At 60.4% G+C, this 180,778-nt stretch carries 164 protein-coding genes and 1 tRNA gene (1 of these 165 running past the window's edge); 70 read left to right on the plus strand and 95 right to left on the minus strand.

Going from position 1 to position 180,778, the window contains the following annotated elements; genetic code table 11:
- From AA105894_RS01865 to AA105894_RS01880, 4 genes are all read right to left on the minus strand, one after another.
- Positions 1–1,466, minus strand: the start of a protein-coding gene (locus tag AA105894_RS01865) for an efflux RND transporter permease subunit (RefSeq protein WP_267310243.1). It extends 1,633 nt beyond the left edge of the window; only the first 1,466 of its 3,099 coding nucleotides appear in the window; its start codon is at positions 1,464–1,466; its stop codon lies beyond the left edge, outside the window.
- A gap of 7 nt (positions 1,467–1,473) precedes the next feature.
- Positions 1,474–2,646 (minus strand): efflux RND transporter periplasmic adaptor subunit, encoded by a 1,173-nt coding sequence (locus AA105894_RS01870; RefSeq protein WP_267310244.1) that lies wholly within the window; start codon positions 2,644–2,646, stop codon positions 1,474–1,476.
- A 14-nt stretch (positions 2,647–2,660) separates the two neighbouring features.
- Entirely contained in the window at positions 2,661–2,927 is a 267-nt protein-coding gene (locus AA105894_RS01875) for a metal-sensing transcriptional repressor (RefSeq protein WP_267310245.1), read from the minus strand.
- A gap of 62 nt (positions 2,928–2,989) precedes the next feature.
- Positions 2,990–3,691, minus strand: a complete 702-nt coding sequence (locus tag AA105894_RS01880; protein WP_267310246.1) for a pirin family protein — start codon at positions 3,689–3,691, stop codon at positions 2,990–2,992.
- Between the two features lie 66 nt (positions 3,692–3,757).
- On the opposite strand from AA105894_RS01880, the gene AA105894_RS01885 reads away from it, so the two are divergent.
- Both AA105894_RS01885 and AA105894_RS01890 read left to right on the plus strand, forming a co-directional pair.
- A complete protein-coding gene (locus tag AA105894_RS01885) occupies positions 3,758–4,693 on the plus strand; it encodes a LysR family transcriptional regulator (protein ID WP_267310247.1) in 936 nt (311 codons plus the stop codon).
- A gap of 96 nt (positions 4,694–4,789) precedes the next feature.
- Positions 4,790–5,188: a helix-turn-helix domain-containing protein gene (locus AA105894_RS01890; RefSeq protein ID WP_188426779.1), complete on the plus strand. Its 399-nt coding sequence runs from the start codon at positions 4,790–4,792 to the stop codon at positions 5,186–5,188.
- Positions 5,189–5,315: 127 nt separating this feature from the next.
- Here the strand turns inward: AA105894_RS01890 and cobM are convergent, their stop codons facing one another.
- Genes cobM through cbiE form a run of 3 tightly spaced genes read right to left on the minus strand, consistent with a single transcriptional unit; the run spans position 5,316 to position 7,710 of the window.
- A complete protein-coding gene (cobM, locus tag AA105894_RS01895; protein WP_267310248.1) occupies positions 5,316–6,098 on the minus strand; it encodes a precorrin-4 C(11)-methyltransferase in 783 nt (260 codons plus the stop codon).
- Positions 6,095–6,478 (minus strand): cobalamin biosynthesis protein, encoded by a 384-nt coding sequence (locus AA105894_RS01900; RefSeq protein ID WP_188426777.1) that lies wholly within the window; start codon positions 6,476–6,478, stop codon positions 6,095–6,097. Before AA105894_RS01900 ends, cobM begins: the two co-directional genes overlap by 4 nt.
- Positions 6,475–7,710, minus strand: a complete 1,236-nt coding sequence (gene cbiE, locus AA105894_RS01905; protein ID WP_267310249.1) for a precorrin-6y C5,15-methyltransferase (decarboxylating) subunit CbiE — start codon at positions 7,708–7,710, stop codon at positions 6,475–6,477. The genes AA105894_RS01900 and cbiE overlap by 4 nt, the downstream gene beginning before the upstream one ends.
- A gap of 3 nt (positions 7,711–7,713) precedes the next feature.
- On the opposite strand from cbiE, the gene AA105894_RS01910 reads away from it, so the two are divergent.
- The gene (locus AA105894_RS01910) at positions 7,714–8,469 is read left to right on the plus strand and encodes a cobalt-precorrin-6A reductase (RefSeq protein ID WP_267310250.1); all 756 of its coding nucleotides are present in this window, start codon (positions 7,714–7,716) and stop codon (positions 8,467–8,469) included.
- Here the strand turns inward: AA105894_RS01910 and AA105894_RS01915 are convergent.
- The 22 genes from AA105894_RS01915 to AA105894_RS02020 all read right to left on the minus strand — a co-directional run bounded on the left by AA105894_RS01915 (position 8,445) and on the right by AA105894_RS02020 (position 34,403).
- On the minus strand, positions 8,445–9,206 hold the full coding sequence (locus AA105894_RS01915; protein WP_267310251.1) for a precorrin-3B C(17)-methyltransferase: 762 nt from the start codon (positions 9,204–9,206) through the stop codon (positions 8,445–8,447). The genes AA105894_RS01910 and AA105894_RS01915 overlap by 25 nt on opposite strands.
- Positions 9,203–9,925 (minus strand): precorrin-2 C(20)-methyltransferase, encoded by a 723-nt coding sequence (locus tag AA105894_RS01920; RefSeq protein ID WP_267310252.1) that lies wholly within the window; start codon positions 9,923–9,925, stop codon positions 9,203–9,205. Before AA105894_RS01920 ends, AA105894_RS01915 begins: the two co-directional genes overlap by 4 nt.
- Positions 9,922–10,557 (minus strand): precorrin-8X methylmutase, encoded by a 636-nt coding sequence (locus tag AA105894_RS01925; RefSeq protein WP_267310253.1) that lies wholly within the window; start codon positions 10,555–10,557, stop codon positions 9,922–9,924. The genes AA105894_RS01920 and AA105894_RS01925 overlap by 4 nt, the downstream gene beginning before the upstream one ends.
- Positions 10,554–11,696, minus strand: coding sequence for a hypothetical protein (locus AA105894_RS01930; protein ID WP_267310254.1), 1,143 nt, complete (start codon positions 11,694–11,696; stop codon positions 10,554–10,556). The genes AA105894_RS01925 and AA105894_RS01930 overlap by 4 nt, the downstream gene beginning before the upstream one ends.
- Before the next feature lie 98 nt (positions 11,697–11,794).
- Positions 11,795–13,246: an NADH-quinone oxidoreductase subunit N gene (locus AA105894_RS01935; RefSeq protein ID WP_267310255.1), complete on the minus strand. Its 1,452-nt coding sequence runs from the start codon at positions 13,244–13,246 to the stop codon at positions 11,795–11,797.
- Positions 13,246–14,748 (minus strand): complex I subunit 4 family protein, encoded by a 1,503-nt coding sequence (locus AA105894_RS01940; protein ID WP_306414303.1) that lies wholly within the window; start codon positions 14,746–14,748, stop codon positions 13,246–13,248. Before AA105894_RS01940 ends, AA105894_RS01935 begins: the two co-directional genes overlap by 1 nt.
- Complete coding sequence (nuoL, locus tag AA105894_RS01945; protein WP_408868472.1) at positions 14,745–16,619, minus strand: NADH-quinone oxidoreductase subunit L; 1,875 nt, start codon at positions 16,617–16,619, stop codon at positions 14,745–14,747. Before nuoL ends, AA105894_RS01940 begins: the two co-directional genes overlap by 4 nt.
- Positions 16,588–16,899, minus strand: coding sequence for an NADH-quinone oxidoreductase subunit NuoK (gene nuoK / locus AA105894_RS01950; protein ID WP_025840349.1), 312 nt, complete (start codon positions 16,897–16,899; stop codon positions 16,588–16,590). Before nuoK ends, nuoL begins: the two co-directional genes overlap by 32 nt.
- A gap of 1 nt (position 16,900) precedes the next feature.
- Positions 16,901–17,404, minus strand: coding sequence for an NADH-quinone oxidoreductase subunit J (gene nuoJ / locus AA105894_RS01955; protein ID WP_023979430.1), 504 nt, complete (start codon positions 17,402–17,404; stop codon positions 16,901–16,903).
- A gap of 2 nt (positions 17,405–17,406) precedes the next feature.
- Positions 17,407–17,919, minus strand: a complete 513-nt coding sequence (gene nuoI / locus AA105894_RS01960; RefSeq protein WP_025824399.1) for an NADH-quinone oxidoreductase subunit NuoI — start codon at positions 17,917–17,919, stop codon at positions 17,407–17,409.
- A 13-nt stretch (positions 17,920–17,932) separates the two neighbouring features.
- The gene (gene nuoH / locus AA105894_RS01965) at positions 17,933–18,895 is read right to left on the minus strand and encodes an NADH-quinone oxidoreductase subunit NuoH (RefSeq protein WP_188426769.1); all 963 of its coding nucleotides are present in this window, start codon (positions 18,893–18,895) and stop codon (positions 17,933–17,935) included.
- Positions 18,892–21,603 carry an NADH-quinone oxidoreductase subunit NuoG gene (gene nuoG / locus AA105894_RS01970; protein ID WP_267310257.1) on the minus strand — a complete coding sequence of 904 codons (2,712 nt, stop codon included), beginning with the start codon at positions 21,601–21,603 and terminating at the stop codon, positions 18,892–18,894. Before nuoG ends, nuoH begins: the two co-directional genes overlap by 4 nt.
- 13 nt (positions 21,604–21,616) lie before the next feature.
- Complete coding sequence (nuoF, locus tag AA105894_RS01975) at positions 21,617–22,933, minus strand: NADH-quinone oxidoreductase subunit NuoF (protein ID WP_188426767.1); 1,317 nt, start codon at positions 22,931–22,933, stop codon at positions 21,617–21,619.
- Positions 22,933–23,442 (minus strand): NADH-quinone oxidoreductase subunit NuoE, encoded by a 510-nt coding sequence (gene nuoE / locus AA105894_RS01980; RefSeq protein ID WP_127101782.1) that lies wholly within the window; start codon positions 23,440–23,442, stop codon positions 22,933–22,935. The genes nuoF and nuoE overlap by 1 nt, the downstream gene beginning before the upstream one ends.
- Positions 23,429–25,156 (minus strand): NADH-quinone oxidoreductase subunit C/D, encoded by a 1,728-nt coding sequence (nuoC, locus tag AA105894_RS01985; protein ID WP_267310377.1) that lies wholly within the window; start codon positions 25,154–25,156, stop codon positions 23,429–23,431. Before nuoC ends, nuoE begins: the two co-directional genes overlap by 14 nt.
- Positions 25,157–25,205: 49 nt before the next feature.
- Positions 25,206–25,847, minus strand: coding sequence for an NADH-quinone oxidoreductase subunit B (locus AA105894_RS01990; RefSeq protein ID WP_023979422.1), 642 nt, complete (start codon positions 25,845–25,847; stop codon positions 25,206–25,208).
- 2 nt (positions 25,848–25,849) lie between these two features.
- Positions 25,850–26,305 (minus strand): NADH-quinone oxidoreductase subunit A, encoded by a 456-nt coding sequence (locus tag AA105894_RS01995; RefSeq protein ID WP_267310258.1) that lies wholly within the window; start codon positions 26,303–26,305, stop codon positions 25,850–25,852.
- 266 nt (positions 26,306–26,571) lie between these two features.
- Positions 26,572–28,386 (minus strand): glycoside hydrolase family 15 protein, encoded by a 1,815-nt coding sequence (locus tag AA105894_RS02000; RefSeq protein WP_267310259.1) that lies wholly within the window; start codon positions 28,384–28,386, stop codon positions 26,572–26,574.
- Between the two features lie 100 nt (positions 28,387–28,486).
- Positions 28,487–29,989, minus strand: coding sequence for a glucose-6-phosphate dehydrogenase (gene zwf, locus AA105894_RS02005; protein ID WP_267310260.1), 1,503 nt, complete (start codon positions 29,987–29,989; stop codon positions 28,487–28,489).
- 96 nt (positions 29,990–30,085) lie between these two features.
- A complete protein-coding gene (locus AA105894_RS02010; protein WP_267310378.1) occupies positions 30,086–31,639 on the minus strand; it encodes an efflux transporter outer membrane subunit in 1,554 nt (517 codons plus the stop codon).
- Between the two features lie 62 nt (positions 31,640–31,701).
- Positions 31,702–33,285 (minus strand): DHA2 family efflux MFS transporter permease subunit, encoded by a 1,584-nt coding sequence (locus tag AA105894_RS02015; RefSeq protein WP_188426761.1) that lies wholly within the window; start codon positions 33,283–33,285, stop codon positions 31,702–31,704.
- Positions 33,282–34,403: an HlyD family secretion protein gene (locus AA105894_RS02020; protein ID WP_267310261.1), complete on the minus strand. Its 1,122-nt coding sequence runs from the start codon at positions 34,401–34,403 to the stop codon at positions 33,282–33,284. Before AA105894_RS02020 ends, AA105894_RS02015 begins: the two co-directional genes overlap by 4 nt.
- 495 nt (positions 34,404–34,898) lie before the next feature.
- On the opposite strand from AA105894_RS02020, the gene AA105894_RS02025 reads away from it, so the two are divergent.
- The 5 genes from AA105894_RS02025 to AA105894_RS02045 are packed head-to-tail and all read left to right on the plus strand — an operon-like array spanning position 34,899 to position 38,278.
- Positions 34,899–36,098 carry a molybdopterin molybdotransferase MoeA gene (locus AA105894_RS02025; RefSeq protein WP_267310262.1) on the plus strand — a complete coding sequence of 400 codons (1,200 nt, stop codon included), beginning with the start codon at positions 34,899–34,901 and terminating at the stop codon, positions 36,096–36,098.
- A complete protein-coding gene (gene moaA, locus AA105894_RS02030; protein WP_267310263.1) occupies positions 36,088–37,125 on the plus strand; it encodes a GTP 3',8-cyclase MoaA in 1,038 nt (345 codons plus the stop codon). The genes AA105894_RS02025 and moaA overlap by 11 nt, the downstream gene beginning before the upstream one ends.
- A 1-nt stretch (position 37,126) precedes the next feature.
- Positions 37,127–37,603 (plus strand): cyclic pyranopterin monophosphate synthase MoaC, encoded by a 477-nt coding sequence (gene moaC / locus AA105894_RS02035; RefSeq protein ID WP_267310264.1) that lies wholly within the window; start codon positions 37,127–37,129, stop codon positions 37,601–37,603.
- A 1-nt stretch (position 37,604) separates the two neighbouring features.
- Positions 37,605–37,847, plus strand: a complete 243-nt coding sequence (locus AA105894_RS02040) for a MoaD/ThiS family protein (RefSeq protein WP_267310265.1) — start codon at positions 37,605–37,607, stop codon at positions 37,845–37,847.
- Entirely contained in the window at positions 37,844–38,278 is a 435-nt protein-coding gene (locus AA105894_RS02045; protein ID WP_267310266.1) for a molybdenum cofactor biosynthesis protein MoaE, read from the plus strand. Before AA105894_RS02040 ends, AA105894_RS02045 begins: the two co-directional genes overlap by 4 nt.
- Before the next feature lie 96 nt (positions 38,279–38,374).
- Here AA105894_RS02045 and AA105894_RS02050 read toward each other — a convergent pair whose 3' ends face one another.
- Positions 38,375–39,160: a sulfite exporter TauE/SafE family protein gene (locus tag AA105894_RS02050; protein ID WP_267310267.1), complete on the minus strand. Its 786-nt coding sequence runs from the start codon at positions 39,158–39,160 to the stop codon at positions 38,375–38,377.
- A gap of 187 nt (positions 39,161–39,347) precedes the next feature.
- Between AA105894_RS02050 and AA105894_RS02055 the strand changes: the two genes are divergently transcribed.
- The 3 genes from AA105894_RS02055 (at position 39,348) to AA105894_RS02065 (ending at position 42,217) form a co-directional block, all read left to right on the plus strand.
- On the plus strand, positions 39,348–40,844 hold the full coding sequence (locus tag AA105894_RS02055) for a leucyl aminopeptidase (protein ID WP_267310268.1): 1,497 nt from the start codon (positions 39,348–39,350) through the stop codon (positions 40,842–40,844).
- Positions 40,844–41,290, plus strand: a complete 447-nt coding sequence (locus tag AA105894_RS02060) for a DNA polymerase III subunit chi (RefSeq protein ID WP_188426752.1) — start codon at positions 40,844–40,846, stop codon at positions 41,288–41,290. The genes AA105894_RS02055 and AA105894_RS02060 overlap by 1 nt, the downstream gene beginning before the upstream one ends.
- 144 nt (positions 41,291–41,434) lie before the next feature.
- On the plus strand, positions 41,435–42,217 hold the full coding sequence (locus AA105894_RS02065) for an acetoin reductase (protein ID WP_267310379.1): 783 nt from the start codon (positions 41,435–41,437) through the stop codon (positions 42,215–42,217).
- A 42-nt stretch (positions 42,218–42,259) separates the two neighbouring features.
- On the opposite strand, the gene AA105894_RS02070 is transcribed toward AA105894_RS02065, so the two are convergent.
- Positions 42,260–43,630 carry an L-serine ammonia-lyase gene (locus AA105894_RS02070; protein ID WP_267310269.1) on the minus strand — a complete coding sequence of 457 codons (1,371 nt, stop codon included), beginning with the start codon at positions 43,628–43,630 and terminating at the stop codon, positions 42,260–42,262.
- Between the two features lie 428 nt (positions 43,631–44,058).
- Positions 44,059–45,012, minus strand: coding sequence for a cupin domain-containing protein (locus AA105894_RS02075; RefSeq protein WP_267310270.1), 954 nt, complete (start codon positions 45,010–45,012; stop codon positions 44,059–44,061).
- A gap of 174 nt (positions 45,013–45,186) precedes the next feature.
- On the opposite strand from AA105894_RS02075, the gene AA105894_RS02080 reads away from it, so the two are divergent.
- From AA105894_RS02080 to AA105894_RS02110, 7 genes are all read left to right on the plus strand, one after another.
- On the plus strand, positions 45,187–46,032 hold the full coding sequence (locus AA105894_RS02080; protein ID WP_267310271.1) for an aldo/keto reductase: 846 nt from the start codon (positions 45,187–45,189) through the stop codon (positions 46,030–46,032).
- 350 nt (positions 46,033–46,382) lie between these two features.
- Complete coding sequence (locus AA105894_RS02085) at positions 46,383–46,676, plus strand: hypothetical protein (protein ID WP_267310272.1); 294 nt, start codon at positions 46,383–46,385, stop codon at positions 46,674–46,676.
- A 148-nt stretch (positions 46,677–46,824) separates the two neighbouring features.
- Complete coding sequence (locus AA105894_RS02090; protein ID WP_267310273.1) at positions 46,825–48,225, plus strand: hypothetical protein; 1,401 nt, start codon at positions 46,825–46,827, stop codon at positions 48,223–48,225.
- A complete protein-coding gene (locus AA105894_RS02095; RefSeq protein WP_267310274.1) occupies positions 48,222–49,130 on the plus strand; it encodes a hypothetical protein in 909 nt (302 codons plus the stop codon). Before AA105894_RS02090 ends, AA105894_RS02095 begins: the two co-directional genes overlap by 4 nt.
- On the plus strand, positions 49,127–49,681 hold the full coding sequence (locus AA105894_RS02100) for a hypothetical protein (protein ID WP_267310275.1): 555 nt from the start codon (positions 49,127–49,129) through the stop codon (positions 49,679–49,681). Before AA105894_RS02095 ends, AA105894_RS02100 begins: the two co-directional genes overlap by 4 nt.
- The gene (locus AA105894_RS02105; RefSeq protein WP_267310276.1) at positions 49,674–50,795 is read left to right on the plus strand and encodes a hypothetical protein; all 1,122 of its coding nucleotides are present in this window, start codon (positions 49,674–49,676) and stop codon (positions 50,793–50,795) included. Before AA105894_RS02100 ends, AA105894_RS02105 begins: the two co-directional genes overlap by 8 nt.
- The gene (locus tag AA105894_RS02110; RefSeq protein WP_267310277.1) at positions 50,792–52,180 is read left to right on the plus strand and encodes an NADH-quinone oxidoreductase subunit D-related protein; all 1,389 of its coding nucleotides are present in this window, start codon (positions 50,792–50,794) and stop codon (positions 52,178–52,180) included. Before AA105894_RS02105 ends, AA105894_RS02110 begins: the two co-directional genes overlap by 4 nt.
- Positions 52,181–52,190: 10 nt before the next feature.
- Here AA105894_RS02110 and AA105894_RS02115 read toward each other — a convergent pair whose 3' ends face one another.
- Positions 52,191–53,567, minus strand: coding sequence for a lipopolysaccharide biosynthesis protein (locus AA105894_RS02115; protein WP_267310278.1), 1,377 nt, complete (start codon positions 53,565–53,567; stop codon positions 52,191–52,193).
- 165 nt (positions 53,568–53,732) lie between these two features.
- On the opposite strand from AA105894_RS02115, the gene AA105894_RS02120 reads away from it, so the two are divergent.
- The 3 genes from AA105894_RS02120 (at position 53,733) to AA105894_RS02130 (ending at position 57,379) form a co-directional block, all read left to right on the plus strand.
- On the plus strand, positions 53,733–55,163 hold the full coding sequence (locus AA105894_RS02120; RefSeq protein ID WP_267310279.1) for a protein adenylyltransferase SelO: 1,431 nt from the start codon (positions 53,733–53,735) through the stop codon (positions 55,161–55,163).
- Positions 55,164–56,092: 929 nt separating this feature from the next.
- On the plus strand, positions 56,093–56,431 hold the full coding sequence (locus AA105894_RS02125) for a hypothetical protein (RefSeq protein WP_267310280.1): 339 nt from the start codon (positions 56,093–56,095) through the stop codon (positions 56,429–56,431).
- Positions 56,432–56,470: 39 nt separating this feature from the next.
- A complete protein-coding gene (locus AA105894_RS02130; RefSeq protein ID WP_267310281.1) occupies positions 56,471–57,379 on the plus strand; it encodes an alpha/beta fold hydrolase in 909 nt (302 codons plus the stop codon).
- A 16-nt stretch (positions 57,380–57,395) separates the two neighbouring features.
- Here the strand turns inward: AA105894_RS02130 and AA105894_RS02135 are convergent, their stop codons facing one another.
- Both AA105894_RS02135 and AA105894_RS02140 read right to left on the minus strand, forming a co-directional pair.
- Entirely contained in the window at positions 57,396–58,313 is a 918-nt protein-coding gene (locus tag AA105894_RS02135; protein WP_267310282.1) for a glucosamine inositolphosphorylceramide transferase family protein, read from the minus strand.
- 107 nt (positions 58,314–58,420) lie between these two features.
- On the minus strand, positions 58,421–58,906 hold the full coding sequence (locus AA105894_RS02140) for a hypothetical protein (RefSeq protein ID WP_267310283.1): 486 nt from the start codon (positions 58,904–58,906) through the stop codon (positions 58,421–58,423).
- 171 nt (positions 58,907–59,077) lie between these two features.
- Here AA105894_RS02140 and gap point away from each other — a divergent pair, with 171 nt between their 5' ends.
- The 3 genes from gap (at position 59,078) to AA105894_RS02155 (ending at position 61,939) form a co-directional block, all read left to right on the plus strand.
- Positions 59,078–60,097 (plus strand): type I glyceraldehyde-3-phosphate dehydrogenase, encoded by a 1,020-nt coding sequence (gene gap / locus AA105894_RS02145; RefSeq protein WP_267310284.1) that lies wholly within the window; start codon positions 59,078–59,080, stop codon positions 60,095–60,097.
- A 26-nt stretch (positions 60,098–60,123) separates the two neighbouring features.
- A complete protein-coding gene (locus AA105894_RS02150) occupies positions 60,124–61,341 on the plus strand; it encodes a phosphoglycerate kinase (RefSeq protein ID WP_267310285.1) in 1,218 nt (405 codons plus the stop codon).
- Positions 61,342–61,501: 160 nt separating this feature from the next.
- Complete coding sequence (locus AA105894_RS02155; RefSeq protein WP_267310286.1) at positions 61,502–61,939, plus strand: hypothetical protein; 438 nt, start codon at positions 61,502–61,504, stop codon at positions 61,937–61,939.
- A 17-nt stretch (positions 61,940–61,956) separates the two neighbouring features.
- Here the strand turns inward: AA105894_RS02155 and AA105894_RS02160 are convergent, their stop codons facing one another.
- The 6 genes from AA105894_RS02160 to dapF form a co-directional block, all read right to left on the minus strand.
- The gene (locus AA105894_RS02160; protein ID WP_267310287.1) at positions 61,957–63,687 is read right to left on the minus strand and encodes a ShlB/FhaC/HecB family hemolysin secretion/activation protein; all 1,731 of its coding nucleotides are present in this window, start codon (positions 63,685–63,687) and stop codon (positions 61,957–61,959) included.
- Positions 63,684–64,457, minus strand: a complete 774-nt coding sequence (locus AA105894_RS02165; protein ID WP_267310288.1) for a hypothetical protein — start codon at positions 64,455–64,457, stop codon at positions 63,684–63,686. The genes AA105894_RS02160 and AA105894_RS02165 overlap by 4 nt, the downstream gene beginning before the upstream one ends.
- A 320-nt stretch (positions 64,458–64,777) precedes the next feature.
- Positions 64,778–67,525 (minus strand): TonB-dependent receptor domain-containing protein, encoded by a 2,748-nt coding sequence (locus tag AA105894_RS02170; protein ID WP_408860471.1) that lies wholly within the window; start codon positions 67,523–67,525, stop codon positions 64,778–64,780.
- Positions 67,526–67,953: 428 nt separating this feature from the next.
- Positions 67,954–68,901: a signal recognition particle-docking protein FtsY gene (ftsY, locus tag AA105894_RS02175; RefSeq protein WP_267310290.1), complete on the minus strand. Its 948-nt coding sequence runs from the start codon at positions 68,899–68,901 to the stop codon at positions 67,954–67,956.
- Between the two features lies 1 nt (position 68,902).
- On the minus strand, positions 68,903–70,147 hold the full coding sequence (gene mtaB, locus AA105894_RS02180) for a tRNA (N(6)-L-threonylcarbamoyladenosine(37)-C(2))-methylthiotransferase MtaB (protein WP_267310291.1): 1,245 nt from the start codon (positions 70,145–70,147) through the stop codon (positions 68,903–68,905).
- The gene (gene dapF / locus AA105894_RS02185) at positions 70,144–70,929 is read right to left on the minus strand and encodes a diaminopimelate epimerase (protein ID WP_267310380.1); all 786 of its coding nucleotides are present in this window, start codon (positions 70,927–70,929) and stop codon (positions 70,144–70,146) included. Before dapF ends, mtaB begins: the two co-directional genes overlap by 4 nt.
- Before the next feature lie 110 nt (positions 70,930–71,039).
- Here dapF and AA105894_RS02190 point away from each other — a divergent pair, with 110 nt between their 5' ends.
- Both AA105894_RS02190 and AA105894_RS02195 read left to right on the plus strand, forming a co-directional pair.
- A complete protein-coding gene (locus AA105894_RS02190; protein WP_267310292.1) occupies positions 71,040–71,666 on the plus strand; it encodes a hypothetical protein in 627 nt (208 codons plus the stop codon).
- A 78-nt stretch (positions 71,667–71,744) separates the two neighbouring features.
- The gene (locus AA105894_RS02195; RefSeq protein WP_267310293.1) at positions 71,745–72,392 is read left to right on the plus strand and encodes a class I SAM-dependent methyltransferase; all 648 of its coding nucleotides are present in this window, start codon (positions 71,745–71,747) and stop codon (positions 72,390–72,392) included.
- Between the two features lie 99 nt (positions 72,393–72,491).
- On the opposite strand, the gene AA105894_RS02200 is transcribed toward AA105894_RS02195, so the two are convergent.
- Positions 72,492–73,451 carry a sugar phosphate isomerase/epimerase family protein gene (locus tag AA105894_RS02200; protein WP_267310294.1) on the minus strand — a complete coding sequence of 320 codons (960 nt, stop codon included), beginning with the start codon at positions 73,449–73,451 and terminating at the stop codon, positions 72,492–72,494.
- 142 nt (positions 73,452–73,593) lie between these two features.
- A complete protein-coding gene (locus tag AA105894_RS02205; RefSeq protein WP_267310295.1) occupies positions 73,594–75,756 on the minus strand; it encodes an FUSC family protein in 2,163 nt (720 codons plus the stop codon).
- Between the two features lie 255 nt (positions 75,757–76,011).
- Between AA105894_RS02205 and AA105894_RS02210 the strand changes: the two genes are divergently transcribed.
- Together AA105894_RS02210 and bfr are read left to right on the plus strand one after the other, a co-directional pair.
- Positions 76,012–77,835 carry a DEAD/DEAH box helicase gene (locus tag AA105894_RS02210; RefSeq protein WP_267310296.1) on the plus strand — a complete coding sequence of 608 codons (1,824 nt, stop codon included), beginning with the start codon at positions 76,012–76,014 and terminating at the stop codon, positions 77,833–77,835.
- Between the two features lie 327 nt (positions 77,836–78,162).
- Positions 78,163–78,654 (plus strand): bacterioferritin, encoded by a 492-nt coding sequence (gene bfr / locus AA105894_RS02215; protein WP_025885276.1) that lies wholly within the window; start codon positions 78,163–78,165, stop codon positions 78,652–78,654.
- A 119-nt stretch (positions 78,655–78,773) separates the two neighbouring features.
- Here the strand turns inward: bfr and AA105894_RS02220 are convergent, their stop codons facing one another.
- Both AA105894_RS02220 and hrcA read right to left on the minus strand, forming a co-directional pair.
- Entirely contained in the window at positions 78,774–79,004 is a 231-nt protein-coding gene (locus AA105894_RS02220) for a (2Fe-2S)-binding protein (protein ID WP_188426723.1), read from the minus strand.
- Between the two features lie 88 nt (positions 79,005–79,092).
- Positions 79,093–80,139, minus strand: a complete 1,047-nt coding sequence (hrcA, locus tag AA105894_RS02225) for a heat-inducible transcriptional repressor HrcA (protein WP_229719823.1) — start codon at positions 80,137–80,139, stop codon at positions 79,093–79,095.
- 80 nt (positions 80,140–80,219) lie between these two features.
- Between hrcA and AA105894_RS02230 the strand changes: the two genes are divergently transcribed.
- The 4 genes from AA105894_RS02230 (at position 80,220) to AA105894_RS02245 (ending at position 83,192) form a co-directional block, all read left to right on the plus strand.
- Positions 80,220–81,008, plus strand: a complete 789-nt coding sequence (locus AA105894_RS02230; protein ID WP_267310297.1) for an MOSC domain-containing protein — start codon at positions 80,220–80,222, stop codon at positions 81,006–81,008.
- Positions 81,009–81,113: 105 nt separating this feature from the next.
- The gene (gene rph, locus AA105894_RS02235) at positions 81,114–81,845 is read left to right on the plus strand and encodes a ribonuclease PH (RefSeq protein ID WP_188426721.1); all 732 of its coding nucleotides are present in this window, start codon (positions 81,114–81,116) and stop codon (positions 81,843–81,845) included.
- Positions 81,842–82,459 (plus strand): RdgB/HAM1 family non-canonical purine NTP pyrophosphatase, encoded by a 618-nt coding sequence (gene rdgB, locus AA105894_RS02240; RefSeq protein WP_267310298.1) that lies wholly within the window; start codon positions 81,842–81,844, stop codon positions 82,457–82,459. Before rph ends, rdgB begins: the two co-directional genes overlap by 4 nt.
- Before the next feature lie 19 nt (positions 82,460–82,478).
- On the plus strand, positions 82,479–83,192 hold the full coding sequence (locus tag AA105894_RS02245; RefSeq protein ID WP_267310299.1) for a hypothetical protein: 714 nt from the start codon (positions 82,479–82,481) through the stop codon (positions 83,190–83,192).
- Here AA105894_RS02245 and AA105894_RS02250 read toward each other — a convergent pair.
- Positions 83,175–83,804, minus strand: coding sequence for a LysE family translocator (locus AA105894_RS02250; protein WP_267310300.1), 630 nt, complete (start codon positions 83,802–83,804; stop codon positions 83,175–83,177). The two genes, AA105894_RS02245 and AA105894_RS02250, sit on opposite strands and share 18 nt — an antisense overlap.
- A gap of 99 nt (positions 83,805–83,903) precedes the next feature.
- Positions 83,904–85,730, minus strand: coding sequence for an ABC transporter ATP-binding protein (locus AA105894_RS02255; RefSeq protein ID WP_267310301.1), 1,827 nt, complete (start codon positions 85,728–85,730; stop codon positions 83,904–83,906).
- A 116-nt stretch (positions 85,731–85,846) separates the two neighbouring features.
- Here AA105894_RS02255 and nth point away from each other — a divergent pair, with 116 nt between their 5' ends.
- Together nth and AA105894_RS02265 are read left to right on the plus strand one after the other, a co-directional pair.
- Entirely contained in the window at positions 85,847–86,533 is a 687-nt protein-coding gene (gene nth / locus AA105894_RS02260) for an endonuclease III (protein WP_267310302.1), read from the plus strand.
- A complete protein-coding gene (locus AA105894_RS02265; protein WP_188426713.1) occupies positions 86,530–86,817 on the plus strand; it encodes a DUF1330 domain-containing protein in 288 nt (95 codons plus the stop codon). The genes nth and AA105894_RS02265 overlap by 4 nt, the downstream gene beginning before the upstream one ends.
- A gap of 271 nt (positions 86,818–87,088) precedes the next feature.
- Here the strand turns inward: AA105894_RS02265 and AA105894_RS02270 are convergent, their stop codons facing one another.
- From AA105894_RS02270 to AA105894_RS02280, 3 genes are all read right to left on the minus strand, one after another.
- A complete protein-coding gene (locus tag AA105894_RS02270) occupies positions 87,089–91,201 on the minus strand; it encodes a Hint domain-containing protein (protein WP_267310303.1) in 4,113 nt (1,370 codons plus the stop codon).
- 10 nt (positions 91,202–91,211) lie between these two features.
- The gene (locus AA105894_RS02275) at positions 91,212–92,450 is read right to left on the minus strand and encodes an autotransporter strand-loop-strand O-heptosyltransferase (protein ID WP_267310304.1); all 1,239 of its coding nucleotides are present in this window, start codon (positions 92,448–92,450) and stop codon (positions 91,212–91,214) included.
- A 509-nt stretch (positions 92,451–92,959) separates the two neighbouring features.
- Complete coding sequence (locus tag AA105894_RS02280; protein ID WP_267310305.1) at positions 92,960–93,652, minus strand: M23 family metallopeptidase; 693 nt, start codon at positions 93,650–93,652, stop codon at positions 92,960–92,962.
- A gap of 215 nt (positions 93,653–93,867) precedes the next feature.
- Here AA105894_RS02280 and AA105894_RS02285 point away from each other — a divergent pair, with 215 nt between their 5' ends.
- A complete protein-coding gene (locus AA105894_RS02285) occupies positions 93,868–95,118 on the plus strand; it encodes a cation:proton antiporter (protein WP_267310306.1) in 1,251 nt (416 codons plus the stop codon).
- A gap of 3 nt (positions 95,119–95,121) precedes the next feature.
- On the opposite strand, the gene AA105894_RS02290 is transcribed toward AA105894_RS02285, so the two are convergent.
- Together AA105894_RS02290 and AA105894_RS02295 are read right to left on the minus strand one after the other, a co-directional pair.
- A complete protein-coding gene (locus AA105894_RS02290) occupies positions 95,122–97,218 on the minus strand; it encodes a ComEC/Rec2 family competence protein (protein ID WP_267310307.1) in 2,097 nt (698 codons plus the stop codon).
- Positions 97,219–97,281: 63 nt separating this feature from the next.
- On the minus strand, positions 97,282–98,352 hold the full coding sequence (locus AA105894_RS02295; RefSeq protein ID WP_267310308.1) for a purine-nucleoside phosphorylase: 1,071 nt from the start codon (positions 98,350–98,352) through the stop codon (positions 97,282–97,284).
- Positions 98,353–98,622: 270 nt separating this feature from the next.
- Between AA105894_RS02295 and gltX the strand changes: the two genes are divergently transcribed.
- From gltX to AA105894_RS02340, 9 genes are all read left to right on the plus strand, one after another.
- Positions 98,623–100,029, plus strand: coding sequence for a glutamate--tRNA ligase (gene gltX, locus AA105894_RS02300; protein WP_267310309.1), 1,407 nt, complete (start codon positions 98,623–98,625; stop codon positions 100,027–100,029).
- Positions 100,022–100,963: an aspartate carbamoyltransferase catalytic subunit gene (locus AA105894_RS02305; RefSeq protein ID WP_267310310.1), complete on the plus strand. Its 942-nt coding sequence runs from the start codon at positions 100,022–100,024 to the stop codon at positions 100,961–100,963. The genes gltX and AA105894_RS02305 overlap by 8 nt, the downstream gene beginning before the upstream one ends.
- The gene (locus AA105894_RS02310) at positions 100,960–102,252 is read left to right on the plus strand and encodes a dihydroorotase (RefSeq protein WP_267310311.1); all 1,293 of its coding nucleotides are present in this window, start codon (positions 100,960–100,962) and stop codon (positions 102,250–102,252) included. The genes AA105894_RS02305 and AA105894_RS02310 overlap by 4 nt, the downstream gene beginning before the upstream one ends.
- A complete protein-coding gene (gene plsY, locus AA105894_RS02315; RefSeq protein ID WP_267310312.1) occupies positions 102,249–102,899 on the plus strand; it encodes a glycerol-3-phosphate 1-O-acyltransferase PlsY in 651 nt (216 codons plus the stop codon). Before AA105894_RS02310 ends, plsY begins: the two co-directional genes overlap by 4 nt.
- A gap of 6 nt (positions 102,900–102,905) precedes the next feature.
- Positions 102,906–104,033 carry a DNA-processing protein DprA gene (gene dprA, locus AA105894_RS02320; protein ID WP_267310313.1) on the plus strand — a complete coding sequence of 376 codons (1,128 nt, stop codon included), beginning with the start codon at positions 102,906–102,908 and terminating at the stop codon, positions 104,031–104,033.
- Positions 104,034–104,074: 41 nt separating this feature from the next.
- Positions 104,075–106,807: a type I DNA topoisomerase gene (gene topA, locus AA105894_RS02325; RefSeq protein ID WP_267310314.1), complete on the plus strand. Its 2,733-nt coding sequence runs from the start codon at positions 104,075–104,077 to the stop codon at positions 106,805–106,807.
- A 201-nt stretch (positions 106,808–107,008) separates the two neighbouring features.
- Positions 107,009–108,535, plus strand: a complete 1,527-nt coding sequence (locus AA105894_RS02330) for a S41 family peptidase (RefSeq protein ID WP_267310315.1) — start codon at positions 107,009–107,011, stop codon at positions 108,533–108,535.
- Positions 108,532–108,864 carry a DUF1491 family protein gene (locus tag AA105894_RS02335; protein WP_267310316.1) on the plus strand — a complete coding sequence of 111 codons (333 nt, stop codon included), beginning with the start codon at positions 108,532–108,534 and terminating at the stop codon, positions 108,862–108,864. Before AA105894_RS02330 ends, AA105894_RS02335 begins: the two co-directional genes overlap by 4 nt.
- Positions 108,865–109,096: 232 nt before the next feature.
- Positions 109,097–110,308 carry an OmpA family protein gene (locus tag AA105894_RS02340; protein WP_267310317.1) on the plus strand — a complete coding sequence of 404 codons (1,212 nt, stop codon included), beginning with the start codon at positions 109,097–109,099 and terminating at the stop codon, positions 110,306–110,308.
- A 105-nt stretch (positions 110,309–110,413) separates the two neighbouring features.
- On the opposite strand, the gene cysK is transcribed toward AA105894_RS02340, so the two are convergent.
- Positions 110,414–111,415 carry a cysteine synthase A gene (gene cysK, locus AA105894_RS02345; RefSeq protein ID WP_267310318.1) on the minus strand — a complete coding sequence of 334 codons (1,002 nt, stop codon included), beginning with the start codon at positions 111,413–111,415 and terminating at the stop codon, positions 110,414–110,416.
- Between the two features lie 111 nt (positions 111,416–111,526).
- Here cysK and AA105894_RS02350 point away from each other — a divergent pair, with 111 nt between their 5' ends.
- Positions 111,527–111,976, plus strand: coding sequence for an RrF2 family transcriptional regulator (locus AA105894_RS02350; RefSeq protein ID WP_188426701.1), 450 nt, complete (start codon positions 111,527–111,529; stop codon positions 111,974–111,976).
- 58 nt (positions 111,977–112,034) lie between these two features.
- On the opposite strand, the gene AA105894_RS02355 is transcribed toward AA105894_RS02350, so the two are convergent.
- Complete coding sequence (locus AA105894_RS02355; protein ID WP_373316707.1) at positions 112,035–112,568, minus strand: hypothetical protein; 534 nt, start codon at positions 112,566–112,568, stop codon at positions 112,035–112,037.
- 338 nt (positions 112,569–112,906) lie between these two features.
- Between AA105894_RS02355 and AA105894_RS02360 the strand changes: the two genes are divergently transcribed.
- From AA105894_RS02360 to AA105894_RS02375, 4 genes are all read left to right on the plus strand, one after another.
- Positions 112,907–113,464: a hypothetical protein gene (locus AA105894_RS02360; RefSeq protein WP_267310320.1), complete on the plus strand. Its 558-nt coding sequence runs from the start codon at positions 112,907–112,909 to the stop codon at positions 113,462–113,464.
- Positions 113,465–113,528: 64 nt separating this feature from the next.
- Positions 113,529–115,547 carry a DNA topoisomerase IV subunit B gene (gene parE / locus AA105894_RS02365; protein WP_267310321.1) on the plus strand — a complete coding sequence of 673 codons (2,019 nt, stop codon included), beginning with the start codon at positions 113,529–113,531 and terminating at the stop codon, positions 115,545–115,547.
- Positions 115,547–116,452: an EamA family transporter gene (locus AA105894_RS02370; protein ID WP_267310322.1), complete on the plus strand. Its 906-nt coding sequence runs from the start codon at positions 115,547–115,549 to the stop codon at positions 116,450–116,452. The genes parE and AA105894_RS02370 overlap by 1 nt, the downstream gene beginning before the upstream one ends.
- A 108-nt stretch (positions 116,453–116,560) precedes the next feature.
- Positions 116,561–117,238: a YfdX family protein gene (locus AA105894_RS02375; RefSeq protein ID WP_267310323.1), complete on the plus strand. Its 678-nt coding sequence runs from the start codon at positions 116,561–116,563 to the stop codon at positions 117,236–117,238.
- A gap of 118 nt (positions 117,239–117,356) precedes the next feature.
- On the opposite strand, the gene mutL is transcribed toward AA105894_RS02375, so the two are convergent.
- The 4 genes from mutL to ileS are packed head-to-tail and all read right to left on the minus strand — an operon-like array spanning position 117,357 to position 123,257.
- On the minus strand, positions 117,357–119,201 hold the full coding sequence (gene mutL / locus AA105894_RS02380; protein ID WP_267310324.1) for a DNA mismatch repair endonuclease MutL: 1,845 nt from the start codon (positions 119,199–119,201) through the stop codon (positions 117,357–117,359).
- A 9-nt stretch (positions 119,202–119,210) separates the two neighbouring features.
- Complete coding sequence (locus tag AA105894_RS02385) at positions 119,211–119,747, minus strand: DUF3035 domain-containing protein (RefSeq protein WP_267310325.1); 537 nt, start codon at positions 119,745–119,747, stop codon at positions 119,211–119,213.
- Between the two features lie 43 nt (positions 119,748–119,790).
- Positions 119,791–120,393: a signal peptidase II gene (lspA, locus tag AA105894_RS02390; RefSeq protein ID WP_267310326.1), complete on the minus strand. Its 603-nt coding sequence runs from the start codon at positions 120,391–120,393 to the stop codon at positions 119,791–119,793.
- Positions 120,369–123,257: an isoleucine--tRNA ligase gene (gene ileS / locus AA105894_RS02395; protein ID WP_267310327.1), complete on the minus strand. Its 2,889-nt coding sequence runs from the start codon at positions 123,255–123,257 to the stop codon at positions 120,369–120,371. The genes lspA and ileS overlap by 25 nt, the downstream gene beginning before the upstream one ends.
- Before the next feature lie 227 nt (positions 123,258–123,484).
- Between ileS and AA105894_RS02400 the strand changes: the two genes are divergently transcribed.
- The gene (locus tag AA105894_RS02400; protein ID WP_267310328.1) at positions 123,485–123,910 is read left to right on the plus strand and encodes a hypothetical protein; all 426 of its coding nucleotides are present in this window, start codon (positions 123,485–123,487) and stop codon (positions 123,908–123,910) included.
- A 54-nt stretch (positions 123,911–123,964) separates the two neighbouring features.
- On the opposite strand, the gene AA105894_RS02405 is transcribed toward AA105894_RS02400, so the two are convergent.
- The 9 genes from AA105894_RS02405 to AA105894_RS02445 all read right to left on the minus strand — a co-directional run bounded on the left by AA105894_RS02405 (position 123,965) and on the right by AA105894_RS02445 (position 128,954).
- Positions 123,965–124,177 (minus strand): hypothetical protein, encoded by a 213-nt coding sequence (locus AA105894_RS02405; RefSeq protein WP_267310329.1) that lies wholly within the window; start codon positions 124,175–124,177, stop codon positions 123,965–123,967.
- 93 nt (positions 124,178–124,270) lie between these two features.
- A complete protein-coding gene (locus AA105894_RS02410; protein ID WP_267310381.1) occupies positions 124,271–124,696 on the minus strand; it encodes a VOC family protein in 426 nt (141 codons plus the stop codon).
- A gap of 7 nt (positions 124,697–124,703) precedes the next feature.
- Positions 124,704–125,633 carry a bifunctional riboflavin kinase/FAD synthetase gene (locus AA105894_RS02415; protein ID WP_267310330.1) on the minus strand — a complete coding sequence of 310 codons (930 nt, stop codon included), beginning with the start codon at positions 125,631–125,633 and terminating at the stop codon, positions 124,704–124,706.
- Positions 125,630–126,322: an acireductone synthase gene (gene mtnC / locus AA105894_RS02420; RefSeq protein ID WP_267310331.1), complete on the minus strand. Its 693-nt coding sequence runs from the start codon at positions 126,320–126,322 to the stop codon at positions 125,630–125,632. The genes AA105894_RS02415 and mtnC overlap by 4 nt, the downstream gene beginning before the upstream one ends.
- Positions 126,319–126,876, minus strand: a complete 558-nt coding sequence (locus AA105894_RS02425) for a 1,2-dihydroxy-3-keto-5-methylthiopentene dioxygenase (protein ID WP_188426689.1) — start codon at positions 126,874–126,876, stop codon at positions 126,319–126,321. Before AA105894_RS02425 ends, mtnC begins: the two co-directional genes overlap by 4 nt.
- Positions 126,873–127,490, minus strand: coding sequence for a methylthioribulose 1-phosphate dehydratase (locus AA105894_RS02430; RefSeq protein ID WP_267310332.1), 618 nt, complete (start codon positions 127,488–127,490; stop codon positions 126,873–126,875). The genes AA105894_RS02425 and AA105894_RS02430 overlap by 4 nt, the downstream gene beginning before the upstream one ends.
- 7 nt (positions 127,491–127,497) lie before the next feature.
- Positions 127,498–127,764, minus strand: coding sequence for a twin-arginine translocase TatA/TatE family subunit (locus AA105894_RS02435; RefSeq protein WP_188426687.1), 267 nt, complete (start codon positions 127,762–127,764; stop codon positions 127,498–127,500).
- Positions 127,765–127,815: 51 nt separating this feature from the next.
- A complete protein-coding gene (locus AA105894_RS02440; RefSeq protein WP_188426686.1) occupies positions 127,816–128,325 on the minus strand; it encodes a CHAP domain-containing protein in 510 nt (169 codons plus the stop codon).
- A complete protein-coding gene (locus tag AA105894_RS02445) occupies positions 128,322–128,954 on the minus strand; it encodes a regulatory protein RecX (RefSeq protein ID WP_267310333.1) in 633 nt (210 codons plus the stop codon). The genes AA105894_RS02440 and AA105894_RS02445 overlap by 4 nt, the downstream gene beginning before the upstream one ends.
- A gap of 59 nt (positions 128,955–129,013) precedes the next feature.
- Between AA105894_RS02445 and AA105894_RS02450 the strand changes: the two genes are divergently transcribed.
- The 9 genes from AA105894_RS02450 to AA105894_RS02490 all read left to right on the plus strand — a co-directional run bounded on the left by AA105894_RS02450 (position 129,014) and on the right by AA105894_RS02490 (position 139,746).
- A complete protein-coding gene (locus tag AA105894_RS02450; RefSeq protein WP_267310334.1) occupies positions 129,014–130,573 on the plus strand; it encodes a D-aminopeptidase in 1,560 nt (519 codons plus the stop codon).
- Positions 130,574–130,701: 128 nt separating this feature from the next.
- Entirely contained in the window at positions 130,702–131,922 is a 1,221-nt protein-coding gene (locus AA105894_RS02455; protein WP_267310335.1) for an aspartate aminotransferase family protein, read from the plus strand.
- Entirely contained in the window at positions 131,919–132,902 is a 984-nt protein-coding gene (gene argF, locus AA105894_RS02460; protein WP_267310336.1) for an ornithine carbamoyltransferase, read from the plus strand. Before AA105894_RS02455 ends, argF begins: the two co-directional genes overlap by 4 nt.
- Positions 132,903–132,957: 55 nt before the next feature.
- Positions 132,958–133,875: an Hsp33 family molecular chaperone HslO gene (hslO, locus tag AA105894_RS02465; protein WP_267310337.1), complete on the plus strand. Its 918-nt coding sequence runs from the start codon at positions 132,958–132,960 to the stop codon at positions 133,873–133,875.
- Positions 133,872–134,885: a hypothetical protein gene (locus AA105894_RS02470; protein ID WP_267310338.1), complete on the plus strand. Its 1,014-nt coding sequence runs from the start codon at positions 133,872–133,874 to the stop codon at positions 134,883–134,885. The genes hslO and AA105894_RS02470 overlap by 4 nt, the downstream gene beginning before the upstream one ends.
- A gap of 28 nt (positions 134,886–134,913) precedes the next feature.
- Positions 134,914–135,777, plus strand: a complete 864-nt coding sequence (locus tag AA105894_RS02475; protein WP_267310339.1) for a hypothetical protein — start codon at positions 134,914–134,916, stop codon at positions 135,775–135,777.
- A gap of 146 nt (positions 135,778–135,923) precedes the next feature.
- Entirely contained in the window at positions 135,924–136,616 is a 693-nt protein-coding gene (locus tag AA105894_RS02480) for a gluconate 2-dehydrogenase subunit 3 family protein (protein ID WP_267310340.1), read from the plus strand.
- A gap of 26 nt (positions 136,617–136,642) precedes the next feature.
- Positions 136,643–138,421 carry a GMC family oxidoreductase gene (locus AA105894_RS02485; protein ID WP_267310341.1) on the plus strand — a complete coding sequence of 593 codons (1,779 nt, stop codon included), beginning with the start codon at positions 136,643–136,645 and terminating at the stop codon, positions 138,419–138,421.
- Positions 138,421–139,746 carry a c-type cytochrome gene (locus tag AA105894_RS02490; protein WP_267310342.1) on the plus strand — a complete coding sequence of 442 codons (1,326 nt, stop codon included), beginning with the start codon at positions 138,421–138,423 and terminating at the stop codon, positions 139,744–139,746. The genes AA105894_RS02485 and AA105894_RS02490 overlap by 1 nt, the downstream gene beginning before the upstream one ends.
- Positions 139,747–139,766: 20 nt before the next feature.
- Here the strand turns inward: AA105894_RS02490 and AA105894_RS02495 are convergent, their stop codons facing one another.
- The 23 genes from AA105894_RS02495 to AA105894_RS02605 form a co-directional block, all read right to left on the minus strand.
- Entirely contained in the window at positions 139,767–141,044 is a 1,278-nt protein-coding gene (locus tag AA105894_RS02495) for a glycine-rich domain-containing protein (protein ID WP_267310343.1), read from the minus strand.
- Complete coding sequence (locus AA105894_RS02500) at positions 141,023–141,682, minus strand: hypothetical protein (RefSeq protein ID WP_267310344.1); 660 nt, start codon at positions 141,680–141,682, stop codon at positions 141,023–141,025. Before AA105894_RS02500 ends, AA105894_RS02495 begins: the two co-directional genes overlap by 22 nt.
- The gene (locus AA105894_RS02505; RefSeq protein WP_267310345.1) at positions 141,682–142,917 is read right to left on the minus strand and encodes a hypothetical protein; all 1,236 of its coding nucleotides are present in this window, start codon (positions 142,915–142,917) and stop codon (positions 141,682–141,684) included. Before AA105894_RS02505 ends, AA105894_RS02500 begins: the two co-directional genes overlap by 1 nt.
- Positions 142,917–144,059 (minus strand): baseplate J/gp47 family protein, encoded by a 1,143-nt coding sequence (locus AA105894_RS02510; RefSeq protein ID WP_267310346.1) that lies wholly within the window; start codon positions 144,057–144,059, stop codon positions 142,917–142,919. The genes AA105894_RS02505 and AA105894_RS02510 overlap by 1 nt, the downstream gene beginning before the upstream one ends.
- Positions 144,060–144,098: 39 nt before the next feature.
- Positions 144,099–144,473, minus strand: coding sequence for a phage tail protein (locus AA105894_RS02515; protein ID WP_267310347.1), 375 nt, complete (start codon positions 144,471–144,473; stop codon positions 144,099–144,101).
- The gene (locus AA105894_RS02520; RefSeq protein ID WP_267310348.1) at positions 144,470–145,120 is read right to left on the minus strand and encodes a baseplate assembly protein; all 651 of its coding nucleotides are present in this window, start codon (positions 145,118–145,120) and stop codon (positions 144,470–144,472) included. The genes AA105894_RS02515 and AA105894_RS02520 overlap by 4 nt, the downstream gene beginning before the upstream one ends.
- A 12-nt stretch (positions 145,121–145,132) precedes the next feature.
- Positions 145,133–146,197 carry a hypothetical protein gene (locus AA105894_RS02525; protein WP_267310349.1) on the minus strand — a complete coding sequence of 355 codons (1,065 nt, stop codon included), beginning with the start codon at positions 146,195–146,197 and terminating at the stop codon, positions 145,133–145,135.
- Positions 146,194–146,394: a hypothetical protein gene (locus AA105894_RS02530; protein ID WP_188426669.1), complete on the minus strand. Its 201-nt coding sequence runs from the start codon at positions 146,392–146,394 to the stop codon at positions 146,194–146,196. The genes AA105894_RS02525 and AA105894_RS02530 overlap by 4 nt, the downstream gene beginning before the upstream one ends.
- A gap of 71 nt (positions 146,395–146,465) precedes the next feature.
- Complete coding sequence (locus tag AA105894_RS02535; RefSeq protein ID WP_267310350.1) at positions 146,466–147,335, minus strand: hypothetical protein; 870 nt, start codon at positions 147,333–147,335, stop codon at positions 146,466–146,468.
- Positions 147,336–147,346: 11 nt separating this feature from the next.
- A complete protein-coding gene (locus tag AA105894_RS02540) occupies positions 147,347–147,481 on the minus strand; it encodes a hypothetical protein (RefSeq protein ID WP_267310351.1) in 135 nt (44 codons plus the stop codon).
- A gap of 1,091 nt (positions 147,482–148,572) precedes the next feature.
- A complete protein-coding gene (locus AA105894_RS02545) occupies positions 148,573–148,896 on the minus strand; it encodes a hypothetical protein (RefSeq protein ID WP_267310352.1) in 324 nt (107 codons plus the stop codon).
- The gene (locus tag AA105894_RS02550) at positions 148,893–149,318 is read right to left on the minus strand and encodes a hypothetical protein (protein ID WP_025841572.1); all 426 of its coding nucleotides are present in this window, start codon (positions 149,316–149,318) and stop codon (positions 148,893–148,895) included. Before AA105894_RS02550 ends, AA105894_RS02545 begins: the two co-directional genes overlap by 4 nt.
- 3 nt (positions 149,319–149,321) lie before the next feature.
- Positions 149,322–150,812 (minus strand): phage tail sheath protein, encoded by a 1,491-nt coding sequence (locus AA105894_RS02555; protein WP_267310353.1) that lies wholly within the window; start codon positions 150,810–150,812, stop codon positions 149,322–149,324.
- A 36-nt stretch (positions 150,813–150,848) separates the two neighbouring features.
- A complete protein-coding gene (locus AA105894_RS02560; protein ID WP_267310354.1) occupies positions 150,849–151,817 on the minus strand; it encodes a hypothetical protein in 969 nt (322 codons plus the stop codon).
- A 2-nt stretch (positions 151,818–151,819) separates the two neighbouring features.
- Positions 151,820–152,410 carry a hypothetical protein gene (locus tag AA105894_RS02565; protein WP_267310355.1) on the minus strand — a complete coding sequence of 197 codons (591 nt, stop codon included), beginning with the start codon at positions 152,408–152,410 and terminating at the stop codon, positions 151,820–151,822.
- Positions 152,411–152,432: 22 nt separating this feature from the next.
- Entirely contained in the window at positions 152,433–152,816 is a 384-nt protein-coding gene (locus AA105894_RS02570) for a hypothetical protein (protein WP_267310356.1), read from the minus strand.
- A 44-nt stretch (positions 152,817–152,860) separates the two neighbouring features.
- Positions 152,861–154,228: a DUF4043 domain-containing protein gene (locus AA105894_RS02575; protein WP_267310357.1), complete on the minus strand. Its 1,368-nt coding sequence runs from the start codon at positions 154,226–154,228 to the stop codon at positions 152,861–152,863.
- A 24-nt stretch (positions 154,229–154,252) separates the two neighbouring features.
- Positions 154,253–154,684, minus strand: a complete 432-nt coding sequence (locus tag AA105894_RS02580) for a phage scaffolding protein (RefSeq protein WP_267310358.1) — start codon at positions 154,682–154,684, stop codon at positions 154,253–154,255.
- Positions 154,685–154,710: 26 nt separating this feature from the next.
- Positions 154,711–156,120 (minus strand): portal protein, encoded by a 1,410-nt coding sequence (locus tag AA105894_RS02585; protein ID WP_267310359.1) that lies wholly within the window; start codon positions 156,118–156,120, stop codon positions 154,711–154,713.
- A 10-nt stretch (positions 156,121–156,130) separates the two neighbouring features.
- The gene (locus AA105894_RS02590; protein WP_267310360.1) at positions 156,131–157,456 is read right to left on the minus strand and encodes a phage terminase large subunit; all 1,326 of its coding nucleotides are present in this window, start codon (positions 157,454–157,456) and stop codon (positions 156,131–156,133) included.
- A complete protein-coding gene (locus AA105894_RS02595; protein ID WP_267310361.1) occupies positions 157,443–157,793 on the minus strand; it encodes a hypothetical protein in 351 nt (116 codons plus the stop codon). Before AA105894_RS02595 ends, AA105894_RS02590 begins: the two co-directional genes overlap by 14 nt.
- Before the next feature lie 535 nt (positions 157,794–158,328).
- Positions 158,329–158,769, minus strand: coding sequence for a hypothetical protein (locus tag AA105894_RS02600; RefSeq protein WP_267310362.1), 441 nt, complete (start codon positions 158,767–158,769; stop codon positions 158,329–158,331).
- A 160-nt stretch (positions 158,770–158,929) separates the two neighbouring features.
- Entirely contained in the window at positions 158,930–159,169 is a 240-nt protein-coding gene (locus AA105894_RS02605) for a hypothetical protein (protein WP_267310363.1), read from the minus strand.
- Positions 159,170–159,253: 84 nt separating this feature from the next.
- On the opposite strand from AA105894_RS02605, the gene AA105894_RS02610 reads away from it, so the two are divergent.
- A complete protein-coding gene (locus AA105894_RS02610) occupies positions 159,254–159,670 on the plus strand; it encodes a helix-turn-helix domain-containing protein (protein ID WP_229719816.1) in 417 nt (138 codons plus the stop codon).
- A gap of 11 nt (positions 159,671–159,681) precedes the next feature.
- Here AA105894_RS02610 and AA105894_RS02615 read toward each other — a convergent pair whose 3' ends face one another.
- Positions 159,682–159,921 (minus strand): hypothetical protein, encoded by a 240-nt coding sequence (locus AA105894_RS02615; RefSeq protein ID WP_267310364.1) that lies wholly within the window; start codon positions 159,919–159,921, stop codon positions 159,682–159,684.
- 218 nt (positions 159,922–160,139) lie between these two features.
- On the opposite strand from AA105894_RS02615, the gene AA105894_RS02620 reads away from it, so the two are divergent.
- From AA105894_RS02620 to AA105894_RS02630, 3 genes are read left to right on the plus strand one after another with little or no spacing between them, the layout of a single operon-like run.
- Positions 160,140–163,304 carry an efflux RND transporter permease subunit gene (locus AA105894_RS02620; RefSeq protein WP_267310365.1) on the plus strand — a complete coding sequence of 1,055 codons (3,165 nt, stop codon included), beginning with the start codon at positions 160,140–160,142 and terminating at the stop codon, positions 163,302–163,304.
- On the plus strand, positions 163,304–164,485 hold the full coding sequence (locus AA105894_RS02625; protein ID WP_267310366.1) for an efflux RND transporter periplasmic adaptor subunit: 1,182 nt from the start codon (positions 163,304–163,306) through the stop codon (positions 164,483–164,485). The genes AA105894_RS02620 and AA105894_RS02625 overlap by 1 nt, the downstream gene beginning before the upstream one ends.
- Complete coding sequence (locus AA105894_RS02630) at positions 164,482–166,101, plus strand: efflux transporter outer membrane subunit (RefSeq protein WP_267310367.1); 1,620 nt, start codon at positions 164,482–164,484, stop codon at positions 166,099–166,101. Before AA105894_RS02625 ends, AA105894_RS02630 begins: the two co-directional genes overlap by 4 nt.
- 87 nt (positions 166,102–166,188) lie before the next feature.
- Here the strand turns inward: AA105894_RS02630 and AA105894_RS02635 are convergent, their stop codons facing one another.
- The gene (locus tag AA105894_RS02635) at positions 166,189–167,133 is read right to left on the minus strand and encodes a 2-hydroxyacid dehydrogenase (RefSeq protein ID WP_267310368.1); all 945 of its coding nucleotides are present in this window, start codon (positions 167,131–167,133) and stop codon (positions 166,189–166,191) included.
- Positions 167,130–170,063, minus strand: coding sequence for an excinuclease ABC subunit UvrA (gene uvrA, locus AA105894_RS02640; protein ID WP_267310382.1), 2,934 nt, complete (start codon positions 170,061–170,063; stop codon positions 167,130–167,132). Before uvrA ends, AA105894_RS02635 begins: the two co-directional genes overlap by 4 nt.
- Positions 170,064–170,235: 172 nt before the next feature.
- Here uvrA and ssb point away from each other — a divergent pair, with 172 nt between their 5' ends.
- From ssb to AA105894_RS02670, 6 genes are all read left to right on the plus strand, one after another.
- Complete coding sequence (ssb, locus tag AA105894_RS02645) at positions 170,236–170,784, plus strand: single-stranded DNA-binding protein (RefSeq protein ID WP_267310369.1); 549 nt, start codon at positions 170,236–170,238, stop codon at positions 170,782–170,784.
- 118 nt (positions 170,785–170,902) lie between these two features.
- Positions 170,903–173,692: a DNA gyrase subunit A gene (gene gyrA / locus AA105894_RS02650; RefSeq protein WP_373316708.1), complete on the plus strand. Its 2,790-nt coding sequence runs from the start codon at positions 170,903–170,905 to the stop codon at positions 173,690–173,692.
- Complete coding sequence (coaD, locus tag AA105894_RS02655) at positions 173,676–174,203, plus strand: pantetheine-phosphate adenylyltransferase (RefSeq protein WP_267310371.1); 528 nt, start codon at positions 173,676–173,678, stop codon at positions 174,201–174,203. Before gyrA ends, coaD begins: the two co-directional genes overlap by 17 nt.
- A gap of 45 nt (positions 174,204–174,248) precedes the next feature.
- Positions 174,249–174,722 (plus strand): peptidylprolyl isomerase, encoded by a 474-nt coding sequence (locus AA105894_RS02660; protein ID WP_267310372.1) that lies wholly within the window; start codon positions 174,249–174,251, stop codon positions 174,720–174,722.
- A gap of 99 nt (positions 174,723–174,821) precedes the next feature.
- A tRNA-Lys gene (locus AA105894_RS02665) sits at positions 174,822–174,897 on the plus strand.
- A 180-nt stretch (positions 174,898–175,077) separates the two neighbouring features.
- Positions 175,078–175,623: a hypothetical protein gene (locus tag AA105894_RS02670; RefSeq protein WP_267310373.1), complete on the plus strand. Its 546-nt coding sequence runs from the start codon at positions 175,078–175,080 to the stop codon at positions 175,621–175,623.
- Between the two features lie 11 nt (positions 175,624–175,634).
- Here AA105894_RS02670 and AA105894_RS02675 read toward each other — a convergent pair whose 3' ends face one another.
- Complete coding sequence (locus tag AA105894_RS02675; RefSeq protein WP_267310374.1) at positions 175,635–176,093, minus strand: Lrp/AsnC ligand binding domain-containing protein; 459 nt, start codon at positions 176,091–176,093, stop codon at positions 175,635–175,637.
- 134 nt (positions 176,094–176,227) lie between these two features.
- On the opposite strand from AA105894_RS02675, the gene putA reads away from it, so the two are divergent.
- Positions 176,228–179,797: a bifunctional proline dehydrogenase/L-glutamate gamma-semialdehyde dehydrogenase PutA gene (putA, locus tag AA105894_RS02680; protein WP_267310375.1), complete on the plus strand. Its 3,570-nt coding sequence runs from the start codon at positions 176,228–176,230 to the stop codon at positions 179,795–179,797.
- A gap of 42 nt (positions 179,798–179,839) precedes the next feature.
- Here the strand turns inward: putA and AA105894_RS02685 are convergent, their stop codons facing one another.
- The gene (locus tag AA105894_RS02685; RefSeq protein WP_188426587.1) at positions 179,840–180,553 is read right to left on the minus strand and encodes an alpha/beta hydrolase; all 714 of its coding nucleotides are present in this window, start codon (positions 180,551–180,553) and stop codon (positions 179,840–179,842) included.
- Between the last annotated feature and the right edge of the window lie 225 nt (positions 180,554–180,778).

Below are 180,778 nucleotides of genomic sequence, written 5' to 3' on the forward strand. Positions count from 1 at the left end.
GCCAGAGCCGAGAGAACAGGCACGACCACAAAGCAGTACATGAGCGAGGTCAGCAGCCCCATGATAATGGTCTGCGCCATCGGCCGGAACATTCGGCCCTCAACCCCCTGCAGGGTGAGTATGGGCAGATAGACCATGATGATCACGAAAATCGCGAAGCTGACCGGACGCAGCACTGCGCGCAGCGTATGCACGGCAAGGCTTTCCAGCGTCTCGCCTTTCTCATTCCGGCTGCGCTCGACCATCAGATGCTCGACGACAACCAGAGAACCATCGACGATCATGCCGAAATCGATAGCGCCAAGGCTCAGCAGATTGGCCGATATGCCAAACAGGCGCATGCCGACAAAGGCGGCGACGAGCGACACCGGAATAACCGAGATGATCACCAGAGCGGCCTGCCAGTTACCCAGCACGAAAAACAGCGTGATGAAAACCAGCGCCGCACCGAGCAGGAGATTTTCCTTGATCGTATGCACGGTCTCATTCGTCAGGGTCGATCGGCTGTAGAAAGGCTCGAGTGTCACACCCGGCGGCAGGGAGCGGCTTATATCCGGCAAGGCCCGGTTGATGGCAGCGAGCGTTGCATTCGAGCTTGCGCCTTTCTGCATCAGCACCACGCCATTGACGATCTCGCCCTGGCCATCACGCGTCACCGCACCGAGACGCAGTCGGGCGCCCAGGGACACCGCCCCCAGATCGCGCAGCCGAAGCACGACGCCATTGGCGCCCATCGAAACCGGGATGGAGGCGAAATCGGCCAGAGATCCTACCAGCGCCCGCCCAACCACGATCTGCTGCTCGGCCTGCTGCGCAATCCACCCGCCCCCGGAAGAGGCATTATTGCTCTCGATGGCCGCATAGATACGCCCAATGGGAATGTCATGGGCGCGCATACGGGCCGGGTCGAGTGTCAGTGTATAGGTTTCCTCCGCCCCGCCATTGACGTTGACCTCAGCCACGCCTGGCACAAGCCGCAGCTGCGGCGCGACCGACCATGTCATCAGGCGATTCAGCGCCAGAGGGGAATAATGCTTATCCCCCCTGATCTGGATCTGCATGATCTCGCCCATACCCGTGGCGAGCGGCCCCATGGAGAGGCTGACAGGAACGGCAATACTCTCACGCGCCTTCTGCAGCCGCTCATTTACGCGTGTCCGATCCAGATCGAGATCGGAATGCTCATCGAATTGCAGATAGACAACCGAAACGCCCGTGCGCGAGACAGAACGCAGGTCCACGAGATCAGGCAAACCGGTCAGGCTGGCCTCGAGCGGAAAGGTGATCTGCTTTTCGACCTCCTCGGTGGCAAGGCCGGGTGCGGTTACAGAAACCAGAACCTGCTGGGGCGAGATATCGGGCACCGGCTCTACCGGCAGACCGGGCACGACAAGGAGCCCTGCCAGAACCAGCAAGGTGCAAAGCGCCAGAACCGCCAGTTTGTTGGCTTGCAGAAATTGCCACATGGCCAGGTCAGTCATCCGCCATGGAGGAAAGCAGCGCCATGGATTTCAGCGTGAAACTGCCCTCGCCCACGATCTGATCGCCTGCATGGACCGCCCCAGCAATGACGGCGCTTTCCTCATTCTGCTCGATGATCTGCACCTCGACCGGCAGGAAATGCGTTGCGTCACGACGCAGGAAAACCACGTCGTGACCATCGATCTGCTGGAGTGCAGCCCTGGGCACGATAAGCCCCTTGCTGCCCGCGCCGCTCTGAAACAACGCGTCGAGCATCATGCCCGGCCTTATGGAAGCAGGCGGTTTGTCGAGCGTGCAGACCACCCGCACCAGCCCAGTCGACGGGTCGGCAAGACCGGCAATCGTCCCGATCCTGGCAAGGAAAACGGGTGATTTCTCCTGCCCTGCGAGACGAAAAATTGCCTCTGCCCCGGTTGCGAGCTGGGCCGCATCCTCAGGCGAGATATCCGCCACCAGCCACAGGCGTGAAAGATCGACCACGGTCACCAGATTATCGCCTGCAGTGACATCAGCGGCCACAGCCGTGCGCACGGTCTGCACAACGCCATTGACCGGGCTGATCAGGTCTGAAGCCTCATCCTGCACGACCCGCTCCGTGACCGAGGTGAACTCCTCTGTCTGACGATGATCGAGCGTTGCCAGATCGGCCTGACGCGCTGTCACCAGGCCGCGCTGCTGTTGCAGCACCATCCGCCGACGCTCGAGCTCTCCGGTCGAGACGGCACTGCCAGCGAGCGCCAGACCGCGCTTGTAGAGAAGACTGGCTTCGGCCTCACCGGCACGGGCGGAGTCGAGGGCCGCCACGACCTGTTCGCGCTGGAGATGAAGCTCATGCAGGGAATGATCGGTGTAGGAAATCAGCCTCTCACCCAGCGCCACGCGCTGGCCGGGCGTCACATGCACTGCGGTGATCTTGCCACTTCCGGCCGAATGGATATCGATCACCCGGCTGGTATCCGCATCGACACGCGCCATGGCCGCAATCTGATGGAAAAGCGTGCCCTGAACGACAGGCAGAACAACAACATGCTCGTTGCGCTGGGCCTCTGACGACAGCTCGAAAACATGACGCCAGGGCTCATCGGCCCTAGCCTCGGGCACGACAAGGGCGCCAAGCAGAAGCAGGGCGCCCGAGATCAGGACCGGTGAGAGCGAAAGCCGCATCCTGCGCGTTCCTGTCAAAGATATTTCACGAGACGGGCGAATTCCTGCACGGCATCTTCACGGGTGATGCCGCCATCGGCCATAGCCTCAACAATGCAGTGTTCGACATGATCCTGGATCAGGCTGCGCTTGGCATTGCGCAGCGTGTTCTCGACGGCCTGTATCTGCTGCGCGAGATCAGCGCAGCTGCGATCGGCCTCGATCATCTCGAGAATGCTCTCGAGGTGACCACGAGCCTGTTTGAGGCGAAGGGCAATCTGCTTGTGCTTCTGAACGCTCATGCGATCCCCTATACCCTAGGGGGGAGGGTATAGGGAAGCAGCATTTGCGATATCAGCGGTAGTCAGCCCGCTGTTTCGACCACAACGATTTCAGAATCCTCATCAGCGAGAATCGTGAGCGGCCCTTCATCGCGAATGGCTGCGCCATCGCGTGGCTTCAGCGCCAGATCACCGAGCCTGACCGCCCCGGAGGCCAGAACGGCATAACCCGACCATCCCGGCTCGAGCGCCCAGGAAAGCGTCTCGCCACGCCTGATCGTCGCGGCCTTGACGCGCGCCGTGGCATTGATCTTCAGCGCGTCCTCGTCACCTGCCACACCGGAGGCAAGCGTCACCAGACGATTGTCGCGTGCCTCGACCGGGAAAGGCCGGGTGCCCCAGGAGGGCGCGTGACCGCGACGGTCAGGCATGATCCAGATCTGGAACAGCGTTGTGGTTTCGCTCTCCAGATTGGCTTCGCTATGCACGATGCCCGTACCCGCTGACATGACCTGAACCTGCCCCGCCTCGGTGCGCCCCTCATTCCCCAGGGAATCCCGATGCGAGATAGCCCCGCGTCGCACATAGGTTATGATTTCCATGTCGCGATGCGGATGAGAGGGAAAGCCGCTATCGGGAGCGATCTCGTCATCGTTCCAGACCCGCAGCGCCCCCCAGCCCATGCGATCGGGGTCATGATAACTCGCGAACGAGAAATGATGGGCCGCCTTGAGCCAGCCATGATCGGCATGGCCCAGAGAGGCGAAAGGACGATAGTCGATCATGAGAAAATCCTTTTCCTTTGATGCGCTCACCATAGGAAAACCGGACAGAGTCAAGATATAGAAATAATGGAAACAGATCGGTTCCATTTCATGACAACACGCCTGCCGGATTTCGAAGCGCTTGCCATCTTTGCCCGCATTGTTGAGCTGGGGTCGTTCAGCGCTGCGGCCCGCGTTCTGGGCCTCTCGCGCCCGACAGTCTCGAAGGCGATAACCCGCCTCGAACAGGCGACAGGCACGTTCGTCTTCAACCGGACCTCACGCAAGCTCGCCCTGACCGAGACCGGTCATCGCGTTCTGGCTCATGCCACGCGCATTCTGGGAGAGGGCGAGGCCGCCGAAGCCGAATTGCGCCGGGCCGTTCACCACCCACACGGCCTGCTGCGGATCACAGCCCCCATTTCTTTCGGGCTCAGCCATGTTGCGCCGCTCCTGCCGGATTTTCTGGCGCGGTTCCCTGATATTACCCTGTCGATCACTTATACGGATGAACAGCTAGACCTGATTGAAGGCGGGTTCGATATCGCGGTCAGGATTGCGGCTCATGCCCCTTCATCACTGCGTGCGCTTCGCCTTTGCCGCATCCCCCTGCTGCTGGTCGCCTCGCCCGGCTATCTGACCCGGCATGGGCGGCCGTCTCATCCCAGAGATCTCAGGCAGCATGAGGGTTTTCTCTATACGAGCAATCAGGCTGGCAATTTCCTGCGCATGAGCTGCGAGCGCGAAACCCTTCAGGTCGAACCACCCAGAACGCGCTATAGCGCCAATAATGCCGAGGCGTTTCTGCCCGCCCTTCTGGCGGGGCACGGTATGGGCATCTTTCCAGAATTCATGATTGCAGCCCCGCTTGGTGACGGCAGGCTGGAAACCGTGCTGCCTGACTGGCGCTTTCCCGAAACCGAACTCAGCCTGCTGACGCCGCCGGGCCGCTCTCACCCGGCGCGGGTCTCGGTTTTTCTTGACCATATAGGCAATATATTACGAAAAAAACCATGGATTTAATCCAGCCGATTTTACTCAAAGGGGGGCTGATTTCCTTCGACCACAAGTGCTAATATCAACTCTGATTATTTTTGATAGAATAGAGAACAGAAAACCATGTCGACAAACCAGAAGGGAGAAGTTTCACCCAGCTTTGCTCTCACGCGGCGCATCGCAATGCTTCGCAAGAGTCAGGGGCTTAGTCAACAGCAACTTGCCGATGCGCTAGGGGTCTCGCGCTCTGCTGTTGCTTTTTGGGAAACAGGCCGCGTCGGTAGTCTGCGTAAATACATCCCCAAGCTTGCTGTTCTTTTCGATGTATCGACCGAAGCCTTTCTGACAGGCATGGTCGAAGAAGATATCCCGGCTGTTCTCACCCCGGATGAAGACGATCTTCTGCGCCTTTACCGGCAACTCGACCCTGAACTGAAATTGACTGCGCAAAAATGGATGGAGCGTCAGGTCCATAAGCAGGCGACGGCAAAACAGGCAGAGGAAGGCGACAGCGCCATCTGATAGAGCCGGGGTCATGGGCAAGGCGGAGCGCCTCAGTCCGCCAGCCGGGTGACCTTGCCCTCCCGGTGATTAGAGCGGCTTGCCGTTGCCCGGCCCCGATCCATTCACACCGATGAACGAAAATGGATCAGACGACCTCACGCGTGGACGATTCATCGCGCCCGCGAAACCGCCTCTGATAATGCGCGTCATAGAGCGCGCTCTCTCTCGCCATGGATGGATCGAGCGCGCGGCCCACCAGAATGAGGGCCGTGCGTGTCTCGGGTTCGACGGCCATGATCGCAGCAATCTCGCCAAGTGTCGCCTCGACGCAACGCTCATCCGGCCAACTAGCGCGGGCAACAACCGCTACAGGACAGGTCGGGCCATAAAAGGGGAGTAGGCGCGTCACCACCTCATCGAGCCTGTGTATGGCGAGATGGATGGCAAGGGTCGCGCCAGTTGCTGCAAACGCCTCCAGCGTCTCGGCCTCCGGCATCGCTGATGCCCGCCCCGAAATTCGGGTCAGCACCAGACTCTGCACCAATCCAGGCACTGTCAGTTCCCGCCCAAGAAGAGAGGCAGAGGCTGCATAGGCCGGCACACCCGGGGTCAGTGTGTAAGGAATATTGTGCCTGTTCAGGCGCGCCACCTGTTCAGCCACGGCGCTGTAGATCGACAAATCGCCCGAATGCAGACGGGCAACATCCAGACCGTCATGATGGGCCTGAACGAAAATGGCCTCGATCTCGTCCAGACAAAGCGGCGCCGTATCAACCAGTCGGGTTTGGGGTCCACAAAAACCCAGAACATCACGCGGTATGATCGATCCGGCGTAAAGGCAAAGCGGCAGTCGTGCCAGCAGGTCACGCCCGCGCAGGGTCATGAGATCGGCGGCCCCCGGACCGGCGCCGATAAAATGCACGGTCATGCAGCAGACATCTCGGTAGCGATCGCTGCAAAGGCACAGGTCACCCCCTCTCCGGCGATACGCGCCCCCAGAAGCTGCGCATGCGGGCCCAGTGCCGCCAGCGCGCAGCCCTCGGCGATCGAGCCGAACCCCATGGTGATACGCGCCCGTTCGGAATGGGTAAGACAACGCGGCTGGGCCGAAGCCAGCGCCAGAAGATCGACAATGGCAATCGGCAGGTTGAAAAGCTGGGCAACAGCCTGGACCGCAGCGTGATTCTGCCTGAAGGGCGGCACGGCAAAACTCTGGGGCAATCCCCAACGCTCGACAGCCTGCTGTACCACCGCAATCATAGCCTCTGGCGAGGCATCGAGCTTGCAGCCCAATCCCCCGATAATCATGTTTTGACAGCCTGATACTGGGTTACTGTCATAGCGGGCCTGAATCCAAACACATTTCCTATCGGTCCTAGACGCTCTACGCCGATGCGCGATAGCGCACCGCCCCACGCTTGAAAAGCCTGGAAAAGCCTCTGCTCACCCTCGAGCGTTACAGCGTTAGCCACCAGACGACCACCGGGTTTCAAGGCAGACCAACCCGTTTCGAGCACGCCCGGCACACCAACACCCCCACCGACAAACACAGCGTCGGGCGGCGGAAAACCGGGTAGCGCGCAGGGCAGCGCCTGCTGTTCCACGTGAAGCTCCGGCACTCCCAATGTCTCGGCATTACGCTGAATGCGCGCTGCACGCGCCGCATTACGTTCGACGGCAAAGGTACGATTGGCGGGGTGGCGCAGCATCCACTCGATACTGATCGACCCAGACCCAGCCCCCAGATCCCACAAGACCTGCCCCGGATGAGGGGCCAGGGCTGAAAGCGTGACAGCACGGATCTCCTGTTTGGTGATCTGCCCGTCATGCTCGAAAAAATCATCCGGCAGGCCGCTGCTCAAGGGGACAAGCCGCGCCCCGGCTTCGGCCACGATCTCGACCGCCACCATATTGAGACGGGCAACAGGCTCCGGCATTGCCTCGCAGGCGCGCAGAGTGCGCAGGCTTTCGCGGGGGCCATCGAGGGCCTCAAGCAGATGCAGCCTGCTCTGGCCGCATCCACGTTCGGTCAGAAAGGCCGCCACCCGGGCGGGTGTCGTCTCGTCAGCAGAAAGCAGCATCAATCGCGCATTGGGCTGAAGATGCGGCACAAGATGCGAAAGCGGGCGCCCACACAGGGAAACGACACTGATATCCTGCGCCGACCAGCCCAGTCGGGCGCAGGCAGCGGTCAGGCAGGAGCGCCCGGGCAGGACATTCATCGCCTCGCGCCCAAAATGCGTGACAAGCTGTGTTCCCGCCCCGAAAAAGAACGGATCGCCGGAAGCCAGAACAACCACCTTCCTGCCCTCATACCGTTCGAGCATCTGCATGGCCTGCGCATAGGGCGAGGGCCAGCACTGCTGCTCGGCGTGGCTTTTCCCCTCGATCAGGGCAAGATGACGCCGCCCCCCCATGATGAAGCAGGCTTCGGCAATTGCCCGTTGCGCCTGCCGGGAAAGCGCCTCAAACCCGTCTTCACCAAGCCCTATGAGGGTAAGCCAGGGCGTGGCGCCTGAGTGAAAAGCAAGAGAAGGCAAACGATGCAGATCCTGATCCTTGGAGGAACGAGCGAGGCACGCCAGCTTTGCCAGGCGTTGGAGTCTCGGCGCGATCATCATATCATTTTTTCATTGGCGGGGGTCACAAACTCGGCACTTCCCGTCCCTTCTGAAAAGCGGATCGGCGGATTTGGTGGCGTTGACGGGCTCACGACCTATCTCGGCGCCAACCGGATCGATGCGGTCATTGACGCCACCCATCCTTTTGCCGCGCAAATGAGCCGCCATGCTGTCGAAGCCGCAACGCGATGCGCCCTTCCGTTACTGCGTCTGTCCCGACCGGCATGGAAGGCGCCGCCAGGGGCACGCTGGCGGCATGTCGACAGCATCGACGCGGTACCAGCCGTTCTGGGTGAAACGCCTCGCTATGTCTTTCTCACCACGGGGCGCAAGGACCTCGCCCCGTTCATGATGACCCCGCACCGCTATCTCCTGCGCAGCATCGAAACGCCGTCCTTGCCTCTGCCGCCTCGCACAACCCTGATTCTGGCGCGGGGGCCCTTCTCGCTTGATGACGAGATCGCGCTTATGACGCAGCACGGGATCGAGTGTCTCGTGACGAAAAATGCCGGCTCGGATGCCACAGCTGCCAAGCTCGATGCCGCAAGACGGCTCGATCTTGAGGTAATCATGGTCGATCGCCCTGCCTTGCCGCCTGCGCAGGAATGCGAGAGCGTCGAGGAAGCTCTCGACTGGGTTGCGCAGAATGCGCGTCAGGGAACCCGACGCAGCGTATAGAGCCAGGGGATCTGGCCCGGTCGCTCTATCTGCTTCGTATGGGCGCAACCGATCAGCACAAGCGTGCTCATATCGGCGCTTTCCCCTCTCGCCTGAGACAATGTCGTGCTCAGCACATGCTCGGTGGGACGTCCGATCGCACGCGCGAATACAACCGGGATCTCTCCCGGCAGCACGTCGCGCAGCGCTGCCAGGCCTAGATCGAGCTGCCCCGGTCGCGCCAGAGAGCGAGGGTTGTAGAGCGCGATCACAAGCCCCGCCTCTGCGGCAAGGCGCAGACGCCTGACCACGACGTCCCAGGGCTTGAGATTATCGGAAAGAGAGATGACACAGAAATCGCCGCCCAGAGGCGCACCGAGCCGTGCCGCCGTTGCCAGTACCGCGGTCACACCGGGAATGACCCTGATATCGATCGCACGCCAGGCCTCGGGCCCTTCAGCCACGGCCTCGAACACGGCGCTGGCCATGCCGAACACACCGGCATCACCACCAGAGACCACCACCGGCACCCGCCCCTGCATGGCAAGCTCCAGCGCATGGCGAGCGCGGCCCAGTTCCTCGCGATTATCGGTCACATGGGGCACGGCCTGATCTGCTGCGCCAAATACCACAGCCCGCGTGACATAAAGCCCGTAACCGAGCAGATCGGTCGCCTGTGCCAGAGCCTCACGCGCTTCCTGCGTGACCTGGCCTTCTGCGCCCGGCCCAAGCCCCACGATAAAAAGACGAAATGTCATCGGGCGCGTTTGCGGCCGGGCACCAGCACCATCGAGAAATAGGGGGCCTTTTCCGGGGCCTGATCGAGCGGCAGACAGATCTGGCCGCTCTGCGTGCCACGCTCGACATAGACCGCCTTTTCATCCCGGCCGCTTCGATGCAATGCCGCACGCACCTTCGCGAAATTCCGGCCTAGCTTCATGATGACATGCGCGTCGCCCCGACCGAGCCAGTGCGCGAGGCTCTCTTCATCCAGTGTGGCAGGCAGCACGCTCAGCACGTCATCGCCATGTACCATCGGCAGGTGCGCCGCCGACCAGCAACCGCTCATGCCCGAAATTCCCGGTACGATCTCACAGCGATAGGCGGGGCTGAGCCGATCGAACAGATACATCGCCGAACCGTAAAGGAAGGGATCGCCCTCGCATAAAAGAGCGACCTGCCGCCCCTCAGCGAGCTCCTTCGCGAGATCCCGGGCACAGGAATCGTAAAAAGCCCCCATCTCGGCGAGATAGCGCGGGTCTTCAACCGACACGCCGGTGGTGAAGGGGTAGTCGAAGCGCAGCTCATGCGCATTCCGGGGGATATGCCCGTCTGCAATCACACGCGCATGTCCGGGTCGGCCGCAGGCGGCAAACCACGCCACCACATCGGCTTCCGCCAGAAGACGCACTGCCTTGAGAGTCAGTAGTTCAGGATCACCCGGCCCCATGCCGAGGATGCGACAGACACCGCTCATTCTGTCTCGCTTGCGAGTGCGTTGACGCAGGCAGCCGCCATGGCGCTCCCCCCCAGCCTGCCGCGAACGACGACCCAGGGAATTTCGTTGAGCACCGCCAGAGCCTCCTTGGATTCTGCCGCACCGACAAAACCCACCGGCATGCCGATGATCGCCGCCGGGCGTTTGCCGCCACGCTCGATCAGCTCGAGAAGGCGAAAAAGCGCCGTCGGGGCATTGCCGATGGCCACCAGTGCGCCATCGAGATCATCCCCCCAGAGATCGACCGCGGCTGCCGAGCGCGTATTGCCAATGAAAGTAGCCACTTCAGGCGTTCGCTTGTCCCGCAGGGTGCAGATGACCTGATTGGCCGCAGGCAGCCGGGCACGGGTCACACCATGCGCCACCATTTCCGAATCACACAAAACCGGCTTGCCCGCGAGGAGAGCGTTTCGCGCCGCCGGGACAAAATCAGGCGAGAAAGACAGATGACGCGTTACCTCGACCATGCCACAGGCGTGGATTACCCGCACGGCCACACGCGACTGATCCGGCGTGAACCCGGAAAGATCGGCTTCTGCCCGTATCGTCGCAAAGGATCGTGCATAGATTGCCGCCCCGTCGCGGATGTAATCATAGCTCCCCTCGGTCATGGGCGGCTTTCTTCCTTCCTGTCTTTCCCGGCGGGATCGTCCCGATGCAGACGCCTTCGCACGTCCTCGATGCCAAGGCCAGTCTCGACCGGCCGGTCAGCCACTGTGCCATTCCAGATGAGATCATAACCTGTCTCGCGCGCGACGAGGGTCACATTGCTCTGACCGCGCGAGGCACAGCCCTTCGCGCAACCCGATACATGCAGACTGCGCCCCAGAAGAGCCGGGGCAAGAGACAGCGCATCCTTGCGGGTCGGGCTGAGCGCCTGATGACAGCTTCCCTCACCGGGGCAGGCAATCAACGCACGACGCAGATCCTGCGGGTCGCTCATCAGATCGGCGGCTTCAATCCGGCTTTCCAGAATCAGACCACGCCATGGGGTAACCCGCGTCGTGGCGCCTGTCGCTGACAGAAGGGCACAGCTCTGGCTGCTGATTTCGCCAAGAACGGCTTCCACCCCGAAACAACCCGGAAGAAATGCCCCCATGAGCGCAGGTCTCCTGCCGGTGAAAGGCGATGCCTTGTGCAGTGCCCTCCCCTCCATCCGTTGCCTGCAAGACGCTTCGAGACACTCCATCACAAGGGCAACAGCCCCTTGCCTGTCTGTCGCCTGAGATACGGCACCATGATGGAGCACCCATGAGCCGCTTTCATGACGCAGCATCACGTCGGCGCGCATGGCGCCCGACGGCACGAGCCCTCCCCCATCGACAACCACGCCGAATTTCTCAGGGGGATGCCAGTCGAAGCCCGATGCCGTGACGGCCGCCTCGATTTCACGCGCCAGAGCCAGCGTGTCAGGAGCGCAGGCAGGGTCACGCCCCGCCAGAGGAGACATGAAAAGCACGCGACGCCGGGATTCCCGCTGCGGGTCTGCAAGACCCAGTCCTGCCTCGGCCGCCTGCAGCGCAAAACGGCGCGCCGCTTCTTCCTGAAAGCCACGCAATTGCAGATTGCCGCGCAGGGTCAGGGTGATGCGTCCATTCCCCTGTCGCGCTGCCATTTCAGCCAGAAACGACAGCTGCGCCGGGCTCAGCCCCTCAAGATCGGGCGTGACACGCACGAGCCACCCGTCATGGGTCTGCATGGGGGCATGAAGGCTCGGGCACCAGCCTTTTCGCATCGGGTTACGACTCATCCCCGCCTGATAGCGCCCAATGCAGGATCGTGCTCACAAAAAAAGCTGCATGCCTTGCGACATGCAGCTTTCTCTATGCCTGCAGAGGCAGAACTGACTCAGGGAAGCTGGGTCGGCGCTGCAACTGGCAGAGGCGAAGCAACGATCAAGGCCTGGCTGTGCTGCACCAGAGTGCTGGGGCAGATACCCAGTAGAATGGTAGCGCAAGCCAGAACCGTGATCAGCGCGGCATTCACCGGCGTCGGCGACGTTACCTCGGCATGAGACTCGCGACCGGCTGGTGCCGGAGTCAGCATGATCAGGATCAGACGCAGATAGTAGAACAGGCCGATCGTGCTGCTCAGGATAAGCACGAGAAGCAGAAGGGTCTGATGCGCCGATACGCCAGCTGCCACGATATAGAACTTCGCGAAGAAGCCGACTGCGGGCGGAATACCAGCCAGCGAAACCAGCATGACAGACATTGCCAAGGCCGCAGCGGGCTTGCGACGGAACAGACCGTGCCATTCGCGGATATCCGTACCCTGCGGCAGAACACCGTTCATGATGGCGAATACGCCAATGGTCGAGATCGCATAGGCCGCCAGATAGAAAGCAGCCGACGCCACGCCAAACGGAACCGGCGACAGGAAGGCCACCAGCAGATAGCCCACATGCGCGATCGACGACCCTGCCAGCAGACGGCGCAGATCGGTCTGCACCACGGCCATCAGGTTACCACCCAGCATGCTGAGAATGGCCACGATCAGGATTTCGTTGACCTGTGCGCTGGGCACACCGAGATTGACGGACGAGAAATAGCGCAGCATCGCGGCGAAAAGCGCGATCTTCGAGGTAACCGCCACAAGAGCTGCCACCGGCACCGAGGTGCCTTCAAGCACATCGGCCAGCCAGAGATGAAACGGCACAGCGGAAAGCTTGAAGAACATACCTGTCAGAACCAGGATCACGCCCATCGTGCCGATAATCGGCTCGGGAGCATGCGACAGATCCGGAACAGCGAAGCGCAGCGATCCGGTTTCGGCGTAGATGAGTGCGAAGCCGAAGACCATCGTGGCCGATGCCACACCGGAGAGCAGCAGATATTTCATCGCGGCTTCACCGGCATCCAGACGCTTGTTCTGGAAGGCGATCAGACCAAGCAGGGCAAGGCTGAGCGTTTCGAGGCCGAGGAAGAACGAAATGAAATGAACGGCGCCGGTCATGGCAACACCGCCCAGCGTCGCCAGCGTCAGCAGCAGGAAATACTCGCTGTTGACGGTCGGGTCAGCGCTGATCGCGCCATGGCGCGACATCAGAACGATGGCAAGCACCGAGAGAATGATCAGCGCACCGGCAAAGGAGGCCCATGTATCGGGCGCAAAAAGCGGCAGCGCCCCATTCATGAGAAGGGCTGTCGGCATCATGATCGAAGCCAGGGCGGCTACGAGCACGATGACGCACAGAATGGCATCACGGGCGACATGGCGCCGCCAGGAGATGGCGGCCAGCTGGACCAGGCTCCCGAGGCAGAGCACCAGCACAGCGTTGGGAAGGAACGAGAAAGACATTACTGTGCCTGCTCCTGAGCGATGCTCACGACATGGGGGCTGGCAGGGACTGAAAGATTCAGAACCGGCTGCGGATAGACACCAAGCGCAAGGAGAAGAAGGGCTGCCACACCAAGAACGGCGATATGCGGCACGGAGGGCGCACCAAGCGGAGCGAGGCTTTCGGTCTTCTTGGGGCCATAGAACACACGAAGCATCATCGTGAGCGAATAGATCGACGAGAGAACAAGGCCTGCTGCTGCAAAGAACGTCATGACATGGCTGACCTGCCATGTTCCCATCAGCACAAGGAACTCACCAACGAAGTTCCCCAGGCCCGGCAGGCCGAGCGACGCGGCAGCGAAGAACATGGCGAGCGCCGACAATTGCGGCATGGCAGGCCAGAGACCACCCATCTTCGACATGTCACGCGTGCCCAGACGCTCTTCCAACAGACCGGCGATCACGAAAAGCGCGCCAGTGCTCAGACCATGCGCCACCATCTGGGCGATAGCGCCCTCCATACCGATGCGCGTGCCAGAAAACACACCCAGCAGAATGAAGCCGAGATGGCTGATCGACGAATAGGCGATCAGACGCTTGATATCGTCCTGCGCCACAGCAAGCCATGCGCAGTAGAGGATACCGACAACGCCAAGCGTCATGGCAAGCGGTGCGATATGCGCCGATGCCTGCGGGAACAGCATGACCACGAACCGGATCAGACCGTAGCCACCCGTCTTGGCCAGAACACCTGCAAGCAGAATGCTCACCGCGGCCGGAGAGGCCGCATAGGTGTCAGGCAGCCAGGCATGGAAAGGCACCATCGGCAGCTTCACCGCAAAGGCGATGAAGAAACCAAGCATCAGAACCGGTGCGATCGGTGCGATGAGGGCGGTCTGCGACAGGGCAAAGTAATCGAAGGTGATCACGCCCGTGCGCTGCTGGTTGACGATGACCAGGCCAAGGATGGCCAGAAGCATCAGCAGACCGCTGCCCTGCGTGAACAGGAAGAACTTCAGCACGGCGCGCTGACGACCGGCATCGCCCCAGATCAGGATGAGCCCGAACAGCGGCAGCAGCATCAGTTCCCAGAAGAAGAAGAACAGGAAGAGATCGGTCGCCATGAACACGCCGTTGATCCCGGCCACGGTGGCCAGAAGCAGGCAGTGGAACAGCCCGGCACGATCGGCGACGTTCCGCGCGCTGAGCAGCACGCAAGGCAGTGCGATCACCGCGTTCAGCCAGAGCATGACGAGGCTCAGCCCGTCGAGATCGAACCGTACGTTGATACCGAGCATCGGTACCCAGGCCATGGAGAAATGGGCGAACCATCCTCCCGCCCCGGCACCAGCAGCAAAGCTGCTGATCGTGATCTGGGCGAGGAGCACCACCATGAGAACAAGGGTAATCAGGGAAGATACCCAGGCGGCGCGTGAAGCGCCCCGCAGCCCGACAAGCCAGGCTGCGAGACCCCCGATGAAGGGGATAAGTACGAGAGCGGGAAGTGCAAACATCATCATACCGCCAGACAAAGAGCTGCAACCGTTCCTGCTGCGATCCAGCCGGCATAGCGACGCACCTGGCCGCTCTGCAGCTTCGCAACAGCATGTCCGCTGCCCTGCGTCAGGGCTGCAACCAGATCATAGAAACGATCGATGAAATCACGACGGTTCAGGCGCGCAAGCACCATGAACGGCCGCACGAAGACCCAGTCATACAGCGTGTCGAAACCCCAGTCGGCGCGCAGCGTCGCGATGGCAGGGCTTTCGGCAGCAACCGGTGCTTCGCCCTTGGGGCGCCACAGCGTCCAGGCGATGGTCACACCGGCGATCGGCACGAGCGAGCCAAGAATGAGCAGGCTGGTATTATGCTCTTCAGGCAGTGCGCCCAGAACAGGCGCCAGCAGGTTGGAGAAGATATGCACGTTTGCAATGGCATCCGGCATTTCCATCCAGCCACCGCCGATGGCCAGAACCGACAGGATTGCCATCGGGAGCGCCATCGCCAGACCTGACTTGCCATGAGCATGGGTGCGATGAGCGCCCCAGAACACGATGAACACGCAGCGGAAGATGTAGATGGAGGTCAGGAAGGCGCCAAACAGCGCACCCGCCCAGAAGATCGGGCTCAGATCATAGGCGCTGCCCAGAATGAGCTCCTTGGAGAAATACCCGGCCGTGATGAGCGGCAGACCAGCCAGAGCGGCCGATCCGGCAAGGAACGCAGCAAACACCCAAGGCATGTCCTTGCGCAGACCACCCATCTTGAAGATGTCCTGCTCGTGATGAACACGCAGAATGATCGATCCTGCCGCCATGAAGAGCAGCGCCTTGAAGAAGGCGTGGGTCACGAGATGGAACATGGCTGCATGCCAGGCGCCGCAACCGAGCGCCAGATACATGTAGCCGAGCTGGCTCATGGTGGAATAGGCGAGGATACGCTTGATGTCTGTCTGGACCAGAGCGCTGCCAGCGGCGAGCAGAATGGTCACGAAGCCGACGACTGCGCAGGCCAGCATGGCCAGCGGCGTCATCACGAACAGACCATGCAGTCGGGCCAGAAGATAGACACCTGCCGTGACCATTGTTGCAGCATGGATGAGCGCCGAAACAGGCGTCGGGCCTGCCATGGCGTCAGGCAGCCAGGTCTGGAGCGGCACCTGCGCCGATTTGGCCATGGCGCCACCCAGCAGCAGGAACATGCCCAGCGTCAGGGTGCGCGGAGCGGCATGGGGGCCAACAGCCAGAAGCGTCGGAATGTCCAGAGAGCCGACGGCGGTCGCCATGAGCAGCATGCCCAGCAGGAACAGCGCATCACCGACACGCGTGACCACGAAGGCCTTGCGCGCTGCGATGGCATTGGCCTGTTCGCCATACCAGAAGCCGATGAGGAGATAGGAGCACAGCCCCACGCCTTCCCACCCGATGAAGACGCCCAGCAGATCGGAAGCCAGAACCAGCAGAAGCATGGAGGCCACGAAGAGCGTCATGTAGGTGAAGAAGCGCGCGATATCCTCGTCGTCATACATATAGGCGCAGGCATAGACGAGAATGAGGAAGCCAACGCAGGAGACGACCAGCATCATGACCAGCGAAAGCCGGTCGAGGGTCAGCGCGATCTGGGCGTTGAAGGAGCCGACATTCATCCAGTTCCACAGCACGACGTGCAGCGAACCGAGCGAATTCGGGCCAGAGAGAAAGCTGTAGGCCGACACCACGGCAAACAGGGCGCAAAGCCCCATTCCGGCGCCGACAAGCAGCGTCGTGGCCCGTGCGGGCAGCTTGCCCCCGGTCAGCATCAGGATGATGGAGACCGCAAGGGGGCAGAGAATAACGAGCGGAAGCAGCGAAGCCACGAGACTAACCCCCCAGACGGTTGCCGGTATCGGCATCAAGCGTGGAGCGTCCGGCAGCATGCATGCGCAGGATGATGGCCAGACCGACAGCGGATTCCGCTGCGGCAAAGGCCACGACCATCATGAACATGACCTGGCCATCCGCCATATGCCAGCGATTGCCCGCCGCGATAAACGCGAGGCATGCGGCATTGAGCATGATTTCGGTCGACATCAGCATGAAGAGCAGGTTGCGGCGCACGAGAACGCCCAACGCTCCGAGTGAAAAGAGAATGACAGCGACAATGAGCGCGCCATTGGGATCGGCAGCAGTCATATCAGGATTTCCCTCCGATCCGGCGGCCGATGTGATAGGCGCTTACGAGACCTGCCAGAAGCAGGAACGAGGAAAGCTCGACGGTCAGGATATAGGGGCCATACAGCGTCAGACCGACCGCCTTGGGGCCGATTGGCGCACCCACCGTACCAACGGCCATGGTGTTATGGCTGACGCCATAAACCAGCAGACCCATCAGCAGCAGCGAGATCACGCTTGGGCCGATCCAGGCGCCGCCTGCAAACCAGCCTTTTTCACGAAGCTGATCGGGCTGGCCGAGATTGATCATCATGACCACGAAAACGAACAGGACCATGATCGCGCCGGCATAGACGATGATCTCGAGCATGGCCGCGAAAGGCGCGCCCAGCTCTTCGAACATGCAGGCCAGAGCCAGAAGCGACACGACGAGATAAAGCAGGCCGTGAACGGGGATGGTGCGGGTAATCGCCAACGCAGTCGCGCCGATGGCGATCAACCCATAGAGTTCAAGCATGATATTCATGATCAGGGCATCAGCGCATGAATGTCGACAGGCTTGGCTTCATTTTCGGCTTCACCTTTATTCTTGCCCGGGATCTTAAGCCCCGAAACATTATAGAAGCTGTAATCATGTACCTTGCCGGGTCCGCTGATCAGGAGGTCTTCCTTCTCGTAAACCAGGTTCTGGCGCACATATTCGCTCATCTCGAAATCGGGCGTGAGCTGGATGGCATAGGTCGGGCAGGCTTCCTCACAGAAACCGCAGAAAATGCAGCGTGAGAAATTGATCTGGAAGAATTCTGGATACCAGCGCCCTTCCTTCTCGCCTTTCTGAAGGCTGATGCAATCCACCGGGCAGGCCGCGGCGCAGAGATTGCAGGCCACGCAGCGCTCTTCACCGCTGGGATCGCGGGTGAGAACGATACGGCCGCGATAGCGGGGGGACAGGTAGGGTTTGACGTCCGGATACTGCACCGTTTCATTGCGATGAAACATGTGCAGGAACGTCATCCATATAGTGCGGAGAATACCGAGCATGGCGCGCCCCCTCTCAGACGCCCGCGCGCAGCAGAATGACCGCGCCGGTGACCAGAATGTTAAGAAGAGACAGCGGCAGCAGCACCTTCCAGCCGAAGGACATCAGCTGGTCGTAACGCGGACGGGGGAGTGCTGCACGCAGGAGAATGTAGAAGCAGATCAGCAGGAAGACCTTGATCGCGAACCACAGGAAGGGCGGCAGGAACGGGCCATGCCAGCCACCGAGATAAAGCGTGGTGATCAGCGCCGAGCTGAGCGCAACACCGGCATATTCAGCCAGATAGAACATGCCGAATTTCATGCCCGAATATTCGGTATGAAAACCGGCGCCGATTTCGTTTTCGCCTTCAGGGAAATCGAAAGGCAGACGATGCGTTTCGGCGATACCGGCCAGCAGAAAGATCACGGCACCGAGGCATTGCGGGATGATGAACCAGCAATTGGTCTGCGCTTCAACGATATCACGAATGCTGAACGAACCGGCCGCCATGACCACGCCCATGACCGAAAGACCCATGAACACCTCATAGGAAATCATCTGGGCCGCGGCACGCATGCCACCGAGCAGGGCGTATTTGTTGTTGGACGACCATCCGGCGAGAACCACCGAATAGACGCCAAGACCCAGCATGCCGAAGATGAAGAGCAGGCCGACATTCAGCTCACCCGCCACACCCCAGATGGGGGTGATGGGCACGACACCGAAGCAGAGCAGAACGGCCAGAAAGCCGATGATCGGTGCGACAAGAAAGACCGGCTTGTCCGCAAAAGGCGGAATCCAGTCCTGCTTGAACAGCATTTTCATCGCATCGGCGATGACCTGAAAAAGGCCGAACGGGCCGACGCGGTTGGGGCCGGGGCGATCCTGGAACACGCCGAGCAGGCGACGCTCCAGCATGGTCGAGACCGCTGCGACGCCGAGAACGCCAAAGACGGTCACGACGATCACAAGAATTGGCCACACGATGGGCATCATACCGCGCTCTCCGTTCCAATACGCTCGGCAGGCGCCGTGATTTCAAGAGAAACCCAGCCCGGTGCCGACCAGGAGCGGGACACCATATGCGGCGGGCATGTGGCGACACCTTCGGGCAGAGAAGGATCAAACACGGCATCGACCGTGAAGACCTCGCCATTCAGCGACAGACGTACTTGAGCACCCTTGGCCACGGCCCCACCGATACGCACCACCGCAGGGGCGGCGCGCTCGGCGATCGGCTGGGCCATCATGCTCATTTCATCCGTACCGAATACGCGGGCTTCCGGCAGAAGCATGAACTGACCGGCGCGAGGAGCAAAAGCCGACGGCACGTCCATGGCGTAGGAACCAGCCGCGTTGGCCACCCCTTCCACCAGACGCACGCCGCAATCGCCACCGCGCATCTTGCCACCGATTTCCTGCTGGAAGCGGTTCAGCGACTGCTCGGAGTTCCAGCCAGGCACCTGATAGAACGGCACGAGCGTGCCGGGCATGTCAGTGCTGTAGGAGCCTTCCATGGTGGAATGCAGCGGTGTGTCGGGCGAGCTCGGCGGCGGAATGTCGCGAACACTGATATTGGCACGAATGGCCGTGCGTCCGCTGACGCGATGCGTCTGGCTGCGCAGCGGCGTACCTTCGAGCTCATAGTCCGAACCCGGTGCCGCCTCGGGGATGCGGGCGAAAACCGGCATCGTCGTCGCGATTTCAGCGATCAGATCATCCAGCTTGCCCCAGGGCTTCACGTGGCTGAGGCCAGCGGCCTGCGCCATATCGGCAATCCAGCGCCAGCCTGCCTGAAGCGGCGCATCAGGATAGACAACCTGGAAGAAGCGCTGGGCGCGACCTTCGGCACTGACAAGCGTGCCATCCGTCTCGGAATAGGCTGCCGAGGGGAAGGTAACCTGCGAACGAATGGCCGTTGGCGTAACCGAGTGATCGAGCACCACCAGATTGGCGGCACTTTCAACCAGCGCATCGAACCGCGCGCCATCAAGGCGGCGGCTCAGATCGTTTTCGAGAACGATCAGCGTGGCATCGGCAGAGCGGGCAGCGATCGTGTCGAGCGAGAGCCCGTCCATAAGCGCGAGGCCCATGGAGTTGGCTTCCGGCAGGACGAAGCTGATGAGCGGCGTCTTGCCCTTGGCGGCCAGGGCAGAAGCGATGTTCGCCGTTGCCTGAAGCAGCGCTGCGGAAGCGTATTGCAGGCCCGAGACCAGCAAGGGCTTCTCGGAGGCCAGCAGGGCTTCAGCAATAAGCGAAGCGGAAGCCGCCTCGGCCTCGGTGAGACCGGCCACATCGGGAGCCGACGCGTCGATGCGATGCGCAATGGCAAAGCCGAGACGCGCGGCATCTTCCGGCATGGCACGGATGGCGTCCTGCGCGAAACCGTCCAGATCGGTCACGGTGGGCGATACAACGAAGAGCGGCGAGATCGTGTCCTGACCCAGCGTACGCACCGAAGCGTCCATCCAGTGAGGGACACGGGCCTGATCAGCCGCCTTGTTGAAGGCCGTGCGCTTGATCTGGCGCAGTGCCAAGCTCATGCGTGGTGAGGTTGCCGAAACATCCTCACCCAGGATCAGGGCGCCGTCAGCGGTTTCCATCTCATGCATGGTGGCGATGCGCGCCGGGCCAGCGGCCAGAAGCGACACGGCGAGCTTGACGAGGCTGTGCTGCGGCTCGGCCATGCCGGTCGAGAAGTTCTCGGCACCGACGAGCTTGCGCAGGGCGTAGTTGGATTCCAGCGAGGCGCGCGGCGAGCCGATGCCCACCAGCTTGCCCGAAGCCGCGATCTTGCCGAAATGATCCAGCGCGGCCTGGGCCGGTACCGGTGTCATGTCGCCATTGATCACATAACCAGCCGAACGCAGGCGCGTCGGGGCATTGACCCAGCCATGACCGAAGCGACCGCGATCGCACAGGAAGTAGCGGTTCACCTCATCATTATAGCGGTTGAGCGTACGGCGAACCTTGCCGGCGCGCTCATTGATGATGGTGTTGCAGCCTGTTGCGCAGTTGGAGCAGACGGACGGCGCGCCGCGCATGTCCCATTTGCGGCTGTACATCTTCGAGAACGGCTTGTCGGTGAACACGCCGGTCGGGCAGACCTCGATGAGGTTGCCGGAGAAGGGGCTCTCCAGCGTGCCGCTCTCATGACGTCCGAAATAGACATTGTTATGCGAGGCAAACACGCCCAGATCCTGGCCGCCCGCATAGTCACGATAGAAGCGCACGCAACGATAGCAGGCGATGCAACGGTTCATTTCGTGCTTCACGAAAGGACCGAGTTCCTGATTGTTGTGGGTGCGCTTGTCGAAGCGATAGCGACGCTCGCGATGACCGGTCATGACGGTCATGTCCTGAAGATGGCATTCACCACCTTCTTCACAGACCGGGCAGTCATGCGGGTGGTTCGTCATCAGCCACTCGACCACCTCGCCGCGGAATTCCTTGGCTTCGGGGTCTTCAACCGAGATGATCGCGCCTTCAGTCACCGGCGTCATGCAGGCCATGACGATACGACCGCGTGTGTCGTCCGCATTGGCATATTGCTTGACCGCGCACTGACGGCACGCACCGACAGACCCGAGTTCCGGGTGCCAGCAGAAATAGGGCAGGTCTTCCCCTGCCTCGAGACAGGCCTGCAGAAGGTTCACGTCTGAACGTGCTTCAACCTCGCGGCCGTCGATTACGATTTTTGCCATCGGGCCGTTCCTCCTACGCCGCCTGCCCTGCGGCGCCGCTCTCTGCGGTGCCGGAGGCGGGCTTGCTAACCATTCGCTGGAAATCCTCGGCGAACATCTTCAGACCGCTGGCCAGAGGCGCGATCGCACCCGGTGCATGGGCACAGAAAGTGCGCCCCATCGGGCCGATCAGACGGGCTGCGTCATGGAGGCGATCGATATCCTCCGGCGTGCCGCGCCCTTCCTCAATGGCAATCAGAAGACGCTCGACCCAAGGCAGGCCGTCACGACAGGGCGTGCACCAGCCACAGGATTCCTGCGCAAAGAAATGCTCTAGATTGCGGATCATCCCGATCGGGCTGGTCCGGTCATCGAGCAGGATGGCCAGACCCGTGCCAAGGCGGCTGCCCGCCTTTTCCGGCGTCGGGTAGTCCATGATGATGTCAGCGTGCTCGGCCCCGAGGAATGCGGTCGAGGCACCACCGGGCAGGAAGGCACGCAGCTTGTAGCCGTCCTGCATGCCGCCTGCACACTCATTCAGGATCACGCCGAGCGACGTGCCCAGAGGCAGCTCGAACACACCCGGACGCTTGGCACGACCACTGACACCGTAAAGCTTGGTGCCACCATCGACGCAGGCGCTCAGCCCCAGATACCACTCTGTGCCATTGGCCAGAATATGTGGGATATTGCTGAAGGTCTCGATATTGTTCACGACCGTCGGCGCGCCCCACAGACCACCGATCTGGGGGAAAGGTGGCTTGGCGCGCGGGTTGGCGCGACGGCCTTCCAGCGCCGTGATCAGGGCCGTTTCCTCACCGCAGATATAGCGCCCGGCAGAGGGATGGACATGAAGATCGAAATCGAAGCCCGAGCCGAGAATGTTCTCGCCAAGGAAACCGGCCTCACGCGCCTGGATGACCGCCTGCTGAAGGCGCTCCAGACCCAGATGATATTCACCACGCAGGAAGATGATGCCGTGCCGTGCCTGGATGGCATAGGCCGAGATGATCATGCCTTCGATGAGCTGAAGCGGATTGCCTTCGACAAGGATGCGATCCTTGAAGGTGCCCGGCTCCATCTCGTCACCATTGGCTACGATATATTTGAGGCGGTCCTTCGAGGATTCCTTGGGAACGAAGCTCCATTTCATGCCGGTGCTGAAACCGGCGCCGCCGCGTCCGCGCAGCTTGGAATCCGTCACCTCGGTAATGATCTCGGCGGGGCTCATGCCGAGGGCGCGACGCAGGCCGCGCCAGCCACCCTTTTTGTCATAGCCTGCCGGATCGAGTGGTGTCTCGCGATCGACAAGCGCCAGAAGCGGCTGCTTTTCGGGGTTCAGACCAGTCATCACTTCTTCCTCGCCCGAATGTCGTCAATGATGCCGTCAATGTCTTCCGGGCGGACAGGACCGAACAGATCCTTGCCGACCAGCATGGCCGGGGCGTGGTCGCAGTGACCGAGGCAGACGATGGGCAGAACGGTGAATTCACCATCCGGCGTCGTCTCGCCCATTTTCACGCCCAGCTTCTTGCACAGGCGTTCGCGTGTCTGTTCAGCGCCCATGATGTAGCAGGAGACGGAGTCACAGAGCATGACCACGTTCTTGCCGACCGGCTTGCGGAACAGCAGGTTGAAATAGGTGGCAATCCCGTCGAGATCGGCCTGGGACATGCCCAGGATGCGTGCCGTATGGGCGAGATGCGCATCGTTGATCCAGCCGAAACGCTCCTGCACGAGGCGCAGCGCCTCGATGGCGGCGCCACGAGGGTGATGCTCGTGGGCGGCCATGTCGATGAACGTATCGACGAGGTCCTGAGGGAGTTCGGCGTCCTGCGCCGTAAGTTCAGCGGTCGACATCGGCCATCACAAAATCGATGCTTCCGATAATGGCGATCAGATCGGCAATCATGGTGCCGCGTGACAGCATCGGAAGCTGTTGCAGATGAATGAACGACGGTGTGCGGATACGCGTCCGGTAGGACATCGTGCCGCCATCGCTCACGAGGTAATACTGGTTGAGACCCTTGGTCGCCTCGATGCAGGAGCGCACTTCGCCCTGCGGAATGACCGGCCCCCAACTGACGCCCACGAAGTGATGGATGAGCGTCTCGATGTCATGCATCGTGCGCGGCTTCGGCGGCGGCATGGCCAGCGGATGCTCGGCCTTGTAGGCCCCGCCCGGCATGTTATCGAGGCAGTAGCGGATGATGCGCAGGCTCTGGCGGATCTCTTCGATATGCACCGCAGCGCGATCATAGCAATCGCCGTTGACGGCAGTCGGAATATCGAAGTCGATCTGGTCATAACCAGAATAGGGCGCCTTGCGACGATAATCCCATTCCAGACCCGTGGCACGCAGCCCCGGCCCCGTCACACCCCAATCTACCGCCTCTTCGGTATTGTAGACGCCAACGCCCTTGGTACGGGCCTTGAAGATCGGGTTCTTCATGACGAGTTCGTTGTACTCGTCCAGACGCTTGGGCAGATAATCGAGGAAGGCGCGAACCTCGCCATCCCAGCCCTGCGGCAGATCCATCGCCACGCCGCCGATGCGGAAGAAGGCCGGATGCATGCGGAAGCCGCAGATCTTTTCGATGATCTCGAAAACGCGCTCGCGATCGGTGAAGATGTAGAAGACCGGAGAGAGCTGGCCCAGATCCTGCACCATCGTTCCGTAGAACACGAGATGGCTCGAGATGCGGAAGAACTCGGCCAGCATGATGCGAATGAGCTGAGCGCGCGGCGGCACGGTGATGCCTGCCAGCTTCTCGACACCCATCACATAGGGGAAGTTGTTCATCACCCCGCCGACATAGTCGATACGATCGGTATAGGGGATGTAGCTGTGCCAGGTCTGGCGCTCGGCCATTTTCTCGGCGCCGCGATGGTGGAAGCCGATATCGGGCACCGCATCGACAATGAACTCACCCTCGAGCTGCAGTACGACGCGGAACACGCCATGGACCGAAGGATGGTTCGGGCCGAGATTGAGGAACATGAAGTCGCTGTTGTCGGAATGACGCTTCATACCCCAGGATTCGGGGTCGAATTTCAGCGCTTCCTGCTCGTCGAAAACCTGGTCTTCAGAGAGCGTATAGGGCGGACGCTCGGTCGCACGAGCGTAATGGTCCTTGCGCAGCGGATGCCCGACCCATGTGGGCGGGGTCAGGATGCGCGAGAGATGCGGATGCCCCTCGAACACAACGCCGAACAGATCCCAGGCTTCACGCTCCAGCCAGTTCGCATTCGGCCAGATATCGGAAATGGTGCCGATATTCGGATCATCGACCGAAAGCGGCACCTTGAAGCGCACTTCGTCGATCGGGCCGTTGAAGGACTGGATGTGATAGACAACCGTGAAATCAGAAGCCGGAAGACCATCACGGTGAATGCGCTGACGCTCATCCACGCAGGTGAGGTCGAGCAGCATGCGCAGCGTGCCGCCAGCCTTCACCGCCTGCAGCACGGCGCGGATCTGGCCACGCGAGACCCAGAAGGTCGGCACGCCATCGCGTGTCGACTCTTCCATGATGATCATGTGCGGGGGGAAGGCAGCCACGGCGGCGCCCATGACGCCGGAACGGGTTTTTTCGAAAACTTCGCTCATTGCTGTCCGCTCCTCAGATCGTGTCCGGGGTGCGCAGCTTGGTGACCGCCATGCGTTCTTCACGCTTGAGGTCGCGCATGCTGGCCGGGGTCACCTTGGTCACGCCCTGATCGCCAACCATCCAGCTGAGCGGACGGCGCTGCTTGCCGATGGAGTCCTGAAGCAGCATCAGCCCTTCGAGCAGTGCATCGGGGCGCGGAGGGCAGCCAGGCACATACACATCGACGGGGAGGAAGCTGTCGACGCCTTGAACGACACTGTAGATGTCGTACATGCCGCCCGAATTGGCGCAGGAACCCATGGAAATGACCCAGCGCGGCTCGAGCATCTGGTCGTAGAGATACTTCACGATGGGGGCCATCTTGCGGAACACCGTGCCGGCGATCACGATCAGATCGGCTTCACGCGGCGTCGCACGCAGCACTTCGGAGCCGAAGCGGGCAATATCGTAGCGGCTGGTGAAGGCCGTCGCCATTTCCACGTAACAGCAGGAAAGGCCGAAATTGAACGGCCAGACCGAGTTCTTCTGACCCCAGGAAATGAAATCCTGCAGCTTGCCGACCACAAGATTGCGACGCACGTCCTCATGCGCCAGCAATTCTTCAGGTGACTGCAGACGGGGTTCGCCGACGGCGGAGGTAAGAGTCCAAGTCATCGTTATACGACCTCGCGCTCGGGGATTTTGACAAGTTCGACGGGGGAGTTGGGCGGCACCTTGACCGGCATGCGGCGGTGCTTGGGGCCCCATTCAAGGGCACCACTGCGCCAGAGATAGATCAGAGCGAGCGTTAGAAAGACGACAAAGGTCGTAACCGAGATGAAGGCGGCCCAGCCTGCCTCGACCACCACGGAGGCCCATGAGTAGATGAACACGCTTTCAACGTCGAAAATCACGAAGAACACGGCCAGCAGATAGTACTGAACCGGCAGACGGATACGCGCTGACCCTGTTGAGAGGATACCTGACTCGTAGGGCAGGCTCATCGACCGCCCGCGTGCAGCACCGACGCGGCGAGGCCCAAGAGCAGCAGACAGCGCCACCACGATGCAAAGGAAAATGACCGTAAAGGCCACGTAGATCGCTAAAGCATGATCTGCGAGAAACTGAGACACTGGCGCAACCACCTATTCCCGACGGGACCAATGGCCAAAGTCCACCAGAACGCCGAAACGCCCGAACGGAACTAAAAAGCCAATGGTCGAGAGGTTTTTTCTGCGCCATTGCCTAGCATCACATCAAGTGCCTGCCTATCACCTGACCGAGAACACACGAAGCCGTGATCAATTAGGTATTGGTATGGTCCTCTTTTTGTTGATACTGATTATCAACTTCTGTGCCGATTTTTTGAGAAGCATCGACACTTAGTTGATACTGATTCTCAACTGAAACCTTTATCGCGATATATTACCTGATCCAGATATTGACCGGCCCTGATCAGCGCCAGATGGGTGAAAGCCTGGGGGAAATTGCCCAGATGCTCGCCTGCCGGGCCGATTTCCTCTGAAAACAGGCCGACATGGTTGGCGTAGGACAGCGTCTTGTCGAACAGGAAACGCGCCATCAGCAGGTCGCCCGAGCGGGCCAGGCATTCGATGTACCAGAAGGAGCACATGGTGAACGTGCCCTCACGCCCTTCCAGCCCGTCATCATTATTGCCTTCGGCCACATGGTAACGAAAGACATGGCTGTCATCGAGCAACTGGTCACCTACGGCGCGCAGAGTCGAGGCCCATCGCGGATCGTGATCGCCAATGAAACCCATGAGCGGCATCAGCAGGCATGAGGCGTCAATCGCCGTGCCACCCTTGTACTGGACGAAATATCCCAGTTCCTCGCTCCAGAAATTATTCTGGACATCCATGTAGATGGCATTGCGCTCGCGCACCCAGACGGCAATCCGGGCAGGAAACCCGCGCTCTTCCGACAGACGAATAGCCCGGTCCAGTGCGACCCAGCACATGATGCGGGAAAACAGGAAGTGTTTTTTCCCACCCCTTACTTCCCAGATACTTTCGTCTGGCTGATTCCAGTTGAGGCACAGCCAGTCAATACCTTCAGCAATCGACTCCCATGCTTTCCAGCTCAGCCGTTCACAATGACGATCGGCATGATAAACGGCGTCCATCATCTCACCGATGATATCGAGCTGAAGCTGGTCTTCCGCCCCGTTGCCGATGCGCACGGGGCGCGAGTTACGGAAGCCTCTGAAATGTGTCAGATCCGTCTCGGGCACGAAAGCCTTGCCATCAATGGCATACATGACCTTCAGACGTGCTTCGCCGGGCTGAGCCTCGAGGCGACGCTGGTGCAACCAGCGAATGAAGGCGGTGGCCTCTTCGGTATGGCCCGTTTTCATGAAGGCGTAGACCATGAAAGACGAGTCGCGGACCCAGCAGTAACGGTAATCCCAGTTGCGTATGCCACCGGGGTCTTCCGGCAGGCCGAATGTCGCAGCAGCGACCATCGAGCCATGCTCTGCCGAGGTCAGTAGCTTGAGCGCCAGGGTCGAGCGCGTGATCTGGTCGTGCCAGCGGCCGTGATAGCTCGCACGCGCCACCCAATCGATCCAGTAATTGGCCGTCGCCTTGAACGCAGTGGAAGTCCAGTGGTCTTCGAGGCAGAGATTTTCGTCGGTCGTCAGGCTGTCGAGCATGAACGTCGCTGTCTCGTTCAGCTGCAGCACGAACTCGGCGCAGGCATCGTTATCGACCAGCGTCATGGGAATGGTCGAGCTGATGCGCAGGGTCGGCAGGTCGTCGCGCATCGGCTCGAACAGGATCACGCGGTCATTCAGCACGCGGGCCTTGTGCCCGACGCGGGCATAATCGAAGCGCGGGGCGCAGTGCAGCCGGAATTTCAGCGTGCCACGTATCGCTTTCACCCGCCGGATCACGCGCTGCTCGGGATAATCCGGAGCCAGCGTCATGAAATCGGAGATCTCACTCACACCTTCGGGCGAGAGTACGCGTGTCAGCAGGACATTGGTGTCAGGCACGTAGAACTGGCGGAACCTGCCCCCCTCAAGCACAGGCGCCAGCTCGAAGAACCCTGCACTCGGCTCGAGAAGCGAAGCGAAAACGCTTGGGGAATCAAAACGCGGCCAGCACATGAAATCGATCGAACCGTTGAGCGCGACCAGAGCGGTCGTACGCAGATCGCCGATCACGGCATGATTTTCGATTGCCATACTCATCGTCAGTTCTTTCGACCGAGGCCCTTTTACGGAGACCTTGTTTTGGAAAACAGGCTTATCGACCCGGCATTCTTACCTGCCGGGCAATAAAAGCACAGGATTATTTGACCGGAATCCAGCGTCGTCCGTCACGCTCAAGCAGGGCCATCGCCTCGTCGGGCCCTTCAGAGCCAGCCTTATAGGAATACGGCGCCTCAGGTGTGACGATCGCATCAATCGCCCTCCAGGCCGCCTCGATGGTCTCGGCACTTTGAAAGAGCATCTGATTGCCCGCCATGCAGTCATGCAGCAATGCCTCGTAGCCGACATTGGGAGCCTTCCTGAAGAAGTCGTCATACAGAAACCGACTGCTTACCGGCGCAATCTCTTCTTCCAGACCGGGCCGCTTGGCATCGAAATCGATCGAGACACCCCGCACCGGGTCGAGCAGAAAACGGATGACATTGCCGATACGCGGGTCGTCCATGTTCTGATTGAACAGGGCATAAGGTGGCTTTTTGAAGACAACATTGATTTCGGTGCGTCGGCCTGACATGCGCTTGCCGGTACGCAGATAGAAAGGCACACCGCCCCAGCGCCAGTTGTCGATGAACAGCTTCATGGCAGCAAAAGTCTCGGTCTGGCTGTCAGCTGCGACACCGGGCTCGCTGCGATAGCCGGGCACAGACTTCTCCTCGATCTGCCCCGCAGCATATTGCCCCGGCACATAATCCTCATCTCGTATCGGGCGTATGGCCTGCAGAAGCCGCGTCTTTTCCTGCCTCACAGCATCAGCCGAGAGCGACGACGGTGGCTCCATCGCGATCAGGCTCAGCAGGACAAAAAGATGATTGGGCACCATGTCGCGCAACGCGCCCGTATGTTCGTAAAACGCACCGCGCTGCTCGACGCCGATCGTCTCGGCGGCGGTGATCTGCACGTGATCGATATACTCACGGCGCCAGATTGGCTCGAACAACACATTCGAGAAGCGGGCAATCATGATGCCCTGGTTGGCTTCCTTGCCGAGAAAATGATCGATCCGGTAGATCTGGCTTTCATCGGCCTGGGCGCGCAGCACACCATCCAGTTCACGTGCCGAGGCGAGATCGCGACCGAAGGGCTTCTCGACGATCAGCCGACGGAAGCCACGCCCCTCCTTCAGCAGGCCGCCCTGCCCCAGCCCGGTCGCGATGCGTGCGAAGAAGCGCGACGCAACGGCGAGGTAGAAGATGACATTCCCGGCACCAAGCGTTTCACGCAACGTGGTGTAGATGTCTGCCTGGGTGAAATCGCCCGACAGATACAGCGCGCCGGATGTCACACGGTCCCAGACCGCCCGGTCGAGATGGGGGCATGAAAACTCTGCGGAAGGGTCTTTTGCATCCTGCTCGGCCAGTGAGAACAGTTTTGCGGCCCAGTCCTTCCCGGTCTGCTCGGCACGATCCACGGCGATGATCTGAAAATCGGCGGGCAGTGCGCCAGCCACAGCAAGATCATAGAGAGAGGGAAGAAGCAGACGCCGGGTCAGATCGCCACCGGCGCCGAAGATGACCAGCTTGCAGGGCTGCGGCTCTGACGCATTTCCCAGAGCATTGCCAAGCTGTTCAGTAGTGGTCGACATGACGTTTCTCCCTCTGACTCAATGAGCAGGAGGGAGAAAGCCTATCACGGCAAATAGATCACCGAATTATTTTACATATCTCAAACAATATTGTGATCAGGCGTGGCGGGGACTGTCACCGCCAAGCTGCCGGATTGTTGCATCTTCGGGTTTGTCTTGCGGGAACTGCGTTTCCCAGCCACCACCCAAGGCATTATACAGATGGGCCAGATTGCTCGCGATCGTCGTGGTGCTGTCAGCAAGCTGCAATTGTGCCGAAAGCAGGTCACGCTGCGCCGAGAGCACGTTCAGATAAGTGGTCAGGCCGCTGCGATACTGCTCCTGCGCCAGATGCAGGGCGCGCTGCCCTGCGTCCACGGCACCCTGCAGCCCATCCCGGCGACGCTGCTCGTCACGATAGGCAATCAGCGCATTATCGACATCACGCCACGCACCCAGCACGGTCTGACGATAGGTAATGGCCGCTGCCTTCTGGGCGTAGCGATTGAGCATCAGCTGGCCGCGCAGACGCCCACCCTGAAAGATCGGCAGGGAGATGGACGGGCCGATATTCCACGCGCGTGCATTCCAGAAACCGAGATCGCGGAAAGACAGCGATTGCAGCCCGAAATCGGCATTGAGCGTGATCTTGGGATAGAACTCGGCTTCTGCCTCGGCCACATTGGCCACGGCTGCATGAAGCTGCGCCTCGGCCTGACGGATATCCGGGCGACGCTGCGCCAGTTCCGACGGTACACCGACCGGCACGCGAGGCGGCACAACCGGAATACCGGCCGTCCGTGTCAGCTCGTCATTGAGCGTGCCGGGAGGAGACCCCAACAACAGGCTGATGGCATTGATCTGCTGTTCGATGCGCTGCTCAGTCTGGGCGATCTGCGCCGTGGTCGAGTCTAGCTGCGACTCTGCGCTGGTGACGTCCAGCTCGGTCACGAGACCGGTTTTCTGACGCTCCTTTGCGAGGGAGAGTGTCTGGGCCTGCGTATCCCGATTGGCTTTGGTGATACGCAACTGCTCCTGAAGCCCGCGCAGCGTCAGATAGTCATTGGCCATATCGGCCTGCTGCGCGATCAGAATGCCACGACGCTCTTCGTCGGTTGCCTGCAGATCGGCCTTGGCGGCTTCATACTGACGCGCCACACGCCCCCAGAGATCGACCTCATATTGCGCGTCGATGGAATATTTCCACTGGTTAAGCAGAGGAATCGTGGCGTCACCAACGCTCTGATCGAGCAGGGTCGCGCGCTGCTGACCGAGAGCCGCGCTGTTATCCTTTGCCACCCCGGAGAGAATACGCTGCAGCGACTTGGTGCTGTATTGCGAGCGCGTGTACGAGCCGCTGGCCGAAAGACCCGGAAAACGCTCGGCGCCTGCCATCATAAGCTGGGCGCGGCTCTGTGCGAGCTGCGCTGCCGCACGCTGGATATCAAGGTTCTGGGTTGCCAGACGGGTTTCGAGCGAGGTCAGGGTCGGATCATTGAAGATCTTCCACCAGTTCGGATCGGGCGCATCCGCCGTGGTCTGGCTGCCAGCCTGCCCCGAACGGGCATGCATGTCATACTGGCTGGGCGACCACAGATCGGGCTTCTGATATTTCGGCCCAACACAGCCTGGCAGGGTGAGCGCCATGGCGAGCGAAGCGCCGCTCAGCATCAGCGCGCGCGGGGAACGGCCTGTCTTCAAGGCGTGGCTCCAGAAAAGCATGAGATTAGTCATTAATGGGCACCTCCGGCCGGGCCTTTCTTGGCCACAGGGGAGAGCAGGAAGCAGAACGGCACGACGCAGAACGCCATGATCCCGATCACCATGAAGGTCTGGTTATAGGCCACCATGGAAACCTGCTGCATGAAGCTCTGATAATAGCTGTGTATGGCGAATTGATGCGCCGATGATGAGGTCATGCCCGCATCGGTCGCCACTTTCTGCACCGTATTGAGATAGTCCTGACCATTGGCGTTATAGTCCGACGACCAATGGGCCATCAGGCTCTGCCTGATCTGCTTGGTCTCGGTAATGGCAGCCGTCGCGAGAGAAATGGCAAGCGAGCCGATATAGTTTCGCGACATGCTGAACATGGCCGATGCGTCGGAATTCAGCTCCTTTGGCAGGGTGGAATAGGCAATGGTCGAGATCGGCACGAACAGAAAGGCCAGAGCCGAGGTCTGGAAAATTCGATACTCCACCAGATGGGCATAGCTCGTCGTCGGCACGAGATGGGCCGAGTAGAACATCGCAAGCCCCATCAGGAAGAACCCGAAGGCAATCAGGTTACGTACCTGCACAAAGCCCATCAGCTTGCCGACGATGGGAATGAGACAGATGATCACTGCCCCGCCCGGCGCCAGCACCTCACCTGAGATCGTGGCTGTATAACCAAGAACCTGCTGCGCAAACTGCGGCACGATAATGGCCGAGGCGTAGAGCAGCCCACCGACCATGGCCATCAGGAACGTGCCAACGGCAAAGTTGCGGTCCTTGAAAATGGCAAGGTTCAGGAGCGGGTTCTTGGCCCGGAGCAGCCAGATGACGGCACCGACCACACCCGCCACACCCAGTGCAGCCATGGTGATGATAAAGGGCGAGCCGAACCAGTCGTCATCCTCGCCACGATCGGCCATGATTTCGAGGCAACCCAGACCGAGCGAAATCAGGCAGATGCCGATCACGTCAACCTTCTCGCGCTTCTGCTTTTCCCATGGCGGATCTTCCACCAGGGCGGAAACACCGATCAGCGTCAGGATGCCGAAGGGCACGTTGACGTAGAAGATCCAGCGCCAGGAATAGTTATCGACCAGATAGCCGCCAAGCAGCGGACCGAGAATAGGCGCCACAATGGTCGCGATAGCCGTCAGGCCAAAAGCGGCACCCCGTTTTTCCGGCGGGAAGGTATCGAGAATGATCGATTGCTGGTTCGGCTGCAGACCACCCCCGAAGAAACCCTGCATCAGGCGGAAGATGATCAGCATGGGCAGGCTCGTCGACAATCCGCACAGGAAGGACGAGACCGTGAACATGGCAATACAGATAAGGAAATAGCGTTTGCGCCCCAGTAGCTTGCCGAACCATGCCGAGATGGTCAGCACGATACCATTCGCCACCAGATAGGAAGTAAGCGCCCAGGTGGCATCGTCATAGGAGCTGCCGAGCGCACCCGAGATATGCGGGAGCGCCACGTTGATGATGGTGGTGTCGAGCACCTCCATGAAAGCGCCCAGCGTCACCACCACAGCAATCAGCCAGGGGTTCGCTTTGGGCTTCCAGCTGGAGTGGTCCTTGTTGTCGCTGGACGCATCGCTCATGGAACCGTCACCGTCGGCACGACAGAAACGCCCAGAGGCAGGGGCACATTCGGATCGAGCCCGCTATCGATCAGGATCTTGACCGGCACGCGCTGAACGATCTTCACGAAGTTGCCCGTTGCGTTCTCTGGCGGGAAGGCGCTGAACGCTGCACCGGCACCGAGCTGAATCGAGTCGACATGTCCGTGCAGTGTGAGGTTCGGATAGGCATCGACCTCGATCTCGACCTTCTGGCCGGGACGCATCTTGGTGATCTGCGTTTCCTTGTAGTTCGCCACCACCCAGACTTCAGGCTCGACGACCGAGAAAAGCTTCTGGCCGGTCTGGACGAAATCGCCCTGCTCGACATTACGCTGCGAGATCCAGCCATCATGCGGTGCGCGTACTTCGGTCCAGCCGTAATTCAACTGGGCCTGAACGAGGTCAGCCTCGGCAGCCTTGAGCGCAGCGTTCTGCTGCTTCATGGTCGCTTCCTGATTCTCGATGTTCGGCTGGACGGGGGTTGCCTGCTGCAACTCACCTTCGGCGCGCATCACTTCAGCATGGGCCTGATCGAGCGCGGCCTTCGAATAATCGATATCCTGCTGGGTGGTTGCTGCACGCGAGACGCTGTGCTGACGGCGATAATCCGTCTCGGCCTTGAAAAGCTGGGCCTGGGCCGAAGCCAGCGCACCCTTTGCCGCGATCAGACGACCGGGGAAGTTCTGCTTGGCCACCATGACCATCTGCGTGGCTGCCGCAAAATTGGCCTGAGCCTGAGCAATGCTTGCTTCTGCCTTATGCAGCGAGGCGATGTAGTCGCGATCATCGATCTTGACCAGCAACTGGCCCGCATGAACGAACTGGTTGTCGTTCACCAGAAGCTGCGTGACGTAGCCGTTTACATGCGGTGCAACAGAAATCTTGCGCCCCGCCGTATAGGCATCGTCCGTCTCGATCTGGTTTTTTGTCAGCAGCCAGTATCCCAGCCAGGCAATCGCAATAACGATAACGACCGCAATCAGAATGATACGCTTGAGAGGGCTGCTCTTCTTGCCGCCCTTCTTGCCACCCGCATCGTTCTTCTGCTCGTCATCACCCTGCGATGCGCGATTATCCTGATCGTCGCCCTGCGCCATGTGCATCCTCTCGCCGTTACCCCCTCTTTGCGGGGGCAACTCGGTTTCCGGGTCTCTCGACCCAACGTCTCATCGTCTGATCTGAAAATGACCGTTCGGTTCGGTCATGGACTAGCATAGGTGTTTGGGGGCTTCAATCATCTGTTTCATAGAATGTCTTGCCCTTGTGAGCATGCCCTGGCGCCCTCGACGCTGCCCGGCCTTCAACCTGTGGACGCGCTCACGGTTGCGTGAAATTATGCTCGCAACCAACCCGCCTCGCGCATGTTACGGAAAAGCCACAACCAGGCCGTGCATGCTCCTGTAGGCGTTGCCCGGAACGCGCCTGCTGCCGGGACACCAAGCGGATTTTGTGGCGATTTACCGCCTCATGGACTACCGGCCAGAACCTGTTGGGCAAAGAGCGCATTCTTGCAGGATCAGACCCGGCAAACTTGTCCATCGGGGCACATATTCAGTTGCCTTCCCCCCCTTGCCTCGCCAACAAAGGTCTTCATGAACGACCTTCTGACCATCGACGCTGCCGAGACCCTTATCGGAGAGGCCCTTGCGCCTTTTCCGATCGAGGCCATCCCGCTCGATCAGGCTGCCGGTCGCATCCTGCGACAGAATGTCACCGCAGAGCGCGCCCTGCCGCCCTATGATCGTGTCATTCTCGATGGCATCGCTGTGGCTTGGCGTGACGGCCAGCGTGATTTCCTCCTTGTCGCCACGCAGCCAGCCGGTCGACCGCCGCTCGCCATGCCAGACGGAACCGGTCAGGCAATTGCCGTCATGACCGGGTCAGTGCTGCCTTCAGGGGCCGACACGGTCATTCCACGAGAAGATTTCGACATTCAGGGCGATCTTGTTTCGCTACGCGCTGACGTCACGCCACGCAAAAATCAGCATATCCATCCCAAGGGGGCGGATTGTGCGCAGGGCGCGGCCCTGCTTTCGCCCGGTCTGAGGCTGACGCCGCCCGAGATGGCCATTCTGGCCGCCAACGGCATCTCTCGCCCCGAGGTCTCGGTCATTCCCTCGATCGCCATTATCTCGACTGGCGATGAGCTGGTCGCGCCCGATGCTCCTGTTCAGGACTGGCAGATCCGTCGCTCGAACGAATTTGCCGTTGCCGCCTCGCTCTCACGCAAGGGCTTCACCCGGCAGGCGTTTGCCGTGCTGCCGGACGATCTGGCCCTGACGACCGACCACCTTGCGACGCTTCTGGAACAGCATGACGTGCTGGTTCTGAGCGGCGGTGTATCGATGGGACAGTTCGATTTCGTGCCTCAGGCGCTCACGTCCCTCGGGGTAAGGAAAATCTTTCACAAGATAGCCCAACGCCCCGGCAAACCCTTCTGGTTCGGGCTCTCCGCCAAGGGGCAGCCGGTTTTCGCCTTGCCTGGCAATCCTGTTTCGGCATTGGCCTGTTGCAGCCGTCACGTCGTGCCAGCCCTTTTGCGCGCTCAGGGCCTTGTGCAGGACGCCATTCCGGTGCGTCTTGGGGAGACCCTGTCTCCCCTTCCCTCCATGACCCGTCTTGTGCCGGTGCAGCTTGTGCATGGTGCCGATGGTGTTGCCACGGCCATACCTCATCCCATGCCGACCTCAGGCGATTTCAATCGTCTCGGCATGACACAGGGGCTCGTCACCCTTCCCCCCGGCACTGCCCCCCTGATGCCCGGTGCGAGCGTTCTTTTTCATGAATGGTGAGCGTTCAGCACCCGGACAGCCGAAAGACCTTCTGGCACGGCCGTGGCACGATCTGCGCATTTCGGTCATGGATCGATGCAATTTTCGCTGCCCTTATTGCATGCCGCAATCGGTGTTCCACGACGATTTCGCCTTTCTCGAACCGGCACAGCGTCTCGATTTCGCGACAATAGAGCGTATCGCCCGCGTTTCGGCGCGGCTTGGCGTCAGCAAGCTGCGCCTGACCGGTGGCGAGCCATTGCTGCGCCCCCAGCTCGACACGCTGGTCGCACGGCTCGTCGCCCTGTCTGGTATCGACGATGTAGCCCTGACCACCAATGGCGTTCTGCTCGACCGCCATCTCGACGCGCTTTACCATGCCGGGCTTTCTCGCCTGACTGTCAGTCTCGACAGTCTCGACCCTGGAGTTTTCAGCCGCCTGAGCGGTGGTCGCGACGCGCTCGATACGGTGCTGAGCGCTATCGACAAAGCCGCCTCACGAGGCTTTCCCGGTGGCATCAAGATCAACACTGTCGTGCAGCGCGGCATCAACGAGCAGGATATCCTGCCCCTGGTGAGCCGGTTTCGCCACACGGGCATCACCCTTCGCTTCATTGAATTCATGGATGTCGGCACGCGCAATCACTGGTCCGAAAGCGCTGTTGTGCCCTCTGCGACCCTTCTGGAACGCATCGGGGCTGTCTATCCGCTCGAACCGCTCGAACCGCTCTATCGCGGCGAAGTGGCGCAGCGTTACCGTCTTGCCGACGGCAGCGGCGAGATCGGTTTCATTTCCTCGGTCACGGCGCCGTTCTGCGGCGATTGCTCGCGGGCGCGTCTTTCTTCAGAGGGGCAGATCTATACATGCCTTTTCGCAAAGACCGGGACCGACCTGCGCCCCGCCCTCGCTGACTCCGATGATGCAGCGCTCGAAACGCTGCTCCGCCGCATCTGGCGAGGCCGCGCGGATCGTTATAGTGAGATACGCAATCCAGACCCGCAGCGTGCTTCAGGCGAGCGGATCGAAATGTATTATATCGGAGGCTGAGATGGTGTCGCTGACCCATGTGGATGAAACCGGACAACGCCCCCATATGGTCGAGATCGGCGACAAAAGCGTGACCCGCCGCGAGGCTCATGCCCGCGCGACGCTTCGCTTTCCGCCCGAAGTCGCCCAGTCCCTCGCCGAATCAGGCTATATGACCAGCAAGGGCGCCGTCCTGACCGTGGCGCAGCTCGCGGGTATCATGGGCACCAAGGCGACCGCGCAGCTCATTCCGCTCTGCCACCCCCTCTCCCTCACTGGCTGCAAGGTCGAGATTGCCATCGAAGGATGCGATGCCCTCATCGATTGCCGCGTCAAATGCGAAGGCAAGACCGGCGTTGAAATGGAGGCCCTGACCGGTGCTACCGTGGCCGCGCTCACGCTTTACGACATGTGCAAGGCGCTCAGCCATGACATGGTCATTCAGGACGTGCGCCTGATGGGCAAGACCGGTGGCAAGCGCGATTTCGGCACACCCTGACATGCCGCGCCTGACTCTCGAATATTTCGCCCTCCTGCGCGATGAAGCCGGTTGTCCGCAGGAAGAAATCGACACCAGCGCGACCAGTCTCGCCATACTCTATGACGAACTGACTCAGCGTCATGGCTTTACCCTCCCGGCGAGGCGTCTGCGTGTCGCTGTCAACGCTGCCTTTGCCAGCTGGGATCATTGCCCGGCAGAAGGCGATCATGTCGTTTTCATCCCCCCGGTATCAGGCGGATGAGCGCGTTCCTTCTGACCGACTCCCCGATCGACCCGAACGCCTACGCAACAGCCCTGCGCCGTGACGAAGCCGGGGGCTATTGCAGTTTCGAAGGCTGGGTGCGCAACAACAGCGACGGACAGGCCGTGCTCGGCCTCGATTATCAGGCCTATCTGCCCCTCGCTGAAGCTGAAGCGCTTGCCGTTCTTGCCGAGGCGGAAACGCGCTTCGACATTCTGGCCGCCTCCTGCATTCATCGCATCGGCACCCTTGCCATTGGAGACATGGCCGTCTGGATTGGTGTCTCAGCCCCGCATCGCGATGCGGCGTTTACTGCCTGCCGCTTCGTTATCGACGAGATCAAGCGACGCGTGCCGATCTGGAAACGCGAGCGCTATGCCGATGGGCATTCCGAATGGATTGCCTGCCATGAGGTAGCGGAAATTTCCTGAGAATGGGCTTGGGGCTCTGCCCCATACCTCGCCAAAGGGCTTTCGCCCTTTGGAAACCCTCAATTCGAGGTAAATAGAGAAACGCCCCGCAGCGCCTCAGACCAGACGCCAGCCGACGATAAAGAGCACGGCAGCCAGAACGGTGCGCTGCACGCGTTCATTGACCTGACCAACGCAGAGACTGCCAAGAATGATGCCGGGGATGGAGCCGCAGAGCAGCGAGACCAGCATCGGAATCTTGACGGCACCCAGCCACCAGTGACCCATGCCTGCAATCAGCGTCAGCGGAACAGCATGGGCGATATCAGAACCGACCAGACGCGCCGTGCTGAGCGACGGATAAAGCAGGATCAGCACGGTCATGCCGATCGCCCCTGCCCCTACGGAAGAAAGCGTGACCATCACGCCCAAAACGGCGCCCAGAACAACGGTCAGGATAGCCGCGCTGCGCTGCGACAATTCGCCTGCATGGCGATGAGACCAGGCCTGCAGCTCCTTGCGGAAAAAGACACTGGGCGCGGTAATCAGCAACGCCACGCCAAGTGCAGTCGACACCAGCTTTGTCGTGTCATGCGACGGGCTGCCATACCAGTGCAGAAACAGCAGGGCGATAAGCGTTGCAGGCAGGCTGCCTGCCAGCATGCGCAGCACGACGCGCCATTCGACCGCGCCGCGATGACCATGCACCAGGGTTCCGACCGATTTCGTGATTGCCGCATAAAGCAGATCGGTACCAACGGCGGCCTGGGGATGCACCTTGAACAGCAGGATAAGCAGAGGGGTCATCAGGGAGCCACCGCCGACTCCGGTCATACCGACCAGAAAGCCGACGCCGAGACCGGAGAGAACAAACAGCCAATTCAGATCGGCAAGCAGTGACATGTCGGAGCCTTGATGCGCTTCTTGGGGAACGAGGCGCGACTAGGCCATACTTCCCGGCATTAATCAACGCTCATAGTGGTTTGAATTTAATGAACGATCCACCGTCGTTATTAATCCTCTCCTGCCTTGCCATCTTCCGACGCGATGACGATAGTGGCGCTCCCTCATCGTATTGACCGGAAAGATCATGCTCGACATCCAGATCCAGGCACCGTTTCCCATCCTGCAAGGCAAGGGAGCCCCGGAATCGGAACAGACACTCGTCCTGCTGACCGGGCCGGATTTCGATGTCGCCAACGGCCCGTTTGCCCATCTCGACGCCGCGACGGGCGGGGCGCTGCGTCGCGCCACCGCCATTTCGCGCTTCAAGGGGCAGCGCGACCAGAGCTGCGTGCTGCTGGCCCCCTGTGCTGCCTTTGCACGGATCGTCCTGATCGGCTGCGGTCCGGCTGACGAGCTGGATATTCCGACCATGGAAGCGGCTGGCGGACAGGCGGCAAAGGCCGTGCGCGACACCACCCATGCCGATCTCGCCCTGGCCGGGCGTTGCGCCGACTTCGCCGCTCACGCTGCCTACGGAGCGGCTCTGGGGCGCTACAGCTTCGACCTGTATCATACTGACGAGCCGGAAAACGCACCGCAGCTGCAGCGCCTGCATATCGGGGTCGAAAACCCTGACAGCGTGCGCGCCGAGTGGGAAAGCCTGCGTGCCGTAGCCCAGGGCGTGTTCCGGGCGCGTGATCTGGTCAGCGAGCCGCCCAATGTCCTGACCCCGCCCGAATTTGCCCGACGCATCGAGGGTCTGCGCGATCTGGGCGTTGAGGTCGAGATTCTCGATGCCGCCAAACTGGCGGAGCTGGGCTTTGGTGCACTGCTCGGCGTGGCGCAGGGCAGCGATCAGGAAGCCCGCGTGGCGATCATGCGCTATCGCGGCTCGGAAGAGGCACCGCTTGCCTTTATCGGCAAGGGCGTGACCTTCGATTCCGGCGGTATTTCCATCAAGCCTGCGGCTGGCATGGATGAAATGAAGACCGATATGGGCGGTGCTGCGGCCGTTGTCGGCGCGATGGAAGCCGTGGCCCGTCGCAAGGCAAAGACCCATGTGATCGGCGTGGTGGGGCTCGTCGAGAACATGCTCTCGGGCAATGCCCAGCGCCCTGGCGATGTGGTGCGCAGCTATGCTGGCAAGACCATCGAGGTGCTGAATACGGATGCCGAAGGGCGCCTCGTTCTGGCCGATGTGCTGGCCTATGCCAAGGAGCGCTTCCAGCCCCGCCTGATGGTCGATCTGGCCACGCTGACAGGTGCCATCGTGGTGAGCCTCGGTCATATACGCGCCGGTCTTTTCAGCAATGACGATGCGCTTGCCAACGCCCTTTTCGAGGCAGGCGAGCAGACGGGCGAAGCTGTCTGGCGCATGCCCATGGGCAAGGCCTATGACCGCCAGCTTCGTTCTGATATCGCCGATATGAAGAACATCACGGGCCGCCCTGGCAGTTCGATTACGGCGGCGCAGTTTCTGGCACGCTTCGTGGGCGACACACCGTGGGCGCATCTCGATATCGCTGGCGTTGCCTGGCGCTCAGATGCCGCACCACAATGCCCGAAGGGCGCAACCGGGTTCGGCGTGCGCCTGCTCGACGCGCTGGTGCGCCATCACGAGCCGGAAACCGCAAGCGCCTGATGAGCGAAATCGGCTTCTATCACCTGACCCGCACCACGCTGGAAGACGCCCTGCCCGCGCTCCTGGGTCGTACCCTTGATGCGGGGCAGCGCGCAGTCATTCGCTGTCGCGATGCGGCACAGGTCAAGCAGCTTGATGAGGCGCTCTGGAAGGCCAAAAACCCGCTCTGGCTTCCCCATGGCAGTCAGAGCATGGGGCATGGCCCTCGTCAGCCCATCTGGCTGACGAAGGGCGATGACGTTCCCAATGATGCCCGGTTCCTGTTTCTGCTGGATGGCGGTGTCGAACAGGGGCTGGAGCAGTTCGACCGTATCTTCACCCTGTTCGACGGTAATGATCCGCAGGCCGTCTCACGCGCCCGCACGCTTTGGAAACAGGTGAAACAGGCCGGGCACAGCCTGGCCTATTGGCAGCAGCAGGAACGTGGCTGGCAGAAAGCCGGGTAAACCCGCTCCTCTGACACAGTAAATCGCTTTTATCACAAAACGATTATCGAACGATCCGACTCTATACTGTTCCGTTTACTGATCATGCATCGGGACCGCAGCGCTGCCTGAAGGAAAGGCGCCGGTTCGCTTCAGGAAAGAGCGATCACGTCACTCAGCGGAAAAGTCATCCTTGTTACCGGCGCTGCACAGGGTATCGGTCGCGGCATCGCCCTCCGTCTGGCGAAAGACGGTGCTGATATTGCTCTGGTCGATCTCAAGACGGACAAGCTGCACAGCGTGAAAGGCGAGATCGAGGCGCTGGGCCGCAAGGCCAGCATTTTTGCCGCAGATGTAAGCGATCGTGACGCTGTCTATGCGGCGATCGACCACGCCGAAGCCGAGCTGGGCGGGTTTGATGTCATGATCAACAATGCCGGCATCGCGCAGGTCAATCCGATTGCCGATGTCATGCCAGAAGAGGTCGAGCGTATTCTGCGCATCAACATCCAGGGGGTGCTCTGGGGCATTCAGGCTGCCGCTGCCAAGTTCAAGGCGCGCAATCAGAAGGGCAAGATCATCAACGCCTCCTCGATCGCAGGGCATGACGGGTTTGCGATGCTTGGCGTCTATTCCGCCACGAAATTCGCCGTGCGCGCCCTCACCCAGTCAGCGGCCAGGGAATATGCGAGCGCGGGCATCACCGTAAACGCCTACTGCCCCGGTATTGTAGGCACGGATATGTGGGTCGAGATCGATGAGCGCTTTGCCGAAATGACCGGCTCGAAAAAAGGCGAAACCTACAAGAAATTCGTCGATGGCATTGCGCTCGGTCGTGCCCAGACACCCGATGACGTGGCAGCACTCGTTGCCTTTCTGTCCGGACCGGACTCCGACTACATCACAGGTCAGGCAATCCTGACCGATGGCGGTATCGTCTATCGCTGAGCCTTCACGGAAGGCCTTGAAAGAGGCCTTCCATCGGTTCGATCAGCATTCCGGCAGATTGACGGCAAGACCGCCCAGAGACGTTTCCTTGTAGCGGTGGTTCATGTCGCGTCCCGTCTCAGCCATCGTACGGATGACCTGATCGAGCGAAACCATATGAGCGCCATCGCCATTGAGTGCGAGTGAGGCAGCATTGATCGCCTTTACTGCACCAAAGGCATTGCGTTCGATGCAGGGTATCTGCACAAGCCCCGCCACAGGGTCACAGGTCATACCCAGATGATGCTCCATGCCTATCTCTGCAGCATCCTCGATCTGCTCGGGCGTGCCACCCAGAGCCGCCGCGAGCCCGGCTGCCGCCATGGATGAGGCGACGCCAACCTCGCCTTGGCAACCAACTTCAGCCCCTGAAATCGACGCATTGAGCTTGAAGAGCCCCCCGATGGCGCCAGCGGTCAGCAGGAAATCGCGCATGCGCTGCTGCGCCGTGGCAGGCGGCAGAGGCGGGCAATAATCGCGATAATAGCGCAGAACCGAAGGAATGATTCCGGCAGCACCATTGGTCGGCGCCGTGACCACGCGGCCACCGGCGGCGTTCTCCTCATTCACGGCAATAGCGAAAAGGCTGATCCAGTCCATGATGCCATGGGCCGAGCGCGTATTGGCGCGCTCCCGCTCCCGAAGCTTTTCGTGCAGGGCGCGCGCCCTGCGGCGTACTTTCAGACGCCCCGGCAAAATGCCGCTTTGCTCCATTCCGCGCGCAATACAGGCCATCATGACCGCGATGATCTCGTCAAGATAGGCAATAATCTCGTCTCTGGGGCGCAGGGCGCATTCGTTTTCCATGACGAGGGCCGCAATACTCAGATCATGCAATCTCGCCTGATGCAGCAATTCGGCGCCACTGGTGAACGGGTAAGGCACGCTGGGCTGGGCATAGCCTGCTGTTTCGGTTGCTTTCTCAGGAACGATGAAACCACCGCCGACTGAACAGAAACGCGCCGTCTCAAGCGCTTCCCCTTCAGCGTTCAGCGCCTCGAATTGCAGCGTATTCGGATGAACGGGAGGCACGCTCTGCTTGTCCAGAACCAGATCATGAACCGGGTCGAAAGGCAGCACCCTGCCCTCGAACACGATGTGTCTGTTCGACTCGACCTGCGCCACGATACCGTCTGCTGCATCCGGATCGACCGTCTGCGGCAATTCGCCGCACAGACCGAGAATTACCGCCTTGTCGGTCGCGTGACCCTGGGCCGTCCATGCCAGAGAGCCGTAAAGCGTGACACGCAGACGCATGATGCTGTCGAAATCGGTGAGCGACGCCATAAAACGCTGCGCCGCCCGCATCGGCCCCACCGTATGGGATGATGACGGACCGATACCGATTTTGAAAAGATCGAACAGGCTGATCATGCGCGTCTCGTCGTCACACTCGGGCAGAACCGGAACGGTCGGCCCCTGCCATGGCAGAAAGATGAAAAACAGGTCTCAGAGGTCTGAAACGTTTCCACCTCGAAAGCAACTCTTCCGCCTCATCGCGCCGTGTCGGGACACTGTGAGGCGGCGCTTACCACCCCTCATGCACCGACCCGGCCATGGCGATTGGCTGCACAGCTTCGCACGAACTCTCACAGGCCTGACAGAGTATTTTCCGCTGCACACCGCTGTTGCCCGACCAGGGGCGGCCTACGCCTTCCGATCTGGAACGACCGGATAGGACCGGATCTTGCGACTACTCACATCCAGACCCCGAACCCTGAGAAACTGATCACGCACAAAGGGCACGCGCTCAAACGCCCAGATCGGATATCCAGCTACCAATTACTGGGCACGGCTGATTTTCAGAGCCGGGAAAGGCTCGAGATCGTGGCCACGTCCACACAAAGATGAGCGGCTATCAGTTCCGGAGAGGATGCGGCGAGCCACTGGGAAAGCGAAAGGTCGTGATAGTGATCGGACCTGAATATCTGCAGCACCCTGAGCGGCGCATTGCCGTCATTGCGGATGAAATACCCTTCTGCCTTCGGCACATGGCCAATCGTCCCGGTGCAGACCCGTCTTTCCTGCCGGGCCTGGCCAGCCGGAACACAGGTAACGGCACCTGCCCCTTCAAGGCAGATCTGCCAGACAGATGTGTTGAGGTGCCAGTGCAGATCGGTGCAGCGACCGGGACTGACTTCTACGAGTGCCGCAGAAAGCGCATCGGGGTCAGCAAAGGCATCGGCTTCGAGAACACGTATGCTGCCCCAGTGAGTGGTCTCTGCAGTCTGGTCGAACAAGGTGTGATGGAACGGGCCAGGCGTGGGCCGCTTGTCGGCCCAGCACCAGTCATTAGCTGAGACGTCAGACTCTGTTTCCCTGCCGCCGACAAACACGACGACACTCGCATGCTCATTGTCGCGGCAGTGTAACCACGCTGAAGCGGAAGCTGGCACGCTCCACACGTCACCTTCGTGGAGCATGTCGTGATAAAGCGCCGCCCCAGTCTCGGAGCGCATTTCGAGTCTGGCGCAGCCAGAAACAACCATACCCCAGCCCGTGGCGTCACAGCGCATGACAGCGCCTTCGGCACCCTGACCCAGATCGTGACGCCTGACCTCGACCTCACTGCACTCCCGGACGTTCTTTCGCTTCGGCCATACGCCCTCTGAGTCGGTCTCACCGAACCCTTGGGCAGGCCAGAATCGGGCGGCCAGGCCGGAGGCGCGTTCGCGCCGCTTCGCGAAGGCCGCTGACCCGCCTGTTTTCGTTCCGCCGAAAAGGCGCTGGAAAACGCGATGATCGAAAGACACCATTTTCAGCCTCCTTTTTGAAAGCAGAAGCCGCGCCTCAGGCTCTTGCCACCAGCCTAACGCCGCTCGGCCCTCGGGGGGTTACTTCTCACGTATTCGTGATTGTCGATTGGCTACCATTATCGAACGCCGACCCAGATCTGACGCTTCGGCCTGCAGATTGAAAAGGAAGTTTTCATGAAAACGGTTAGTTTTCGCGATGGCCACACCGTTCCGGCACTCGGCATGGGGAGCTGGAATGTCGGGGACTCGACAGCGACGCGCGCCGAGGAAATCGCCAGTCTTCACGCAGGTCTCGACGCCGGTCTGAGCGTCATCGATACGGCAGAAATGTATGGTAGCGGTCGATCCGAACGCCTCGTCGGTGAGGCGATACGCGGCCGACGCGACGACGTCTTTCTGATCAGCAAGGTGCTGCCGTCGAATGCGAGCTATGAGAAGACCCTTCGCAGTTGCGAGGCCTCTCTCGACAGGCTGGGCACCGATTACCTCGATCTTTATCTACTGCACTGGCGTGGTGGCGTACCGCTGGAGGAAACTGTCGAAGCTCTGACGCATCTGCAAAATCGGGGGATGATCCGACGCTGGGGTGTTTCTAATTTCGACACCGAGGACATGCAGGAGCTGGATGAACTTGGCGCTGACTGCGCTGCAAATCAGATACTCTACAACCTCGAGGCACGCGGCGTGGAATTCGATCTGCTGGCACGCGACGAGGCGGCAGGCATTGTTTCGATTGCCTATTCCCCTCTCGGCCAGGGCGGTACGTTGCTTGACGACCCTGTTCTGATCGATATCGCGAAAAACCATGAAACGACGAAAGGGCCAGCGAGCCCGGCCCAGATCGCCCTGGCCTGGGTGCTTCGCCAGCCCAACCTGCTCGCTATTCCGAAGGCGGGCTCTCGGGTGCATATGCGCGAAAATATCGCAGCGCTTGATCTGGTTCTGAGCGAAGAGGATCAGACGCGCCTCGACGCGCATTTTGCGCCACCACGCAGCAAGACCCCGCTGGAAATGATCTGACAGGGGCCAAACGCCCCCTCCCGTAGCGAGGCTTGATCAGGCCCGGCTCTCGGCCTCTGGTTTACGGTATTTCTTTCCGGCAAACGCGATTACCTCTACGTGCCGTGATTAAGACACACGACAAGATCAGGGCCCGGATGGCAAACAGAGATCTGTTTGCCATCCGGGCCGGGTAAACAGTCTCCTGCTTCATGCCCCGCACGCAGAAGGGCTGCGAAACACAGAAACACACATGAAATAAATATCAATTTTATACGAGATCGCGTTTTATCATTAGAAATAATTATATTTCTTTCGAAATAGATTTAGAAATAACATAAATAATTCCATCATTGAAGAATGGATCGTTCATGACTCGAGCCGAATTCGAGCGCTATCTTGCCGCTCACCCGCATCTGCTGACTCCCTTTGCACAGGAACGCCGGATCTGGGTCTCGCATCTCCCGAGCGTCCAGATCAGAAGCTTCACCGATTATCTCGGCGAGGCCGTTGGGTGCTCTCTGGTGTGTACCCAGATGGAGCCTGAGCTCGAATTCGTCTTTTACGACCCGCAGGCGCCCGGCAACAGCGAAAACGAGCTGATCGAGCTGGCCCATGAGCGCGCCGGAGACCTCGCCCTCCAACGCCTGCCATTGGCGCTTTAAAAATCCTGCATCTATCCCGGCCTGAAAGCAGGGTGAGAGGAATTGGGTCGGGGCTGAAACTGCGGTAAGGAAAACCTGTCCGTTTACGCCAAGTCAGGATACCTCCCTGTTTTCAGCCCTTCCCCTTGCCCTGCTGCTGAGCTGCCTCGTGCTGCGCCTCGCGACATCATGGCGTGGCGGTCCGCTCATACCCCTGCTGCGCGCGACTACATTGGGCATTCAGGGCGCGGTGGGGTGCTGGGGCGCCCTGGGGAGCCATGAGTCCCGGATTGGCCCTTTGGCGCTCGACCCGCTCAGCGCGTGCTGGATCGTACTCTGGACCCTGTCGCTGGTCACACCCCGTCGATATCCGGGCCCGATAGGCGAGGCACTTGGCAGCATCGGCCTGCTCTGCCACGACGCGGCGCTGTCGCTCTTCTGCTTTCTGCCCTGTCTGGCCGAGGCCGCCCATAGGGCCAAGGCAGCACAGGACGGGCAAAGACTGCGCGCCTGGCGGCTGGGCCTGCTGGCCCCTTCAGGATGCGCGCTCGCCATTCTTTCGGGTTTTCCTGCGCTTGCCTGCCTGGCCCCAGCAGCAGGCCTCGCCACCTTGCCTGCCTTTGCAGAAATGCCCCTCCTCTCCTACGTGCTTTTCGTACCACCGCTCCTGCAGACGCATGGCTTTTTCTGGCCGGTCAGTCTGGTGCTGCTGGGGGCGGGTCTCTGTCTTTGCCTGCACACCGACAAGGCCCTGAATTACTGGCCCCTTCTGCTGCTCGGATTGACGCTCTGCGCAAGGGAAGGCGGGCTGGCCGACACGGCTCTGGCCGGCAGTGAGGCGATGATCCTTGCTCTGGCGCTGCAAGGGCTCGGCAACAGGGCTTTCCTGTTCCAGACGCCGCTGCCGCCTCTGGCCGGATTCCTGCCTTTCTGGCTGGGGCTGCATGTGGTCAACGGGCTGAGCGGGCTCTCCCCCGCCTGGACCGCAGGAGCGGTCATGCTGAGCCTTCTGATCGGGGTGCTGGTGGTGCGGGGCTGGCTGTCTTCATGGCGTTCGCTGACCCGGGTTTTCACATTGCATCATGACGGATTGCCGACGGCACTCACCCTTGGCCTATGCCTCTCGATCTGCCCCGGTCTGCTGCTTGGGCTTTTGCATGTTTCCGCGCTCGATCTGGCTGGCGCCGGTCAGGATATCTGGCGTGCCTGGCCCATCTGGTCCGTTGCTGGAGGTGACGGCGCCTTCTGGTATCCGGCGTTCGTTTTCCTGATCCCGGCCCTGATCATTCCTGCCGTCATGACCCATCTGCCGTCAGTGGCGAATGCCCTGCCAGACTGGCCCTCGCCCGAAATCAGGCTACGCCTGCCCTGGGGCGTGCGTCGCGCGCTCGCACTCCTGCGCGCCCGCTGGCAGACGCTGCGCAATGGGTGGCGCCCTGTGACGCAGGGCGTTGCCTTCGACCGGGCGCCCGCGTTTCGCAAAACCGGCTCGGCTCTGGCGCGTCAGACATTGTCGCTCTGGCTGTTTCTGCTTGCCGCCGCCCTGGCCTGGCTTGGATGGTCCGCATGATCGGATTATTCACCCTTGCTCTGGCCACGACACTCGGCCAGATAGCCTGCCTGTCTGTGATTGCCCCGTTTCTGACCGATCTCGAGCACAGCTTGCAGGGCCTCGGTGCCGGGCGCAGCAGCATCGCCCCTGGATGGCGCTGGCGCCAGATACGCCGTGGCTGGGCGCAGCGCCGCGCTGTGCCTGCCCTTTCCTGGCTTGGCCTGTGCGCCGTTTTTCTTGCCATGACGGGCATTCCCTATGCCTCTGCGCGATCGCTGTTCGGCTTTCTCTCGGAACCGCTCGCCTGCGGGGTCCTGCTGATCCTTTCCTGCCTGCCTGCCTGGATGCAGGCACTGCAGAAACCACCGACCCGGCTGATCGCCCTTCGCCTGCGCAGTTCCTTGAGCCAGCTTGGACGTGATCTGCTTTTTCTGGTGCCGCTTCTCGCCCTGACCGGCACACTGATCACCATTGGTCTGCCCGGCGCCGGAACGCTCATCGGTCTGCTGCAGCAGCGGCTTTTGCAACCAGCCCCTACCCTGATCGGCGGGCTGGTGTTTATCGCAGCCGCCCTGCTTCTGGTGCTGAACCGCCGCTTCCTGTCCGATAGCTGGCATGAGGAACTGATCGCATCCGCCGAGGGGCGCCATCGCGCCCTGCTGCGCTACAGCCACGATCTTTCTGCCTGTTGTTGGTATCTGCTGATCGCCGATCTTGTCTGGCCTGATTCGATTGCTGCAGGCACTCGTCCTCTCGGCACACTGGTCGTGCTCTGGTGCGTTGCGGCTCCGACCAAACTCGCCCTGGTGGTTGCCCTGGCCGCAGGCTGGCGCGCCTGTCGGCCACTCCCTGCATCACGCCTCGCTCTCGTTCTGGGCGGCGCCGCGATCCTGCTCGTTCTTGCGGGGAGGCTGGCGGCGTGACGGTTCTTCTTGGCCTTGCCCTGCTGATCGCCCTTGGCGCGATCGGGCGTGACGCGCGCATCCTGCCCTTCCATGGCACATGCGCTGCCGCCTGCGTGTCGGTCATTGGCCATGGCGCACCTGCCATGGCTGCGCTCATTCTGCTGCCCGTGCTCAACGGTGCCGGGTGGATCGTTCTGCGTACCCATATCGCCTGGCGGTCGGGGGATCTGCGCGAGCGACGCGCCACCCAGCAGGCGGCGGGCATTGCCCTGTGCGCCGCCATCGGGCTCGTGCTTCTCACCGCACTGGCCGCCACACCGGGTCTGCCTGTGCTGATCTGCATCGGTATTGTTCTTTCCGGCCTCTGCGCCGCTGCCCTTCCTGTGCCTTTGCTCCAACTGATCGGTTTGCTCTGCGGACTGAATGGGCTGCTGCTGCTCGGCGGCCACACCGAGAGCTGGCCCCTCATTCTCGGCACGGCACTGGTCTGGGTCGGCTTGCTGGCGCTGGGAGGCTGGCTGATGCCAAAACTCGCCTGGCTGCGTCTGGAGGGGCGGCATCATGGCTGAGACCCTGCACCAGATTGCCGGTTTTCTGGTTCCGACATGGCCGCTTCTGGCTGCCTGTCTTCTGGCGCTCATGCCGGAGGCACAAGCCGCCCGTTCGGCACGGCATTTCACTCTTGCCGGGCTTGTGTTGACGGCCCTGCTCGATCCGCTTCTTCCCAGTCAGGATATTCTGGCCCGCTGGGCCTGTCTTCTGGCTGGCTGCGTGCCTTTTCTCTCTTGGCACGTACATGAAAAGCGCCTCGCCCTCTGCCTCAATCTTCTGGCGAGTTCTGCGATCATGCTGGCACTCAGCGTGCATACGCTGCTGCCCGTCACCTGCCTGACTGCCTTCACTGCGCTGATTCTCGCCCTGCGCGAAACCCTGGTCACGACCCGGGCGAGACAGGCCTGGGAGTCGATGCGCCTGCGGCTGGCAGGAGTGGTTCTGGCCCTGCTGGGCACAAGTCTGACGACCCTGACCCCGGACCCGGCCACCCTGCGCCTCGGCGATCTGTTTCTTTCTGTCGGGCTGTGCCTCATGGCCGGTCTCGGCGCACCCATGACGACACAGGCTCATGCCGCCACAGAAGAGCGAGGTACGGCTCTGCTGGATATGCTCCTGTGCCTGAGTGTCGTGGCCTTGATGCTGCGTCTGCCTGAACGTGACATCACCCATATGGTGCTGGTTCTAGCCGGATTGGCCGGGCTCTGGCTGTGCGTCATGACCCGGCAGGACAATGCCCGCCCGATCGTGGCGCTGGCCATTCTTGCCGTCACCCTGCCCCACGGCGTCTTACCCGTCCTGCTGCTTCTGAGCAGCGGGCTGGCTCTGGCCGCCATTCCTGCCCTCGACCGATCAGCGCGTTTCTGGATTCTGGGCAGTCTGCCCCCCTGGCCAGGCTTTACCGCAGGTTTCGGAATTGTGGGCGGCCTGGCGGCAACCGGCATGATCCCGGCCTTGCTGTGCCTTGCGGCTCTCGGCCTGCTGGCGAGCCGGGCGCGTCTGAACGTTATCCTTCCCCCAACGTGGCAGGACAGGATCGTGATCGGCACCCTGCTGGCCCTTGGTCTCGCCTCGCCTTTTCTTCTGACCCTGCCTGACTCCGTCTGGGCCCTGCACTGGAGAGCCCCATGAGCATGGCGCAGCATATCAGGAGAGGCGAGCGTCTGGCGCCTTTCCATTACGCTCTGGACGAGCCGCAGTGGCGCGCCATAATCGACGCCAGACCAGGCTGGTTCATTGCCCATTGGTGTGACGACAGCCGCGCCTATGCGCTGTTTCTCGATCAGGAAACACCGCTCATGGCCAGCACGCCGCTCATAGACGGGCGGTATTTCGCCCTTTCTGCATCGATCCCGGCAGCCTCCTGGCCAGAGCGCATTGCTCAGGATCTCTGGGGCTGTCTGCCCCTGGGAGCTGCCGATACCGAGCCCGCGCTTGACCGTGGCGGCTGGGCGAGCGTCTGGCCGCTCTCGCAGCGCTCCGTTGCGTCAGACCATAGCCCTCCGGACCCTGGTTTCCGGGAGGCCGCACATACCGACATGGCACCTTTCGCATGGGGGAACAGGCAGATCACACCGGGGGCAGCGCATATCGGGCTGATGCAGCAGGTTCAGGGCCGCAAGCCTGAAGAAGCACTGCGTCTGATCGGGCGCAGCGTCTCGGCAGGCTTCGTGGCGGCACCCCTGGCCTATTCCCGCGCCATCGAACAGGCGCTGGGGCTCGTGCCGTCAGACGCCGTGCGCGATGCCCGGACGCTTCTGGCAGAAATCGAGCGTATCACCGTGCATTGTCGCGATATCGCACTGATGGCACGGCTGACAGGGTTTGCGCTGCTCGCCACCCATGCCGCCCTTGCCGAAGATCTCTGCGCCGCGCTTTGTGCCCAGCATGGTGCCTCACGACGCCTGATGGATGCGATCGCACCAGACGGCATCGCTGCCGGGATCGATATCTGCGGGCTTGCCCATGCCGTTCATGACGCATTGATGCCACGCCTGCCGGTCCTTGAGGGGCTACATGACCAGATGGCGGAAATCCTTGAGGGGCTCGGGGTCATTACGGCCTCAACGGCCGAGCGCTTCTGTCTCGGCGGGCTGATCGGTCGTGCCTCGGGACGCTCTTTCGACCTGCGCCAGCTTGAGGACGACATGCGCCATGTGCCCGGACGCGCCGGGTCGCGTCTTGCCGGAGATGGCTGGGCGCGTCAGTGCCTGCGTCTGGATGAGATACGCGATGCCTTGCGCCGCATCGAGCGTATCGCAACGCAATTCGGTGCCCCCCTGCCCATGCCCCCGCCCGTCCCGACAGGCTCTGGCGAGGGCATAGGCGCCGCCGAGGGGCCGCATGGCGATCTGTGGTGCTGGGTGAGGCTGAAAGAGGCGCGTCTCGACGGCATCATGCTGCGCGATCCGGCGCTGGCGACGCTCTCTGTTCTGCCATCTCTCACGCATGATCGCTGGGAGGACAGGCTTGTTCTCGCATCTCTCGGTTTTGATCCCGGCGGGGCAGAGCAATAGCGCCGGAAGATCAGGCCTCGACGGGAATCTTGTCTTCTGCCGCCCCTGGCGCCTGCGCGGCGACGGAGGGACTGGCGGGTTCTTTCGCCGGGCGCAACGAGCAGATGATGGCGCGCCAGAGCCTTGTCACGAACATTGCAAAACTGCTGAAAACCGTCGCGTAGCAGGCGCCCTTGAGCGACCATGTTGCCGTCATACCGTAAAGTATCGGAAAATAGGCAAGGGTAATCCAGGTACGGTTGGCCATCAGGTAACCGATCTGCCCCATCACCGTCAGAAGCGGCTCAAGCGGAACGACGAGCAGGGTCAGCACCGCCGAAACCAGCATGATCGAGATGTAATAGGTCGTGCCATGCAGATGGATATGCAGCATCAGCGCAAATATCCGCCCCCCGAAAAACGCCGAGACGAGCAAAAGCGCAACCGAGACGCCGCAGAGCATGGCAAAGATCTTCCATGTCAGGCGCTTGAGGCCACGCCAGTCCTGACGGTCGCGCATCTTGACCAGTTCGGGATAGAGCACGGGAGACAGCATCTGCGCCGGGGTGACAATGCCATCGGCAATCTGACGGCAGATACGAAATACCGCGGCCTCGGCAGAGCCAAGAAGCGAGCCGACGACCAGCGTGCTGATATGGCCTGAAACCGCGCCGAGTGTCTGGTTGATGCTGGTCGATCGCGTGAAGGCCCACATGCCCGGCACCTGCCACCGCCACTGCGTCAATACATCGCGCCACCGCAGACGCAGACCGATTTTCTGACGCAGGGTGGTGAGGGCAAAGAACAGGAAGAGCCCGTAATCGAGCAACACCGCCCCTGCCCAGATCAGGACAAAGAAACCGAGATGCAGATGCAGGACGAGACCGAGCGCCGTTCCCGCCGTACGGAAAACAGCGGTCACCGTATCGCTGATCGGCACGAGATGAAACCGGTCGGTCAGGCGCAGAACGCCGTTACTCCAGCCAGTATACATGAAAGGGCTGATCAGGGCGTAGCCATAGGCGAGCGATGTGACCCAGGGGGTCCAATGCGCAATATGGCTGTACAGGGTAACGCTGATGACCCCGATCGACACGGCAACAACCGCAGAGAGCAGGTCCAGCCTGATGCAGAAGCCCAGAATCTGGCGCAGCAGATCAAGATCGCGTCTGGCATAGGGATCATTGCCGAAGCGGATGAGCGTCTGCCATGACTGCATGCGCGAAAACGTCGAGGCCATGATACCCAGAGAATGGATCAGGATCAGCAGACCGAACTGCCCCAGCCCCAAAGCCCGGACCGCGAAAGCGATATAGGCAAAACTGCAAAGCGCTGTTGCGATACGCCCCAGTGTCAGGAAGCTGACATTATGAACGATCCGTCTGGCGGCTGAGGGGTGTTTCGGCATGCAGGGGTTTTGGACGCCCCGTTCTGAAATGGGAAGGGCAAAAAAAACCTGACTGCTTTCCCGCCTGCCCGACCTTGCGCCTGCGCAGACGGGCGTTATCTCTGACTCACACGAGGGCATATCCGGTCCTCTGACCGCCCTGTTGGCCTGCACTCCCGAGGTATCATGCATCTCCCTCTCCGCCGCGCGCCTTTTCCGGCCTCCATGGCAGTCGAGGCGGACCCTGCCTCTTTCGCCACACCGCGCCTCGTCGCCCTGAATGAGCTCTTGGCAGAAACACTCGGTTTTTCAGCCGAATGGCTCAAATCCCGCGAAGGCGTCTCGCTGCTGAGCGGTCAGGCGCGCATCGACGGGGTGCCTGCGGTTGCACAGGCTTATGCCGGTCATCAATTCGGCCAGTTCGTGCCGCAGCTCGGTGACGGGCGCGCCCATCTTCTTGGTATTGTAACTGACGATCAGGGCCAGGTTCGCGATATGCAGCTCAAGGGCTCGGGGCCGACCCCCTTTTCCCGTCGGGGGGACGGACTGGCGGCGCTTGGCCCGGTTCTGCGCGAATATCTGGTGAGCGAGGCGATGGCAGCGCTTGGCGTGCCCACCACACGCGCACTTGCAGCCGTTACGACCGGCGAGACGATCTGGCGTGACAAGCCGCAGCCCGGCGCCATTCTGACGCGCATCGCCTCGAGCCATCTGCGCGTTGGCACATTCCAGTATTTCGCCGCGCGCGAGAACCGTGAGGCTCTGGCTTTCCTCTGCGATCTCGCCATAGACCGCCATGACCCAGCAGCCCGTGAAGCCGAAAATCCCGTTCGCGCGCTTTATGAGACGGTCGTCGCCAGACAGGCCCGGCTCGTCGCGGATTGGATGAGCGTCGGATTCGTGCATGGCGTGATGAATACGGACAACATGGCGCTGTCAGGCGAAACCATCGATTATGGCCCCTGCGCCTTTCTCGATGTCTATCGTCATGACAAGGTATTCAGCTCCATCGATCGCAACGGACGCTATGCCTATGGCAATCAGCCGCGTCTGGCCGGGTGGAACCTCGCCCGTCTGGCAGAGACATTGCTGCCATTTTTCGACCCGGATGAAGAACGTGCCCTCGCCTGGGCACAGGACGCACTCGGTCGCTTCCAGAGCCTTTACGAACACGCCTGGCTGGCCCGGATGCGCTCCAAGCTGGGCCTGACCATAGAAGGCATTCAGGATAAGGCGCTGATCGACGCCTTGCTACAGTTGATGGAAAACGAGGCACTGGACTGGACGCTCACCTTCCGTCGTCTCACCAGAAACGAACCTCTGACAGATGGCCCAGCTTCCGAAGCGCTTGAACGCTGGAGAACCGATTGGGAAGCACGACGCGCGTCCGAGCCTGCCTCGAGAAAAGAGCAGGATGCTCAGATGCAGCAGAACAACCCTGCCGTGATCGCCCGTAATCACCGCGTGGCCGAAGCCATCGCAGCAGCCGAAACAGGCGATTTCTCGGTTTTCGAAGCCCTTCTGCAACGTCTGCGCCACCCATTTGAAAGCGACGACGCCTACGAACAACCCCCGTCACCGGAGCAGATCGTCCATGCGACTTTCTGCGGAACGTAAAGTCGGCCCCATTCGAAGATTCCAGCATCAAACCCAGAGCTTTCCTGCCTGCACGATGAGGCGAGATCCGGGCGCTGGAAAGCAGACAGGAGAACTCAGAAAGCTTTGAACCGAGGCTTCTGCCGGGATACAACACTCCTTAGCGGAATAAGAGGATCGCGGTAGATTTTCCCGGGACGGTGAAAGAGGTTCTGGCACTCCAATCAGGATAACGCATCCAGCAAAGAACCCAAGATGTCGGGTCGAAGAGAATTCTGACCTAATCACCTGCAAAGGAAGTCTCATGAACAGCGTGCAGAAAACAGAAAGGGGCATCTCTCTGGCTTTATCTGATGATGAAGCGCTTGTTTTATTCGAATAGCTCTCATGCAACTGGGAGAGAAATCAGTGGGGCGACGATCGACTTTTCGCTGACCAGGCGGAGCGCTCGTTGCTTGTGGATATCGAAAACGGCCTGGCATCAGTGCTCGCCGCGCCCTTTTCTTCGGATTACGAGGTAGCGCTATCAGCAGCCTTTAAATTGATGAATCAATGAGCTGGCGCACCTGTTCTGACGCTTGACGCCCTGTCTTTCGTGACTTGAAGCCGAGACTGTTCTCTGTGGAGTTCGTTGCGAGTTGTGCCTTTCTCAAAAGACACGTCCCTGAAGAATGATGGCATCCTCTGGAAGCCCTGAAGAAAAACATCTCGCTTACAGACAAAATTCACGTTGCTTTGAACGCCCGGGCAGTCGCCAAAATCGCTTCGTTCCGTATGATGCGCCATTGAAATGGAGCGCTCCAACGATACCATCTATTCGTGAGAACTGGTGCTATCTTTACGGATTATCATCCTACTTCTTCCTTTTCCTCTGGTTTTCGCGAATAATTCCAGCATCGCCTCCACAGATGGCATGACCGGGGCTTGTCTGTTTATGGGTTGGCTCGCTCTTGGCCAGTTTCTTCTGGTGCTATCGTCCACGTTCGCTGCGACAGGGGGTGATACGCAGCCTATCGCTGGGAGGCTCGGCGCTATGGCTGGCGCAAGCCACTCTGCCGGATGTGTCATCCGGACTGGCGGGTCGTACAGGCTGGCTGCGTGCGTTAGGTGCCAGCCTCGTTCTTGTCTGCGAAGGCGCCGCACTGATTGCGCTTTTACGTGTGCTCTTCGGTCGCCAATGCGACCCACGCTTTCTTGAAGATCAGGGCGTCCCACCATTTGTCGCACGCCTCATCGTGGCCGAGGCCCGTTTCTGGCGTCGTGTGGTGGAATTCCTGACTGGCCGCTGAGACTATCCGTTCTCGTCACCCTTGCAACAAGCAGTATTCATGAACCCGAGATTTTTCCTTCCGGCCTTGCTGGTAGCTTCCCTCGCTTTTGCGCCCACGCTCTCGCAAGCCGCAGAAGACACGGCAATACAGACGATTGCACAGCCTTTCTCCGTAGTGGTTGAGGGCAATGGGCCGGACGTTATTCTGATACCGGGCCTTGCCTCGCCGCGCTCCGTCTGGAGTGACCTCGCTACCAAGCTCAAGGCGCATTACCGGCTGCATCTGGTGCAGATTGCCGGATTTGCAGGGGAGCCCGTACAGAAAGAGGCTCCAGAGCAGGTCATGCAGCCGGTTGCGACGGCCCTGTCGCGCTATATCGAGACAGCGCATCTGCATAGGCCAACAGTGATAGGACATTCGATCGGCGGCGAACTGGCTCTCATGGTGGCCAGTGAAACGCCCGATGATGTGGGCGCCGTCATCGTCGTCGACGCGCTGCCATTCTATCCACTTGTTTTCAACCCAATGGCGACACGCGAGACGGCATTGCCGCATGCAACAGCACTAAGGCAGGCGCTGTTGCAGGAGACACCCGAAAGCCAGCGCAGAGCGAGTCAGCAACAGACAATCGCCAGCATGGTCAAGACTGCCTCGGCACGTCCGGCTCTGGTGGAGGCCGGGTTGAAATCCGACAGGAAAACGATTGCCAACGCCCTCTATGACGACATGACAACCGACCTGCGACCGGCACTTTCGAAAATCACGGCTCCCGTCACCGTCATCTATGCCTATGACCCTGTTTTCGGTGTTCCTGCCACCGCAATCGATACGGTTTATCGCACGAGCTATACCGGGACAGCTCAGGTGCACTTCACGCGTATCGATGACAGCTATCATTTCATCATGATTGACCAGCCGGAGAAATTCAACCGTGCTGTAGAGGCTGCTCTCAGGCCCAATCGCTGAGAAGCAGCCGGAAGTGTCAGGTGAACCCGAGGCGCCTGCGCGCTTTGCGGATTTCCCTTCCGGCCTCGATCACGAGGCCATGAGGGGACAGAACGGTTTTCTTGATATCGAAGAGAGTGACATCTCCCACCGCCGAAAGCGTATGCATGCCTTCGGTGAAAGGGGCGAAGCGGGGCGCTATTGGCAAGGCCGGACCCGTATGGGTCACGACCCGCTCGGGCGTCAGGACATCGAACCAGAGCGGGCGCACGGCACCGCCATAGGTGTGAGCGCAATCCTGCACTGGCAACATGAGTTTGCCGTCGATCTCGACCGGTGTTCCACCCGCCCGGGCGCTCGAAGGGTCGAGACGGACCGGGTTCTGTCTGTGGCGAGTCCATGGGCCGCTGAGGGTTTCCGCATAGGCCAGATGAAGACGGCTCGGTGCCTTTTTGGCCGCCTCGACCGGGGTGTAGATCAGCCACCACAAATTGTCGCGAAAACAGAGCGTGGCATCGACCGCGATCTCGCCCCCCAGATCGATCTGACAGGCCGGGACCCACTGATCGGGAAAGCGCTCGGCGCGATAGAGGGTCTGCGTGCCCGAACGATGCGCCTCGGGCAGCATCCAGAACGCGCCTTCGGCCTCGATGATTTGCGGGTAGGACAGATGCCAGGGCTCGCGCAATACGATCTCGTTTCTGATCAGGCGCCATGCCCGGTCATAAACGAACAGTTCAATCTCGCCGATACGGTTGCGATAGTCGTAGATCTCGAGAAAAACATGCAACCTGTCCTCGTGCCAGACACCAAACGGGTCGGCACGAAACTGGAAGGCACGCGGCATATCAGGCAGGAAATGGCACGGAATCTGCGACCAGTCCGGCTGCCTCAGCAGGCTGGCCAGAGGCGCCTCGAGAATGCCCGTTCGCCAGATATCCTTGCGCAAGCTCATGATGCCCTCCCCCGTTCAAGACGGCGCAGGGATTACCATCTCCCCGCGCTTTCCAAAACAGGCCACGCGACAGACTTCGCCCGGAATGATCGATGCCGCAGCGCCATTCAGCGCAGATCGATGCGGATTCGCCCTTTTGGAGAGGACGTATCGGTTCTGGCGTCGATCTGCACCTGATTGACCGGCGCGCCGGAAGCCACGATTTGCTCTGCCACAGCCTTGCCGTCCTGTTCGGAAAGTGTTTCCAGCGCCTTGACCTGCGCGGCGGGGCTGCCTGCTTCAGGAGACAGCACAGAGACGACAAACATGATGGTCGGCCTGCGTGAGAGGGCAAGCTTGACGCTGCGATCGACAGCAGGCGCCCATTGCTCCTTTGGCGTTCCCGCGACGATCTGCAGAAAGGGCGCTGGCGGCGGCTTTGAGGGCGGCGCAGGCGGATAATGCGGCTTGGGGGGCTTGCCTGCATCGGGGTTGAACAGGCGCTGGTCAGGCGGCGTACAGGCCGCTAGCACCCCGGAAATCAGGCATAGGCTGATACCGGTCAGAAAGCGAAACTTCAGGAAACCACAATTTGTAGCATTCGTCATCGTCATGACCTTGAGAACTTGCAGGTAGAGCGGACACAAGCAAGAGAGCGGGAACAGAAAGACCAGTTTTCACGAAAATATCGGTAAGTTTTTTGAGCGCCCCCCCTCGTCTCGTCTTCCAAGGGTGCTATGGTTTCACCTCTTATAACGAAACCGCCTACTGGCCGGGAGACTACAATGGCTGTGAAAATCGCAATCAACGGTTTTGGACGTATCGGACGTCTGGTGCTGCGCGGTATCATCGAAAGCGGACGTACGGATGTTGTGCCGGTCGCCATCAACGACCTCGGCTCAGTTGAAGAAAACGCCCATCTGCTGGCTTATGACAGCGTTCATGGCCGTTTCCCGGGCACGGTACGCGTCGATGGCAACAACCTGATCATCGAAGCCAATGGCCGCACCTACGGGCCGATCCGCGTGTCTGCCGAACGTGACCCCACCAAGGTGCCGTTCGAAGGCGTCGATGTCGCCATGGAATGCACGGGTCTGTTCACCAGCAAGGAGAAGGCTTCGGCTCTGATCACCGCTGGCGCCCGCAAGGTTCTGATCTCTGCACCGGGCACCGATGTCGATGCCACCATCGTCTATGGCGTGAACAACGCGATGCTGACGAAGGACATGACGGTCATTTCCAACGCATCCTGCACCACCAACTGTCTGGCGCCTGTCGCCAAGGTGCTTGACGAGGCCTTCGGCATCGATTGCGGCTACATGGTCACGATCCACTCCTATACGGGTGACCAGCGCACGGTCGACACGCATCACCGCGACCCGCGCCGCGCCCGCGCTGCTGCGCTGAACATGATCCCGACCTCGACGGGCGCCGCCAAGGCCATCGGTCTGGTTCTGCCGCACCTCAAGGGCCGTCTGGATGGCACCTCCATCCGCGTGCCGACGCCGAATGTCTCGGTCGTTTCGCTCGACTTCATCCCGGCTCGCGCTCCCGCTTCGGCCCAGGCTGTCAATGACGCCCTGCGCGCTGCTGCTGCAGGCGAACTGAAGGGCGTGCTCGACTACAACGAAGCGCCGCTGGTCAGCACCGATTTCAACCATTCCTATGCGTCGTCCACCTTCGATGCCACCCAGACCGCGGTCATCAATGGCGGCAAGCTGGTGCGCGTCTGCGCCTGGTACGACAATGAATGGGGCTTCTCGAACCGCATGTCCGACACGGCAGCCCTGTTCGGCAGCCTCTAAGAAAACCAAGAACGGGAGAAAAGAGCATGGCCAGCTTCCATACGCTCGACGACCTGTCTCCTGAGGGTAAGCGCGTTCTTCTGCGCGCTGACCTCAATGTGCCGGTTCGTGATGGCGCCATCACGGACACGACGCGTATCGATCGCGTCATTCCCACGATCTGCGAACTCGCCGACAAGGGCGCACGCGTGATCATTCTGAGCCATTTCGACCGCCCCAAGGGTCAGGTCGTGCCCAGCATGTCGCTCGCCCCAGTCGCCGAAATGCTGGAATCGAAAATCCAGCACAAGGTCTATTTCGTCTCCGACTGCGTCGGCCCCAAGGCGGAAGAGGCGGTCGCCAAGCTCAAGGACGGCGAGATCTGCGTCCTTGAAAATACGCGCTTTCACGCTGGTGAAGAGAAGAACGACCCGGCTTTCACCGACATGCTCGCCAAACTTGGCGACGTCTATGTGAATGACGCCTTCTCTGCGGCCCATCGCGCCCATGCCTCGACCGAAGGCCTGGCCCATCATCTGCCTGCCTTTGCCGGCCGTCTGATGGAAGCCGAGCTGAACGCGCTGACAGCAGCTCTCGAACTGCCGGAACGCCCGGTCGGTGCACTGATCGGTGGCGCGAAGATCTCGACCAAGCTCGATCTCATCGGCAACGTGCTGGGCAAGGTTGATGTGCTGTTCATCGGCGGCGCCATGGCCAACACCTTCCTGGCCGCCCAGGGCGTTTCTGTCGGCAAGTCGCTGCAGGAAGCCGACATGCACGAGACAGCACGCAAAATTCTCGCCCAGGCCAATGACGGCAAGTGCGAAATCATCCTGCCGGTCGATGCGGTGATCGCGCGCGAGTTCCGTGAAGGTGCCCCTTCGGAAGTCTGCGACATTCATCAGGTACCTGATGATGCCATGATTCTCGATGCTGGCCCGAAGACGGTCGCCCTGATCGAAGCCAAGCTCGAAGGTCTGAAAACCCTGGTCTGGAACGGCCCGCTGGGCGCCTTCGAGATCAAGCCCTTCGACAAGGCGACGGTTGCCGTTGCCCAGAAGGCCGCAGCCCTCACCAAGGCTGGCAAGCTCAAGACCATTGCTGGCGGTGGTGACACGGTCTCTGCCCTGCGTCACGCCGATGCTGCCGACAAGATGAGCTATGTCTCGACCGCAGGCGGCGCTTTCCTCGAATGGCTCGAAGGCAAGCTTCTGCCCGGCATCGCGGTCCTGACCGACGCCGCGCATAACGCCTTCCCGATCTGAGCCGATCAGACGAGCCGGTTGCATCACGTTTCGTATCTGCGTGATACAATCGGCTCGTCAGGGTTGCATTCCTTTTTCCCGAATGGATACAGTATTCGAAGCCGGCAACAGTTCCGGTTCTTGCTGAAATTCCACTTGAACCGGAAAAAGGAACGCTTCCTTGCGCGCCTGCCTTGTCCTTGCTGTTCTTGCCAGTATTGGTCTGAATACTGCACAGGCTGCTGACAACAGCCCATCAACCCGTAATACAGCTATCCGGCACACCAGCCCGGTCAACTCTGGGCTAAATACAGCCTCTTCCTTTTCCTTGGAGCCGACTACTGCCGAGGAACCCCTTATCCGTCAGGCCTCTCTGACCGTGAAAGCCCCCATTGCTGCAAGCAAGGACGGTTTCAGTCAGGCACCCTTGCCCGATGACGAGCTGGAAGCCCCCTCTTCGCGCAACAGCGATGACGATGCGCGCCTGCGAGCTGATTTCTTCCAGCGCAACCACCATCAGGTTGGCGATGCGCTCGCTGGCGGTGCTGGAGCCAATGACCAGAGGCGTGGCCATGGGTCGATGGCAGCAGGTGTCGCCCTTGCCATCCCGATGAACTGATCCGTCGAAACGCTTTTTCAGAACCCCGCGATCAGATTGAAGTCGCAGAATACCCCGCGGCTCCCACGGCTCGCTGCACGTCTCAGGCGCCAGCCCGCATCGACTGTCACGTTGAGTGCCCTGTTGATCTTGCTGTTCAGATCAGCCCCCACACTTGCCAGCGTCACGACACGCGGGCCAATTCCGGCAGGGTGAACCTGAGAATTATCGCCCCAGTCCCAGAATGCTCCGGCTGTATTGCTGTCCTCTAGGGCACCGAAACCCAGCGTCTTGCCCAGTGAGAAACCCGGCGTCGTGATTTCTTCGCTGAAGGTGAAGGCACGACTCCCGAAGGACGTATTGACGTAATAGCCCCTTACCGTGCCCATGCCGCCAATCATGAGCTGCTCGCTATAGAGCAGGTTATGGGTCGCACCCTGCCACGACAATTTGCTGTTTGCCTTGAACTTGCCGGGCAAGGAAAGCGCACGATTGAGCATCAGGCGGTCATAGACATAGTTCGGCTTGGCGTTGGGAAAGATCGTCTCATACCAGCCGCGTTTGTTATAGGCCGAGATACCCGGAGGGCCGTAGACGATCTGGTTATTGATCTCGGTCTTCCCCCACGGGTCCTGCAGAGACCCGATAAAACCGAGCACAAACTGATTGGTCTCGGCATTGGCCAGAATGAACGGCACCGCGGCGCTGAACTGATCCGAAATGGTCGATTTCCAGTCGAACCCGGCCTGCACGGTACCATCAAGCCCGAATTGCGCGCCCAATGCCCAGTGCGGCAGCATATGTAACCAGCGCAGCGAGGCCTGACCTGACACGCCTTTATTGGTGAGGGGCTGATCGGCAACGGGATAGGAAACCGAATAACTGCCGTAGATCAGCAACGCGTCACGTGATGTCAGGGGTATTTCCCAACTGGCATTATGCCCTGTGAAGCGCCCTGAAACGCTGCGCTGCAACTGATAGGTGAGGATATGCCCCAGATTGAAGCCATTGCCCCATGATACGCCGAGATCCCAGTTGAGACGCCCCAGTGTCGGATCGAGCTGGTTGTTATAGGCGCCATAAACATAGAGAGGCAGGCGATCGGCCACTTTCAGATCGACATCGGTAAGACCGGATGTCTGACCGGGGCGATAGACCATATCAACGGTCCGAAACGGGTTGGTGTTGAGCCAGCTCAGATCGGTTTGCAGCGAGTCGAGCGACAATGTCTGCCCCGGCGCCAGGCCGCTCTGGTTGCGGATGGTGCGCGCCGAAAACCAGCGATTGCCCACGACATGGATCGTCCCCACCCGATATTCCAGCACATCCAGATGCAACACACCCTGGTGCACGCGCTGGGGCGGCACACTGACCGTCACAAAGGCGTGGCCCTTCATGCGGTAATAGCCGACCACCCGATCGACCAGTATCTGCATCTCACCAAAACTCAGGGCATGGCCGATAAACGGCATGATGATCCGGGTAAAAGCGGGGTCGGCAAGCAGAGGAAGTCCTTCTGTGCTCAGCGCGCGTAACTCCGTCTGGCTTGCGATCGTGCCTGCAGGTTGAAACACGACAGCGCGCAGAAGCGGCAGCACCTGCGCTGTCGATTTCAGGGCTTTTGGCGCCAGTCCGGGTGTTTTCACCGCCGGAGCAACCCGATCGGGTAGCGCAGCCATACCGCTGCCAGCGCCGGGTTTGATGAGTGATTGCGCCGTCGCACAAAGAGGCCAGAACGCCAGAGCAAGGCAAAAGAGAAAACGTTTCATTGCGCTTTGCTGCCGCCATCTGAGGCGCCCGAGGTCAGGCTTGGCTCGGCATGGTCGGGCTGTCCGACCGTCAGTTCGATATCCCCATCCTTCAGTGGCGTGACCTGATTGGCTTCTCGCATTCCATCGCGATTGCCTGCCAATGCGAAGGCATTGCCACCGGCAGAAGCCAGTGTCGCAGCCGCGTCATGAATCATGGCACGCTTGTCTGTTCCGCTGACCCGGCAGGGAACAGGCAGCACATAAACGCCTGAAGGCCCGAAAGACGCATTCATCGTGGCCGCAGGGCGCAGGACGGGTGAGGCCCCTGCCCCGGCTGCGCCAGCAGGGCGCTGGTCACTCACACCGATCATGACCGTTTCGCTTTTGGTCGCACCTGTTCCGGCACCGGCACTCCCGCTTAGCGCGGGTTCGGCAGGAGCGCCGCCTGCGACGAACTGCCCTGTCGTCACGGTAGAAGGTGCCGGACACCCGCCTGAAACCGCGCGCCCATCGGGGCCAATCACGACGGCTTGCGGGGTGACACGATAGACGCTGCCACCCAGCCCGAGGGCTTTTTTGACAGGAGACGGGCGGTTGCCCACCACACTATCGAGCGTCGCATTGGCTGAAGCCGACGCACGCGCGCCTGGCGCAAAACCACCCGCAGATTGCGCGCTCTGGGTTTGCTGGGCATGGCACGGCAACGCCGTGAGAAAGGGCAGAGCGCTGACCAGCGGCAGAAAACAGCGGCCAGACGCAGCGAGGCGTGATTGCGAAAGACAGGTCATGATATCCCGAACGGAGAAACGCCGGATCGGCCTATCACTAAAACGTGAACAACACACTTCGTTCCTGCATATCTTCCCTCTTCATTGAGGGAAGATGAGCTCGAATTTCACGCCACTGAAAAAAAGGGCCCCTGCGAGAGGAGCCCTTTCTGATCGCTGACCTGCCCGAGAATGATCAGAGTCTCGATATCTATTGCCCGCCTGACAAAGGCATCAATAAAAAATCGGGCACCGCGTCCGCTTGCGCCTGGCACCAGCAACACCTCAGGCAGGTCGAGGCGCCCAAAACAGAGTGCCTCGCTTTACAGAAATCAGATCGATCAGAAGCTCACACCAGCCTGCACAAAGGCATAGCGGCCGACGATCAGGCTGCCATACTGATAGATGTTGGTGTTCGTCGACGCGTCCATAACGAAAGGAGGCTTTTTGTCGAACAGATTGCTCACGCCTGCTTCAAAGTTCCAGCGGTTTAGGCGATAGCCCAGCGTAATATCATGGGTGAAAATTCCAGGCGTCTTGTACTGGCCAGACGTCTTTGCCGTCAGATCTGTCACGCCATTATTCCACACCATGCCGCCGATATAACGCATCATATAGGTAAAGCTGAAGTCGTCGTGTTGCCAGGTTGCCTGCGCATAATCGCTCACGCGCGGCTGACCGCTGCCACCAGCATAGAACAGACGACCAGTGTAGTTGTACCATTGGCCATTCGGGACGTTCTGCTGCAGATAGCTGACGAGCTGCTGCATGTTGTTGGAAACATTCAGCGAGTCATGTGCCGTCAGACGCATGTGATAGTCGAGGTCGAAATCAATACCGCTCGTACGAATTCCGCCGAGGTTCTGATAAAAAGCATTGACCGAAGTGAGCTGCTGTGACGATGAGCGGGCCGCAATCGCACTGCAATTGCTCGTATCTGCACCAGTATAGCACTGATCAAGAATATACTGTGTGCCCAGTGTGCCAATCGTATTGTTCAGCGAGTAATGCCAATAGGTCACAGAAGCTGAGAGACCCGGCACCCAGCGCGGCGTTACGACTGTGCCGATCGTGTAGGTGCGACCGCTTTCGGGCTGCAATTTGGCATTGCCGCCAGAGATCGTCGGCACCTGTCCGGTGTTCTGGGGCACGAAACTTGCCGTATTGATGCCTTCCCCAGCACAACGTGCCTGCACCGCAGCCGCTTGTGCGCCATAGCTCGAAACCGCGCTGCAAGGATCGTACGCCGACGGGTAGCCAAGGCTCTGACCGCCATAAAGCTCATAGACGTTGGGTTGACGATATGACGTGCCCAACGTGGCGCGGAAGCGGATATCGCGCACCGGAGCCCAGTTGATCGACACTTTCCAGTTCTTGGTGGACCCGAAGGTATTGTAGTCAGACCAGCGGCCCTGACCGTCAATTGTCAGATCCTTTGCCAGGAAGGCGTTCTGAAGCAGCGGAATCTGCCCTTCGGCATAGACTTCATTCACGTTGAAGCCGCCGCCACTATAGCTCGAGGCATTGCCCGTCGAATCACCGCTCACCACGATAGGATCGGGCTTGCTGCTCAGCTGTTCGCTGCGATGCTCCATGCCAAAGGCAATACCGACCTTGCCACCATGCTCGTAGGGCATCTTTACGAGTTCACTGTTATTGATGCGCAGGTTGAAATCGCGCAGCTGATACTCTGCGTGATCGTGCTGCGTAAACTTCCCGTAGGCTGCGGCCTCGGGCGAGAGCGGTGCAAGCGGGTTGGACAACACACAACCGGGCTGGCTGGTGCAGACCGTCGGATCATAAACGATCGCGCTGCCCGGGTTTGTCGGGTCAAGCTGTCGCACACCGGTCATCTGCAACAGATGACGATAATTGCCCATATTCTGCGTGTTGGCAGTCCAGCGGCTCTGACCATAGGTCATGGACGCGTCATATTCCCATCCACGCCAGATCTTGCCCTTGGCGCCGCCAATAACGGTCCAGGTATCAGTCGCATAGTCCATCTTGCGCGGGCCGAGGTCGTTCATACGACGCGACATGACCGCATCCTTGCCCCAGATATTATAGGGGCTACCTGCAGGGATGGTCCATGAAGAGAGCAGGGGCGAAGGCTTGATACCGCCCGATACCGGCGAAGCTGCCATCTGACGTGCCGTGGTCGTATGGCTGTAGCGCACGTTGGCATATGGCTTGAAATGGCTGTCGACGTCGTAATGCGCATCGCCGGACAGTGCCGAGTTCTGATTATAATTCTGCACCATCGTGTCTTTGGCAAAATTATAGCGATCAGCGTTGCTGTAGCGATGAAACGTGCCGTCGCCATTGGAGACGAGGTTTGCGCCCGTTATCGGATTGGTCACACGACCTGCAGGCACAATCGACGAGCCATAAACCGGCGTGCCGCTGACGGGATTGGTCTGCTGCGGATTGGCCGCCCAGGCGCGGTCCTGGCTCATGATGCCACCAGACGTATTGTACTGGCCGAAAAGGGTGACGTTGCCTTTGCCGTGATCGAAATTGAAGCCCTTCATGGCCGAGAGCAGGCCCGTCTTGGCATCGCCATACTGCGAGATACCGCCACGCATGGTGATGGTCGCCTTGGTCACATCATGACGAAGCTTGATATTGATGACGCCGGACACGGCATCAGCACCGTAAAGCTCGGAGCCGCCATCCTTGAGCATTTCGACGCTGGCGATTTCCTCAATGGGGATCGTATTCAGATCGACGCAGGACGTGGCCGCGTTGATCGCCGTGCGCTTGCCGTCAATCAGGATGAGCACGCGCTTGGAGCCGAAATTACGGATATCGGTGCAGCTCACGCCGCCGCCGCCATTGGTCTGCTGGTTTGGCGTGCCCGATGATCCAACGGAAGGCAGGCGCTGCAGGTAATCGCCAAGCGACGTGGCGGAAGTCTGCTGGATCTGTTTTGCCGTGACGATCTGCACAGGATTGGCCGAACTGTTGTTCGAGCTGCGCAGATACGAGCCTGTAACCATGATCGTCTCGGCTTTGGCTGCAGCCGGTTTGGTCTTGACCAGCGTCTTCTTCTTGGTCGCTGTCGCATCAACCGGAACGGTTGCTGCCATAGCGGCGGAAGTCGAAAGCCCGGCTACTGCCGTAAATGTCAAAAGGAAAGATCTGCGCAGGCTCAACGCCATAGGTCACACGCTCCATACGTAACGACAATCAATCGAAACGTAACGCTGACATAACGACGGCGAAGAATGTGCGACGAAATATGTCTGAAATGTATCGAACTTTAAAACTATTTTGAAACAACGTATTTTCGTTAATTTGTCGCCATTGACCTTCTTCCGCGGCGTTTTCTCGTTGCGTAAAAGACACGATTTCTGACTTCTGTAACAAAAAACCATACGCCGTTCATGCGGCTTCCGCCCGCCTCAGAGCTGCAGAACACCCTTCATTTTCCAGAAACTGAAAAGGCGCCAGAAACCGATTCTGACGCCTTTCAAATCCCTGACGTGAGCAGGGCTATCTGCCGGATTCCAGTAAGTCAGTCCGATGAATCCTCGACCAGATGACTGGTCAGATCAGCCCCTGAACCGCCCACCAGCCCGCGCGCATAGTCCTGCGCCGAGAACGGTCGCAGATCCTCAACCTGCTCGCCAACGCCAACCAGATGCACCGGCAGCTTGAAGGCATCAGCCAGGGCCACCACAATGCCACCACGGGCCGAGCCATCGAGCTTTGTCACGATGAGCCCTGTTACATTGACGAGTTCGCGGAAGACACGCACCTGCTCCATGGCGTTCTGCCCTGTGGTGGCATCGAGCACCAGCAGGACCGAATGGGGTGCCGTCTCGTCGAATTTCTTCATCACGCGGATGATCTTGGCGAGCTCTTCCATGAGAGCGCCCTTGTTGTGCAGACGCCCGGCCGTATCGACGAAAAGCAGGTCTGTGCCAGACTCGCGAGCCTGCTTGATGCCTTCATAGGCAAGCCCTGCCGCATCGCCGCCCGGCTTGCCAGCGATAACAGGCGCGCCCGTACGCTCACCCCAGACCTGCAATTGCTCGACAGCAGCAGCACGGAAGGTATCGCCCGCCACCATCATGACCGAACGCCCCTGATCGCGGAACCACTTGGCCATCTTGCCGATTGTCGTGGTCTTGCCCACGCCATTGACGCCCACAACCAGCACGACATGCGGCTTGTGTTCGGTCTTGAGTTCGAAAGGCTGAGCCACGGGCTCGAGCACCCGGGCAATTTCGGTCGCCAGCGCTTCCTGGATTTCCTCGGTCGTGACATTGCGCCCGAAGCGCGAGTTACGAAACTCCTCGATCACGCGCCCTGCCACAGCAGGGCCCAGATCGGCAGCAATCAGCTCGTCTTCGAGTTCCTCCAGCGCCGTCTCGTCGAGATAGCGATGGGTAAGAGCCGCATTGAGCTTCTGCGTCGAACGCGTCAGCCCCTGTTTGAGACGTGAGAAAAATCCAGCCATGTCAGTTGATCTCTGCTACCAGCCCGGCTTCGTCAAGGGTATGAGCCCTCAACGCAAGACGCGTGCCACGTTCGGCCTGCCCTTTGGAGAGGCGCACCGGCACGAAATGGGCCGAGTGCCCACGCTCTGCACCTTCCATCAGAACATCGAGATCACGCCCGACCATGCCCTGCCAGTAAGCAAGGCGATTGGCCTCTCCCGCCTCACGCAGGGCCGCAGCCCGCGCCTGACGCTGCGCGTTTGGAACGCTCGGCATGCGCGCGGCTGGCGTACCAGGGCGTTCACTATAGGGAAAGACATGCAGGTAAGGCAGTTTGTGACGCGTGACGAAATCGAGCGTCTCCTGCGCCTGAGCCTCGGTCTCGGTAGGGAAACCGGCAATCAGGTCGGCTCCGATCGCGATATCGGGGCGCAACACCCGCGCTTTTTCGATCAGAGCGGCCGCATCGCGTACAGAATGCCGCCGCTTCATGCGCTTGAGCACCATGTCACTTGCCGCCTGCAGCGACAGATGCAGATGAGGCAGAAAGCGCGGCTCTTCAGCCAGAAGGAACCACAGGTCACGATCGACGGAAGCCGGATCGAGAGAGGACAGGCGCAGGCGTGGCAGATCGGGCACGGCCTCAAGCACGGCACGACAAAGCGTGCCCAGCGCGGGCGTGCCATCGAGGTCACGTCCCCATGAAGCGATATCCACCCCTGTCAGGACGATCTCATGATGTCCTGCCGCGACCAGCTGGCGCGCACGCGCGATGACATCGGCAACCGGCACCGAGCGCGACGCGCCGCGTCCATAGGGAATGATACAGAAAGTGCAGCGATGATCGCAGCCCTGCTGCACCTGAAGCAGCGCCCGCACATGGCCACCGGCCTCGGCAACGGGCGATGCCGGCGCAGGCGGGGCCGAGAGAATATCGGCAACCCTGCTTTCCTGTTTGAGGGCGTGCTCCGACCAGCTTGCCGCATCGAGCTTTTCGGCATTACCCATCACCTGAGCCACACCCGGCAGGCTGCGCCAGTTCTGCGGTGCAATCTGGGCAGCGCAGCCGGTCACCACGATACGGCGAGAAGGGTCTTCACGATGCGCGCGTCTAATAGCCTGACGCGCCTGGCGCTCTGCACTTGTCGTGACGGCGCAGGTATTGACCACCACCACATCGTCCAGATGCCCGGTCAGGGCCTGCATGCGTTCGCTTTCATGCAGGTTGAGACGACAGCCGAAGGTCAGAAGCTTCGCACCGCTCATACGGAGAACTGACCTTCGAAAACATGGGTGGCGGGGCCGATCATCAGCACATGATCGTCTGACTCCCGCCAATGGATATGCAGGCTGCCGCCATCCATGGTCACCTTGCACTGCCGGTCGAGCAGACCGCGACGCACGCCATTGACGACTGCCGCACAGGCCCCGGACCCGCAGGCGAGGGTCAGCCCGGCCCCACGTTCCCAGACGCGTAGCGTGATGGCGTTTCGCGACAGGATATCGACACAACCGATATTGGCCCGCTCGGGAAAAAGCGGATCACGCTCAAGGGCGGCGCCATCGCGCCCGGCGCGCTCCACGCCGTCGAAGAACGTCGCATGGGGGTTGCCCATGGAGCAGGCCGCCGGGCCGCCGGGCAGCGGCAGCTCGAGTGTTTCCATCTCCCGTGCCAGCGGCACATGCTGCCAGTCGAGCACGGGGCGCCCCATATCCACACCGATCTCGCCCTCTGCCGTCACGAAACTCGGCAGCAGACCGGCACGGGTCTGAAGCACCGGTGCGCCACCGACCAGGGCAGCCACACAGCGTGAGGCATTGCCGCAGGCGCCGGCCTCGGAACCGTCGGGATTGAAAAACCGTACCTTCACATCGGCGCCCTCGAGATCGGGGGGATCGAGCAACACGAGTTGATCGCAGCCTACGCCGAAGCGCCTGTCACAGATCTGCGACATAGTATGTAATGTTGCCTCGAAAGGCCCGTGGCGCCTGTCGATGATGACGAAGTCATTACCGAGGCCCTGCATCTTATGGAACCGGATCATCATGCCCGTTGTTATAGAGGGTCCGCGCCTCTGCGGCACGGGAAACCTCCGGTTTTCTCCCGTAAAATTTCATGCCGATGCGTCTATCGAAAAGACGCAGGAATTCGAGATCCATGTTCATTGCGCCCTATGACACCCCCGCCGCTTCACGCCATCTGCGTCTGATCTGGTCGTGTCTGGGTATGGGTCGAGAGGAGATCGAAGCCTGCCTGTCACAGGTCCCGCCCGGGTCGAACCTGCTCGTCGATCAGGCTGACCTCGACTGGCTGCGCCTTGGTGCCATGCGTCACAACCTTCTGTGCAGGACCAACACCGGAATTGAGCGCCTGCGCCCCGATGGCAGCGTTGCCGAGACCATGGCGCTTTACGAACATTGCCTGCCATCGCAGATCGCCGATCATCCGGCCCGTTCGGTTGTCGCTCTTGATATTGTTCTCAGCGAAAACACGGAAGAAGCCTGGGAAGACGCAGAAACACTGATCGCAGAAGGACTGCCGTCGCAGATCGCCGCCTCAGCCCTGATCGGCACACCGCAGGAAATCGCGCTTCGCCTGAATGATTACCGCAAGCTGGGCCTGAACGACGTCATCCTGACCGCCCCCAGCCACCGGGCGCCTTACCGGAAAGTAAGCGAGATTCTGCTGCCGCTTCTGCGTCAGCAGGCCATTCCGGCGGATACTCATGCCCGCGTTGCCGGCATTTCCAACGGGCCCTTCGAGTGGCACGGGGCTGCGCTCTGATCCTCGCCTGACTTGACGACGAGGCGAGGCAGTTGCATCCCTCCCTCACCCCTCGTTGAGACGGACAGGACACCATCAATGGCTGACACTCCTTCGGGGCTGCATCCTGCGGCCTTTACCCGCGCCAATAGCGACCCCGATCGTCTATTCTACGCTGGCAGAAGCGACTCGAGCCAGATGGATGTCGGTGCCCGCACCGCCGTGACCGCGCTTTACCAGACCACGCTGCCTGCCTCCGGGCTCATTCTTGACCTCATGGCGGGCGCGCTCAGCCATATTCCGCCGGAAGCCAGCCATGAATCCGTGATCGGTCTTGATGTGAACAAGGCCGCTCTCGACAGCAATACGGCTCTGACACAGCGCATCGAACAGGATCTCAACGAAACGCCGCAGATCGACCTTCCCGATGACTCGCTCGATGCCATCTGCCTGTGTGACGGCTTCGCCTATCTCACCGATCCGCTGGCCGTGCTGGAGGAACTCAACCGCCTTCTTCGCCCCGGCGCGCCCGTCATCATCACCTTCTCCGATAATTTCATTCCGCAGAAAGCGGTTGCGCTCTGGCAGGCACTCGATGCCGCTGACCGCACGCGGCTGATCACGCTTCTGCTTGACCGCGCAGGCTTTGGCGATATCGACACCGGTGAGGTCGTACCGCCTGAGGATTTGACGGCATGGAACGACACGGTGCACGCTGTCATTGCCCGCAAGAAGCTGGCCGCCTGACCGCAAAAGGGACCGTTCGCAGCGCCCGACCCGTCTACTCTGCTGTGTCCGGGATCAAACGAGCGGGTGGCATCTTCACCCGCTCGCATCGGAAGCCGGTCAGCACTCAGCCTGATTGAAACCGCCCACAGCGACGGGCAGGACCTCGCGAAGTAAGGCGACAGATTTGCTTAACCCCTCGACCGGGTCGAGAAGCGGATCTTCGTGTTCGATGGAAAGCCATCCATCATAACCGACCATGCGCAGTCGGTAGCAGAATTGCCGCCACCAGAGCGCATCATGGCCATAACCGAGCGTGAGATATGACCAGGCCCGGTCGGCAGGGTGGCCCAGCGGTCCGTTTTCGAGATTTGAAGTTACGCCGCGCCGCGCCTCGTTGAACCCGGCATCCTTCGCATGAACATGAAAGATCCCGTCACCGAGCGCGTCGATTGCAGCGATCGGGTCTGCGCCCATCCAGAACATGTGCGAAGGATCGAGATTGGCGCCGATCATCGGGCCAAGCGCTTCGCGCAGACGCAGAAAATTCGGCACGTTATAGGCCCATTGCCCCCCATGCAGCTCAAGCGCGAACTGCGTCACGCCGCATTGCGGCGCCATGGCGAGCAGCTTCTCCCAATACGGCAGAAGCCTCTCCCTGAACTGCCATTCCTTGGCGATCTGCCCCTCAGGCGGCCAGGAACTGACCACCCAGTTGGGCAGACGATCGCCCTCCTGTCCCTCGGGTAGTCCCGACATGGTGCAGATTCTGCTGATGCCCAGATCGCCAGCCAGTCTGACGGTCTCATGCAGCTCTTCACCCTGTCTGCGATCGACGGGGTGCAGCGGATTACCGTTCACATTGAGTGCAATGACCTCAAGCCCGCGGCTTTCGAAAGCATGAAGGAAATCCCGGCGGGCGGCAGGGCTCTGCCTGAGCCGGGACAGGTCGAGATGGGGCGCCCGTGACCAGCCCCCCGTATTGATTTCAACGCCCTCAACCCCAAGCGCGGCTGCCTGGTCGAGCATCTGGTCAAAAGAGAGAGTCCCGAGACTGTCAGAAACAAATCCGATCTTCATGACGCGGTCACCATTCCTGTGAAATCCGGCTGCCTCACGGGCAGAGCCGGAATTTATATTCTCAGGAAAACGCCGAATCGGAACGTTTATTCGTTATTTTTCTATCATATGGCTGTGATAATTGCGTTACGGCCAGCACATTTCAGCCCTGCTGGAGGCGCGCTTCTTGCAGGGCATGGCGGAAATGTCTGTCATCCAGCCAGGACTGATTGCTTGCCCATTCGTGCTGCACGACCATCAGGCTGCCCAGCGCTTCCGAATAAGCCGGATGTTCTGCAATATCGGCGGCACCAGCCTTGTCGCGAAGGGTCGCAATGGCCGTCTCGAGCCTTGCGGCAAAGGCTGCCTCTTCCATCGTCGGGCTGCGCAGGAGATGCGGCCCAAGCCCCTTGAAGAAGCTGGCCAGTATGGCCGACAAACCGGCGGGCAGGCCCGGACGCAAGGCGAAGCGGCGCAGAAACAGGAGATTGCGCCCCAATGTCATGACCGAAAGCAGGCCGTGGAGATTGAGCTCCATAAACGGTGTCAGACTGGCGCCCGCATAGCGGATAACCCTTTCCATGCCCTGCGTGATCAGGCCGATCCAGCGGTTTTCCGCTGGCATGCGGCGCCCGGGTGCGCAGATTCGCTGCAAGCCATGCAGGGCGCGCCGCCTGAGCAGGATGCAGACCTGATGAATGTTGAAGGGCAGAATACAGCGGAAGACGAGCACCCCTGCTCCGAGCCCGAGAAGCAGGGCAATCGTGGAATTGAACCAGGTGAGTTCATCCATGCGGTTGTGGTTATCGAGGCCGATCAATGCTGGCAGAAATGTATTATAGGCGCCCGCAGCCGTAGCCGTGGCCGGATTGCGTGCGGCAAGCCCCCCGATGAACATCAGCGGCGCTATGGCCACAATCAGCGCCTCGAAGCCAGACCCGGTCGGAATCAGGAAGAATACAGGCAGGATCGACGCCAGAGCGGCCAGACAGGCACCGTAAAAAAAGCGGTTACTGACCAGAACCGTGTTGTCGGTCGTGGCAAAACGCCCGACAACCACCGCGATGAATGAGATGAAGGAGGCCCCCTGCGGCCATGCCGTCACCTCCCAGACCAGGCCCGCCAGACAGATCGCCGTGGCCGAGCGCATCGCATTGTGAAAAGCCGCATGGAGATGCATCACGCGGCGCAGCCTGAAACGCGATGGCGCAATGGCCTCGGCCGGATGGGCCTGAAAATAGATCAGAAGCGTCTCGTATTCTTCCAGAATGAGCCGCAACCCATGCAGGATGATCCGGTCGTCAGGGGCAAAACTGCCGTCCCCTTCAGGACTGGTATCTGCCTGTCGATAGAGAGCATCATAGCGTAGCTGAAGGGCTGCCAGATCCTGCCTGAGAGCGACAACGCTATCCGCATTATCGAGACGCTGTGCAATCTTCTTGATGAACCCTGCCACCTCATGCAGTGCAGAGCGGGCTTTTTCCGAAACGACGAGCGTTGTTGAGAGACGCGCCTGCATGCCCAGACCACGCGAGACGATTTTCGAGAGAATGCCGATCGTGGCATAGGCGCAGGCTATCGCATGGTCGCTTCGCCCCACCTCGACCACCGTGAATTCAAGCTGCTCATTGAGCTTGAGCGTGCGACTGAACACCGCGCGGATGGCTTTTTCAGGCGGCGCGGCACCATCGAGCACGTCGCTGATCACAAGAGAGGCGGCACCAATACCCTCTGTCAGCCAGCCCCGCATGGTGCGACGCGCCTTGACCGCGAGGGATGCGGAGAAGACGAGGCCCGCCACCATCTCGCAGACCACACCCAGAAAGATATAGGTGCCGCGCGCCATGGCGATTTCGAACACATGGTCCGGGGCGCTGAGCGCACCCGTGGCGATGATGGCGCAGGTATAGGCCGCCAGAACGAAGGCATAGGCCCGAAAATTCTGCAAAAGCGTCGCAAGTCCCGTGCAGATACCTGCCCAGAGAGCAAGCGCCGGGATGAACAGCCAGGGCGCCTGCGGAAAGGCCGAAACCAGCACCACGGCGCCGATCATGCCGAGCAGCGTGCCGACCAGACGCCATCTTCCCTTGGAAAGGCTCTCGCCACGCGAGCCTTGTGCCGTGATCCATACTGTCATGGCCGCCCATTGCGGCTCGCCCAGTTCCATCCAGAAGGCGATGCCCAGAGCGACAAGCGAGGCGATCGTGTTGCGCAGGGCAAACTCGAACGCATTCCCGCTGGGGGCGTAAAGCCATTTGAAAGGCCATGAGCGACCCCGCAGGCGCGCAAGCGCGTCGTTCTGACGGGCAAGGAAATCGGCGATCATGCCCGGCGTCTTACCCGAAATTTAGACTTGGCACGAAGGCAGTCGCTTCAAATCGCGCGCGCTTTCCCATATATTGGGTGAGTATCGGGTCACATCTCGAAGAGAAGCGTTTTCAGCCTCGCTGCCGTTTAATCCTAGATTTAAGCCCGCATATTCTCTATTGACCGCCTTCCTTACGCCGCGAGCCACGCTCGGCACAGCGCAGACCTGTAACGGCGTTCTCTCTTCGCAAGATCCTGATCGAGTCCGAACCGCATGCCTTTTCCCGATACCGTCCCGTCTCTCAGTCGCGCTCTGGCGGCACGCGGATATGAAACGCCGACCGCCGTGCAGGAAGCCGTACTGCAGCCGGGCCTTGAAACACGGGATCTGCTCGTTTCCGCCCAGACAGGATCCGGCAAGACAGTTGCTTTCGGCCTCGCCTTTGCCCCTACCCTCATCCCCGAGGGCAGCGAGCGCCTTCCCCCCGCCAACAGCCCGATGGCTCTGGTCGTTGCGCCGACGCGCGAACTGGCCCTGCAGGTGCAGACCGAACTTCAGTGGCTTTATGCCGAGACTGGCGCGCGCATCGTCAGCTGCATTGGCGGCACGGATGCCCGTCGCGAGGCACGCAATCTGTCGAATGGCGCCCATATCGTGGTCGGCACGCCGGGACGCCTGTGCGATCATCTGTCGCGCGGTGCCCTGAACCTGTCCGATCTGCGTGTAGTCGTGCTGGACGAAGCCGACGAAATGCTCGATCTGGGCTTCCGCGATGAGCTGGAGCAGCTTCTCGATGCCGCACCGGTCGAGCGCCGCACGCTGCTCTTCTCGGCGACCATCGCCAAGGAAATCGCCAATCTGGCGCGTCGTTTCCAGAAGAACGCCGAGCGGATCAACACCGTCTCAACCTCCAAGCAGCATGACGACATTACGTATAAATGCGTGCTGACAGCGCCAAATGACATCGGTCGCGGCGTCGTCAACGTTCTGCGTTATTACGAAAGCCCGACGGCCATGCTGTTCTGCAACACCCGCGCCATGGTCGCGCAGGTGCAGGCAGCGCTGGTCGAGCGTGGCTTTGCCTCGGTCGCGATCTCGGGTGAAATGGGCCAGAACGAGCGTTCGCGCGCGATCGAAGCCCTGCGCTCTGGCGTTGCCCGTGTGTGCGTGGCTACCGACGTGGCGGCACGCGGCATCGATATTCCGGCGCTGTCACTCGTCATTCACGCCAATATGCCCAGCGAGGCGGCAACCCTGCTGCACCGTTCGGGCCGCACGGGTCGTGCAGGCCGCAAGGGCACCTGCGTGATCATGGTACCGCTGAGCCAGCGTCGCAAGGCAGAGCGTCTGCTCTCCTTCGCCAAGATCAGCAATGCGGAATGGGAAGGCGTGCCGTCGGCAGACGCGATTCTCGAGCAGGACGCAAAGCGTCTGATGGAAGACCAGACGCTCTTCGCGCCGTCTCAGGCCAATGAAGATGCGCTCGCCTCGCAGCTTGCCGATGCCCATGACTCGCATCAGCTCGCAACCGCTCTGGTACGCCTCTACAAGAGCCGCCTGCCGAGCGTCGAGAATATCCGCCCCGTCAGCGTCGAGGCTCCCGCACGCGGTATGCGTGACGACCGCGCACCGCGTGAATTCACGGGCCGTGTCGACCGCATGGGTGGCGAGTGGTTCAGCCTGGCGATTGGCCGCACCGAGCGCGCCGATCCGAAATGGCTGGTGCCGCTGATCTGCCGTCTTGGCGGTGTGACCAAGAGCGAGATCGGTGCGATCCATATCGATACGGACCATACCCTGTTCGAAATCGCGCCCGACAGCGCCGAGCGTTTCCGCTCCTGCGTTGCCGGCGCCGATGCTGACGAAGCCAAGATCGAGCCGGCTTCGGCTCCGACCGGCCCGTCTGCCCCGCCGCGCGGCCCGCGCCGCCCGCGTGAGGGTGGATTCGCCCCTCGTGGCAAGGGCGGCTTCCGCGGTGGCGATCGTGGCGGCGACAGAGGCGGAGAGCGCGGTGGGGATCGCAGTGGCGATCGTCCGGCCTTCCGCAAGAGCAGCGGTGTCGGCAACGGCAAAGGCTCCTCGCGCAAGCGCTACTGATTGACCCATGCGCCGTCGCCGAGAGGCGATGACGCACCGAAAAATGCCGGTACCGGGGCACCGCCCCCTGAAACGCCCCGCTTTTGCGGGGCGTTTTTCGTTGCGAAAAGATATTCCAGAATATGCTTCGTTGTTGCGACTGAAAATCAACTTCGTTTACTGACTCTGTAGAAATAAAGAGAGTGATTCTCAACTTCGATACTGGAATTATTATCTTCGTTATTTCTGTTGCACTGCATTTTTTTCTATGCTTGAACAGCGTCACACAGCCTGTCACGGGCGGCCTTGCGCCGTCCTGTCGCAACAGGACAGAGAAAGGAGCATCCCATGCTGAAAGACCCGAAAGTCGTCGAGCATCTGAACATTCAGCTGACGAACGAACTGACTGCCATCAACCAGTATTTCCTCCATGCCCGTACCCTGAACCACTGGGGCGTGACCAAGCTGGGCAAGAAGGAATATGACGAGTCCATCGAAGAGATGCGTCATGCCGACTGGCTGATCGAGCGCATCCTGTATCTCGGCGGCCTGCCGAACGTGCAGCGCCTGAACCAGATCCTGATTGGCGAAAGCGTCGAGGAAATTCTGGCCTGCGATCTGAAGCTCGAAGAGAAGGCTCTGGCCGATCTGCGCGAAGGCATCGCCTATTGCGAAAGCGTGCGTGACTATGTGTCGCGTGACCTGCTGATCCGCATCCTCGCCAACGAGGAAGAGCATGAAGACTTCATCGATCGTCAGTTCGATCTGATCAAGCAGGTTGGCATCCAGCGCTACATCACGCTGAACTCCTCGCCTGCTCCCGAGCAGACGGCAGAATAAGACCCTTCTATCGACACCATCCCGGCCCGTGGCTTGGGGGGCGATAAAAGAGTGACGAAAAAACCCGGCAGCCTTGCGGCTCGCCGGGTTTTTTCATGTCTTTTTTCAGAGCGATGCGCTCATGCAAAGGCGGCGGAAGCGCCCCCCTGTTCGACCTGCTGGAACAGATGCGCGTTTTCCTTGCGCTCGCGCATGAGACTGCGCAGCGCACACACCACACCGGGCACGCAATTGCCACACTGGGCCTTGCAGCCCTTGGATGCATAGACCTCGTTTGGCCGTGAGGCGCCCCGACGAACGGCGTCGGCGATATCATGATTGGTCAGGGCGTTACACGAACAGACGATCATCAGCCATTCCACTTCAGAACGGGCCGACCCTAACAGCGTTTGAGAACCAGTCGCAACTGAAAACTGCGAGTAATTCTTAAAAATAATATCAGCTCAGCAAGCGACCGATGACACGCGCCGTGTAATCCACAACCGGCACGATGCGCCCATAATTGAGCCGTGTCGGGCCTATCACCCCGATTGCACCGACAATCCGGTTGTTCTCATTGCGGGCTGGCGCCACCACCATCGAGACACCGGACATGCCGAAAAACCCGCTCTCGGCGCCGATATAGATGCGCACCCCGTCAGAATCCTGCGCCAGTTGCAAAAGCCGCAGCATGGTCTCCTGCGCTTCAAGCCGCTCGAACAGCATCTGGATGGTCGTGAGTTTCTCGATTTCGGTAATGTCTGTCAGGAGATTTCCCTGACCGCGCAGATAGAGCGTACCGTGCTGCTCGTCCCACATGGCCAGACCACTTTCGATCACGCTTGCAGCCAGAGAATCGAGATCGGAGCGATTCTGCTGAAGATTGGCCGCTACACGCTGACGCAACGCAGCCAGCGTCACATCGCCCAGCAGGGAGTTGAGATAATTACCGGCCTCGACCAGTGCCGAGGGCGGCAGACCGGGTGGCGTCTCGATAACACGGTTTTCGACCTGCCCGTCTGCAGCAACGAGAATGACGAGCGCCTTGCCTGGGCCAAGCGCCACGAATTCGATGTGCTTGAGCGCGCCATCGCCTTTCGGCGCCAGAACGAGCCCCGCCGCAGCCGAGAGGCCGGAAAGCATCGATGATGCCTCGGCCAGCGTCTCCTGCATCGAACGCCCCTTCAGCGCGAGTCTGCCGGCAATCTGCGCGCGCTCCGTGTCATCCAGCGCACCGAACTGGAGCAGGCCATCAACAAATAGACGCACACCCTTTTCTGTCGGCAGACGCCCTGCCGACACATGGGGGCTGAACAGGAGACCGGCCTGGGTCAGTTCGGCCATGACATTGCGTATCGTGGCGGAAGAAAGAGAAGGCGTCAGTCTCTGGGCCAGAGTCTTGCTCGCCACCGGGTCACCCGTCTCCATGTAATGCTCGACGATTTCGCGCAGCACCTTGGCCGAACGGGCATCCATACCACCCGGCAGGCTTGAGAGATCGATCATGCCCAGCCCTTTCGCGTGACCTGCCCGGCTGAAAGGGCCATGGTCCTGTTACCGTTCCACCCGGATCTGGAGTCGTATTCGTGACCCGTATTGCCGCCTTATACATCCATCCAGTCAAAAGCCTGCATCGCATCGATGTTGCGGCGCTTAATCTGGAACCATGGGGACCAAGGGGTGACCGACGCTGGCTGGTGGTCTCGCCGGAAGGCAAATTCATGACGCAGCGCCAATATCCCGCGATGGCGCGCATCATCACGGCCCTTGAGGGCGAAAATCTTTATCTGTCAGGCGGTACGGCAACGCCTCTCATGCTCGTGCCACCGGGGCCAGACGCGCCCCTTGCGCTTGTGAGCGTGTGGAAAGACCGTGACATCGAGGCACGTGATGCAGGCGATGCGGCAGCGGAATGGGTCAGCACCTTTCTCGAAACACCCTGTCGCCTCGTCTACATGGCCGCACCAGAGCGGGCGCGACCTGCCGCATTCGGGAGTGTCAGCTTTGCCGACGGCTTTCCGCTACTCGTGACCAATACGGCTTCTCTGACCGATCTCAATGAACGCCTTGACCAGCCCGTACCCATGGAGCGGTTCAGACCCAATATCGTGGTCGAGTCAGAGACGCCCTGGGCCGAAGACACATGGCGTATCCTGAAGATCGGCAGCGTTGAGCTCGAACTGGTCAAGCCCTGCAGTCGCTGCATCGTCACGACCATCGATCAGGAAACGGGCACCATCCCCGTCGCACGTGAGCCGCTCAGGACAATGACCGGGTTCCGTCACCAGCCGGGCGGGGTCATGTTCGGACAGAACGCCATCATCCGGCGGGGCGGCGCCATCAGGCTGGGCGATCAGATCAACTGCCTCGCCTGAGGCCGCAAGGGCATTTTTCGCCTTCAGCGCTTTTGTCAATCGAGGCATGACGCGCTAAGGCTGCTCTCCGATAGCGTCAATACGACCGAAAACAGAGAGAACATCATGTCCAGCACCCGTCCTTCCGGCCGCAAGGCCGACGAAAACCGTGTCGTCTCCATCGAGCCGGGCTTTGCCCGCCATGCCGAAGGTTCGGTGCTGATCCGCGTCGGCGGTACCGAGGTTCTCTGCGCCGCCTCGATCGAAAACCGCGTGCCGCCCTTCCTGCGTGGCCAGGGTCAGGGCTGGATCACCGCTGAATACGGCATGCTGCCCCGCGCCACCCACACGCGCGGCAACCGCGAGGCTGCCAAGGGCAAGCAGTCCGGCCGCACCCAGGAAATCCAGCGTCTGATCGGTCGCGCCCTGCGCGCCTGCGTCGATCTGCGCGCCCTTGGTGAAATGACCATCACGCTCGATTGCGACGTGCTCAATGCCGATGGCGGCACGCGCTGCGCTGCCATTACCGGCGCCTGGGTTGCACTCGCCATCGCGCTCGACAAGCAGATCAAGGCTGGCACGCTCAAGCGCTCGCCGCTGCGCGCGCAGGTCGCTGCCGTTTCCTGCGGCCTAACCGAGGCTGGCCCGGTGCTCGATCTCGATTATGTCGAAGACAGCTCGGCTCAGGCAGACACGAACTTCGTGCTGACCAGCGAAGGCGGCATTGTCGAGATTCAGGGTACGGCTGAAGACGCCCCCTTCAGCGAGGCCGAATTCAACGCTCTCATGGCGCTGGCCAAGACCGGCACGGCACGGCTGTTCGAAATCCAGCGTGCTGCGCTCGAGAGCGTCAAATGAGCAGCGAACGGCGCCTGAGCCGTGGCGAGCGCATCGTGCTCGCCAGCCATAACAAGGGCAAGCTGGTCGAATTTCGTGCGCTTCTGGCCGAGACCGGAATCGAGATTGTCTCGGCGGCCGAACTCGATCTGGCCGAGCCGGAAGAAACAGCAGATAGCTTTGAGGGCAATGCCGCCATCAAGGCTCTGGCAGCAGCCAGAGCCACCGGCCTGCCCGCGCTTTCCGATGATTCCGGCTTTTGTGTCTCGGCGCTGGATGGACGCCCTGGCATCTATTCAGCCCGCTGGGCCGGACCGGGTGGCGATATGATGGTCGCCATGCAGCGTGTGCATGACGAGATGGGCGATTCAGCAGACAAGAAGGCTGCTTTTGTCGCCGTTCTCTGCCTTGCCTGGCCGGATGGCACAACACGCTTCGCCGAAGGGCGCTGCGAAGGAACGATCTGCTGGCCACCGAGAGGCGATCACGGTCATGGCTATGACCCGATGTTCGTGCCCGAAGGCGATTGCCGCAGTTTTGCCGAACTCTCATCCGATGAGAAGAATGCGACCAGTCATCGCGGTCGCGCGTTGACCCGGTTCCTGAAAACCTGCGTCAGCACTGACCCTGTTTGATACGCCTGGAGTTGCCGTCATGAAGACAAGCCCGTTTCTTTTCGCTGCCTGTGCGCTTGCTCCCTTCATGGCGAGCGCTCTCGCTGCACCGCTTTTCGACCCAACCGGTTTCGAACTGCGTGAAACACAGCCTTTCAGCATCTCGGTGCAACCGACCGCCACGCTCGCTTCGGCCCGGAATCCGGCCTATCATCTGGTTCCGGGTGGCATCACGCTCAGCAGCGCGGCCCGCAAGCCGACGGCTTATCACGCCCGTCAGCCGCGAACGGAGCTTTCGGAAAGCCACATCTGGCGTGTGCAGGATACACCGGCCGCCTTCAGCACAGCGCTCCATATCGACCAGTTCCCGAAATCAGGTCAGATCGTTCTGGCCGAACTTGGCCCCGATAATGACAATGCCCCCCTGCTGAGGCTGATGATCGACGGAGATCGCGTGGTACTGCGTGGCATGATCGACAACGCCCCTGCAAATGGTGTGGCAGTCGGCACGATTGACGCCACGCATCAGGCGCATATTGCCCTCCAGACACGTGCTGATGGACAGGTGACGACCCTCGTCAACGGAACGCAGAGCCAGTTGCATCTGACCCGTCAGGCGCTTTCCATCCCTGTCGTGTTCCGCACGGGCGCCCATGTCGTTGAGGATATCGGCACCACGCCGGACACCGTAACCGTTACCCTGACAGGGCTGAGCGCCAGTCATGGCACAGTCGGATCAAGCCTTCGCACGTAAGATCACGACACCGAACGCCACGAACACGATGGCCGTCAGGCGGTTGAAAGCCCGCCTGACCGGACGGCGGCTCAGAAACCGCGAAAGCGAGTGGCCGCCGATACCGTAAACGGACAGCCAGAGCGTGTCCGAAAACAGATAGGTCACAAGCAGGATGCCGAATTGCGGCAGGACCGGCTTGTGATGATCGACGAATTGCGGAAAGAACGCTGCCGCGAACAGCAGCAGTTTTGGATTGCTGATGCCCACCAGAAAGCCGTTGCGATACAGGCTCCAGGCACTTGCCCGGCTCTCGCTGCCACCGCCGCTGGTTGTATCAGTTGCATCGTCGCCTGAACGCCAGGCCTTGATCCCGAGATAGACGAGATAGGCTGCGCCCGCATAACGAATGACATCGAACAGACGCGGCATGGCGGCCAGCACTGCCCCGATACCGACCATCGACAGCACAAGAGCAAGAAACAGCGCCGAGATGCATCCGGCCATGGCAGCCGTGCTGCGTCTGAACCCGACCTGAACGCTGCGACTCAAGGCATGCATCATGTTCGGACCCGGCGTCGCCGAGATGAAGAAAACAGTGACCACGAAAAGCCACCAGGTCTGCATGGTCATGATGAACAATGTTCCCGAGAGTCGTTACCTTATGCAGATCTAATAAGACGCGCTGCGTCTGTCTCCTTTTTTGGCGTCCGACGCCCGATGCATGCCCACTCAGCCTTCGAGGGATTGCAGCTCGAACAGGCGACGATAGATGCCGCCCTCACGCTGCACCAGCTCGCCATGGGCGCCATCTTCCATCAGCTTACCCTTGCTGAAGACCAGAATACGGTCGAGCTCCATGACCGTGGAAAGACGATGCGCCACGACAATCACCGTGCGACCCGCCATGAGGCGATGCATTGCATCCTGGACCAGCACCTCTGATTCGGAATCGAGGCTTGATGTCGCCTCATCGAAAATCAACAGCGGCGCATCTGCAAGGAAGGCGCGCGCAATGGCCACGCGCTGGCGCTCGCCCCCTGAGAGCTTGACCCCGCGTTCACCCACCAGCGTGGCATAGCCTTCAGGCAGGCGCTCGATGAAGGCACTTGCATTGGCAAGCCGTGCCGCCCGTTCGATTTCGGCCTGGGTAGCGCCCGGGCGGGCATAGGCGATATTCTCGGCCAGCGAGCGATGAAACAGCATCGGCTCCTGCGGGACGATGGCAATGCGCGCGCGCAGCGAGTCCTGCGTGACATCGCGCACATTCACATCATCGATGAGCACCCGCCCCTCACTGGTGTCATAAAGCCGCTGGATGAGCTTAGTGAAGGTGGTCTTGCCCGAGCCGCTTGGCCCTACCAGCGCCACGCGCGAGCCGGGCGAAATGGTTACATCGAGATCCTGATAGAGTGGCGTATCCTGACCGGGGTACTGAAACGTCACTTTTTCAAAGCGCACACGCCCCTGGGTGAAAGCCGCCTTCTTCGCGCCCTTGCGATCCTGAACGCCCGGCGCCTCATCAAAAATCGCGACCAGTTCTTCCATCTCGTTGACCGAACGCTGAACCTGGCTCACCTGCTGCCCCAGATCGCGCAGATAACCCTGCACCAGAAACACCATGGTCAGCACATAGGCCACATCGCCCGGGCCGGCCTTGCCCTGCCACCACTGCCAGACGATCAGCGCAACCAGCAGCATACGCATGACCAGCGAGGCAAAGCCCTGAAGATTGGCGCTGTTGGTCCCTCTGATCCAAGTACGCAAGGTGCGGTTGCTCCAGGCGCGCAGTACCCGGCCCAGACGGCGTTCCTCACGATGCTCGGCGCCAAAAGCCTTGACCACGGCATTGCAGGTCACGGCATCGGCAATGGCTGCGCCAACCTTGGTATCCCAGCGATTGGCGGCACGGGCGGACGGCGCGACGTAACGCAGGGTCAGCACGACCGAAAGCCAGGTAAACAGCACGACAGAAAGCGCCAGAACGGCCCCCATGAACGGCGAATGCCAGGCCAGCACCAGCGTGGTGCCGGTCAGGACCAGCACCTCCGGAGCAATCAGGAGAAGCAGCGTATCGTCGAGTGTGTCGATTGCCCACATGCCGCGCGTCAGCTTGCGCACGGTCGAGCCTGCAAAATTATTGGCATGCCAGTCGGTCGAGAAACGCTGCACGCGGGCAAAGCCCTGGGAAAGCGCGCGCTGCATGATGGCCAGACTCAGATGGGTGATGCCCAGATAGGACGAACGACGACCCAGCAGCCCCACAAGACCCAGGGCAATAAGCCCCCCCACCATCAGCAGTGCATCGTTGCGCAGCGCAAGCTGCGACGCATCATGCGGCGCCCCGCCTGTATGGCTGGAAATATCGGTCACCAGACGCCCGGAAAGGACGGGGGTCGCAACATCCGCAATCGTGGCAAGCGCAATACCCATGAGAGTGCGCGTCAGAAAAGCCGGGTGTTCCAGCCAGCGGCGCATGACGAAGCGCACGATCTCCACGAAGGCAATATCGCGCTTTTTCTCGCCCTTTTTCTGGGCGCTCTGGTCGGAATCGGACACGAAAGGAAGCTCCTCCGCCGGATAACGCGACCGGGCGGGCATACTGGAAGTCTTGATCGGGAAGCGCTTATTGTGGGGGCTCAGACGCTCTTATGCAACATGACGAAATGGTTCTGATGTCTCTTCCCTCGGCCAGACGGGCCATGACACGCGCCCAGGCGCGCGATTTCATCACCTCTCTCGCCGAGGCCAATCCCGATGCCGAGAGCGAACTCGATTACAGCGACGCCTTTTCGCTGCTCGTGGCCGTCGTGCTTTCTGCCCAGGCCACGGATAAATCGGTCAACAAGGTGACGGCTGGTCTGTTTGCCGATGCGCCCGATGCGGCTGCGATGGTGGCCCTGGGTGAGGAAGGCATCGCCGCCCATATCCGCACCATCGGACTCTGGCGCGCCAAGGCGAAGAATGTTCTCAAACTCTCCGAGCAGCTTCTGGCCCTGCATGACGGGATCGTTCCCGCCGACAGGGCTGCGCTAGAGGCGCTGGCCGGGGTAGGACGCAAGACAGCCAGCGTGGTGCTGAACGTGATGTTCGGCGAGAGCGCCATGGCGGTCGATACCCATATCTTCCGGCTTGGCAATCGTACCGGACTGGCACCGGGCAAGACCACGAGGGCTGTGGAAGACGGGCTGATCAAGCGCATCCCGCCCGACATGCTGCGACCTTCGCATCACTGGCTCATCCTGCACGGGCGTTATGTCTGCAAGGCACGCAGCCCCGAATGCTGGCGCTGTGTCGCCTTTACGCCTTGTCTTTTCCCGCTCAAGACCCAGATTCTTGAAAGAAAAGGAGAACCTGCATGAGCACGTATATCGTCTTCACCCGTGAAGAGACCCTCGATCAGAAGGAACTCGACACCTATTTCTCTCTGGTCGCCGAGACTTTCGAAGGTCATCCGATCAAGCCGATCGTCGCTTACGGAGCTCAGAAGGCGCTCGAAGGCAATGAGCCCGAGGGCATCGTGATTGTGGAATTCCCCAGCCGTGAAACAGCCCTCGCCTGGTATGACGGTGACGCTTATCGCAAGGTGCGCGAGCATCGCTTTCTTGGCGCCAAATACCGCGCCACCCTCGTCGAAGGCGTCTGAACGCTTTCGGCACGAAGTCTCTCTGATCGGGCATTCTGCCCCGATCAGAGAGATGATAGACGCAAGGCAAGGAGCCAACCCGATTATGCCTACTCCTCCCTAAGAGCGCGCGGCAAGACAGAAACACAAGAATAGCTCAGGGCGACCGACAGCACGCCATCAGAAAACACCCTTTCACCATCAGTCTTCAAATTGCGTTGCACCAGCCTCGCAATATCCGATCACCGTCACCCTGCGCCAAACTGAATTCCGCACTGCGGGATGGAGGCCCTCATGCCACCTCGGGTCCGACGACTAGCCGATAGATCTCCATGGCCGGGTGATCGCTTAGGTCATCCTCAAGCAGATAGGGCCCACAGGCCACAATCTCGATGCTGAGAATTCCGACGCTGTCGGGATCGCGCTTTCCAAGTACGATATGACCGGCGCCTTTGGTCCAGCGCAGAGCTGGATTTTCATCAGGATGCCAACCGTTCAGTGGGCAGGACTGAAGATGAGATAAGACTTCCCGCTGCGTTGCCGCATCATAGAGAGAGATTTCCCCGACCAAGACGCCCAGCATACGTCGATCATCGCAGAACGGCCCAATCGCGTCGCTCGGCCGCGACGACCGTGAGCAAAGGATAAGGTGCTCGACACCGGCCGGCACTCGGAACACGTAACGCGTTCCGACAACCCGCAGCGCTTCAATCTTTTCGCCCTCAACGGTGAGGAGATGAAGTGCCGGATCACTTGTCACAGCATGCGCAAAGGTGGCTTGCCCATCATCCCGACTCAGTATCTGCCTGTAGAGAGGTTCGACAAAAGCCTGGGTCGTATTCAACGGGGCCGCAGCATCATGTGCCCAGTTCTTCGCCCGAAATACATCGCCAACGCGTATGACATTCTCTTCCCGGCGGAAAGACGCCTGGTGAAAACTCGCACGATTGCCGGTGTCCAGATAGCTTTCGGTCATGACCCCGTTGGCAGAGATTACGGCGTGCTCTTCCGTTTCGATATGAAAGTAATCATACTCCTCGATAGAGGTATCGTAGAAGATTGTTCTGCCGTTTACGAGCATCCGCACGGGGACAAAGCAGCCATTGAGAAAAAGACAGTGTTCAGCCGTGATAAGCAGATCCTGGTTCGGAACGTTTTCCGCAATGGCGTTCCTGCAGATGCGGACCGGATATCCCGCCAGGTCAGGCTTGCACCCCTGTCTGACACGATGATGGCGCGATCCGATCCAGCTGAGCGGTGCCACATCCTGAACTCCGTCACGCCAGACATGCACCATGTCGCCAACCATCAGGGCCTCAACCGCAACCGGACCATTCGGAGTGCTGATGAGCGATCCAGCCAAAAAACAGACGAGAAGCAAGTACCCCGACCCACTCGGCTCCTCAATGAATGCCCCTCCCTGCCCGTTATAATCGCTGTTGGCCAATGTGACGGTAGCCACAGCCTTGCCGGCACTCAAGACGGTCAGCGTGTTGCCCACTACTGTTGTCGCGTAGGCATCATTGCCAGCCATAAGCTCGGGGAAATAGAGATAACTGCCCGATTGAAGAGAGGCATTCATGACGCGCGTCAACGACCCGTCAGAGAGCGAGCCATCGACAACCAGCGTTCCACCAGACTGGATCGTTACCCGACTGAGCGTAGTGCCGCTGGCAACTGCGCTGCCGCCAGCTGACACGATGACATCGCCTAGCAGTTTGCCCGCAGAAGAAGCGATCGTCACATTCGTGGCGATCCCGCCGGAGGAAACATAGACATTGCCACCCGACAAGGTCAGATTCGACAGAACGTTTCCCCCGTGTGGGCCAACCATGGCGATCGCACTACCACCCTGAAGAACGGTAACGACGCCTCCCGGATTGGCGAGGCTGTTGATGATGGTTCCGCCCGCGCTCACATTGACGACGCCCCCGCTATTGATGGCCCAATCGACCGCGACACCGCCATTGATATTGGCACTCCCCCCGGCATCCACGAGCGCACCATAGGCCGTACCTCCATTGACATTGAGCTCGCCCCGAGCACCGACATAGCTGCTTGTCGCTGACCCACCCATGACGACCTGAATGCCGTAACGCCCGATCTGTGTCGCGTTAGCCACACCCCCGGCAAGCACATTCTCGACGCCACATGTATTGCTGTCAGAACCAGTCAAGACCGTACCCGACGTGGTCCCTCCTGCTGCCACATTGAGGATCGCGGCTTTGCCCGAAACCGTGGCATTCTGGATGATACTTCCAGCGCTCGTAAAAACGGTCACACTCGTGGTGATGGCGATATTAGATGTGACGTTGCCGGAGCCTCCCAAGCTGGCGCTCGCCCCCTGAAGGAAGGTAACGTTTGCCAGATCGGTCGAATGGGTAGTTGAGAGCGTTGCACCCGCGCTGAAAGTAGCGCTAGCGCCTGGCGCTACGTTGATATCGGTTACCACTCCGCCTTGTGAAACAAAGAGCGCACCGGCGCTCCCTGCAGCGGTGCCGCTAACCGTCACGTTGGATGCAGCCCCCCCTGTGAGAATGACTGCAGAACCCCCATGATCAAGAATAAGATCAGCGGCGAGGCCGCCGTTGCTCACCGTCTCCACACCGCCATTTCGTACGATCGTGCCGATCGACTTGGCGCCATTAAAGAGCACTTCTTTGCCATAGCGGTCGATAATGCTGCCCTTGGCAACACCGCCATCCATGACATTAATCGTTCCGACACCGTCTGGCTGCAGAATCCCCCCACCAGAGCCACTGGCTGTCACACCTGAGAGAACACCCCCCGATACGGCAATGACTGAGGCGCCTAGTCCGGACACAACGCCGCCCGACATGAAGCCATCCTCGCCAACCATCACATTTGCGCCGTTTGTGACTGTGTTGTTGAGCACGGTGCCACCGGCAGAGACGGTCTGTACGCCCCCCGAAGAGACCACCGTATCGAGCGCGACCCCCATGCTTGTTACATCTTCCTTGCCACCAGCAAGAATGGTCGTCGACTGCGTGGTGCCGTTATTGACGATGATCGTGCCACGGCCACTGACGCTGGCATTGGCGCCGTTATCGATGACAGGATTATAGGCAGTGCCCCCATTGACGCCCAACGTTCCACCCGTGAGAACATGGGCCGTATCGAGCGTCCCTCCCGTCTGTGAAATCGTTCCACCCGACTGGATTGTAGCGGATGTCGTGACACCGCCGGAGAGAGCAAACTTGCCTCCGTTACTAATGACAGGTTGGAAAGCAGAGGCGCCTGCCAGCACGATCGCCGACCCGTTGGCAGCCAAGGTCATAGCCGAAGCGACACCACCCGATGATACCATCATCAGGCCGCCATTCTGCACCCTGTCATCTATCGTCACGCCTCCGGCGCGGACATTGATCTGCCCGTAACCATTGACGAAATTGTCTTGAGCCACGGCGCCATTAGACACATTCAACGTGCCAACCCCGACAGGTGTCAGGCCGAAAGCCGAGGCTCCGCTCAGGGTGAGCCCGACAGCGCTCCCACCCGATTGAAGCGTGACCACGGCGTTCATTCCGGATACGAGGCCACCTGAGACCACCCCACTGAGCCCGACCATGACAGTGGCGCTCGAAGTGACCGTGTTCCCAAGCGCAGTACCGCCAGAGATGACCGTCTGGATTCCCCCGGAAGAAATAACCGTGTTGAGCGCAACCGCTGAGTTAGTAATCACAGTTGAGCCCCCGGCCGACAAGGCCAGACCCTGTATCGAGATCCCATCGGCAATGAGCGTTCCGGCGCCGGTGACGACAGCAGTCGCACCAGTCTCGACGATCGGATTATAGCTCGTGCCGCCGGTCACGTTCAGCGCGCCCTGAGCCTTGATCGTAGCGCCACTCACGAGGCCACCCGACTGGTTGAGCGCACCGCCTGCCTCGACAACATCGTCGAGGCTCGTGCCGCCTGCCTGAACGCTCAACGTTCCGGCAATCTGGTTTTCCTGACTCGCACCGCCCGAATTGATTGTGGTGCCAGCCTTGGCCAGTATCTGCGTCTGCGTCAGCGTACCACCCAAGGCGACCACTGCCGTACCGCCCGACGACACGGTGTTACCGGTGGCAATGCCGGCTTTGCCCACATAAAGCGATCCGCCAGAGCCAATGGTGACATTGAGACTCGATCCAGCGGAAGTAATCTCTGTCGATCCAGAAGCGATAGTCGCTATGCCGCCCGGCGCGACCTGTGTGTTGATGGCGGTGCCGCCTGAATAGACGGGGATGACAAGATTGAGACCCCACGCGCCATCGACGGTCAGGGTCCCTGCACTTGCGATCTGGGTGTTCGACACGGCGCCACCCGACACCCGGATGATGTCACCGGCACCGGCGGAGAGATTGCTGGAGTTCTTGCCGAATCCTACGGTTGTACTGGTCATGCCTACCTCTTTATTTTTGTTTTGTATTTTTGTTTTTCAGGTGAAGGGCGGCGTTCAGAACCTTGATCACATGACCGGGCGTGATGAGCCGCGTACACTCGAATTGTCTCTCGGTATTCTTGTGACGAGGGCACCAGAGAAAATCATGGTGGTCGAATTTCTCGGTGGCGTCGTTCCAGCACGAATTGCACGCGTGCCAGTTGATCACCCTGAATTCGGTCTCGAATTCATTGGTTGGGTGCGTAAAACCGGAAATCATGACCACCGGCGTGCCGCTCGCCCAGGCGAGCCAGGAAAGACCGGAAGAGAGCCCCACGAAGGCGCTGGCATGGCGAAGCCACCGCACGCGCTCGCTCAGAGGCCGGTCGCCTGTCTGGTCCTCCGCACCGTGAGGAATGCGGTTCCACATGATTCCGGCGCCGTAGAAGGGCGATTTGTCGATACAGATTACACGATATCCCTGTGCGAGCGCCCAACTGACAAGAGAGAGCCATCCCTCCGGGTTGTTCCAGTATTTGCACTGGGTGCTCGCCTGGGTAGCGATACAGATATATGGCTCGTCTATCGGTGGCGTATCCATCTCGGCAGCAGAAACGACCGGACGAATTTCTTCAGGCGTGACGCCCAGGATATAAGCGGCCGTCTTGTGCAACCCGACTTGACGAAAATCAGTAGGCTGATTCAGGAATTCCGGATCGTCAAAAAAAAGACCAAGAGAATAGCTCGCATACGCGTCATCCATGATGACGCAGTCGCGTGCCTCTTCAAGCGTGAGAAAACGGATCTCGGGGTAATTATCCGCCAGAAGCGCAATAAGCGAGGCGTCCATGATACAGACGACCGTTGCACCATGTATTTCGCCAAAACGTGCAGCGTAGGGAAACCAGGCCAGAGCGTCGCCCAATGTGCTGACAGGCATCTGAATGACAACGATTTTTCCGGCGCAGTCATAGGCGTGGCTGAGCACTTCCGATCTGGCACCCGTCTCATCAACTTCTTCGACAAGGATATGGAAGCGATTGAAATAACGCTTGGTCGAGGTGATGAAGCTGCCGCTCGAGCAATGGCGGAAAATGATATTACCGCTATCGAGGTCGCTCAGCGTCAGGCACCACTCCCCCATACCGCGCGCAGGCAGACTGACACGAGCACCGGCATTAAAGTCGAAACGTATGCCAGAACTGTGGGCAATGGTCGGTACGGTTGAAGGAGGCAGATAACAGCTGTGCGAAGGCGGCTTAGACTCCACCTCCCTATCAATAATCTGTTCATCTGTGCCCATGACTTCTTTCTCATCCGGATGGTGCTTTTATTGGCCATGCCGTGCCCCGCGTTCTTCGCCATGTGAGAATGACCGCGATGACACGCTTCAGATACGAAGGCGCCAGCGAAGGTGGACGCGGCGAAAGCCGGGCGAGAGATCACGGTTGCGTGTGTCAGAAACCTGAGAAAACAAGCGCGCTGTTCAGGGAAGAAAACGCGCGGTCGCAGTCACGGGCCAAGGACCGGAAAGCTGCCAATCATGGGTTATTCGAGCAAAATCGAAACGGCGCGACGCGATCGGGCGATCCGCGGCAAGCAAGCTGATTGTCGTTTTTCGCGCTCGGGCGGAATGCTTGACGCGCGGAGCTGGGCCATTTTGCCGTGGGCGATACTGGAGATATCGTCGCCTGCGACCCAGACAGACTTCGACCGCGTACAGAAGCCCCCACCTGGCTCGGCGCCCCGAGACGTTTCAATAAAGCCCGACTCAAATAATTAATTGGCGCGCAAGGCGTCGACAGCACCCATGGCGGCGAGATCCCACCGGATCTGGAACGGTTCGGTGCCCCTGAAGGCACCGACATGCACATGCGGGTTGCGTGCGACGCCATTATTGCCGTCGACGGCCACCACATCGCCTGCTTTCACGTGGTCACCGGCCTTGACCCGAATATCCTGCACATGGGCGTAGACAACCTCCACCCCATCCTGTCGTCTGAACAGGATCATGCTTGCAGGCGGTTTGCCCATGCTCCCCGGCACATTGACCACCGGATTGACATGGACGTAGACCACAACCGCGTCAAAAGGCGCGTGGACTGACGCCTTCCAGCCATACCAGTCCTCGTTTTTTTCTCCTGAGCCTCTGTAGAGCTGGTTGAACCCTGCGGCATCCGAGGCGCCGCCGACAATCATGCAATCCGTACCGAGCGCATCACCGGCGGTTACAAGCTGGCCCAGTGGGTGCTCCCCGCAGACGAAGGGTTTGTCGAAAAGCGGTGCCAGCGTGACCTGATGAATAACCTTCGATTCAGGCACCATCTCTTCCAGACCGGGCGGCAGGTTCATGGCCTTGAGCTTCTCATGATAGGCGCGCAGCAATGCGGTGCTGGGCGTTGCCGACGCCTGAAAACCGCCCCCCATCAGGGACAGGAGAACAAGAAGCGCCATTTTCCGAGCTGAATTCATGAAGCACACCCTTTTTACAACGACTGCATCGATAGAAGGCACTCGCGCCATGAAGGGGCTTTCCGGCGAGTCCAGCCACCTTCCGGGCCGGTCATCATGCCTGCCAGGATGACATAATGTGAGAGTCTGGACGAACAGGGTGCGTTCACGTTCTCTTGGGGTAAAACGGCATCTCCCCGCTCGGAACGCCCGGCCCCAGACGTATCGAAGGTTTCATGTCCTCACTCAGCCTGTTCGCCATTCTGCTGACGCTTTGCACTATCTGCGGCATTCTCAATTACAAGCTGCTGCGGCTGCCCATGACGATCGGTATCCTGCTGATCGCTCTGGTCGGATCGCTTGTGGTGAAGGGGCTCGACCTCGCCCTGCCAAGCGTCGATCTGCACACCTTGCCGATGAACCTTCTGGCCTCGGCAGACCTGCCCGGCAATCTGCTCGACGGGGCGTTGTCGTTTCTGCTTTTTGCCGGTGCGTTGCAGGTCAATACACGCGAGCTGATGGCGCGAAAATTCTCGGTTCTCTTCCTTGCCATCGTAGGGACCATTCTCGCCGTCTTCCTGCTCGGTGGCGCCATGTACTGGGTGATGGTCGCTGTCGGTCTGCCGATTCCCTTCCTATGGTGCGTCGTGCTGGGCGCCATTCTCGCGCCAACCGATCCGGTCTCGGTGGTGGGCATGCTTCGCCGCCTCGGCCTGCCGGGGCCCATACAGGCCATTTTCGCAGGGGAAAGCCTGTTCAATGACGGTGTCAGCATCGTCATCTTCGGCCTTGCCATGACACTTGTGACCGGGGAAGCCCACCACCTTACGCTGTTCGACGCGCTTGAAGCATTCGGTCTCGAGGCCATCGGCGGCAGCGCCCTGGGTTTTGTGGCCGGCATGATCGGGCTTCTCTGCTTTCGTGCGGCACGGGACAGCCATCTTCAGCTTCTGGTCTCGCTCAGCCTTGCGGCAGGCACGTTCAGCCTGGCCCATGCGCTGGGTATGTCCGGGCCGATCGCTGTCGTGGTGGCGGGACTCTGCCTCGGCAGCGAACGTGCCAAAAGCAGCATGGACGATCATGCCCGCGAGGAACTCAACAGCTTCTGGACGCTGGTCGATGAGGTTCTGAACGCGCTGCTTTTCCTGATGATCGGCTTCGAGGTGCTGGCTACCATTCCGGGAATGCATGCTTTGTGGGCCCTGCTTCTGGGAATTCCGCTCTCGATTGCTGCCCGTGCGCTGAGTGTGTTTCTCGCAATCCTGCCGATCCATCTCTATGGCGAGGATCGAGGCCGTATGCTGGCGGTGCTGACCTGGGGCGGGCTGCGCGGCGGCATTTCGCTTTCGCTCGCCCTGACCCTGCCACCAGGGCCGATGAAGGATATTCTGGCGCCTATCTGCTACGGGATCGTGGTATTCACCATTCTGGTTCAGGGCCTGACCATGGAGCGCGTGGCGCTGCATTTCTACCCCAAGAGCAAATAGCCTTTACTCTGCCTGTGCCATGGGCAGGTTCGGCACACCTCGAAATCCGACGCGCGGCACCCAGAGCCGCGCGCCCCGCCACGAGCGATCGGAGACAATCTTGAGGCGGTTACCCTGCACCCGAAGCAGGACAGCGCCGTCGCGCCAGACCGTGAAACGATCAATGAACCCGCCAGCGCGACAGTCCTCAGGCAGGGGAACAGCGCTGACGATAAAGCCCCTCTGCTGACACGCCGCAGCCCGACTTTCTGACGAGGGCAAGGCAAACCACAGTGAAACAGACAGGGGGAGCGCCAAGGTACAGCCGCTCGCCGTACAGGCAGGGCTTGCGGAAGACATCATGACAGGCAGGGGCCAGGCGCGTTGCCACGCCTCCAGAACGCGGTTTGCGAGCCCGTTATGCGGCCCCGCAACCCAGTGACCGTCTTGCTGGAAGGCGATTACACCCGCATCTGGAGACACCAGTACCAGAGGGCTTTCGCCAAGCACAGGCGACACCACGCCAAGCATCAAAAGGGGCAGAAACCCGAAACGTGCACGCCCCCGCCAGAGACAGAACCCTGCCAGCCCGGCCATATAGAGCGCCAGACCTTCCCAGCCCATATGCGGGACAGGCACATGGGCCAGCGGGAAAGAGGCCACGCATTCAGCCAGCGACGAAATAAGCCCGATCCCCTGCCCCATGACCCAGAGCGGCGGCCCGGACAGGCCGAACGGCATCAGCAGCAAGGCAAGAAGCCCCGCAGGCATGACGCAGAATGCCGCAACCGGCACGGCAACGAGATTGGCCAGAATGAACCAGGGCTGAAAACTGCCAAATCCCGCCATGACCAGAGGCAGCGTCGCCCCCCCGGCCAGCGCACTTGTGAGAGACAGCAAGGCGAGATGATGCCCCGGCCCGTTTTTCTTTCCCTGTTCGGCGCGCCTGACGAAATGCGGACGCAGCGCCTCATAACCGGCGATCAAGGCCATGACGGCCGCAAACGACATCTGAAAAGACAGATCCAGTACCAGCACGGGAGACGCCATGAGCAGCACAAGCGCCACGAGCGCCAGAGACCGCATCGACAGCACACGCCGCCCCGTCAGAAGGGCCAGTGTCGCCAGCCCTGCCATGCCAAGACTGCGCAAGGCCGGGAGATGGAAGCCCGTGAGCGCGACATAGATCAGCCCTGAGGCCAGGGCCGTGAGAGCCGCGATCTCACGACAGGGCAGACGCAGACCCAGCCATGGCCAGAGCACCAGCGCCTGTCTCGTCATGACGAACACCGCTCCCATGACCAGCCCAAGATGCAATCCGGCAACGGCAAGAATATGGGCAAGGCCCGACGCAGCATAAGCGTCGCGGGTCTTCTGGCTGATTCCCTCGCCATGACCGGCCAGCAGGGTCGACGCAATGGCGGCGCGCTGACCTGAAAGATGCGTGGCGATTACCGCCGCAATATGTAGACGCCATCGCCCAAGCGCATGACCCTGCGGAGCCTGCACAATATCAGGCACACCAAGAACGCGCCCTGTTCCGGCCAGACCATCGAACCAGCCCTCCATCTGGCGATCCCGACCACCGGGAAAATCGGGCCAGTCAGGCGGCCGCAACACAGCATTCAGCCGCACCACCATTCCCGGTGCGTAATTCTGTTCATCATGGGTAAAGAGCAGCAGATCGCGTTTCAGCGGAGCCATGCCGATATCGACCCCGGTTTCGAAAACGGCCTGACTGAGCCGCAGGCGTTGAACAACATGCCCCTCCTCGCCATGGCTTGAAACATCGGCAATCACGCCATGCATCGTCACGGCGATCGACGGCAAGGCAGGCATGGGAGGCTGGCGCCAGGCCTGACCACGTGCCGCCAGAAACCCGAGGCTGACCAGCAGCACGACGAAGCCCAGCCCGCGAGCGGTCAGACGCCGCCAGCCGGATATCAGAAGCATCAACCCCGAAAAGCCGCAGAGGCTCGCCCGACCGTAACCGGGCTCATGGAGGGGAAGAAAATAGAGCAGGCTCCCGATAGCCCAGGCAACGGGAAGCCAGGCGACCAGGGCACGTCCCTGCCCGAGCAAGCAGGATTCCACAAAGGCTGCGAGCCGTGCGGGAATCATGGGGCTTCTTCCCGCCTCCCGTCAGAAGGCGTTTGCCCTCTGGAGTCCCCCGACCCGGGATTGTCAGGGGGCGGAGGGAACATGATCCTGGTAGCGCTCCCAGTGTTTGACCAGCTCCGCTACGACAGGGGCTCCAGCGCGCTCGTTATTGTCGAAGGCCATGATCTGGCCGGGCCCCTCATCACCCATGGACTGGGTGAGCGACACGCCCGGTGGCGGCAGGGAGGGATTCGAACCGGAGCGCAGCACCATGATGCGGTCTGGCGCCACATACCCCCATTGGGCCAGAAGGCGCATTTCCTTCTGGTTGGTCTGGCTTTCTTCATTGGTCATGACGAACACGCCCTGATCTTTCGTCCAGAGCTTCACCCAGTCCTGCGCCCATTTATTGCGGGCCTCGCCATGCCAGTAGCGCAACGCCCCCAATGTCTCACCCATGAGAATCATGGGCGGTTTGCTGGCAGGAGAACCTGCTGGCCACGCCTTGCGCCGCCGGGCGATCTCGGGATCATCGGCCAGTTTGACACCCTTGCTCAGATCATAGGCCCAGCGGGCCAGCCCCTGATTGAGCGGATAAGCCTTGGTCAGCTGTGCCACATCGGTGACCGAGCCATAATGATTGGCATCCTTCGGCAGCGTATTGGGGCGCTCTGCGCCGATTGCGTATAGCCCGTAAGGCCAGTCGGCAGGAATCGACCGGTCATCGAGCTCACGCAGGGCATCGCCATCCACCACCCAGCGCGCCCAGGCCACGCTGCCGACAGACGCCACATTAGGATTGACGCCAGAGATACCGGTGAAGATCCAGTAGGTCTTTTTCAGATCGAATGCCGGGTCGAGTGCCAGTGCCATCAGCTCCGATGCCCCGGACCGCAGAACGAGCCCGTAAACTCCCTGCGCATTGCGTCGCAGAATCGGCTCCTTCACGCCACGCACGGCCACGGGTTCGGTCAGATGCTCGCGCTCGACCCAGTCCTGATATTCACCCGGCGCATCGCCCGTATCGGCACCGTTTTCCCACCCTGCGACAATAATCACTCTGGGTGAGACACGCTCTTGAGCCATAGCAGGCATTACGCCCCCCAGACAGAGCGCGACAGAAGCAAGAAGCATATGGGAAAAAGGGCTTTTCATATCGATATCGTGACATCGAATACTGCGCCATGCAAACCCCCGACAGACACACTCCCGATGGGGCGGGGCCTTCTGCCAGCATAAGGGGCGACGCCTCACAAGCCAGCCGACCAGAACCCGCGATCGCTGTGGGCCGCTTCCCCCGCGAGGGGCACGCGCCTTTCCCCCCATCTCACAGGTTCCCAAAGAGGCAGGCGACAGGGCACGAGCGGCTTCTCAACAAAGCGCGCTCCGGTAGTGTGCTGGCCTCAATCATGCTATGCAGCCGCCATGACCGTTCGCACACGCTTTGCCCCCTCTCCCACCGGCTTGCTGCATATCGGCAATGCCCGTGCGGCCCTGTTCAATTTCCTCTTCGCCCGCCACCATGGCGGGCAATTCCTGCTCAGAATCGAGGATACGGATCGCGAGCGCTCCACGCAGCGCGCAGTCGATGTGATCTTCGAAGGCCTGGCCTGGATGGGAATCACGGCGGATGAGGAACCCGTGTTCCAGTCCACGCGACAGGGGCGCCACACGGAAGTGGCTCAGGAATTGCTGGCAAAGGGCCTGGCCTATCGCTGCTATTGCACCGCCGATGAGCTGAAGCAGATGCGAGAAGACGCCATCGCGAATGGCCAGCCGCCCCGCTATAACGGCATGTGGCGCGATCGCGACCCGTCCGAAGCCCCTGAAGGCGCGCCTTTTGCTGTGCGCCTCAAGGCCCCGCGCGACGGCGAGACTGTCATCAACGATCTGGTTCAGGGCGAGGTCCGCGTGGCCAATGCCGAAATGGACGATCTGATCATCCTGCGCTCGGATGGCACACCGACCTATCTCCATGCCGTGGTCTGCGATGACCATGATATGGCCATCACCCATGTCATTCGCGGTGACGACCATCTGACGAACACCTTCCGTCAGGCGATGATCTATCGTGCCATGGGCTGGGATCTGCCGCATTTCGCCCATCTGCCGCTCATCCATGGCCCTGATGGCGCCAAGCTCTCCAAGCGTCACGGTGCCCAGTCGGTGGTGGAATTCCGCGATGAGGGTTTCCTCCCCGAAGCTCTGTGCAATTACCTGCTGCGTCTGGGCTGGGGTCATGGTGATGCCGAGATCCTGAACCGCGAAGAACAGATCCGCCTGTTCGATCTGGATGGCGTAGGCCGCTCGCCTTCGCGCATGGATTACGTCAAGCTGACCCATCTCAATGGCGTCTATATGCGCGAGGCCGATGATGCCCGCCTGACGAATGACGTGATCGAGCGCCTGAAGGAGCGCGAGGATGTCACAGTCGATGACACCCTGCACGCCCGCGTGCTGACGCTGATGCCGGGCCTCAAGGAACGCGCCAAGATGCTGACCGAACTGGCAGACAGCGCAGCGTTTCTGGGGCGCTCCCTGCCCTTCACCTATGACGCCAAGGCACAGAAGCAGCTTTCGGAAGAGGGCAAGGATGTGCTGCGCGGCGTCGCTCAGGCGCTCGCTCTGGTCGAGCCTTTCGAGGCTGCTGCCATCGACGGGGCGCTTCGCGCATTTGCCGAAAGCAAGGCCATCAAGCTCGGTCAGGTTGCGCAGCCCCTGCGCGCCGCCATGACCGGCAGCACGGTCTCGCCCGGCATCGATTTCACCTTGCAAGCCCTTGGCCGGGACGAGGTTCTGGCCCGTATAGGAGCCGCGATCGCGCATGGCTGACCCGCTCGCCCGAAAGCACCATCTGCTCGGCCTCGAAGGCATGAGCGCCGAAGAGATCACGCCTTTTCTCGATCTCGCGGCGAATTATGCCCTGCTGAGCCGCTCGCGCACCGCGCCCCGTGATGCGCTGCGCGGCCGCACCGTGATCAACATGTTCTTCGAGGACAGCACCCGCACCCGCACCAGCTTCGAGCTGGCGGGCAAGCGTCTCGGGGCCGATGTCATCAACATGACGGTGGCCACGTCTTCGGTAAACAAGGGCGAGACGCTTCTCGACACGGCCGCCACGCTGAATGCCATGCGCTGCGATCTGCTGGTGGTGCGGCATGCCCAGTCGGGGGCTCCGGCCCTTCTGGCGCAGAAGGTCGAGGCCAGCGTCGTCAATGCCGGTGACGGGATGCATGAACATCCGACACAGGCCCTGCTGGATGCGCTTACCATCAAGCGCCATCTCGGCACGTTGAACGGCCTCACTGTCGCCATCTGCGGCGATATCGGCCATAGCCGGGTGGCGCGCTCCAACATCCATCTTCTGACCGCCATGGGCAGCAAGGTGCGTCTCGTCGGGCCGCCAACCCTGGTGCCTGCCGCCATGGCCTCCCTCGGGGCCGTGTCGATCCATCATGATATGGAAAGCGGGCTGCGCGACGCCGATGTGGTGATGACCCTGCGTCTGCAACGCGAGCGCATGGGCGCCGGTCTGGTGCCGAGCGCGCGCGAGTTCTTCCGCTTCTATGGCGTTGACAGCCGTCGCCTTGCCTTGGCCAAGCCGGGCGCGCTGGTGATGCACCCCGGACCGATGAATCGTGGCGTCGAGATTGCATCGGACGTGGCAGATTCGGTGCAGAGCGTCATTCAGGAACAGGTGGAGATGGGCGTTGCCGTGCGCATGGCCGTTCTCGACCGACTTTCACGCATGCGGACAGCGTCATGACCGATCTTGTTTTTGAAAATGTTCGTCTGATCGACCCCGAAACCGGCACGGACACCTCCGGCCGCCTTCTGGTCAGAGAGGGCCGCATTGCCGGTCAGGACAAGGCGGGCGCCGAGGGCAAGCCTGAAAACGCCGAGATCATTGACGGCAAGGGCGCCGTTCTTTCTCCGGGCCTCGTCGATATGCGTGTGGCGATCGGTGAGCCGGGCTTCGAATATCGCGAAACCATCGCCTCATGCGCCCGTGCCGCTGTTTCGGGCGGCGTGACCACGCTGGCTGCCCTGCCGAACTCCAAACCGGCCATCGACGAGCCTGCGCTGGTGCGCCTGCTGCGTGGCCGTGGCGAAGAGACGGGTCTGGTCAGCATCCTGCCCTATGGCGCGCTGACCAAGGGCTGCAATGGCGAAGAAATGGCGGAACTCGGCATGCTGCGCGAAGCGGGCGCCGTGGCTTTCACGGATGGCATTCATGCCATTGCCGACACCAAGCGCATGCGCCAGCTTCTGGCCTATGCCAAGGGTATTGATGCCCTTGTGGTGCAGCATCCCGAAGATCCGTCACTCGCCAAGGGGGGCACGGCTACGGCTGGCGCGCTCGCGACACGCATGGGGCTGGCCCAGATTCCGGCAGCGGCCGAGGCTATCCTGATCGCTCGTGATATCCGCCTTGCCGAAATGACCGGCGCCCGTCTGCATTTCGGTCATGTCTCGACGGGTGAGGGTCTGGCCCTGATCCGCCAGGCCAAGGCGCGCGGTCTGTCAATCACCTGCGATACGGCACCCCCCTATTTCGCGCTCAATGAAGACGCGATCGGCGCGTTTCGTACCTATGCCAAGCTCTCGCCGCCCCTACGTGCGGAAGAAGATCGCCTTGCCGTCTGTGCGGCACTGGCCGATGGCACGATAGATGCCATCGCGTCGGATCACGCACCATGGGACGCCGATGACAAGCGCCTGCCTTTTGCTCAGGCCAGCGCGGGCGGCACGGGCCTGACCACGCTTCTCGGTGTCGGGCTCTCTCTCGTGCATGAGGGGACACTGACCCTGCCCCAACTGATCACCCTGATGACGCGCAACCCGGCGCAGCTGCTTGGCAGCGATGCTGGCACCCTGCGTGACGGCGCCAGCGCCGATCTGTGCCTGTTCGACCCCGAGGCCGAATGGGTGGTCGAGGCTGGCAGCCAGCCGGGCCGCGCCCAGAATACCCCGTTCGACGGACGCAGCCTCAAGGGCCGTGTTCTCGGCACCTGGAAAGCCGGACGGCATGTCTATGGCGGGGAGGTAGCATGATCCACACGCTGCTGACGCCGCCTTTTCTGCTCTGTGCCGGGCTGGCCTATCTGATTGGCAGTATCCCGTTTGGCCTTCTGATCAGCCATCTCGGCGGAGCGGGAGACATCCGTAAAATCGGGTCAGGCAATATCGGCGCCACCAACGTTCTGCGTACCGGACGCAAGGGTCTGGCTGCGGCCACGCTGCTGCTCGACGCGCTCAAGGGCGCACTTGCCGTTCTGATGGTGCAGCTCCTGCTTGATGCCGATCTGCAAACCGGCATGGCGATTGCCGGTGTAAGCGTCGTGATTGGCCACTGCTTTCCGGTCTGGCTGAAGTTTCGTGGCGGCAAGGGCGTCGCGACCGGACTGGGCGTGTTTTTTGCCCTGTGCTGGCCGGTAGGCATTGCCTGCTGCATCGTCTGGCTTGCCGTGGCCAAGCTCTCACGCATCTCTTCTGCCGGGGCGCTCGCAGCCTTTGCGGTAGCACCTTTTCTGATGCCGCCGCTCAGTGAGCAGCCTCTGCATAGCCCTCTGCCCATTGCCACGCTGATTCTGACGCTCATCATCCTGCTGCGTCATACCAGTAATATACGACGCCTGATCCTGGGTCGCGAATCGCGGATCAACATCGATCCGCCCCCGCAGAAAAAGCGGGAAATCTGACGGCCAATGACGCCCTCTCCCTCAGGCAACGAACGCATCGACATGGTGCGTCTCGCACGTACTGACGGGATTGGTCCGGTCAATTTCAGACGCCTTCTGAACGAGCACGGCTCGGCTGGCGTCGCCATCGACGCCCTGCCGGAGCGTGCGCGCAAGGCGGGGCGACGGGGTGGCGTCAGCATTCCCTCACGCGAATCGGTTCAGGAAGAACAGGCCGCGCTCGAACGGCTCGGCGGTCGGATGATGGTGATCGGCGACGCCGATTATCCCCCCCTTCTGGCACGGATTCCCGATGCCCCGCCCGTGCTGAACATATGGGGCAGGGCCGAGCTTCTGTGCGGACGCACCATAGGGATCGTTGGCGCCCGCAATGCCTCTGCCGGGGGGCTGCGCATTGCCGAGAGTCTGAGCGGCGCGCTCGCGCTTGAGGGCTGTGTCATTGTGTCCGGCCTCGCCCGGGGCATCGATTCCGTGGCACATAGGGCGGCACTGCATCCCGGCATGACCATCGGGGCGGCCGCAGGGGGCCTCGACTGTTTCTATCCACCGGAAAACGAAGGTCTCTACCGCGCGGTGGCCGAACGCGGCTGCATCGTGACAGAGGCCCCACTTGGCACCGTCCCCCAGGCCAGTCACTTTCCACGGCGCAACAGGCTGATCGCCGGGCTCTCGCTCGGCGTCATTCTGGTGGAGGCCGCCCTGCGCTCGGGCACATTGATTACCGCACGCCTTGCCCTCGATTATGGCCGCGACGTGTTTGCCGTGCCTGCCTCGCCGCTCGACCCGCGCTCTCGCGGTGGCAATGATCTGCTGCGACAAGGCGCGATTCTGACGGAAACGGCGCAGGACGTACTCAGCCAGATCGGTAGCGGCAGTGACTCGCTCAAGACTCCCGAATGGACCGGGCTGCCGGGGTTTTCAGAGCCTGACCAGCCTGACTTTGCCCCTGCGCCGACACCTGAGGAGGTGCGTGAAACGCTGCGCGATCTCCTTTCTCCGACACCAGTGGCAGTTGACGATATCGTGGCGCGCTGCCAGTTCTCGGTATCCATGGTGCTGTCCGCCCTGTCAGAACTCGAACTTGGCGGCATAGCGACCTTCCTTCCCGGGGGTCAGGTTGTGCTGTCAGCCTGATTCGCCGGTTCCGAGCAGGCCGGAGCGGTTCTGGAGTAGAGATGACTGATGTCGTAGTGGTCGAAAGCCCGGCGAAGGCAAAGACCATCAACAAATATCTGGGCGATAATTTTATCGTTCTGGCATCCTTCGGCCATGTCCGCGACCTGCCGCCCAAGGACGGCAGCGTGCGACCTGACGAGAATTTCGCCATGGACTGGCAGACCGATGAGCGCGGCGCCAAGCAGATCGCGACCATCGCCAAGGCCGTCAAGAACGCCGATACGCTCTATCTCGCCACTGACCCGGATCGCGAAGGCGAAGCCATCTCCTGGCATGTCCGTGCGGCGCTCGAAGAGAAGAACCTGCTGCGCGGCAAGAACGTGCAGCGCGTCACCTTCAACGAAATCACCAAATCAGCTGTGCAGACGGCCATGGCGAACCCGCGTGCGCTCGATCAACCTCTGATCGATGCCTATATGGCCCGACGCGCGCTCGATTATCTGGTCGGGTTCACGCTTTCACCCGTGCTTTGGCGCAAGCTGCCCGGCAGCCGCAGTGCCGGTCGCGTGCAATCTGTGGCGCTGCGACTGATCTGCGAGCGTGAAGCCGAGATCGAAGTCTTTAAGAGCCGGGAATACTGGTCGATCACCGGCGCCTTCGCCACGCCACGCAATGCCGCCTTCTCGGCACGATTGACCCATCTCGACGGGCGCAAACTCGACCAGTTCGATCTCGATAACGCAGAAAAAGCCCATGCTGCGCGCGATCTGGTCGCCAGCAGCGCGTTTTCGGTGCGTTCGGTCGAGCGCAAGAAAGCCAAGCGTAACCCGCCAGCGCCATTCACCACCTCGACGCTTCAGCAGGAAGCCTCGCGCAAGATCGGCATGAGCGCGCAAACCACCATGCGTACCGCTCAGCAGCTTTATGAAGGTGTCGATCTGGGCGGCGAGACGGTCGGTCTCATCACCTATATGCGTACCGACGGTGTCACCATGGCCGCCGAGGCCGTGACCGCCATTCGCGCCATGATCGGCGAGAGCTATGGCGCGCCCTATCTGCCCGAAAAGCCGCGCGTCTATTCGAGCAAGGCCAAGAATGCGCAGGAAGCGCATGAGGCAATCCGGCCTACCGATGTGAGCCGCACCCCCGAATCGATGGCGCGCCATCTTTCGGGCGAGCAAATGCGTCTTTACGAACTGGTATGGAAACGCGCCGTCGCTTCGCAGATGCAATCTGCCGAACTCGACCAGGTCGTGGCCGATCTTACCGATTCGACCGGCAGGACCACGCTGCGCGCCAATGGCTCGATCATCGCTTTTGACGGCTTTCTCAAGCTCTATACCGAGGGGCGGGACGACACCAAGACCGATGACGATGAAGGCCGCGTGCTGCCCGCCATGAGCGAGGGCGAGCGCCTGACGACTCGTGGCGTCGAGGCCGACCAGCATTTCACCCAACCGCCGCCGCGCTTCTCTGAAGCAAGCCTCGTCAAGCGTATGGAAGAAATCGGTATCGGTCGCCCGTCGACCTATGCCTCGATTCTGACCGTGCTGCGCGACCGCAATTATGTGCGACTCGATGCCCGTCGCTTCATTCCAGAAGACCGGGGCCGTCTGGTGACGGCATTCCTCACCTCGTTCTTCGAGCGCTATGTCGACACCGATTTCACGGCAACGCTTGAAGAGCAGCTCGACGATATCTCGGATGGTCGCGCCGACTGGCACGATATTATGGCCGCCTTCTGGCGCGACTTCTCTGCCGCGGTCGCCCAGACCAAGGATCTGAAGATCTCGGATGTCATCGATGCACTCGATGAGGATCTCGGCTCGCATTTCTTCCCGACACGTGAAGACGGAGGCGATCCGCGCCAGTGCACGGCTTGCGGCACCGGTCGTCTGGGGCTGCGTCTGGGCAAGTTTGGCGCCTTTATCGGCTGCTCGAACTATCCGACCTGCCAGTTCACACGTCGCCTCGTGGCTGAAGACGGTGGCGAGGGCGAAACCCTGAAGGAAGGCATGAAGAGCCTTGGTCAGGACCCGGAAACAGGCGAGGAAGTGACGGTACGTCGCGGCCCCTACGGCCTGTATCTGCAGCGCGGCGAGGCCGATCCCGAGAACAAGAAGATCAAGCCCAAGCGTACCACCATCCCCAAGGGGCTGGAAGGCGACAAGCTGACGCTCGATCAGGCGCTCGGCCTGCTCTCCCTTCCGCGCAAGCTCGGGCCGCATCCTGAGACGGGCGAGATGATTGAAGCAGGGCTCGGTCGCTTTGGACCCTATGTGAAGATGGGGGCAATTTTCGGCACGCTTGACGCCGATGACGACGTGCTGACCGTCGGGCTCAATCGCGCCATCGACTCCCTGGCCAAGAAAATGGCCTCGATCCGTACCCTCGGTGCCCATCCCAAGGATGGCGCCGCTGTTCTGGTACGCAAGGGGCGCTTTGGCCCCTATGTCCAGCACGGACAGGTGGTCGCCAATCTGGCCAAGGGCCAGTCGATGGATGAGGTGACCTTTGACGACGCGCTGGCACTTCTAGCCGAAAAGGGCAAACCCCTGAAGGCCAAGGGCAAGGCCACGACGCGCAAGACCTCCACAAAGGCCGCGGCAAGCGACGACGGTGAAAAGGCAGCGCCGAAGAAAAAAGCGGCGCCCAAGGCTGCTACCGCCAAGAAACCAGCCGCAAAAAAGACTGCCGCCACGACGAAAAAAACAGCCAAGACAGAAACCGACGCCAAGCTGGCAAGGAAAACGCGCAAGGCCAAAACAACAGATGGTGAAGACGTCGGATAATTTGCGTTTTTGAAGTCACAGACCGTGGCAAAAACGTCGCTCCCCCTGTTAGGCTCCCTTTCGCGCCACTTAGTGGGTCGCTAAAGCGGAACTCGATGGGGGAAGCCATCTTCCTGATGGTCAAGGTCACTGGCTCTGAAACACGTTCCTTTCTTCCTGTCTGGCGGGTTCTCCCGACGATGCCTGGGCGCGGCTGCGGCTGTGTCCCTGTGTCTGTGCCTGGGAACGGCTGAGGCTGAAGACAGCACCGCACTCGACACAGGATTGCTGAACTCGGTTCTGTCGAGCGCTTTCCGCTTTCTGAGCCCTCGTACGCTCGAGGTTCATTCCAGCAAGACCTATAGTCTGTGGGGCCTCGATGGCCTGACAGCCATCGATCCGTCCATCACCATGGTCGAGCCGCCCCATGACCCGGCGCAGCCTGCGACATTACGGCTCTCTATCGGCCCGAAGATCATCTCGGAGTTTCGCGAGCCCGGTGAGAACGATACGCTCAACTGGGTCAAACTCATCGTATCCAGCATGGATGCCGCCTGGCATGGCTCAACCTCGCTGCGTGCCGCAGGTCGCGATGCCCTGCTTCAGAGCTTCTTCGACGAGCTGTTCAATCATCTCGATCCGTATTCGCGCTATGTCGCCCCCACCCCTGCCGGTAATGACCGGGCGAACCGGACCGGTGATCTGGCGGGCGTCGGTCTCTCGCTCGTACGCGATGGCTCTTCACTGGTCATAGGCGCCATCAACGCCAATGGCCCCGCCTGGGCCGCTGGTGCCAATATCGGCCAGAAGCTTCTGGCCGTCGATGGGCGCTCGACCCGCAATCAGGACCCTGCAACCGTCGAAACCTGGCTCAATGGCGCAGCGGGCAGCAAGGTGAAGCTGCTTCTGGCCGATCCGGGCCATCACGGCGCGATCATGCGGCTCGACCGTCAGGTGGTGCCGCCCCAGACCGTTTTTGCCAGCATGCATGATCATATCGTGGTGCTGCGTATCGCCTCGTTTTCTTCCGACACGGCCGAGGAACTCAGCCAGAACATCGACCAGGCTCTGGAAGACAAGAAGCTGGTCGGTCTGATTTTCGATCTGCGGGGCGATCGCGGCGGCGTGTTGCAGCAGGCCGTGACGGCGACGGCCCTTGTGCTGGATCAGGGCATTGCCGTCGTGACAAAGGGCCGCGATCCGAAATCGAACCATATCTGGGCAGTTCAGGGCGGCGACATGACGCATGGCCTGCCCATCGCGGCGCTGGTCGATGGCCGGACGGCGAGTGCTGCCGAAATCATGGCTGCTGCGCTGTCGGATCATCGTCGTGCCGTGGTGATCGGCAGCGCGACACTCGGTAAGGGACTGGTGCAGGCTGTCGGGCAGATGCCCGATGGCGGCGAATTATTCGTCACCTGGAGCCGTGTTCTGGCCCCCCTTGGCTGGCCGTTGCAGGGGCTGGGCGTGACACCCCAGATCTGCACCTCGCGCGGCGCGCAGGCGCTCGATCAGCAACTTAGTTCTCTCTCCCGTGGCAAGCTGCTCGATGCCGATAATGTTGTTGCCAGCCGTGCGCTGCGCTTCCCTGTCTCGGTGTCGCGTATTCTCGATATCAGACGCCACTGCCCGGCCGCACTGGGTACGGATGCCGATCTCGATACGGCAGCCCTGCTTTTGCATCGGCCCGATAGTTATCATGCGGCCATTGCTGCCATGCCCGATGATATGGACGATTCCACACCATGACCGAGGCCCGTCTCAAATCCGGCCTCTGGGCGCGCGGTCTCATGCGACTGATCGAGACACAGGGTGGCTCCGCCATGATGCTCAAGCGCGGCGATGACGATGCCGGAGCAGTCCTGATCGTTCTGACCGATCGGACCGGCAGCAGCGCCGTGTTGCGTGATTCCGCCCTGGGGGCAGGCTGGGAACGCATCCCCATGGAGACTCCAGAAGCCCTCGACACCTATCTGGAACGGCAGAAACGCTACGATCCTGATTTATGGCTGCTGGAATTCACCCTCGACGATATCGCCGCGCCTGTTGAGACTTTTCTGCCCGGCCGCAGTGAGTGAGGCTCTGTCATTCCGGCCTGGATACCCCTTTCCCGGGTTTTGCGAGTGTTGCAACCATCCCACACTCGGAGCAGGAAGAAAGAATAGCGCAACGAGGCGATTGCACCCTGACGGGAAACAGGCGTTGCACGGGGATGACAGTTCAGCGAAAAGACGGCATTCAGATCGCTGCGGACGGCTGCTCAGATGGCCTCCTCTCAGTCTGCCGCGTGAAAAGAATGGAGAAGACGATATGATGCTGGAACACCGAACGCGCGGTGAAACCGTTTGCCGCCCGTTTTCCGATGTCCGGCAGGCAGTCGGTTCGCTCTCCCGGCTTTTCCGCAAGAGCATTCCGGGCCTTACTGCGCTGAGCACTCTGTGTCTTGTGGCGGCACCCGCTCAGGCACAGGTCATCAAGGGGCTTTATGCAGCCGGATCTGGTGGCGCGAGCTTCAATCAGGACCAGACCGTGCGTCTGTCGCCGGTTTTGCCGAGTGGCCGCGACCATTATGATGCCGGTGTGACGGGCCTTGGCTCTGTCGGCTGGGGTCTGGGCAACGGCTTTCGTGTTGAAGTGGAAGGCAACTACCGCAACAACCGTCTGCAGCAGTTCAAATCGAGCTATTTCCCCTCAGCAGCCGGTGGGCGTCAGCAGCAATATGGCGTGATGGTCAATGCGCTGTTCGACATGGATGTCGGCGCCAACTGGGTCTATCCATATTTCGGTGCCGGTATCGGCTATGGCTGGCAGGCCATGAATGCCTCGGTGCGTGCGCCCGGCAACTACCTGAACCAGAAGATCGGCGGTACGGCCAGCAATTTTGCCTATCAGGGCATTTTCGGTCTGTCCTTCCCCGTACCCTTTGCTGTCGGCCTGTCGTTTACGACCGAATATCGTTTCTACACGATGCTTGGCCCGAACGGTCACTATGCAACCGGCTATGGCAGCATCGGCGGCTATGATCAGCCGCGTCCTGCAGGTGCCATGGAAGGCAATCGCGTCACACGGACCGATTTCAACCATTCGCTGCTGCTCGGCCTGCGCTACGAGTTCAACCCCGCCCCGCCGCCGCCACGCAGCGTTCCGGTCATGACGGCCCCGGCTCCGGCTCCGGCTCGCAGCTATCTGGTATTCTTCGACTGGGATCGTGCCGAACTGACCGATCGCGCCCGCGCCATCGTCGGCACAGCGGCCCAGAACTCGACCCACACGCAGCTCACGCGTATCGAGGTCAATGGCTATACCGATAACAGTGCCGCCCATCCTGGCACGCGCGGTGCAGACTACAACCTGAAGCTGTCGTCACGCCGCGCCGATGCGGTGCGCGCCGAGCTGATCCGCGATGGCGTACCGGGCGGACTGATCGTGACCAAGGGCTATGGCGAAAGCAACCCGCTGGTTCAGACGGGACCCAACACGCGCGAACCGCAGAACCGTCGCGTCGAAATCATCCTGCACTGACATGATTACGGGGAGGGCAACGCCCTCCCCGCCTGAACAGGGTTTATCTGCCCTGTCGGGCGGTCACAGAGACCGCCCCTTGCCTGCCAGAAGGCAAAAACGCTCTCAGACAAGTCCGTTGAAAAGCGATGTCGAAAGATAGCGCTCGGCAAATGACGGCACGATAGAGACGATGGTCTTGCCTGCATTTTCGTCGCGCTGCGCAAGCGCGAGGGCTGCGTGAAGCGACGCACCAGACGAAATCCCGATCGGAATACCCTCTATACGCGCGCAGCGACGCGAGGCCGCCATGGCATCACGTTCTGAAACGGCCAGAACGCCGTCAAGCAGGGACGAGTCGAGTGTATTGGGGCAGAAGCCTGGCCCGATACCCTGAATGCCATGCGGCCCCGGGTCGTCGCCGTTCAGCACAGCACTTTCCGCAGGCTCGACGCCCCAGAACTGCATCGACGGCTTGCGTGGCTTGAGCGTGCGCGCGATTCCGGTGAGCGTCCCCCCTGTCCCGACACCGGCCACAACCAGATCGACCGCGCCATCAGTATCCACCCATAATTCTTCTGCGGTTGTCAGGGCGTGGATCTCGGGATTGGCAGGGTTGTCGAACTGGCTGGGCATCCAGGCATCGGGAAGCGAGGCGACGAGTTCTTCCGCCCGCAGGATTGCGCCGGCCATACCACGCGCTGCTGGCGTGAGTTCGAGCTGGGCATCCATCAGGCGCAGCATCTTGCGACGCTCAATCGAGGCGCTTTCGGGCATGGTCACGATCAGACGATAGCCAAGCGCCGCTGAGGCGAAGGCCAGGGAGATGCCCGTATTTCCCGAAGTGGGCTCGACCAGCACGGTACGCCCCGGGGCAATTTCCCCGCGATCCTCGGCCTGCTGAATGAGCGCAAGGCCGATGCGGTCCTTGACCGAGCCGAGCGGATTGAAGAATTCGAGCTTGAGCAGCAGACGCGCCTTGAGCTTGTCAGCCTCGGCCAGCCGCGGCACGGCGACGAGAGGCGTCCCTCCGATGGTTTCGAGAATCGAATTGAAAACCCGCCCGCGTGGGGCCGCATATCGCGTTGCCAGCCCACTCTTTGCCAGCTTCTCCTGTCGGGTCGTCATGGCTTTCTCCTTCGTGCAATGAGCAAAGCGGCAAGTCCCGCGATGCCGGTCTGTGATTTGTCAGCAATAACTGCTATATTGCGCATAATTTGTCATTGAGGAAAAATCTGCATGTATCTCCGCAGGGACAGGGCGATGATCGCCGTGATCATCATGGTCGATGTAGCCTTTCATGCCGGGCGCTCGAGCCTTGTCAGCGGGGGCGATATCGCCGAGCGCGCGGGGCTGGCCCGTCGCGGTATCGAGCCCCTGCTTCAGGCGCTGTCGCGCTCGGGATTGCTGGAAAGCGTGCGCGGTCCGCGTGGCGGCTATCGTCTTGGGCGCCCACAACGCGATATCGGGCTCGATGAGATCGTGCGCGTTGTCGTGTCTGAGGATGCAGGGGCGGAAGAAGCGGCGCAGGGCACGCTTTATCGCAATGTGATCGAGCCCTGCTGGCAGGTGCTGGATGAAACGGTGCGCAGTGAGATGGCGGCACTGACACTCGAGGAAATGGTGCGCCGCGCCGAGGCAGCCGGGCTGCGTCGCCCTGTGCACGAACCGATCTCGTTTTCGATCTGACGGGACGACCTCAAAGAAACACCCCTGCCCCCTGAGGGGCAGAGGCGTATCCTGCTGCTTACTTCTTGGTGGTCTTGCGACGGGTCGCCGTGTGCTTGACGACAGGCTTCTTGGCAGCGGGCGCCACGATTGCCGGCGGCGGAGCCGCAATCGTCACGCCCGTTGCATCGACAACGGCATTGACGGTCAGCTTGTTGCGGGCCTCGGTGCCGCCGGGGATCAGGATGGCCGTGAAGCTGTCCTTGCCCGAATAGGCCGTGCTGGGCGTGTAGGTGATGTAGGTGTGGTCATCAAAATTATACATGAACGCCTTGCCGTGCTCGGGAGCAGGCGAAACACCGAATGAACGGTAATTGGTGTTGCCCGGCTTTTGCACCGACAGGGCACAGAGCCCGTCATCGCTGCGCACGGTCATTTCCACGCTCATGCTGCCATCGGCAGCGGTCTTGACCGGCGTCGTCTTGCAGACAGCAGAGACCTTTTGATAGCCAAAAGGATTGGGGGGCACGACGCGCTGCACGACAGGCGTCTGCGCACAGGCCGCCAGAGTCAGGGCCGAAACGAGAGTAATTGCTGAACCACGCAGTCGCACCATCAACTCCACCTGTCACTTGTCATCGCCAGTCGATACCGCCTTTTTTCTGCAGCAGGCACGACGCCGGATGTCTCCGGGCATGATCAACGCCTGTGGAGACAATTTCGTCAATGGCCCTAGCGCAAGCCGCGCCCCGCCGAAAGGGGGGAGCAGCGGCTGAAACAAAAGAAAAGAACAGTCAGGTTTTTTTTTCAAAAATTGGCCTTCTTCCTTGCCTCGGGGCATTTTCTCGCCGCAATTGCTGCGACATAATCAGGGTGCATTCCCAGTCCTGCCTGCGCCCCGCCGGCGCGACGCCCGAAATATCCCGTTCCCTGCCCTTGTGGAGTTCCTTGATGTCGCTTTCAGCCCGGCAACGCCTCCTGCGCCCCTTCGCGCGCCTGACCGCGTGCACGCTGCTCGCCAGCACCTTTTTCATTTCCGGCGTTGCTCATGCAGCCGGGTGCAGCGAGTCTCCGGCGCATGAAGCCTTCAATGTGCAGGGGCTCAAGAGCGAACTGATGGTGACGGCGCTCTCCTGCAGCGCCCAAGACCGCTACAACTCGTTCGTTGCCAAATTCCGCCCGAAGCTGGCTGCTGAAGAAGAGCGTCTGAACACCTATTTCAAGTCTGCCTATGGCCGTAACGCCATGAAGGCTCATGACGATTACATCACCCAGCTGGCCAATGTTCAGTCAGAAGGCGGCCTGAAGGCCGGCACGATCTTCTGCCAGCAGCGCGTTGCGATGTTCGACGAGGTCGATGCCCTCGATGATGGCGCCGATCTGGCGCATTATGCCGATGCCAAGGACGTGGTTCAGCCCGCCTCTTTCGAGACCTGCTCGGCCCCCGAAGCCGTGACGCACAGCCGCACGACGAGCAAGAGCCGGACCCATCGCAAGACCCGCGCCTAAAAACTGCCCCTTACCCTGCACGGGGCGCTTGACGGCGCCCCGGCGAGGCCGTCAAGAACGCAATATGAACGACGACCTCTTCCAGAGTGATGAAAAGCCCGCGCGTCGCCCCCGCAAGTCGACGCAGGCTCCTGTGCCGGAAAATTACGGCGCCGATCAGATCGAAGTCCTTGAAGGACTCGAACCGGTCAGACGCCGCCCGGGCATGTATATCGGCGGCACCGATGATACCGCCTATCACCACCTGGCTTCCGAAATTCTCGACAACGCCATGGATGAAGCTGTCGCAGGCCATGCGAGCGTCATCGATCTGGCTCTTGAGGGGCCGCGTCTGCTGATGGTGCGGGATAACGGGCGTGGTATTCCCGTTGATGCCCACCCCAAATTCAAGGACCGCTCGGCGCTTGAGGTGATCTTCACCACACTGCATGCAGGCGGCAAGTTTTCGGGCAAGGCCTATGACACGTCGGGCGGGTTGCACGGCGTGGGCTCGTCAGTGGTCAATGCGCTGTCAGACAGGCTGGAAGTCGAGGTTGCACGCGAAAAGCTGCTCTGGCGTCAGGACTATGCCCGCGGCAAGCCCCTGACCCCACTCCAGCAGATCGGCAACGCCCCCAACCGTCGTGGCACGACCATCCGCTTTTCGCCGGACCCGGAAATTTTCGGAACGCTGAGCTTCTCGCCCCAGCGCCTCTATCGCCTATGCTGCTCGAAGGCTGCGCTGTTTCGTGGCGTCACCATCCGCTGGAGCGTCGACCCGTCTCTGATCAGGAGTGGAGACGAGATCCCGACCGAAGCGACGATCCATTTCCCCAATGGTCTCGCTGACAGTCTGAATGCCGAACTCGGTGCCGCGCCCGCCCTGCTGGCCCCGATCTGGGCGGGCGAGGCCGAGCTGCCTCAGGCTGCCGACGGTCGCACGGGCGGCAAACTCGAATGGGCCGTGGCTTTTCTGGAGCAGGGCACGTCGAGCATGACGTCGTACTGCAATACGATCCCAACGCCTCAGGGCGGCACGCATGAAGCCGGTTTCCGCACGGCTCTGGTCAAGGGCTTCCGTGCCTGGGGGGAAAGCCGCAACACCAAGCGCGCGGCGGCGGTCACAGCGGATGATATTCTTGGCGCGCTCTCAGCCAAGCTCTCGGTCTTTATCCGCGACCCCCATTTTCAGGGCCAGACCAAGGAAAAACTGACCACGCAGGAAGCCAGCCGCCTTGTCGAGGGCGCCCTGCGTGACCGGCTGGACCACTGGCTGGGCGGCAATCCGGCGCAGGCCGATAATCTTCTGGCGTTCATCATCGAGCGTGCCGAAGAACGTTTGCGCCGCAAGGAAAGCAAGGACACGCCGCGCAAGAGCGCCACGCGCCGCCTGCGCCTGCCGGGGAAGCTGACCGACTGCACGCGGGAAAATGCGGCCGATACCGAGCTTTTTCTGGTCGAAGGCGATTCGGCAGGTGGCTCTGCGCGTCAGGCGCGCGATCGCGAAACCCAGGCCGTTCTTCCCCTGCGCGGCAAGATTCTCAACGTGGCGTCGGCAACGGCGGACAAGCTCAAGGCCAATCAGGAACTACGCGATCTTGTCGAGGCTCTGGGCTGTGGCTCGGGGTTGAGCTTCGATCTGACGCGTCTGCGTTATGGGCGCGTCATCATCATGACCGATGCTGACGTGGATGGCGCGCATATCGCCTCCCTGCTCATGACCTTCTTCTATCGCGAAATGCCCGAACTGGTGCGCAAGGGTCATCTCTATCTGGCACAGCCGCCGCTTTACCGCCTGACCCATGGGGCAAAGACCGTTTACGCCATGGATGACGACGACCGTGTGCGGCGCCTCAAGCGTGACTTCAAGCAGGGCGCAAAGGTCGAGATTTCACGATTCAAGGGTCTTGGCGAAATGCCGGTCAAGGATCTGAAGCAGACGACCATGGACCCCGCCAAACGCACGCTGCTGCGTGTCGTCACCCCCCCGGAAGACCGTGCGCTCACCAGCGATCGCGTCGAAAGCCTGATGGGGCGCAAGCCTGAGCTGCGCTTTCGGTTCATTCAGGATCATGCCCGCTCGGCCGAGCTTCTCGACGTCTGATGGCTGCTCTCGACCATCCGACTTCAACGCGACTCGACAAACTTGGCGGTCTGGCTCTTCTGATCGGAGGAATTTCCTCCTTTCAGGTCGGCGCCGCGCTGGCCAAGAGCCTCTTTCCGCTCTTCGGTGCGGAGGGGATGGTCGGACTGCGTGTCTGCCTCGCCGCCGTTATTCTGCTGACCGTCATCCGGCCCGGCCCCTCGGTGCTGAGACCCGGCATCTGGCGCCTGCTGTTGCCCTACGGGGCCTCGATGGCGGTCATGAATTTTGCCTTCTATATCGCGCTGGTTCGCCTGCCACTGGGGCTGGTGGTCGCGTTCGAGTTCATGGGGCCGCTGTCTCTGGCCCTCATAGGCTCACGCCGTCTGCTCGATCTGGTCTGGGCCGGTATGGTGCTTTCGGGGCTGTATCTTCTGCTCCGCCCCGATCACATCTCGGGCCATCTCGACCCTATCGGGGTCATCGCCGCCTTGATCAGCGCTGTCGGCTGGGTGATCTATATTCTGACCGGCACACGTATCGGCCGTATCATGCCCGCTGCACAGGCAACCACACTGGGTATGACAACAGCAGGTATCCTCCTGCTGCCCTGGCTAATTCCGACACTGATGCCGGCTGTAACCCATCCCCATCAGGGTTTTCAGGCCGTCGGTGTGGCCATTCTTTCTTCAGCCGTCCCGTATATTCTGGACATGATGGCCATGCGCAAGCTTGGACCGCGTGATCTGGGCATTCTGCTTAGTCTGGAGCCGGTTCTCGGTTCGATTTCGGGGCTGTTTCTGCTGGGCGAGTCGCTTTCGGTGGCACGCTGGCTGGGTGTGCTCTGCATCGCAGGGGCCTCGGCGGGCAACGTGCTGACCAGCCGCAAGCCGCCGCCAGATGGCGAGACCGTTCCCCCCACCTGACCGGCGGTTCATGAGGGCGTGTTAACGCCCTTGTCATGCAACATCGGCAGGTCGTGACCGTTCTGTTCCCAACAGTCTCGCCAGGAGACGAATCAAGGGAGCAAGTCGATGCGTCGCCTCTTTATTGCCGGTACCGCCCTTTTCACTTTCGCTGCGGTTCCGGCCCTTGCCGCATCGCCACAGCGCATGGCTGACAAGGATTTTGCCCGCCTGTCCAAGGACGGCCAGAAGGCCTTCGCCGATATCGTTCAGGCACAGCAGGCCCTGGGCAACAACCAGAACGGTCAGGCCCAGTCGCTGATCAATGATGCGCAGGTCCGACTCACTAAGGCCGCCAAGGACAACCGTGCCTTCCTGAAGGCGCAGGACGCCATGCAGCCAGCACCGAGCCATGCCGCCCCCAAACGCGCCGTGATCACGGGCGTGGAAGTCCACTGGCTGCCGATTGGCGGCGAATATGCTGTAACCGAGGCCCTTGCCCCCGAAAAGCAGACGGCGCTGGCCCAGGCCAATACGCATCTGAAGACTGGCGATACGAAACTGGTGAATCAGGATCTGCAGGTCGTGGGCACCGACGTACAGTATGTTGTGGCACTCGCACCGCTTGAAATGGTGTCGGGTGACATCAACCGCGCGTCGGTCTTCATGGATGGTGGCGATGCGAAGATGGCCACGGAAGCGCTACAGAACGCCCTCGACAGCGTGCTGTTCGTTTCCGACAGCGTGGTTGTTACTGCCCAGCCAGCGATTGCGCCGGCCCACAAGACTTCGCACAAAAAGTCGTAAAATCTTTGGCTTTCTGAAATTCAACCCTGAGCGGGTCATCACGCTCGCTCAGAAATCAGCCGAAAGCCCTGTGATGCTAATCAAAAGGGGCTGCGTCGCGGAAAAGGCAATAAAGTCCCTACCGGATGCGACCGAACAGTTTCTCGAGTTCGTCACGCCCCAACCGCAGCCAGGTAGGGCGGCCGTGCGAGCAGGTGCCCGCGCGGGGTGTCTGCTCCATCTGACGTAGCAGGGCGGCCATTTCCTCCTGCTGCAGGCGTCTGCCAGCCCGGATGCTGCCATGACAGGCCATGCGGGCAATGACAGCGTCGATGCGCCTTTCGAGTGCGGCGCTATCCCCCGGCACAAGGTCAGGGTCGGCAGCGAGTTCTTCAGAAAGGTCACGGAGCAGCGCGACGCCATCGCCGCCCTGCAGCAGAATGGGCATGGTGCGTAGCAGCACACTGCCCCCGCCGAACGACTCGATTTCGAGGCCGAGCGATTCGAGAGCTGTCTTCCACTCCAGCAGACGCCCCGCCTGTCCGGGGGGCAGATCGACCACCTCAGGCAGGAGCAGACGCTGCGCCTTGAGCGTGCCAGAGGCATACTGGGCGAGCAGCTTCTCATGGGTCAGGCGCTCATGGGCCGCATGCTGATCGACAAGGATGAGGTCGCCGTCCTGACCGACGGCCAGAATATATGTATCGAAAACCTGTGCCACCGGGGCACCGAGCGGGAAAGCCGCCTGTTGCTGGGCATCAGGCTGGATGACAGGCCGGGCCGCTGGCGCAAAAGCTCCAAGGCCTTCGGAGAAACCTGTGACCGCAGCCGGAATCGTCTGCGGGGCAGTTGCCCCGATGCCCGCAAGAGTCGCATGGGAAGAGAGAAAACCGGCGCTTTGGCGCACCGGTTCGGGAGCCGGATACTGGATGTTCTGCCGCGAGGGGGCCGCAAAACGCACACGTACCCCGCCCTCACCCGCACCGTGACCAAGCGCCCGCTGCATGGCGCCTATCATCAGCCCTCTGACATCGGCTTCATCGGCGAAGCGCAGTTCGGTCTTGGCGGGATGGACGTTCACATCCACCCGGTCATGCGGCAGGGTCAGATGCAAGGCAAGAACCGGATGGCGTCCCGGCTCGATGACCGGGCGGTAAGCCACACGTATGGCCGTCTTCATCAGGGGGTCAGCGACAGGCCGGTTATTGACCACCAGAAACTGCGCCGCTGCTGTGGCACGCGTGGCAGCGGGTCCGCAGATGTAGCCTGTCAGATGCAGGCCATTACGCTCTTCGTCGAGCGGGATAAGGGAGTCGCTTTCGCCCAGAACGGCCTGAACGCGTTCAAGCCGGGTTTGGGAAGGAAAGTCGAAAACCAGACGCTCATCAAGCGAAAAGCGCATGGCGCAATGCGGCGCCGAAAGCGCCAGACGCCGCATGACCGATTCGGCATGACTGCCCTCGACGCGCGCTGATTTCAGGAATTTGCGCCGCGCGGGCGTGGCAAAGAAAAGATCTTCAACGACCACACGTGTGCCCGGCGCGCCAGGGGCGGGCGCTGGCGGGGTCAGGACCCCACCTTCAAGACGCAGCATCCAGGCCGTGTCGGAATCGTGCTGTCTCGAAATCATGCCAAGCCGTGCGGTCGCCCCGATGGAGGGCAGCGCCTCGCCACGAAAGCCGAGCGTGACGATATGGGTCAGGCTCTCATCGCTCAGCTTGGAGGTGCAATGGCGCTCAACGGCCATGGCCAGATCGTCAGGCGACATGCCGCAGCCATTATCGATCACCTCGATACGGTCGCACCCACCATTGATCAGGGAAACCTCGAGCCGGGTCGCTCCGGCATCGAGCGCGTTCTCAGCCAGTTCCTTGAGGGCTGCGGCAGGTCTCTCGACGACCTCGCCCGCAGCGATCAGATCGATGACATGATTGGACAGACGCCTCAGCGTCGGCCGTAACGGAATGCGCTCAGCAGAATTCATGGGCCGGCATCAGAAGACGCCGAGAAATGAGCTCTTCGACTTCTTGGTGGGGGTGGCACCGGTTGACGGGCTCTGGCCAAGGGCAGAGGCGCGCTGGATACGGCGGTTTTCAGCCTCGCTATCTACCACACTGCCCGAATTGCCGCCGCGCCAGAACATCAGCTCGTCGGTCAGACCGGCGCCGGCAGCGCCCAGTTCGGCATTGTTCGGCGCTCTGGAAGCCTGCTCGACCTGGCCGACAAGAGCCTGCTGGCCCGCGCTGTTGCTACCCGTGGTCGAGTGCAGAGCAGCATTCGGCGACAGGGTCTCGAGCGCCTGGGTGCGGGGATTTTCATCCACCGTATGCTCACCCTGCCCGGGCAGGCTCAGCTGCTCCGATGGCGGCATCGAAAGCGGTGCACGCGTGGTGACCGTATATTCGTCAGGCATCGACCGCTCGAGGCCAAAAGCCCGCGAGACATCGGAACCGGAGCAGGCCGGAAGGAGCGCGGTCAGGCCGAGAACCGGCAGGACGCGGAGGACGGACGGGAAGGAGAGCTGAGCCATATCGGTCCCAATCCTAATGGAGCGTTTCGGCATCGACAAGAGATCAATGATCACGCGAGGCGGTTGCGGAGCCGGAAGAATGCAACGAATTCTTGCCTGCGTCATTACCTGCCCCGGCTTCGCGTCTGTCTGACCAGATCGACTCGATCACCCAGGCGATCACACCGCAGACAATTGCCGAGTCAGCTACGTTGAAGACATACCAGCTCCAGCCGAAGGCATGGGCATGAATGAAATCGACCACGGCGCCAAAGCGCATGCGATCGATCACATTGCCAACGGCGCCCCCTGCAATAGCCGCGGAGGCAATGGCAACCACCATGCGCGAAGTAGTGAGGGTCTGCCAGAGCAGGGCGAGCACGGCCAGAAGAGCCACCGTGCAGAAGATCAATGGCCCATAAGCACCGATCCCACCCAGCATGCCGAAGGTCACGGCGTGATTCCACACCATGGTGAAATCCAGCCCCGGCATAATGACCACACTGCCCTTGAGAGGCAGGTTGAAGACATCCAGAATCCACCATTTGCTCGCCTGATCGGCACAGAGCACGATCACGAAAGCGATGATGCCGGCGATCAGGGTCGCCGGGCGCCCGAAGGAAAAGGTGAGCTTCGCGCGTGTCACATCGACACCACGTCGCTGCATCTCAGGCACAGGCCCGAATGCTCGGCATGGCTGCCGACTTCAGGCAGAACGCGCCAGCAACGCAGGCATTTCGTCCCCTCGGCTTCCGCCACGCTCGGGCCGGGATGCGCCGCAACCACACCCTCGCGCTCGGGGTCAGACCCGTCATCGATATAGAGCGATGGCACATTGGTCAGAAGCTGCACATCGGCCTGTGAGACGATGGCAAGTTCGGCCCAGTCCACATCGCCGAAAGCAACCTGCTCCTGCTCGGTCAGCGGTAGGGTAAGGCGGGCTTCGAGCGACGAGCCGATGGCGCCGCCACGGCGGGCGCCTTCCAGCTCGGTCGTGATGACACGGCGCAGGGCACGGATCTGCGTCCAGCGTTCACCCAGAGCAGGATCGTGCCAGATCGGATCAGGCTCGAGGAAGTTCTGCAGATGTACCGAACTTTCTTCACCAAAACGGGCCGTCCAGGCTTCTTCAGCCGAGAAGACCAGAACCGGTGCCAGCCAGGTGGCGAGCGCACGGTGCAGGATGTCGAGCACAGTACGGGCCGCACGGCGACGCAGGGACGACGGGGCATCGCAATACAGCGCATCCTTGCGGACGTCGAAATAGAACGCCGAGAGGTCGGTGGTGCAGAAACCGTGCAGCATCGGATAGACGCCAACCCATTGATGGGTCTGGACAGCCTGTTTCAGCAGCCCGCCGAGATCGGTCAGGCGATGCAGGATATAACGTTCCAGCTCCGGCAGCTGCTCGTAAGGCACGGCCTCTTCAGGCGTATAGCCGTCGAGCGCGCCCAGCAGCCAGCGCAACGTGTTGCGCAGACGACGATAAAGCTCACCCTGCTGCTTCAGTATCTCGTTGCCGATACGCAGATCTTCATTGCTGTCGGAATTGACGACCCACAGACGCAGGATATCTGCGCCCAGCTTGTCGGTGACTTCCTTGGGCGCAATGACATTGCCCAGCGATTTCGACATCTTGCGGCCCTGCTCGTCGAGCACAAAGCCATTGGTGACGATGGCCTTCATTGGCGCGACACCACGTGTGCCAACGCTTTCGAGCAGCGAGGACTGGAACCAGCCGCGATGCTGGTCCGACCCTTCGAGATAGAGATCGGCCGGGAAGTTCAGACCATCCTGACCCAGCACGAAGCTATGGGTCGATCCGCTTTCGAACCACACATCGACGATGTCGAAAACCTGCTCGTATTGTGCCGGGTCGCGCCCCTCGCCGAGGAAGACAGCCGGATCGGCGCTGTACCAGATATCGGCGCCATGCTCGGCCATTGCATCGACAACGCGCTGCATGACAGCCGGATCGCGCAGCACTTCGCCGGTGCTTTTTTCGACAAAGACGGCAATCGGCACGCCCCAGGCGCGCTGACGGCTGATGCACCAGTCAGGACGCTGTTCGATCATGGAGGTCAGGCGGTTACGTGCGGCTTCGGGCACGAAGGTGACATCGGCCAGGGCATCGAGCGCCTTGCGTCGCAGGGCCTGATCGCCATCCATGCGGATGAACCATTGCGGGGTCGCCCGGAAGATGATCGGCTTACGCGAGCGCCATGAATGCGGATAGGAGTGCACGATGCTCGACCGTGCCACGAGGCCTGCAGCGGCATCGCCATTGGCGGCCCATCGCTGTGCGGCTTCGGTCAGGGCATTGCAGACAGGGTCAGCCGCCTTGAAGACGTGGATACCAGCAAAATGCGGCACCCAGGGGGCGTAGGTGCCATCATCCTGCACCAGCTCGGGCACTTCGATGCCGTACTGCCGTGTCAGGAGAAAGTCATCCTGACCATGCGCAGGCGCCATATGCACAAGGCCCGTACCGGCATCTGTGGTCACGAAATCGCCCGGCAGCATGGGCACGTCGAACTCATAGCCACAACCACGCAGGGGATGGGCGCAGAGCGTTCCCTCAAGCGCCTCACCCGGCAGGGTGTAGAGAACGTGATGCTCCTGAATGCCTGCCTGCTTGCAGAAATCGGCTAGACGCTCTTCAGCGATCAGGAAGCGCGAACCCGGCGCGACAAGGCTGTTCTCTTCCATCAGATCGGCGCGGATCACGGCATAGGCGATCTCGGGGCCATAGGCGATGGCGCGATTGGCCGGGATGGTCCAGGGCGTGGTCGTCCAGATGACCGCTGAAGCCCCCTGCAATGCCTGACCCGGGGTCGGATCGGCCTCGATCGGGAACGCCACATGGATCGTGGTCGAGGTGATGTCGTGATATTCGATCTCGGCCTCGGCGAGGGCCGTCTTTTCGACCGGGCTCCACATGACGGGGCGCAGGCCGCGATAGAGGCTGCCATTGAGCAGGAATTTGCCGATTTCGCCTACGATGGCTGATTCAGAGCTGAAATCCATGGTGGCATAGCGGTTCTTCCACTCGCCCTGCACACCCAGACGCTTGAATTCCTCGGACTGGATTTCGAGCCAGCGGCGCGCATAGTCGCGACACTCGGCGCGGAACTGCAGGACCGGCACATCATCCTTGTTCTTGCCCGCCTTGCGGTATTCCTCTTCTACGCGCCATTCGATCGGCAGGCCGTGGCAATCCCAGCCCGGAACGTAGCGCACCCGTGCGCCATTCATGCGCTGTGCGCGGTTGACCACGTCCTTGTTGATCTTGTTCAGGGCGTGACCGATGTGGAGATGGCCATTCGCATAAGGCGGGCCATCATGCAGGGTGAAGACGGGCTTTCCCTTGCCTGCCTCGATAATGCTCTGATCGAGCCCCATCGACTCCCAACGCGCCAGAATCGCAGGCTCACGCGTCGGCAGATTGCCACGCATGGGAAAGCTGGTGCGGGGAAGAAAGACCGTGTCGCGATAACGGTCCTGAGGATCGGGGCTTTTTGAATCAGGCATCTTCGATCATTCGACGGAGTCAGGGAACCGCGAGTTATGCGAAGATGCGGGCTTCTGGGTCAAGAGCACAAGACCGGACCGGCGACACTAACACCGCCTCATCAGGCCTGAGACAGTCCGGTTTCTGGGATACAGGAAGCATTCCATGCGTCAGGCAGGAATTTGCTGCTCTGAATGGAATACGAAACACAGATATGGTAATCTACCCGGAAAAATGGGTTACCACCATGAATTATCGGCTTCTCTCAGTTGTCTTTCTGTCATTACTGAATACTCCCACAACAGCGCTGGCTGGCGACTTCAATTTTGGAACCGAGATATCGGTCGATCGCCTCGACAAGGCTATCTTCGTGCTCAATGCAAAGGCACCAAATCGTGAAAATGCGATGGAGACGATCACACATGCCAGCCGGGATGGTCGCATACTCGTCGAAGAAATTACGCTGACATCGGAAGCGGATAACGCGATCCATGACTTTTCAGTCAATAAGCTCAAACAGCTGCTCTATGACGCTACCAGAGACCGCTATTGCGATGGTGACATGAAGTTTCTGATGGAAGGCAATGTGTCGCTACGGCTCATCTTCTCCCTGCATCAGAAAGAATTCTATCGCGTGCTTCAGACACCCTTCTCCTGCACCATCGTGAACTGATGGCCCGATCCGACACGAAATAGCGACGTCTGATCACTCTTGTGCCCTCTGTCGTCAGGAGCGTCTGATCTGCGAAGGCGGAAAATGCCCGCCCGTGCAGACGGCCTCAAACGTCGTGTCGATCTGCTCGCCCAGCTGGGTCAGATCCTGTCGAAAGAAATCACGCAGGCGAACAAGCCGTGAGACACTCTTCTCACGACGCGCCTCTTTCTGGGCGATATGCTGTTCCATCGCCTGCATCTGATACATCTGCATCGCGCCAAACATGATAGCCCCCACCGATTTATTAACCCCGAGTAATTTATAACATTACAAAAGTGAAGGCAAACAACAAAACTTCACATTCAAGGCAAGATCATGTCACGCCCTGTCAGGCGGCATCGTCAGATCACGAAGGGTAGCGGGGGGATGGTGGCGCCAATGGGCCAGACGCGTTGCCAAGGAGCCGACATGGATTTCAAGTTTATGTCCGTCAGGATCGAGGAAATAGAGCGATTCCCCTTCGCTCTTATTGGTTTTCCATATGGTCACCTCCCCTGAAAGGCGCGCAGACAGCACTGTAAAAGCAGCGGCGCTGACGGTGAAGGCAAGATGGGTGTCATCCCGTCGTGGCAGACAGATGTCAGCAGGCGCGCATTCGAGACATAGCCAGAGCGACCCTGCCTCAAGATATGCCCCGCGATCCCAGCGCGCTCGTAAAGGGCAACCGAGCAGATCCTGATAAAAAGCGAGAGCCCGCGACAGGTCAGTCACGCAAAGCGTGACATGATTGCCCCCCTGCAACAGGCAGGGTTCAGACGGCAAAGCCAAGCGCAGCGCGGGCCTGGCTCGCGTCCTCGGCGATCTGGGCCTTCAATGCGTCGAGCCCGTCGAAGCGACGCTCTTCACGCAGCAATCTGTGCAGGCTGACCTCGAGGGTCTGGCCATAGAGATCTTCATTGGTGTCAAACAGATGCGCTTCCAGGCGGCTTTCCTGCCCGTCATTGATGGTCGGACGGCGACCGATATTGGCCACCCCCGGGATCACGCGTCCATCGGGATGGTGTACCGTCACGGCATAGACGCCGCGGGCGGGTTCGATATGACGGCCAAGCGGAATATTGGCGGTAGGAAAGCCCAGCAGACGTCCGCGCTTGTCACCATGCGTTACGGCACCTGCGATGAACCAGGGACGACCAAGCTCTTCTGCCGCACGCTCGGGATAGCCTTCCTGAAGCAGACGACGGATGCGTGAGGAGGAAAATGGCCCGCTGATATCTGTAAGGGGCGGCACAACCGTCAGGCCGATACCAAGCACTTCAAGCCTGTGTGCGAGAAAATCGATACTGCCGGCCCGTCTGTGCCCAAAAGCAAAATCGGGGCCGCACGCCACATGCTGCACGCCAAGCGCACGATGCAGCACCTCTTCGACAAACTGCTCGGGCGAGAGATGACTGAAATCAGCATCGAACGGCAGCTGGAAGATCTGTTTGACGCCCTGCTCATGCAGGAAACGTGCGCGGACAGCGGGAAGCATCAGCCGGATCGGCGGGTCCTGCGGGCGGAAAAACTCGCGAGGATGCGGTTCGAATGTCACCGCGCCCAGAGGCAGGTCGGGACGCGCTGCATGCAGCGACTTCAAAAGATGGACATGCCCAAGATGCACACCATCAAAATTGCCGAGGGCTACGGCGGCGCCGTGCGCCCCTTGCGGGATTGCCGCCCAGTCCTCGTGCAAGGTCATGAGACAGGCAACTCGAATTGCTGGCTGACGCTCTGGAAATCCGCTGCCTGACGCACACCCTGATGCGCGACAGTACCGTCTTCCGGCCGGACAAGCTGGCAGGTTCTGAGGCCCGCTTCCGCTGCTGCGTCGAGTTCGGCGCCAATATCGGACAGGAACAGGATTTCGCCCGGCGCCACACCTGCACGCGAGGCGATCTCGCGATAGCTCTCGGCAATTTTCTTGCCGCCAATATCGAGATCGTAGAACGCCTCGAACAGCGAGGTCAGATCGCCCGCATCGGAATAACCATAGAGCAGGCGCTGCGCACTGGCTGAACCCGAGGAATAGACGGCAAGACGCAACCCTGACTTATGCCAGGCTTCAAGGGCTGGGGCGACATCGGGATAGAGACGTGCCTTGAGAGCGCCGGTCTCGAAGCCTGTTTTCCAGGCCAGTCCCTGCAATGATTTGAGCGGCGCGACCTTTTCGTCATGCACCGTCCAGTCATGCAGCTGGGCAAGCGGATCGCAACCGGGGTTGGCCGCCTCGATATCCGCCAGCGCCACCTTGACCAGAGGGTTGTCCGCCTGCTCAAGCAGCAGTTCAGGCATCACCTTGTCGGAATAGGGAAAGAGCACATCCTTGACGAAGGAGATCGGCAGGGTCGTTCCTTCGATATCAAGAAGGATCAGACGAACAGTGCTCATGCGGCAAGATCCGGAATGACAACAGGAAAGCGACGGGCAATTTCGTCGCCCGTATATTCGGCAACCCACCCCGTCGTATCAGTGAATACCCGCAGGGCAACCACATCGGGATTGGTCCCGGCGTCGAACCAGTGAGGCGTTCCTTCAGGAACCGAAATCAGATCGCCCTGAACGCAGAGTACCGAATAGACCTTGCCCTCGACATGAAGGATGAAGGCGCCCTGACCATGAACGAAAAACCGAACCTCGTCTTCGCTATGGGTATGCTCAGAGAGGTATTTTTCACGCATGGCAGCGATCTGCGGCGTGTTGCGGTCAAACCGCACCACATCGGCGCTGCCTGCTCCGGTTTCGCCCATCAGCCCATCGAGATAGGGGCGGTATGCCTCCAGAATGACTTCCGGTGCAGCATCCTTGGCGGGTGTTACAGGTGACTGCCAGCGTTCGAAGCGCACATTGAGCGGGCGCAGGGTCTCGGCGATGACCCTTGCATCCTCTGTGTCGAGAATGAGGTTTTCGGGCGTGTCGTCGCGATAGATCGTCAGTCTACTCATGATTTCAGCCTTTCGAGTTCGCAGGCCAGAAGAAATTCCAGCCCTTCGAGCCGGGCCAGCGCCATGGCCATGTTCCGGCCCCAGACATAGACACCATGCCCTCTGATCACATAACCCGCGGGCATTTTCCCGAGAGACGGCGCCACGACTGTCGCAAGACGGGCAATATCCTGGTCATTGGCGAAAAATGGCACGTCGATAGCGGTGTCATGGGTTGATTGCCCCTCGAACACCTTGAGCAATTCATACCCTGCCAGAGTCAGCACAGGCGCCTCGATCGCCATCGACAGCACGGTCGCCGCGACCGAATGGCCATGCAGCACAGCACCGATCGTCGGGTCAGATGCGTAAAGCTGCGTGTGAAGCAAGGTCTCGGCACTGGCCCTTTGGCCGGAATCGAGCGGGCGGCCCTCAGGGTCGATCTCGATGACGTCCTGCTCGGTCAGAAAACCCTTGTGACCGCCCGAGCGCGTGATGGCGATGCGGCCATCGTCAAGTCGACGGCTGAGATTGCCAGCCGTGGCTGGCACCCAGCCCCGTTGGTCCATTCTGCGGCCGGCATGCAGCACGTCCTGCACCGCATCCGACCAGAGCCGGTCCGAAAGCTGGGTCATGGAAAGCTCAGTGATTGACGTTGTTCACATTACCGCCCGATACGGGGGGCGTGTATTGCGGCTGCTGGAAATTGCCTTGGGGGGGCGGCGAAATCTGACCATTGGGCTGGTCATGCTTCGGCTCCATGGATTCGTCTTCTGCCATGTTCTTCTTGAAGGATTTGATCCCCTTCGCGAAGTCGCCCATCAGACCGCTGATCTTGCTGCCACCGCCAAAAAGGATGAGTACGACGGCAAGCACTATCAGCCAGTGCAGGGGACTCATGCTACCCATAATCTCTCTCCTTGTATGACGGGACCGAACAGCCGTCTCTTTTCTCACTTCTCACATGGCGTGATCAGGCGTCTCTTGCAAGCGCGCAATATCGTCGATGTCACGCGGAACGATGAAGCCGTAAGTGGGATAGGCTCTCGAGCCCAGATTTTTGATCGGCGCCCAGTAGACCCGCACCAGAGACCAGTCATTATTGCGCGACACGTCGATGACCGGCACCGACCGGTCGATGCGACCGGGCTCCCAATTGGCATGTTCGACCAGGATCTTGCGCGATGAGACAGTGCTGCGCACAACGGAGACATGCCCCGAAGGCAGCCGCCCTGTCGAACGAAAGACAAGGATCTCGCCCTGCGCCGGGCTCTGTGTGCGCCTGTATTTACCCGAAGCCCCGCGCCACCAGGAAGCCGCAGCGCCATAGAGCGCGACACCTGTCTTGGCGCGCGCATAGGGCGCGCATTGCAACGGGCCATTGAAACTGGCGCGGCTGTATTCCCTCGGCCCGCCACCACAGGCAGCAAGGCTCAGACAGAAACTGAACCCAAGCACCATCCTCTTCATGACGATTTCAGCGCCATGACGCGATCCTCCGCTTCCATCAGATCCAGAGCCAGTGCCCGCTCGGCGACATCACGGCCGAACCCTGCACGGGCAAAAGCAGCCAGAGCGCGCTGATGACGCAGGGGCGCCTGATCGTCGCCCTCCTCTTCATCGCCCCTCCTGAAAGGACCGAGCCGACGCTTGCGGGCAAGAACGAGCGCAGCGCCGAGTTCATGCTCGTGCGCGCTGTCGTCGTGCCTGTGCCCGAGAGCCTCTGCCAGCGCGTCGCCCAGAACTTCGGCGCCAATGCCTTTCTGGGTCAGACTCGCAGCTACCGCCCGGCGCGACCGCCCCGAGCGCGTCAGGCTGAGCGAGCGCGATCGGGCAAAGGCAGCATCGTCGAGCGCACCCAACCTGCGCATATCGGCCACAATCCCGGCGATAGCCGCGCGGCTCTCTCTGGCCAGTCCCTCGATCTGGTCATTGTCGCAGCCTTGCGTGCCCGCCTTGCGTGCCCATCGCATGACCGCGCGTTCCAGCACCTGGGCCAGCCCCTGCTCAGTCGCAGCAAAACGCGCGAGATGACGCAGGGCCGTCTCACGCAGGGTTGCCGCTGTCGGCGGAGGAGGCAGATCCGGAATCGCTGACATAATTACATTGTGCCATAACTTCGTGGCAGCAACATGGTGAAAACCGCGGGAGTTCCCTCATGACCCTTTCATCGCTCGAACGCGCGCTCACGGCCCTGCCCTCGACCTATCCGGGCCCGGGCGGCGCGGCGGCGGTCATCAGGGAGGGAGAGGTCATCGGCCGCCATAGCTGGGGCTTCGCCAACGCCGAAACCCGCCTGCCCTTCACACCGAAGACCCTGTTTCGCCTGTGCTCGATCACAAAGCAGTTCACCTGCGCGCTACTCGACGAATTTGCCGACAAGACCCCGTTCGATGCGGCCATCGCCAGCTATCTGCCCAAGCTGGAAGAGGCGCCCCCGGGCATCATGGATCTGGCACATAACCAGTCAGGACTGCGCGATTACTGGGCGGTCGCCATGTTGCATGGCGCCCCGACGGAATCGGCTTTTGGCGCCATGGAGGCCCATCGCGTGATCTCCGGCACGCGCAGCCTGCATTTTCGTCCCGGCACCGCCTATTCCTACGTCAACCAGAATTTCTTTCTGATTTCGGAAGCGCTCGAGGCACTTTCGGGACGCAGTTTCGCTGAACTGCTCAGAACGCAGCTGTTCGAACGTTATGGCATGAGCACAGCTTTTCTTGCTGCGGATACACAGGCCATGCCGGACGGCACGCAAGGGTATGAGGGAAGCGAGGCGACTGGCTATCGGGCTGCAGTCAATCACATCTTCTGGACTGGCGATGCGGGGCTAGGTGCCAGCCTTGACGACATGATCGCCTGGGAGCTGGCGATCGATGCGCAAAGAAACGATCCGCAGGGCTTTTACAATCGCCTCTCCGCCCCGGTGAGCTTCCGTGACGGCACCCCTGCCCGCTATGGTCACGGCCTGCAGCGCGGCACGCTGTTCGGGCGCGCCATGACCGGCCATGGGGGCGCCCTGCGCGGCTGGCGCAGCCACAGACTGCATCTGGCAGAAGAGCGACTATCTGTGGTCGTTCTGTTCAATCACATGTCGGAGGCCCATTCAGCAGCGGCCTCCCTCGCCGCCGCCGTACTCGACATTCCGCCGATGACACAGGAGGAAACTGCAGGGAATCGAGCCATACTGGGCTCCTATCTCGACAGGGAGACCGGGCTGTCAGCGTCGATCACACCCAGTGCATCTGGCAAGAAGCTGTCCCTGCGCTATGCCTACCCGCCGGAAACACTCGAGTTCTGGACGCAGAATGGGGCCGGGCGCGACGCAACACGGCTGAGCCTGCCCGATGAGGGGCTGACAATGGCGCGCCCTCAGGAAAACCGGGACGTCGCGCTGGTCTGTCTCGACGAGCGCATAAGGCATGACGGTCTGGCCGGTCGTTATCACTGCGCTGAACTCGACAGCGTCCTTACGCTGGAAGGAGCGGAGGGCGCTGTTTACGGTGGATTTTCGGGAATGCTCGGCCTGGGACGAATGGAACGTCTTCAGCCCCTGGGCAGAGATGTCTGGCTCATCCCCTGCCTCAGGGCGCTCGATCACTCACCGCCAGGCTACTGGACACTCGCTTTTCAGCGCGATGAAGCCGGAAAGATGACGGGTGTCCGGGTCGGATGCTGGCTGGCACGCGATCTCTTTTATCGGCGCTGCCAAGACTGAATTTGACGGATAGGGGGCAATACCCCCATCATGGGGATGCAGCAGCCTGTGCCCTGCCCTGAGTTTTCAGGCGCGGGGCTCTCGCCGTTGCTTTTTCCCATCCATTTCAACCGGGCTCTCTCATCGCCATGATTTCCGCTCTGATGCCAACATTCAAACGAGTCGACCTTGCTTTCGAGCATGGTCAGGGCGCTTGCTTGTACACGGCTGACGGACGACGATTCCTGGATTTCGGGGCGGGCATTGCCGTCTCGTCGCTTGGTCACGGCCATGAAGGCCTCGTCAAGGCAATTGCCGAGCAGGCTGGCCGGGTGATGCATGTTTCCAACCTGTATCGCATCCCGCAGGCAGAGAAGCTGGCAGACCGGCTGGTCGCGCATTCCTTCGCCGACAGCGTGTTCTTCTGCAATTCCGGCGCAGAAGCGAATGAAGGCATGGTCAAGATGATCCGCAAGACCCAATCGGGTCGCGGTCATCCCGAGCGCACGCGCATCATCTGCTGCACGGGCGCCTTTCACGGCCGTACGCTTGCCATGATCGCCGCCACCGGCAACCCGGCCTATCTCGAGGGTTTCGGCGCGCCGGTCGAAGGTTTCGATCATGTGCCCTTCAACAACATGAACGCGCTGCGCGCTGCCATCACGCCGGAGACGGCGGGCATCATGCTTGAACCGATCCAGGGTGAAACCGGAATCAAGCAGGCCGATCCGCAGTTCATGACCGGACTGCGTCAGGTCTGCGATGAATTCGGGCTTATTCTGGCGCTTGATGAAGTGCAGACGGGCATGGGCCGTACGGGCAAGCTCTTCGCCCATGAATGGTACGGCGTCACCCCTGACGTGATCTCAGTGGCCAAGGGTATTGCAGGCGGATTCCCCATGGGTGCCATTCTCGCCAATGAGGAAGTCGCTGCCTCTATGGGAGCCGGGTCGCACGGCACGACTTTCGGGGGCAATCCGCTCGCCTGCGCCGCAGGAAATGCCGTGCTCGACGTCATTCTCGCCGATGGTTTTCTGCCACAGGTCGAGCGCACCGGCGCGGTTCTGGGCGAAACGCTCGACGCTCTCGTGCGCAAACATCCGACGGTCTTCGAACTCGCCCGCGGTCGTGGTCTGATGTGGGGGCTGAAATGCCGCCTTCCGGTCGCACAGGTTCAGGCACAGGTCATGGCTGAAGGTCTTCTGACCGTCACGGCTGGCGAAAACGTGCTGCGTCTTCTGCCTCCGCTGATCGTCACCCCGGAAGAATGCCGCGAAGCCTGCGAGATTCTCTCGCGCGCCGCTCAGGCGCTGGAAGCCGCAGAGCAACAGAAAAACAAGACAGAAAGCCAGACGGAGCGCCACGCATGACCATCCAGACACGCTCCCCCTCTGCCGCAGAAATCCGGCATTTCCTCGATCTGCGCGATCTGGATTCCGCGACATTGCGCGACATCATCGATATCGGTCGCTCGGTCAAAGCAATGCAGGATGCGCGACGCGTGCCGATGCACCCCGCCCATCCTTTGGCCGGTCGTACGCTTGGCCTGATGCTCTCCAAACCCTCGACGCGAACACGCCTCTCATTCGAGGTGGGTATGCGCCAGCTGGGTGGGGACGTATCGGTGCTTTCACCGACAGACATGCAGATCGGTCGTGGCGAGAGCCTGGCCGACACGGCGCGTGTTCTGTCGCGCTTCCTGGATGTGCTGGTCGTGCGTACCGGCGAAACCGACATGCTGAGCGAGCTTGTGCGCTGGAGCAGCATTCCTGTGGTCAACGGGCTGACCCCCGATTCCCATCCTGTCCAGATCCTTGCCGATATCATGACCTATGAAGAGCATCGCGGCCCCGTCGCAGGCTCGCACTGGGCCTGGGTTGGCGACGGCAACAACGTTGCCGCCTCCCTGATCGAGGGTGCTGTACGCTTCGGGTTCTCACTCACGCTCGCAACGCCTGAGACGATGAAACCGCGGCAGGAGGTTCTTGACTGGGCGCAGGCCGAGGGCGGCAAGATCCGCCTCGTTCACGACCCTGTCGAGGCCGTGCAAGATGCGGACTGCATCGTGACGGATACCTGGACGAGCATGTCGGACGAGGAATCGACCGTCAGGCTCAGCACATTGCGCCCCTTCCAGGTAAATACGGCTCTCATGCAGAAAGCCGCCCCCAAGGCCCTGTTCATGCACTGCCTGCCCGCCCATATCGGTGAGGAAGTGACCGAAGAGGTGTTTGAAAGCGCCGCCTCGGTTGTGTTCGACGAAGCGGAGAACCGCCTGCATGCCCAGAAAGGTCTTCTGCTCTGGGTTCTGGGCGGTGAAAACTGGCGCTCTTTCGGCAAGCCCGGCTGAGCGCAGCTGCCCTTCGGCGCGTTACTGACCCTGGAAAGCATCAGACTAGACACCGATGATTGAAGCACCCGCCTTTCTTGATACCCAGCGCCCCGAGACGGTGCCTGACCTTGTGATTTCACACGGGATCACGCCGTTTCATCTGGCAAACCGCCCTGTGCGCGGCCGTCTGGTGAGACTGGGCAAGCTGGCTGATATCATGCTGAAGCGCCATGACATCCCCGATTGCGGGCGGCAGCTGGCTGGTGAAGCCCTGTCGCTGGTTGCCGGGCTCAGCGCGGGGCTCAAGTTCAAGGGGTCGTTTTCGCTTCAGATCAAGGGCGACGGCCCGGTCTCGATGCTTGTGGCCGATTGCACCGATTCAGGCGAATTGCGCTTTTATCTCCGTTCCGAAAACACGCCGGATCATGCCTCGGCCAAGGCACTCCTCGGCGACGGTTATTTCGCGTTCACGATCGATCAGGGCGCGCATACCGAACGTCACCAGGGTATTGTGGCGCTTGAGGGCGAAACGCTGGCCGATATGGCCATGCATTATTTCGCGACAAGCGAACAGCATGAGTGCTGGATGCGCCTTTATTGCGAAAAGACCGATGAGGGCTGGCAGGCTGGCGCCCTGATGCTCGAAAAGATCGCAACCGAAGGCGGCATTGCTTCCGAGCAGGGCGCTGATGAGGACGCATGGGAAACTGCCTGTATCCTCGGCAACACCCTCAAGGCATCTGAACTTTTCGATCCGGCCCTGAGCTCCACGACACTGGTCGAGCGCCTGTTCGGCACGCAGGACGTCCTCATCGATCGCCCCAGGGTGGTGAGCCTTGGATGCCGCTGCAATCGCGCCAGGCTGGCGAGCGTATTGTCGACTTTCCCGGAAGACGATCTCGACCATATGGCCGAGGAGGGGCAGATCACCATGAACTGCGAATTCTGCAATGTCGGGTTCCGCTTCGACCGTAACGAGATCGCGCGATGAGCGCGGCTGATGATCTGCTGCGTGGCATTCGCGTAGACGGAGAGACACTGACTGCCCTTTATGATCAGTGGGCTCCGCAGGAGATCATCGCGCTGGATGACGACATCAGGTGCCTGACCCTGAGCGACACGATGAGCGGGCGTCAGGCGGTCTGGTATCTCGATGGTGAAAGTAATTATTGCGGCTCTCATATCGAGGTGGTGCAGCGCCTGCACCCACAGCAGATTCTCGCTGCCGTTGCTCCCTGGTTTGACGAGCTGGCACGACATTCGCTCAGTGCCGCCCCCACGTCACTTGATAGCGCGCCGCACGTACCGCTCTTTCTGGCGACACAGCTGGCTGCGGCATGGTGCGTCCGTGTTCTGACTGACATGCGTCAGACCCAGACCTCTCTGACCGAACAGGATCAGGATCTCGCAACGCTCGATGAAAGAACGCTTTCTTCCCGACAGGTCCGGCGCCTGCTTGGCACACGGATCGGGCCGGAATCGCTGGTCGTTCTCTCCCCCCTGAGCGACAGGCCCCTGCGATCGCAGATTTCATTCGTCATCGAGCATCAGCTCATCCATCGCTTCTACGATCCTGAAGCGGACTGCACCTTCTACCTGTCATGGTGGGAGAGACAGCTCGACAAACCGCCCAGCTTTTATTGTCCCAAGGCCAACCTGCTCGTCAGCGATGAAAACATGGCGGGCATGTTACCTGCCATGATTCTGGGCTGGTATCTCAGCAATCCGCATCATGCTGCGACCATCGCCGATGCCCAGGCTTTCGAGGCGCGTGACTATGGCCTTGGAAATGCCTCTTCCCTTCTGGTTGAAATCGAAGCCGACAGCTCGCTGCCTCCTGCGCCAGAGACCACATCTGCCGACATGATTTCAGAATCATGGGCCTTCCTGCACCAGAACCCGTCCGAGATTGCTGCACCGGCGTCTCAGGACCAGAGACAGGAAAAGAAACAGTCGGGGCGTCTTTTCGGGCGACTACGCTCTCTAGTAAAAAAGACCTGAAGTCGAGACGCATAGCCAGGAGCCGCTCATGTCGCAAAGTCCATCCAGAGTTAAGAACTTTCTCCGTTTCGGTTCGCTCTTCCTCGCTCTTGGCAGCATTTCCCCCCTGCTGACAGCATGCGGCGACAGCGAACCGCAGAGCTTTGCGCCGCTCGACTATAACTATCTCAGCAAGATGCACCTCAACGTTGCCCATATCGAAATTGTCGATACAGCGCCTCCTGGCTCAACACCCGGCGATATTTCCGGCAAGGCGCCGACGACGCCCCAGCAGGCGCTCGAACAGATGGCTCGTGATCGCCTGATCGCCAGCGGAACAGAGGGCAGCGGTACCTTCACCATCACCAAGGCAAGTATCCTCCATGCACCGGGCGGTACGCTTCTGGGCGAACTCGAGGCTCATGTTGATCTTTCCGCACCCTCGGGCGGTCGCGCCGGCTACGCGCTGGCTCATATCACCCGCAATCTCAATCCGGGCGACAAAGACCCGGAATCTCCTGCTGTCCTTTATGACCTGACGTCTCAGATGATGCAGGACATGAATGTCGAGCTCGAGTTCCAGATCAAGAAATCGCTTCATGACTGGCTTGTCGATGCCAGTGGCGCCCCCCTGCAAGGCGCAATTCAGCAACAGAATATCGGCCCGGGTGCCCCCCTTGCCGCGCCCTCGATCTCGACCGCCAATGCCCCTGTAGCAACAGCTCAATCTGCCCCCGCCCCGGCAGCAAACAGCGGCACCGCCCTGAGCGCAGCACCCGCAGCTTCTGCTCCTGCAGCCAAACCGCAAGGCCCTGACGCCATCTTTCCGCTTGGCGATGATGACGCACCGGCCGCTCCGGCTGTGAAATCGCCCAAACCGGGCGTTCTCTCCCTTCCGTCCGGTCATTCGTAACGGGAATTCACCACCGACCTTGCCCGTCGCACTGAAGCCGGACGGGCAAGTCAGAAACCTGCTTGCATTTCCTCACGCAATCGCGAAGAAGGGGGCGTTGCCCAGATGATGGGCATCCCCCATCGTTGTTCCGTCAGGAGAACAGGTTGAGCGCGCCTTCGTCTTCACGCCGCCGCTTCGTCAAAAATGCGGCAGGCACTACCGCTTTCCTCCTTCTCGCCGGACATGATTTTCCCGCCCGGGCGCGGGCCGCAGCACAGATCGACGGCAAGCCGGCTTTTTTCACGCCTGCCGAGATGCGTTTTCTTGAGGCCGCCTGCGATTGCATCTTCCCGCATGACGATTTTGGCCCGGGCGCAACAGCTCTGAACGTTCCCGGATTCATCGACCGACAGATGGATACGCCTTATGGCCGGGGCGAGCTCTGGTACATGGCTGGCCCCTTTCAGGACGGGCCTGCCAATCTTGGCTACCAGCTCCCTTTTGCGCCGCGCGATCTCTATCGCAAGGGCATTGGCGCGGCCAATCATTACGCCCGCACCGAACGCGGCAGGGATTTCGCCGATCTGCACCCGGAAGAGCAGGTCGAGATCCTGACAGCCTTCGAGGGAGGTGCTGTTCATTTTCCTGAACTCAATGCGCGACTCTTTTTCGAGCAATTGCGCCGCAATACACTCGAGGGTGTTTTTTCCGATCCGATCCATGGGGGCAACCGCAACATGGAAGGCTGGATCCTGCTCGCTTTCCCCGGGGCGAGAGCCGATTTCATGGATTGGGTCAATCAGGAAGGCGCAGCCTATCCGTTTGGCCCTGTATCGATCAGCGGCCAGAAGGCCTGAGCGTCACTTATTCGAGTTCCAAACGCATGACAACAAAACGGACTGACGTAGTCATTATTGGCGCAGGCTGGGCAGGCGCCATTCTCGCGAAGGAAATGCGCGAGGCAGGGCGTAGCGTCGTCATGCTTGAACGCGGCCCGGAACGCTCGACTGCGACTGAAGGCACCTATCCCGGCTCGATCGACGAACTACGCGGCGCCATCAGGCACAGGCTATTCCAGAACCCTGCCAAGACGACTGTCACCATCCGCAACACCGTCAACCAGACGGCACTCCCCTATCGTCAGCTCGCAGCTTTTCTGCCGGGTGAAGGGGTAGGCGGCGCCGGCTTGCACTGGTCGGGCGTACATTTTCGCGCAGCCCCCGATGATCTGCGTCTGCGCAGCCATGTCATCGACCGCTACGGCGCCAAATTCATTCCCGAAGGGATGAATTTGCAGGATTACGGCGTCACCTATGAGGAGCTTGAGCCTTTTTTCGACAAGGCTGAAAAGGTGTTCGGCACATCGGGAGAGGCCTACAAGGTCAACGGTCAGATTGTTGGGAATGGCAATGTGTTTGCGCCTTCGCGCAGTGACAAGTTCCCTCTGCCTGCCATGCAGGACGTCTATACAGCGAGCCTGTTCCGCAAGGCGGCATCTGATGTCGGATATCATCCCTACGCCCTGCCAGCAGCCAATGCCTCGATGCAATATACCAATACTTATGGCTTGCAGATGGGGCCGTGTAATTTCTGCGGTTATTGCAGCGGCTATGACTGTTACATGTATTCAAAGGCCTCGCCGAACATCAATATTCTCCCGGCGCTGCGTAACGATGCTGACTTCACCCTGATCACTGATGCCCATGTCCTGAAGGTCAATCTCGACAGCGACCGACGCAAGGCAACAGGCGTCACCTATCTCGACCAGCGTGAAAATCGCGAGAAGACCATCGAGGCCGATCTGGTCATTCTGGCGGCCTTCCAGTTCCACAATGTGCATCTGATGCTGCTTTCGGGCATCGGCAAGCCCTATGACCCGATCAGCAATACCGGTGTCGTCGGGCGTAATTTTGTCTATCAGACGATCACGACCTCACGGGCCTGGCTCCCGGAAAAGCAGTTTACCAACCAGTTTGTCGGTGCCGGTGGGGCGGGTGTCGCTCTTGATGATTTCAACAGCGATAATTTCGATCATGGTCCGCTGGGCTTCATCGGTGGCTCGCCAGTCTGGGTCAACCAGGCAGGCGTCAAACCTATCGCTGCGGCGATGAATGGCGGCGGCAAATCAGCACCGCGCTGGGGCGCAGGCTACAAGGCTGGTCTAGTCGATACCTATCGTCATTCCATGGCCATGGATGCGCATGGCAGCAACATGGCCTATCGCGATGTCTATCTCGATCTCGATCCGACCTGGCGTGACAGCTACGGTCAGCCCCTGCTGCGCATGACCTTCACCTGGAAGGAAAACGACATCCGCATGAACCAGTATGTCGTCGGCAAGATCGAACCGATCATGAAGGCACTCGGCGCCAGACGCTACGAACTCGGCAGGCTTGAACACGGCGAGGCCTTCGACACCCGTCGTTATCAGACAACCCATCTTGGCGGCGGTGCCGTCATGGGTACGAGCCCGACCGACAGCGCCCTCAACCGCTATCTTCAGAGCTGGGATGTCTCAAACGTCTTCGTCATCGGCTCAAACGCCTTTCCCCAGGGCATGGGCTATAATCCTACCGGCACCGTCGCCGCTCTTGCCTATTGGGCAGCACATCATATCCGTACCACCTATCTGGCCCAGCCCGGCCCGCTGGTGGCGTTGTGATGCTCGCGCGAAAAACCGGCCTGGCGCTGCTTGCCGTTTTCGGTCTTGCTGGTTCGGTACAGGCCGAGGCGCAGGAAAATCCGCAACAGGCACTGATCGACAAAGGTCGCTATCTGGCAGCAGCCGCCGATTGCTCGGCCTGTCATACGCATGATGCCGCAGCGCCTTATGGCGGCGGCAACCCGTTCGGCCTGCCCATCGGCACGCTTTATGCGCCCAATATCACGCCCGACAAACAGCATGGTATTGGCAGCTATACCGAAACAGATTTCTCCAATGCCCTTCGTCGCGGCATAGGCAGAAACGGCAAGCCCCTCTATCCGGCCATGCCCTTCCCCTCCTATGCGCGCATGACTGATGCCGACATTCATGCACTCTGGGTCTATTTTCATGAGGGTGTAGCGCCGATTGCCCAATCGGCACCTGCCAATGCCATTCACTGGCCACTCTCGATGCGATGGCCCATGACCCTCTGGCGCTGGGCTTTCGCCCCGACACCGAAAGCCGCCTTGAGCAACGCCAATCGGCGCTTTCCAGATGCCGAAATTGCCCGTGGTGCCTATCTGGTCGAAGGGCCGGGCCATTGCGGCGCCTGCCATACGCCACGCGCTCTGACGATGCAGGAAAAAGCCCTTTCGAGCGATGAAGGCGATGTGTTCCTCTCAGGCGGTGCGGCCGTCGATGGCTGGACGCCTGTCAATCTGAGGCAGGATGACCGCACCGGCCTCGGCCGCTGGAGCGAGGACGACATCGTTGCCTTCCTTGCCACCGGACGAAGCGAAAAGGGCTCTGCCTTTGGCGGCATGAGCGACGCCATCGCACATGGCACACAGCATCTCAGCACAGCCGATCTCCATGCCATCGCCCGCTATCTCAAAACCTCACTGCCAGGCCGCAAGGGCGAGAAGCCTTGGGAAATCAATCACACCGTGGCGGAAGCCCTGCAAAAGGGGAAGCTTCCAACAGCAGGCGCCAAAACCTATGTCGACCGATGCGCTGCCTGCCATCGGACGGATGGGCGTGGCTACGCCCCGGCTTTCCCGCCTCTGGCTGGCAACCCGACGCTCATGGACAAGGATCCTGGGTCGCTGATCTTGATCGTTCTGCGAGGTGCAACGGTGGCGCCGACAGAGAAGGCCCCATCGGCCCTGACCATGCCCGGTTTCGGTCATGTGCTCAACGATCAGGAAGTCGCCGATGTTGTAACGTTCATTCGACAGAGCTGGGGCAATTCAGGAAGCAGCGTTACCGCAGCCGATGTGCGCAGTTTCCGCGATCGTAATGCGGAATGGATCAACACCCCGCCCCCGAAACCCTTCAACTGAATTCGACGCTTCCTCCACCTTCAATGGAGGAAGCGATAGATCACCAGCCCCTGATAGCCACGCCCGCCAGCTGCCGCCTGGCCGGCAACACGGGTAGAATAGGCGCCGCCCCCACCTGCGCCATAACGCGTGGCATTGGCGCCCAGAAGATACCCGGCCTTGCCACCACCACCCCATGGGCCATTGGCGCCATTACCGGCAAACACGACAGTACCGTTCTGACCGTCGCTTCCGCCACCGCCTGTCTGGTTCCAGAGGGTTCCTCCCCCGGTGCCGCCGCCATCGCCCCCCAGCGCCATCTGCGCGGCTGCGAAATACGCCGAACCACCCCCATCCGAGGTAAGAAACGGTGTGCCGTCATAGGTCACAAAGCTTGGTCCTCCCCGTTGACCAGCCGCACCACCTTGCCCGACCGTGACCGAAAGCGACGCATTTCTGGCCGGATCAACGGAATAGATCCCCCAGCAATCACCGCCTGCTCCACCGCCTCCGCCTGAAAAAGACCCGACCTCTGGCGTCAGGGCGTTACTCGATGCACCACCGCCGCCACCGCCGATAACCCGCAATTCAACCTGACGCGCCCATTCCGGTATCGTCAGGATCTGGCTGGCGACACAAAGCGCCTGAGGCTGGCTGATCTGCTGGGCAAAACTCATCGTCGCCAACTCGGGAAGAGCGGGAAGAAACACCCCGCTTTGACGCGGGACAATAGAGCTCAATGTGCCAATCCCGGCAGGAATGCTCATGACATAAAGCGGCACGATAATGGCCCCTGCAGCAGAAGGCGCACTCACCCCTGCAGCAAAACTGATACGGCCCGTGCGACGAATGGGCAGCGCTTTCCCGCGGTTATCCGGCCCCGCCATCGTCTGGTCCGGTTTTCCCGCATTGTAAAATGGCAGCACATCCAGCGTGTCATCCTGCACGCGACAGACCGCGTAGACGGTAATGTCAACGCCCGTCAGGGGAATAGTCAGGGTCTGAGGCGCATCGCTGTAAAACAGGACCTGGGTTATGGAAAAATCAGCATCAAGCCCCGCCGAAATTCCTCCGATATGCGTTGCATCAAGCGCATCCGGCGCCATGATTGCCCCGCGTCCGATCGTGACCGAAAGATCACTGTCAGACATCTGGCAGATGAGACCCGAGGCCATGATCGTCTGACTACCCACAAGCATCTCTGCAAACCGCCCAAGCCCCTCTTTGGCATAACGGCCAAGGCGCAGCAGATCCGTGTCGAAGGGGACGGCCCCCGCATAAATGATCGGACGATCCATCACGCTTGCATCCTTATCCATGCGATTACACCCGATGCCTTCGTGGCCTTGATCGCCGCGTGCAGGGCACGTTGTTCGACTGGCAGCTTTGGGTAGACCTCCAGAAAAAACTGCCCCCCCTCGCGGGCACCATAGCGGGTGCGTGACGCGCCATAGCCGCCAACCTGACACCAGGCACCGCAGTCATGCACGTTACCCGGCTCGATGATCCGTGGCGCAGCGCCGGACAGTCGACGTACCGCCTCCGATACAGCCGCACGGGTATTGAGAGGTGCCACGAGAGAACCCACCATCCGCCTGCGAAAATGGGTGTCTTTCTCGAGATTGAGACGGACCATGCCTGAGGGGCCGAAGAAATCAGCCGCAGCCATTTCCAGAAATGCGTCATCGGTAGTGCCCATACGCGTCTGCCTGCGTACAAAACCCGTCAGGCTCCAGATCGATGCCAGTACGGCACCAAACCCGGTCAGCAATGACTGCAAGATCGGGGCATCCTCGACCTCGTCCCCGCGATAGGCCGGAAACCAGCCCGCGGGCAGAATGAGCCGCAGGCGTCTGGCGAAATCACGCGCGCTACCCGGCGCGATGCCGGTGTCGTAAAGCGTCTTGCGATCCGTCGCCTGCAGGCTCGCTATATCGCGATCTCTCAGAATGGCCATCAGCCACCCACCTGTTCAGCCGTGAAAAGCGGCACGCGATAATCCTTGCCGTTCACGTTGAGATGCAGAAAACCACCCCCCGCCTGTTGCGGCACGGCGCCCCCCAAACTCGCTACAGGCGACGACATCTGGATTTCCCCTCCCTCTGCGGGGTAGAGGCCCAGATTGGGAGAGCCATTTTCACCCTTCTGCACATAAAGTCCCGCCGCAGCGAGACCGCTTCCTGCCTGGATATTCAGCGTGTTGGTTGGAGCATTATTGGGCGAAACGGAGAACAGCAGATTACCGGTCATGTTCGTGACCAGAAGCCCATCATCGGCAAACTGGATACGCTGCCCCTTGGCAGTCTGCGAAACGGTCGAAAAAAGCATGGCCCCCGCATCAAGGCCCTGAACATGCTCGCGTGTTTCAGGCGTCCGCCACTCTATACCCTGACCACGCGCCATCGATATCGCCGTCGCATAGCCACCATCATCGCCATTCGTCCCAGCCAGCGCGGTATTGCCGAACAGGATGCCTGTTTTCCATGAATCGGGATTGCTGACAAAAACGATTCCTGCCTCGCAATCTGCTGTCCCCTCAGTCTGACCGCCCCCGGCGCCGATCTGGATCGCATAGGTACCGCCACCGCAATTCGGATGATAGGGCGTCGACATGCCATAAGCAGGCCCGCCCAGATTCACCGCCTCAAGCTCCATGACGAAGCTAGGCTGATAGTTGACCCCAGGCATACGCCAGGCTTCGCCGTAATAGGCATAGGCTGTGGCTTGGGTCGGATTGGTCGTGTCGTCAGCGATGCCCCAGGAAGCAATCCCGATCGTGCTCGGCACATGGCCCAGCTTGTCACGCCATTTCATCGCATCCGATGTACGCGACCCCGCCACGAAGGCGCTGTTGCCAAAACGCGAAAGCGAAGCAGCCTGGGCATTTTCAAGGGCCCACGGACCGATCGACGTAGTCGCCATAAGAGACGACAGCCAGTCTTGATGCTCAACATCGCGCGTATTGAGCGCAGGATAATCAGACGCTGCACCGATAAAAAAACGATCGCCATACCGGCTGATTTTCGCCCCTTCTTCTGCAAAGAATTCGCCACTGGACGGAGAATCGGCAGGGGCCCCGGCAATCTGGCTCGCCGTCGCATTGAGGGTCTCGACACCATCCGGCGTTGCGATGACGAGAACTTCCGGTCCCGCGACAGCGGGAATACGAAAGTAAGTGTTGAATTTCGGCATTACCCCTCCTGAACGATCTGAACGGAGATCGTGCCTGGAAAAAGCGACTGGCTGGTTTGTGCCGGGATATCGTTCTGACTGCCGTTGAGCAGAATATCCGTCACCGAAAGCACCGACATACCGGCACCGACATAAGCGACATAGGCAAGACGACTGAATGGATAGCTCGCCCCAATCTGTGCGGCAGCGATGTCGGCACCAAGGGCTCTGACAAGCGCCGTACGGGCCGCTTCTGCCTCGGCACCGGAAGCGATCCGCACCGTCATCGCAACGTTTACTGTCAGGATTATCGGGCGCTGCACGGCAAACCCGACCCCCAGGGCCTTCGTCGCCTCCACGCTGGCATAGACTTTTTGCAGCACTTGCTCAGGCACATCATCACTGCCATCGTCGATCACAACCGTGAAATAGCCGGATCGGGTCGCTCCGTCGGATTGCTGTCCATCGAACACGGCATAGCTCAGATTATTCTGGGTCTCGGCCACCGCGCTCTCAACTGCCGCGCGAGACGCGCTGGCCTTGGCCGCCAGCCAGAGCGGAAAGCGCTTTCGGAGCTGCGCATCGGTTTCCTGATCCGAACCATTCGCAAAAGCCTTGAGATTAGTCACGATATCAATGCCTGCAACCGAAGTGCCCATCAGGGAGATCGCGCCTATGGCGACATTGCCCTGAACACCTTCGACCAATGCCTCGACGGGCAAAGTCAGCGAGGCCACCCCGGTCGGACGCACATACCCTGCCGTTTCCTTCGACCAGTGCTCGTGGGTCGTATCAATCACGACCTGATAGGTAATGGCCGAAGCCGTTCGCACGGTCACACCGGGTCGCACCACGGCAGAGATATCACCATAGGAAAAGCAGGTCATGGTAACCGAACCCTGCGCCTTGACGCCGGGCAGTCGGGTCATACCAAAATCGCCGACGAAACTGTCGCAATCTGTGCCCACCGATGTGGCCAGTCTTGTGCGACAGAGGATCTGAAGCAGCATATATTGCAGCCACAGACCAAGCGCAGCGACGCTTTCTATCAGGGCGCGCCCTGGGGTGCCGATATCAAGCGTGAGCTTTTGGGCACATTGCGCCTGCGCCGTAACGACAGCACTCTGGACGAGTGCCGAAAAGGAACGCAAAGAAAACGACATGAGCTTTCCGATGCCTCGTCGGCAGGAGCCGAGCCAGGCTCAGATCGTGCCGCTCTGATTGAATGTGAAAACCTGCCCAGCCTCTTCGCCTTGTTCGGTATAGGTGATTGCGCAGCGATACGTACTCACAGCCAGAGGCGTCAGTGTCACAGTCACCGGCTGATCGTGATCGATTGACGCTTCCAGAGCGAGTTGACTGACAATCAGCCCCTGCGTTTCCACCTCCCGGATCGGCGTACCTACGCGTGAAGGCAGACCGGCGCCATATTCTGCGTGCCAGAGATAGGCTTGCGGGTTGGTGCAGAGACGCCGCAGGATGTTTTGCTGCGTGGCCGATGATCCATCCGCAGCCCGCAGGGCGCCATCATCGTCGAGTTGCAGATCCTCGCCGAAATAATGGTACAGATCCGTCATCCTAATGCCTTTCCGGTCATCCCATTGGCATAGGGGTGCACATGGTCGCCAAGACTGTTCGTGTCCGTGCGCACATCCCCTCCGGAGACGGAAATACCGCCCCCTTTCACCTCGATACCCGCGCCGGAAACGCTAATCCCTTCGGAATCAAGGGTCATTCTGACAGATCCCGCCTTCAGCACGATCGCCGATCCGCTAAGGGCACATTGCATCGAGCCAGCGCCAAAAAACACGCCATCCCGCCCAAGATGCAGCCACCCGCCTGACTCACTCTTGCGGGCAGATTCTCTGGAGGGCGCACCGCACCCTGCCCTGATCAGCAATTCGCCGGGTTGTGCCACCTTGCCTGTCTGGGGCGACAGGGCGGGTCCAGCAACGACATCGAACATAACGGAAATAATCACGTAGTTCTCGCCGTCGCCTTCCACCGGCATCAGCAAGACATGAGCGCCCGGTGCGGTTGGGCAGGAAAGCCGCAAATCTCCCACTTGTGTGACTGCCGCATCCGGCAGCCACCCTGTCTCGATATCATCGGGCTGCAGACGCACCTTGACGGCATGATTGGCAGGATCAACTGCCGAGACAATGCCATGTATGGCGTGGGCAGCGCGTGTCTGATGGGCCGCAGCCCAGAAGGAACCATCCATGGGCATACTCCTTCAAAAAACACGATCCCGCAGTGTCACGTCCTGCCGATAGCCATGAGCGGGATCCATGAAATGCGTGACAGAGTCGACGGATAATGTCCTGACCCCGTCTGAAATCCCTTCATCGACAGTCATGAAATGGCGCGGCGCCAGACCCGTCACGGCAGGCAGAGAGAGACGGACTTCGTATGCGTGCGAGACAATCCGTCGATATTTTCCCTTTGCCAGGCGCCTTATATCGTCCATGCGCAGCCCTGGCGCCCTGAACGTATAAAGCGCAGCATTGGCGCCCGGCATCTCATTCGAGAAATTCTGCCCGTCGAAATAAACCTCGCTTCGCGCCCTCTGGCGTGAATCCCACGATTGCACACCGACAACGACATTCCGTGCGAGACCTAGATCGTGCCTGAAAGACTGCACGCTGACACCACCGGGAGAAAAAAGTCGTGTACCGCCCTCACCAACAGCATAGGGCGCGTGGATATGGATCGTTTTACCCGATGCGTGGCACTCATATCCGTGATCGCGCGACAGGGAGTACGCGATATCAAAAGCGGTCTGATACCGATTCTGCGTGACGGCGGAGAGCCGCCTGTGCTCCAGCTGCCAGAACTGCCCACAATACGCGGCAGCATCGGTAGTCCCGGACACGATATCCGTCCTGAAAGTCAGGCCGGCGCGCTGCACCGCTTCCTGCACCAGTTCGAGCGCAGTCTGATTGCTCCAGGAAGCGGCAAGGCGTGTATCGAGCAGAAAGGCCATATAATCCCGACACTCCAGAACAAAGAGCGCGTTGCCATTTTCCTTGTACAGCGCATCGAGCACACCGTGAAAAACCGTCGTCCATTCCTCGTCGCCCCGCGCCACCTGCAGCATCACATCCGGCCGATCAAAGCCTGAGCGATTTTCCACAAGATCGCGCAACACGGTTTTGTTCTTGGTGACCACTCTGATGAGCGCCGTGTCGCAGCGTTCGTAGCGGGTACATTCCAGACGAAAGCCCCCTACATGCAGATCCTGCTGCCTCGCGCCATCAATCAGAAGCCGGGCTTTCCAATTACGCATCAGCTCTGTCATGAGGGCGGCAAACCTTCGCTCCCATAAGAAACGCTCTCATCAGGCAGAATGATCTGCACCGGTGCGTCGAAACAGGTGAGATCGGGATCGGAAAGCCCGTTTTTTTCAGCAATACGCCACCACTGCATGGCGTCGCTGAAATAGCGCAAAGCGAGATGAAAGAGCGAAACATCATCTGACGTCACCTGTATCTTCATTCTCTTTTCTCCTCGAAATACTTCAGTGCGGCACCGTCTTTTCCGAAAAAGATATTCTCCGGTAGAAGCCGTCACGACCCAATCAGGGTCTGCGCGCGACTGACATAACTTCCGGCATCGACACTCAAAGTCGCGGCACCGGCATTTTGCGCAAGTGTCACCAGATCGACCGCATTCGAGATCTGTGCAGTGTCCAGAACCAGGCCAGATTCATTTCTGACCTGCAACAGGCTATTTCCTGCCACAGAAAGATCCGATCCTACTGCGGCGACAGCCGTGGGTATCCGGCTTACATTGGTAGCGCTTTGCCAGAGCGAACTGGCCTTTCCCAGCGCATCTTGCGCGTGCGCCACTGCGCCCCCGGCACCCAGAATCTGGGCTATCGGCATGATCTGACCCACAACAGATGAAATCATGGTCGTGCCGATCCATCCTGAATCGGTCATCTGACCGAGCATTGTCGAAAAAACACCCAAACCCGAGACCATATCCATACTGGCGGTCTCCGATGAAATGGGCACCAACACAGGCGGGCTGACTTCCCGCTCCAGCACCAGACGATAGGGGCAGATTGTCCCTCGCGCCCGATACGACCAGGAAAACTCGGCAATCCAGACGCGGGCAGACAGATCAGCAACCGAAAATGCCAGAACCTGTGCTGCCTCGCGCATCGTCTCCAGACGGCGCGCCCTGCTCGTGGCCATCGGGCCTATAAAACGCCCCGTCAAAACCAACCGCGCCGGATCGTTTCCGACTGAATCGATCACACGCCCGCCCCCGAGAAGACGATGGATAATCAGGACCTGACGACCGCCAATAACCAGTTCATCGGGCACTTCAGGGCCACTCAGAACCAGATTTCCCAGGGTCACAGGGGCCGCCCGGTCGAGCTGGCGTATGGCACCCAGCGCATTCTCGACCTGAAGAAGCGATATGCCCATTTTTTTTTCTCTTACATGAAGCCGAAACTCATATTCGGGTATTGTGGCATGGCGATCTCATCGACCACGGCGCTGCGCGTACGAAGCATATTCATACGAAACCCCTCGTCACCCAGAGCAGATACCCGCTCTTGCCCGCGAGGCATTTCCATGACGCCATCAGGATGCCTGTTCCGATCAAGCAAGTCGCTTTCGCTCTGCACTGCTTCCGGCTGCCTGGTGAGCGCATGGTTTCGCCGCAAAGCTCCAGCGAAATCAGGAACGACCGAAACCTCGATATGCCGTCCCGCCTGATTCCAGAACCCTTGAGTGCGCTGAAAACGCCCTATAATCCCGGACGGACCAGCTGCCTCACCATCAACCTGAGGCTGATTGCCTTTCCGCTTTTGTACCGCGATCGACACCGATCCTGCGGAAAAGAGCCGGTAATCTGCTATTGGCGATAGCGGGACCGGCCTCCCCCGACTGGGAAAAACAGCCCCACCTGACCTCCCATCTGAAATCGGCTGATGAGACCAAAGAGGTAGCGCCGACGCTTTACTCAAAGAGACCAACGGAAGCGCTTTCAACGATAACAAGCCCTGCCGCCCACTCATAGCGGTCTGCAAAACCTGCCATGTTAAACCGGGAGCAGAACGCCGCGTCCCCTCCGATCCCGAAGCCGCTCCGCGCAGCCTCTCATTACGAGAAATCGGTACCACCGGAACTGGTGAATGGAGCCTGTTGCTTCCAACCCCTGCTCCCCCCGCAAAAAAAATGGATGTCCGCAGCGACGCTCCGCCTGGCCGCTGCGTCGCAGCAGGGACAATCCGCTGGCTGGAGAGGACTTGCAAAGAACGACGCGCAGACAAGACAACAGACCCGGCGCGATAAAGAACAGATCTCCCTAAAGTCTCGCTTCGCACGAGCGAGGCCACCGCACGAGCGCCAGAAATTTTCCTGACACGTGCAGGAGGCACGAAAGATCCCGAAGGCAAACGCAACAGCCCTGAGCGCACAAGACGCGGCCAGAGCATGCGCGTTGGCAAAAAGGGTATCGGTTTTTCAGCCATTATTCTTCTCGTCCGAGCCTATTCCTGCCGATAGCGGCATTGCCGCCAGTCGAATGAAAAACCGTCCTGCTCGGCCAGAACAACGCAGGCCGCCATACGTCGCGCACGCGACCATGCGGTAACGACAGACCAGGGCACCCCGCTTCTCAGGAGATAGAGGATCTCCCTGAAAACAGGGTGCCCGGTCAGTTTTTTGCCGTGTCCAGAACGGCATCCTGCTGAGAGTCGGCATCGAAGAAAAAGGGCTGGAGCAGCATGATACCGTCATTGCCGATACGACGGGCCAGATCACGAATCTCGTCTTTCGTGACCGGCATCTGCACCGGTACGCCATTCACCGCCCTGACCGAACAGACCATCTGCGCGTAGGAAAGCCAGGTCGATGCGGCAGCGCCTGCGGTTGCCGTTCCCCCAGCCTCTATGAGATCAAGCATATCCCCGGGGTCGAGCTCCCGCAGCGTAAGCGTACGCCCGGGAGCAATCTCGAGTTCTTCCGGCAACTTCGTCATGAAATCTTGCTCCGCAACGACGCATAAAACTGGACATGCTGATGAATCATGCCTTCTGCCTGCCAGCGATCGGTCTTCAACGAGAGAGACACCCCGCTATATTCCCAGGTCGTTGTCGTCCCATCGGGCTCACGGATATACTGATACAGCGTACCGCTCCCGATACTGCCGGCATTCCAGAATGCCGCTTCAATTGCGGCGACCAGACTGTCGAGATTGGCATTGGCACGTGCGATGGTAAAAACGCCGCGCCACCCGCTGGGCGTGTTGAACTCGACCGGCAATCCGTTGAGTGGCGTCGCACGCTGGATAATCGTGTGCTGCTCGGACTGAAATCCGGTCACGTCGCGCAGATCGATACGCGATCCGTTCCAGAGCAGCGTTATCCGGCAGTCCCGACCGATACTGTAAGGATTCACCATGGATCAGACACTCCCGCTGGCAGTGCTGACGCTCACAGAGGCGCCCCCCTGCAGATTGATGATGAATTTCTCGTTGATCCCTTGGTACTGTACCTGCACATCGGCCTGCACATACCCCGTTGCAACACGGTCGCCGGGATTATTGCTGCTGTCACACAGCACGGCATAAGGCAGGCGACCACCAGTCACACCGAGAATACCCTGAGACAACAGGCTGGAGAGAAAGCCCAGTATCGACGCACGGATATTGCCAAACAGACTGTCATTGATCACGCTGCCGACATATTGACCCATCGTGCCTTCGAGCGACCGCGCAAGGTAATTGGTCAGACGGGTATACGCGTCGCTCTGCACCGCCGCGCTTTGCGAGGTATTATGCCCGGCACGGATCGCCCAGTACTGCCCCCCCGGCGAAGGATTGCAGATCACATCGATGCCATTCTCGATCAAGGCACCAAGCTCGGCCAGCGAATAGCCGAAACGCGTCGCTTCGAGGCCGTTCTTCTGACTCCCGACAATACCCGCTAGAGGCTTGTTCAGCCCTGACTGTTCGGGTGAAAGCGCAGCCAGTTTTCCGGCTGCAAAAAGCGCAGGACTGACCAGCTGCAAACCGAGCGTATCGTCATTCCACCACAGCCAGTCGCCATGCATGTATTTCAATGCATGCGACCACAGACCATAAGCCGTCTTGCTTTGTATGGCCTGAGCCAGTGTTTCGCCTTTCGGCCCGGCTGCGATCATGTAGATGCCCTCGTCACGCCCGAAAGCGAGCATCGGCACCATCGTCGCCGTATCCCCCACACCTGCGAGAGTTGCCACACCGCATCCCTGGCTGGTCAGGGCATAAAGCCCGGTTCTCGCCTCCGCGACACCGACAAAACGCCCCGGCGCAGGCTCTCCTCCATCGGCGCCCCCGGCGAGCTGCACAGATCCGGTTTCCGTAATCGCGGCGTCACCGACAACATCGACCAGAACAAGCGCCTGGGTGTCTGCTGCCAGAGCCTGAGCAAGCGCTGTCCAGTCCGTTCCGGTATAGGCCGTCGCTCCCAGTTCTTCATGAGAGACACTCAGAACGAACTGCCCGTCACGGTAGCTCTGGCGCGTCACATTCACGGCGACTGCATTGCCCGCGCTACCAGTATAACGTGCCCTGATCTGGGCCGCCCCCAGACTGGCCTGCGCTGCCTTGTCAGCCCCGTCGGTTACCCGCACAAGGCAGAACTGGCTCGCCCCCTGATGCACGGCAACATCGACAGCAACGTTGAGATTGGACGCCCAGCCGCGTTTTCCGGCAAAAAACTCCCGGCACTGACCGACACTGCCGACAAGCGTTGGTACATCAACCGGCCCCCATGAGGCCGTACCGACAATTCCAAGCAACCCGGAAGAAACTCCGGATATCAACAGGGTTTCAGGCTGGGCGATCTGGATATACAGATCAGGCACAGGCAGAGCCGCTGTATTCAGGGCGCCGCTCTGTATGAGTTGTGGCATGAATGATCCTTCTTTTCTGGAAGTGACCTAAACTGATCAGGGCATTGGCCGGACGGTCCCATCGCAATCCGTGTCCCAGTTCCGATAAGCGGCTGGCATTTCCTGCGCCGCAGCCAAGGCATCGAGCGCCTCTTCTGGTATCTCGGCGCGCAGTTGGTCGGGGGCGGTATCAAAAGAAAAAGGGAGACCATTCGCATGAAACCAGCCTCCACCAGCCACCATCTGTGGCGACCAGACAGAGTCATATCTGTCAAAAATAACGCGCACCCGAACATCCCGACGAAACAAAGACTGGGTCTGCATCGCGTCCTGATCGTCTTCACCCTCGAAGAAAATCTGCGCCTGCCGTCCATCGGTCAGCGCAAGCCAGTCCTGCGGCAAAAGGCGCGAAACCAGCAGATCGCCCAGCACCGGTCGCATCTCGCAGGCGCTGGTCCACAGAGAAAGTCTGAAAATCTGGCTCTGACGCCTGATGAGACAGCTCGACCGACCATAGCCGCCAGTGACAGCTCTCAGACTCCCTGCGGAAACACTCAGCCTGTTCTCATCAGCCACAGCCCCTTCGAACTGCGACGCCAGGCTTTGTGCCACCTGCCCCTCTGTCTCCTGAGCATCTACGACATGGCGCGCCACACGCGGCTCACCACCCGGCGGCGTCCATATCAAGGCGATAATGCCGGGTGCCGCCCTGCGAGAGGTCAGCCGGCACTGCGCTGTCCTGCCCCTGATCTCGACTGAAAGGACAGGAGGAATGCGCAATGTCTCCACCCACTCCTGCCCCAGTGGAGTAGACAGGCCTTCATACCCGCCGGACAGGGGCGTGATCGTCACATAGCTCACCGCTTCACGCAGCGAGGGAGAGGTGAACAGATCGGAAGGCATCAGCGGCCCAGCCCGAAAAAAGACTTTCTGTGCGCTCCAGAATGACGAAGCCGCCGCGATATCGGCAAACCGGCTGGCACAGCAAAGGGCCAAACCACGCGTGACGGAGGAAAGATCTGTCATGATCAGACCTGCTGCAACGACAGAATGGCGCGCGTTCCATTCCGCGACAATTCGACCGAATCAACCGTATAACGCAGGCCCAGTTCGTCAATAATCTGCATATAGGGTACCAGATAAAACCCAGGCAGAATCGGCAGAGACAGCATGTAACTTCCTGAGCGCAACGCGCCCGGCATGCCACTGTGGCTATCCTCTCCTTTTCCGGTCAGCACGACGCTCGCAGGACATTGCCCAACATGAAGCGGCGTCATACCGCGCATCCCGAAAATCGAGATGCACTTGTTGCAGGCGACGCAAAGCGGCGGACGAAATGCGTCGATTTCGGCAACGAAATAGAAACGCTCTTCCTGCTGCAGAATATCGCCGATGCACAACGACGGGGCATCGCTCAACGCATAGATCATCGGCCGCGCCCACATGCGAGGCTTGCGCATCTGAAAACCAGCATCGGCATCAAAGCACAGAAAAGGCGTGCCCATGAGTGTTGATAGTGGCTTTAACGGATCGACCACGCGATAATGTCGTCCAATCGTCCCAAGGCGACGCGCCGCTCTGGCAAAGCCTGCATCCACATGCTGCTGCATGGCCCGCATCGGCTTCCCTCCCGCTCTTTATTTACACGACGACAGAAGCGTGATCCCGCAGGTCCGGCCCGGGTATGACCCCGAGAAACCCGCACACACGACGGCGCCACCAGTCGAAAAGACGCACGCGCTCGGTCAGCTCGCGCGTATTGCGCGTCCAGACGGAAACAGCCTGAGTATCCAGATTTTCCGAGACAGACTGCACGGCACGCTCCATCTGGATCAGGGTCGCGAGAAAATAACGCAGCCTTTTTCTCTCAGACCCGGCAAGCGTGTTCAGACGCCATTCGAGTGTTCCCGCATTCTGAAAAAACCGCCACGAACTCTCGCCGCTTGCCACGTCACCAAGCGCCGCATAACCGCAGAACCGTCTGATTTCGGTCTTTTCGTCTTCGGTCAGCGCCCCGCCTGTCATTTCCACGCCTGGAACCGCCCCACAAAAAGCGGAATCGGCCTCGTTCACAGACCGAAACCGGCAGCATCCGTCCCGAGACTCTCGATCACAACGCCACGCTTGAGATAGGCATTGGTCGCAGTCGGAATGATCGACACATCGGCGGTCACATCAGTCGGCAGGGCAAACCCGCCGATCCAGTACCACGACTGCGCAATGATCTGCTTCAGACGGTCGAGCGGCTCACGCGTGACCATGGCCACACCGTCCACCATCTCGATCAGGGCCCGCTCGGCATCGGGAATGTCGGTATGACCGATACAGGCACAGTCTCCCTCCACCAGCGCCCCCTGTCCCAGAAGCAACGCACGATGGATCGGCCCACCTCCAAGAGAAGCCTGCTGGGGTGCCTCCGTCGTCGGCACGAACCGGACACCGAGCAATTCGATAATCTGGCCCGAACGATACTCTTCCGAGCCATAGGCACCGCGATAAAGATATTTGAAATCTGCATCGCGAAACAGCGAAAGAAGCTGGAGATCATCAAGATAGCAATTATACGCCCCATTGATCATCGGCACGTTGTTGCGGCGCAATGACGCCACACCCGCCAAAACATGCTGAATACCAAGCGTATCGCCATCCGCATGGCGCAGATCGGCTGTGCTTCGTTTACCGTTAGGTCGCAAGACGAGAGGCGCGGTCGCGGCCACAACTGCATTGCCCGTCGTCGCATCTGCAACAGAAACACCTGTCGAGAACTGCAATTGCCCCGAAATGCCGCCCGGCGCCGTCGAGACATTGCCCTGATCAGCCGTCGCGGCAACAAGCGTATAGACACCACTGCCAACCGTCACCGTCATACCGGGACTGGCATTGACTGGCCTCACCAGCCCGGAGACGATCACGAACTGGAAACCGCGAATGTCATCGACTGCAATCGTCGTTGTCTTCGCAGTAGCCGTCGCTGTCACACGGGTATTACCGCCCAGATACCCCCCAACACCGCCTGGCACACCGGCAAACAAGGCATTGCGCGCCAGGCGATCCAGAGACTGCATGGCCTGAAGGCCATTGGTTTGCGCATTCGCCAGAAACTGCGAAGCAATGCCCACCCCGGTCGTCACCATATTGAGGTCGATGGTATCGCCATACTGGTTGATGCTGAGCGTATATTGCTCGACGGACCATCCGCTGGGCGACAGACCATTATCGAAATTCGTATTCCCTGAAGGCAGAAGCGGCTCGACAACCGGCGCCTTGAGGCTCTTGCGCGTCTTTGTCAGCGTTTCACCGATCGCATTGGGAAAAATCTCGCGATCGGCAACGGCACGAAACCCGAGCCGCGCATTCAGCCCCGTTTCAAATTCGCGCGCCAGAAAGCCCTGCTGAATGGCTGCACGCAACTGTTCAGGAAAATTCTCAATACCCATTGTTCCACCCCTGACCCGTAATTTTCAGATAATGCCTGCGAGAAACTGACGTTTGCGTGCGGCATATTCCGCAGCAGCCAGACCACGCGCATCCTGCACCTGCACAGAAGCCGGTTTCGGCACGGCGCCTTCCCAGCCTGGAGCAGCGGCCGTCCCATGCGGATCCCGAAACAGAAAGCCGCGTGCCTGACGCGCCTGCGCCATGGCGTCTTCCACGCCCGTTATTTGCCCCTGTTCCGACCATCCGATCCCGGAGCGATCCATCAGCAGCATCACAGCATCGGGGTCATGGGCTCCAAGGCGCATCGCCTCAGCGCGCAGGGCATTGGCAAGCACGGTTTCGCGTGCAGCTTGTGTCACCCGATCCATTTCTTCGTGATGCGCCTGAACAAGGCAGTCCCGCTCCGCAGCAAGTTCCGCAAGCGAACGACGAAGTGCGTCGATGTCATCTGGCATTTCCATTTCCCCTCAGAGGGTTCTCTTCAGGCTGCACGCACAGCCTTGATTTTGGTCCATTCCGCAGCGGGATCCGCAACGCCGGCAGCACAGGCATAAAGCCGGGCTGCTGTTTCCTGGCTCAGCAGGCCAGCATTCACAGCCTCTCCCAGCCCCTTCGCCATAGGCAGAAGCTCGGCTTCATCAGCAGCAAACCAGGCAGGCCAGTGCAGAGAGAGACCTGCAGGATCCAGATCCCTGAGAACCTGTCCCCCGATCATCAATCCGTCAGGCATTACTGCTGAAAAGCGACACAGCATCCGATAGAGCGGCAGAATACCGCCATCGCCGTAAGTCCCGCGCAGGCGGTCTGCCATCCAGATAAGAGGCTGACACATAAGCTCCATCGCACGCCCCGATTGAGGGGTGCCCAGCCGATCACCGTGGGTTCTGTTTCCATGGAGCTGCTCGAGCACTAGCTGACGCAATTCCCGATAATGGGCCAGGACAGCTCCCGCAGCCGCACCATTGATTTCAAGAAGCTTCGCATCGCCTTCAGGCGGCAAGGTCAAAGCCGAGGCAGCACCGCCCTGACGTGCCACACCCTCTAGAACCTCAGGTGTCTTCAGCACAAGCGTCGGATCAGACCCGTATTTCAGTCCTCGCCCCGCCTGCGAAAGCAGATAATCCGCCTCGATCACCGTATCGATGGCCTTTTCGAAACTGCATTCCCCATCCGGCTCCGTCGCTGACACAGCGCCCGGATTGCGGATCCAGACCACAGGGACGAAACCGAGATCATGAATGCTGGATCGTTTCTCATCGAGAACGTCACCACCTTCTTCCCCTGCAGGAACGGGCACGAAAACGTCCAGTCCGATGCGCGTCCAGCGACGCTGCCACCAGAAACGGGACGACAAGGCGTCAGACGCCACGGCGTATCCACTTGCCTTCAGATCAGCCCCCGAAACCAAATAACGCTCGGTCACGGACAGAAGCGCGCCATACTGGTCCCAGTCAGGTGTCAGGTAGGCGGTTTCCAGCAGCGAAAAACGTGGCCTGCCCCCCAGAATTTCAACCCATATCGCAACCGATCCCACAGACCCACATGTCGCTACCTGCATCATGAAAGCAGGCAGACCAGTCTCGAAAGCAAAAGCGTTCATCGCTTTTGATGTCGACTCATGCGACGCAACGGCCAGCGGCCAGTGAGTATTGCCGAATAAAAGCGAGACTGCCTCATCGACAACGGTGCGGCACAGATTGGTGCGCACGGAGGGCCGTCTCTGCGAAAGCGGAATATACTCTCCCGCATTGCTACGCTCGCTCGCAAAAGGATAGGGCAGCGCATCATATTGCGCCCCTGCGAGCACTTTCTGTAGCGCCAGCAACCGCCTCGTGCGCGCAGACGCGCCGGGCGGCACGGCATATCGCCCCTGCAACGCCATCCAATCCATGAAAATTCCTTCACCGTGAAAGGCTGAACCATCCCTGGTCCTGCCAGCGGCCTCGCGCTGGCTGCGTCTCGATCATCAATTCGCTCAGCGCCCAGATCAGCGCATCAGCCCTGTCGGGTGACGACGCACCGCCAAACCCCCGAATGGAAAACAGACAAAGCTGGGATTCGAGCTCGGGAAACCGCCCGTGATGCACCACCCGCCCCTGCTCGTAGAGCGCAGCAATCGGCTCGGCGCGCGCTGCTTTCCCACGCGAGGCCACAACCATTTTCAATGACGCTGCCGGATCGATACTGCGCAGGGTTGCTTCCACCAGCGCCCCCCCGAAATTACGTTCGGCAACAACTCTGTCGGCCTGCCAGAGCGCCACGCTCTGCATGACACGACGGGCCCAGGCCATCGGCGTATCGCGCAGGGAACAGTCTTCAAGAACATGCCCGACCCCGTCATGATCCACGCCCGCCACGACAATGCCAATTTCGTCGGCTTTCAGGTCAGAAGGGCCAGAAGCCCCGGAGGGATCGACCGCCACCACGATACGCCGCATCTGCCCGATCAGTGCCTTACGGTCCTGCTCCGCACACGCGTGACATCTCCTGAACATATCCACGCGCCAGAGCGCGTCCTCGATCACCGTCTGATACTCACCAAGCAGAAAACGCCTGCGCTCACGCTCCGGCAGAGCTTCCAGCTGCTGTAGATAGGCGTCACTCAGATTGGCGCGGTTCTGATCCGGATTCATCACCATCGACGCATAAAGCTTCGGTGTTCCATGGCGCAGACCCGATCGCGGTTCGATACCGCTCTCAAAAAGCGCATAGAGCCAGTGATCGGTCGTCGGCGGGTTTGCGTCGATATATTCGCGAACCGTCAAGGCACAACGCTGCGCGAGCCGCGTCAGCAGCATGTTACGCGCGCCATAGCTGATCTGGCTCGCCTCGTTCAGATAGATGGTTGCAAATTCAAGTCCGAGAATTTTCTCGGTACGTGTGGAGTCATCCAGCCCGCCAAAAAGGATCGACGATCCGTTCGGAAAAATCACACGATTACTCTGGCCGTCCCATTTATAGCGTATATGCGCGAAGCAGCAGCGCATGACCTTCGGAAACGTGTCCTGAATGACGCTCGCCCGCAGAGCGACCTGACGATGCCGAAACACACCATGACGCGATTGCGGCACACGCAACGCCCTGACCACAAGCGCCCTGATCAGAATGAATGTCTTGCCTGATCGCGAACCACCCCGCAGGAAAATATGTCGTGCCTCGCCACCGAGCAAACGATTGGCCTGCTCCTGCACAGGCGTCAGGGCAAACGCCGACCTAGAGCGCTTCATCGCCCTCGGTCAGGGATAATTCCCCTTCGCATTCATCGACATTCGCACGCACATCGCGAAAACAGGCCGGACGATGAGCCCGCAACAACATGCGCAAAAGCCCGTCGCTGTATCGCTTCCGCGTCATCGGCTTGCCATCGGAATCGCAAATCAGACGACCCCCATAGAGCAGCGGCTCCTCATAGCCCTCGAGCGCCCGACGACGGGCCTCGGCTTCGAGCAGATCGGTCGCTTCCTCAAGGGCCTGCTTCCAGTGGTCGCTGAATATTTCATCGCCGCGCCGCCAGTTATAAGCCGTCTTGCGATCAATCCCGGCGGCACGTGCAGCCTCAGACACATTTCCCGTTTTCTTCAGATGATCAAGGAAGAGGATTTTAAGGGCGTCGCCCTGAAGGCGGTCTCGTTTTCCGAGCCTTTGTTCCATCTTGGCTCCAATTTGTTTTTGTGGAGACGTCAGCAGTCCCTGAGACTTCTTCTTGCACCGATCGTTTCACATCCGTTTCTTCTGAGGCACAGCCTGTCGATCTGACGCATTTCCTCGGTAATCTTCCGCATGATCAGCGACTGCACATCAGCCTGCACACGTCCGATCCGGGTAAGACTCTCCAGTTGCTTTCGACAGGGTACCCCGCGCAGACGCATATCGGGTATCGGCAAATTCGCGTCCGCCAGATCGACCCAGCACAGATCGAGATCAGCTCGGTGCCGCAACTCTGACATGCTTATGAACGGACATAGAACGGCTTCGCCTGGCATTATCTTTACGACGAGAAGAAAACTTCTCCGGCACGAAACCACGTCCCCGACAAGAATGTCGGTCACGGCGTTAATCCGCATCTATTTCATTATGGGTTATATATACTATAATATTATTATTTTTGCAATCTTTTATTACTATAATACTCGCTCAGCCTCTCAAGCGCCAATGCACATTGTGCTGCGGTCTTGGTGCGCGCCGAGGCACGAGGCCCTTCGGGGAAAATCATCGCCGCCATGTCGGGAAAGCTCATCTCCCGCACAAGCATCATCTCTATACGCGTATGAAGGCTCTGCCCCAGAAGCTCTGCGAGTTTGCGCAATCTCTCGGAACATTTCCCACGTCCGAGCATCCAGGTATGGATATCTCCCGCTTCACCGCCCCGTTTCGGCCCTCCCGCGTCAACGATACCCAGCGTCGCGTAGTCATATTCCATTCGCCAGCGCTCGCTGGCCGCCACTTCATCATCACCGATATCGCCGGCCCGATACAGCCAGGCTACAGTCGACAGAACCCTGACTGCATCGCCGTCCTTGCGGAAACGACTGCGTTTCATGCGCTCTGGGGTCGGCAGACAGGCTTCTGTGTCCGACAGGGACAACCTGTCTTTGTTGGCGCATTTTCTCATACGGGAAATCTCCGGATACTCAGGCGCCAGAACGCCTTTCCACACACAAATGCCGTGCTCACAAAACCGCATTTTTCGCGCCGACACACTACATGCGCGACGTCGCGCGCATGGCGTCAAAATAAGAGGGTGGCTCCCTCTCTTCCCAAAGTGCCAGCCATGTGACTGGATGCCCTGCAGGCAACGCCCCGGACTCATCACGCTCATCCGTACCCGGCATTGCTTTGGGCGACTGACGCGGCGGTGCCGCGCCATTCAGTGCCGCCAGGGCTTTGGCTAGCGCCTCACCTGTCGCGGCACGCCTGCCACGTTCTTTAGCGATCCTCATCCAACCCAGCCTTTGCAACGTGAGTGGCTAAATGCCATTGACCGGCACATAGACCATTCCAAAAATTACCCACTGGATTTGGCAATGAGCCATTGCTATGAATGCCCCATGGCCAAACACAAACGCCCCGATTCACTCGCAATCGTTCAGCGCGCCATCGGGAGACGCATCACCTGGGCAAGAGAGCTGGTCTTCCCCAATCAGAGCGAATGCGCACGCCTGCTAGGCGTCGACGCCTCGACCCTCAACAAGATTGAGAAAGGCGATCGCGCGCCGAGTGTTTTCCTCATCTTGTCTCTTTCCAATCGTCTGCGTGTCTCGACCGATTTTCTTCTGAAAGGGGTTCTGAATGGCCGCACTGACGGCGAGATGGCGCTTCGTCTTGCGGCTCTGCACCCAGAGCTGGTGCTCCAGCAGCAGGACACGGCGTTTCACATGGGCAAAAACACGCCTTGCGACATGCCAGAGCCGCCCAGGAGACCAGAGGGGGACCATTCTTGACGTCCTTGTTTTCATCGCACATCCAGAAAACAGCCTTCTTCATTCGCAGACAGAGCGCTTGAAGCTGGGCACAGCAAGAACAAGGCGTGAATAAGCACGCCTTCACCCGTTCCCTGCGCCTCACGCCGTCGCGTTATGATCAGCTTCAACCGACCAGCTGCACCTTGAAGTCCATCCGACTTCTGGACGATTAACCATTTATTAATGGCATTGAGCCATAATGTCAAGAATAGATTATGGCGAATTGCCATAACTCAGGTTCCCGACGCCCTTGTCACGAGTTTGTAAAACAACATTTATACGACATTTTATGTCTGCGTCTCTACGATCCGAAGATGAGTGATCTGGATAAGTAATGGACAGCATAAATCCGCTGATTTCATTTTCTTAATATTAATTCAGATTAATGAAACAGAACAAACTGCCGTAAGGCATCTTCCCTTCGCACGAGAAGAGAGCGCATGAGTTCATGAACGCCATCGTCGTAACTGCCCTAAGGCGGCCCCTGACCTTCGTCGTCTTTTCGATCCTGATTCTGATGTTCGGAATCATGTCGATCTTCAAGACGCCGACCGACGTTTTCCCCGAAATCAAGGTGCCTGTCGTTTCGGTCATCTGGACCTATCCGGGGCTGCTCCCGAATGAGTTCGCCGGACGAATCACCTATAATTTCGAGCTGGCCGTCACGACGACGGTCCAGAACATCGAGCATATGGAATCGAATTCCTATTACGGGCGTTCGATCGTCAACATCTACTTCCAGCCCGGCACGCCTGTCGGCACGGCTGAGGCAGAAGTGACGGCCATTTCCCAGACGATTCTCCTCGGCCTGCCTCCCAAGGTTCCGGCCCCGATGATCGTGGCGCTCGACCCGTCCCAGGTTCCTGTCATCGCGCTCCAGATCACGTCCGAAAAGCAGACGCCGTCTGACCTCTTCAAGCTCGGCGTCATTCGCGTGCGTCCTCTTCTCGCGACCGTACCCGGTGCTGTTGTCGCCCATCCCTATGGCGGCATGGACAGCTTCGTGATGGTGTCACTCAATCAGGAGCAGCTGCGCGCGCATCATCTCTCCGCGGCTGACGTTCAGGCGGCCCTTACCGCCCAGAACATCGTCCTGCCGGCCGGCGATCAGAAGATCGACGCCATGGACTGGATGGTTCAGACCAACGCCGCACCGGAATCGATGGAAGACATCGCCAATATCCCGGTCAAGCGCGTCGGCAATGCCGTCATCTATATCCGTGATGTCGCCGACGTATATCGTGGCGGCCATCCGCAGACCAACCTTGTTCTCGTCAAGGGCCGTCAGGCCGTTGAAATGATCACCCAGAAGGGCGGCACCGCCTCCACTCTGGACGTTGTCTCCGCGACCAAGGCCCTGCTTCCCCGCCTGCGTGCCATCCTGCCGCCTGACGTCAAGGTCTCGATCCTTGCCGATGCCTCGGTCATGGTGAAAGAGCAGATCATGGACGTGGTCCGTGAAATGATCACGGCCTCCTTCCTTACCGGCATCGTGGTCCTGCTCTTCCTCGGCTCATGGCGCTCGACGGTCATCATCGCGACCTCGATTCCCCTTGCCATTCTCTGCTCCATCATCGGGCTGGGCTGGGCCGGGCAATCCATCAACATCATGACCCTCGGCGGTCTCGCTCTTGCGGTCGGCATCCTCGTGGATGACGCCACCGTCATGATCGAGAACATCGATACCCATCTCGAAATGGGCAAGGATCTCGAACTCGCCATCATTGATGCCGCCAACCAGATCGTGATCCCGACCTTCGTCTCGACCACCTGCATCTGCATCGTCTGGCTGCCGCTTTTCGAGCTGTCGGGCGTTGCCGGTTACCTGTTCATGCCGATGGCGCTCGCCATCATCTTCGCCATGATCGCGTCATTCATCCTGTCTCGTACCCTGGTCCCGACCATGGCCAAGTTCCTGCTGGCCGGTCAGGTGCATCACGCTCATGGGCATGACGATCACGCTCCGGCTCCAAAGGGTTTCTTCGGCCGCTTCCAGCGCGGGTTCGAACATCGCTTCAACAACTTCCGCGAAGGCTACAACACCCTGCTGACGCGCTGCGTCGCCCGTCGCGGTGCCTTCGTGGGCGTGTTCATGGTCATCTCCATCGCCTCGATGGGCCTCTACAGCGTAGCCGGCCGCGACTTCTTTCCTGAAGTGAAATCCGGCACGTTGCAGATGCACATGCGTGCGCCGCTCGGCACCCGCATCGAAGTGGCTGGCCGCATTGCCGCCCTGGTCGATGACCGCATCAACCAGCTTCTGCCGGGCAAGGTCGAAAACATCATCTCGAATTGCGGCCTGCCCGAAGGCCCTCATAACCAGGCCTTCATCCCGACCCCGACAGTCGGCACGCAGGATTGCGACCTGACGATTGCCCTGAAGAATGAGGAATCTCCCGTCTGGGATTATCGCGCCCTGCTCCGCAAGGATCTCTCACAGCGCTTCCCCGGCACGGTCTTCACCTTCCAGCCCGCCGACCTGACCGACAAGATTCTGAATTTCGGCTCGGCTGCGCCCATCGACATCCAGCTTTCCGGCCCGAGCGTTGACGACAACTACAATTATGCCAGGCATCTGATCGGCAAGATCCGCCAGATCCCGGGAACGGCTGACGTCGTCATCCAGCAGACCATGTCCACACCGACCCTCATGGTCAACGGCAACCGTACCTTCAGCCAGGCCACCGGCCTCAGCGAAAACGATCTGGCAACCAATGAACTGCTCACCCTCGCCGGTTCAGGCGTCGTCGATCCCCAGTTCTGGCTCGATCCTGTCGATAACGTCACTTTCCCGCTCAACGTCTACACGTCTCAGGACCAGCTGACGCATCTGAATGACCTGCTGACGGTTCCCATCGACAAGGGCGACGGCAACCCCAACGACCAGACACAGCTTCTGGGCGCTATTGCCGATATCGTTCCCACGGGTACGCCGGGCGAGGTCTCACATTACAACTCGATGTCCGAGATCGACATCTACGTGAACGTCGAAGGCACCGATCTCGGCGCCGTCCTCGACGAGGTCAACAAGACCATCGCCAATGACGCCTCCAATCTTCCGCGCACGACCGCTGTCGATGTGCATGGTCAGGCCACCACGATGCATGGCGCCTATGTCCAGCTGGTCTTCGGCCTCTGCGTTTCCGTGGTGCTGATCTATCTGCTGATCGTCGTGAACTTCCAGTCCTGGCTGGATCCGTTCATCATCATCACCGCCCTTCCCGGCGCGCTGGGTGGCATTGCCTGGGCCCTCTTCCTGACAGGCACCCGCCTTTCGGTTCCAGCCCTTACCGGCGCCATCATGTGCATGGGCACGGCAACAGCCAACTCCATCCTGGTTGTCTCCTTCGCCCGTGAACGTCTCGAGGTTCATGGCGACGCGCTGCGCGCTGCCATCGAGGCCGGCTATGGCCGTATCCGTCCGGTTCTCATGACGGCGCTCGCCATGATCGTCGGCATGATCCCGATGGCCACGTCCAACTCGACCAATGCGCCGCTGGGCCGCGCCGTCATCGGCGGGCTGATCGTCGCCACCATTTCTACCCTACTCTTCGTTCCCTGCGTCTACGCGATCCTGCACAACCGCTCTGCCCGCCAGAAGGAAATCGTCTAATGGCCACCTCCCCCAAGATCATCGCCATTGCGGGAGGATGCGTCCTCGCGCTCTGGGTCGGCGCCCTCGTCGTCGGTCGCGTTCACCATAACAGCGCCCTGGCTACCGAGACCTCAGCCAACGCCATTCCGAACGTGGCCGTGCTCAACCCCATCCAGTCGCCAGACAAGGTCGCCCTCACCCTGCCCGGCAATATCGACGCCTGGTATCAGGCTCCGATCTATCCGCAGGTCTCGGGCTACGTGAAAATGTGGTTCAAGGATTACGGCGCCCATGTGAAGGCAGGCGACGCGCTGGCGGAAATCAACGCCCCCGCACTCGACGCGCAATATGCACAGGCCCAGGCCGATCTGAACGCCGTTCTCGCCAAGTACCATCTCGCCGCGGTGACAGCAGAACGCTGGCGCGCCATGGGCCAGTCGCAGTCGGTTTCCGGTCAGTCGGTTTCGGTCTCGAATGCCAACGAGCAATCAGCCAAGGCTGAAGTCGACGCGGCACAACGCAATGTCGACCACTTTGCGGCCCTTGAGAAATTCAAGACCATTGTGGCCCCGTTCGACGGCATCGTGACCTCGCGAAGCATCAATGTGGGCGATTACGTCCATGACGGTGGCGGCAATCTCAACAGCACCGGCAGCGCCTCCGAGCTCTTCACCGTCGCCGATGTCCACAAGCTGCGTCTCTTTGTCTCCGTGCCGGAAGTCTTCTCCTATATCCTGCAGCCCGACATCACTGCCGATGTCAGCGTGCCCCAGTTCAAGGAAAAGAAGTTCCATGCGAGCTTCCTGACCACGGCGCGCGGTTACGACCCGAACACGCGCACGGTGACATCGGAATTCACCATGGAAAATCCGAACGAGGTGCTGTGGCCCGGTACCTTCGCCTCGGTTCAGCTCAAGGCACATAACGAGACGGCCCATCTCTACGAGGTCCCGACCTCGGCACTCGTCTTCGAGGAAAAGGGCATGCAAGTCGTGGTCGTTAATGACGACAACACAGTTCACTACAAGAAGGTCGTCGTCGGACGCATGGCCGACACCTCGACCGAGATCCAGGCCGGCATCTCGCCCAAAGACCGCATTATCGCCAACCCGCCAGCCGATCTGCTCGAAGGCGACAAGGTCAACGTCACCCAGCCAGAGCGCGGCTACAACCAGTCCGGATTCGGGGCTTCGGAATGAGCACACACCGCTTCAAGAAACTGGCTCTGGCCTGCGGCACGGTTCTAACAGCCTTCGGTCTGTCAGCCTGTGACCTCGCGCCAACCTACACGCCGCCCACCTTCGTCGTGCCAGCCAGCTGGCACGGTCAGGGCCCCTTCGCGACGGCTACTCCAGCCGACACCACCCTGCCAACCGACTGGTGGAAGCTGCTCAACGATCCGCTCCTGAACGAGATGGAAGCCACGCTGACAAAGGCCAATCCGGATCTACAGGCAGCGGCTGAACGCTTCATCCAGGCTCGCGCCCTTGTGGTACAGGCCCGCTCCGAACTTCTGCCCCATCTGGCCATGGGCGCGGGGGCGTTCGACAACAAGCAGTCTTCCGACCGCCTGTTCCGCTACAAGGGAAATATTACCGAGACGGATGAGGAATATCACGGCCTCGCCTCCTGGGAGCCCGATTTCTGGTCGGCCATACGCAACCATGTCCGCGCGCAAAAGCAGTTTGCACAGGAAAAAGCAGCTGATTTCGCCATGTCGCGCCTCAGTCTGCAGGCCGAACTGGCGTCAGACTACGTCCAGCTGCGCGGCTACGACGCCCAGATCGCCATCTATAACCAGTCGATAGGCTATTATCAGAAGGCGCTGCAGATCACGCAGAACCAGCTGGAGCATCAGGCAGCGCCCCGTCTCGACGTCGCCCGCGCCCAGGCTCAGCTTTATTCGACTCAGGCCGCCGAGCTTGATGTGCAGGCAGCGCGTGAGGTCACCGAGCACGCCATCGCTATCCTGACCAATGCCTCGCCGTCCTCCTTCCATATTGCCCCCACGCAGGTCATGGGCTTCAACCAGCCGAGCGTTCCGGCCGGCGTGCCGTCAGAGCTGCTCCAGCGACGTCCCGACGTCGCCAGCGCCGAGCGAGAGATGGCCCAGGCCAATCGCGAGATCGGTATCGCACGCGCGGCCTTCTACCCGCATGTCTCGCTTCAGGCTGGCGGCGGTTTCGCCCAGAACGGTTTTGATCTCGCCAATCTGGCCAATTCGCTCTGGTCCTATGGCGCCTCGTTCGAGCTGCCCATCTTCGAGGGCGGGCTGAGACGCGCCGAGCTGCAGCATGCCTGGTCGGCCTATCGCGAGACGCGCGACACCTATCGCAGCAAGGTGCTCGACTCTTTCCGAGAAGTTGAGGACGGTCTCTCCCGTACCAACCGCCTGGACCAGGAGAACCATGCTCTTAAGAAGGCCGTGGATGCTACCCTGGCCACCCAGAACATGACGATGACACTCTATCAGGGCGGTGTGGGCACCTATCTCGAGGCCATCTTCGCCCAGGTGCAGACACTCGATACCCGCATCCATCAGATCGAGGTCGCCACACGTCTCTATCAGGCTGATATCGGGCTGATCCGCGCCCTTGGCGGCGGGTGGAATGTGAAGCTTCTGCCCACCATGGACCAGACGCTTTCCATCACCCCACTGCAATACGACGATCTGCATCACCCGCAGCCCGTCGGTGGCGTCGATATTTCCCAGCATCCCGAAGCGTTTGAAAACCTCTCCAGCGCTGCCCCGTCGGCTCCGGCCGCTGCAACAGGCAAGACGCTTCGCCCGATCTACGATCAGGCCGAACACTGATCAGGGTTTCCTGCCCTTGCAGAGCCAGAACGGCTCTCACAAGGGCAGGAGAGACCAGCCTATTCTCCCACCGGGAACATTATCCCGTCAGTACCCAAGCTCACGATTGACGGCCTCAGGTATCCGACCGTGATCGAAAAACTCCTGGATATTCCCGGCAGCCAGAAGTGACGCAGTCCCTGTCTGGGTCGGGGCTGTGATATGCGGCAGAATGGTCACCCTGGGGTTCGCCCAAAGCGGATCATCCTTCTTGAGAGGTTCCCGCTCGAACACATCGAGTACCGCATGGCCAAGATGGCCCCGGTCAAGCGCCCGTATCAATGCGGCCTGATCGACAATCGGCCCTCTGGCAAAATTCAGCAGGGCTGCGCCCTCCTGCATCTGCCCCAGCCGCCAGTCGTCCAGCAACCCCCGTGTCTGAGGCGTCAGTGGCAACAGAACGACCACGATGCTACTTTTCCGCAGTATGGTCTCCAGCCCGGACGGCCCGTACATCATCGGAATATCGGCTTTCGTCCAGGGCGTTCGGGTCCACCCCGTCACAGGAAAGCCATTCGCCTGCAACCTCTGGGCCGCAACCCTTCCCAGATTGCCCATACCCAATATGCCAACCGGGCGATCCTCAGGCATGAGAAGCTTGTGCTGCAGCCAGCGCTTCGCCTCCTGCTGCTCCCGATAAACCGGCATGTCACGGTGAATATAAAGCGTCCATGCCAACACCGCTTCAGACATTGTCTGGGCCAGCTGAGGGTCGGTCATCCTGACGATACGCACCGCGTTATGCGGCATCTCCTCAACCAGACGCTCAACGCCGGCCCAGAGGCTCTGCACCCATTCAAGCATCGGCAGATCGCGCAGATCTTCGGGGTCGGGATTGGCCACTACCGCCATGCGCGCCGTGCGCCGCTCCCCGTCGGTCAGATCCTCGAAAGGAATCACCCTGATGTTGTTGAGCGCCGCATTGATCGCATCAAGGCTTTCCTGACGCTCTCTGGGGGTAATCCGCCCGCAGAAGGGAACAACAATCGTCATGAAGCACGCACCTTTCGACGGGCCACTGCAGTGGCCTTCTTCTTTCTGACAGGTGTTACGACCGGGCTGGATCGTGCAGGCAGCAGCGGCGCCAGAAACCGCCCTGTATGGCTCTCGGGCGTTGCCGCGATGACCTCAGGCGGCCCTTCCGCCACAATCCTGCCGCCACCGTCGCCGCCTTCCGGTCCGATATCAATCAGCCAATCCGCCGTTTTGATCACATCCAGATTATGCTCGATCACAAGAACGGTATTACCCTGATCGACAAGCGCATGCAGCACATCGAGCAGCTTGCGAACGTCTTCTGTATGAAGCCCGGTTGTCGGCTCATCCAGAATATAGAGCGTCCGCCCTGTCGCCCGCTTTGCCAGTTCCTTCGACAGTTTGACGCGCTGCGCCTCACCGCCCGAGAGAGTCGTCGCCTGCTGCCCGAGCGTAACATAGCCAAGACCCACCTGCTGCAGAATCGCCAGCCTGTCACGAATACGCGGTACGGCGTGGAAGAAAGGCAGCGCCTCATCGACCGTCATTGCCAGCACATCGGCAATCGACTTGCCGCGGAATTTCACATCGAGCGTCTCGCGATTATAGCGCTGCCCCTTGCAGGTATCGCAGGTCACAAAAACATCGGGCAGAAAATGCATCTCGATCTTGAGAACGCCATCGCCCTGGCAGGCCTCGCAGCGACCACCCTTGACGTTGAATGAAAACCGGCCCGGCTTGTAGCCACGCGCCTTGGCCTCTGGAAGCTCTGCAAACCAGTCGCGTATGGGTGTGAAGAGATCCGTATAGGTCGCCGGGTTCGAACGCGGAGTGCGTCCGATCGGCGACTGATCGATATCAATGATCTTGTCGAGATGCTCCACCCCCTCAAGCGCCCGATAAGGCAGGGGAGACTGGCTTGAGCCCATCAGCTCGCGCGATAACGCCTTGTAAAGCGTGTCGACCACAAGGGTGGATTTGCCACCACCGGACACACCCGTCACCGCCACGAAACATCCAAGCGGGATACGTGCCGTCACGTCATGCAGGTTGTTTCCCGTAGCCCCGACGACGCTGAGCATACGCTTCTCATCGTAGGGACGCCTCTTCTCCGGCACGGGCACCATCCGCCTGCCCGAGAGATAATCGCCCGTGATACTGGCCGTGTTTTTCGCCACCTCATCCGGTGTGCCGCTTGCCACCACCGTGCCACCAAGCGCACCGGCTCCGGGGCCCATATCGATCAGCCAGTCAGCAGCCCTGATTGCATCCTCATCATGCTCGACAACGATCACCGTGTTACCAAGCTTCTTGAGACGGTCGAGCGTGCCCAGAAGCCGCTCGTTGTCGCGCTGGTGCAATCCGATAGAGGGCTCATCCAGCACGTAGAGCACCCCGGTCAGCCCCGAGCCAATCTGGCTTGCCAGACGGATACGCTGGCTCTCTCCGCCCGAAAGCGTGGCAGATCCGCGTGACAGTGTCAGGTAGTCGAGACCAACATCATCCAGAAAGCGCAATCGATCCAGAATCTCGCGCAGAATACGACGCGCGATCTCGGCCCGCTGTGACGTCAGGGACGCTTCGACCCCGCCAAACCAGTCAAGCGCCCGGCGGATGGTCAGATCAGAGGCCTGAGCCACATTCAGATGGTTAACCCTTACGCAAAGCGCCTCGGGTCGCAGTCGCGCCCCGTGACAGGCATGACATGGCACATCGGACTGATAGCGCGACATCTCTTCACGCACCCACATGCTGTCCGTCTCTGCCAGACGGCGCTGCAGGTTGCGCATCACCCCTTCGAAAGGCTTGCTCAGCTCATAGGCGCGCTTGCCATCTTTATAAGTGAAGAGAATAGAGTCCTCGCCCCCTTCCAGAAGAACCTTGCGGAACCCTTCGCCGAGCTTTTTCCAGGGCGTCGTCATCTTCTCCCTGAAGTGACGCGCCAGCGCCTCAAGCGTCTGGTCATACCAGGGCGTCTTGGCATCCCGCCAGGGCGCGATTGCTCCCTCTGCCAGAGACAGCGTCTCATCCGGTACGACCAGCCGCGCGTCGAAATGCGTTTCCGTCCCGATACCGTCACAGACCGGACAGGCGCCCATTGGAGCATTGAACGAAAACAGACGCGGCTCGATTTCCTCAAGCGTAAACCCGCTGACAGGACACGCAAATTTGGCCGAGAAGACCATATGCTCGATTGTGGCCTTCTCTCCCTCGCGCAGCACGGGCTCGGCATAGGCCACGCCATCCGCCAGCCCCAGCGCCGTCTCGAAACTATCTGCCAGCCGCGTCTCGATTCCAGCCTTCACCACAACACGATCGACAACCACCTCGACCGTATGGCGCAGCTTGCGGTTGAGGTGAGGTGCCTCGGCAATTTCGTAGGTTTCGCCATCGACCTTGACCCGCGTAAAGCCCTTGCGCTGAAGCTCTGCAAGCTCCTTCCGGTACTCCCCCTTGCGATCACGAATCACCGGTGCAAGCAGCATCAGGCGCGTGCCTTCAGGCAGCGCCATCACCCGGTCCACCATCTGGCTGACCGTCTGCGCCTCGATGGGCAGTCCGGTTGCCGGTGAATAGGGAACACCTGCACGCGCCCAGAGCAGGCGCATGTAATCATGAATCTCGGTAATGGTCCCCACTGTCGAGCGCGGGTTCTTCGAGGTGGTTTTCTGCTCGATCGAAATGGCCGGTGAGAGGCCCTCGATCGAATCCACATCCGGCTTGCCCATCAGTTCCAGAAACTGGCGCGCATAAGCCGACAGGCTCTCGACATAGCGCCTCTGCCCCTCGGCATAGATCGTATCGAAAGCCAGTGAGGATTTGCCGGAGCCCGAAAGCCCCGTGATGACCGTCAGCTGGTCCCTGGGAATATCGGCGTCGATATTCTTCAGATTGTGCACACGGGCGCCGCGCACACGAATGGACTGGTTGTACGGCAGATCAGACATCAGCACCACGCGAGGAAGAATCGAAAGGGGGTCGGAAAACGAGAACGTTTCGAGACCCATGTAAGATTGCTGCTCGCAGGATTAAAGTCGAGCGTCGTTCGGTCACGGGCGTGACGGCAGCGTTCTGCTGGGCTAAGATGGTCTATATTTTCAGGATGTAGGGTCGGTCGCCATGGCAGGAAGTGTGAACAAGGTCATTCTCGTGGGTAATCTGGGTCGCGACCCGGAAACACGGAATGCCCAGTCTGGCTCCAAGATCGTCAACCTGACCATTGCCACATCCGAAAGCTGGAACGACCGCGCCTCTGGCGAGCGCAAGGAGCGCACCGAGTGGCATCGCGTCGTGATTTTCAACGAACGTCTGGCCGATGTCGCCGAACGCTTCCTGCGCAAGGGCCGCAAGGTCTATGTCGAAGGCCAGCTTCAGACGCGCAAATGGACTGACCAGTCCGGCCAGGAGCGCTACACCACCGAAATCGTTCTGGATCGCTTCCGCGGCGAGCTCACCCTGCTCGACAACAACCGCGATGGCGATTCCGGTGGCGGCATGGGTGGCGGTGGCGGCTATGAAAGCGGCCCGTCGCGCTCCTATGGCGGCGGCAATGCGCCTGCACGCAATAATGGCGGCATGAACCAGCAGCCCGCTCGCAATGGTGGCGGCAACAACGGCGGCGGCTGGGACGCACCGGGTGGTGATCTGGACGACGAGATCCCGTTCTGATCGCGCAAGCCTGACCGCCCCGCCCTGACCTCAAAGACAACAAGACGGACCTGCCTTGACCGACCTGACGCCGCCCGCCGCCCCGACTGACCAGATCCCGGTGACCATTGAGGAGGAAATGCGCTCCTCCTATCTCGCCTATGCCATGTCGGTCATTGTGTCGCGTGCGCTGCCGGATGTGCGTGACGGTCTCAAACCGGTCCATCGCCGCATTCTCTACGCCATGCGTGAGAGCGGCTTCACCTCCGACAAGCCCTATCGCAAATCGGCCCGCGCGGTCGGTGATGTCATGGGTAAATACCACCCCCACGGCGACAGCTCGATCTATGACGCCATGGTGCGTATGGCCCAGTCCTGGTCCATGCGCGTCCGTCTCATCGACGGTCAGGGCAATTTCGGCTCGGTTGACGGCGATAGCCCGGCCGCCATGCGTTACACCGAAGCGCGCCTGGCCAAATCGGCGTCCTTCCTGCTCGACGATATCGACCGCGACACGGTCGATTTCCAGCCGAACTACGACGAAAGCGAGAGCGAACCCAAGGTTCTGCCGGCCGCCTTCCCCAATCTGCTGGTCAATGGCGCCTCCGGCATCGCCGTCGGCATGGCGACCAATATCCCGACGCACAACCCCGGCGAAGTCATCGACGCGACGCTCGCCCTGATTGAAAATCCGGAAGCCACGCTCGACGATCTGATGAAGATCATCCCCGGCCCCGATTTCCCGACGGGCGGCATCATCATGGGTCGCCGCGGCATCCGCCAGGCTTTCGAGACGGGTCGCGGCTCCGTGCCGATGCGCGCGCGCGCCGAAATCGAGGATATCCGCAAGGACCGTCAGGCGATTGTCGTCACCGAAATCCCATATCAGGTGAACAAGGCAACGCTGCAGGAAAAGATCGCCGATCTCGTTCGCGCCAAGGAAATCGAGGGTATTTCCGACATCCGCGACGAGAGCGACCGCTCCGGCATGCGTATCGTGATCGAGCTCAAGCGCGACGCGACCCCCGAAGTGGTGCTGAACCAGCTTTACCGCTTCACCCAGCTTCAGACCTCGTTCAGCGTCAACTGCCTCGCGCTCGATGACGGCAAGCCCCGCACCATGGGCCTCAAGGACGTTCTGGAAGCCTTCATCCGCTTCCGTGAAGACGTCATTCTGCGCCGCTCGCGCTTCGATCTGAACAAGGTGCGTGACCGTGGCCATCTGCTGGTCGGTCTCGTCATCGCCGTGGCCAATATCGATGAGGTCATCGCGCTCATACGCAGCGCCCCCGATGCCGCCACTGCGCGTGAATCGCTCATGGCCCGCGCCTGGAATGCTGCCGATGTGCAGCCGCTCATCGAACTGATCCATGACGAGGGCAATGTCATCGTCGATGGCAAGGTGCATCTCACCGAGGTTCAGGCACGCGGCATTCTCGAACTGCGCCTGCAGCGCCTGACCGGCCTTGAACGCGACAAGATCCAGGGCGAACTGAGCGAAGTCGCCACCAAGATCAACGAATTGCTCGACATCATCGGCAGCCATATCCGCCGTATGGAAGTGATGCGTCACGAACTGCTTCTGGCCCGTGCCGAAATCGCCACGCCGCGCATGACCGAAATCTCGGATGCGCTGGGCGACCAGTCGGATGAAAGCCTGATCGAGCCCGGCCAGATGGTCGTCACCATCACCCGTGACGGCTTCATCAAGCGCACCCCGCTCGAGATCTTCCGCGCCCAGAACCGCGGCGGTCGCGGCCGTACGGCAGCAGGGCGTCGCGGCGATGATGTCATCGTCAACAGCTTCAATGCCCATACCCATCAATGGGTCATGTTCTTCTCTTCGGGCGGCAAGGCCTATCGTGAGAAGATCTGGCGCCTGCCAGAGGCCTCTCCCACGGCCAAGGGGCGCGCCCTCGTCAATCTCCTGCCCGATCTGGGCACGGATTCCATCACGGCCATTCTCGCCCTCCCGCAGGAAGAGGAGCAGTGGGAAGATCTGCACCTCGTCTTCGCAACGGCCAGCGGCAATGTCCGACGCAATCGCCTCAGCGACTTCAAGAACATCCGTGCCTCCGGCCTGATCGCCATGAAGCTCGATGAAGGCGACAGCCTCGTGGGTGTTGCTACCTGCCGCGAAGGTCAGGACGTATTCCTGGCCACACGCAAGGCCCGCTCAATCCGCTTCCAGATCACCGATGACACACTGCGCGTCTTCGCCGGGCGCGACAGCTCGGGCGTACGCGGCATCCGTCTCGCTACAGGCGACGAAGTCAATTCGCTCTGCATCCTCAACCATGTCGATGCCAGCGTCGAGGAACGCTCTGCCTATCTGCGCGCAGCCAACGCCAGGCGCCGCGCAGAGGCTGCTGCAAACGCCGCAGGCACAGAGGAAGAAATCGAAGAGATCGCTTCTGACGATGCCGATGAGGCCATTGATGCCGGCGATCTGACGCAGGAGCGTTTCGACGAGCTGGCCGCTCAGGAAGAAATCCTGCTTACCGTTACCGATGCCGGCTTCGGGCGCCGCTCCTCGGCCTATGAATATCGCGTCAGCGGTCGCGGCGGTCAGGGTATTGCCAATATGACGCTGACCAACCCGAAGCGCGGTCGTGAGGTCGTTGCGACCCTCCCCACGCTCGACGGCACTGACGTCATGATGGTCACCGATGTCGGTCGCCTGATCCGCGTTCCCGTCTCGCAGGTGCGCGTCATGGCCCGTCAGGCCAGCGGCGTCACCCTGTTCCGCGTCGGCGCAGAAGAGCGCGTGACCAGCATCTTCCCCGTCGCAGAATCGGAAGGCACGGAAGCAGACGACGCCGAAACATCGCTCGAGGAATCGGATGCCGCCGTTTCCAGCGCGCAGGAGACGGCCTCTACGGAAACGCCCTCTTCCGGCGACTCAACCCCGGATGACAGTGCAAACTGACGCCTCCCTGAGCGGCGAACGTGTCGGGTTCTATCCCGGCACGTTCGATCCGTTCACCCTGGGCCATCTCGATATAGCCCGCCGCGCATTGGGTATCCTTGACCGTCTCGTCATTGGGGTCGCCCTTAACCCCCGCAAGGCCCCGCGCATCGCCATAGACGAGCGTTGCGCCGCCATCACCGAGACCTTTGCACTTGCAGGCCTCACTCAGGTCAGCGTTGCCCCGTTCGAAACCCTCATGGTCGAGGCGGCTCGTGCCCATGATGCGCGCTTCATTGTCAGGGGGCTGCGTTCGGAGTCGGACCTGACCAGCGAAATGCCCATGGCAGCCGTCAATCGCACGCTTGCTCCCGAACTTGAAACCCTGTTTCTCACAGCGCGTGAAGAGCACCGCCTGATCTCTTCAAGTCTCGTGCGCGAACTCCTGGCCTATGGGGGCGATATAGCCCCCTATCTGCCGGAGAATATCACCCGGCGTCTCTTGCCCAACGCGACAGAGAAGCCGACATAGGCCGCGTAGCCTTTCATGGCTCCGCCAACACAAGGATAGAAGTCAATGTCCGAAACCAATAACCGCCTCGTCATGAAGCTCAAGACCGGTGACGTCGTGATCGAACTGCGTCCCGATATCGCCCCGCTTGCAGCCGAACGCCTGCGCACCCTTTCCGACCAGGGCTTTTATGACGGCGTGAAGTTTCATCGCGTCATCGAAGGCTTCATGGCACAGGGCGGCGACCCGACCGGCACCGGTTCGGGCGGCAGCGATCTGCCCGATCTGAAGGCCGAATTCACGCGTGAAGCCAAGTTCGAGCGCGGCACGCTGGGCATGGCCCGCACGATGAACCCGAACTCGGCCAACAGCCAGTTCTTCATCATGTTCCAGCCCACCCCCTCGCTGGATGGCCAGTACACCATCGCCGGTCAGGTCGTTTCCGGCATGGAGCATATCGACCAGATCAAGCGTGGCGCAGGGTCGTCAGGCATGGTGAAAGACCCCGACACCATCATCTCCATGCGTCCCGAAGCCTGATCCCAGGCATCACGGCCTCAAAAGCCGCATGAAAACCGGCTGAACCTGATTCAGTCGGTTGACGGCTTCTGGCGCATATTGTAGCCAGACGCCTCATGTGAACCGGTAGCTCAGCCGGTAGAGCATTCGACTTTTAATCGAATGGTCGTGGGTTCGAATCCCACCCGGTTCACCACTTTCCCCAAAAATCTGCTTTGCCTGCAGTGCCCTCACCAAAAAAGGCACGGGAAAAATGCGTCCTGAAACGCAGCTTGCCCTTCCGGATCAGGCGATACGGCGCAGACACCCTTAGCCAGTCATCGGCACGCTCGCCCCCCTGCGCGATGACACGATCCAGTCGGAGAAAAACGATCTCGTGCAGGTTCCAAACCTGACGCACGGCCATACGGCCTTCCGCAACCAGATCATGCTGGTGGCCAATATCAACCACACCGTCATTGGCCTGCAGTCGCTGGGCATGCTGCTCCATATTGTCATGACAGATCATGGCGTGAGTTTTGGCCCGGATGCGCCTTTCTCCTACACTCACCGAGAAATGCTGGAATCCCAGATCGATGGCCTTCAGGCCTCGCTTCTTCTGCCCGTTTCTTATGGCGGTCAGCACCGCATGGCTGCGCTGGTAACTGGCGACAACTCCCCCAAACCTCTGGTGATCGAGCGCAGCTCTCTGACCTCGCTACATGGAACCGAAACCAGTCAGGAATTCGAAACCGGAGCCGGCATGGTCCACGAGAACGCCACCCTGAACCGCACCACTCTGCGCCTGGACAAACGCTCTGTACAAGCCAGGATCCGCTACCGGGTCGGCGATCCTGCCAAGCCCCCGATCCTGAGCATGTCGGCTCTGGAAAACGCCAGTCTCTCCATCGACCTGCATCGAGGCGTTGCCTGTCTCGACTGAGGGCGCGGCCCTCAGAGCGGCAGTTCGAGGTCCGACTTCACCTCTTCCATCACCGTATAGGTATGCGTCTGCCGCACGCCGGGCAGGCGGGTCAGCGTCTTGCCCAGAAAGGCACGATAGGCACTCATGTCGCGCACACGTGCCTTGACCAGATAATCAAAGCCCCCTGCGACCATGTAGCATTCGCTCACCTGGGGAATCGCCCGCACAGCCTTGGCGAAAGAGTCGAAAATATCCGCGCTGGTACGGTCCAGCGTCACCTGCACAAATACAAGCAGCCCCAGATTGACAGTCTCCGGGTCGAGGCGGGCCATGTAGCTTCTAATGACCTCAGCCTGCTCAAGCTTGCGCACCCTTTCCAGCGTTGCCGCTGGGCTCAGATTGACGAGCCTCGACAGCTCGACATTCGTGATGCGTCCCTGTTTTTGTAAAATCCTGAGAATCCTGCGGTCGATGTCATCGAGAGTCATATCGGATCCTGAATATAGTTCATAAATTTATAGATATGCAGAATAATATAGCTTATGGGAGCACCATTTCCATAACTCATTTGGCAAAGGCCCTTTTAAGGAAACATAAACAACCAGCAACGACATAGGCTCGCATGAACGCTTCCTTCTCTGCCTTCCGATCGATCGTCCCCGAGCGCTCCGCCCTGCGTCAAGCGATCACCGATCACACGCGCACGGCAGAAGCAGAGCGCGTTGCGGCGCTCGCCACCGAAGCGAGCCTGACACCTGAACAGAATGACAGGGCGCGTGAGACAGCCCGCCAGCTGGTGGAGGCGCTGCGTCGTAACGGAACACCCGGCCTGGTTCAGGGGCTGATACAGGAATATGATCTGTCCTCGCAGGAAGGCGTCGCCCTGATGTGCCTCGCCGAGGCGCTGTTGCGTATCCCCGATACGGCCACACGCGACGCCCTCATCCGCGACAAGATCGCGACAGGCAACTGGCACGGCCATATCAGCAAAAATACCCCGCTTTTCGTGAACGCTGCCACCTGGGGGCTGATCGTTTCAGGCGGTTTCCTGACCACAACCCAGACGAACCGCCTGCCGAAAACACTCGATTCCCTGCTCAAGCGTTGTGGCGAGCCGGTTATCCGTCGCGGTGTCGACATGGCCATGCGCCTGATGGGCGAGCAGTTCGTTACCGGCCAGACCATCGACGAAGCCCTGAAGAATGGTCGCAAGCTCGAGGAAAAAGGCTTCCGCTATTCCTACGACATGCTCGGCGAGGCGGCGATGACCGCAGAAGATGCCGAGCGCTATTATCGTGACTACGAAAAAGCCATCCACGCCATAGGCAAGGCCGCCAACAAGCTCGGCGTCTATAGCGGTCCCGGCATCTCCATCAAGCTGTCAGCCCTCCACCCACGCTATGCTCGCCTGCAACGCGAACGCGTCATGGCCGAGCTGCTGCCCCGCGTGACCACCCTGGCCAGACTCGCCTGCTCATACGATATCGGCTTCAATATCGACGCTGAAGAGGCCGACCGTCTCGAACTCTCCCTCGATCTTCTTGAGGCCCTCTGCTTCGACGAAGCGCTCAAAAACTGGAAAGGAATCGGCTTCGTCGTTCAGGCCTATCAGAAGCGCGCGCCTTTCGTGCTGGACTGGATCATCGATCTTGCCCGTCGCAGCGAACACCGGATCATGGTCCGACTGGTCAAGGGCGCGTATTGGGACAGCGAGATCAAGCGCGCCCAGACAGACGGCCAGAGCGATTTTCCGGTCTATACGCGCAAACTTCATACAGACATCGCCTATATCGCCTGTGCGAAAAAGCTGCTCGATGCACCGGATGCGATCTTCCCGCAATTCGCTACACATAATGCCCAGACCCTTGCCAGCATCTACGCCTATGCCGGTCCCGAATTCTCCATTGAGAAATACGAATTCCAGTGCCTGCATGGCATGGGTGAAGGACTTTACAACGAGGTCGTTGGCCCGAAAAAACTCGATCGCCCGGTACGCATCTATGCCCCTGTCGGAACGCATGAGACCCTGCTGGCCTATCTCGTCCGACGCCTGCTCGAAAATGGCGCCAATTCCTCCTTCATCAACCGCATTCAGGATGAATCGATCTCGGTTGACGAACTGATTACCGATCCGGTCACCCTCGCAGGGCGCGAGACGCCAAGCTACGCCATCCCCTTGCCCTCCGCGCTTTATGCGCCGGAACGACGTAATTCCGCGGGGCTGGATCTCAGCGACGAGAACACGCTGCGGCATCTTGCCGACGCCTTCCTCACGCAGGCTCCCACATCCGCCGACACACAGGGCGAACGCATCACCAACCCGGCCGATACGAACGACATTGTCGGCCATATCCGCTTTCTATCATCCGAAGAGACGGATACCGCGATTGCCCGCGCTGACATTGCCTTCGCAGAATGGTCGCGCGCACCATCCGATCAGCGCGCCCTGCTACTCGAAAGAGCAGCCGACGCGCTCGAGGCCGAAACGGCTTCGCTCATGGCGCTCATCATCCGCGAGGCAGGCAAGACGCTGGCAAATGCCGTGGCCGAAATCCGCGAGGCGGTCGATTTCCTGCGCTATTATGCCGTGCGCATCCGCGAACAGGGCAGCCAAACGCGTCCGCTCGGACCAGTCGCCTGCATCAGCCCATGGAATTTCCCGCTCGCCATTTTCCTTGGCCAGGTCTCTGCTGCCCTCGCCGCAGGCAACACAGTGCTGGCCAAGCCTGCTGAAGAAACGCCGCTGATCGCACGCGAAGCCGTGCGTCTGTTGCACGAGGCCGGCATTCCGGAGCACGTCATCCAGCTCGTCCCCGGCGATGGCCGGGCAGGAGCACAGCTGGTCGGCGATACGCGCATCACGGCCGTGCTGTTTACCGGCTCGACGGATGTGGCACGCCTCATCCAGAAACAACTCGCCGGTCGTCTCAACAGCGACGGCACACCAGTGCCATTCATTGCCGAAACCGGCGGCCAGAATGCCCTGATCGTCGATAGCTCTGCCCTGACCGAGCAGGTCGTTGCCGATGTCCTTGCTTCAGCGTTCGACAGCGCCGGACAGCGATGCAGCGCCTTGCGTCTTCTCTGCCTGCAGGAAGACAGTGCCGACCGCGTTCTAACCATGCTCAAGGGAGCCATGCAGGAACTGCGCACCGGCACACCCGAGCGACCGGATACCGATGTCGGCCCCGTCATCACAGCAGAGGCGCGAGACATGATGCGAGCGCATGTCGACGCGCTGGCCAGTCAGGGACATCGCGTATTCCAGACCGATCTCACACCCGAAGCTGCATCCGGTACGTTCTTTCCGCCGACCCTGATCGAAATCGGCTCGGTTTCGGACCTCAAAAAAGAGGTCTTCGGCCCAGTTCTGCATGTGCTGCGTTACAAGCGTGAAGCGGTCAGCGATGTCATGAAAGCCATCAATGCCACGGGCTACGCCCTGACTTTCGGCCTTCACTCGCGCATCGACGAAACGATTGAGACGCTCAAAAAACAAAGCCACGCCGGAAATGTCTATATCAACCGCAATCTCGTCGGCGCCGTTGTCGGTGTCCAGCCCTTCGGCGGTCACGGTCTTTCGGGCACCGGCCCCAAGGCAGGCGGCCCTCTCTATCTCCGACGCCTGCTAAGCCAAAAGGCACCGATGGAAGCAGCGCTGTCGCACCCGGTCGCTCCTCTTTCGACGCTTTTCGCCGACTGGGTCGCCACCGCCCTGCCTGAAGTGACGGCCAAGGCCTGCGACAAGACGCCGCTTGGCACATCGCTGTCACTTGCCGGCCCAGTTGGCGAGACAAACCTCTATACACTCTCCCCACGTGGCACGGTTCTCTGTGCTGGCCCGACAAGGCAGGATCTCTGCACCCAGATTCTGGCAGCGACGGCCACGGGCAATCGCTGCGCGATACCGCGCGCACTCCTTGCCAGCCTGCCGGAACGTCCACCTGGGCTCGGTGACCATCTCGTCGCAGCCGAAGACTGTGCGACCATCGATGTTGCCTTGGCTAACGGAGACGAAGCCTTCCGCACATCACTCGGGGTCGACTTGGCTGCCCGCGACGGGCAGATCGTCGCCCTTCACGTTCCTGACGAACAGGGAAGCTACCCGCTCGAATTCCTCGTTCTCGAATATGCCTGCAGCACCAATACGACTGCCGCGGGCGGCAACGCGGCTCTCATGGCCAAGGTATGAGAGACTAACCGACCGGAGAAGTCCCTCTCTCCGGTCGGGCTTTCACGCTAGTTCGGCGATGAAGGACGCGACCCGCTCAGGATAAACAACCTCCGCATCATGCGGCAAAGCTTCCGAGCGATAATGCCATCCCTTCTGCGCCCGGGCATAGGCGCGGCTCGGTTCGATCGAAGCCAGAGCGGGATTTTCATAGGCGATATAGGTCACCGGCAGCCCTGATCCGGCAGGCTTGCTCAAGCGCACGGGTGTCTCATAAGTGCCAACAGGATGCGGGCGCAGATGCGCGACAAACCACTCTTTTCGCACCGGGTCGGGAAAGGTAATGGCCGCACTGGGCGGGACCGGGAAAGCAATGTCAGCCCCATTGACCCGCACACGCTCCCGTCGGGTCTGCGCCATGGCCGGAGGCAGAATATCAAAACCTGTCCTGCCATCCTGAGCAATAAGCGCATCCAGATAAAGCAGGCGACGCATACGCGACCCCAGCCGATCGGCCACACAAGTCGCGACCAGACCACCATATGAATGGCCGACGAGAAGAACATTCTGAAGATCGCGCATCTCAATGGTCGCGATAATGTCCTGGATATGAGTCTCTAGCGTGATCTCACGCGACAGCAGATGAGCCCTGTCACCCGTACCCGTCAGCGTCGGCGTCACGACCTCAAAGCCCTGAGCCGTTAGAAGCGGCGCAACATGATGCCAGACCCAGCCACCGCCATGCAGACCATGAATCAGCACGATTGGCGATCGCATCGGCGCCCCCATGGCTATTGAAACCTTCCCCAAGGCAGGTGCCAAGGGAAGCACACTCAGAATTTCACGACGCAGCAAGACAAGAACTCCCCGCTGACCTGAGGAATTCATTCTCTCATTACATAATGGTTATAAACAAGAGAGGAGTTCTGTGCTGGCAATGATGTGATACGCCGCCTCTATCGTTCTGCTCAAGCCCAGCTGCGAGCTGGACCTGTGCGCCTT

Origin of the sequence: Asaia spathodeae NBRC 105894 (assembly GCF_025994195.1) — a bacterium.
In the GTDB taxonomy this organism is placed as follows: domain Bacteria; phylum Pseudomonadota; class Alphaproteobacteria; order Acetobacterales; family Acetobacteraceae; genus Asaia; species Asaia siamensis.

Coding starts and splice junctions, on each gene's coding strand:
- AA105894_RS01870 (WP_267310244.1), bottom strand. CDS start 2,646: ATGCGGCTTTCGCTCTCACCGGTCCTGATCTCGGGCGCCCTGCTTCTG.
- AA105894_RS01875 (WP_267310245.1), bottom strand. CDS start 2,927: ATGAGCGTTCAGAAGCACAAGCAGATTGCCCTTCGCCTCAAACAGGCT.
- AA105894_RS01880 (WP_267310246.1), bottom strand. CDS start 3,691: ATGATCGACTATCGTCCTTTCGCCTCTCTGGGCCATGCCGATCATGGC.
- AA105894_RS01885 (WP_267310247.1), top strand. CDS start 3,758: ATGGAAACAGATCGGTTCCATTTCATGACAACACGCCTGCCGGATTTC.
- AA105894_RS01890 (WP_188426779.1), top strand. CDS start 4,790: ATGTCGACAAACCAGAAGGGAGAAGTTTCACCCAGCTTTGCTCTCACG.
- cobM (WP_267310248.1), bottom strand. CDS start 6,098: ATGACCGTGCATTTTATCGGCGCCGGTCCGGGGGCCGCCGATCTCATG.
- AA105894_RS01900 (WP_188426777.1), bottom strand. CDS start 6,478: ATGATTATCGGGGGATTGGGCTGCAAGCTCGATGCCTCGCCAGAGGCT.
- AA105894_RS01910 (WP_267310250.1), top strand. CDS start 7,714: ATGCAGATCCTGATCCTTGGAGGAACGAGCGAGGCACGCCAGCTTTGC.
- AA105894_RS01915 (WP_267310251.1), bottom strand. CDS start 9,206: ATGACATTTCGTCTTTTTATCGTGGGGCTTGGGCCGGGCGCAGAAGGC.
- AA105894_RS01920 (WP_267310252.1), bottom strand. CDS start 9,925: ATGAGCGGTGTCTGTCGCATCCTCGGCATGGGGCCGGGTGATCCTGAA.
- AA105894_RS01925 (WP_267310253.1), bottom strand. CDS start 10,557: ATGACCGAGGGGAGCTATGATTACATCCGCGACGGGGCGGCAATCTAT.
- AA105894_RS01930 (WP_267310254.1), bottom strand. CDS start 11,696: ATGAGTCGTAACCCGATGCGAAAAGGCTGGTGCCCGAGCCTTCATGCC.
- AA105894_RS01935 (WP_267310255.1), bottom strand. CDS start 13,246: ATGTCTTTCTCGTTCCTTCCCAACGCTGTGCTGGTGCTCTGCCTCGGG.
- AA105894_RS01940 (WP_306414303.1), bottom strand. CDS start 14,748: ATGATGATGTTTGCACTTCCCGCTCTCGTACTTATCCCCTTCATCGGG.
- nuoL (WP_408868472.1), bottom strand. CDS start 16,619: ATGCCGATACCGGCAACCGTCTGGGGGGTTAGTCTCGTGGCTTCGCTG.
- nuoK (WP_025840349.1), bottom strand. CDS start 16,899: ATGACTGCTGCCGATCCCAATGGCGCGCTCATTGTCGCTGTCATTCTC.
- nuoJ (WP_023979430.1), bottom strand. CDS start 17,404: ATGAATATCATGCTTGAACTCTATGGGTTGATCGCCATCGGCGCGACT.
- nuoI (WP_025824399.1), bottom strand. CDS start 17,919: ATGCTCGGTATTCTCCGCACTATATGGATGACGTTCCTGCACATGTTT.
- nuoH (WP_188426769.1), bottom strand. CDS start 18,895: ATGATGCCCATCGTGTGGCCAATTCTTGTGATCGTCGTGACCGTCTTT.
- nuoG (WP_267310257.1), bottom strand. CDS start 21,603: ATGGCAAAAATCGTAATCGACGGCCGCGAGGTTGAAGCACGTTCAGAC.
- nuoF (WP_188426767.1), bottom strand. CDS start 22,933: ATGACTGGTCTGAACCCCGAAAAGCAGCCGCTTCTGGCGCTTGTCGAT.
- nuoE (WP_127101782.1), bottom strand. CDS start 23,442: ATGTCGACCGCTGAACTTACGGCGCAGGACGCCGAACTCCCTCAGGAC.
- nuoC (WP_267310377.1), bottom strand. CDS start 25,156: ATGGGCGCCGCCGTGGCTGCCTTCCCCCCGCACATGATCATCATGGAA.
- AA105894_RS01990 (WP_023979422.1), bottom strand. CDS start 25,847: ATGACTTGGACTCTTACCTCCGCCGTCGGCGAACCCCGTCTGCAGTCA.
- AA105894_RS02000 (WP_267310259.1), bottom strand. CDS start 28,386: ATGAGTATGGCAATCGAAAATCATGCCGTGATCGGCGATCTGCGTACG.
- zwf (WP_267310260.1), bottom strand. CDS start 29,989: ATGTCGACCACTACTGAACAGCTTGGCAATGCTCTGGGAAATGCGTCA.
- AA105894_RS02010 (WP_267310378.1), bottom strand. CDS start 31,639: ATGCTGAGCGGCGCTTCGCTCGCCATGGCGCTCACCCTGCCAGGCTGT.
- AA105894_RS02015 (WP_188426761.1), bottom strand. CDS start 33,285: ATGAGCGATGCGTCCAGCGACAACAAGGACCACTCCAGCTGGAAGCCC.
- AA105894_RS02020 (WP_267310261.1), bottom strand. CDS start 34,403: ATGGCGCAGGGCGACGATCAGGATAATCGCGCATCGCAGGGTGATGAC.
- AA105894_RS02025 (WP_267310262.1), top strand. CDS start 34,899: ATGAACGACCTTCTGACCATCGACGCTGCCGAGACCCTTATCGGAGAG.
- moaA (WP_267310263.1), top strand. CDS start 36,088: ATGAATGGTGAGCGTTCAGCACCCGGACAGCCGAAAGACCTTCTGGCA.
- moaC (WP_267310264.1), top strand. CDS start 37,127: ATGGTGTCGCTGACCCATGTGGATGAAACCGGACAACGCCCCCATATG.
- AA105894_RS02040 (WP_267310265.1), top strand. CDS start 37,605: ATGCCGCGCCTGACTCTCGAATATTTCGCCCTCCTGCGCGATGAAGCC.
- AA105894_RS02045 (WP_267310266.1), top strand. CDS start 37,844: ATGAGCGCGTTCCTTCTGACCGACTCCCCGATCGACCCGAACGCCTAC.
- AA105894_RS02050 (WP_267310267.1), bottom strand. CDS start 39,160: ATGTCACTGCTTGCCGATCTGAATTGGCTGTTTGTTCTCTCCGGTCTC.
- AA105894_RS02055 (WP_267310268.1), top strand. CDS start 39,348: ATGCTCGACATCCAGATCCAGGCACCGTTTCCCATCCTGCAAGGCAAG.
- AA105894_RS02060 (WP_188426752.1), top strand. CDS start 40,844: ATGAGCGAAATCGGCTTCTATCACCTGACCCGCACCACGCTGGAAGAC.
- AA105894_RS02070 (WP_267310269.1), bottom strand. CDS start 43,630: ATGATCAGCCTGTTCGATCTTTTCAAAATCGGTATCGGTCCGTCATCA.
- AA105894_RS02075 (WP_267310270.1), bottom strand. CDS start 45,012: ATGGTGTCTTTCGATCATCGCGTTTTCCAGCGCCTTTTCGGCGGAACG.
- AA105894_RS02080 (WP_267310271.1), top strand. CDS start 45,187: ATGAAAACGGTTAGTTTTCGCGATGGCCACACCGTTCCGGCACTCGGC.
- AA105894_RS02085 (WP_267310272.1), top strand. CDS start 46,383: ATGACTCGAGCCGAATTCGAGCGCTATCTTGCCGCTCACCCGCATCTG.
- AA105894_RS02095 (WP_267310274.1), top strand. CDS start 48,222: ATGATCGGATTATTCACCCTTGCTCTGGCCACGACACTCGGCCAGATA.
- AA105894_RS02105 (WP_267310276.1), top strand. CDS start 49,674: ATGGCTGAGACCCTGCACCAGATTGCCGGTTTTCTGGTTCCGACATGG.
- AA105894_RS02110 (WP_267310277.1), top strand. CDS start 50,792: ATGAGCATGGCGCAGCATATCAGGAGAGGCGAGCGTCTGGCGCCTTTC.
- AA105894_RS02115 (WP_267310278.1), bottom strand. CDS start 53,567: ATGCCGAAACACCCCTCAGCCGCCAGACGGATCGTTCATAATGTCAGC.
- AA105894_RS02120 (WP_267310279.1), top strand. CDS start 53,733: ATGCATCTCCCTCTCCGCCGCGCGCCTTTTCCGGCCTCCATGGCAGTC.
- AA105894_RS02130 (WP_267310281.1), top strand. CDS start 56,471: ATGAACCCGAGATTTTTCCTTCCGGCCTTGCTGGTAGCTTCCCTCGCT.
- AA105894_RS02135 (WP_267310282.1), bottom strand. CDS start 58,313: ATGAGCTTGCGCAAGGATATCTGGCGAACGGGCATTCTCGAGGCGCCT.
- AA105894_RS02140 (WP_267310283.1), bottom strand. CDS start 58,906: ATGACGATGACGAATGCTACAAATTGTGGTTTCCTGAAGTTTCGCTTT.
- gap (WP_267310284.1), top strand. CDS start 59,078: ATGGCTGTGAAAATCGCAATCAACGGTTTTGGACGTATCGGACGTCTG.
- AA105894_RS02150 (WP_267310285.1), top strand. CDS start 60,124: ATGGCCAGCTTCCATACGCTCGACGACCTGTCTCCTGAGGGTAAGCGC.
- AA105894_RS02160 (WP_267310287.1), bottom strand. CDS start 63,687: ATGAAACGTTTTCTCTTTTGCCTTGCTCTGGCGTTCTGGCCTCTTTGT.
- AA105894_RS02165 (WP_267310288.1), bottom strand. CDS start 64,457: ATGACCTGTCTTTCGCAATCACGCCTCGCTGCGTCTGGCCGCTGTTTT.
- AA105894_RS02170 (WP_408860471.1), bottom strand. CDS start 67,525: ATGGCAGCAACCGTTCCGGTTGATGCGACAGCGACCAAGAAGAAGACG.
- ftsY (WP_267310290.1), bottom strand. CDS start 68,901: ATGGCTGGATTTTTCTCACGTCTCAAACAGGGGCTGACGCGTTCGACG.
- mtaB (WP_267310291.1), bottom strand. CDS start 70,147: ATGAGCGGTGCGAAGCTTCTGACCTTCGGCTGTCGTCTCAACCTGCAT.
- dapF (WP_267310380.1), bottom strand. CDS start 70,929: ATGATGATCCGGTTCCATAAGATGCAGGGCCTCGGTAATGACTTCGTC.
- AA105894_RS02190 (WP_267310292.1), top strand. CDS start 71,040: ATGTTCATTGCGCCCTATGACACCCCCGCCGCTTCACGCCATCTGCGT.
- AA105894_RS02195 (WP_267310293.1), top strand. CDS start 71,745: ATGGCTGACACTCCTTCGGGGCTGCATCCTGCGGCCTTTACCCGCGCC.
- AA105894_RS02200 (WP_267310294.1), bottom strand. CDS start 73,451: ATGAAGATCGGATTTGTTTCTGACAGTCTCGGGACTCTCTCTTTTGAC.
- AA105894_RS02205 (WP_267310295.1), bottom strand. CDS start 75,756: ATGATCGCCGATTTCCTTGCCCGTCAGAACGACGCGCTTGCGCGCCTG.
- AA105894_RS02210 (WP_267310296.1), top strand. CDS start 76,012: ATGCCTTTTCCCGATACCGTCCCGTCTCTCAGTCGCGCTCTGGCGGCA.
- bfr (WP_025885276.1), top strand. CDS start 78,163: ATGCTGAAAGACCCGAAAGTCGTCGAGCATCTGAACATTCAGCTGACG.
- AA105894_RS02220 (WP_188426723.1), bottom strand. CDS start 79,004: ATGATCGTCTGTTCGTGTAACGCCCTGACCAATCATGATATCGCCGAC.
- hrcA (WP_229719823.1), bottom strand. CDS start 80,139: ATGATCGATCTCTCAAGCCTGCCGGGTGGTATGGATGCCCGTTCGGCC.
- rph (WP_188426721.1), top strand. CDS start 81,114: ATGTCCAGCACCCGTCCTTCCGGCCGCAAGGCCGACGAAAACCGTGTC.
- rdgB (WP_267310298.1), top strand. CDS start 81,842: ATGAGCAGCGAACGGCGCCTGAGCCGTGGCGAGCGCATCGTGCTCGCC.
- AA105894_RS02245 (WP_267310299.1), top strand. CDS start 82,479: ATGAAGACAAGCCCGTTTCTTTTCGCTGCCTGTGCGCTTGCTCCCTTC.
- AA105894_RS02250 (WP_267310300.1), bottom strand. CDS start 83,804: ATGACCATGCAGACCTGGTGGCTTTTCGTGGTCACTGTTTTCTTCATC.
- nth (WP_267310302.1), top strand. CDS start 85,847: ATGTCTCTTCCCTCGGCCAGACGGGCCATGACACGCGCCCAGGCGCGC.
- AA105894_RS02265 (WP_188426713.1), top strand. CDS start 86,530: ATGAGCACGTATATCGTCTTCACCCGTGAAGAGACCCTCGATCAGAAG.
- AA105894_RS02270 (WP_267310303.1), bottom strand. CDS start 91,201: ATGACCAGTACAACCGTAGGATTCGGCAAGAACTCCAGCAATCTCTCC.
- AA105894_RS02280 (WP_267310305.1), bottom strand. CDS start 93,652: ATGAATTCAGCTCGGAAAATGGCGCTTCTTGTTCTCCTGTCCCTGATG.
- AA105894_RS02285 (WP_267310306.1), top strand. CDS start 93,868: ATGTCCTCACTCAGCCTGTTCGCCATTCTGCTGACGCTTTGCACTATC.
- AA105894_RS02290 (WP_267310307.1), bottom strand. CDS start 97,218: ATGATTCCCGCACGGCTCGCAGCCTTTGTGGAATCCTGCTTGCTCGGG.
- AA105894_RS02295 (WP_267310308.1), bottom strand. CDS start 98,352: ATGAAAAGCCCTTTTTCCCATATGCTTCTTGCTTCTGTCGCGCTCTGT.
- gltX (WP_267310309.1), top strand. CDS start 98,623: ATGACCGTTCGCACACGCTTTGCCCCCTCTCCCACCGGCTTGCTGCAT.
- AA105894_RS02305 (WP_267310310.1), top strand. CDS start 100,022: ATGGCTGACCCGCTCGCCCGAAAGCACCATCTGCTCGGCCTCGAAGGC.
- AA105894_RS02310 (WP_267310311.1), top strand. CDS start 100,960: ATGACCGATCTTGTTTTTGAAAATGTTCGTCTGATCGACCCCGAAACC.
- plsY (WP_267310312.1), top strand. CDS start 102,249: ATGATCCACACGCTGCTGACGCCGCCTTTTCTGCTCTGTGCCGGGCTG.
- dprA (WP_267310313.1), top strand. CDS start 102,906: ATGACGCCCTCTCCCTCAGGCAACGAACGCATCGACATGGTGCGTCTC.
- topA (WP_267310314.1), top strand. CDS start 104,075: ATGACTGATGTCGTAGTGGTCGAAAGCCCGGCGAAGGCAAAGACCATC.
- AA105894_RS02335 (WP_267310316.1), top strand. CDS start 108,532: ATGACCGAGGCCCGTCTCAAATCCGGCCTCTGGGCGCGCGGTCTCATG.
- AA105894_RS02340 (WP_267310317.1), top strand. CDS start 109,097: ATGATGCTGGAACACCGAACGCGCGGTGAAACCGTTTGCCGCCCGTTT.
- cysK (WP_267310318.1), bottom strand. CDS start 111,415: ATGACGACCCGACAGGAGAAGCTGGCAAAGAGTGGGCTGGCAACGCGA.
- AA105894_RS02350 (WP_188426701.1), top strand. CDS start 111,527: ATGTATCTCCGCAGGGACAGGGCGATGATCGCCGTGATCATCATGGTC.
- AA105894_RS02360 (WP_267310320.1), top strand. CDS start 112,907: ATGTCGCTTTCAGCCCGGCAACGCCTCCTGCGCCCCTTCGCGCGCCTG.
- parE (WP_267310321.1), top strand. CDS start 113,529: ATGAACGACGACCTCTTCCAGAGTGATGAAAAGCCCGCGCGTCGCCCC.
- AA105894_RS02370 (WP_267310322.1), top strand. CDS start 115,547: ATGGCTGCTCTCGACCATCCGACTTCAACGCGACTCGACAAACTTGGC.
- AA105894_RS02375 (WP_267310323.1), top strand. CDS start 116,561: ATGCGTCGCCTCTTTATTGCCGGTACCGCCCTTTTCACTTTCGCTGCG.
- mutL (WP_267310324.1), bottom strand. CDS start 119,201: ATGAATTCTGCTGAGCGCATTCCGTTACGGCCGACGCTGAGGCGTCTG.
- AA105894_RS02385 (WP_267310325.1), bottom strand. CDS start 119,747: ATGGCTCAGCTCTCCTTCCCGTCCGTCCTCCGCGTCCTGCCGGTTCTC.
- lspA (WP_267310326.1), bottom strand. CDS start 120,393: ATGCAGCGACGTGGTGTCGATGTGACACGCGCGAAGCTCACCTTTTCC.
- ileS (WP_267310327.1), bottom strand. CDS start 123,257: ATGCCTGATTCAAAAAGCCCCGATCCTCAGGACCGTTATCGCGACACG.
- AA105894_RS02400 (WP_267310328.1), top strand. CDS start 123,485: ATGAATTATCGGCTTCTCTCAGTTGTCTTTCTGTCATTACTGAATACT.
- AA105894_RS02405 (WP_267310329.1), bottom strand. CDS start 124,177: ATGTTTGGCGCGATGCAGATGTATCAGATGCAGGCGATGGAACAGCAT.
- AA105894_RS02415 (WP_267310330.1), bottom strand. CDS start 125,633: ATGACCTTGCACGAGGACTGGGCGGCAATCCCGCAAGGGGCGCACGGC.
- mtnC (WP_267310331.1), bottom strand. CDS start 126,322: ATGAGCACTGTTCGTCTGATCCTTCTTGATATCGAAGGAACGACCCTG.
- AA105894_RS02425 (WP_188426689.1), bottom strand. CDS start 126,876: ATGAGTAGACTGACGATCTATCGCGACGACACGCCCGAAAACCTCATT.
- AA105894_RS02430 (WP_267310332.1), bottom strand. CDS start 127,490: ATGACCCAGCTTTCGGACCGGCTCTGGTCGGATGCGGTGCAGGACGTG.
- AA105894_RS02435 (WP_188426687.1), bottom strand. CDS start 127,764: ATGGGTAGCATGAGTCCCCTGCACTGGCTGATAGTGCTTGCCGTCGTA.
- AA105894_RS02440 (WP_188426686.1), bottom strand. CDS start 128,325: ATGAAGAGGATGGTGCTTGGGTTCAGTTTCTGTCTGAGCCTTGCTGCC.
- AA105894_RS02445 (WP_267310333.1), bottom strand. CDS start 128,954: ATGTCAGCGATTCCGGATCTGCCTCCTCCGCCGACAGCGGCAACCCTG.
- AA105894_RS02450 (WP_267310334.1), top strand. CDS start 129,014: ATGACCCTTTCATCGCTCGAACGCGCGCTCACGGCCCTGCCCTCGACC.
- AA105894_RS02455 (WP_267310335.1), top strand. CDS start 130,702: ATGATTTCCGCTCTGATGCCAACATTCAAACGAGTCGACCTTGCTTTC.
- argF (WP_267310336.1), top strand. CDS start 131,919: ATGACCATCCAGACACGCTCCCCCTCTGCCGCAGAAATCCGGCATTTC.
- hslO (WP_267310337.1), top strand. CDS start 132,958: ATGATTGAAGCACCCGCCTTTCTTGATACCCAGCGCCCCGAGACGGTG.
- AA105894_RS02470 (WP_267310338.1), top strand. CDS start 133,872: ATGAGCGCGGCTGATGATCTGCTGCGTGGCATTCGCGTAGACGGAGAG.
- AA105894_RS02475 (WP_267310339.1), top strand. CDS start 134,914: ATGTCGCAAAGTCCATCCAGAGTTAAGAACTTTCTCCGTTTCGGTTCG.
- AA105894_RS02485 (WP_267310341.1), top strand. CDS start 136,643: ATGACAACAAAACGGACTGACGTAGTCATTATTGGCGCAGGCTGGGCA.
- AA105894_RS02490 (WP_267310342.1), top strand. CDS start 138,421: ATGCTCGCGCGAAAAACCGGCCTGGCGCTGCTTGCCGTTTTCGGTCTT.
- AA105894_RS02495 (WP_267310343.1), bottom strand. CDS start 141,044: ATGGATAAGGATGCAAGCGTGATGGATCGTCCGATCATTTATGCGGGG.
- AA105894_RS02500 (WP_267310344.1), bottom strand. CDS start 141,682: ATGGCCATTCTGAGAGATCGCGATATAGCGAGCCTGCAGGCGACGGAT.
- AA105894_RS02505 (WP_267310345.1), bottom strand. CDS start 142,917: ATGCCGAAATTCAACACTTACTTTCGTATTCCCGCTGTCGCGGGACCG.
- AA105894_RS02510 (WP_267310346.1), bottom strand. CDS start 144,059: ATGTCGTTTTCTTTGCGTTCCTTTTCGGCACTCGTCCAGAGTGCTGTC.
- AA105894_RS02515 (WP_267310347.1), bottom strand. CDS start 144,473: ATGACGGATCTGTACCATTATTTCGGCGAGGATCTGCAACTCGACGAT.
- AA105894_RS02520 (WP_267310348.1), bottom strand. CDS start 145,120: ATGGATGGTTCCTTCTGGGCTGCGGCCCATCAGACACGCGCTGCCCAC.
- AA105894_RS02525 (WP_267310349.1), bottom strand. CDS start 146,197: ATGACAGAGCTGATGCGTAATTGGAAAGCCCGGCTTCTGATTGATGGC.
- AA105894_RS02530 (WP_188426669.1), bottom strand. CDS start 146,394: ATGAAGATACAGGTGACGTCAGATGATGTTTCGCTCTTTCATCTCGCT.
- AA105894_RS02535 (WP_267310350.1), bottom strand. CDS start 147,335: ATGGGCATATCGCTTCTTCAGGTCGAGAATGCGCTGGGTGCCATACGC.
- AA105894_RS02540 (WP_267310351.1), bottom strand. CDS start 147,481: ATGCCTCGCGGGCAAGAGCGGGTATCTGCTCTGGGTGACGAGGGGTTT.
- AA105894_RS02545 (WP_267310352.1), bottom strand. CDS start 148,896: ATGACGAAGTTGCCGGAAGAACTCGAGATTGCTCCCGGGCGTACGCTT.
- AA105894_RS02550 (WP_025841572.1), bottom strand. CDS start 149,318: ATGGTGAATCCTTACAGTATCGGTCGGGACTGCCGGATAACGCTGCTC.
- AA105894_RS02555 (WP_267310353.1), bottom strand. CDS start 150,812: ATGCCACAACTCATACAGAGCGGCGCCCTGAATACAGCGGCTCTGCCT.
- AA105894_RS02560 (WP_267310354.1), bottom strand. CDS start 151,817: ATGACAGATCTTTCCTCCGTCACGCGTGGTTTGGCCCTTTGCTGTGCC.
- AA105894_RS02565 (WP_267310355.1), bottom strand. CDS start 152,410: ATGCGGGCCATGCAGCAGCATGTGGATGCAGGCTTTGCCAGAGCGGCG.
- AA105894_RS02570 (WP_267310356.1), bottom strand. CDS start 152,816: ATGACAGGCGGGGCGCTGACCGAAGACGAAAAGACCGAAATCAGACGG.
- AA105894_RS02575 (WP_267310357.1), bottom strand. CDS start 154,228: ATGGGTATTGAGAATTTTCCTGAACAGTTGCGTGCAGCCATTCAGCAG.
- AA105894_RS02580 (WP_267310358.1), bottom strand. CDS start 154,684: ATGCCAGATGACATCGACGCACTTCGTCGTTCGCTTGCGGAACTTGCT.
- AA105894_RS02585 (WP_267310359.1), bottom strand. CDS start 156,120: ATGGATTGGATGGCGTTGCAGGGGCGATATGCCGTGCCGCCCGGCGCG.
- AA105894_RS02590 (WP_267310360.1), bottom strand. CDS start 157,456: ATGAAGCGCTCTAGGTCGGCGTTTGCCCTGACGCCTGTGCAGGAGCAG.
- AA105894_RS02600 (WP_267310362.1), bottom strand. CDS start 158,769: ATGAAACGCAGTCGTTTCCGCAAGGACGGCGATGCAGTCAGGGTTCTG.
- AA105894_RS02605 (WP_267310363.1), bottom strand. CDS start 159,169: ATGAGGATCGCTAAAGAACGTGGCAGGCGTGCCGCGACAGGTGAGGCG.
- AA105894_RS02610 (WP_229719816.1), top strand. CDS start 159,254: ATGAGCCATTGCTATGAATGCCCCATGGCCAAACACAAACGCCCCGAT.
- AA105894_RS02615 (WP_267310364.1), bottom strand. CDS start 159,921: ATGGCAATTCGCCATAATCTATTCTTGACATTATGGCTCAATGCCATT.
- AA105894_RS02620 (WP_267310365.1), top strand. CDS start 160,140: ATGAACGCCATCGTCGTAACTGCCCTAAGGCGGCCCCTGACCTTCGTC.
- AA105894_RS02625 (WP_267310366.1), top strand. CDS start 163,304: ATGGCCACCTCCCCCAAGATCATCGCCATTGCGGGAGGATGCGTCCTC.
- AA105894_RS02630 (WP_267310367.1), top strand. CDS start 164,482: ATGAGCACACACCGCTTCAAGAAACTGGCTCTGGCCTGCGGCACGGTT.
- AA105894_RS02635 (WP_267310368.1), bottom strand. CDS start 167,133: ATGACGATTGTTGTTCCCTTCTGCGGGCGGATTACCCCCAGAGAGCGT.
- uvrA (WP_267310382.1), bottom strand. CDS start 170,063: ATGTCTGATCTGCCGTACAACCAGTCCATTCGTGTGCGCGGCGCCCGT.
- ssb (WP_267310369.1), top strand. CDS start 170,236: ATGGCAGGAAGTGTGAACAAGGTCATTCTCGTGGGTAATCTGGGTCGC.
- gyrA (WP_373316708.1), top strand. CDS start 170,903: ATGCGCTCCTCCTATCTCGCCTATGCCATGTCGGTCATTGTGTCGCGT.
- coaD (WP_267310371.1), top strand. CDS start 173,676: ATGACAGTGCAAACTGACGCCTCCCTGAGCGGCGAACGTGTCGGGTTC.
- AA105894_RS02660 (WP_267310372.1), top strand. CDS start 174,249: ATGTCCGAAACCAATAACCGCCTCGTCATGAAGCTCAAGACCGGTGAC.
- AA105894_RS02675 (WP_267310374.1), bottom strand. CDS start 176,093: ATGACTCTCGATGACATCGACCGCAGGATTCTCAGGATTTTACAAAAA.
- putA (WP_267310375.1), top strand. CDS start 176,228: ATGAACGCTTCCTTCTCTGCCTTCCGATCGATCGTCCCCGAGCGCTCC.
- AA105894_RS02685 (WP_188426587.1), bottom strand. CDS start 180,553: ATGCGATCGCCAATCGTGCTGATTCATGGTCTGCATGGCGGTGGCTGG.